The sequence below is a fragment of the Salinimicrobium sp. CAU 1759 genome (assembly GCF_054482715.1).
Genome location: NZ_JBTLRK010000001.1, coordinates 345,785 through 576,470, shown reverse-complemented (window position 1 = coordinate 576,470; position 230,686 = coordinate 345,785). Strand labels below are relative to the sequence as shown.

Below are 230,686 nucleotides of genomic sequence, written 5' to 3'. Positions count from 1 at the left end.
TCATAAATGGAGATGGCGTTTCCTCGGTAAGCTTTTGGTGACGGCGCTGCACAGAACAGTCTCTTTCGGAAAGGTGACATGCTTTACCGGAGCTGTCTCCTACTACCTGAATCTCAATGTGCCTTGGCTCCTCGATGAGTTTTTCCATATACATCCCATCATTTCCAAAGGCGGCACCTGCTTCCTGCCGGGCAGATTCCCAGGCTTTTTTCAAATCTTCCTTTTTCCAAACGGCACGCATTCCCTTACCACCACCACCGGCAGTGGCCTTCAGCATCACGGGATATCCCATATCTGCAGCGATATTTTCGGCTTGCTCATAGGATTCCAGTATCCCTTCAGACCCGGGAACACAAGGAACTCCCGCAGCTCTCATAGTAGCTTTTGCGGTAGCTTTATCTCCCATTTTTTCGATCATTTCGGGACTGGCTCCAATGAATTTTATATCATGCTCTGCACAGATCTTTGAAAACTTGGCGTTTTCAGAAAGAAATCCGTAACCGGGATGAATAGCATCTGCATTGGTGATCTCGGCAGCTGCAATTATGTTTGAGATCTTTAAGTAAGAAAGGTTGCTGGGAGGTGGGCCAATACAAACGGCTTCATCGGCAAAGCGAACATGGAGACTCTCTGCATCGGCGGTAGAATATACCGCCACGGTCTTGATGCCCATTTCCCTACAGGTGCGAATAACGCGTAAAGCGATCTCACCCCTGTTGGCAATTAATATTTTTTTGAACATACCTGTATAGTTTTAACTGTAGGGTAAACTGCTAACAGCTGTTAAGACGGATCTACTAGGAATAATGGTTGATCGAATTCTACCGGAGAGGAATCATCTACCAATACTTTTACGATCTTACCGGACACTTCACTTTCGATCTCGTTGAAAAGTTTCATGGCTTCAATAACGCAAAGCACATCTCCCTCTTTCACGGAATCTCCCACTTCTACAAAAGCATCTTTATCTGGAGATGGTTTTCTATAGAAGGTTCCAATAATTGGAGACTTTATAGTGATATATCCTTTATCCTCCTGACCCGCTGCTTTTTCTTCACCTCCTGTTGGCTGTGATTCCTGCTGAGGTGCCTGAGGTTGCTGCTGAACAGGTTGTTGCATTTGCGGTGCTGCCTGCATAGGCATTTGTTGCAGGATCGTGGTTTCTCTTTCGTCAGATCCGGTTTTGATGGTGATCTTTACATCATCCATTTCCAGCTTTACTTCACTGGCTCCAGATTTGGCCACGAACTTAATTAGATTCTGAATTTCTTTTAAATCCATAATATTTAGTGTTGGGTGTTTTAAGAATTATAAGCCCACTTAAGGTATATTGAACCCCAGGTGAAACCTCCTCCAAAGGAAGCAAAAATAAGATTATCTCCTTTTTTTAATTGCTTTTCAAAGTCACTGAGTAACAACGGCAAAGTGGCCGAAGTTGTATTTCCATAACGTTGAATGTTCATAAGTACTTTAGAATCATCCAGTCCCATGCGCCCCGAAGTGGCATCTATGATTCGTCGGTTAGCCTGGTGTGGCACCAACCAGTCCACATCTTCATTGGTGAGATTATTGCGCTCCATAATTTTGGCACTAACATCGGCCATATTGGTTACGGCAAACTTAAATACCGTTTTACCATCCTGAAAAACATAGTGCTCCTTATCGGCCACAGTTTGCGCAGTGGCAGGAATTAAAGAGCCACCTGCAGTAATTTTAAGAAATTCCCTCCCGGTACCGTCACTTTTAAGGATCTCATCCTGTAACCCAAGCCCTTCTTCATTGGCTTCAAAAAGTACTGCCCCGGCACCATCTCCAAAAATGATACAAGTGGTCCTGTCTGTATAGTCAATTATTGAAGACATTTTATCGGCACCAATCACCAGTACCTTTTTATATCTACCAGATTCAATATAAGCTGCTGCAGTAGACATCCCGTAAAGGAAGCTTGAGCAGGCTGCCTGCAGGTCATAAGAAAAAGCATTCACAGCTCCTATTTGTGTCGCCACATATACACCTGTTGCTGCAACAGGCAAATCGGGCGTAGCTGTTGCCATGATCAAAAGGTCGATCTCGGCAGGATCTATTCCAGATTTGTTGATGAGATCTTCGGCTGCCTTTATAGCGAGATATGAAGTTCCTTTGTCGGAGTCTTTGAGGATTCGGCGTTCTTTAATACCTGTTCTTGAAGTGATCCATTCGTCATTGGTATCTACCATGGTCTCAAGAACCTTGTTAGACAACACAAACTCAGGTACATATCCGCCTACAGCTGTAATTGCTGCTGTTTTTCTATTCATAAAAATGCAATTTATGCCTCTGTAAAAGATTTAGATCCCTGATAAACAGTAAATTACTAAATCCTCAAAATACAGCGGTGCAAATTAAGGTGTTTTTAGCACTTTATCAACTTAAAACAAAAAACTCTCACAATGTGAGAGTTTTGTATAGTGTTCAAAGCCTCTTAAAATTAAGCCTCTACTTCTTCGGTATTGTCTATAAGAACCTGTCCACGATAGTAAAGTTTACCTTCATGCCAGTGAGCTCTGTGGTATAAATGAGCTTCTCCTGTAGTTGGATCTGTAGCTATTTGTGGTACAGAGGCTTTGTAATGCGTTCTTCTTTTATCTCTCCTCGTTTTTGAGGTCTTTCTTTTAGGATGTGCCATGGCTGCGTATTATTTATCGTTTAATAAATTTTTTAATTTGTTCCAGCGGGGATCTATATCCTCCTCTGCTTTAATCTCTTTTTCCCGCGGACTTAATTCGTCCAGCTTTTCAAGTACATCTGACTTTAGAGTGCCGTCAAGCACTCCCGGATGAACCCTTTTTGACGGAACGGCCAAAACCAGCATTTCATAAATATACTGCTGAATGTTGACTTCATACTCACCATGTGGCAAGATCAAAATGTCTTCATTATCATCATTATATTCATGACCAAACTTTATTACCAGGAACAATTCGCTTTCAATTGGCTGGTCGTAAAGTTCATTGGTAAGGTCACAGTTAATGTTTACCGCTCCCGATGCCTTAAAAGTGAGCTCCAGCATAGTAGATTTTTTCTCCAAAAGAAGATCGACCTTAATGTGGGCGCTATTAAATTCATCGTAGTCAAAATGTTCAAAGAACTTGTTGTCAATGTTGTACTCGAACTGGTGCTTTCCTTGTTTAAGACCCACAAAAGGGATCGTAAACTCCTTTAGTTTCCTCATTTCATCATCAGTTTCAAGTGCCTACCCCTCAGGATAAGGCGGGTGCAAAGATATAAAAATTAATGAATTGCCTATTCTTTATAAACAAATTTTTGTTTATATCTTTTTACCCTGTTTCTTTAGTACATTTTGGGTAAGTTCATCATACTCCTCCCGACTGCGAAAGATATCTATTCCTTTAAAAACAGCTTCTTTGAAAGAATGATGATCTGCCTGATCTTTGCCTGCAATCTCGTATGCCGTTCCATGATCTGGGGAGGTGCGCACCTTGCTTAATCCGGCTGTAAAATTCACCCCGTTCCCAAAAGAGAGGGTTTTGAAGGGAATAAGGCCCTGGTCGTGATATGACGCCACAATAGCGTCGAAATTCTTGTAATTTCCGCTTCCGAAGAAACTATCGGCCGAATAGGGTCCAAAAACGAGCTTTCCTGAATTTCTTATCTTTTCAAGGGTTGGTTTCATGATTTCCTCATCCTCTTTCCCAATAACTCCGTTGTCGCCGCTATGAGGATTTATTCCCAAAACTGCTATTTTGGGCTGATCAATTCTAAAATCCTGCTGAAGAGTCTTGTAAATTATTCTGATCTTTTTTTCAATAAGTTGTGGGGTAATGGTCGATGCAACATCCTTTACCGCCACATGATCTGTCAATAATCCAACTTTTAAAGTATCTGTGATCATAAACATAAGACTATCTCCCCCCAGCTCTTTCGCCAGGTAATCTGTATGACCCGGAAATTGAAATTCCTCACTTTGGATATTGTGCTTATTAATGGGTGCTGTAACCAAAATATCAATATCACCCTTTCTCAATGCACCGGTAGCTGCCTGCAGGGAAAGGAAGGCATATTGTCCTGCTTCGGGAGTTTCCTCTCCAAAACTGATATTTACATTCTCCTTCCATACGTTGACAACATTGAACTTATTATCAATCGCTTGTGAGGCTTCATCAATTCCCTGGAAAGCTATATCAATATTTAGTTTCTTTTTAATGAAGGTGATAGTTTTTGCCGAAGCAAAAACAACAGGGGTACAAAGCTCCATCATACGAACATCTTCGAAGGTCTTTAGTACGATCTCGCTCCCAATACCATTGAGATCTCCAATACTTATACCCACCCTTATTTTATCTCCAGATTTCATAATGATTCCCTGTATTTGTCCTATTTTTATACCTGCAAAGGTAATTAATAATAAGAGAATGTTTACAGGCATTATAGAAGAACTGGGAGTAGTAACAGGGCTGGAAAAAAAGCGGGAGAATTTAAATATTACTATTAAAGCAAACATTAGTTCAGAGCTAAAAATCGATCAAAGTGTGGCCCATAATGGAGTGTGTCTTACCGTGGTAGATATTAAGGGAGAAGAATATACAGTTACAGCTATAGATGAAACTCTTTCCAAAACAAATTTGGGGGAGTTAAAGGCGGGAGATATAGTTAACCTTGAACGGGGAATGAAGTTGGGAGCGCGCCTGGACGGGCACATCGTTCAGGGCCATGTAGATCAAACTGCCCTTTGTACAGGTGTGAGAGAAAAGGAAGGAAGCTGGGAATTTAATTTTGAATACGATCCCGGACTGCAAAATATAACTATTGAAAAAGGCTCTATTACCATAAACGGTGTTAGCCTTACAGTTGTAAATTCAGGAAAGAATAACTTCAGCGTGGCTATAATACCTTACACCTATAAGCATACAACCTTCCAACTCCTCAAAGAGGGGACAAGAGTAAATCTCGAATTCGATGTAATTGGGAAATATGTAAAGCGGCTCACCGAGCTTAATCAATAAGTTCCTGTCTCTTCTGAAGAAAAAAAAGAGAAAAAGCTCCCAGAGCTACACCCGAGATGAATAAGGGGTACAAATAATCATTTATAGGCAAACACAAACCTGGAGGTGGTGGTGGTGGTTTACCATTTCCCGGGGTGTCTAATCTATCACACGGCCCCTGTCCTGTGGAGGGCCCGCCCTGGTTTTGCATCTGTGGTTCCGGTGGATTTTGGCTGTAAACAGCAAAGCTTATACCGGCTACAGTAAAAATCACAACCCAGTATTTCACCCATTTACCCATTATCAGACTAATCAAAAAACTTGAACTCTAAGAATTGCCAAGATGCAACTTATTCTGCTTTTACCTACTTATCTTAAAATCAAAAATATAAAATAAAATAACGCATTTTAAAGCCTTAGGTCAAAAATAGGAATCTACTTACAAATTTTTTGACCAACACCCTGTTCTTAAACACCTGCGAACCACCTAAATATGGAGTTTCTTTAGAATTTTATACCTTCATCCCAACAACACGTTTTATGAAAAAATTAAGTATATCCCTTCTTCTCATTTTAGTCGGTTTCACTGTCAATGCACAGGATTCCTTAGTCTCTGAAAAATCTCCACTCGTAATTGGCCTAACTCAGGCCCCTCCTTTTGTCATGGAAAAAGATGGTAACTTTTCGGGCTTGAGTATTGAGTCCTGGAGACTTGTGAATAGGAAACTGAATTCAGATTATGAATTCAGGGAATTTAAAAATCTAGAAACACTGCTTGCCGCGGTAGAAAAAGGGGATGTGGATTTTAGCATCAATCCAATAACAGTCACCGATCAAAGGATGAGCCGAATGGATTTTTCACAACCCTATTTCATCTCCTATACCGGTATTGCCCGTAAAAGTGGATCTACCTTTTGGAGGTTTTTGTCTAATATTTTTAGCTGGAACTTCTTATCGGCCATATTGGTCCTGGTAAGCGTGATCTTTATTTTTGGATTCCTTGTTTGGGTATTTGAAAGAAAAAAGAATAAAGAAGAGTTCGGGTCTGGATTAAAAGGTGTACTCCAGGGTTTCTGGTGGAGTGCAGTTACTATGACCACTGTAGGTTACGGAGACAAATCTCCCCGAACTTTTGGGGGTCGTTTCATCGGACTCATTTGGATGTTCATGGCGATAATTATGATCTCAACGCTTACAGCCGGTATAGCATCATCTCTTACCGTTCACAATATTCAGGAAGATATTTCTTCGGTTCAGGATCTCGACAGGTTTGAGGTTTACACGGTTAAAAGTTCCAGCGCACAGGAACTCCTGGAGCAATATGGGGTTGGCTCCTCCGTAGTATCTAATGCAGATGAAGGTCTTGCAGCTTTACTAGAAGGTAAAAACAACCTGTTCGTTTATGACAAACCTATTCTAAGCCATCGAATAGAAGAAAAGGGTTTGGAAGACGAACTTGTTGTTCTGGAAAACAACCTCAAAAAAGATTATTACAGCTATAGCTTTCCTAAAGATTCAGAGCTTTTAAATAAAATAAATCCAATCCTGGTCGGGACCTTGAAGACCATGGAGTGGTCCAGCCTTATTTCCACTTACAAATAAGATTTAATTCTATCTCATTTTAATGCAGCTTTTCCCTGCCCCCGTGGGGAAATAGTACATTCTTGTAACAGGTTCATTGAAAATCAGACATATTACAAACATTAAGTTTATATTTAGCAACCTTTTAACTAAAACAAGTAAAGTATGAAAAAATTGAGGTTTATGGCAGTGGCTTTTATTATGCCATTGTTAACTGTGAGCTTCGTTTCCTGCGATAAATTGCAGGGAAGTGAAACGGATGTAGCCCAGCAAGAGGGCTTATCCATAGATTTTGAAAAATATGAACTGGACAACGGACTCAACGTAGTGCTCCACCAGGATAAATCTGATCCTATTGTTTCTGTAGCTATACAATACGGAGTGGGTTCTAACAGGGAGAAAAAAGGACGCACAGGTTTTGCTCACCTCTTTGAGCACATGCTTTTCCAGGAGTCTGAAAATGTTCCGCAGGACCAGTTCTTTAAAAAAATTCAGGATGTTGGAGGAACTCTTAATGGAGGAACCTGGCAGGATGGAACGATATATTACGAGGTAGTTCCACAAAATGCACTTGAGATGGTCCTTTGGCTGGAATCTGATCGTATGGGTTACTTCATCAATACGGTGACTGAATCTGCATTTGCAAACCAACAGGAGGTAGTACAAAACGAAAAACGTCAGCGGGTTGACAATAACCCTTATGGCCATACCAGCTGGGTAATTGATAAAAATCTTTTTCCTGATGGCCACCCATATAGCTGGCAGGTGATTGGGGAGCTTGAGGATCTTCAGAATGCAACAGTAGAGGATGTGAAGGAGTTCTACGATAAATTTTACGGCCCCAATAATGCCACTCTCGTAATTGCCGGAGATTTTGAGACAGAAGAGGCTAAAGAACTTATTGAAAAATATTTCGGCGAGATCAAAAAGCGTCAGGAAGTTGCACCACTTGAGGTTCAGAATGTAAAACTTTCAGAAACCAAAAGGCTTTACCATGAAGATAACTTTGCAACTGCACCTCAGCTAAACATGGTTTGGCCAACAGTAGAGCAATATACAGCTGATGCCTATGCACTTAATTTCCTGGGAGAGATCCTTTCCGACGGAAAAGAAGCACCCCTATATGAGGTCCTGGTAAAAGAAAGAGAACTGGCATCAAATCCACGCTCTTTTAACAGTTCTGAGCAAATCGCGGGTAAGTTCCGAATCATGGTTACGGCCAATGCGGGAGTTGATCTTGACAGCGTTGAGGCAGGAATTAATGAGGCTTTCGCGCGTTTTGAAAAAGAAGGAGTGACCGAAAAAGATATTGAGAGGATCAAAGCAGGGCTTGAGACCGGATTCTATAACGGAATAAGCAGCGTTCTTGGTAAATCCTTTCAGCTTGCGCAGTATGACGTTTTCACGGGTGATCCCGGTTACATTGAAGAAGATATCGAGAATATCAAAAAGGTAACAAAAGAAGATGTAATGCGCGTCTATAATACCTATATCAAAGGAAAGCCTTATGTCATGACCAGCTTCGTACCTAAAGGTCAACTTGAGCTAATCGCCGAAAATTCTGAAAAAGCACAGGTGGTAGAAGAAGAGATCACTGAGAATGTGGAACAGAATGTTGCTGAAACTAAAACCCAGGAAGTTCAAAAAACACCCTCTAAAATAGACCGTTCCCAACAACCTCCTCTAGGTGAAGCACCAGGTCTCAATGTGCCGGAATCATGGACGGTGGAACTTGAGAATGGACTGGAAGTACATGGTATTGAGCAAACCGAATTACCCCTTGTGAATTTTAGCCTTGTAATTGAAGGAGGACATTTACTTGATGACCTCAGCAAGAATGGTGTAGCCAATCTAATGAGTGATATTTTGATGGAAGGTACTGCCAACAAAACTCCGGCACAACTTGAAGAAGCCATTGATCTTTTAGGGGCGAGTATCAATATGTACACCACCAATGAATCAATTATAGTAAGAGGAAATACCCTGGCCAGGAATTTTGAAAAGACAATGGAACTGGTTGAGGAGATCCTTCTCGAACCAAGATGGGATGAGGAAGAACTGGCGCGTATCAAAACCAGCACTATTAACTCCATCAAGAGAAATGCGGCTAATCCAAATGTAATAGCAAGTCAGGTTTATGATAAGCTACTTTATGGTGAGAATCATCCTTTAGCGCATCCAACTTCCGGTACGGTAGAGTCTGTAGAGGCTATTACTATGCAGGATCTTAAGAATTACTACAATAATTACTTCTCCCCAACTGTAAGTCGTTTTCATGTAGTGGGGGATGTTACACAGGCTCAGGCTGTGGAGGCGCTTGACGACATTAAAGACAACTGGGAGCCTAAGGAAGTGACCATTCCTGAATTTGAGGTGGTTAGTAACCGCGATAAAGCATCTTTATATTTCGTGGATGTTCCCGGAGCAAAACAGTCGGTTATCAATATTGGCTACCTGGCTTTGCCACGCACCAGTGAAGATTTCTTCCCTGCCGAGGTAATGAATTACAAGTTAGGAGGATCTTTCTCCGGTAATGTAAACCTCATATTAAGGGAAGAGAAAGGTTATACTTACGGTGCCCGTACCGGTTTTAGTGGGACCAAGATCCCCGGTACTTTTACGGCATCTTCCAGCGTACGCACCAACGCCACAGGAGAATCTGTTGGTATCTTCAAAGATGAGATAGCGAAATATAAGGAAGGAATAGCTCCCGAAGATCTTGAATTTACTAAGAATGCTCTTATTAAATCCAATGCAAGACGTTTTGAGACTCAGGGTGCTCTACTGGGAATGCTTCAGGAGATGAGCGCCTACGACTTGCCTGCCGATTATATTGAAAAGGAGGAAGAAGTGGTTCGCAATATGACTCTTGAGCAACATAAGGAACTTGCGCAAAAATATCTTGACGAATCTAAAATGGCTTACCTGGTAGTTGGAGATGCCGCTACCCAGTTCGAACAATTCAAGGAGATGGACTTTGATGAGGTGAAGCTTCTCAATAAAGAAGGTGAAGAGGTAAAGCTTACAAACCTTAAACCCTAGATTTCTTCCGGAAATAATACTGAAGCTCCCGTTAGTAACGGGAGCTTTTTTTATGCCGAAACACTATTTTTCTGCGGAAAGTCGAGATCTCAATTTCTCAACAATAATAACGGTAAGTGCTCCAAGGCTGTAGACCAGCATATCCAGCCATTCGAAATGGCTTCCTAAAACAGCCGAAGCTATAACATTATCCTGAAGGTCAAGCAAATAAATAAACCTAAAATACTGTAAGCCTTCAATTAGAAACGAAAAAAGAAGCACCCCAAAAATGGCATTTTTGACAGGTATTTTAAAAAAGCTTTGCAGCAAACAGTAAAGAAATATTATCACAAGAAAATCTCCCCCGTAAGGCCGGATAAAAGAATCACTAACAAAAACTGCAATTAGTACAAGAGTAAATAGTAGCAGCAAGGCTGTCAAGAAGTACTTGAAATTAAATACAAGCATTTTTAAAAAACTATAGCACCTGGGTATCGATGAAAGATTTCAGGATGACCTTGATCTGTTCCTGGATCCTTGGATCCATTCCTTTTACAGATCCACAGTACATTCCAATGACTTCAGGTTTAGAATAGCGGGCACCTTTTAAATGCTCAACAACATAACCATCCAATGAGCCTCTGTTCACATCTTTCCCAAGTACCTGGATAACGCTGGTATGCCTTGCATCCTGCTGAATTTTCTGAAAAAGGCTTAGAACGCTTTTCTTCTCGCCCTCCAGCACCTGAAAGAAATGGCCTTCGGAGTACAGCAAAATACCCTTTATATCGAGTTTGCTGTTTTGCTCCTGCCATTTATCCATGAGATCCTCAACTTCTATGTCATTAAAATTTTTGGTAGCTGAGCTTATATAGCAAATGACATGTTTCATGCGCGTTCTAGAACTTAAATTTGCACTACAATGTAGGGAAGTAAAGCTTAGGCTGTGTCAAAGTTATCATAATAAATATGTATATCTGTTTACCCGAAAGCTTCCGAAGTTATTCTTAGTAAGTATTTAGACTCAAAACTATTATTGGTTTTGTAAAAAACCTTAAAACATACCGAAACAAAGGCTCCTAAAATGTAATTTTTGGAGAGCTTTATTTAAGCAAAAACCCATCGCTGAATTAGCTAATTAAATAAGGAAGTTAATCTTCCAGAAGTTTATCTATTCTGCTTACCAGCTCTTCGGGAAATAGAATAGGGGCCTGTAGGTGATCTCCTTCATATATCCAGAGGGATTTAGGTGCAACGGCTAACTCAAATAGCATTTTCCCCTGCTCAAAAGAAACTTCTTTATCCTCTTTACTGTGAATGAAAAGAATTGGAAGATCTTTTATTTGAGTAATATCCTCTTTGGCAGTATACGGGAAAAGATTCTTCTGGGCCTTGATCTGTGGATGGGCTGCAGGCGGTGCATACTGGAGGGCAATATCAGTAAAGGATGCCATAGCTCCATCAAGTACAAGTCCTATAATCTTTTCCTGATGCTTACTTGCAAGGTTAATAGCAACCTGTGTTCCCATAGAGCTGCCGTAAACGAGGATCTCCTGGTCTTCCATAGCTGGAAGTCTACGCATCTCTTGTAAAAGGAATTCAGCATCAGAGGCTATATTGACATGAGTAGGCTCTCCGGAGGAATTCCCGTAGCCTCTAAAATCCACCATAAATACTTGATAGCCCCCGTCTACCAACGCCTGGGCATGGGGAATATAACTCGTAACATTTCCGCCCGATCCATGAAAATAAAGAATACTGGCCTTAGGGGTGTTCTTTGGAGACATAAGAATTGTACTAAGAGTATCCTGCCCGGGATAAAAGAGTATTTCCTCAAAATCATATCCTTCAGTAGATTTCCATTCCTTACTTGGGAAATAGAATTTTTCATCCATTTGGGAAAATCCATGCTGTGCAACCAATAGAGCTACAAGTAATAAAAGTCGTTTCATGTGTTGGTTAGTTTGTTTGGCGGACAAACATAATAATTGAGAAGCTGCAGCACAAATTATGAAAGTCGGGTTTGACCTGAAAATACCTATTAAGCTGAGAATAATCATTTCTCTTTTTACAGGATAAGCTTAAAATTGTATTTCAAAGTTTGCCTTATGAGAGAAAAGTTAGTTTCCTTTCTGGAAAATTCCATGAATTATCGGGAATTTATGGATCTAATGCGAGATCTTGTGCTTTCCAAAAGCACAACGGGAGAAATTGATGAAACCCGGGTCAAATTCACCGCTTTGAACTTCACCCGCTCCCAGCGCCTCAATAAGAAGTTACAACTCTCAGAATCTGAAGCCGCTTTTTTCCAGGAACTCAGGATGCAGCAGACATGGCTGGTGATCACTGAATCCTGGTGTGGTGACGCGGCGCAAACCTTACCGGTGCTCCCTGCACCAAACCAGAGGAGGTAGGATAATGGGGGAAATACAACCAAAGTACCGTCTAATTAGCTCCCATACAGCGAGAAGAAGCTTTTGTACTAACATGTACAAGAAGAGAATGCCGGTATATGATATAATGCTATTTTCGGGTCATACTACAGAAAAAGAATTTTATAATTATATCCGGATAAAAGACGAAGAGAGAGCTTCACACGTGGCTCGAAGTGGATATTTTAATCTTTAGTCAATGGAACAGAAAAAAGATCTCCGGAAGGTACTACGGAAGATAAGAGGCGGTATTGATGGCTTTAGTTCTATACTGGCTGAATATTTTTTGATAATGAATAGGACTAAACTAAAGAAGCAAATTCTGAAAAGCAATGAGATTAATTTACCTCTGAAAGATCTGGATCAAATGCAGGTTGGGGAGGTTATTCGATACGTTGCCGGACAACAATTTGATTACAATAATGTGGATATCCTATTCACCGGGATGGTGGACATGTTTGAAAAGGGTGAACTCTCCGAAAAGTGCCATACCTACATTGATAAATCAGATTTATCGGAATGGGAGAAGGAGAGTCTAAAAGACACGTTTAATGATTTCTATCTGGATTTTGAGGTTGAAGGTTCTATGAAAGACATTTTTAGTGGATATGAGAGCAGTATCTTACCCCCAATCCAAGATTACCTTCAAGACCTCTCTATTGAACTACCTTACCGTTTAAAAAATTTACGGCTACTGCTAGATACTCTTCATATAGCCATTGAAAAAAATGAGGAAGTAAAGGAATTGGCTGAAAAAGACCATTTGGTTGAAACCGCCACTTTTTTAAATGAGATTTATGAATGGATTCTAAACTTCATCAGGAGAGAGTACCAAGACTATATTTATCTATTGAACCACTCCAACGAGCTTAGCTTTGAATACAGTTCCAGAAGAAGGATTCTCGAAAAGTTGGTAGAGGGGTCTCAAGTTGAGAAATTTCTTGAGTGGGAAAAGATACTGAAGTCAAAAAAGCATTTGAACTCAACGTTTGATAAATGGCTGACGGAGCCGGTACATTTTGTTCGGTTCTATGCCTATGCAGAACACCATAATATCTTTCAGGATAGGCACCGGACAAGAAGTACAGGTATTAAGCTACTGAGGGAGTTGTACAACTTCCAAGAAGAGGGAATTACTATGGACTTTCCAACAAAGCGAAGATCAGAATTGCAGAACGCAAAAGGTGAATTTTATTACCTGTAATCACTCCAATTTTACTCCACTTTACTCCAGTTTTCAACTATTTGCTAAAAATCACACTCTCTTATTCAATTGTTTGTCAATTAATTATAGCTGGTTACAGTTATGGTTTCTTATTCCACTTTTTTTCCTGATCTCACTTTCCTCCATAATCTTGCCTAGTGAAAATATTCATTAACTAAACACATGCAAGAAAATGGACATACCATCATTAAATGAAAATCAGTTCCTCAGTAGAAAAGAAGTAGCTCATCTACTGGGAGTCTCATTGGTCACGTTGAACAATTTGAGACGTAAATCTATACTTAAACCCTCTCACAAAGTAGGTAGAAAGCCTCTCTATCGCTATGGGGACGTACTGAAACAAATTGAAATATACAAACCTAAAGGAAGAGAATAGCCATGTACGATTTCATTAAGTTTTACATAAACCAGGAGGATAAAAGCAGGTTCGATAAGGAGGTAAAAAAAGACGATGCTGTGGATCTCTTTTCCAGAATTGATTATCGCACCGGTCAGTTGGGAGAAACAGAGAGAAGTGATCTGGGCAATATTGAATTAACTATGACACCCAATAATAGCTTTCTCAAAGGTAGTATACATAAGCTGTACAATATTGCTCACAATCAGGGAGTCCAGAATTATTCGGATTTTTCTTTGTGTCAAGCAAAGCAGGCTTTGAAACTAATTATAAGCCACTATAAAGTTAATCCTGAATTGACTTTGATAACAAATTTAGAATTTGGAATTAATATACCGGTTGAGTTTGATCCGGCACTCTTTATTGATGAGAGTCTCATCCTCTTTTACTATAAAGACCACACGATTAATAAGAAATTTAAAAATCGGGGAGATTACAAGGAATTTAGGCGTACTGACTATTCAATGAAGATCTATAATAAATCGAAGCAATATAATCGGCATCAGCACCTTTTAAGGATAGAGATCAAGATTACAAATAAAAGAGTGCTCCAAAAACTGGGAATATTTACAGTGTCAGATCTGTACGATGAAGAGGCTTCTTGGCGCCTTTTTCAGTTCCTCTTGACTCAGTACCGGCAGCTGTTGATAATTGATAGCCCTGCCCTTGGAAGTGCTCTCAGAAGCCCTAATATGGATCTTTTGAAGAACTACTCAAATCCTATGTACTGGATTCACCTTGAGAAATCTCTAAGTTCAAGTGCTAGGAACAAAAGAAGAAAAAGGTGTTTTCAATACCTGAATAAAAATAGTTTGAATACTATTAAAAAAGAAATCGAAGACCTACTTTGGCTGAAATATGAGGATCTGTTAGAATGCTCTCCTATTTAAACTGAAAAAATGGCTTAGGCTAAAATGTTAAATATATGTTAATAGAAAAAATGTCCTTCAGTTTTACCTGAAGGATATTTTCTTTGACTTTCAATGGAACAACCCTGACAACTATGCTTAACTTTTCTTCTTCGGAAAAAGTACGGTATAAAAGATCAGCAATAGCCTCCCCAAATCTGACACGAAATATAATGTTTCAGTTTCACCTCCCTTGTAATAGGGTGCCGGATCTTTATAGCTCGCTGGTTCAACCTTCTCTATTGGGGTCTGTTCACCTTGCTCCTGGTATATCAGACCTAAGGATACAAGAGGGTAAAATTCTTCCATATATATCCTGTTTCTATTAAAATGAGGACTGCTTTCCTTCTTAGCTCTTTCTAATCGATCAGAAAAAGATGGTAGAAGTTCTAGATCATCTAGATATGCATCTTGAATCAATTTTGTTAAACGCTTGAACTCATACAAGTCAATTTCACCAACTGCTTTTAATTTGCATAATCGACCAAACACTTTACTCTTTTCAAAAGTCTCTAAGTTATCAATTGCCAGTAAAATCTTTTCCGCTCCTGAACCATTTTCATCTTCCAAATCAGCTGTTAATTCTACCCTTTCTTTCCAGTTCGTGTCTTTTAATTCGAGCAAAACATTCATTGCTTTTTTTATGAATATCCTATCCGTGTAGGAGGTATAAATACTTTTTACAGCAATAAGTAATTTCAAAATAGGTATTTCCTTTACAATATCATTTCCGATGTTATTGTCAAGAACTTTTTCAACCAAATCGGCAGTAACTTCTTTGAGATCTTGGGACTTAATTATTTCATTAAATTGTTCTTTCATAGAAATTGATGTCCTTCAGATGATTTAAATTGCATAATAGACGGAAAAAACCCCTACCTTTTATGAGTGGGATAGTCTGTCGGGGCTTACTGTTTTTTAATGGCTGTCACTATTAAAGCATTGGTTTCATTGTGTCCTGACCACGCCCGGAAACACGTATCTTTTTCCTGTTTCGGAAAATATTGAGAAGCGAACAATATGGCAGACTTTACATATTCCGACTGCTCGTTGGAGTAGTGGTTCTTTAATATTCTCCGCTTTTGAGCAGTACCATTTTTTCCCACCAAAATTGCACAAATAGCTCGAAGGGCAGGGTTCTTTGTTGGATTTTGCAAGTCCGATAAAGCTTGTTTTAGAATACTATCGCTAACATTCTCAGCATATAACAGAACGGAATAGAGCCATTTCTTTTGATAGTCAAAGATCATATTATTATGGCTGAAAATTGGCTCTATGTGGTTCACTAAAGTTGAATCCTGAAGCACTAACTTTCTTAAATAACCAAAATAAGTCTGAGACATACTAGGCTCAGCAGAATAGTTGTTTAAAACATATTCTAATGCGTGATCATTATTCCCTGCTGAAAAAATAGGTAAACAAAATCTTTCAACTTTCAACCTAGTGTTTCTTTCAACTTCATGATTGTCAAAAAGTGCTTGGGTTGCCATTAATTCCATGTCTTCATCTTCAATACTACCATTGGCTTCTAGGTTCCAAGATGTCACAGTTTCATATCCTATCCCAGAAAATTCGTCCATAATTTCAAACTGGGCATCACGGAATAACCTATCTATTTCTGTTTCTTCTTGTAAAAGATTTTCAACCGGTAGGATTTTGGTCTTGTATTCATTTAATGTTAGACCATCCTTTTTTAACCAGTTACTTAATCTGATCTTGTGAACTCTGGCACTATTTAAATCAGGAAAGAAAATATACATGTCATCGACATATCTTGAAAATTTTAGATCCTCTAGAGAATGTTGACCATCTATTGAACACAAATAAAAATTTCCTAGAAAATCCGAAGGCGATACTCCTTGTATAATACCATGAGAATCATTTTGACTAAACTGGAGTAACTGTCTCTCCAAGAAACTGACAGCTTTGCTATTTGCACCACTTGAATAAAGAAGGTTACCTAAAACATGTTGATAAAGCCTATCAAAAAAAGAAGCAATGTCTGCTTTTAGAACATAAGAATATTCTGAATTTTTACAATTCTCTTCAACATGATTCTGAAAAGCTTTGTAACTATCATGGGATCTTTCAAACATTGCGCCTTCTTCATCATTAAGAAGTAACTTATTACTAAAAACTTGACTTCTATCTATTTCGTGTTCTGCTTGTGGCGCTATGAAATCCGTTATTAATTGATAAGCTAACCGATCAAAGGGTTCTAGAATACTTCCATTTCTATTAAAGCCATTCGATTTTATCACGTTGATTGTAACCGGCAGTCGTGGATTGTATTTTCCGGCTTTTAATTTTGATAATAGTTGATCAGCTAATTCATCACTTGCTTGTGAATAGATAAGGGAGAAATGGGGGGAGAAAATAAAATCATTTTGAACATCACGATTTATCCTTTTAACCGATAGTTCCCTATTTAATTGATTAATTATTGAGGCATCTAATCCTAGTCCCATTTTCTGATATTTTTTTGTCCTTGCCCTATTTTTTCAAAGATAAAACATAGAATGGGTCTCATTTAACATAGTAGAAATTCTTTTTGAATAACAATGGAGAAAAGGATATTATTTCAGACCGCAAAAGAAAGACCGGAGGACAAAAAGCCTTTTTTTTGCCTCTTCTATGTCATATTAGACCGGTCATTTTAGAGCATTACATATATATAAGTCTTTTATACCAAATCATAACTTGACCATTTCTCTAATTTAGTCCCTTAAATTATGGCATATCCCGAATTAGAGCGTAAACAAAACCGGCTCATATTCATATTCTGAACACTCCCACACCCACTGGACACATTGTCTATTAAGATACAAATTTTCTACAGGATTTGAAATTAATGCAATTTCCAAATGATTCTCTAATTGTCGAACTATCGCAAGGAAGTATTCTTCCTTCTTTTCCTGGGCAACTGCTACCTCATTATTTGTAAGTTTAATTTTTTGCCCAATCAAGTTGATTGACTTCACTTCAATAAAGATCTCGGTTCCATCCGGATTCGAACCTTCTAAGTCATATCCAATATTTTGTTTGGATACATCTACCAATCTGAAACCATTATTATTTAGAACCTCCAAACAATTTTCTTCTGCACTTCTCCATTTCTTATAACCCTCCCTAGTGGGTTTATAAGTTGGATTGTTTTTACGATTAAACCAATTATTCTTGCTTCTTTCTAGGAGATTTTCCTCTTCGCTTATTTCTACTTCATCAAAATCCGGAATAAGATTGTTTTCTGGAATCAGAATTTCCAGCGCATTTTTAATGTCGCCTGCTGTCAGCCCCAGTTCATTTATTTGACTGATAAACTGTTTGTCTAGAGAAAGATTTTGTTCTTCTAAATCCTGTAGAGATCTTCTTTTCTGATTCGAAATAAAAATATCAATTTGTTTATGCTCCATCGGTAATGAAGAATCTTTATAGAGAGCATTCTTCATAATTCGGGTAGTAATTTCAGCGCATCCCAGCGAACTCACATACGAGCCACCTGCTAAAGCTTTGAGGATTTTCTCCTCAGAAGCTTCATTTGCTCCTAGAAATTTTAAAAATTGAAGTATTCCTGTTATTTCATAGTAACTCTTCGGAAGCACAACTTCTTGCTGCCCTTTAATTAATGCGGTAAAATCTTTTACATTCAGCCAAGCGGGAGCTAAAAGCAGTTTTTCAAAAAAAGGATCAGCAATAGCTTTACATTCAGTTATTAAAGCTTTTTCAAAAGATGAATTTTTTAATAAAGCTATAGTCGGATTGGTGTATGGAATAATAGCTCTTATTAGACTTTTGCTTAATTCGGAGTTTAAGCTGATATTTTCTTTTAAAAGATTTACAAGAACTATCGCAACCTTTTTAGTGTACTGTTTTGTCTCTTCGTCAAAGATTATATGCTTTCTAGAGGGATCAGTACTGAAGCTACCATTAATTACAACTCCGAGCCCGGTTTCGTTTTCTGTCGGCAAAAAGGAGAACACCTGTGCTTCAGCTGATTCCAGTCTTTGGATCACATCATTTTCCACAGAAAAAGCAATGGAAATATCTCCGTCTTCAAAAATCAGCCATTCATCTTTATCCTCGTCTTGAACTACTTTTATTTGAGTACGATATTCAGAAACACCTCTTTTAATCAGCTTAATTACTCCTTCTCTGTGTGAAGAAAGATCTACTTCTATGATATTATGTAGAAAAAGCAAGGAATTTCTATGGAGGCTCCGGAACTCCATTTCAATTTGAGTGGCAGCCACTCCTGTAAATACAAAAATTGTGGTGTATTCTTGCTCTTTTAAATCAGCAATAGTAGTTGCGAGGGTAGTTCTTAACCTGTTTTCTATCTCATGAGGTATTCTAATCAGCGGAACTTTAGAAGCCTCAGGAATTAAAGACTTTGTTTTTTCTTTCGAAAAGCAAAATTCTAGCTCTCCACTGAAAACATATACCTCCTCAGAAAAACCAACAACAGATTTAAATCCAATTCCTCTATACCCTATGGTTTGCCCTCGTACTTTATTTGATGCGGCACTTCTACATAAACTTTCCAAATCCTGTCCTGTGAATTTCCTTCCATTGTTAGCAACAATAAGGAGGTCTTCATTTTTCTGAATTTTAAATTTGGTTGATCCTGCATCATCTGCATTCTGTAACAATTCGATAAATGAGCGATTGTTATAGCTCTCGGCAATGTACTGTTCTAAACCGGCAAGATCAGCAAAAAGATTTGGAGAAGATTTTGCCTCATCTAGGAGTTTCCTTTTTATATCCTCTCTCATAACGCCTTAGGATACAGTCGTACACGGCTGATATTATTTAGATTCAGATCTGTAAAAGTAAGCTTACATACTTCAAAAGCATAAAACTTTTCTGTTATAAGAACAGTGTGAGTCATTTGAATGATATTTCCATCTGAGTCATAAACAACAGCTTCTATATGGATGGACTCTTTTAAAGTCATTCCTTTAATCGGATGCACCTCAAAATATAATCTTAACCAATCTTCATATGGCACCTGTAACGTTAGCTTTTCAATTTTGATCCCCATTCTTTCTTCAAACATTTCTAGACGCTCAATCCTCTTGAAAAGTTGTTTTTCTAAGACTTCTTTCATCTCCTTCTTATTCTTTAGACCTTTTAACCAATCTTTGCTTATATGTTTGAACTGGGTATGGATTATAAATAACTGTTCCATCAAGTCCTTGAACTTTCTCTCCTCTTTGATGTCCGGCTTCAATTAACTTTTTAAGTTCACCGGTAGAAGCCCTTTTTATTGCTCGTTGATATCTTGAATGGTTTTCATCAGAAAAGACACCGATAGCAGCTTTTATGACTCTAATTTCGTCTTGATATTGCTTTCTTTTCCTGTAAATAATCATCAGCCGGTCATAGGAGTGACTAGCTACTACACGATTGGAGATATTATTTTCATACTTCTGAATAGCTTCATCAATTTCACCAACCTTTTCTAACTCAATTCCGGAAATATTGTTCTCGGAAATTTCATTTAGTCTCGCCCCTTCTTGTCTATTTTTATTCTTCAGTTGCTGAAGTTTTTGTACAGGAACAGAACTATCTTTTTGAGCGAAAAGCTTAACCAATTGTTTGAAGATCATGGCGGCTGGAAAGTGTTAGAACATTGTTCAGCATGTTATTCGTTAAAAATATACAATTTATTAGCTCAAACGTAGGAAAAAAGGTGGAATTTATTTCTTGCAAGGGAACAATTAAGAGAAGGGAGCCCGGATGGCATAAAATAGCTCAAATCCATAGGACAGCCGTCAGGCTTTAAATGCCATTATATAGATATAGGGGGTTTATACCAATTTTAAATGTGTCGCTGGAAATACATATCAATGAGGGAGAAGTAAGCGGTCTATCAAAGTACCCATCGGTTTAAGTTGTTGTAGTTACTTACTTTCCATTAAAGTTTTTTCATAGAGAAATTGCATTCTGTCCAGAGCTTTCATTGCTTTATCTTCAAAATGTAGATATGGCTCTTTATTAACATGTCCCTCCCAAGTTACAAAACCGTTTATAGTAGCCTGATGCTTTTTTAGCTCTATTACAAGTGCAAGAAGATCTTCTTTGGTTATATTTTCCGGAAATCGTAAAGTATCTACGATCTCCATTATTAAGTCGCATGTCCTCTGTCTAAATGATTTATCCCAGCCATGCTTAAATTGCTTACAAAGCAGTCTTAACTCTTCCACCTTTTTCTCTTTACTCCAAGTCTCTATTGGACGTCCTAAGTTTATTTTGGTGGTATCATAAGCATCCTTTAGATAAAGTTCGTACAGGCTATTATGCTTCTTTTCCATATTGTGTTGCTTAGAAGAGAATTTTAGTATGGGAAAAGCTCAAATTAAAGGATAAGTCCTTAGCCGCTGTTTTAAGCTTTTGTTTAAAGATATTTAAATTCTTACCAACCCAAAAACCATATATCAAAACATGGGTATTAAAAGAACAGTATTTGATCAAGGTACCCTATAAATAAAGGCTCATCCACAAATCTTTTTTTTGCCCACCCCCGGCTCGGCTATAGAGAATATTTATTTGCACGGCACCCTTTCGAGCACCCCATTACAAAAATAAATCCCCAATATTCTCATTATGAGAACATTGAGGATCCACTTCGTGGTCCCACCTGGGCTCGAACCAGGGACCACCTGATTATGAGTCAGGTGCTCTAACCAACTGAGCTATAGGACCGGCTCAATCAACTTGAGAGGGCGCAAATTTAGAGATTTGTGCATTACCTAACAAGCATTTCAAAAATATATTTTCACTAGCTATCCCACACCTCTTCTCCCTCGGGTAGGGGCTCGGGTTCTTCTTTGATCTCCTGGCACAGTTCTACCAGCACCCCATTTGAGGATTTTGGATGCAGGAAGGCCACCAGCTTATTATCGGCTCCCTTTTTAGGTTTCTTGCTAATCAATTGAAAGCCTTCCTCCTGCAGGCGCTGCATTTCAGCTTCAATATCTTCAACATCAAAAGCGATATGATGTATCCCTTCTCCCCTTTTGGCAATGAATTTGGCAATAGCACTATCCTCATTTGTTGCGGCGAGCAGTTCGATCTTGCTCTCCCCTACTTTGAAAAATGAGGTATCCACGCCCTCACTTTTTACTTTTTCAGTTTTATAACTCTGCGTGTTTAGCAGCTTCGCATAAACTTCGTTTGCCGCTTCAAGGTCTTTTACGGCTATACCTATATGTTCGATCTTTCTCATGGTTATTAATTTGGTCAGTTGGTTGTATGAGCATCTCCCCTGCACCTCGTTTATTTGAGGTTTAAAGATAAAAAGTCGGTCGGGTTTGGCAGCAAAAGAGAAAGCTATTAACTAAGATTTTAAGATTTGAGCAGTAAATGTTCTATTTTTGTAGCATGGAAGAAACGAACAGACAGAAAAAAATAGGTGGGGTAATTCAGCGGGATTTGGCCGATATCCTCCAGTCCCACCTAAGAGATGCAGGAAGAACAGGAATTTTGATCTCTGTTTCAAAAGTGAAGGTCACAACAGATCTTTCCCAGGCAAAAGCTTATTTAAGTATTTTTCCGGCCAAGACCGCACAGGAGATCCTTTCCGAACTCAACCAGATCAAGCCCCAGATAAAACACGAGGTAGCGCTGCGGACAAAAAATCAACTGCGAAGAATGCCGAACCTGGAGTTTTTTATTGATGATTCCCTTGATTATATCGAGAATATTGAAAAATCCATCAAAGGCGAAGACAATCCTATCGAACAGCCCGACCTGCTCTCGAAGCGGAAAAAATCTTAAGGCTTGAATTTCCCCTTTTACATAGCCCGCAGGTATTTGTTCTCGAAAAGCAGCAACAATGCCATCAACATCATTACCATCATTGCGGCTATAGGGGTTTTTGCGGGAGCTTTCGCTCTCTTTATCGTGCTTTCGGGCTTCACAGGCCTCAAAGACTTCAGCCTTTCTTTTTCAAATGAATATGACCCCGATCTCAAGGTGCTTCCGGCAGTGGGGAAAACCTTCAGTTTTACTTCAGAAGAAAAGCAGAAATTAAAAAATATTTCCGGAATTTCCACTTTTTCAGAGGTAATAGAAGAGCGCGTTTTTCTGGATTTTAGATCTAAGAACAAGACGGCATACATCAAAGGTGTTGACGAAAATTTCCTGAAGGTAAACAAGCTGGACAGCGCTATTGGCATGGGCGGCTGGTTTCATCCTGAAGAAGCACAGGTGGTCATTGGAAATACCATCTCTCACGAGCTCAACTTGGGCACCTTTAATTACATGAACTTCCTGGAGATCCTCGTCCCCCGTCCCGGCACGGGACAGATCCTCGATCCTACCCGGGCTTTTAATTCAAAAAGAGCAGTGGTTTCGGGAATTTACAGCATTAATGAAGAGCTCGACGACAAATACGTTTTTACTTCCATTGGCTTCGCCCGTGACCTCCTCAACCTGGAATCTAATGAAATCACAGGGCTTGAACTAAAGCTGAAACCCGGTGCTGATCACGAGCAGATAAAGCAGCAAGTAAATGCCGTTATTGAGAACGAGGTGCAAATAAAGAACCGCGCCCAGCTAAACGATGCGCTTTACAAGATGCTTAACACCGAAAATCTTGCCGTATATCTCATTTTTACGCTGGTATTGATCATTGCCCTTTTCAACGTGGTAGGTTCAATAATTATGGTCATTCTCGATAAGAGGGAAAACATAAAAACCCTTCACAGTCTGGGAGCCACGCCGGGACAGATAAAAAACATTTTTTTCGCCCAGGGAGTATTCATGACCTTATTAGGAGGCGGTATTGGCTTGATATTCTCTATTGTTCTGGTCTATTTGCAGCTGCAGTATGACCTTGTGATGATCACCCCAACTTTACCTTATCCTGTGGCTATTACTGCACAGAATATAGTAGTGGTGCTACTCACAATTACCGCTTTGGGAACAATTGCTTCTTGTGTCGCGGCAAGCAGAAGTAAGAAAGCACTTGTTTAGTCGGTAGACAGTAGACGGTAGACGGTAGATATCTGAAAATTTTTCTGAAGAAGTAATATCTCAAGAAGTTTGATCCTCCTTTACTATTTGAACCTGCTTTTTCTCACGTAAATGCACAGCTCCCAAAGAAAACCCGCTCAAATTATTATTAACCGCAGTTCAAGCTTCCTTTAGCGGGAAATCACTATGAAATCTAGCTTTGGAACCGGGTGCTTAAAGAATGGAAGTTTCGCTTATGCAAATTCGTATCCGGCGAAATCCCGTTCCACCTCATCAAATGCTGCGAATACATCTACAGCATCATCGCTGGTCACCATCTTTTGACGGTACTCCTTGAAGTGCGGAATTCCCTTGAAGTAGTTGGTGTAATGTCTTCGGGTTTCAAAAACTCCAAGTTTTTCTCCTTTCCAGTCGATGGCCATTTGCAGGTGGCGACGGGCGGCGTCAAGACGCTCCTCCATAGTTGGAGGATCAAGATGTTCTCCGGTCTTAAAATAGTGCTTCACTTCCTTGAAGAACCACGGATATCCAATACTGGCTCTTCCAATCATTGCACCATCGAGTCCGAATTTATCACGCATCTCCATAGCCTTTTCTGGCGTGTCTACGTCTCCGTTCCCGAAAATTGGAATATGCATCCGCGGATTGTTTTTAACCGCTGCAATTGGTGCCCAATTGGCTTCTCCCTTATACATCTGTACCCTCGTGCGACCGTGGATAGAAATCGCACTGGCTCCCACATCCTGAAGTCTTTCGGCTACCTCCACGATCTTGATAGAATCGGCGTCCCATCCAAGGCGGGTCTTTACTGTAACCGGAAGTTTAGTGTGCTTAACCATAGCTTCAGTTAGGGAAACCATCAACGGAATATCCTTAAGGATCCCTGCCCCTGCACCTTTGGAAACCACTTTTTTAACGGGACAACCAAAGTTGATGTCTATGATATCGGGACCGGATTTTTCAACAATCTCCACCGACTGCAGCATAGAGTCCAGGTTGGCTCCAAAGATCTGGATCCCCACAGGTCTCTCTTTTTCGTAGATATCCAGCTTCATGACGCTTTTTGCCGCGTCACGAATAAGCCCTTCTGAAGAAATGAATTCAGTATAAACAACATCGGCACCCTGTTCCTTGCACAAAGCCCGAAAAGGTGGATCACTCACATCTTCCATTGGTGCTAACAACAACGGAAATTCTCCTACATCTATATTTCCTATTTTCGCCAAAGCATCTGTTTTTCAGGCTGCAAAAATAATGAATTTTATTTAGTTGGTAGTTTTTAGTCGATAGACGGTAGTGCAATTAAAGATCGCTTACGGGAGTTCTGATTTTCAGCTTATATTTTCAGAATTTGATGTTTTAAATTCAGACTAAAAACCTCCATCCTGCTTCACGCATCTACCTCCCTAAGTCTAACTACAATTTTTTTAGCTCTTTTAAACCCTACAGCTATCGGGAGGGGTAAACTGAAAAAATTATATCAGGGAAATTTTCCTCAAAGAATCCTAAGCTAAAACAGAGATCACAAAGTTATTTCTCTTAAAACGAATTTTTAGAAAGGTGGATCGTGGAGCTATTTAAATGTGGTGCTTGTAATCTGGTACTTTTTTTACTGCACACTTATAACTTCATACTACAATACCCTGTCTAATATTCCATCTATAATTTAGAGTCTATCCCTTTCTGCTGCTTCGATCGACCTCTGATTATCGCTAAGTCTAAAGTTTCCGAAGTTGTATTTAAAACCTAAACGCACATAGCGGCTTTCAGGTTGAGCAAAATAGCCATTGTCCTGATTGAGGTAATCTGACCTGAGCCAGGTGTTGGTTTCGTTAAGAATGTCTTCAACATTAAGACTTATCTCGGCCCTATTGTTCCATAAGGTTTTCCTAAGCCCGATAGAAAGTGTAGTAAAAGGGTCCATAATGTAAGAACCACTAAGGAAGTTGGAAACATAAGTTATACTTGTTTCACCAGTGAATGTTCCATCCTTTGACAGCGTAAAGTTATTATACAGGCTTCCAAAAAAAGCATCCAGATCAAGAGTATATGGTACATCACCACTTTCAATAGCAACAAAAGTACGTTCTTCATTAAATATAGATACATACGCATAGGCATACCACCAACTGGTAACAGAGCGCCCATGGCTAATATCCAGTCCGTAAGATTTACTGCCAAGCAGGTTCATACTTACCCGCCGTATTAGTCTTAGGTCATTATCCTGAAAGCTTAAGGTTTCAGGAGTTTCCCCGCTATCCCTGTAATAAAGGTCAAAGAAATATTCATTTTTGAGAGCGTAGCTAAGGGTGAAATTATTACTGATGGAAGCCCGTAGATCGGGGTTGCCGGCGTTAAAATCAAACTCTGTAAGATAGTATCTAAAAGGATTCAGGCTTTCATAACGGGGCCTCTGTATTCTTCTGCTATAATCAAAGGTAAGACTGTTATTATCATTGAAATTGTGCTGCAGGTAAAAGGTTGGGAACAGCTCAAAATATTCGCGGTTTTCGATCTGGTTCAAAGATCTTGAGTCCCCCATTCGATCTGTATACTCTCCTCTCAATCCACCTTTTACACTCCACTTTTCCCAGTCTTTAGCGAGGGAAAAATAAGCGGCATAGATCTTTTCATCATATAGGAAGTTATCCGATTGTTGTTGATCATAGGTCCTTTCCCCGGTTGCGGTATCGATTTGATAGTAATCTATTCCGTTTTCAGAATCTATAAAAGACCCCTTTACACCCATTTCAAAGCTGGTACTTCCAATGGGCGTCATGTAATCCATTTGCCCTGTGTAAATATGTATTCCCTGTTTTGCAGTAGTCGAAAAAAGCCTTTCCTGGTCGGGCACTGTAAGTTCTTCAATAGTGGTGGCTATGAGTTGCCCCCTGTCCTGATCAAAGCGGGTGTAATGTCCCCTGGCTGAGATCTGAGCTCCGGGTTTATCGAATAAATGCCGGTATTCAAGATCAAGGGCGACGTTAGAAAGATCTTCCTCAAGTTCACTGTCGGTAATAAGATTTCTCACCTCAATCCCGCTCTCAAAGACTTTCGTAAAGACATCATTGTCAAAAGTTTTATTTGGAGATAAGGTGAAAGCGGAAGAGAAATTTAAAATATTATTATCGTCAAAATTATAATCCAGCAAAACATTGGCATTGTGCGCATTCGACCGTGTAGTACGCTCGAAATCTGTATCCCATCGGGTAGTAATATCACCATTCTCATCCATGAAGTTGATGTAACTGTCATCCTCCTTAAATTCCTTACGCGGCGAATAAGTGTAATTAGCAAAAAGATTCAGTTTTTCAGTCTTGTAGTAATGACTGGTTCCTAACTGGTACTTAGGGAATACAGCCTGGGTCCAGGCTCCGTTTATATTACCCTTGTACCCGGGTGCAATACTTCTTGAAGTAACTATATTAAGAATAGCCCCTCCTTCGGCATCATAACGGGCCGGTGGAGTGGTGATTACTTCAATAGACTTGATATTTTCTGCGGAATAATTTTCCAGAAGGGTTTGTAATTCTGAAGCCGAAAGCTGCACCTTCCGGTCATTGATATATACCTGCACCCCTTGGTTTCTAACCATTAAGGAATTTCCCGAAAGAATAACTCCGGGGGTCTTTTTGAGGATATCCCAGGAATTTCCGGTCGAGAGGGTGGTGTTTTCCACATTGAATACCAGGCGGTCAATTTCCTTTTTTACCGAAGGATTCTTGTAATTTATGGAAACTTCATTCAGGGTCGCGGTATCATTCTGAAGAACAAGATCTCCCAGATTCAGCTTTTTTGACACCTTTATTTTCCGAAGCAAATCCTGAAAGCCGATAAAACTTACCTTCAATAAGTAATCATCTGCTTCAATTTCATTGAGAAGGAACTTTCCATTTTCTGTTGAAACGGCACCTTTATAAACGCTGGTAGAATCCTCAGCATTGAGTAAAATCACGTTAGCAAAAGCTACCGGCTGCCTGGATGGATCCAGTATGCGGCCTTCTACCGAATGCTGGCTAAAACCTGAAAAAGAACACAAAAACAAAAGCAGGCACAGTGGGGGGCTGTAGTATTTAATCATGCAAAATGGTTGGTTAGTGCTTGATAAGATTAACAAAATCAAACAAATATAGTATTAATACTATGATAACAAAAGATTTTAACCTCCTGCTGCAGAAGATAAATGCCTATTTTATCGGGGTTTTCAAGGCATCATATAATACCTGCTGCACCTGTGTGCGTGTATTGAGTTGAGAAAGCCGGTTGTTTTCCCGCGATGGAAAAACGCGATTGGAAAGAAAAATATATAGAAGATTGTGTTCTGGATCCATCCACACCATAGTGCCCGTAAAGCCGGTGTGCCCAAAACTTTCTCCTGTCGCATCTTTGGCTGTGTTGTTGCTCACTCCCCTGTATTCAAGATTAGGTTTATCAAACCCGAGTGCCCGGCGATTATTGTTTTCCGGAAATTGAGTGCGGGTGAATTCACTAAGGGTTTCCTCCTCCAGGTAACGGCGGCCTCCGTATTCTCCCCCATTAAGAAACATTTGCAAAAGCTTCGCAAGATCATTGGCATTTGAGAACAAACCCGCATGTCCCGAAACTCCTCCCAGAAGTATCGCCCCTTCATCATGCACGTCTCCGTGGATCAATTTATTCCTGAAAAAAAAATCATTTTCTGTAGGCACTATATCGGCTGGAGAAAATGATTTTGATGGATTGAACATAAGACTGGTCGCGCCAAGGGGATCATAGAATTCCTCCTGTAAGTACCTGTCAAAATGTTCCCCGGTGATATTCTGCACGATCCAGGGGGCGAGGATAAAAAAGAAGTCAGAATACACATATTCCTTCTTATCGCTAAGTTCAGATTTCCTGATGGCCTTCCTTATCTTCTTGTGGTAATTGCGGTGCAGGTACATATCATCTGCAATCTTTATTGGATATCTCTTCGAAGAATCCTGCTGCACAGTCCACCATCTAAAACTGCCATTTTTGCGATACATTTCCTTCCAGAACGGGATCCACGGCTGGAAACCTCCCTGGTGCGCAAGGATATCCCGGTAAGGAATATCTTTTTTATTTGATCTTTTGAAGTCCTTCAGGTGATCGGCCAAAGTCTGATCCAGCCGAAACTTTCCCTCTTCATGAAGCTGCATGATCGCAGGCATGGTTGCAGCGATCTTGGTAACTGAAGCCAGGTCGTAAAGATCTGTTCTCTCTACTTTTGTGGTATCATGGTAAACATGTTCCCCATAAGCTTTGTAGAAGACCACTTTTTGATCCTTTGCCACCAAAACCTGACCGCCGGGTGTGGCTTTCAGCTGCATAGCCTGCTGCATCAGCGAATCTATGCCTCGTTCCAAAACTTCGGAATTCATACCCACAGCCTCGGGCAGAGAGTAGCTAAGCCTTATTCCTCCCTGCACCTCCAAGCCCTCACCGGCTCTAAATTTTTCTCCAATGCTCACAGGAAGTTTACCGTTAGCTCCTATCCCTCCAAAAATGACTTCTGCAGCCTTCTTCTGGGTCATCTCTGAATCCTGATAGGTCAAGAGCAGCGCCGGAGCATTCTCAATGTTCTTCAGCTTATCAATGACATACGGATTCTTAAAAAAGCTGATCAGAGTATTCTCCTTTCCTGAAAGTTCAGCTATAAATTCCACCAGGGGATCTGAAAATTTCATGGTATTCCGCGGAAATTTACTGTCGTCATGAATCCCCACGATCACCAGGTTATACTCCTGAAGTTGTTTTTTCAAATCTTCAATATCTGAAGCATCTGCATCGGCAGAAAGCTGATAATCTTCCACTTCTCCATATCGCTGCAGGGATTTTTGAAATTCAGTCCTTTTCTTTGCACCTATAGAAACTGAAGCGATCTTGAGCAACTCAAGCTCCTGTAAAGGCATGAGGTTTTTGTCATTTTTGAGCACCGTGAGGGAAGCTTCCACCAGCTGTTCATGTAGAAGTTTGGCCGCAGGGGAATTCAGGTTTTTCTCCAGCCCCTTCTTCTTCACCGGCTCATATTCATTCAGCCCAACCCATTGTTTTACGGAAAGTATCTTTCTAACCTTCTCATCAATTTCAGCTTCGGAAATGAGGCCAAGATCAACTGCTTTTTTGACTTCTTCAATGGTCTTTGGTACATCTTCGGTGAATTCAAGAAGGTCGTTTCCGGCGAGTATGGCATCTTTATCCACTACTCCCGGAAGATTCCCCTTCGTAACACCTTTCATGTTCATGGCATCGGTCACGATAAGTCCCTGGAAATTGAGTTTTTCCTTAAGAAGCTCAGTAATAATAGGCTTCGATAAAGTTGATGGCAAGCCCGAAGCATCCAATGCCGGGATGTTCAAATGTGCCACCATCACTCCGCCAACTCCTGCTTCAATCAGTTTTCGGAAAGGATACAACTCCAAAGAATCTAACCTTTCCAATGGATGGTTGATCTGTGGCAGGGCGTAATGTGAATCTGTATCTGTGTCGCCGTGACCCGGAAAATGTTTTGCTGTCGTGAACAACTTGTGGTCCTGCATGCCTTTCATATAGGCAATGGATTTGGTGGACACGTTGATCTTATCCTCGCCAAAACTCCTGAAGTTGATCACGGGATTTGCGGCATTGTTATTAACATCCACCACCGGCGCAAAGTTGATATGAAGTCCGCTCAATTTTACCTGCCGTGCAACTTCCCTTCCCAGCTCATAAAGCAGTTCCTCATCTTGTATTGCGCCCAAAGCCATCTGGAAAGGATAGCTAATGGTATTGTCCAGCCTCATTCCCAGGCCCCATTCAGCATCAATGGCCCCTATTAATGGCACTTTTGACACCTCCTGGTAATCATTCATCAATTCCACCTGACTCACCGCGTCTCCCTGGAAGAAGATGAGTCCGCCGATCTTTTGCTCTTCTATGAGCTTCAGGATCTCTCTCTTATGTTTTTCCCCGCGATTCGAATAAGCTGCCACCATGATCAACTGCCCTATTTTCTCCTCAAGGCTTAGCCCGGTCATTACAGAATCTACCCATTTGCTGTTTCGATGCTGGAGAAATTCAGGAGTGATTACCTGCGCCGATGTTTTGAAAACAGCAAAAAGCAGGAGGGTCAAAAAGGGGAAAAACTTAATCTCTTTCATGGGGCAATTATTTATCCCTGCGAAGGGGATGCGGTAAACAGCTCGCTTTCTTTTAATCTTACAAGTTTCGGATCTTCCTGGCCCAAATATCTCTTGGTGCGCAGGTAACGGTTGTAATTAAATTCATCAAAATTAGAGGCTTCAGAATTCATGCTACTCACGTGCACGCGACCCGAGGAATGGATGAATTGACCATCACCTATCCACATTCCCACATGCACCACTTTTTCTTTATTCCCATCTTTTGCAGGAGTCCCAAAGAAAAGCAGGTCCCCCTTCTGAAGTTTTTCAAAGTTTCTGTCCTCATCAATTAATTCACCGGCATGAACCTGCTGCGAAGCATCCCGCGGAATGATCATTCCGTTCATGAAGAATACGGTTTTCGTGTAGCCGCTGCAGTCAACTCCTTTTGCTGAAGTCCCGCCCCACAGGTATGGAAGCCCCATAAGTTGCTTTGAAGTTTCAACTAAATTCTCTTCGGAAGCTTCAAGGTTTGTAAGCCAGTCGGTATATTCTTCAGCTTGAGAAGTTTTGATGTAACCTACACGGTCATCGGGATATTCCACTTCAAAAAAGCCATTTTTGATACCTCTCAATTCAAAAATATTTCCTGCCACAGCATCTGAAACCACTCCCGAATTTTCAGCAGCCATTTCATAGACCTGCCCGAAAGGTTCTGTAAAGATCACTTTTTCGGAAGCCTTCCATTCTTCAAGTTCCTCTTCAGAATAAAGGGTGACGCCGCCATGATCTACCCAGGAAAGGTATTTGTCCGGAGTTTGCACCAGGTACCACTCCCCTTCTTTCTTCAAAACTTTTAGCGGAGTTCCCAAAGTTGCCTGCGTGGCCAGTTCTGCCGAATGTTGAGGATTTGACCTGATATTCGCCACAGATATCCTCACCAGCGCATTGGTCTTCCCTTCAAGATCCTTCGCAGGATAAACCTGAATGCTGTCCACATAATCAATTTGAGCAGAATCCAGTTTCTCTTTCAGCCGTGCAAGAGCTTCAGGGTTTGTAGTTTCCCCACGCAACACGAATTTACCTTCGTACTCCTCCCCTGTCACATCAAATCGCGCCACCCTTCTGTCCGGCACGAATTCGGTTTGCACATCCTTTATATAAACATCCGTTGGATTTTCTTCAGTAGTAATAGGTTCCTGCTTTGCATCATTACAGGCAACAAAGAATGTCGCCAGTAAAAGAGCCAAACTGTAAGGTTTCAAAAATGTCATTTTTAAGGCTTTATTTTTTGATCTTCCTCTCTTCGGAAAATACCGATTTAAAATATAATTAAGGCAAAGTAACCATAACTTTCTTCTCTACAAATTCACTCTGGTTTCCGGTCCTGTCAACCGCAGTGACTCCCACCAGGGAAAGGGCGTGTCCATTTACCATTTTTGGAAGGAGAAGGCTTCTTTCGTCCTTGCTAAGGATCTTGTAGTCCCAGGCTCCATTAAACTTGTAATGCACCACCCATTGAAAAATGTCGTTTTTTGAAGGGTGATCCCATTCAACCATTACCTGGTCTCCTTTGGTTGCCAGGTTCACAACCGGCATTGCAGGAACTTCATCATTTAGCCATGGAGAAGCCGGAACCAGCGCCTTTTTCTTATAGGCATTTTCAAGGATGCCTGCAGAGAGGTTCGGGTATTTCAAAAGCGGACCTATGCTCCAGTGGATACTTCCTTTACTTTCGGGCAACATACCGCGGGTGATCATGATCTGGCTTACAGTTTCGATCAGGTTTGGATCATCCCCGCCAAAGTCGATATTAATTCCCGGCCATAAATGCCTTTTTTGATGGTTCTCTTTTTCCCACCAACCTAACAATACCGGAAAACTCTGCGCCGTTTGACTTATCTTCCAGTAAAGCTGTGGCGAATAGTAATCTATCCAGCCTTCGTTAAGCCACAAACGGGCATCGGCGTAAAGTTCGCTGTATTGATCCATCCCGGTAATGGTTCTTGGATAGCCGGGGCGATAGATCCCAAAAGGGCTTATACCAAATTTCACACCTGGTTTTTCAGCTTTTATTTCTGAATAGATCCTCTTCACAAAGTTGTTGACATTCTCCCGACGCCAGTCAGCTTTTGCCAGACTTCCGCCTTTTTGTTTATACGCAGCATAGGTGGCGGCATCGGGGAAATCCTCTCCTTTGTTATAGGATGCATACGGGTAGAAATAGTCATCAAAATGAATTCCATCAATATCATATCGCTTCACGATATCCATCACGACTTCTGAAGTATGATCCTGAGTTGCTTTTTTAGCAGGATCCATCCACCACATTCCGTTCTTGAGCTCTACCATGAACTCCGGATATTTCCTTACTGCGGAAGCTTCTGTAACCTTCCCGCCTGTAGAATGGTGCGCACGGTATGGATTTAGCCAAACATGAAATTCGAGGCCGCGTTCGTGAGCTGCATCCAGCCAAAACTGCAGCGGATCATAATAAGGATTGGGCGCCTGCCCCTGAACTCCGGTAAGGAAGAAAGACCAGGGCTCCAGTTCACTTTCGTAAAGCGCATCGGCCTGTGGTCTTGCCTGAAAGATGACTGCGTTATAATTATGCTCCTTCAAAAAATCCAGAAGAGCTATAGCTTCTTTTTGTTGCTCGGCAGTAGAAAGACCAGATTTACTGGGCCAGTTGATATTGGCAACGGTAGCTATCCATGCTGCCCTAAATTCCCGCATCACAAAAGGGGAGCTGCGGAAAGGCTTTTCCTCTACAGCTTTCTCCTTGACCGCTTCGGGTATCACCGGAAGATCTTCGGCAATTTCTTTCCTGGTCACTTCAGGAATTTCTTCGGTGACTTCCGCAGGTTTTTTCTCCACTCTTTCCGAAGCAGGTTTCTTAGTGCGAAGTACAGGTTTGGAGGTAGAACACCCATTAAGGCCAAGGGTAATGGCCAATAGGCCGGTAATGAACAGCTTTTTCTTCAGCATAGATCTTTAAAGCAGGTTAAGTTATTCAGGTTATATAACCCTGAAGCCGGTAAAATTAGTGTATTGTAAAATGTTATTTTTCAGGTTTATTCTTAAATATTTCAAGCACTTTTCGCACGCTTTTATATTCCTCAAGTAAGGTCGAGGCCAGGTGTTGAGAGATCTTAAGCTCCTCCATCAACATGAGTTCTCCCCTGCTCACCAGTTTTTTATTAGAAAGCTGCATATCTACCATCTTATTTCCTTTCACGCGCCCCAGTTTTATCATTACAGCCGTGGAAAGCATATTGAGAACAAGTTTCTGCGCAGTACCCGATTTCATACGGGTACTACCGGTAACAAATTCGGGCCCAACCACAACTTCAATAGGTATTTCGGCAGCTTCACTTAGAGGTGAACCGGTGTTGTTGGTGATGCAGGCAGTGATGAGTCCGTTCTCACGGGCTTCTTTGATCCCGCCGATCACATAAGGTGTAGTGCCCGAAGCAGCTATCCCCACCAAAACGTCATTTTTGGAGATGCTGAACTCCTGCAGGTCCTTCCAGGCCTGTTCGGTGTCATCTTCAGCATTTTCAACCGCTTTTCTCAAAGCCCCATCTCCCCCGGCGATCAACCCGATCACCACGTTGTGAGAAACACCAAAGGTCGGTGGACATTCAGAAGCATCGAGCACTCCCAGCCTTCCGCTGGTACCGGCGCCAATATAGAAGAGTCGACCGTTGTGGTTCGCGATCTTGTCTACCACTTTATTTACCAGATTTTCAATCTGCGGAATTGCTTTTTCAACAGCCACCGGGATTGTTTTGTCTTCGTTGTTTATATTTATCAGGATTTCTTCCGTAGACATCTTCTCAAGATGATCGTAGTTGGAAGCCTGCTCTGTTGTGCGTGTGCTCATATTTTATAGAGATTTTACCTTGTAACCTTTAGTTGCGAAATACAGGATGTAAAGGTAACAAGGAATGAGGATCCAATAAGCCTGCTGCGGATCCCATGAATCGGCAAGCAAACCATAGATGGGCGGAATCACCGCTCCCCCGGCAATGGCCATAATTAGAAAGGAAGAACCCACTTTAGTAAATCTTCCCAAGCCTGCAAGTGCCATGGGCCAGATCGCCGGCCAAACCAGGGCATTCGCTATTCCCAGTAAGGCTATTGCAGTAACAGAAATAATCCCCGGACTAAAAATGGCTACCACACCAAAGACAATCCCCAGAATAGCTGAAACTTTTAAAGCATTCTCCTGACTGATATATTTCGGAATAGTAAAAATACCAATGACATATCCCACGATCATAGCTCCGAGGGTGAAGCTGGCAAAGAATTTCGCATCCACCAGCGGAATTCCGTGAGCTTCATTGGCATAACTGATAATAGTGTCCCCGGCGATCACCTCAACACCCACGTAAAGGAATAAAGCGAAGGTTCCCAGGAAAACATGGGGGAATTGAAAAATGCTCTTTTTGGAAAGATTGGATTTCGCCAGTTCTTCATCTTCGGCATCGGCATCAACTTCAGGCAGAGAAGAGAAATAAACTAATGCGGCAAGTAAGATTAGGATCCCCATCATTACCAGGTAAGGATTGATCACCCTTTCGGCTAAGGTATCCAAAGCAGCAGCTTTTTCGGCACCGGTTAGAGCTTCAACAGTTTCAGTAAGATTATCGGAAGAGCTGAAGAGAATTGCTCCCAGAACAATTGGCGCCAGAACTCCTGCTACTTTATTACAAATCCCCATGATGCTAATACGCTTTGCGGCACTTTCCGCAGGTCCGAGAACTACTACATATGGATTGGCTGCAGTTTGTAAAAGTGCAAGACCCGTTCCCTGCACGAATAGTCCAAGCAGGAATAGTTCGTAAGTCCGCGCATTAGCTGCGGGGATAAAGATCACCGCTCCTACTGCTATGACCAGCAATCCTAATGACATTCCCTTTTTGTATCCTGTTCTTTGTAAAACCCAGGCCGAAGGCAGCGCCATCACCAGGTAGGAAATATAGAATGCCGTCACGACAAAATAGGACTGAAAATTGTTGAGCTCACAGGCGATCTTGAGGTATGGGATCAAGACTGAGTTGAGCCAGGTGACGAATCCGAAGATAAAGAACAGCGCACCTATAATGACAATTGACCTGTTGGTGCTGGTTGAAGAAGATTTTTCCATAAGTCCCGGGGGAAAGGATTGAGGTTAAAATTAAAGCCACCAAGATATACAATTCTTAAATAAAGCTTAAATGGTGGAAGAATAAATTCAGCAATGATTAATTTATGGAAGGTGCTGAAGATTAGGCTTTAAAACACATTTTTGAGAGGTCGAGTGAAAAAAGAAGTTTTCTTTAAAGGCCTCCAAAAAAGACTATATTTGTACGCTTTAAACGGAGGTTTCCCACTGCGGAAAATAAATCCTGAATTTGACACATGAAGAACATTCGCAATTTTTGCATTATAGCCCATATTGACCACGGAAAAAGTACCCTGGCCGACCGACTTTTGGATTCTACAGGATCTGTGACCGATCGCGAAAAGCAGGAGCAGCTTTTGGACAGTATGGACCTGGAGAGAGAAAGAGGGATCACCATCAAAAGTCACGCGATCCAGATGGATTACACCTATAAGGGCGAGCAATATATTCTCAATCTTATTGACACTCCGGGGCACGTGGATTTCTCTTATGAAGTTTCCCGTTCTATTGCCGCCTGTGAAGGAGCGCTTCTTGTTGTTGATGCTGCACAAAGCATACAGGCACAGACTATTTCTAACTTATATCTTGCTTTAGAGAACGACCTGGAGATCATTCCGGTTTTAAACAAGGTGGATCTGCCAAGTGCAAATCCCGAAGAAGTTACCGATGATATCGTAGACCTTTTAGGTTGTGATCCATCAGATGTTATACCTGCCAGTGCAAAGACCGGAATCGGGATCGATGAGATCTTAGCTGCGATTATTGAGAGAATTCCGCCACCAAGCGGAAAAGTTGATGCACCGTTGAGAGCGCTTATTTTTGATTCGGTATATAACCCTTTCCGGGGGGTGGAAACTTATTTCCGGGTGATCAATGGTTCGATCAAAAAAGGTCAGCAAATTAAATTCGTAGCTACCGATAAAAATTACTTTGCTGATGAAGTCGGAACTTTACGCCTGAAACAATTTCCAAGGCAGGAGATCAAGACCGGAGATGTGGGTTACCTCATCACAGGAATTAAAGAGGCTAAAGAAGTAAAAGTTGGGGATACCATCACCGATGCAAAAAATCCGACCACGGAAGCAGTTCCGGGATTTGAGGACGTAAAACCAATGGTTTTCGCCGGAATCTATCCTGTAGATACCGAAGATTACGAAGACCTGCGTGCTTCCATGGAAAAACTGCAGCTTAATGATGCTTCTCTAGTGTTCACTCCTGAGAGTTCGGCGGCACTTGGTTTTGGTTTCCGTTGTGGATTCCTGGGAATGCTGCATCTGGAGATCATTCAGGAGCGTTTGGAAAGGGAATTCGATATGACCGTTATAACCACGGTTCCTAACGTTTCCTACCACGCCTATACCCATAAGAATAAAGATGAGGTGATCCTTGTCAACAACCCATCAGACCTGCCGGAGCCATCCAGCCTCGATAGAGTTGAAGAACCGTATATTAAAGCCACGATCATTACTAAAGCCGACTTCGTGGGACCTGTGATGTCTCTTTGTATCGAAAAACGCGGACAGATCACCAATCAAACTTACCTCACTCCGGAACGGGTAGAATTGAGTTTTGATATGCCATTGGCCGAGATCGTTTTTGACTTCTATGACAGGCTTAAAACGGTATCCAAAGGATATGCTTCTTTTGACTACTCTCCAATTGGAATGCGTCAGTCAAAACTAGTGAAAGTAGACGTTCTTCTCAACGGAAGTACGGTTGATGCTTTATCTGCCCTACTCCACGTTGACAACGCTTATGACATAGGTAAGAAAATGTGTGAGAAGCTGAAGGAACTAATTCCAAGACAGCAATTCGACATTCCTATCCAGGCAGCAATTGGTGCGAAGATCATCGCCCGTGAGACCGTGAAAGCTCTTCGAAAAGACGTTACCGCAAAATGTTACGGTGGAGATATCTCCCGTAAGCGTAAACTTCTTGAAAAGCAGAAAAAAGGTAAGAAAAGAATGCGACAGGTTGGGAACGTAGAGATCCCACAGGAAGCGTTTATGGCGGTTTTGAAGTTGAACGATTAACGTTCAACTTTAGTTCATAGTCGAGAGTTCGGAGTTCGGAGAAAGCCTGTTTAATTAGTAGCTAAAAGTTCGGGATTTGGAGAATATTTTTCTTCTCCGAACTACAGACTCCTAACCCTGAACTAATCCTTTAGTAGATACTTCTTCAGTCCGGAGATCATTTTCGAAACTTCGACCAGCTTTTCTCTTAAATCGTCATGATCTTTAGCCGAGATGAATTTCTGTCGCTGTGCCACAGTAATACAGACAATACATTCTTTTAAAGAGTTAGAAGCAGTTCGAAGGAACCGAAGAAATTCTTTTTTTGTGCCTCCCGAACCTTCAGCAATATTCAGCGATATTGACACTGCAGCCCTTCTGAACTGTGAGGTGACTCCATAGATTTCATCTTTTGGAAATTGTTTTGTTATAAGGTAAACAGCATCAACCAGATCCAGTGACTTTTGGTATACGTGCAGATCTTCAAAATTAAATTTCATTTTCGCGAATTAGGTGATAAAAATAGCATTTTAATAACCTGATTATAAGTTTCTTAATAATATAAATGAAATAATTTCTTCGGGTCTTTTGTAGCCCATAATCTACTAGTTTATTCCATTTTTTTAATTTTGCTCTCTAAGCTTTTAATAAGCACTTCGACGAACTCCGAACTACAGACTAAAAAACTGAATCAATGGCCGGACACAGCAAATGGGCAAATATTAAACATCGCAAAGGAGCCCAGGACAAGAAAAGAGCTAAACAATTCACGAGAGCAATTAAGGATATAAGTGTTGCTGTTAAAGATGGTGGCGGGCCCGATCCTGAAGCTAATCCGGCGCTGCGGAATGCCATTTCCAATGCCAAGGGAGTGAACATGCCTAAAGACACTATTGAACGTGCGATCAAAAAAGCCAGTGGTGCAGAAGCTGATAATTATGAACTGGTGACCTTTGAAGGTTACGGCCCAAATGGAATAGCCTTTTTTGTTGAATGTACTACAGACAATACAAATCGAACAGTTGCTTCGGTAAGGTCGATCTTCTCAAAGAACGGTGGCAATTTGGGAACAAATGGCTCCCTGGAGTTCTTATTTAACAGGAAAGGAGTCTTCAGCATTAACCGGGACAGCATTTCTTCAAGCATGGAAGAATTTGAGCTCGAACTTATTGAGGGAGGCGCGACAACAATTGAGAAAGAAGAAGATACTATTTACGTCTATACAGACTTCACTGATTTTGGTTCTATGAATGCCAAATTAGAAGAACTGAACATAGAGCCCAAAAATGCAGAATTACAGCGTATTCCTTTAAATACAGTAGAACTCCCGGTGACCGATGCTAGAAAGATTCTTGACCTCGTGGAAAAGTTCGAAGAAGATGAAGATGTGCAGAATGTATATCACAATCTGGAGTTGACAGAAGAACTTCTTGAGACGATGAATGAAGACTAATGATCATCTAGCTGCTCTACAGTTTCTTTGTAATTTTCTTCCTGTTCTTCCTCTTCCTTCTGGATCTTTTTGCCCAGGTATACAAGTTGGTACCCGTTTTTGATCTCCACTTCAGAGCTGTGAGAAGGAATGATCTCAAGTTCCCCGGTATCCTTCTTCACAAAGAGAGGAATGATCTCGGAATCTGTCTTGGAAATCTCTATTAATCCTTCGTAATGCCTCCTGCTATTCAAAACCACCTCATGAATGGTCGGATATCTCCTGGCCACTTCAGTTAGCTTGATGTAATCATCTGTATGAGAAAATAAACCTTCTGCGGGATTGGTTTCAGGATCATTCATTTCGTCAGAGGATATCAGCCGGAAAGAACCTTTTTCGCCATACTGACTGGTGAATTTATTAATGGCGGTTTTATTAATATCACTGTTTCCGGTCATTGCCATAAGATAGCCAACATCGTTCAATTCAATGTTATTGAAGAGATCATCTTCGTAAACGCTGCCCGCGATAGCTTCAAGGCCCAGATCTTTAGCCTTCATGACGTTATCGGCGTTATTGTCCATTAGTACCACGTGTCTTTTATTATCCTGAAGATATTTCCCAACCAGTCTTGAAACTGAAGATGCCCCTATGATCAGAATTCCTTCAGCATCTTTGACAAATACTCCCACAAGTCTTGCAAAGATCCTGGCAGTAGTGGCATTAAGCAATACAGATAAAAGTACGATCATGAAAACAAGAGGAGTAATATATTCTGCCCCAGGCACTCCTTCACGGGCAAGTTTTAATCCGAACAGAGAGGCGATACCTGCCGCTACGATTCCGCGGGGTCCTACCCAGCTAATAAAGGCGATCTCGTTTGCCTTTAAGTTAGATCCCAGAGAGCTAAGTATCACTCCTAAAGGCCTTACAATAAGTACTACGGCTCCAAACAACAATGCGGCTTTCCAGTTGAAAATGAGCATAAGTTCAGATATTTCAATGTTGGCGGCCAATAGAATAAAGAGGATAGAAATAAGCAGCACACTCAGGGATTCCTTGAAATAAAGCAATTCCTTGATGTTGGGAAGATCCTTATTCCCCATGACCATTCCCATAACCACTACAGCTAAAAGTCCGCTTTCGTGAGCAAACATATCGGCAAGAACGAAAACACCGAGAACTGTAGCCAGTGTAAAGACATTAAGCAAGTAATGAGGAATTACATGTCTTTTGATTAAAAGAGCCAGGATATGAGCAAAGGTGAAACCGAAGGTGAAACCGAAGAGGATGATCTTGCCAAATTCGGTTAGAGCTGTCATTGTAAAATCCTGCCCGCCCTCAACACGAATGAACTCATACATCAAAACAGCTATAAGGGCTCCAATAGGATCAATGAGGATCCCCTCCCATTTAAGAATTGACGATACATGAGTTTTTAAAGGGATATTACGCAGTATAGGTGCTATAACGGTTGGTCCTGTAACTATAATCAGAGAGGAAAAAAGAAATGAAATTTGCCATGAAAAGCCATAGATAAAATGGGCGGCAAGACCTGCACCAAAAAAGGTAACTACAACACCTACACTTATAAGTTTTACAATGACTGGTCCTATATTCCCAACTTCTCCTCTTCTTAAGGTAAGTCCTCCTTCAAATAATATTACTGCAATAGCCAGGGAAACAAAATAAAATAAGCTCTCTCCAGGGAAAACCCCTTCCTCTCCATTCCAGATAGGCTCCAGCCATTTCGTACCATCTTCAGATAATAAGGTGGAAACAGGTCCAACAAAGAGACCAATTAGTATAAGCGGGAGAATTGCCGGAGTTTTGGTTTTCCAGGCCACCCATTGCGCCAATATGCCCAGGATCACTAAGCCTGCAAGTTCTAACATGTGTTCTTTTTAAACTTAAATAGGCCCTAAAGTTAACTTTTTATGTTTTAACAGCAGAACCAGTAGATGTTCATCTCAATTCCTTCAGAAAACTTTAAGGGTAAATGATGATCCTGCTTTTGTCGAAGAAATATTTTTCGAGCTTGGCAGGAATACCTGTTAGTACACTTTGAAAGGATATGGATCCCTTTCTTGCTGAAACCAGTACCACAACGTCCTCTTCCTGCATGTCTCTTCCCAGTATTAAAAAGTCATTCCAATCCTTAAACATCTTGTAGCTCACGGGAGAATCACTTTTTAATTTTTTAAACTCTGCGGAAATTGCCTTTTTTGAAACCTCATTACAGTTTATAGCAACAGGAACACTCAGTTCTTTTGAAAGTATTTCGATCTTTTTCACCCACAGCGGAAATCCGGGTTCTTCTTCAGCCAATGCAGGAACAGCCAGGAAAAGCCGTTTATGCATAGCTAAAGGTCGGCTGAAGTGGGTTATAAAGGAAGTTTTATTGTTGGCTGCAATAATGCGCTCCATCTTCTTTCCAATCAGCTTATCCATTAATCCTTTATCTGATGGCCATCCAAAAATGATAAGATCGGCAATCATTTCCCTTGCTTTTCGGGCAATTCCCTGTGCAACGTTCTGGTCAATGGTAGCATGAATGGTCACTTCAGCTTCGGCGGCAGATGCCTGTGAAACAAAATCCTCAAGCTTATGAGTAGCCCGGGCGATGTTCACTTCGGCTTCAGCATTATTAGGAACTACAGAAAGGATCGAAATTGGGTTTGGGGAGGTTTTATCTTTTATAAGAATAGCAAATTCCAGCAGCTTATCGAAATTAAGAATGTTGGCAATAGGTAACAGGACGGTTTCATTCTTAAAAGCTTCGGTTTTTTTCACCTCTTTTGAAAGATCTTTCTCTGTTTCAGCCTTTAACTTAATTGCAGCCCTCTGTGTTGCCAGAGTTGCAACAATAGAGGTCACCAGAATTAGGATTATTGTACCGTTAAGGATATTCTCATCAATGATCCCGGCATTAAAACCAACAATTATTACAGCAAGAGTAGCCGCAGCATGTCCACTGCTTAAACCAAAGATCACCTTCCTTTGTGCAGCCGAATACCTGAAGCTGAGCTGAGTAAAAAAAGATGCCAGCCATTTTCCTAAAATGGCAACTACACTCAAAGTTCCTGCAACAATTAAAGCGGTGGGACCGCTGAATATTACGCTTATATCTACCAGCATCCCGACACTGATGAGGAAAAAAGGAATGAAAAGCGAGTTCCCGATAAACTCAACCCGATTCATGAGAGCTGAAGAATGTGGGATCAATCTATTCAATGCCAGGCCCGCCAAAAATGCTCCTATAATAGGCTCTACCCCCGCAAGTTCAGCAAGAAAGGCAGCTATAAAGACAACTGTGAGCACAAATATGTAGTGTGAGTGCTTCTCATTCTCCATGCTTGTAAAAAACCATTTAGCTATTTTGGGTACCAGCAGGAACATAATGGCCGAGAATATCGCCAGGGAAATTCCCAGGCGTTGCCAGAACGCTGCATTGAGGGTGCCTTCGTGGTTTCCCATGATCACTGCCAGCACAATGAGTACTGCTGTATCTGTAAGTATAGTGCCTCCAACGGTAATAGCTACAGCTTCATTTTTTGAAACCTTCAGTTTACTCACAATTGGATACGTGAGCAGCGTATGAGTGGCAAACATACTGGCGGTTAAAAAACTGGCATTAAAATCATAATTCAGCAGGTAAAAACACACAGGAAAGCCAATGCCCAGGGGTATAATGAAAGTAAAAAAGCCAAAGAGAAAGCTCTTGTTCTGGTTTGCTTTGAACTGGTTCATATCCAGCTCCAGTCCCGCTATGAACATGATGTACAATAGTCCGATTGTGGAGAAAAGATCAATTGCGGCATTCTGCTCCAGGATACCTGCTCCATAAGGCCCAATAATGATCCCGGAAACAATGAGAATGATTATACCCGGGATGTTTAACCTTCGCAGGGCGATTGGAGATATTAATATTATGAGCAGGATTAGTGAAAACACCAAAACCGGATTTGATAATGGCAATTCAAATTCGTGCTGCAGAAGTTCGGCGAACTCTTTCATTGATTTGTTATAATGACCTTAAAATTAGCCGATATTACTACTCAAAAAATTAAATTCCTCTAAAAAATACTATTTTTAGGTGATTTTGCTTAAAAATCAGGAAATGGTAGTGCTGCAAATTGAACTGCAGCAACCCCTGAGATGAGATATTGAATACCTGAAACAAATAATCCTGCCTATGGAAGAGTTCAACATTTTAAGTCTGCTTATTATCCTAATAGGCGCCTGGGTTGGTGGTGCCGCTGCAAAAAGAATGGGTTATCCTGCCATTTTAGGAGAACTCGTTATTGGTATCATCCTGGGTCCTGCTGTTCTGGGAATGCTGGAAACTTCAGAGATGATAAGTGTTCTGGCAGAGGTAGGGATCATCCTGCTAATGGTCTACATTGGGATGGAGATCAATTTTCGGGACTTAGGGAAGGCTTCCTGGCCGGGACTTCTTGCAGCCATTGGAGGTTTTATCGTGCCATTCGCACTGGGTTATTACACGATCATATACTTTGGAGGAACGAACATGGCAGCGATCTTTGTCGCAATTGCAGTAGGGGTGACTTCCCTTGCAACAAAAAGCCGGATCCTCGTCGATCTCAAGCTTCTAAATACCCGCATCGCCTATGTGCTCATGGCCGGGGCTCTAATTTCTGACACTCTTGCGCTGATCATTTTCGCCGGAATGATGAGCTTCGTCGACGCCGGGAATATCGATACTATGGGTCTCATTTGGGTTGCCGGAAAAGCTATTCTTTTTTTCATTTTCACGGCTCTAGGGGGTATCTATCTTTTACCAATGCTTGGGAAAACCCTTAGCCGTGCAAAGATTAAGGATCGAACTCTTCACTTTACACTTATCCTTATCATAGTCTTTGGTTTTGCCGAATTGGCCGAACTCGCAGGGCTACATAGCATTTTGGGAGCTTTTATGGCAGGTCTATTCATAAGGGACGGAGTTTTCAACAGGCAAATATCAAAGGAAATAAATGACATTTTTCACGATGTGTCAATCGGGTTTTTAGCTCCTATTTTCTTTGTTTCTGCAGGTTTTAATGTGACCCTGGATATTTTTCAGACCGACTTGTGGATGCTTATAGCGGTGACACTTGTTGCTATGATAGGTAAAATTGGTGGTACTGCTTTATTTTATCTCCCAAGTGGTTATGGTTGGCGGGAAGGAATAACGGTCGGAACCGGAATGAACGGTAGGGGAGCGGTAGAGATCATCATAGCAGGAATTGGTTTGGAAATGGGAATAATTTCTCCTGAAATTTTCTCGATCCTCGTGTTCATGGCAATCTTTACAACCTTAACCGTACCAGTTTTCCTCACCTGGACCACAAAATGGCTTAAAGACAGGGGTGAACTCATTCATCAGGAATCCCGAAAAGGATTTCTTATTCTTGGAGCAAATCCATTGGGCATATACCTGGCAAAGCACTTAAAGGAAGAAAATGACGTAACTCTCGTAGACTCAAACCGGGAAATGGTAGCCCTTGCGAACAAAGAGGGAATTGACACAGTTTTTGGAAATATCCTCAAGGAAGAAACCATGGAGCAGGCAAAAGCCATTGATAAAGGTACTTTTATAGCTCTTACCCCCAATAGTGAGATCAATTTACTGGCTGCACAACTGGCTAACGACTCCTTCTATATTCCGAAGAAGATCGTATTGATGGATCCAAAAGAATCGGGTGCGGGCGTAGATATGCTGGATCGTATCAATGCATCGTCCATGTTTGCCAATAAAACTAAACTGGAGCCATGGAGCTATAAATTGAGTCAAAATCAGGTAGAGGAGAAGGAAGTGACCATCGAGGAAGAAATGTCAACCCGAAACTGGGTCAAAGAGCAAAGGGAACATCACATCAATATTCTCCCTCTTCTTATTGTAAATCCTGAAGGTCTAAAAAGGCCGTTCCACTATCACGACAACATAAGTCCCGGTGAAAAAATAATATATTTACAGTGAATTTTATTCAAGGACTCTTTAAACCACCTAAAAATTCATGAAAATATATCCAATTGAAGCCGGTAATTTCAAGCTGGATGGTGGCGCCATGTTCGGCGTAGTACCAAAATCCATCTGGAACAGGACCAATCCGGCCGATGAAAATAACATGATCGATATCGCCGCAACCTGTCTGCTAATTGAAGATGGTGAGCGCCTCATCCTCATTGACACCGGAATGGGAGATAAACAAAGTGAGAAGTTCTTTGGCTACTACTATCTCTGGGGGGACGACAGCCTGGATAAATCTCTCAGGAAATATGGCTTTTCAAGAGATGATGTTACCGATGTCTTTATGACCCATTTACACTTTGACCATTGTGGCGGCAGTGTTCAGTGGAACAAAGATCGAACAGGTTATGAACCGGCCTTTAAAAATGCTATTTTCTGGAGCAACAGGGAACACTGGGATTGGGCTACAAATCCAAACGCCCGTGAAAAGGCTTCCTTTTTAAAGGAAAATATTCTTCCCATGCAGGAAAGCGGTCAGTTAAAGTTTATAAACAGGGCCGGGGGTGCCTATCAGGAAACCTCCGAATTGAATTTCGGAATTCTTTTTGTGGATGGGCATACAGACAAACAAATGATCCCACACATAAAATATAAGGATAAAACTTTGGTCTTTATGGCCGACCTTTTACCTACTGCAGGACATATTCCACTTCCTTTTGTAATGGGATACGATACGCGGCCTTTGTTAACGCTTCCGGAGAAAAAAACATTCCTGGAAACAGCTGCAAAAGAGAACTTCTTTCTCTTCCTGGAACATGATGCCCATAACAAAGTCATTACAGTGAAAGAAACTGAAAAAGGAGTACGATTAGACGAAGTATATAAATTTAATGAAATTTTTAACTAGAAGATTATGAAGATCCCTATTTACAAGCCCTTACTCATAGCCGGAATGGTTGCCGCAATGGCATCCTGTAAAAGCTCGGCTCCAGCTATTGTATCTACCCCAATTGAAAACATCGATGAGATACCATTAAAGGTTTCTGAACTAACCGAAGTACAGCTCCAGGGATGGGGTGGTGCCGATCTTATTTCAGACACCATACCCGGTATGAGCGTTGAAAAAGCCTATAATGAGATCATTAAGAACAACAAAGGGAAAAAGGTCATTGTCGCTGTGATCGACAGTGGAGTGGATATTGAACACGAAGATCTTGACGGTGTCATATGGACCAATGAAAATGAGAAACCTAATAACAATGTGGATGACGATAACAACGGTTATGTGGATGACATCCACGGCTGGAATTTTTTAGGTGATGCTGTTGAGGAAAATCTTGAATACACAAGGATCTATAAAAAATTAAAGCCCAAGTACGGCAGTGTTCCTGCAGGTGCTGTAAAGCCTGAAAATCGGGAGGAATTTGAACTTTATCAAAAAGCAAAAGCTGAATATGATAAAGAATATAACGAGGTTCTTGGGATGAAAAACCAGTACGAAGGAATTGTGCAGCAATTGAAAGTTTCTCACGAAGCGGTTTCATCAAAGCTCGGGAAGGAAGACTATACTCTGGCTGAGTTGAGAAATATGGAAGCAACTACAGAAGAAATGCAGCAGTATAAAGGCTTTTTAAGCCAGGTGATGAGCAATGTTGAAGGAACAATTCCTGAAGCTATTTCACAACTGCAGGAGGCAATCGATTATTTTGACGGTCGTCTTTCTTCTCACTTCAACCTCGATCTCAATGCCCGTTCTGTGGTTGGTGATGACGTTGATGACATTACAGATACAGATTATGGAAACAACAATGTAATGGGACCAACGCCCGATAAGGAAGATCTTAAACATGGAACCCACGTTGCAGGAATTATTGCTGCTGAAAGGAATAATAACATGGGAATCAATGGAGTTGCAAATAATGTAGAGATCATGGTGCTTAGAGCAGTGCCCGATGGTGATGAATATGACAAAGACATTGCACTTGCTATTCGCTATGCTGTAGATAACGGAGCAAGCATTATCAATACCAGCTTTGGAAAATATTTCTCTACACATCCTGAGTGGGTTAGAGATGCTATTCGCTATGCAGATGAGAATGATGTTTTAATAGTGAACGCTGCAGGAAATGAAGGTCTTGATCTGGATCAAAATGCAGTTTATCCAAACGACCAGGATCCTGAGAACACCAGTGAGATTTCAGAGAATTTCTTGACGGTTGGTGCACTCAACTACAATTACGGCTCGGGACTTATAGCAGGATTTTCAAACTACGGAAAGACAAATGTCGACGTATTTGCTCCCGGGACAAAGATCTGGTCAACTACACCAAACAATGAATATGAATACCTTCAGGGAACTTCTATGGCAGCACCAGCAGTTGCAGGAGTTGCAGCTATGATCCGTTCCTTTTTCCCAAAATTGACCGATGATGAGGTGAAAAAGGTGATCATGGAAAGTGGACTTACCAGCAATGCTACCGTGATCATTGGTGGAGATCCTTCCAATACTAAAAAGTTCAGAGAATTATCTACTTCAGGAAAAATGGCCAATCTATACAACGCCCTGATCCTGGCCGATAAAATGTCAAAATAGAAAACACTAAATATGAAGAAAGGAATATTAGCCCTGGCATTACTTACATGCCTTACAATCACAGCACAAAATAATACCTCATACTGGCAACAGGAAGCTAACTACAGCATGAATGTTGACATGAACGTGAAGAATTACCAGTACACAGGGGAGCAGGAATTGGAGTATACCAATAACTCCCCAGATACTCTAAAGAGGGTTTTTTACCACTTATTTTACAATGCTTTTCAACCGGGAAGTGAAATGGACATTCGTTCCCGTACCATTGCCGATCCAGATCCACGGGTAGGAGACAGGATATCCAAACTTACCCCTTCACAACAGGGATATTTAAAGGTAAATACCCTTACAAGGAATGGTAAGACCCTTCAATTTGAAGAAGTAGGAACAGTGCTTGAAGTAGAATTGGATGAACCAATTCTACCGGGAGAAACAGTGAATTTCTCGATGAAATTCGCCGGACAAGTTCCTGAGCAAATACGTCGCTCGGGTAGGAACAGCAGTGAAGGAATTGCTCTTTCCATGGTGCAGTGGTATCCAAAAATAGCCGAATATGACTTTGAAGGCTGGCATGCAGATCCATACATTGGCCGCGAATGGCATGGCGTATGGGGAGATTATGATGTGAAGATATCCATTGATAAAAATTACATTGTAGGAGCATCAGGAATTCTTCAGAATGCCAATGAAATAGGTTATGGATATGAAGACGAAGGTGTGAAGGTCAAGAGAAAAAAAGGAGAGAAGCTAACCTGGCATTTTGTTGCTGAAGATGTTATTGACTTCGCATGGGCGGCAGATCCCGAATATATCCACGACAAAAGAACTGCCGCAGATGGAACGGTACTGCATTTTCTTTACAAGGACAATCCGGAAATAAAGGAGAACTGGAAGAATCTTCAGCCAAAAACTGAAGAACTTCTGCTTTATTTCAATGAAAATATAGGTCCATATCCATGGCCACAGTATTCTGTGATCCAGGGTGGTGACGGCGGAATGGAGTATGCGATGCTTACCCTAATCACAGGAGAAAGAAACTTTGGAAGCCTCGTAGGAGTTACAGCCCATGAGCTTGCACATGCCTGGTTCCAACACTTGCTTGCAACCAACGAAAGCAAACATGAGTGGATGGATGAAGGTTTCACGAGCTACATCGCAGATCTCGCAATGAATGAAGTTATGGAACAGGGTCAGGAAAATCCGTTAGCCGGTAATTACCGAAGTTATGTAAGACTTGCAACATCGGGTGTGGAGCAGCCACAAACAACCCATGCCGACAGGTATACTTATAACGCTGCCTATGGAGCAACGGCTTATTCAAAGGGTGCTGTATTTCTTTCTCAATTAGGATACGTAATTGGACAGGAAAACCTTGAAAAGACGATAAGAAGGTACTACGACGAGTGGAAATTCAAACATCCAACTCCTAATGATTTTATTAGAATAGCTGAAAAAGTTACCGGGGCAGAACTTGACTGGTATCTCACAGACTGGACCCGAACTACAAACGTAATTGACTATGGAATTCACGCTGTAGAAGAGGAAGGGAATGACACCCGAATAGTGTTGGTGAGAAACGGAGAAATGCCGATGCCTGTTGAGGTGGAAGTTACGTACAACGACGGTACTACCGAAGACCTCTATATTCCTTTGCAAATGATGCGTTGGGAGAAACCGGGCTTTGATGACGAGCAAACCAGGGAAGATTGGGCATGGGCATATCCTACTTACTCCTTTACTGTAGAAAAGCCTAAAGCGCAGATAACTTCAATAGAGATCGATCCAAGCCAGATGATGGCAGATATTAAAAGAGATAACAACGTTTACCCTAAACCACAACAGGAATAGGTTCCAAAAATGACATTTTTGAGCCCCTTCTTCCGGAGGGGCTTTTTTGTGTTTTTTGATGAGGTAAAACATAATTATCAATACTTATTTATAAATGATAATTTTACCGCATGAACGAAAGCTTCGGAAAAAAGGAAAAGCTTAAGAGCAAGGTGATGATCGACAGATTGTTTGCTGAAGGCAATTCAGTTAAGAAATATCCTCTACGACTGGTATACCTTCCGCTGAAAGATCCTTCAGAAAAGCTGAATAAGGTTGCCGTTTCTGTTCCGAAGAGAAATTTCAAACGGGCGGTAGACAGGATCAAAATTAAGAGGCTTATGCGGGAAGCTTATAGAAAAAATAAGTATCTTGTTAACAGTAATTTAGCCGGTAATTACGCTTTGATGTTGATCTATACCGGGCGCGAAATCTGGACTTATACAGACCTTTTTCGCAGCAGCCAGGAACTTCTTAAAAGATTTGTGGAGCAAGAAAAAATGAAGGAACATGAAAAAGACACTCTCTAAAATTACACTTTTGGCAGCCATTCCTGTGCTGTTCTTTACCAGTGTAAGTTACAAAGCCGATTTTTTTGAGATAGCCAAACAACTGGAGATCTTCACCACACTTTTTAAGGAGCTCAACATGAACTATGTGGATGAGACCAATCCTGCAGAATTAATGGACACTGCTATAAATGCTATGCTCGAAGATCTTGATCCCTATACGCATTACTGGAATGAACAGGAAGTACAGGCCGCAAGAATAGACAATGCCGGGGAATATACCGGCATAGGTGCAACTGTGGGAATTAAAGCCGATAAGATCGTCATTATTGAACCCTATAAAGATTATCCTGCCGATAAGGCCGGATTAAAAGCCGGAGACGAGATCATCAAGATAGGAAATATTTCTGTGGCCGGTTTTAGTGAAGATGCAGGAGAACTGCTTAAAGGTGCTCCAAATAGTAATGTGGAACTGACTTATAAACGGCGTGGAGAAACAAAAACCACCACACTTACCCGTGGAGCTGTTGAGATCAAAGCGGTTCCTTATTTCAAATTACTCGAAGATAAAACGGGATATATAGTTTTATCTCAGTTCAACCGAAATGCTTCTTCTGAAACAGTTAAAGCTTTAAAAGAACTCAAGGAACAAGGTGCCGAAAAGATCATCTTAGATCTTCGCGGAAATCCCGGCGGACTGTTATCTGAAGCTATAAATGTCACCAATATTTTTGTACCCGAAGGAGAGTTGATCACCAGTACTAAATCGGCAGTTGAAAAATACAATCAGACGTTTTCAACAACCAGAAAGGCTATAGATACAGAGATTCCATTGGCAGTGTTGATAAACGGTAGAAGTGCTTCGGCCAGTGAGATCGTTGCCGGTTCTCTACAGGATCTAGACCGCGCTGTGATCATTGGAGCCCGCAGCTTTGGAAAAGGCCTGGTACAGCGGCCTAAAGACCTCACTTACGGTACTCAGCTAAAAGTTACTATCTCAAGATATTATACGCCCAGTGGGCGCTGTATACAGGCACTGGATTACCGCCAACGAGATAAAGAAGGGAAGGCAGTGAGATACACAGCACAAGATTACAACGAGTTCAAGACCCGTAATGGCCGAAAGGTCTATGACGGTGGAGGTATCTCACCTGATGTAAAAATGGAAACTTCAGAATTTAGTGATATCACTAATGCAATCCTTCAGGAAAATGCCATTTTTGACTATGCAACAAATTATTACTACACCCACAAATTAAATTCTCCTGAAGAATTCAGCTTTACAGATAAAGATTATTCAGATTTTAAAAAATTCCTTGAAACAACAAATTTTGAATTTCAAACTGAAACTGAAAAAGAGCTGCAAGATGTTATAGCTGCGGCTGAAAAAGAAGGTTATCAACAGGATATTTCCAAAGATCTAACAGGGCTTCAGCAGGCTATCTCCAGTTCTAAAGAAAAGGCTCTCACGGCCAAAAAAGCTGAGATCATAAGCCTGCTTTCTGAAGAGATCATCAAAAGATATTTCTATAAAGAAGGCCTTTATGATTACTATGTTGAGAAGAATCCTGAGATCTTAAAGGCTAAAGAAATATTGCAGGACAAAAATCAATATCAGGGGATCTTGAAAGGCTAATTCTTGATCATAGCTATGTGGGGGATCCCATCTTCAAGATATCCTTCTCCAACCTGTTCAAAACCATGGCTTTCGTAGAATTTAATGAGGTACGTCTGGGCCGATAATTTGATACTACCTGTCTTGAACCGCTCTTCTATAGCTCTAACAGAAGCTTTTAGAATCTCATGTCCGTAATTTTTCTTTCTGTAACCTTCTTTGACAATTACACGACCTATAGCTGCTTCATCAAAATAGATACCGGGAGCAAAGATCCTGGTATAAGCGACAAGTTTCTCTTCTTCAAAGCCCAGAACGTGAATGGCTTTTTGATCCTTTCCGTCTATATCCTGATAAACACAATCCTGTTCTACAACAAAAACTTCTGAACGAAGTTGAAGAACCTTATATAGTTCATCAATTTTTAACTCTTCAAAAGTGACAATTTTCACCTCCATTATTTACAGGAGATCTTTTCCACACGGCGGCTATGACGGCCACCTGCAAACTCGGTATCAAGAAAGACCTGTACCATTTCAACAGCCTGCTCTTTAGAAGTATAACGTGCAGGGATACTAAGGACGTTGGCATCATTATGTTCCCTGGCTAAAGCGGCGATCTCTTTTGACCAGCAAAGTGCAGATCTTACTGCCTGGTGTTTATTTGCAGTCATATTAGCACCATTTCCACTACCGCAAATAATAATACCAAAGTCGGAAGTTTTATCCTCCACATCTTGTGCAACGGGATGAACGAAATCGGGATAATCAACACTTTCGTCACTGTTGGTACCGTGGTTTGTGACATCAAAATTTCTGCTTTTCAAATAATCAACCACTACTTCTTTATAAGCGGTACCGGCATGATCGTTTCCTATTGATATTTTCATGATCTGGAGGTTTGAATGAGCCACAAAGGTAAAAATTTGGCTTATCAACTTCTATTTTACCTATTGTTAATTAAATGTTACAATACCTTAGAAATAAAGCTTTTATAAAAGTGGATATTTTGTTCATAAATGACAGCGAAAAAAGTAAAATGAAATTTGGTAGTGTCGCGGGAAATCCCAATATGAAAGAAAGAAGGAGAGAAAGAAATTTTTAAGTCATTTTTTTCGGAGAAGTTTTCAGCATCAGAAATTGACTTCTAAACATTAAAAAAATGTTAAGTTATTAAAGACTGGAATTCACATTTCGTTATGAACAGTTGTTAAGAAAAATAAAAAATATAGTATAAATCAAGTCGTTAAGATTGGCTGCTGCTGTTCATAACTTGTTACTGAACTACTTCTAATCTCTTTTCCAAAAAAGATTGAAAAAAGTTGTTCTACATATCAACAGACTATAATACATCAACATTTTAATTTTTTAAAAAAGAAAGAAAATAGAATTATTAATATAACTGTTGAAAACTAAACGATCTTTAGAGGAGTTGAGTGATCGTTGAAACCGTCCAGGATCTCTCTTGCTCTCTCCAGGTCCCCGGGATGGACTTTAAGATTAATGCCACCCAGGGCATTTGAATAGAATGGAAAGACACCGACCATTGTTTCGTTTTGAAAGAAATGTCGTATGTCTTCCTGTTGCAGTAAAAGCTTTAGGATTGTGAATTCATGTGGGTAAGTGAATACCGCAAGAGTAATAAAATCTTTCATAACAACAGGTTGCTATTAAAGATACTACTTTCTAATAAAGTGGAGAAGCGTCGAAATTGAGACCTTTATGTACAGGATTGTTGAGGGAGTGATTAATGGAAGCCACGAAAGTAAGGACTCCAACAACGAAGATTAGAATAAAAACCAATGTTATTTTAGTTGATTTACTCATACATCCTACGGGATAAAAATCTAACCAAATTTAATATAATTTTAAGGATTATCACTATTTTATGTTAATTTTTTCTTACTAAATTATTATCTTTTTTTAAAGAGCTCCTTCCGGTTCCCGGAATTTCTTATAAATTCAGGTAGATGTGAATATTAAGACTTAATTTTAGAGCTTAAATTTAGAAATGAGTAAAAAGAAGAACCGAAATAATAAATCTGCCAGTCTTGAAAGCGTGACACAAACAATTCTTGGGATAATGCGCAAGGAGGCTGGAAAGGACTTTAATTACAAACAAATAGCTGCAAAAATGGGAGTGGATGATCCTACCAATAGGAACAAGATCATTCGTACTCTATCCCAACTTGCTGCCAAAAAGAAAATAGAGGAAGTTGACCGCGGTCGCTACCGTCTTAATAGCAACGTAGATAGATACCGGGGAATATTGGATATGACTGCTAAAGGCAGCGGTTATGTAATTGTCGAAGATCTAAATGAAGATGTTTTTATTCCGTCGAATAATATCAACAAAGCATTTAATGGGGATGAAGTGGAGATCTACATCTATAAAAGGCGGAGGAATAAAAAATCTGAAGGTGAAATAACCAGTATTATTAACCGCAAAAAAACAACCTTCGTAGGTGTTTTGCAGCTTCAGGAAAATTTTGGTTTCGTAGCCATTCAGGATCCTAAAATGTATACCGATATTTTCGTCCAGAAGAACAAAATTGGAGAGGCTAAAAATGGAGATAAAGTGGTGGTAGAGATGGAGGAATGGCCTGAAAAGGCAGATTCTCCTTTTGGCCGTATCACCCAGGTCCTGGGAAAGCCGGGAGAACATCATACAGAAATACATTCCATTTTGGCACAATACGGACTTCCGCATGAATTTCCGCAGGAAGTTGAGGATTTCGCACAAGGGATTGATACCAGTATTCAGCAGGAAGAAATTAATAAAAGGAGAGATATGAGGGAAGTGTTGACCTTCACTATTGATCCAAAAGATGCTAAGGATTTTGATGATGCCCTGAGTTTTCAACAACTGGAAAATGGGAACTATGAAATAGGTATCCACATTGCAGATGTTTCTCATTACGTTAAGCCGGGAACCATTTTGGATGAGGAAGCCTTTAACCGGGCAACTTCTGTTTACCTGGTGGATAGGGTGGTACCAATGCTTCCGGAGATCTTATCCAATAATGCCTGTTCTCTAAGACCAAATGAGGAGAAATATACATTTTCTGCAGTATTTGAGATGACAGAAAAAGGGGAGGTAAAAGATCAATGGTTTGGCAGGACTGTAACCTATTCCGATGCGCGTTTTGCCTACGAAGAAGCGCAGTATATAATTGAAACCACCGGTGGAGACATTCCTTCGGATATTTCCCTTACCGGAGAGAGTTACCTTGTAGAGGATCCAATTGTCTCAGCTATTTTGAAGATGAATCAAATAGCAGAGGTGATGCGGAAGAAAAGAATGAGAGAAGGCGCGATCTCCTTTGATAAAGTCGAGGTGAAATTTGAGTTGGATGAGAGGAATGAACCTGTGGGAGTTTTCTTTAAAACTTCTAAAGAAGCCAATAAGCTTATAGAGGAATTCATGCTACTGGCTAATAAAAAAGTCGCTGAATTCATCGGAAAACAGAAACCAAAGAAAACCTTTGTTTACCGATGCCACGATGAGCCAGATGATGAAAAACTGGCAGCATTACAATCTCTTGTAAGTAAGTTTGGTCATAAACTTAACCTTAGAGATCAAAAGCAGATCTCGCAATCTCTCAACAATCTTTTGGAGAATGTACAGGGAAAAAAGGAACAAAACCTTATTGACACGCTTACCATCAGGACAATGAGCAAAGCCTATTACAGTACAGAGAACATTGGGCATTACGGTCTTGCTTTCGGTCATTATTCTCATTTTACCTCACCAATTCGAAGATATCCAGATGTGATGGCTCACCGGTTGCTTCAACATTACCTGGAGAATGGAAAATCTGCCCCCGAAGAGGAATATGAGTCCAAATGCCAGCATAGCAGTAATATGGAAGGATTGGCAACCAACGCAGAGCGCGATTCTATCAAGTACATGCAAATTAAATTCATGCAGGACCACAATGACGAGGAGTTCCTTGGCGTTATTTCGGGTGTGACCGAATGGGGGATCTATGTAGAGATCATCGCCAATAAATGTGAAGGTATGGTTAGGCTGCGGGACATTAGAGAAGATCATTATGATTTTGATCCCGATCAATACGCTATCATAGGCCGAAAAACAGGAAAGATCTACCAGTTAGGTGACGAAGTATATGTTACAGTGAAGAATGCCGATCTTGTAAAAAGACATCTGGACTTTAATTTAATTGGAAGCAGAAATGAAGTTGAAAACTAAAATTAGAAGCAAAGTTTTATTCCCGGTATTATTTTTATTTCTAAGTCTTTCTGTCGTTGCACAGGATGTGGAGAAGGATCTGGGAGATTTTTCAGAAGTTAAGACCTTTAATGCGGTTGAAGTCGAAGTAATTCCTGCAGATAAAAACCGCATTGTTATCACGGGCCACAGTAAAAATGACGTGAAATTTGATATCGTGGAAGACCGCCTGGAGATAAGGCTTACCTTAGATAACATCTGGTCTAAGAACAATACCCGTATCACAGTCTATACTAAAGATCTTGCGACTATTGATGCCAATGAAGGTTCGAAGGTGGAAGTCTCGGGCGAAATAGAGGGGCAGGAGCTCACTTTTCGCACCCAGGAAGCAGCGAATATCTTTGCGAGAGTAAACGGCCGTAGGATCAATGCAAAAGCAGTTTCGGGAGGTAAGATTAGCCTTGAAGGTAAAGCCGAAGAACAAGTTGTGGAGATCAACACCGGTGGACATTACTACGGAAAGGGTCTGCGCACTTCAAAAACAGAAGTAAGTGCCGGTACTGCGGGTAAGGGAGAGGTCTACGCTACAGATTATGTGAAGGCAACTGCCAGGCTTGGAGGTACAGTCGAGATTTTCGGAAGACCAGCGGAAGTAGATAAAAAAACAAGTCTTGGCGGAAGAATTTTGTAAGTGGGGTAAAATTTTATCTTTGTGAAATTAAAAGATCTGAATGTTTCAGGATATACTGGCTGCGATACCTTTAGGATTTTTCCTTGCTTTCCTTTTGGGGCCTGTATTCTTCGTACTCCTTGAAACCGCTGCTATAAAAGGTTTTAGAGCAGCTATTTCCTTTGATCTCGGAGTTATTTTTGCTGATGTTGTCTTTTTGCTCATCGCCTATTTAAGTACCACCAAACTACTGAACAGGATCAAAGATGATCCCGCTCTTTTTGTTTTTGGAGGAGGAATACTGGTAACATATGGCATCATTCAATTCGTTCAAAATCGAAAGGTTTTACAACACGAAGAAGTTCCCGAAATACAAAAGCTGAATAAAAGGGACTATCTAGGTCTTGCAGCAAAAGGCTTTCTACTCAACTTTATCAACATTGGAGTCTTGGGATTCTGGTTAGGACTAATTATTGTTTTTGGACCACAACTGGAGATGGAAACCAATAGAATGGTTCTTTTCTTTGGTGTAGTACTAGGAACCTATCTTTTAGTCGATATTTTTAAGATCCTTGCCGCAAAAAAGCTGAATCAAAAACTTACCCCCACCCGAATTTATAATGTAAAAAAAGGGATAAGTGTCATTTTGGTCATTTTTGGGATCTTTTTGATCATTCAGGGCTTAATTCCCCAGGAAATGAATCAACTCCAGGATCAGATAGATAATATTACCCCTTCATCCGGTGCATATATCGAATACTTCGAATAAAAGATCTCAAAAATGACATTTTTGGGAGGAGTAATTAAGCGAATTACAAAGTTCAAGCACCAAATTAGAGGATTAATCAAATGTTAATTGGTTATTGCTGAATCCCTTTCAGCCTTAGAACAACATTTAATAGACTGGGGTTCGTGTCGAAAAATGTGATTTTTGAGAGTAATTTTTAGTAGCAAAACAGGAAGATCCAGTAAGGCTTATACCTGGAGAGTACTGAGAGTTTTGCCTCTTTTGGAATTTGTTTTTTGATATTTTGGAAATTAAAAAAGCTCCTTTTTAAAGGAGCTTTTTTTTGAGGCATCGAGCGGATTCGAACCGCTGTACAAGCTTTTGCAGAGCTCTGCCTAGCCACTCGGCCACGATGCCTTTTGAATACGGAGGCAAATGTAATAAAATTTCTTTTTTCAGGCCTATGCTTTTGCAGCCTTTAGAAATAATTAAGCAATTACCTGCTTTTACTTCTCCTTACCGTCACCATAGCGACATTTCCGCCTATAGGTGGATTGATTTTAGAAACATCTACCGTCACTTTTTGAACGATTAGCAGCTCATCAAGAACGCGGTTAAGTATACGTTCGGCTACTGTTTCGAGCAACTTAGAACGTATTGCCATTTCTTCCTTTACGATCTTATTCAAGTGCACATAGTCAATGGTATCTTTCAAATCATCGGTCTTTGCTGAAAGAGAAAGATCCCCTTTCACCCTAAGATCGACCCTGTAATCACTACCTATTTGCCCTTCTTCTTCAAGACAGCCGTGATAGGCAAAAACTTTGATATTCCTTAGTTTAATACTTCCCAAAACCTGATTTTTTGCGAAGATAGCAACAAATCAGAAGACTAAAGTACAGCGACGGAATTGATGTTTATTTTCTGTAATTTTGTGCCCCTTAAAGATGAATTAGAAACTATGGCTGAAGAAAAAAGATCCCTCAATTTTATTGAGCAAATCATAGAAGAAGATCTAAAGAACGATTATAAAAAAGAGGAGCTGCAATTCCGGTTCCCGCCCGAACCAAACGGTTATCTTCATATTGGGCATGCTTCTTCTATATGCCTCAATTTTGGGCTGGGGGAGAAGTATAATGCTCCTGTAAACCTTCGGTTTGATGATACCAATCCTATCAAGGAAGAACAGGAATATGTTGACGCTATAAAGCGGGATGTAGAATGGCTTGGCTTTAATTGGGCTAAGGAATGTTATGCTTCAGATTATTTTCAGCAATTGTATGACTGGGCAGTGATGATGATCAAATCTGGCGATGCATATGTTGACAGTCAACCTTCCGAAGCTATTGCCGAACAAAAAGGAACCCCTACACAGCCGGGAAAGAACAGTCCTTACAGAGATAGATCTGTTGAGGAGAACCTGGAACTTTTTCAGAAAATGAAAGATGGGGAAACTAAAGAAGGAGAGCACGTGCTAAGGGCCAAAATAGACATGGCTGCGAAGAACATGTTGATGCGCGACCCTGTTATGTATAGAACGCTACACCGCAAACACCATCGCACCGGGAATGACTGGATGATCTATCCACTCTATGACTGGGCACATGGACAAAGTGATTTTATCGAATCTGTATCTCATTCCTTTTGTACGCTGGAATTTTTACCGCACAGGGAGCTCTATAACTGGTTCCTTGAAAAGGTAAGTTCTGCGGAAGATTTTAAACCAAAACAGCGTGAATTTGCCCGTCGTAATCTCAGCCATACCATTGTAAGCAAAAGAAAACTGCTTCACCTTGTTGAAAAAGGAATAGTGAAATCCTGGGATGATCCAAGAATGCCGACCATTTCGGGTCTTAGAAGGAGAGGTTATACTCCGGAATCAATTCGCAAGTTCGCTGAAACTATAGGGATCGCAAAAAGGGAAAATATGATCGATGTTTCCCTGTTGGAATTCTGTATTCGGGAAGATCTTAACAAAACTGCGCCAAGGGTGATGGCAGTACTTGATCCTGTAAAGCTTGTTATCACTAATTATCCTGAGGGAGAAGAGGAGTGGCTCGATGCAGAAAATAACCCTGAAGACGAATCGGCTGGCTCAAGGCAGGTACCTTTTTCGAGGGAGTTGTACATAGAACAGGAGGATTTTAAAGAAGAGGCGAACCGGAAATTTTTCAGGTTAACTCTTGGAAAAGAAGTAAGGCTGAAAAATGCTTATATCATCAAAGGTGAAAAGGTGGTAAAAAATGATGCAGGTGAGATCACAGAGATTCACTGTACTTATGATCCTAAGAGCCGGAGTGGAAGTGGGACCGAGGAGTCTATGCGCAAGGTAAAGGGAACCCTGCACTGGGTTTCGGCCAAACATGCTATTGAAGCTGAAGTAAGGCTCTACGACCGTCTTTTCTCTGTTGAGTCTCCTGATGCCGATAAGGAGAAAGATTTCCTTGATTTCTTAAATCCGGAATCTTTAAAAACCATTACGGCATATCTTGAACCAAGTCTCAAGGATGTGAAGCCGGGAGACAAATTTCAATTCCAGAGATTAGGATATTTTAACGTTGATAAAGAAAGTACAAAAGAGCAGCTTGTCTTCAATCGTACAGTGACACTAAGGGATTCGTGGGGCGGTAAAAATTAAGTGAAATTCCTGCTCATGCCAATTAAGAATAATTTAGCATTGGTATTTGTATATTAACCGGTTATTAACAGCGCTACAGTCCGCATTGAAGTATATTTGGTTGTAGTATTAATCTTAATAACCAACAATATCATGGCAAAATCAGGAAGTACATTTTTAGCATTGCTAACCGGGGCAGCTATAGGAGCCGGCCTTGGAATGTTATATGCGCCTGAAAGTGGAGAGGAAACCAGGAGAAAACTGGGAGAAAATGCAAGAAGAACTCAGGATGACCTGAATAAGCGATACCGCGAAACCTCTTCCAATCTAAGTCAAAAGGCCAAAAAAGCGAAGTCTGATTTTGAATTGAGACTGGAGGAAACTCTATCTTCAGCAAGTTATAAAGCCGATGAGATCCTCAGTAGCCTTGAAACTAAACTGGACGAGCTAAAAAGGCAGAATGCCAAATTTCAGAAAGACCGCAAAGGAGGCACAGATGATAATGCTGACGTGGACGAAAGCGTAGCTTCCAAAGGAAAGAAGAATACAGGTAATGCTGCAGTCTAAGCGTTTATGGCATTCGGAAGAATATCCAGCAATTTTCAAGAATTAAAGGAGAATGTTAAAGCCTTAGCACATAGTAGTGCTGAGTATTATAAACTTGAACTCTTTAATAAGAGCATGCATGGAGCTATTGCCGCCATTAAAGGTGTGGCAATAGCTCTTTTCATGTTCTTTTTCATCATGTTTATTTCTATTGCCGTCGCCGTTGCTCTGAGTAACTGGATCGATTCCCCGAGTAGTGGGTTCTTTATAGTGGCAGGAATTTATCTTTTACTGGTCCTCTTCTTCGTTTTCTTTGGCAGTAAAGTGCTAATGAAGGCCATTTTACCGGGGGCATCTAAAAAGTTCTTTCAGAAAGCCGAAAAGAAGCCGGTTCATGAAGAACATCATGAGTTCACTCCTCAAAAAGACTTCAAAACCGATGAAATTGTAATTAAGGACAATGAGAGAGTATAAGAATTTTAGAGAGATAGAACGCGATCTTCAACTCCTTAAACTTCAAAGAGAGATAGATAAGGAAAAAGTTCTGTTGAGCATGAATCAGACAAAGGAAAGTCTCTCGCCTAAACGCATTTTGAAAGACGCAGCCAACAGCCTGATGCGAAATCCTTATGTTCTGAAAGGAACTACATCAGTCCTCGCATTTATAGGCGATAAATTTAAATAGCTATTCCTCCGGGCTATCCTGGTCTTCTCGTGGAAGTTCAGGTGGAAGTTCTCTCTTCTTGCGTTCCTGTTTTTCCCTTCGTTTTTTCTCCCTTAAGGCATTTTCCTTTTTCATGGCTTCTCCAATTTGATTCGAAGCGGTAAAGGATGCGATCATGTTGTTCAACATGTCACTACCTGTTTGAGGAGAATTAGGTAAAAGGATAAGGTTACTCTGGGTTTCTTCACCAAGAGATTGAAGTGTATCGTAGTGCTGTGTAACCACTATCAAAGCTGAAGCCTCCTGTGAATTAATTCCAACATTGTTAAGCACGTCCACACTTTCTTCAAGTCCACGTGCAATTTCCCGGCGTTGATCTGCAATACCCTGGCCCTGCAGGCGCTTACTTTCTGCCTCTGCACGGGCTTTGGCCACGATCTTGATCCTTTCGGCTTCAGCTTCATATTCGGCGGCTACTTTCTCTCTTTCGGAAGCATTGATACGGTTCATGGCAGCTTTCACCTGCACATCTGGATCGATGTCGGTCACCAGGGTTTTGATGATATCATAACCATATTCTTCCATAGCCTCATTGAGCTCCCGCTTGACCGCAATTGCAATATCATCTTTGCGTTCAAAAACATCATCCAGTTTCATTTTTGGAACCTCTGCACGAACCACGTCAAAAACATAGGAAGTAATCTGGTCATGAGAATTCTCAAGCTTATAGAAGGCGTCGTAGATCCTCGCACTAATTACCTGGAATTGAACAGAGATCTTCAGTTTTACGAAAACATCATCTTTAGTTTTGGTTTCCACCAGTACATCGAGCTGTTGGACTTTGAGGTTGATCCTTCCCGAGATCTGGTCAAAGACCGGAACCTTGAAGTGCAGGCCGCTGTTACTTATGCGTTGAAATTTTCCGAAGCGCTCAATTACGGCAGCAGTTTGTTGTTTGACTGTAAATATTCCGGAGAAAAGAATTATCAATCCAAGAATTACAAAGAAAGCAGTTAGAATAGTGGGAATCATGGTTGTAAGTTAATTTTAACGAAAGATATGAAAATAATCACCTACATTAGCTCATCATTTCTCAAATCACACTTATGGATCTTAAGAAAGCTATTCTTCTTGCAGGAATTTTATTCTTTTCTTTCAGCACACAGGCACAACGGCGAGTTTGGGATGGTGAATATAACAGGCTCGGATTGCAGGGGGGAGTAAACCATTTTAATATAATGACCGGTGATCTCCAGGTGACTCCAAAGCTAAGCTGGACCGCAGGTTTTACGACCAGGGCTTCTTTTTATGAAGATTTTCAGTTCGTTTACGGCATCAACTTTTACGATTTCAACGTGGATATAGAAGGTCGTCAAAAGATCGAAACCACATCTGCTGACACGCAAATAGAATATAACATGATAGGGGTGCAGGGAAATTTCTTTGGCAGCTATAAATTGCTTGATCATTACCTTAGTGTGGAAGCCGGACCGGTAGTACAGGTGAATGGAAAGCTTGAAGCAAGACAGGATAAGGAATTGTATTACGTAGGTAATTATAACCTTAATGCTATAGATATTGAAAATGTTTCGACTTTCAATTTTAATCTCGCCGTTGGATTGAGTGGGGGATGGGAAACAGTAAAATTTTGGGCGCAATACCAGTATGGCCTCAATAACTTCCTCAAAGGACTTGATGACGAGGGGCTACAGGAAATTGATCCTTCTACTCCGTCATTCAAAGGTAATTTGAGCATAATTGCCGGGGGAGTTACCTTCTATCTGTAAACTGAATAAAGACGAATTAAAAAAGCCATTTTTGAGACCTCTCAAAAATGGCTTTTTCTATTTAAGTTTTTCCTGAATTAAAGCTCGTTCTGTGCTCTTCTTAGACGCGAAATAGTTTCCTCCTTGCCAATTGCTGCGGCAATTTCAAACACATCCGGTCCTTGCATGGCGCCCACCAGAGATAACCTGAAGGGCTGCATCACTTTTCCGAAGCCAATACCTTCTGAAGTTATCCAGGATTTCACTCTTTCCTGTACATTTCCTGCACTAAAATCCTCTGTTTCTTCAAGGATCTTTATCACCTTATCCATTATCTCAGCTGTATCTTCCTTCCAGACCTTCTTAGCCGCTTTCTCATCATAGTTTTCAGGTGCAGTGAAGAAGTAGCTCCCCTGTTCCCAAAAGTCGCTTAAAAACGCCGTTCTTTCCTTTAAGAGAGAAATTATATGTTGTGCATACTCCTGTGAAGAGGAGATCCCTTTTTTCTTAAGGAGCTCTACTAGATCTTTTGCGAGGTCTTCATTGCCTGCCTCCTGCATATAATGGTGCTGGAACCATTTGGTCTTTTCAGGATCAAATTTGGATCCGCCTTTGGAGACGTGCTCCAGGCTAAAAGCTTTTGTAAGTTCTTCCAGGGTGTAAATTTCTTTTTCGGTTCCACCGCCGGCATTCCATCCCAGGAGGGCCAGCATATTCACAACCGCTTCAGGAAAATATCCTTCTTCACGGTAGCCTGTAGAAATATCGCCCGACTTTGGATCTCTCCACTCCAGCGGAAAGACAGGGAATCCCATCTTGTCACCATCACGTTTGCTCAGTTTTCCTTTACCTTGTGGTTTTAGAATAAGCGGGAGGTGAGCAAACTTTGGTGCTGTCCAGTCAAAGGCACGGTACAAGAGCACGTGTAAAGCAAGTGAGGGAAGCCATTCTTCCCCTCTAATCACATGAGTGATCTTCATCAAATGATCATCGACAATATTGGCCAGGTGATAAGTGGGCATTCCGTCGCTTTTAAAAAGCACCTTATCATCCAGGATCTTTGTTTCAATGGTCATTTCCCCTCTAATTTCATCTGTGAGATGCAGGGTTTCATCTTCGGGAGATTTAAAGCGGATCACATATGGTTCTCCAGCTTCTATTTTCTGCTTTACTTCAGCCCCCGGTAAGGAGAGGGAATTTTTCAATTTTTGACGGTTGTGCCAGTTGTAGATGAAGGTTTTTCCTTGTGCCTCATGATCTTCCCGGTGTTTATCTAACTCTTCAGAAGTATCAAAAGCATAATAGGCATTACCCGAAGCTATTAGCATTTCAGCATATTCCCTGTAGAGACTCTTCCTTTCGCTTTGGCGGTAAGGCCCGGCATCTTTCTCTTTTCCGGGACCTTCGTCAAAAGGAATGTTGCACCAGTTAAGGGCTTCAATAATATATTCTTCTGCTCCTTCTACAAATCTTGCCTGGTCTGTGTCTTCCACCCGAAGAATGAAATCTCCACCATGTTTTTTAGCAAACAGGTAATTGAAAAGGGCAGTTCTTACTCCTCCTATATGTAGCGGCCCCGTAGGACTCGGTGCAAAACGTACTCTTACTTTTTCTGTAGACATAACGCGAATTTTATTGCGCAAAGATAAAGGATTCTTTAGGTTCTCGAAATGCTGCTGAAAATGTGGAGGTTCCAAAATTTCCCGAATAAAATTGTAATTTTATAAGATTCAAAAATGGGGAGGAGCATGGACAATTTTGAGATCTTACGAAAGAAGCTGGAGGCGTTTATAAGAAAGTTTTATCTCAATGAACTACTCAAAGGATTCATATTTTTTGTAGCCATTGGGTTGTTATATTTCATCATAACCCTCTTTATTGAACATTTGTTGTGGCTCAATTCAACCGGCAGGAGTATTTTATTCTGGAGTTTTGTGGGCGTGGAGCTCTTTCTCTTCGGAAGTTTCATAATTTACCCTTTGCTTAAGCTCTTCAGAATATCACGCGGAATTGGATATACTGAAGCCTCCCGAATCATTGGCCGGCACTTTCCTGAAGTCAGTGATAAACTGCTGAACTTACTACAGCTGAAGGAGAAAGATAAAAAGACGGATCTGCTAATGGCCTCAATAGACCAAAAGGCGGCAGATTTACGTCCGGTTCCATTTACTATGGCCGTTGATCTAAAGAAGAACCTGCCATATTTGAAATATGCTGCCATTCCTGTGCTTATTATTATTTTGGTTGTGCTTTCGGGAAGAACTGAAGTTTTTTCGGGTAGTTATGAGCGGGTAGTTAATTACAAAACTGCCTATGAACCTCCCGCGCCTTTTTCTTTTCAGCTACTTGACGATCGGTTAAGAATAAAGGAAAATGAACCGCTGACCATCCAGGTGAGCACAACCGGAAGAGTCATTCCCCAGGACGCATCTGTGCAATATAATGGTCAAAACTATTACATGAAGCGGGTATCACCGGGATTATTTGAATACACCTTTGAACCCGCACAGGCTTCTTTTGATTTTCAGATCGTCGCTAACAAAGTTAGCTCCCCGGTTTATAAAGTTGAAGTTGTTGAGGTTCCAAAAATGCGGAATTTAAGGATGATCCTTGATTATCCTGCCCACACAGGGCTAGGGGAGGAGGTAGTTGAAGGTACGGGTAATGCAACTGTACCTGAAGGTACTCTTGTAAATTGGGAGCTGGAAACTTCGGCTACTAATAATGTGGAAATAAAACTTCCTGATACCCTTCAAAAATTTGAAAAACAAGGCGATCTTTTCCGGCTTCAAAAGCGATTTAGTACTAACGTAAATTATGAAATAAGTACATCTAATGCGAAGGTTAAAAATTTTGAAAATCTGAATTACCAGATCCGGACGGTGAGGGATGAGCACCCGGAGCTTATTCTGGAGCAGCAGATCGACTCTTTAGATCCCGATTTTCAATATTTCTTCGGAAAAGTTTCCGACGATTATGGGATAAGGAGCGTAAATCTTGTTGTTGAAGAGAAGGATGATAGAGATAATTCGTTCAAGGTGCGCCTTCCACACGGAAAAGGAAATGTTGGGGAGTTCGTGACCAGCTTTCCCGATACTTTGGGTCTTGAAAAGGGTAAAACATATGAATTTTACTTCGAAGTTATTGATAATGACGCTATTAACGGGTTTAAAAGAGTAAAAAGCAGAGTTTTTAGCTATAACAGTAAAACAGATTCCGAAGAAAAGCAACAAAGACTTCAGGAACAACGAAAAGCCATACAAGGTATAGACGGTTCCCTGGAGAAAATGAAACTTTCTGAAAAGGAACTTGAAGAATTGTCCCGACTTCAGAGAGAAAAGAAAGAGCTCAACTACAATGACCGGAAGAAGCTGGAGAATTTTCTTCAACGGCAAAAACAGCAGAACCGGATAATGGAGAATTTCACTGAGAAACTTAAAAGGAATCTGCAGGAAGAAACCACACCTCAAAATAAGGATTTGAAAAAGAACCTTGAAGAGCGATTGGAAAACAGGGAAGAAGATCTGGAAGAGAATGAGAAACTTCTGGAAGAGCTTGAAAAGTATTCTGAGAAGATCATGGATGAGGGGCTTCAGGAAAAGCTTCAGGAATTGTCAAAAAATGCCCGGAACCAGGAAAGGAGTCTTGAGCAGTTGCTCGAACTAACCAAGAAATATTACGTACAGGAGAAATCGGCAAGAATAGCCGAGGAACTGGAAGAACTGGGCGAGGAACAACAAGAGCTAGCCGAAGAAGATAGCTTAAATACAAAGTCTGCACAGGATTCTTTGTCTCAAAAGACAGATGAGGTTTTTGAAGAGCTTGAGGAACTTGAGAAGGAAAATGAAGGTCTCAAGAAACCTCTTGAAATCCCGGAAAGTGAGGAGGAACAAGAAGGAGTAAAAGATGATCAGCAAAAAGCGGGAGAAGAACTGGATAAGCAGAACATGGAAGGTGCTAAAAAGGAACAGAAGAAGGCCGGTGAAAAGCTTATGCAAATGAGTAAGAAAATGAAACAACAAATGCAGCAGGCGGGGATGCAACAAATGCAGGAAGATGTTACTATGCTTCGCCAGATCCTCGATAATCTTGTCACTTTTTCTTTTGGGCAGGAAGATCTTATGGAAGATTTCAGGAAATTGGGCACCGACAATACCACCTTACCGGGAAAGCTTAGGAGACAGGACCTGTTGAGGGAAAATTTCAGACATATTGATGACAGTTTATACAGCCTGGCTTTGCGGAATGAGATGATAAGTGAGCCTATTATGAAGAAGCTTATTGATGTTGATTACAGTCTTGATCAGACCCTGGAAAGATTAGCTCAAAATGAGATAAGAATGGGCTTGAGTAGTCAGCAGTATGTCATAACAGGAGCTAACGATCTGGCCTACTTATTGAGCGACATTCTAGGAAATATGGAGGAGATGTTGAATTCCTCACCCTCAAAGGGTAGTGGGCAGGGGCAACAGCTTCAGGATATCATTCAAAAGCAGGGGGAATTGAATGAAGAGATGAAAGAGCAAATGCAGAAAGGTGATCAAAAACAAAAGGGTGAACAGGAAGGAAAGGGAGAGAATGGCCAATCTGGTGAAGAGGAGAGTGGTGAACTCTTTAGAATTTTTCAGGAGCAACAAATGTTGAGACGGGCCCTTGATGAGAAACTTAAAGAAGAAGGCCGTGACGGGAAGGGCAATGGAGTAAAAAAGGAAATGGAACAAATTGAAAAGCAACTTTTAGAGAAAGGATTTGATCCCGGGGTATTACAAAGAATGCAACGATTGGAACACAGATTACTCGAACTGGAAGAAGCGGAATTACAACAGGGCAAAAAACCTGAAAGAGAATCCACTACCGGTAAGGAAGTGTTTTCTAATGAGACTAAGTCGGCCAGGGAACGAGCCAAAGAATATTTTAACACCACTGAAATTTTAAATAGACAAACCTTACCTTTGCGCCCCGTTTACAAGCTTAAAGTAAAAGAATATTTTGAACGAAGAGATAATTAGTTTTTATTCTGAAAATGATTTCCAACTGGAAGGTAGTTCCGGTTATGAGAATTGGGTTAAAGAGGTGATTTCATCGGAAGGTAAAAAAACCGGTGAAATAAGTTTTATATTCTGTGATGACGAATACCTTTTAGACATTAATCAAAAGTATCTCGACCACGATACTTATACAGATATAATTAGTTTCGACTCTTCTGTTGGAAATATACTCAGCGGCGATATCTTCATTAGCACCCAGAGGGTAGAAGAGAATGCCAACACCTATGGAGTTACTTTTTATGAAGAGCTAAAAAGGGTAATTATTCATGGGGTTCTCCACTTCTGCGGATATAAGGATAAAACCCCTGAACAGGAACAATTAATGCGGGAGAAGGAAGAAGAAAAAATGAAAATGTTCCACGTGGAACAATAGCAGGAAATTTATGTTTCAAGACAATTATGATGTTATAGTAGTAGGTGCCGGTCACGCAGGAAGCGAGGCCGCGGCAGCTGCGGCTAATATGGGTTGTAGTACACTCCTGGTGACAATGAACCTTCAGAATATTGCCCAAATGAGCTGTAATCCGGCTATGGGCGGAATTGCAAAAGGGCAGATCGTTCGGGAGATCGATGCACTTGGAGGTTATAGTGGATTGGTAAGCGACACCAGCGCCATACAGTTCAAGATGCTGAATAAATCAAAAGGACCTGCCATGTGGAGTCCAAGAGTGCAGAGTGACAGAATGATGTTTGCTGAACATTGGCGTCTGCGTCTTGAGGGAACAGCAAATCTTGATTTTTATCAGGAAATGGTTTCGGGACTCATCATAGAGGGCGAGAAGGTTGTGGGAGTAAAAACCTCTCTCGGGATTGAAATTAAAGCCAAAACTGTCATTCTTACCAACGGTACTTTTTTAAATGGTTTGATCCATATTGGAGAGAAGCAATTTGGTGGAGGTAGGGCAGGAGAAAGAGCTGCAACCGGAATTACAGAGGAGCTCGTTCAATTAGGTTTTGAAGCCGGAAGAATGAAGACCGGAACTCCACCCAGAGTAGATGGAAGATCACTGGATTATTCCAAAATGATCGAGCAGCCGGGGGACGATATTCCGTCTAAATTCTCTTATCTAGATGAAACAAAACCTCTCACAAAACAACGGTCTTGTTATATGTCTTACACCTCTCCCGAGGTGCATAATTTATTAAAAGAAGGCTTTGACAGATCTCCAATGTTCAATGGCAGGATCAAAAGTATTGGTCCCCGTTATTGTCCTTCTATCGAAGATAAGATCAATCGTTTTGCCGATAAGGACAGGCATCAGCTTTTCATAGAGCCTGAAGGTTGGAATACTGTGGAAATGTATATAAACGGATTTTCGACTTCACTTCCGGAAGATGTTCAGTTTAAAGCTTTGCGCTCTGTTGCCGGATTTGAAAACGTAAAATTCTTTAGGCCGGGATATGCAATTGAATATGATTATTTCCCGCCTACCCAGTTAAAACACACATTGGAAACCAAACTTGTTAGCGGACTTTACTTCGCCGGGCAGATAAATGGAACAACCGGATATGAAGAAGCAGGCTCCCAGGGATTAATGGCCGGAATAAATGCCGCTCTAAAAGTGCAGGAAAAGGATGAATTTATTTTGCAAAGAAGTGAAGCTTATATTGGTGTTTTAATTGATGATCTTATTACAAAAGGAACAGAAGAGCCTTATAGAATGTTTACTTCCAGGGCTGAATATCGAACACTACTTCGACAGGATAATGCCGACTTCAGGCTTACCGAAATGTCATATAAGATTGGATTGGCTTCGGAAAAGAGGCTTCAGAAAATGGAAGAAAAGAAATCCAAATCTTATTCTTTTGTGGAATTTCTTAAAGAAACCAGTGTAGCTCCCGAAGAGGCTAATGTTGTCTTGGAGGCAAATAATTCAGCACCCATGAAGCAGAGTGATAAGATATTTAAGGTCTTTTCAAGGCCGAATATTGATATGCGGGATGTGCGGACTTTTAGTGGAGTAGAGGAGTATGTCCAGGAACATGATCTTAATGAAGAAGTGCTGGAGCAAACCGAGATTCAGGTAAAATATTCGGGATATATCGAAAAGGAAAAGAACAATGCAGACAAACTTCACAGGCTTGAGGGAATAAAAATTCCGGAAGATTTTGATTACTCCAGGATCAAATCCATGTCTTACGAAGCGCGTGAAAAACTGAAGAAGGTTAAGCCGACATCTGTTTCTCAAGCTTCAAGAATAAGCGGAGTAAGTCCAAATGATATTTCTGTTTTGCTTGTGTATATGGGTCGATAAATTTTCATAGTTCCACGTGGAACATCCTCTAAAATTTTTCAATGCTGCCATTAGAATTTTCGGAAAAAGCCTCGCTTATTTGTAAAGATCACACCGTAACCGGAGAAGCTTTTGAATTACGAAAGGCAAAGAATCTCGAACTTCTCGTCACCTTTCCTCAACCTGATCTTGATAAATTACCCGCATACTACAAGAGCGAAAATTACATTTCCCATACCGATTCAAAAAAGGGATTTTTAGATAAGGTTTATCAGAAGGTGAAAGATCTTATGCTTTCTAAAAAGCTCAATTGGATTAAAAAAGAAAAGTCCGGACAGGGAAAAATTTTGGACATTGGTGCCGGAACAGGTGATTTTTTACTGTCGGCAAAAAAACGAGGCTGGAAAGTTTTTGGTGCTGAGCCAAATTCCGGAGCGAGGGATCTTGCTTCAAAAAAAGGTCTTGAATTGAACGAAAGCACCAGCTCATTTCCTTCCCACAGTTTTGATGTTATTACGATGTGGCATGTTCTGGAACATGTACCAGATCTGGAAGAACAGATCGTAGAGTTACATCGTCTTTTAAAACCCGATGGTCTGCTTGTCATTGCCGTGCCAAATTATAAAAGTTATGATGCCCGGAAGTACAAAGAATTTTGGGCAGCATATGATGTGCCCCGACATCTATATCATTTTTCACCTACTTCCATAAAGAAGATTTTTTATTCAGCCGGTTTTTTCCTCACCTCTCAAAAAGGTCTTTTTTTTGATTCCTTTTATGTGAGCCTACTTTCTGAAAAATATGCTACAGGTGCTTCAAATATTCCAAGAGCAATTTTTACCGGAGCACTGTCTAATCTGAAGGCAAGAACTACAGGAAATTATTCTTCACTTGCCTACTTCTTCAGGAAAAGTCAATAAACGCATTTTAAGGGGTTTTAAGAGGTTTTCTACTCTTAAATGATATTCCACCTATGCCTTTTCTGTAATCGCGTCATTTTTAGCTTCTGTAAAAGCAGTTTTTGATAGATTTTTAGAATAATCTTTAATTCTTATATATCCTTTCCTTATAGCTTCAGAATTTTGGTTTTTTAAGAAGGGAATGGAAATGCTTTCTTACTTTTGCTGCCAACAAAACAAAAATTAAAATGAAGAAATTATTTATTGCTCTTTCATTGGGAGCTATATTGACCGGATGTAATAATGACAAAACCGCTTATGTTGATACGACTGTTTTAATTCAGGAGTATTCAGAAATGAAAGAAGTGGAAGCAGATTTTAATGAAAGGTCTGAAAGTTTGAAAAGAGAACTTGACTCGGCTGCACAGAGTTTTCAGCAGGAAGTAATGGAGTTTAGGGAGAACATGGCTACAATGAGTGAGGCCGAAAAGCAGGCGGCCCAGGAAGAATTAATGCGCAAGCAGCAAATGCTTCAGCAGCAACAACAAATGAGAAGCGGGCAATTGCGACAGGAGGGAGACGTAGTAATTGATTCTCTAATTACTAAAGTAAAAGACTTCGTAAAGGTCTACGGTGAAGAGAATGATTACACTTACATTTTTGGATCAAACGAATCTGCTAACATTATGTACGCTGAGGAAGGACTGGATATTACTCAGGATATTCTAAAAGAACTAAATGAGAGCAGGGGAGTGACCAAGGAAGATGCTGCGGTTACTGAATAGTACCTTACCTATTTAATTTTAAAGGGTTCCATGTGGAACCCTTTTTTTATGCAGTGACCAAAAAGATCCCAAAGATAATGACGATAAAGTATCCAACGATCGTGAAGGCGCCGGCATAGTCATTCGCTACCCGTTGCCCAAATAGAAGCATAAGCAGGGTAATAGCGGCTAAAACCAGGGACCAAAGGGCAAAATTTGGATCATCATTTAAATATAGTGTGAAGATGGAAACTAACGCCAATAATCCGGTAACCACTTCTAATACCAGAATGATTCCAAGCAGTAATGAAACCATCCCTCCCATAAAGGTGCCTTTAAAGTGGCCGGTGAGCCATTCATAATTCCCACCCCAGTTCAAGATCTTGTCAAGACCCGATTGTAAAAAGGTGATGATGGTAAAAATGAGGATGAGATAAACGGGAATATTAGGTATGAAATTGTCCATTTTGAACTAGTTTTTATGAATTAGACGGGTTAGTTTTATTGAAAGGTCTGTGAGAATGATCTTGGCGTTACCATTTCTTTCGATGTGGTAGATTGCATCCTCCAGTTCTTTCGTAATTCCGGTAATGTTATTGCCAGTAATAAAAGGCGCAAATTTTTCCAGCTTAAAGCCTTTAATTTGCGGCTCCAAAAAAACAAGATCCTTTGCTTTATAATTGTACATGAGTGCCTGCCGGAAAAAATCCATACAATAGAGCAAAAACTTTTTTTGCGGTTCTCTTCCTGTTCCGGCTATCATTTCACTCCAGGCGATCAATTCGGCAAGAGCGGTCTTATCTCCCTTTGCTTTAAAGGCTGTGCGCACCCAGGATATAAACCATTCCTCGAACTGTTCATCACCGGAATTCTCCTTTAAAATGTGAAGTGCATTATTATAATTACCGTTAGCACGGTGTGCTATGGTCATGGCTTTGGCGCGATCACACTCCTCCCTTTCGGCCAAACCTTCTGCAATTACCGCTTCGTTAAGAGGAGGAAAATGTAGAGTTTGACATCTGGACCTTATGGTTTGAATAATATTTTCTTCTTCTTCAGTAATAAGTAAAAAAAGAGTTTTTTGTGGTGGTTCCTCGATGAGCTTGAGCAGCTTGTTCGCACAGCTGTCGTTCATCTTTTCGGCCATCCAGATGATCATCACTTTGTACCCACCTTCATAGGCTTTCAGGGAAAGCGATTTCACTATGTCCTGCGCCTCATCCACACCAATTTTCCCCTGTTTGTTCTCAATGCCTAGTTTTTGGTACCAGTCGAACAGGCTACCATAAGGCTCCTGTTCTACAAATTGGCGCCATTCCTCGCTAAAATGAGAAGAAACTGCGTTCTTTTTTATCTTATCATTATTAGCAACCGGAAAGGCAAAATGAAGATCGGGATGCGCGAGTTTATTCATCTTGATATTACAGGCTTCCCTGCCGGTATTATTTTCCCCACCAGTATTACTGCACAAGACATATTGAGCATATGCTATAGCCATTGGAAGGGTCCCACTTCCGGAGGAACCTACAAATAATTGTGCATGAGGAATCCTGTTATTATCTACAGTTGTAGTAAGGTGATTCTTGATGTGGGGCAGGCCTAAAACTTCAGAAAATAGCATAAGCAAAGATAAAATTTCTTGACACTTTAGTATCTTAGAGAAAAATTTATTTACGCCAAACCAAGCAGTATGAAAACCATTAATGATTATAATTTTAAAGATAAAAAAGCTCTTGTACGGGTGGACTTCAATGTCCCGCTGAATGAGCAACAAGAGGTGGGGGACACCAGCCGTATCGAAGGAGCAAAACCAACAGTTAATAAGATTCTCACAGATGGCGGCAGCGCTATTCTTATGTCTCACCTGGGGCGTCCAAAAGGAGTGGACAAGAAATATTCCCTGGAGCACATTGTAAATAAAGCTTCCGAAATTTTGGGAGTAGAAGTCAAATTCGTGGATGACAGCGCAGGCGAAAAGGCTCAAAAAGTGGCACAGGAGCTTAAGCCGGGGGAAGTATTGTTGCTTGAAAACCTTCGTTTTAATGCTGAAGAAGAAAAAGGGGACGAAGATTTTGCTAAGAAATTATCTACTCTTGGAGATATTTATGTGAACGACGCTTTTGGTACTGCTCACCGTGCTCATGCTTCAACCACTATTGTAGCTAATTATTTTGATGATAAATGCCTGGGAGCTCTCCTCGCTAAGGAAATTGAAAGTTTAGAGAAGGTTTTAGGAAGTTCAGAAAAACCTGTTACTGCAGTTTTGGGAGGTGCGAAGGTCTCTACCAAGATCACGGTCATTGAAAATATTCTGGATAAGATCGACCACCTTATCATTGGTGGAGGAATGACCTATACCTTCACTAAAGCCAAAGGCGGAAAAATAGGTGATTCTTTGGTAGAGGAAGATAAACAGGAATTAGCCCTTGAAATCCTTCGCAAAGCCGAAGAAAAAGGGGTGAAGATACATTTGCCTGTAGATGCTGTAATAGCCGACTCTTTTTCTGAAGATGCCAACACGAAAATAGTTCCTGTAGATGAAATTCCAGATGGTTGGATGGGACTTGATATAGGCCCCGAAACCGTTATAAAATACGGAGGAATCCTTGAAGACTCAAAGACAATTTTGTGGAACGGGCCTATGGGAGTTTTTGAAATGCAACCTTTTGCAAAGGGAACAATTGCTGTTGGGGAACACATAGTAGCTGCTACACAAAAGGGAGCTTTTTCTCTTGTTGGAGGAGGAGACTCTGTCGCAGCGGTTAAACAATTCGGCCTGGAAGACAGGGTGAGCTACGTGTCTACGGGAGGTGGCGCCATGTTGGAAATGCTTGAAGGAAAGAGTTTACCCGGAATTGAAGCCCTAAAAAAGTAAAGAGGTACGATAATTGAAGGAACGAGGTACCGCTTTTTGAGAAATGAACATATGATGAAACCACTTTTGCCATTTTTGATGCTGCTGGCATCAGTAACTACTTTTGCTCAGGATGTAAAAACTGAAGCAAAAAATGTTGAAGGACAGGAGACCGGAGAAAAAGGCGATACTATACGGCTTCCCGAACAGGATTTCTTTCTCCTTTTAGATAATGATGATGTAGATCTTGCCAATAATGTGCCTGTACATAAGATCATCAAAGACTCCCTTATTTTTGCCCTTTTGGATGATCCCGGGGCCGCAATGATAGATTCCTTATGGCAGCAGGAACTCTTCCAGTCCAGTTTATATATGGATCTAAAGGATTCTTTGCTCAATCAGGAATACAATGAGGTAGTCTTTGATGAACTGCCAACAGATACTCTTAAGCTAAGACTCGAAAAGTTGAACGCCAAGACACCTTTTAACGTGGAGTACAACCCTCTGTTGGAAAATGTCATCAAGTCTTACCTCAAACGGAATAAAAAGGGGATGGAGCGTTTAATGGCTCTAAGCACTTACTATTTTCCCCTTTTTGAGCAGAAGCTCGACCACTACAATATCCCGTTAGAGATCAAGTATCTGGCTATTGTTGAATCAGCTTTAAATCCTCGTGCCCGCTCCAGGGTTGGTGCTACAGGATTATGGCAGTTCATGTTCGCCACAGGGAAGATGCACGGTTTGGATGTGAGCTCCTATGTTGATGAACGTATGGATCCTGTGTTAGCAACCGAGGCTGCCGCCCAATATCTTTCTACCCTTTATAGAGTTTTTGAGGATTGGGACCTGGTACTGGCTTCTTATAATTCGGGTCCTGGAAATGTTTCAAAGGCCATTAGAAGAAGCGGAGGATCCACTAATTATTGGAATCTACGTCCATATCTTCCACGTGAAACAGCAGGATATGTACCGGCTTTCCTGGCAACCATGTATATTTTTGAATATGCTGAGGAACACGGTTTTCAGCCTCCGCATCCCCGTACAACCTATTTTGAGACAGACACCATCCATACAAAGAAGATGTTGACCTTTGAGCAAATCTCGCAGGTGACCGGAGTGGAGCGAGAAATGTTACAGTTCCTTAACCCAAGTTACAAGCTTGATGTGATTCCTTTCATTGAAGATAAGAAATACAGCCTTCGATTACCACGTAACAGGACGGGACTTTTTGTCAACAATGAGAATGCTATTTATGGCTATGCTGAAGCTTTAGAAGAAAAGAAAGAAGAGACACATACTGAACTTGTAAAGGCCGAAGCTATAAGATACCGCGTAAGGCGCGGAGATTACCTCGGAAAAATTGCTGAAAGATACGGCGTGGGAGTCAGCCAGTTAAAACAATGGAACAACTTGCGGAGCAACAACCTTAGAATAGGGCAAAGGCTTATAATTTATCCCCGAAAGAGTACTGCAACAGCTCAAACTTCGTCCTCTCCCAAAATATACACTGTGAGGCGTGGAGATTCCCTGTGGAGTATATCCAAGAAATTTCCCGGGGTGACCGTACAGGAGATAAAAAATCTCAACAACATGAACAGTAATCGCCTTAAGCCGGGCATGAAACTTAAACTATCTGATGGATAGAAATCCATCCTGAATCAATATTTATGAAAAATCTCTTAGCACTCTTTTCTTTTTTATTTATTCTAACTGGTTGTGGTGATGGAAAGGACGATCCTGTAGTGGTCTCCAACTCCTCCGGAAAGATTAACAACCTCACTGTAGTAATGCCTAACGAAATGTGGACGGGTGAAGTAGGGGAAGCTATTAGGCGACATCTGGCAGCACCTGTAGATGGTTTGCCACAAGAAGAGCCTCTTTTTTCCTTAAGCCAAATGCCACCTGAAGCTTTTGAAGGCTTCACCAGAAAGAACAGGATATTCTTACATGTAGAAAAGGGCAGTGAATCGGGAGTTAAAATGGCAGAGAATGCCTATGCCCGCCCACAAAAAGGGATCTTTATTAGCGGAGAAACTAATGAAGAACTCATTTCTCTAATTGACGAAAATGCTAATAAGATCATCACTACTCTTAAGCAGACAGAGCTTACAGAACAGCAGCGTAGAATCAAGAAATCTCTGAAGAATGATGAGAAGCTTGAAGAAAAGCTGGGGGTGGCAATGAAATTCCCTACTGCCTACAGGTATGCCAAGGAGACAGATGACTTTTTCTGGATCCGCAAAGATATTCCAACGGGAAGTATGGAAATTCTGGTCTATGAGGTTCCGAGGCATGTCATTGAGAAGGATACTAATATTGTGGGAAACATAATCGAGATGAGAGATTCTATAGGTAAGACCCATATTCCCGGAAGGTTGGATGGTTCCTACATGGTAACTGAATCTGCCTATGCTCCTTACCTCTTCGAGTCCCAGATCGACGGCAAATTTGCCTGGGAATCCAAAGGGATTTGGGAAGTCAAAGGTGATTTTATGGGAGGTCCGTTTCTCAATTACGCGGTTCTTGATGAAGAGAATGACAGGTATGTGGTTCTGGAAGGTTTTGCATTCTCACCATCGGCCAGGAAGCGGGAAAATATGATGGAGCTGGAAGCTATCCTGAGATCGGCAGAAATTAAATAGCATAAAAAAACCCAACGAAAGTTGGGTTTTTAAGTATTATAAAAGGATCTTTTACAATCTCTTTTTATCTTCTTCGGGCTTATTGGCAGGAGCGTCATCTTTAGAAGCGTCTTTAAATTCTTTAATTCCGCTACCCAATCCTCTCATTAGTTCAGGGATCTTTCTTCCTCCAAACAACAACAACACTACAATCACTATCAGAATGATTTGTGGTGCTCCAATCTGTAATGGTAAAAATACTGCACTCATAATGATCAATTTAATGCTGCAAAGTTAGTAATAAAACTTTAATTCCTCTGTTTATGAAGGGATAAAACCTCTTTAAAATAACTTTATTATATCTTTGCCTAAGGCTTCAAATATGACCGATAACACTGAAAATAAAAGAAATTTCCGCCAAAAGCTCCTGCACAAATACAGGCTCATCATCCTCAATGAAGATACTTTTGAGGAGAAAATTTCTTTTAAGCTTACCAGGCTCAACGTATTCGTGGTAGTCACGCTTTCTGCAATCCTTTTGATCGCGGGTACGACAGTACTAATTGCTTTTACAGGTCTTAGAGAGTATATTCCGGGTTATTCTTCTACAGAACTTCAGCAAAGAGCGGTAAACCTGGCATATAAAACCGATTCTCTTCAGACTGTAGTAGAGTTGAATAATCAGTATCTTAATTCCATAAAAAGAGTACTTTCCGGGGACGTAAAGCCGGCCGAATTCAACAGGGACTCTCTAATGGAAGCCCAAAGGTTAAGTGCAGAGGAAGTAAACTTGAATCCGTCGAAGGAGGATAGCCTGTTAAGGGAGACTGTTGTGCAGGAGGATAAGTACAACTTTCTGGAAACGGCAACTTCAAGAGCAAATTATGCGCTCTTTCCCCCTCTAAAAGGACCTTTTTCGGAAGGATACAACATAAAGGACAAACATTTTGGTGTTGATATTGTAGCTTCCAACAATGCTCCCGTAAAATCTGTGGCCGACGGAACTGTAATTTTTACGGGTTGGACAGCCGAGACGGGAAATGTTATTATTGTTGAGCATAGTTATGGACTTACCTCCATTTATAAACACAACTCCTCACTTACCAAAGAGCAGGGAGACCGGGTTTTAAAGGGAGAAGTTATTGCCACAGCTGGGTCCACCGGGGAATATTCTACTGGTCCACATTTGCATTTCGAACTATGGAGTGAAGGACGACCCGTGAACCCTACAGATTTTATAGATTTTGAATAATTAGTATGTCAGTTAAATCTTTTGCATCCAAAATATTTGCAGCCTACATAAGGCGCCAGATCGATTCCTGGGCTACCAAACCGGTAGAGACCCAAAAAAGGGTTTTTGAGCACCTCTTAAGAAAAGCTGCCGATACAGAATTTGGAAAGGATCACGGGTTCAGAAATATCTCAAGCTATCGCGAGTATGCGGCAAGGGTTCCTGTGAGGGATTATGAGGATCTAAAGCCATATGTGGAAAAGGTGGTGGCCGGGGAAAAAGATATCCTGTGGCCGGGAAAACCTATCTACTTCGCAAAGACATCGGGAACTACCAGTGGCGCAAAATATATTCCATTGACCAAAGAATCAATGCCTACTCATATTGACGCTGCCCGTAATGCGATCCTGTGCTATATCAATGATACCGGCAATTCAGATTTTGTCGATGGTAAGATGATCTTTCTCCAGGGGAGTCCTGAGCTTGAGGAGAAAAACGGAATTAAATTAGGTCGACTATCTGGTATTGCCGCTCATTACGTACCCGGTTACTTGCAGCGCAACCGCATGCCATCTTGGGAAACAAATACTATTGAAGACTGGGAAACTAAAGTTGAAGCTGTAGTTGATGAAACTGTCAAAGAGGATATGTCTGTGATCAGCGGGATCCCTTCATGGGTGCAGATGTATTTTGAAAGGCTACAGGCCCGGACAGGCAAAAAGGTGGGAGAGATCTTTCCTAACTTTAATCTTTTCATTTACGGGGGAGTGAATTTTGAACCTTATCGTGCAAAATTCGAAAGCCTCATTGGTCGAAAAGTGGATAGCATAGAGCTTTTTCCTGCTTCTGAAGGGTTTTTTGCTTTCCAGGACAGGCAAGATGAAAAGGGAATGCTCTTGCAACTTGACTCCGGAATATTCTATGAATTTATTAAAGCTGATGAATTCTATTCCGAAAATCCAAGACGATATACCATTGGGGAAGTTGAACTGGGGATAAATTATGTTTTGATCATTTCAACTACTGCAGGTCTTTGGGCTTATAACATTGGAGATACCGTGCAGTTCACATCTCTGGCTCCTTTCAGGGTGATCGTTTCGGGGAGAATAAAGCATTTTATTTCGGCTTTTGGAGAGCATGTAATTGCGAAGGAAGTGGAGCAGGCAATGCAGGAAGCTACGGCCGGCACGGGAGTGCAGATCTCTGAATTCACAGTTGCACCTCAAATCACACCCGAAGGGGAACAACTTCCTTACCACGAATGGTTCATAGAATTTGAGGAAGAACCTAAAGATTTAGATACTTTTGCTTCAGCTTTAGACAGATCACTTCAGCAGCAAAATTCATATTACCTGGACCTGATAGAAGGAAAGATCCTTCAGCAGTTAAAGATCAGCCGGGTTCCCGCAAATGGTTTTCAGCAGTATATGAAATCGATCGGAAAACTGGGCGGACAAAATAAATTGCCGAGGCTTTCGAATGATCGCAAGATCGCCGAAGCTTTGGAAAACATTATAAACAGTAAATAATTTATGGGTAATTTAAAATTACAGGGACGCACACGAGCACAGGAAAGTTCAAACGCTATTGAACGAATGTATATTACAATGCGTCACCTTTTTAACCGTGGTTTCTACAAACCTATGGGCGTTTCCGGGGAGACGCTTCGCGAATCTTTATTAATTCTACGCCCCGAAATATATGGCTCTGTAGCCGAAGAAAAAGTAGAATTAAATGGTCTTCTTTACGTGATGGACAGGCTGCCTTTAGGCATTGAAGAATGTAGGTTTATCAACCTCACAAGTGATGAAGGTTATGGTAATTCTCATTTTAAGCCTATAGTTCCACCAAAAAGACGCAGGAATTGTTACAGGATAGATGAGGAGCAAATGAATATTGAGATCACCCGCGGGCGATCTGAGATCTATGACATCCTTACGCACCTTACTTTCCTCTTTATTGAATCTCATAAAGTAATGAGACGAGTTTTAATTGATGAAGAAGGAGAAGTATCGCGCGACTGGCAAAAGTTGGAGATGGCGGTGACTCAAAAAGAGCCGCTAACTCAGGCACATCGCGAAGTTGCGTTAACTCATACGGCAAATATTTTAGGTCGCACCTTTAGGGAAGTGACCACGATTTATCCCCTTTTTAGCACCTCATCCAGCCCGGAGAGATTCCTCCACATCATTTATTACCTCGGAAAATTGGCAATTGATGAGATGCTAAATAACAACAAGAGGATCGTAACTTTTAGCCCGGTGTTGCGTGAGCGACTTGGTCACCATATTCACGGGGAGATCTGGGCGAACAAGATCAAAGAGGTTTTGCTTGAAAAAAATCTAATGAACCGTCCTTTGCACATTATAAGTGCCAATATGCACAGCGTAATGAATACGCTGTATGCTTCGGAAGCTTTAAAGGCCGAGCTTAAGAAGAAATCCCTTTTCGGGATCTATGAGGACCTTAGCAATAACGCAAATGGGCAGCTAAGGATGAAGGTGATGAAAAATGCAGTTTCTGAAGGAATGATTTTTATTGAAGATACCAGTGGTGCCAATATTGATGTTCAGATCTTTGATACTGCAAAAATGTCTTCAATTAATCCGAAGTTCAGCTTTGATAAAAAGGCAAAAGATGAAGATAAGCCGGTGATCATGGTAATGGATTACGCGTTTGGAGAGCAGGCTTATGAGACGATGGACGAAATGTTGAAGCCATATCAATCTGAACAAGGGAATATCCACCTGAATGTTGCGTCCATATCATTGATGGGTAAGGCAGGAATCCTGGTCGGTGGTAAGGGAGATATTATGATTCCTACAGCTCACCTTTTTGAGGGTACAGCCGATAATTACCCGTTCAAAAATGAACTTACCAAAGCCGATCTTGAAGGCAACGGTATTCATGTTTGCGATGGTTCTATGGTTACAGTTTTAGGTACGTCCCTTCAAAACAAAGACATTTTGAAATTTTTCCACGAATCTACCTGGAATGTAGTTGGTCTTGAGATGGAAGGAGCGCATTACCAAAAAGCCATACAGGCAGCCTCCAGGTTGAGAGGGAATATAAGTGAAGATGTGAAGGTGAGATATGCTTATTACGCTTCAGATAACCCACTGGAAACCGGAAGCACTTTAGCCTCAGGCGGACTTGGGACCACAGGTGTAAAACCAACTTACCTAATCACAGAAAAAATACTGGAACAGATCTTTGAACTTCCGAAGGAAAAGGAAAAGAAAGACAAATCAGACAAGAAAGAAACCGTAAATGGATAATAAGAAATATACCCTAATTACCGGAGGTGCCGGCTTTATTGGCTCAAATTATATCAATCTTTTTATTGAAGATAAAGATACTCATATAGTAAACCTGGATCTCCTGACTTATGCAGGGGATCTTGGAAATCTTGAGGTTGACGGCCATGAGAATTACACCTTTGTCAAGGGAGACATCCGGGATAAGGAGCTCGTAAAAGAGCTGTTCGAAAAATACCATTTTTCGCAGGTAATAAATTTTGCAGCTGAATCTCATGTAGATAACTCTATTCTTAATCCTGCAGCCTTTGTTGAAACCAACATCAACGGAACTTTCAACCTACTACAAACGGCTTACACGCTATGGATGAACGGTCCTTTTGAACTAAAGGATGAATTTAGCGACGCTAAATTCCTTCATGTCTCTACCGATGAGGTTTATGGAACTTTAGGTCCTGAAGGATTATTCACTGAAGAAACTCCGTATGCGCCCAACAGCCCGTATTCAGCTTCAAAAGCGGCTTCAGACTTTCTTGTCAGGAGTTATTTCCACACATACGGAATGCCGGTATTGACGACAAACTGTTCAAACAATTATGGTCCGCACCAGCATGACGAGAAGCTTATACCCACCATTATTCGAACTGCCCTGAAAAAGCAGCCGATTCCGATCTACGGAGACGGAAAAAATGTGCGTGACTGGCTTTATGTAGCCGATCATTGTAAGGGTATAAAGCTGGTTCTTGAAAATGGGAAATTCGGGGAAACTTATAACATTGGGGGTCGCAATGAAAGGGAGAATATATATATCGCGCAAAAGATCTCCGAAATTTTGGATAGATTAGTGCCTCGTGAAGACGGCAAGAGCTATACAGATTTGATCACTTTTGTAAAAGACAGGCCGGGCCACGACCAGCGTTACGCTATTGATGCAACAAAGCTGGAATCTGAGTTAGGTTGGAAAGCCGATGAGAATTTTGAATCGGGTATTGAAAAGACGGTACAGTGGTACCTGGAAAAATATAAGGCATGAAAGGCATTATCCTTGCCGGAGGATCGGGAACACGATTACACCCATTAACGCTAGCGGTAAGCAAGCAATTAATGCCTGTGTATGATAAGCCTATGATCTATTATCCGCTCTCGACCCTCATGATGGCGGGAATAAAAGAGATCCTTATTATTTCTACTCCCAAGGACCTGCCAATGTTCAGGGAGCTTTTAGGAGATGGTAGCCGGTATGGATGTGAATTTGAATATGCTGTACAAGAGGAGCCCCGTGGCCTTGCCGAAGCCTTTATCATAGGTGCAGATTTCATCGGAAATGAAAAGGTAGCACTCATTCTTGGAGACAATATTTTCTATGGGTCGGGACTTGATAAGTTGCTTCAAAACAACAATGATCCAAACGGCGGAATGATCTTCGCCTACCACGTGCACGACCCAAAACGTTACGGAGTGGTGGATTTTGACCAGGCAGGGAACGTGATCTCGATAGAAGAAAAACCCACCTCCCCAAAATCTAATTTTGCTGTCCCGGGGATATATTTTTATGACAGTGATGTTGTAGAAATTGCAAGGAACATTAAGCCATCGGCCAGGGGAGAACTTGAGATCACAGATGTGAATAATGCATATCTTAGAAAAAGGAAATTACAAGTGAGCATTCTCGACAAGGGAACAGCCTGGCTGGATACCGGCACCTTTGATTCCCTCATGAAAGCTTCACAATTTGTGCAGGTGATAGAAGAGCGACAGGGACTTAAGATTGGAGCAATTGAAGAAACAGCCTTTAAAATGGGCTATATTAATAAAGAACAGCTGCACCGCCTTGCGCAGCCATTGCTGAAAAGCGGTTACGGAGAATACCTTTTACAACTGGATTAGATGTTAGAACTGGAAGAGACCCCTTTGAAAGATTGTTTTTTGCTGAAGCCTTCAGTGTTTCGGGATCACCGCGGCACCTTTTTAGAGAGCTTCAGTCAAAGGAGATTTGAGGAAGTGACAGGATTGCAGATGGATTTTGTACAGGACAATCAATCGTCTTCCAAAAAGGGTGTTTTGAGAGGCCTTCATTTTCAAAAAGGAGAATTCGCACAGTCCAAGCTGGTAAGAACGGTAGTTGGTAAGGTGTTGGACGTGGTTGTAGATCTTAGGCCCGCTTCTCCTACCTTCAAAAAATCTTTTAAGGCTGTTTTAAGCGATGAAAACCATCATCAGCTCTTTGTGCCTGCCGGTTTTGCCCACGGCTTTCTAACGCTTTCAGAAGTCTCGGTTTTTGCATACAAGTGCGATCAGTATTTCCATAAAGATGCAGATGCCGGGGTATATTTCAATGACCCCGAATTTAAGATAGATTGGAATTACCCAATAGACGAACTAATCCTTTCCGAAAAAGATAAAAATCTTCCACTTTTTAAAGAATTAGAGCTATGAAAATATTAGTCACAGGAGCGGGTGGTCAATTGGGAAGATGTTTCAGAAAAGCTTCTCTTAATTACCCCGATTGGGATTTCACCTTTACAACTTCCGAAGATCTGGACCTGTCACAGTTCGCTGTGGTAGGTGCCTACCTGCGCAGGGAAAAATATGACATCTGTATCAATTGCGCCGCTTACACAAAGGTCGATCAGGCAGAGAAGGAGCAGGAAATGGCGTACCTCACCAATGCAGAAAGCGTACGGAACCTCGCCAAAGACTGTGAAGAGATTGCCTGTACTTTAATTCACTTTTCTACAGATTATGTGTTTAACGGAAAGAAAACAACTCCATATTCAGAAGAAGATCAAACAGATCCCCTAAACGTTTATGGAGCCTCGAAGCTTCTGGGAGAGCAGTACATTCAGGACGCCATGTCGAAATACTACATCTTTAGGACGTCATGGCTTTATTCGGATATCGGGAAAAACTTTTTTAATACTATAAGAACTAGAGCAGAAGAAGGGGAAACTCTAAATATCACTACTTCTCAAAAAGGGACGCCAACAAACGCGCATGATCTAGCCGATTTTGTTCTGGGAATCCTGGCACAGGGTAAAAAAAATTACGGCATCTATCATTACAGCAATGGGGGCGAGGCGACCTGGTATGATTTTGCAAAAGAGATCTTGAACTTGATGGAATCTCGTACCCAGTTGAATGAAAATAACGACTTCGAAACACTGGCTGTTAGGCCGGAGTACAGCGTTCTGAGTAAGGAGAAGATACAGAAGGTCTTTGGTTTACCAGTTCCCCACTGGAAGGAGAGTCTTAAGGAGCTTTCTCAAAAGCTATAATCTCTCTCAATAAACCATTTAAAATTCTTTACATCTTCTTCCACCATATCTTCAAACACGGGATTAAAAAGGCGGGCAGCACTTTCACCGGCTATTCCGCCGGGAGCGTGGTAAGAGATCACAACGTGCAGTTCTGTTCCACCACCGGCATCGTGAAACTCTACCTTTCCTGCATTTTCAATGCCCGAACCCGGTAAGGATTGCCAGCCAAGAAGCTCAAAAGGACGCTCTTTTACAATTTCGCTTTTCCATCGCAGGGTTCCCACATGTCCCGGTAAACTTGCCTCCCAAACAGAGATGCTGTCATTTAGACTCTCTACACTTTCCAAATGTTCCATAAACAGCGGAAGATTTTCCAGATTTCTCCAGAAGGTATACACCTCTTCCCGTGGTTTATCAACAAACAATCTCAGCTGAATATTCACATTTCGGCTGCGGTTATCTGGCTTTGTCTTTCCTATAGCGTTGTATAGTAAACAATTACCCGATATTCCGCGGTAGAGAAGATAACCTGCAAGAACAGCTTCAATACCGCTCTTTTTCTCCTTTCCTAAAGCATCATATAAAAAATATGCTCCTGCCAAAAAGGAAGCACCTCTTTCTGCCGGACTAACATTGGTGTAAAAATGTTGTAAAAGATTCCTCATGGGTCTGGATTTTTCTGTTTTACAGCCTAATTTACTCATATTGAGACTCAGGCTTAGTTTTAGTTATGCTTAAATTGGGTTAAAGTATTCTTAAATGCGGCAAAAATAGGAGCAGCAGCAGGATTGTATAATGGCGATGAGGCCTAATTTTATTACTTTCGGAAGTAAAACCAACCAAGAATGAAAAGGATACTCATCACCGGGGCCGCGGGATTCCTCGGTTCTCATCTCTGCGACAAATTCATAAATGAGGGTTATCACGTGATAGGTATGGACAACCTGATTACAGGTGATAAAAGAAATATTGAGCATCTTTTTAAACTGGAAAACTTCGAATTTTACCACCACGACGTCACGACTTTTGTACACGTGCCCGGTAAGCTTGATTATATTTTGCACTTCGCTTCTCCTGCCAGTCCTATTGATTACCTTAAAATTCCAATACAAACCCTCAAGGTAGGTTCCCTGGGTACCCACAATTTACTGGGTCTGGCAATGGAAAAAAAGGCGCGCATCCTCATTGCTTCTACTTCTGAAGTTTATGGTGATCCTCAGGTCCATCCTCAAACCGAAGATTACTACGGAAATGTGAATACCATTGGTCCCCGGGGAGTTTATGACGAAGCCAAAAGGTTTCAGGAGTCAATTACCATGGCATATCACCGCTTCCACGGGCTGGAGACCCGGATCGTGAGGATCTTCAACACCTATGGTCCCCGAATGAGATTAAATGACGGGCGGGTAATTCCGGCTTTTATTGGTCAGGCACTTCGAGGAGAAGATCTCACAGTTTTCGGCGACGGGTCTCAAACCCGTTCTTTTTGCTATGTAGATGACCAGGTAGAAGGAATCTACAAACTGTTGTTGAGTGATTATGCTTATCCCGTGAACATTGGAAACCCTCACGAGATCACGATAAAAGACTTTGCCGAAGAGATCATTAAACTAACAGGAACAGATCAAAAGATCATTTATAAACCTTTACCTGAAGATGACCCGATGCAACGCCAGCCCGATATCTCCAGGGCTAAAGAATTACTTGGATGGGAGCCGAAAGTGTCACGTAGTGAAGGCATGAAAAGGACCTATGAATATTTCAAGGGCCTTACAGAAGAGGAACTTCATCGTAGCGAGCACAAGGATTTTTCAAAACATATTCGAAAATAACATTTTTCAGGCCTGTAGTTTTTGGCCGTTCCCGAAGATTTTTTATAATGACTAAAACCTTTAAATGAACACCGAATCTGTGGTTTCTGTCATTATGCCGGCATTTAATGCAGCCGAATTTATAGCTGAAAGTATCCGTTCTGTTCAGCAGCAAACCTATTCCTCCTGGGAGTTACTGGTAATAGATGATGCTTCAACAGATGGAACTTCTCAAGTAGTTGAAGGTCTGGTTGAAAATGATGACCGTATAAAACTGCACGTGCTGCCCACTAATCAAGGTGCCGGTTTCGCCAGGAATATTGGAATTAAGGCTGCCACAGGAGACTATATTTCTTTTCTGGACGCCGATGACCTATGGAAGTCTCACAAGCTGCAAACTCAGCTTGCTGTAATGAAAGAGGAAGGTGAGAAGGTCTGCTTCAGCAGCTATGGACTTATGGATGAAAGTGGTCGTAGTCTTGATAAGCAAATAAAGGCATTAAAAATTCTCACTTTTGACAAACTTAAAAAAGCCAACTACATAGGTAACCTTACCGGGATATATAATGCGTCGGTATTGGGTAAGATCTATTGTCCGCTCATCCGGAAGCGGCAGGACTGGGGCCTTTGGCTCCTGGCAGTTAAAAAAGCCGGAGGAGCAAGAGGAATTCAGGAGCCGTTAGCTATCTACAGGGAACGCCGTGGATCAATTTCGGGAAATAAAATAGAGATGCTTAAGTACAACTACAGGGTCTACAGAAAGGTGCTGAAATATTCCTCTCTAAAAAGCCTTTTTTGGATGCTCTTATTCCTGTGGGAGCAATTATTTGTAAAACAGAAGCAAAAGGTAGCCTTAGATAAGTGATTCGAACTGCTTCAGCTTTCCTCTTTTGCTTCGGTTGAGGGTGGTTTTGTGTTCAAAGTCCAGATCAAGACCCTTTTCAAGGTAAACTTCCATAGCTTCCTCGATCTTTTTTCGCTTTTCAGGTTCCAATTCTACTTCAGAAACATAAATGACCTTAAATGAACCGGGTTCAGTCTGTTGGACAATGAATTCTTTTATTTGTCCGTCATTCTCGATCACACTTTTTGTAACGTAATAAAAAGTAAGGCCCGGAACCACTTTTCCGCTGGGTAAAACCGCGACATCATTCGTTCTTCCCAGTAGCTTCTTTAAAATCGGTTTTTTGAGAGTGGAGTTTTCTGCAAGAGAGCCGGTATCGCCTATGTCGTACCGAATGAACGGATGAGCCTTATTATATAGGGAAGTAATAACGATCCTCCCTTCTTCACCGTAAGGCAGAATTTTTCCTTGATCGTCTAAAATCTCCACGAACATGGTCTCACTGTTAAGCACCCATTCCCCTTCAGGGTTTTGAAATGCAAGCAAACCAAGTTCGCTGGCGCCGTATTCATTTACTATGGGTACGCCAAAAGTTTCTTCCAGAAGTATTTTATCTTCTTCAAAGAACATTTCACTGGTCACGATACACAGCTTAAGTTGCGGACAAATCTCTTTCAGGATGAGATTCTTTTTCTTCAGGAACTTTGCGAACAGCACGATCGAACTTGTGTAGCCATTGATGTAATCAAAGCTCTTCTTCTGAAATTCTGTCAGGAATTCCTCCATCTTCTCATCGCTGAGGTTAAAAATTGGAAATCTATATCGAAAGCCGAAACGATCTTTTATTCGTTCTTTGAAATAACCGAATTTATCGAGGGGAATTCCGTAGAAACGGGCCTGTACAGACCTGTCAAGGTCGATATCATACCAACGATAACGGTCGTTGAATTCTGCCCAGGAAAGGGCGTGGCAAAAACGGTCTTTTGCAAAAATAAAGGGATGCCCACTGGAACCTGAAGTTTTCCCAACATAGCTATTCTTGGTGCTAAAATTTTTGCTGAATCGCTCTTCTAAAGGCCTCTGGAGATCGCTTTTTTTCATTACCGGCACCTCTTCCCATTTGCTGTATTTGTCCCCACCAAAGAAATCTTTGTAAAGAGAATTGTTATGCAAGTGGTAATTGACGATCTCCTCCTTCTTTCTTTCCACATAGGCGGCATATTCCGCTTCGGGAATATTTTTGATCTCCTCCAGGGCGTTTTTGGCCTTTTTGATGGGGAAGCGATTGAGTTGTAATGAAAGGCTAAACCAGTTCAAGAGTTAAGAAAGATTGTTTTTTATGCCAATAAGTTAGTGCTTCAATTTACAAACAATTATTTTTGAGGCAAGAAAGAAAACACAAGCCTTATGAATATTCTCATCCTTGGCTCCGGCGGCCGTGAGCACACCTTTGCACACCAACTTTCCAAAAGTGACAATTGCGACAAGCTTTTTGTAGCACCCGGAAATGCCGGTACAGCAAAAATAGCAACAAATGTTGCAGTAAGTGTGACAGATTTCGAAGCTGTAAAGGAGCTGGTATTAAGGGAAAATATTGAAATGATGGTCGTGGGTCCTGAAGATCCTTTGGTACAGGGGATTGTGGATTTCTTTAACCGGGATGAAGAATTGAAAAAGGTGTTAGTAATTGGACCTTCAAAACGAGGTGCATTGCTGGAAGGGAGCAAGGAAAGAGCCAAAGAATTTATGGGTATGTACAAGATACCTACAGCGGCTTATGAAAGCTTTAAAGCTGAAAGTCTTGCTGCCGGAAAAGAATTCCTTACTACTCTTAAACCTCCATACGTTTTAAAAGCCGATGGACTGGCAGCCGGGAAAGGAGTATTGATCCTCGACTCACTTGAGGAAGCACAGAATGAGTTGGAAAATATGCTTACCAATAATAAGTTTGGAACAGCAGGGAATACCGTAGTGATAGAAGAATTTCTCGATGGCATTGAACTCAGTGTTTTTGTGCTTACCGATGGAAAGGATTATAAAATTTTGCCGACGGCAAAAGATTATAAGCGAATTGGAGAAGGAGATACCGGACTAAATACAGGCGGAATGGGAGCTATTTCCCCTGTTCCCTTTGCAGATGAAGATTTCATGAAGAAGGTGGAGGAGAGGATCGTTAAACCGACCATTGACGGACTTCGAGCCGAAAATATCGACTATAAAGGCTTTGTGTTCATAGGTCTAATCAAAGTAGGAGAGGAGCCTTATGTAATTGAGTACAACGTGCGAATGGGAGATCCCGAAACAGAGGTAGTACTGCCACGAATAGAATCTGATCTTGTTGAGGTTTTTCAAAAAGTTGCTACCGGCAAGTTAAACGACGTAGAGCTTCAGGTGAAAAAAGAATCCGCTGCTACTTTAATGCTGGTTTCGGGAGGATATCCCGAAGCTTATGAAAAAGGGAAAGTGATTTCGGGACTCCAAAATGTTGAAGACTCTATAGTCTTTCATGCAGGAACTTCCCAAAAGGATGGGCAGGTAGTGACCAGCGGTGGTCGCGTAATAGCAATTACTTCATTTGGGAATGACTATAAAGAGGCCATAAAAAAATCTTACCAAAATGCTGAAAAACTTCATTTTGATAAGATGTATTTTAGAAAAGATATAGGTTTTGACCTCTAACCCAGGAAAGAATGAGCGCTGGTTTCACGCTTTTCCTCATTGCGGTCATTGAATTTTTTCAGCTGTTTCATCCAATAAATAAAAGCTGCAAAAGCAACAATGATAAAGATCCAGTTCACTGCATTTGCCAGCCACCAGCTATCTAACTCAAGATTGGCCAGTTCATTGAACGGTGCGAACAGGTAATCTTCAAAAATGGTCTGTATCCCCTCGAAAAAATCCCTCATAGTAGTTATATTTAACTCCACAAAAATATAAAAAACCCTAATGCTAACAAGCTTTTTTAGCAATTCACGGCCAATCAACTTCATAATAGTAGCCGTTTATATTCTGATCTTCTATCTGTTTGCCAATGTTAGCACTCTATTAACCTCTAACCTTTGGACTATTCTACAGGAGGTAGGAATGTTGCTCTTGCTGGTGCTTAGTGTCTTTCTGCTCAATTTTATTTCCGGAAGAAATGAGTTGACGGGGCGCAACGCTTACAAAAGTGTATTGTTTGCGGGTTTTCTCTGCATGTTTGCGGCTGCAATGCAAAACAATGATGTCATCCTGGCTAATTTGTTCGTGCTGTTGTCGCTAAGGCGCATTCTTTCGTTCCGGTCACAACGCGAGACCGTGAAGAAGATCTTTGATGCAACATTATGGGTTGGAGTAGCTTCTCTTTTCTATTTTTGGAGCATTCTGTTTTTATTTGTGGTCTACTTCGGGATTCTGGTGCATGTAGGTCACAGGTTCAAGAATTGGTTAGTGCCACTGGTTGCTCTCTTAACGTTGCTTTCGCTGGTTACCTGTATCGATCTTTTAATTACCGATTCTTTTTACACGCTTACAGACTGGGCGCAGGCTTCAAATTTCCATTTTGAAAATTATCGTGACTCCCAACTACTCATTCCCGCTGCCTTTTTACTTGCATTAACAGCATGGTCAACATTCTTTTACATGTTGATAATTCAAAAAGCCAGTGCTAATGCCAAAGCTTCCCTGTTCCTTATTCTTCTTTGCGCAGGAGTGGCTCTCACTGTAGCTGTTTTGGCCCCTACAAAGAACGGCAGCGAACTCATGTTTTTCTTTGCACCCCTGGCAATCATCGTCACCAATTATTTTCAACATATGAATGATAAATGGTTTAAAGAAATTCTATTTATAACCATTATCCTCCTGCCTGTATTGCTTCTGCTGCTGTTCTAAGCTTCAGAAGTTTGAAAATCACTCCTTAAAAAAGCTAAAAATCCGGTACCTTTGCCAAAATTGTAAATCGGTGGTTTTTCTTCAGAAGAACCGGAAAAAATTCAGAATATGTTTTCAGATAAAGCCAATCAAATATTCAACGAAGTAGTTGAAAAATATCACGAGATCAATACTGTGGGACAGGAATTCCACAATCCCTACGACGAAAAGGAGCAGTTGCTCGAGCATTTGTTGTACCGCAAATGTTGGATCGACACCGTACAATGGCATTATGAAGACATCATTCGGGACCCCAACATCGATCCTGTTGCGGCGCTAAAGCTAAAAAGACAGATAGATGCCTCCAACCAGGACCGTACAGATATGGTGGAGTATATTGATAGTTATTTTCTCGACAAATACAAGGATGTAGAACCCAAGCCCGATGCTACTATTAATTCTGAAAGTCCCGCATGGGCAATTGACCGGCTTTCGATCCTTGCACTAAAGATCTATCACATGAATGAAGAAGCAAATCGCGTTGAGGCAGGGCAGGATCACATGATCAAGTGCCAGGCGAAGCTCGATGTATTGCTTGAACAGCGAGTTGATCTTTCTACTGCTATCAATCAACTTTTGGAAGATATCGCAAACGGTGACAAGTACATGAAGGTGTACAGGCAAATGAAGATGTACAATGATGACGAGCTGAATCCTGTTTTAAGAGGAGCTAAAAAATAGCATTTTTGGATGGAGAGACCGCGCCACATCTTAGTGATCCGCCTTTCGGCTATGGGAGACGTGGCGATGATGGTGCCGGTATTGAAAGCTTTTACTGAAAAATATCCCGATGTAAAGCTCACCCTGCTTACCCGAAGATTTTTTGCACCACTTTTTGAGGAACTCCCCAATGTTCAGGTTTTTGAGGCTGAAGTCAAAGGCAGACACAAGGGTGTTGGCGGACTTTATAAACTTTCTTCTGAACTCCTCGATCTGAAGATTGATGCAGTAGCCGATCTTCACAATGTACTTCGCTCAAATGTTCTGAAGCTTTTCTTTAAGCTGAAGGGTTTGCCGGTACGACAAATAAACAAGGGCCGCAGAGAAAAAGCCGCCCTTACCCGAAGAAAGAACAAGATCTTCCAACAGCTGAAATCTACCCATCAAAGATATGCCGATGTTTTTGAAAAGTTAGGCTATCCGTTGAACCTGAAATTGGTAGAACATTTAGTAAAGCAGGAATTACCGGAGAAGGTCACTCAAATTACAGGAGAACCTTCGGGAAAATGGATCGGCATTGCTCCTTTTGCTCAGCATGCTTCTAAAGCCTATCCCGAAGATCTCATGAAGGAGGTTTTACAGGATCTTCAAAAAGAGGAAAATCTAAAGGTCTTTTTGTTGGGTGGTGGTCCGGTAGAAACCGGTAAGCTCGCCGCATGGGAATCGGAATTCTCCAAGGTCATCTCTGTTGCCGGAAAGTTGATGTTTCAGGAAGAACTGGCTCTTATTTCCAATCTTGACCTAATGGTCTCTATGGATAGTGGGAACGGACATTTGGCAGCAAATTACGGAGTGCCGGTGATCACCCTGTGGGGATTAACTCATCCCTACACAGGATTCGCTCCCTTTCGCCAGCCCGAAACCAATTTCCTCCTGCCCGATCATGAAAAATATCCCGACATCCCAACTTCTATTTACGGAAAAGACATTCCGAAGGGATATGAGGAAGTGATGAGGACAATTCCACCAAGGAGCGTGGTTCAAAAAATTAAGGAAGTTATCGTGCAGGAATAATTTTAAAGCACCAAGCACCGAGCACCAAAAATTTCAAGCAGCAAACTCCAATTGGGATTCATTGATGAGGTTCCAAAAATGGCTTTTTTGGATACCCCTGTTGCAGCCTTACAGGCTGCTCGAACCCGATCGCTTATAGTGCCGGAGCTTAGCTCCTGCCTCGTTTATTCGAGGCTTTCAGCTTCTAAGTCGGTTTTCTAAAACACAACCAAAAAAATACCCTTCAAAAATGTCCTTTTTGAAGGGTATTTTGTTAAGATTTTTGATCTCACGTCTCACGTCTCACGTCTCACATCCAAATCTCACATCTAATATCTATACATCATCATAATCCACCTTAAGCGTTCCGGAAGTGGGATGTGCCTGGCAGGTTAAGATAAGTCCTTCTTCGATCTCGCTATCCACGAGAATGGAATTTTTTTCCATTTCGGCGGTACCTTCGGTGATGCGGGCTACGCAGCTGCTGCAAATTCCGCCCTGGCAGGAATAGGGAACATCAATATCATTATCAAGAGCCATTTCGAGAACTGTCTTGTTCTTGGGCATTGTTAGAGTGAACTCTTCTTCATCAACTTTAATGACAAGTTCTGTGTCTCCTGAAAGATCTGATTTTACCTGTCCTTCAACTTCGCTGTTGAAAAGCTCGAAAAGGATCTGTTCTTTTTTAATGTTGTTGTTCAGAAGGATATCAGTGACATTGTTGATCATATTCTCCGGTCCGCACAAGTAGAACTTGGTGAAGCTAACATCTTTAAACCTGTTCTTTAGCACATAATTTACAGTACTTTGGTCGATCCTGCCGTAGTGTGATTCTTCTTCTTTGGTTCGGCTGTAAACGAACTCAATGAACAGCCTGTCCGGGTGCTCCATTTGCAGTTTCAGCAATTCTTTAAAAAAGATGGTGTCATCCGGAGTTTTGTTTCCATAAACCAGCACGAACCGGCTGTGTTTTTCCACTTGAAGAACTGTCTTTAGGATAGACATTACAGGGGTAATTCCACTTCCCGCAGCGAAGGCAGCATAGGTGTGCTGGCGACCATCCTGTTCCGGTTCAAAAATAAACTTTCCTTCGGGAGGATGAACTTCGAGCATCTCTCCGGCCTGAAGTTTATTGTTTGCCAAAACAGAGAAGGTTCCATCTTTAACTTCCTTAACAGTTACTCTAAAAGTTTCCTCTGTTGGGGGGGTGCAAAGAGAATAGGCGCGACGCACCTCTTTTCCTTCTATAGTGGTTCTTATCGTCACATATTGTCCTGCCTTAAAGGAAAATTCCTTTTTTAAGTCCTGTGGTATTTCAAATTCAAGGCTTACCGCCTCTTCTGTTTCCCTGATGATGTCTTTAATCTTTAGCGGAAAGAATTTGCTCATTTTTATTGGGTATTTGCGGCAAAAGTACAAAGTATGTGAATTTATTCTTGTAACAAAATCGTAAATTTCCATACTTGTAGTATAAAGCAAAAGGATGTACAAATACTTCATTTCTCTTCAGTGGAAAGCTTTTTACCGCTCGGCCAGTTTTGGCAGGAGCCTGGGTTTAAAGATCTTCATGGCGTTCATCGCCATTTATTTTTCGCTGGTGTTCCTCCTTCTTGGAATAGGTTTGCATCCCTTGCTTAAAAAAGCTTTTCCTGCAGAAGAACCTTTGCAGATAGTGAATCGTTTTTTGCTGGTATATCTTGCTCTGGAAATGATCATGCGATTTATGCTACAAACGCTGCCGGTGATGACGGTGAAACCCATGCTATCCCTTCCTATTCCGAAACAAAAAATGGTGAATTATGTTCTTCTGAGATCTTTATTCTCTTTTTTCAACTTTTTGCCCCTGTTGTTGTTCATTCCTTTTGCAGTATTTACCTGGTACGCAACTGACCTGCCCTGGTTTGCAATATTAGCCTGGACAGTAGCTGTTATCTCTCTGGTCCTGAGTGTAAATTACTTCAATTTTCTTCTGAAAAAGAGGTTTATGGATGATCTCAAAGCATTGCTCCCATATATCCTGGTCGCACTTATCTTCTTTGGTCTGGAGAATTATGGAATTTTCAGCATCACCAAAGTATTTGGTGCCGGACTAAATTATGTGCTGGAAATGCCCTTTTTGGCACTCCTGCCTTTAGTGCTCCTATTTGCCTTATTTAAGTGGAATCAAAAGGTTTTGAAAAGCAGGTTCTACCTGGACGAGTCTCTTAAAGGGAAAGTCATTGAAGCAAAATCCCAGGATTTTCAATGGTTAAGAAGATTCGGAGATATTTCGACATTTCTTCAGCTGGACCTAAAAATGATATGGCGTAACAAACGACCAAAGACACTAATTTTTATTTCTTTACTCATCATGGGCTACGGATTGATCTTTTATCCGCAGGAAACCTATCAGAATATGCCTTCTATTTTTGTCTTTGTGGGGATCTTTATGACGGGGATCTTTATGATCAATTTCGGTCAATTTATTCCTGCCTGGGATTCGTCGTATTATTCTATGATGATGGCCCAAAATATTCCGCTAAAGCAATACCTCAATTCCAAGGCAGCTTTGATCACCTTTAGCATCGTGATTCTTACTATACTCACTACTCCATATGTGTTCTTTGGATACGATATTCTTTTGATCAATATAGTGTGCGCTATTTATAATATAGGAATTAATGTGCCGGTGCTGTTGTTTGCGGGATCTTTTAATCGAAAACGGATCGATCTTGAAAAGAGCCCTTTCATGAACTACCAGGGAACAGGGGCGGCGCAGTGGCTGGTAGGTCTTCCGCTGGTGATCCTTCCAATCTTACTTTTTTGGGCCCTAAACAAGTTCCATTCCTTCGAATCGGGGATATTAGTGTTGGCAGTATTAGGCCTTCTGGGGATCATTTTTAGAAAAGGTATCATGGAACAGGTGACAGAATCGTACAGAAAAAATAAATATGCTATGATCAACGGCTTCAAACAAACAGGTGAATAAGATGATAACAGTTACAAACCTTTCTAAAGTATACGGCGGCACAAAGGTGCTGCAAATTGATCATCTTGAAATTTCGCGGGGCCAGAGCTTTGGCCTGGTAGGAAATAACGGAGCAGGAAAAACCACTTTTTTCAGCCTCTTACTGGACCTTATTCAACCTACTACCGGGAATGTTTTTAATAACGAAATTACCGTAAGTCAAAGTGAAGCGTGGAAGCCCTTTACCTCTTCATTTATAGATGAAAGCTTTTTAATTGGATATCTCACACCCGAAGAGTACTTTAATTTTGTCGGGGAACTACGCAACCGGAATAAGGCTGATATTGTTGCTTTCCTTCAGAATTTCGAAGAATTCTTCAACGGAGAGGTTTTGGGAAGAAAGAAATACCTGCGCGATCTCTCTAAGGGAAACCAAAAAAAGGTAGGAATAGTAGCTGCTTTAATTGGGGATCCAGAAGTCGTGATCCTGGATGAACCCTTTGCCAACCTTGATCCAAGTACACAGATAAGGCTTAAAGCCTTAATAAAAGACCTTACTGCCGATACTGATACAACTTTTCTTATCTCCAGTCACGACCTCATTCACGTGACTGAGGTTTGTGAGCGTATTGTAGTGCTGGATAAAGGGCTTGTGGTGAACGACATCAAAACCTCTGAAGCTACTTTGAAAGAACTGGAGCAATACTTTGCAGGGGGATACGCTAAAGAAATAGGATAAATGGTATTAAGGATCTGGCACGGCTATACTACCCCTGGAAATGCAGATGCATATGAGCAGCTGGTAACTTCCAGGATCTTTAAAGATATTGAGACAAAAACAGGTGAAGGTTTTAAAGGTGTAGAACTTCTGAAAAGAAAACTGAACGAAGAGGAGATCGAATTCACTACCATGATGAGGTTTAAAGACCTCGAAACAATAAAAAAGCTAACGGGAGAGGATTATGAAACTGCCTATGTACCCCCGGAGGCCAGGGAACTTCTGTCAAGGTTTGACCTAAGAGTAACACACCTAGAAGTCGTTCACTCCGGGATACTTTAGTTTGGTCACTTAGAGATAATGCCGCGAACCCGGGTAATTTGCCCGGAAAAATTACCTATTTTTACCCTTCCACAATAATATTTGCGGCACTTATAAGTTATTGCTAATAAGAAGAATCTGTTGACTTGGAAAAAATTCTAAAGGCCACTGCCGTTTTACTCCTGTTGGTTGCCTTGACGGGCTGTTCGAGAAAGAAAAATACCTTTCTTAATCGCAACTGGCATGCCGTCACGGCTGAATATAACACCTTGTACAATGGAAACATCGCTCTTGATCTTGGAATTGAGGCGCTCAATGAAAGTTATCTTGACAATTACTGGCAGATCCTTCCGGTAGAGCGTATGGAGATAAGAGATGAAGTCATGGCCCCGGGTGAAACTCTCAATCCTAATTTTGTCGTAGCCGAAGAAAAAGCTGTAAAGGCTATTCAAAGGCACTCCATGCTCATAGAAGGATCAGAGAACAATCCGCAGATAGATGAAGCTTATTTGTTGCTGGGAAAAGCCAGGTATTACGATCAAAGATTTGTACCGGCCCTGGAAGCTTTCAATTACATACTTCACAAGTATCCACTAAGCAATACTATCAATGAAGCCAGGATATGGAGAGAAAAGACCAATATGCGCCTGGAATTTGATGCGTTGGCTATAAAGAATCTTAAGAAGATCCTCGAAAGTGAGAGGCTCCAAGAGGAAAACCGGGCAGAGGCTTCTGCCATGCTTGCTCAGGCTTATTTAAATATCAATGCTCCCGATAGCGCACTTGCCCATATTCGTCGTGCTGCCGAGATCACTGATAAGAAGAACAATGAAGGCCGTTACTGGTATATCACGGGGCAGCTATATGATGTTTTGGGAAAACCCGATAGTGCCTCCTATGCCTTTGACCAGGTTATCGAACTTAACCGGAAGATTCCGCGTATTTATCTTGTGAATGCCATGATACGGCAAATTGAGTATTTGAATGCTACTGCCGGAGAAAAGGCTGTGGTGCTGGAACAGCTAACCGAATTGGCCGATGATCGCGAAAACAGGCCTTACCTGGACAAGATCTACTTTCAACTGGCAGAATTCCACTATCAGCAGGATTCTATACCACTTGCCATGGAGTATTACAACCGTTCTCTCCGTACCCCATCTAATAATACCTACCTGCAGTCCCTGGATTACCAAACACTAGGAAATATCAATTTTGATGCAGCTAATTTCGAGGTTGCCGGAGCTTATTATGACAGCACTCTCACAAAACTTTCTGAGAATAGTAGAGAATTTAGATTGATCAAACGGAAAAGAGATAATCTGGATGATGTTATCTATTACGAAAATTTGGCTGAGGAAGCTGATAGCATTCTATATGTAGCTTCACTTACAGAAGAGCAGCAATTAAAATATTTCGAGGATTATACAGCAAAACTAAGGGAGCAGGCTACCAGTGAAACTCAAAAACCCGCGCAGGAGCAGGCCGCACAGAATTTCTTTGAGAACAAACGCCCTGCAATGCCCGGGGTACCAAATCCCGGATCTTCCTTTTACTTTTATAATCCTACTGCAGTGGCTTACGGTAAACAGGAATTCTTCAGGTTATGGGGTGACAGGGAATTAAATGATAACTGGAGAACACGTAGAATGAGTGGTGGAGGGGAAGATCTTGCTACTAGTGGAGTCAATGACCTTATTGAAAACGACCCCAGGTATAACCCTCAAACTTATATAAGTAGAATCCCTACGAATCCGGCGGAACTGGACAGCATTAAGGGCGATCTTAATTTTGCCAGTTATCAACTCGGTTTGATCTATAGAGAAAAATTTAACGAGAATGAGTTGGCTGCGGAAAGACTGGAATTCCTTCTGCAGAATGATCCAGAGGATCGACTTCTTCTTCCGGCCAAATACAACCTGTTTAAGATCTATACCGATCTTGGAGTGACGGCCAGAGCACAATCTCTCAAAAATGACATTTTGGTGGCCTATCCCGATTCGAGATATGCTGCCATTATTTCTAACCCAGAGAGCCTATTAAAGGATGAGAACAATCCGACCTCAGTTTATGAAGAGCTCTATAAAAAATACGAGGATCAAAAATATGCCGAAGTCATTACTGAAACTGAAGTCTACATCAATGATTTTGCCGGTGACGAGATCGTTTCTAAACTTGAGCTATTAAAAGCCATGGCCGAAGGACGGCTTTATGGATTTGAGAAGTACAGGGAAAGTCTTAATTATGTTGCCTTAAATTATCCACAAAGTATTGAAGGGAAGAAAGCCCAGGAAATTCTTAATAAGGCATTGCCTTCCTTGGCATCAAACCAGTTTGTCTCAGATTCTACATCAAATTCCTTCAAACTTGTGTTTCCCTTTGAGAAAGGAGAACAAAAGCAAGTGATAGAGCTAAAAGAGAAAATTTCGGCTGCACTTGAGGATTCCAACTACACAGGAGGGGAGGTCTCCCTGGATGTGTATGATGAGAAGAAAGATTTTGTTGTAGTACATGGCTTCTCTTCAGTGGCAGGAGCAAAAACTTTTGCACAACGCCTGGGCGATAATAAGAAATACAGCGTTGACAAAAATTATTTCTATATTTCCACCCCAAACTACAGGATCGCACAGATCCATAAAAATATTGAAACCTACTTAACTTCATTAAACACCCCCCCACAGTAATGTTTAAACAGGAAAAGGCAAAATCGGCAACAGAAAACAGCAAAGAACAGAACAAGATCTCCCACGGCACCAAGATCACCGGGAATATTGAATCCAAAGGCTGTTTTAGAATTGATGGATCTGTTGAAGGCACTGTAAAATCTGCTGCCAAGGTAGTAATTGGCAAAGATGGAGCTGTTAACGGAGAGCTGGAATGTGAAAATGCAGATATTGAAGGAAAGTTCAATGGAATTCTTAAGATCTCCGGAACGCTTAGCCTTAGAAGCACAGCAGTAATAGAAGGGGAGGCTACAGTATCAAAATTAGCTGTTGAACCGGGAGCTACTTTTAACGCCACCTGTACGATGAGAGGTGGTGTAAAAGCCATTCGAAATGAAAGAGGAGAAAGACAACAACAAGAACAGTCAGCTTAAGAACTGGGCTATCTTTACCGGCATCGCATTTCAAATGGGTGCCACCATTTTCATTTGCGCATGGATAGGCAAAAAGTTGGATGAGAGATATCCTATGGAGAAGAATTGGTTCACCATTGGTTTCGTTCTTTTTGGACTGGTGGCTTCTGTCTATGTTGTTCTAAAACAACTCAAACGCTACAATAATTGAATTCCTTAATACTAAAAGATCTTTTCAGGTTCTCTATTCTTCTCTTTATAGTAGCCGGAATAAGCTATGGGTTGCACTATGGCCTCTTCACCTATATGTATCCCGATAGGTCACTTGATCTTGTGAATTTTGCATATAAATTCAATGTGGGTATTACTCTGTTATTTACTTCCACCATAATTTTGGCCAGTGAACATCTCAAGGAACAATTGGGATTTATCTTCCTTGTTAGTGGAATGGTGAAGCTGGGGATCTTCTTTTATCTTATTAAAACTTCAGGATTTGTCTTGAGCAAATCTGTCTTTTTGCATTTTTTTGTTCCTTATGCTCTTTGTATTATAGTAGAAATCATCTATATCTCAAAAATTCTAAATCGCACTAACTTCTCTAAAGACAAGTAATTAGGGCTGTTTGCCTTCAAAAAAACAATTAGGGTTCTTAGGCTGCTTTTTTTTATATAATTATGTACATTTGCAGCCAAATTAAAGGACTGTAATTTACCCGGAAAATGCAAAAGGAAAACGTTGCGAAGTTTTTATTAGCCTGTCTTTTAATGTTTGTGAGTTACAACTCTCAGGCATTTGGTGTTAAAGAACCTCAGGAAGGTGAGGATGCAAAGGTCAATACCGAAGAGGAGATCGAGGCATATATAGATCATCACCTACAGGATTCTTATTATGTGAATTTCTTTTCAGATGGGGAGACTGGAGCTCACTATGGTTTTCCACTTCCTGTAATTCTTTGGGATGATGGCCTGAAAGTATTTTCTTCAGGGAAATTTCATCACGGGGAAGACCTTGTAGAGGTTGACGGTCAGCATTACAGACTTTATCACTCTCACATTTATAAGACTGATGCCGAGGGAACCATAAATTATAACGAAGCTGGTTTTCCTGAAAACGAAAGACCCTGGGATTTTTCGATCACAAAAAATGTCCTGACCATGATGTTGGTTGGATTGCTAATGTTTGTTCTTTTCAGTCAGCTTGCAAAAACCTATAAGAACAGACCTATTCCGAAGAAATTTGGCCGTGTTCTTGAGCCACTTGTGCTTTATGTTCGTGATGAGATCGCAAAGCCAAATATTGGTAAAAACTATAGAAAATATACAGGTTTCCTTTTAACGGTATTCTTCTTTATCTGGATCCTGAATCTACTTGGAATGACACCGCTTGGCGTAAACGTTACTGGAAATATTGCTGTAACCTTCGCTCTTGCACTTGTTACTTTCATTATTGTACAGTTTAGCGGAAATAAAGATTACTGGAAACACATTTTTTGGATGCCTGGTGTGCCTGTGCCAATGAAGATCATTCTTGCCCCTATCGAAGTGTTGGGAATGTTCACTAAGCCGTTTGCACTTATGATCCGACTTTTTGCGAACATGACTGCGGGTCACGTGATCGTAATGACTTTACTTGGTTTGATCGTGGTATTCCAGAACTGGATCGCAGGACCTGCTTTCTTTGGGTTTACAATATTCATTTCGGTCATAGAATTACTGGTAGCTTTTCTTCAGGCGTATATCTTCACTTTGCTTAGCGCCTTGTACATAGGTATGGCAGTTGAAGAGCATGATCATCATCACCCTGCCGACAATGAAGATATCCCGGTATTGTAGTATAAACATATTTAAGAGTAAGTTTAATTTTTAATAAATAAGTAATGGAAGAAGTTTTGAACTTAGATTTGATTGGAGCTGGTCTAATTATTATTGGAGCTGGTTTTGGTCTTGGTAAGATTGGTAGCGCTGCAATGGAAGGAATTGCACGTCAGCCAGAAGCTGCCGGAAAAATCCAGACTGCAATGATTATTATCGCTGCACTTTTGGAAGGTGTTGCTTTTGCTGCTCTTTTCGCAGTTTAATCAATCCAAAAAAACATCAGGCTTTGCAGCGGTTGGCTGCAAGGCTTGATTTATTACAAAAAAATTAAACGATACAAGAAATAAGATAGAATATGGAAAAGTTAGTCAACGATTTTTCTTTTGGATTGTTTTTCTGGCAGATCATCATTTTGGTCGTGCTGGTGCTTTTGCTGAAAAAGTTTGCCTGGAAACCTATTTTAGACGCCCTTAATGCAAGAGAGCAGGGAATTCAGGATGCACTTGATTCTGCTGAAAATGCACGTAAAGAAATGCAGAATCTGCAAGCCGATAATGAGAAATTGTTACAGGAAGCCCGCATGGAGCGTGACAACATGATCAAGGAAGCAAGACAGATCAAAGAAAAGATGATCTCTGAAGCCAAGGAAGATGCGCAAAGAGAAGGAGAAAAGATGATCCAGCAGGCAAAGGCGACTATCCAGACTGAAAAGAATGCTGCTCTTGCCGATATTAAGAATCAGGTGGCTACGCTTTCAGTTCAGATTGCAGAGAAAGTAGTAAGAGAAGAACTTTCTTCCAAAGCCAAGCAGGAAAAGCTGGTTGAGGATATGCTTGATGATGTCACTTTAAACTAAGAAGATGCAGGGAAGCAGAGCAGCCGCGAGATATGCCAAAGCGCTTTTGAGCCTGGCCAAAGACAAGAATGTTACTAAGGAGGTGAATGAAGACATGAGCCTTATTAGTAACACTATAAAAGACAGTGAAGATCTTCAGGCATTTTTGAAGAGTCCCGTTGTCAAGAATACCATGAAGAAAAATGCCCTTTTAGAGATCTTTAGATCTGTGAATGGTGTGACTTCAGGATTGTTCGCAATTTTGATCGAGAACAACAGACTTGATATTCTTCCGCTTGTAGCCAAGGAATATAACCGACTTTTTGATGAGATGAATGGAGTGCAGGTAGCAAAGGTTACAACTGCAATTCCATTGACTCCTGCTCTTGAAGCTAAAATTCAGCAAAAAGTAAAGGAATTAACAGGTAACGAGGCTAAGATCGAGAATATCGTTGATGAGAGCATCATAGGAGGTTTTATTTTAAGAGTGGGCGACATCCAGTATAATGGAAGCGTTAGCTCCCAGCTTACTAACCTCAAAAGAGAATTACAGAATAACACATACGTAGCAAAAATTTAATTAAAACCGTTGCGCCCGGGCGCAGCATTTTATTCTAAATAATTATGGCAGAAATTAATCCGGCTGAAGTATCAGCAATATTAAAGAAACAACTTTCCGGGTTTGAGGCTAAGGCTTCACTTGACGAAGTAGGTACTGTTCTCAACGTTGGGGATGGTATCGCTAACGTCTACGGACTTTCCAACGCACAATACGGAGAGTTAGTTGAATTTGAAGGCGGATTGGAAGGAATTGTACTTAACCTTGAAGAAGACAATGTTGGGGTAGTACTTTTAGGTCCATACAAACAAGTAAAGGAAGGAGCAACCGTTAAAAGAACACAGCGTATTGCTTCTATTAATGTTGGAGAAGGAATTGTAGGACGTGTTGTTGACACCCTTGGACAGCCAATTGATGGTAAAGGTCCAATTGAAGGTGAAACATTCCAAATGCCATTGGAGCGTAAAGCCCCGGGAGTAATTTATCGCCAGCCGGTAACCGAGCCTCTTCAAACAGGGATCAAATCAATTGACGCCATGGTGCCAATTGGACGTGGACAAAGAGAGCTTGTAATTGGTGACCGTCAAACAGGTAAGACCACTGTGGTTATTGATACAATTCTTAACCAGAAAGAATTTTACGATGCAGGGGAACCTGTTTATTGTATATATGTGGCGGTAGGGCAGAAAGCTTCTACAGTTGCGGGTATTGCAAAGACCCTTGAAGATAAGGGAGCTCTTGCCTATACTACTATTGTTGCTGCAAACGCATCAGATCCTGCTCCTATGCAGGTTTATGCTCCTTTCGCAGGTGCTGCGATCGGGGAATATTTCAGGGATACAGGACGTCCTGCATTGATTGTTTATGATGATCTTTCCAAGCAGGCTGTTGCCTACCGTGAGGTATCATTGCTTCTAAGACGTCCACCGGGACGTGAGGCATATCCTGGAGACGTTTTCTTCCTTCACTCGAGATTACTTGAGCGTGCTGCAAAAGTTATTGCAGATGACAGTATTGCGAAGAACATGAACGACCTTCCGGATGTTCTAAAAGATAAAGTAAAAGGTGGAGGATCGCTTACTGCACTTCCGCTTATTGAGACCCAGGCGGGTGACGTTTCGGCTTATATCCCGACAAACGTTATTTCGATCACCGATGGACAGATCTTCTTAACATCAGATCTTTTCAACTCAGGGGTACGTCCTGCGATCAACGTAGGTATCTCTGTATCACGTGTGGGTGGTGCTGCACAGATCAAGTCGATGAAGAAAGTTGCCGGTACACTTAAACTTGACCAGGCACAGTTCCGCGAACTTGAAGCTTTTGCCAAGTTTGGATCTGACCTTGACCCTGCAACCCTGAACGTAATTGAAAAAGGTAAGCGTAACGTGGAGATTCTTAAGCAGGCAGAGAATAACCCTTATCCTGTAGAGAACCAGATCGCGATTATCTATGCAGGATCCAAGAACCTGTTGAGAAATGTTCCGGTTGAGAAAGTTAGAGAATTTGAAAAGGATTACCTGGAATATCTTGATGCCAAGCACAGGGATGTACTTGATCAATTGAAAGCAGGTAAATATACAGACGAGATCACCGACACGCTTACAAACGCGGCGAAAGAAATCTCGGCGAAATATAAGGCATAAATGCCAGTGCTGAGTTAAGAGTTATGAGTTATGAGCAAACTGGACAATAGCCCGATCAGGATTAAAAGTTTTCAGTTTGCTTGTGACATTGTTCTCTTCACTCGGATACTCAAGAAGCAGAATGAATTTGAGCTGGCTTCTCAGCTGTTAAAAAGCGGAACAAGCATTGGAGCCAATGTTAGGGAAGCCCAAAGAGGAGTAAGCACAAAGGATTTTAAGAATAAATTTGGTATTGCTTTAAAAGAAGCCGATGAAACCAAATATTGGTTGGAGCTAATTGAAGCAACTTCGAATAACGATTGCAAAAATTTAATTGTGAAGTGTGAAGAGTTAATGAAGATTTTGGTGTCAATAATTAAGAACTCTTAACTCCTAACTCATAACTTGAAAAAATGGCCAATTTAAAAGAATTAAGAAGCAGGATCACCTCGGTTTCCTCAACCATGCAGATCACTAGTGCCATGAAAATGGTATCGGCTGCAAAGTTGAGCAAGGCACAGGATGCCATTACCGCTATGAGACCGTATTCAGAAAAACTTTCTGAGTTACTTCAGTCTCTAAGTGCAACTCTTGACAGCGATAAATCGAGCAAGTATTCTGAGCAAAGGGAGGTGAACAAGGTGCTAATGGTGGCGATCTCCTCAAACCGTGGATTGGCAGGTGCTTTTAACTCAAACATTGTAAAGGCCTCAAAGTATGTAGCTAATCGCGATTACAACGGCAAGGATGTGCAATTTTACACCATAGGTAAGAAAGCAAATGACATTCTTAAAAAAACTCACAACATCTATAAAACTGAGACTGCCATTTATGACGATCTAAGTTTTGAGAGTGCCGAAGCTATAGCGCAGGAACTAATGGATCTTTTTGTTGCAGGTCAGTTCGATAAGATCGTTTTGGTTTATAACCAATTCAAGAATGCCGCCACACAAGAAGTGCAAACCGAGCAATTCCTTCCAATTGTACCCGTAGAGAAAGATGAGAACGTAACCCTGGATTACATTTTTGAACCTTCAAAAGAAGAGATCGTGTTGGAATTAATTCCAAAGTCTCTTAAGATGCAGGTGTATAAAGCATTACGTGACTCTTTTGCTTCAGAACATGGGGCTCGTATGACTGCGATGCACAAGGCGACCGATAACGCGCAGGAGTTAAGGGATTCGCTTAAATTATCCTACAACAAAGCCCGTCAGGCTTCCATTACAAACGAGATCCTTGAGATCGTTGGTGGAGCAGAGGCTTTGAACAAATAAGTATAGGAATTTAGCTGAGATTCAGCTTTTTTGAAACTCCGCATCTCGATGCGGAGTTTTTTTTGTGCAGTCACAAACCTCATGATCTTTCCTCAGGTTTAATTTAATGGGCTGTAACCTAATATTTTAAAGAAGATGTCTTGACTCTGGATTCTTGTAATGGAGGGTTCCTAAATCCTTCCGATGAAGGGATAGCATTTTTTTGGTACTAAATTTGCCTTTAATTTCCCGAACCCAATAAATATTTTGGCATGAAACCTTTTATTCTCTCTTTTTCTGCACTTTTGATAATCATGAGCTTTAGTAATTGTGCCAATGGAAAACAGCTTCAGGAAGAACCACCAAAAGCCGTAAAAGAAGCGTATTATACTACCTGGACGGGAGGAGTGAAAGGTGCGGGTTCCGGATTTAATTTATTTATTCCTGTGGCTGCCGATTCAGAAATAGAAATGGATACGGTGTATTTCCGCGGAAGAAAAGGAGTGCTGGAAAAAGAGCCGTCAGACCCAAATCTTTATGTTGCCCGTTTTAAAAATCCCGGAGTGAGTAAGGATTTTGTGATGCATAAGGATCCTAAAATGGAATACGGGAATGAACTTCCGGCAGTGATTGAAAAAATTCCTTTTGAACTTGAAGAAGGAGAAGCTGTAGTGCGATACACAAAAGACGGAGTAGAGAAGTTCTTCAGAATAAAAGACATCCAAAAAAGGGATGATGGCGAAGTGCGGCTAAAAAACCCTGAAAACATTCAGCATTAATAGTACATTTGTGAGGAAATCACAAGCAGGAACTATTGGCGCTTTTTCAGAAGCTATTTAAACAAACCTTTATTTACGGAGTTGCCACAGTGGTGCCCAGGATGCTATCTTTCCTGTTGCTTCCGCTCTATTCGGCCTATTTACCTACCGAGGGTTTTGGGGAAGTAGCCATTGTCTTCTCCTGGATGGCAGTTTTTAACGTGCTGCTGGCCTATGGGATGGAAACCTCCTTTTTCAGGTTCTTTCACCAGGAGAATTTTCGCAAAGAAGTGACTGCGACTTCTGCACTTTCACTTTTAGGGTCAACGGCGATATTTCTTGTTCTCGGTTTCGTATTTATGGATAGCATATCGGCCGCCACAACCATTGCTTCCCATTACGTTTTATATGTTATTCTCATTCTCGCGCTGGATGCCCTCGCAACTATTCCCTTTGCCTGGCTAAGGGCTACAGAAAGGCCTAAAGTTTTTGCTGCAATCAAGATTGGTAACGTCGCGGTAAACCTGGCTCTCAATATTTTCTTTATTATATACCTTCCAAAAATAGCATCCCAAAATGCCTTTTTTGAGACCATATATATACCAGATTTCGAGATCGCTTATATCTTTATTGCCAACCTCGTTGCCAGCGGACTCACTCTTCTGGTGATGCTGCCATTCTACCTTAAGTTGCCCTACACCTTCAATCGTGAGCTGTGGAGCAAAATGTTGACTTATGGAGCGCCAATTTTAATTGCAGGAATTGGTTTTGTGATCAATGAAGTCTTTGACAAGATCCTGTTGGCCTGGCTTTTACCCCAGGACATTGCAAAATCGGAGGTTGGTGCCTATGCCGCCTGTTACCGGCTTGCCCTCTTTATGACCCTTTTTGCAACGGCCTTTCGGTTGGGAATTGAGCCCTTCTTCTTTAGTCATGCAAAGGAGAAGAATGCGCCTCAAACCTATGCCACAATCACTAAATATTTTGTCATTTTTGGAGCGCTGATTCTGGTGTTGGTCACCATTTTTTCCGATCTTCTTAAACTGCTGCTTATTAGGGATTCTTCCTATTGGGACGCTATGGTTGTGGTACCCATGATCCTGGCGGCTAATCTTTTCCTTGGAATTTATCACAATCTCTCTGTATGGTACAAGGTTAGTGACCGCACAAAATTTGCAGGCTATATTTCCCTTTTTGGTGCCGTAGTTACGCTGCTGCTTAACTTTTGGCTTATTCCATATTACAGTTATGTAGGTTCTGCTATTGCCACAATGGCGGCTTATGGTAGTATGATGTTGCTTTCCTTTTACTTCGGAAGAAAATATTATCCCATTCCTTATGATCTCAAGCGAATAGGAAGTTATCTGTTGATCTCCCTCACTTTTTCGGGCTTGTATTTCTACCTTTTTAGGAATAATTATTACCTCGGAAGTTTATTAATTCTTATCTTTTTTGCCCTTATTTATTTTGCTGAAAAAGATCAGTTAAAACAAATTTTAAAGAGGTCTTAAAAATGCCAGTTCTGAAGAAAATTTTTTAAAATGAACGTAAAGATTATCAATAAGTCCGGACACGAATTGCCGGCATATGAAACAGGTTCTTCCGCCGGAATGGACCTGCGGGCGAACATTTCTGAACCTGTTACTCTCGCTCCCCTGGCGCGAGCCATAATTAAAACCGGACTTTTCATAGAATTGCCTGTGGGCTATGAGGCGCAGGTACGCCCAAGAAGTGGATTGGCTGCCAAAAAAGGGATAACCGTTCTCAATTCTCCCGGCACAATAGATGCAGATTACCGTGGAGAAATAGGAGTGATCCTGGTAAACCTTTCCAATGAAGATTTTACAATTCAGGACGGGGAGCGAATTGCCCAAATGGTAATTTCACGCCACGAGCATATTAGCTGGAAAGAAGTAGACAGTCTGGAAGAAACTTCACGGGGCGCCGGTGGCTTTGGTAGCACGGGAGTTTAAGTTGGCAGTATTCAGTGCCCAGTTGGCAGTTTTTGCCAACTAAACTCGAAATCTCGGTATTCTTTCGATGAGGGGTCGGGGGAGAAGATGAACAACAAACCAAAAACTAAAAACAAATAGAGCAGAGTGAGATCTTACATCTCATATCTAAAATGTCAAATCTAGAAAAATGAAAATCATAGTTCCCATGGCGGGTCGCGGGTCGCGACTTCGTCCACATACCTTAACAGTTCCTAAACCTTTGATTCCCATTGCCGGTAAGCCAATTGTGCACCGCCTGGTTGAAGATATCGCTAAAGTTCTTGATGAGAAGATAGACGAGATCGCTTTCATCATAGGAGAAGACTTTGGCGAAAAAGTAGAAACCGACCTTAAGAACATAGCCAAAACCCTTGGAGCAAAAGGCACGATTTACTACCAGGATAAACCTTTGGGTACCGGTCACGCCATTATGTGTGCAAAGGATTCTTTGGAAGGCCCCGCAGTGATCGCCTATGCCGATACACTATTTAAAGCCGATTTTACGTTAGATAAAGAAGCCGATGCGGTAATATGGGTAAAACAGGTTGAAAACCCCTCAGCGTATGGCGTAGTGCAGTTAAACGAGAAGCGGGAGATCACCGATCTTGTTGAGAAGCCTACTGAGTATGTTTCAGACCTTGCAGTTATCGGTATTTACTATTTCAAAGATGTAGCTGTTCTCAAAAATGAACTGCAGGGAGTTCTTGATAATAACATAATCCGTGGCGGTGAATATCAGATCAATGACGGAATCGAGGCCATGAAGCAGAAGGGGGCGAGATTTGTTCCCGGCAAGGTTGATGAATGGATGGATTGTGGAAATAAGCAGGTAACGGTTGAAACCAATACCAGGATGCTGAACTTCCTTCAGGAAGATGGGGAAGACCTTGTTGCTTCAAACATTGAAATGGAGAATTCAGAGATCATTGAGCCCTGCTTTATTGGAGAAAATGTAGTACTCAAAAATGCCAAGATCGGGCCTAATGTTTCTATTGGAAACGGAACTAAGATTTCTAACTCCACCATTAAAAATAGTCTGATTCAGACTTTTGCTGAAGTTGAAAATGCTGATCTCGAAAACGCGATGATCGGAAATTTTGCGAAATTCAACGGCAAATTCACCGAGATAAGCATCGGGGATTATTCGGTACTGGAATAATTTCCCAAGCCTTTACAAATGCATGAAAAAAAGTCTTTACATAATCCCATTTTTGATCCTGCTGCAGCCGGGGAATCTTTCCTATGCTCAGGAGAAGCCGGTGGTGGAAATGGCGCAGGATGATCTTGGAGATGTAACAGACGCTTTTCAGGAATTTTTCTTTGAATCCCTTAAGCAAAAGGCAATTGAAAACCATCAAAAAGCTATAGATGCCCTGGTGCAGAGCCTGGCATTAAAGCCCGATGAGCCTGTTGTATACCTGGAGCTTGGGAAAAACTATAACGCCTTAAGTAAATATTCACAAGCCGCTGTATATTTAGAAAAGGGGCGTAAAGCAGTTCCTGAAAATGAGGGAATACTTGAGGAACTTTACACCGCTTACTTTCAAAACAAGGAGTATGACAAAGCATTACTTGTGGTGAAAGATCTTGCTCAGCTCAATTCGGCCTTTTCTGAAGATTTGGTAAACCTTTACATCCAGAATGAGCAGTATGATAATGCGCTTGCTCTATTGGATTCCCTGGACCAAACTAAAGGCTCCAGCACTTATAGGGAAAGTCTTCGAAGGCAGGTTTACGCCATGACTAACAATGTAGGAGCACAGATCTCCGACCTGCAGGAAAATATTGAAGAAGATCCTCAGAATGAACAGGATTATTTGAATCTCATATTTGTCTACAGTGAGAATGGCCAGGTAGAAAAGGCTTTTGAGACAGCTAAAGAGCTCCTTGAAATGAACCCCAATTCGCAGCTGGTCCATCTCGCTCTCTACAAGTTCTACATTACCGAAAATGAAGCGGAAGAAGCAGTTAATTCAATGAGAATCCTGCTCGGGAGCGATCAAATAGATGAAGTAACAAAGTACCAGGCACTCAATGATTTTTTGCTTTATGTGACAGAGAATCCATCTTTGGAAGCAGATTTGATACAGCTGGTAGAGGTATTTTCAGAAAAAGAAAATAATAAAAAAGTATATAAGCAACTCGGAACCTTCTTCATGGAAAAAGGTAATGAGGATTTGGCTTTAAACTATTTTAAAAATGCATTGGAACATGAAAAGGATGATTTTGGTCTGTATCGGGATGTAATCAGGCTGGAAGCAGAAGCCGGGAATTTTGAGGAGGTGAAACTTCTTGCTCAAAAAGGCCTGGACATATTTCCTACCCAGTCGTGGTTGTTCTTAATGGCAGGAACTGCGTACAATGCTCTTAATGAATTCAAACAAGCTGAAGAAGCTCTTTTAACAGGAATAGATTATCTCATAGATGATCCCCAAACAGAAAAAGAGTTTCAGGAGCAGTTAGCCCTGGCTTATCAAGGTCTGAACCAAACAGAAAAAGCAGAAGAAGCCCTTAAAAAAGCTGAAAAACTAGAAAATTAGACATTTAATGACCTACAAGAATTTATTCGCCCTCCTTCTTACAACGTTCTTCCTGGTTTCCTGTGGAAGTACCCGAAAGGCAAAAATGGGAACAGTTGCTCCCGAAGATGCCGCCGTTGCTGCTGTAGTTGATCAACATTACGAGAACGAAGTGGATTTCAACACTCTTCAGGGGAGACTTAGCCTGGATTATCAAACTGAAGAAAGGAGCCAGAGTGTCACAGTGAACTTCAGGATGAAGAAAGATGATACGATCTGGATGAGCGGGCAGTTGTTGGGAATTCCGCTTGCGAAAGTGATGATCACTCCAAATTCAGTTCAGTTTTATGAAAAGATCACCAGGACCTATTTTGATGGGGACTTCAGTTTATTAAGTGATCTTCTTGGCACTCCGCTGGACTATGAAAAGGTTCAGAATTTATTACTGGGGCAAACCATTTATGATCTTAGGGATGAAAGATATATGCTTACGGAATCTTCCAGGGGTTATCAGCTTCAGCCTGAGCGGGAAAATTTTTTAAAGCGGATGTTTCTGTTGGACGCAGGGAATTTCAAAGCTATAGCTCAGCAGTTAGGGCAAGAGCGGGAAAACAGGAATGTTACTATAACCTACCCGGAATATCAGAAGATACAGGGGCAGCTGTTTCCTTCACAGATCAAGATCATTGCTACTCAAGGTGCCGAAAGCACTCGCATTGATATGAGTTTTAGAAACATTGAATTCAATGTTCCGGTTTCATTTCCTTTTTCAATACCTTCGGGCTACGAAGAAATTAGCATAGAATGAAGATAAAAATTCTATTACGGCATACCCTTGTTGCGGGATTTTTATTAATAGGCTTTCAAAGCTTCTCACAGGTAGACAAGCGTGAAGAGCTGGAACAGCGTAGATTGGAATTGCAGGCAGAGATCCAACGGATAAATTCTCTGCGTACTTCAAATCTTAAAAAGGAGAAATCTATACTTACTGAAGTCGAGGATCTCGACCAGCAAATAAGGTCTACAGAGAATCTTATTCGTGTAACCAATCAACAGGCGAATTTGCTCACCCGGGAGATCAACACCAATCAAAACAGGATTGGAGCACTTCGCAAGGAACTGGAGCAGCTTAAAGAGGACTACAGTAAGATGATCCGTCGCTCCTACAAGAGTAAATCCCAGCAGAGCAGGATCATGTTCCTGCTTTCTTCAGAAAACTTTTTACAGGCTTATAAGAGGCTGCAATACATGAAGCAGTATGCCAATTACAGACATCAACAGGGAGAAGAAATAAAACTTCGTGCCGAAGAGCTTCAGAAGCTAAACCAAAGCCTGGCAGAACAAAAGAAAACTAAAGATAAACTTATAGCCGAAAACAGACAGACCCGTGCTCAACTGGAAAAGAGCAAAAAAGAACAACAGGGCCTTATTGCAGAGGTGCGTAAAAAGGAAGGCCAGTTTGCCACCCAACTTAAAAGGAAGCAGCAGGAGATCAATGAAATTGACCGCGAGATCGAAAGAATCATTGAGGAGGCTATTGCAGCCAGTAATGAAGGAGAAGAATCTCCTTCCCGTAGTGTCTTTAAGCTAACCCCCGAGGCAAAAGCACTGGCCGCCGATTTTGAAAAGAACAAGGGGAAACTGCCTTGGCCCGTGAGAACAGGAACAGTAGTTCTTCGATATGGAACGCAGCCCCACCCGGTTGTAAAAACGGCTACCATGAATAGTAACGGGGTAAGAATAGCAACAGATCCTAACTCTAAAGCACGCGCTGTTTTTGGAGGTACTGTGAGTGAAATCATTGCTGTGAAAGGCTCCAGTCTAATGGTTATGGTAAGACATGGGGATTATATCACCATTTATAATCACCTGGATTCTGTAGATGTACGAAAGGGTCAACAGGTAGCTCTGGGTCAGGAATTGGGAAGCATTGGTATAAACAAAACTGACGGGAGGACCACTCTTTACTTTGTGATGTACAAGAATAACCAGAAGCTCAATCCTGAAGAGTGGATCTATCAGATGTAATTCTTCCTGGGGTCAGGAATCAAGAGAGAATAGCCAGGACGTGTGTGGAGTTGAAGAAAATTCTAAAACACGCTTAGAACCTGTAAAAGAAAGTTATTCTAAAGTTCCGGAGGAGCGAAATATTTGAAGAAACGGGTCAGGAAAAACAAGGAGCTCCGGAGGAGCGGCATATTTTTCCTGAAGGATTATATTCCTTATCTGCCGTTATTTTTACAGAATTCTTAGGGATTTACAAACAACGCCTTAAGCTCTGTTGCGTCGGCGGGCTTCATTTTTCCTGCTAATACAAGGCTTAATTGTTTCCTTCGCAATGCAGCTTCATAGCGCTTCTTCTCCAGTTCTGTCTCCGGTTCTAAAGGCGGAATATTTACAGGAGTTCCCGTTTCATCTACTGCAACAAAGGTATAGATGGCTTCATTTGCTTTACTGCGCTTGCCGCTCTCGCGGTCTTCTACCCACACGTCTATATAGATCTCCATAGAAGATTTAAAAGCTCTCGAGACTTTAGCTTCCACAGTAACAACGCTTCCAAGAGGTACGGCTTTATTAAATGCAACATGATTGACAGAAGCGGTCACAACAATCCGGCGGCTGTGACGTCTTGCGGCGATACTGGCAGCACGATCCATACGCGCTAGTAGTTCCCCTCCAAAAAGATTATTTAAAGGGTTTGTTTCGCTTGGAAGTACGAGGTCTGTAAGGGTAGTCTTAGATTCTTCAGGAGTCCTGGCTTGCATTGCTTAAATTTTCGGCAAAGGTAAGGTGCTTTAGCGTACAATAGAAGTTAATGCCTTATTAAAAAAGTTGGCGGTGATCAGTGGTCAGTGAGCAGTATTTTAAAGTGATCAGTAAGCGGTGGTCAGTGAGCAGAGAAAAGAAAATTGGTATTTGGAATTTGGCCCTCCTTCGCAAAAAGCTACGGCGGGTAAATGCTCGAAATTTTCGGTATCGTACTTCTAAGTTCTAACTTCGCACCTCTAACTTCTTACCTCTAACTTCTTACCTACAGTTCTTCCACCAGTAACCAGGCACCAGGATTGATCTTTTTCACCCGGTAAAGCTTATTAATAGCTTCTCTGCGGGTTTCATGACTGCTATATAGCACCTGATGTAAACCGAACCTGTTTTCACCTATCTGCCGTGCCTTAAAACCATTGGCTTTCAATTCTTCCACGGCTTTAGCTGCATTTTCGGCTTCTCTAAAAGCACCCGCAACAATGTGGAAATTCCCGGTTTGCTTTGAAACCTTTAAAGTTACAGCAGGAAGAGGGTTGTCAATTACAAACGTAGCCTGTTGGATCTGGTTTTCCAGTTGAGAAACTGCTTTTTGTTGTTCGGCAATATTGTGCTCGTTTACTTGGTCACTGTAAACATTAAGCCCGGCAGCACCACTCAAACCTATGGCTAAAAGTCCAACTGCAGCATATTTCAGCCAGCGACCGGCTCTTCTTTCAGGAGTGAAAGCAATAGGAGCCTTTTCTTCGATCTCTTCAGCTTGTTGTTTGTAGATCTCTCTTGATACTGCGCTTCGGGTAAATGTACTGAGACCGAAAGCTTCCTTCATGAAATTTGTCCCTGCAGCAGGTTCAAACTGAAGTTTACCGCCTTCCGTCAAAGTAAAAGAACCAAGGTTCTCAAGATTTACTGTAGTATTCTTTTCAAGAACAAGCTCCAGCTCATTTACAAACTGCCCGATCCTTTCAACCGCTTCCTCATAAGGAACCTTTTCAGCCTCCATCAGGTAGTTCGCTAGAAGACCATCATTCTTATCTAATTTACGGTTAAACGAAACCGTTCTTTTAGGAGGATAGAATTCCCCTGTCTGGTCATGGATCCCGGCTGAATGTTGTTGTGTGATAAAAGCTCCGAATCCCGGAAGGATCACACATTCGTACCGGTAAAGAAGGTCGTGGATGTATTTTGCTACTGCCATTGTAACAAATGTAGAAAATTTTATTTTCTGAAAAAACAGACTGCACATAAATTATTAACAAATATTTAAACTAATTTTCAGGCTTTAATATGGCTATGGAAGCTTCTGAATTACAGTACGTTCTGGCGCTGCAGCATGTCCCTAATCTAGGGGACGCTTCGGCTAAAAAGCTCATTCGGAAGACAGGCTCTGCTGAAGCTGTTTTTAAAGAAAAAAAGTCTGCGCTTTTAAAGATCGATGGAATAGGAAGTTCCAAACTCGGGGATCTATTCTCTCCTAAAAATCTTGAAGCAGCTGAAAGAGAATTGGAATATATTTTTAAAAATAATATTGAAACTCTTTATTATCAGGACAGCAATTACCCCGAAAAATTAAAGCATTGCCTTGACGGTCCTATTCTTCTTTTTAAAAGAGGTAATATGGATCTTAAAAACAAGAAGATCTTAAGCATAGTCGGGACACGCAGAGCTACTACTCACGGCCTTTCCTTCTGTGAAAGACTTATCGAGGAGCTCGCTCCTCTGGATCCTGTGATTGTTTCCGGTTTTGCCTATGGAATTGACATATGTGCTCAAAAGGCTGCCATAAAACACAAGCTCCAAACCATTGGATGTCTCGCCCATAGCCTCAATCAAATCTATCCTGCAGTACATCAAAAGTACATGGCAGGAGTGGAAGAGAACGGAGGCTTTTTAACCGATTTTTGGAGTACAGATGTTTTTGATCGCAACAACTTTTTAAAGAGAAACCGTATTATCGCCGGCCTTAGTGAAGCCACTGTGGTTGTTGAAAGTGCAGAAAAAGGAGGATCTCTTGTTACTGCAGATATTGCCAACTCGTACAACAGGGAGGTGTTCGCAGTGCCCGGTCGTCCTACAGACTTGCAGAGCAAAGGTTGCAATATGCTCCTTAAATCACAGCAGGCACATGTGCTTACCTCTGCTGCAGACATTGCTTATATTTTAAACTGGTATCCGCAAAATGAAATAAAACCGGTTCAGAAACAACTTTTTGTAGAACTGGAAGAAGAGGAGGAGGTACTTTACTCTTATTTAAAAGACAAGGGTAAGGAACAACTGGATCTTATTGCACTTAATCTCAGCATCCCCACCTTTAAGGCCGCAACATTACTTCTCAACATGGAGCTCAAAGGAGTGGTGCGGCCGCTGCCGGGAAAATTGTTTGAGGCAGTCTAATAGCCTAATTTCGTTCTTACTCTGCTTAATACTTCATCGGCTACTTTTCGGGCTTTTCCGGCTCCTACCGCAAGTGCTTCCTCCACCTTTTCAGGGTTTTCCATGTAGTGGTTGTACTGCGCCCGCTCTTTTTCAAAACGGGTGATCAACACCTCGTATAAGGCTTGCTTGGCATGGCCGTAGCCATATCCACCTGCTTCATAATTACGGCGCATCTCGGCAGTTTGTTCTTTAGTAGCAACTAACTTATAAATGTTGAAAACGTTATCTGTATCCGGATCTTTTGGATCCTCCAGAGGAGTACTGTCGGTTTGTATGGCCATTATCTGCTTCCTTAGCTTTTTATCGGGTAGGAAAAGATTGATAATATTCCCTTTTGATTTGCTCATTTTTTCGCCATCAGTTCCCGGGACGTACATCGTCTCTTCAGAAACTTTTGCATCGGGCAGTACAAAGGTCTCCCCCATTTTTGCATGGAAACGGGAAGCCACGTCCCGGGTCATTTCCAGGTGCTGTAACTGGTCTTTTCCCACGGGCACTATTTCGGCATCATACAATAGAATGTCTGCAGCCATCAGGATAGGGTAATCAAAAAGCCCCGCATTGACATCCTCCAGCCTGTCGGCTTTATCCTTGAAGGAATGAGCTAATGTCAATCTTTGGTATGGGAAAAAACAGTTGAGATACCAGGTGAGTTCTGTTACCTGCGGGATATCGCTCTGTCTGTAAAACACCGTCTTTTCAATATCCAACCCAAACGCCAGCCATGTAGCTGCCGTGGAAAGGGTGTTTTCCCTTAGCACTTCAGGGTCTTTAATTTGTGTAAGTGTATGCAGGTTGGCAATAAAAAGAAAGGAATCGTTCTTTGGGTCGTTTGCCATTTCCACAGCAGGAATAATGGCTCCTAAAATGTTCCCCAGGTGTGGAGTTCCGGTACTTTGTACCCCCGTAAGAATTCTGGACATCGGCTTGCTCTATTTTTTCACAAAGGTATCTTTTTTAAAGATTACCTTCAATCCAATTCCTTACTTTTGACCACATGCGCGTACTTAGGTCTTTCCTGGTAGTCTTGTGGAGAATATGGTTTTACATCTTGATGGCCATTCCCATCATTATCTTTTTTCCCTTTTTGCTTCTATTCACTTCCCGCACAAAATTCTATCCCCAGTTCTTCATGATCGCCCGCTGGTGGGCCGCCTTCATTCTTTTTGGAATGGGATTTTATCCTAAGGTCAAGCGGGAACAGAGACTTGTGAAAGGTGAGGCCTATATGTTGGTGGCTAATCACACTTCCATGACCGATATTATGCTCATGCTGGTAACGGTAAAGAATCCTTTTGTTTTCGTAGGAAAAAAAGAACTGGTGAAAATTCCCCTTTTTGGATACTTCTATAAACGAACGTGTATCTTGGTGGACCGCGGGAATCAAAGAAGCCGGAAGGAAGTTTTTGAACGGGCTCAGCGACGCCTGAACAACGGTACCAGTATCTGCATTTTTCCGGAAGGTGGGGTGCCCAATGATCCCTCGGTTACTCTGGATGCCTTTAAGGACGGGGCTTTTCGTTTGGCCATAGATCATCAAATCTCCATCGTACCAATTGTCTTCTATGACAACAAAAAGCGTTTTCCATATGTGTTCACGAAAGGTAGTCCTGGCAAAATGCGTGTAAAGATCAAAAAATTCATCCCAACAACAGGTCTTACGCAGAATGATAAAAAGGCACTTCGGGAAAAAACCCGTGAAGTGATCTTAAATGAATTAAAGGAGGAAAATTGCTGTGGTTAGAACTTGTAACTGAATCCTGTATAAACCCCAAAGAAATACGGTTGCACGTCGCCTGTAGGAGCATCAAAGGTTTTAAGCTGATACTTCAGCATTGGTTCGAGATTCAGCTTGAATTTTTCAGAAAGATTATAATCCACTCCTAGACCGAGGTTGGCACTAAAACTTATATCATTAAGATTATCTGCCTTCCCTTCGGCCTGCAGGTTTGTGGTGTTGAGCACCACCTCATTCTCATCCAGGAATAGAGTACTACCACCACCAATTAGGTTCAATTCGAATTTTCGTTCCCAGAGGTTGATCTCCAATTCTACCGGAACTTCTATATAGCCCATCTTTTGGTTAAGATCTCCATGAATGAATACTCCAGATGGAGTACGATTGGTACTGCTTCTTGTTCTCCCGTTAACATTGCCCGTCACCATTTTCACATCCGGGTCTTTTACTTTAACAAGGGAAGCGTTTCTTACCGGGTAGACTCCGGCGACAGATTGATATCCTACGCCAGTGGTGCTGTAGCTTAAGTCCACGCGATTAACCCCAGATCGCACCTTAATTTTATCGCTGATATTCATAGCTACAGAAACTCCGTAAGAGTAGGTCACTTCTGCTTTCCTGCTTTCGTCAAAGCCCACGTCCAAAGGATTTGATCTTCCTATCTTGCCATAGTAGATGGGAGTTGCGTGGGTAGATACCTCGAAGTTATTTTTTCTTTTGTTGCTGGCAATCTCTGTCTCTTCTGAAGTTTTAAGAGCATCGAAAATGGAAGGTTTTAATTTTTCAGGAACATCATTAGGAGAATCTTTTTTGCTTAAATCGTTGCTGGCTACCGGAACAGGCTTTTCAAAAATTGCATTTTGAGACACTATTTTTGAAGCTTCTTCTTCAGTGCTTCTAAGTTGTTCTTCCTTTTTTGAATTTAAAGCAATTGTATAACTTTCCTTCCGGATTGAAACGCCGGGTCCTATTTCAGCATTATCAATTTCTTCTGCTGAAGGAGTGAAAACAACCGGAGAGTCAACAGGAAGGATAGAGGGCCTGGTGCTCGTTTCTTCTGTGTCCTCATTAGCTACAGTTGCAGAAGGAGTTACGGGAAGCAGCCAGTCTCCCAGCATGAAAAGGAAAGCAAAAAGTGCGGCAACCCCTGCATAGCGGTACCAAAAAGGAACTGCAGTTCTGGGTTTGCGCTTTTCCTGAAGTTTGGATTCGATGGATTTCCAGACAGCATCACGCGGTGCTGCTTCGAAATCCCGAAACTTCTCCTGATAAAGCCTGTCTATGTACTTCTTTTCTTTCATTTATACAGAACGGGCAGCTGTTTTATAAAGACTATTCTCAATTTTCTCTTTAAGGATCACTCGGGCTCTGGCGAGATTCGATTTCGAAGTTCCGGTTGAAATATTCAGCATCTCGGCAATTTCTTTGTGAGAGAACCCATCGAGTACATAGAGGTTAAACACCTGCCGGTAACGATCTGGCAGTTGCTGTATGATCTCCAGTAAATAATCGACAGATACTTCATCTTCTCCTACTTCAATTTCCGGCTCTTTATGATAATCATCTCGAATGATCTCAAAGACTGTTTGTTTCCTATATTTTTGAAGGGCGGTATTGATTACGATCCTCTTCATCCATCCTTCAAAAGAACCTTTGTTCTTGTATTGAGGCATACTTTTAAAGATCATCAAAAATGCATCCTGTAGATTGTCTTCAGCTTGTTGATAGCTGGAAGAGTACTTGAGGCAAACAGGAAACAATTTATGCGCAAACATCTTGTAAAGCTGCTCCTGCGCCTTTATGTCCTGCTTTTTGCATCTTTGTATGAGTTGTTTAATGCTCAATAGTCCAAAATTTAAGTGCTGTTGAAAAATGGCGGAATAGTGTCCGCTTTTAAGTAGCTGACCCGGTTGATAGGACGGGCTTCAGGAATCCTAAATATAGGAATTTCAGCTGATTCTCCAACAAAAATAAAAACCGGAGGCCGGTTTTTTACACTATAAATATTCTGTGGGGGGATAGAGACTTTAAAAAAGGAAGAACGGGAATGGTGAGATATTCCCGATCCTCCGAAGGAATTAGCCTTTAAAATTTCCCTCTTTGCTTTGCCGTTTCTACAGTAGGACTCACATTCAAAAATCTGGTCTCGATCATTCATAGCGGCACTGGCAGGTTGGGGTCTCTGTTAAAGAGATGCAGAAATTGCTAAATGGTTGCGCCTAAAAAGAAAAAATCCCGAAAATTTTCAGGATTTTAATAGAGTTTTAGGCTTTTGCCACTGCCATGGCGTCTTTTATTTTAGTCTCCAGTTCCTCCATAAGGTCTGGATTGTCTTTTAGCAGGATCTTCACTGCATCACGACCCTGTCCAAGTTTTGTGTCTTCGTAGCTAAACCAGGAGCCGCTCTTCTTGATGATCTCGTAATCTACACCTATATCAATGATCTCTCCAATTTTAGAAACACCTTCTCCATACATGATGTCAAATTCGGCTGTTTTAAATGGCGGGGCAACTTTGTTCTTTACCACCTTCACTCGTGTCTTATTCCCCTGAACTTCGCTATTGCTGTCCTTGATCTGTGTTGAACGACGAATGTCAAGACGTATAGAAGCATAGAATTTCAATGCATTACCACCGGTAGTAGTCTCGGGATTTCCGAACATTACCCCGATCTTCTCTCTCAACTGATTAATGAAGATCACTGTACAATGTGTCTTGCTAATTGAAGCAGTGAGTTTTCTAAGGGCCTGTGACATAAGACGGGCGTGTAATCCCATTTTTGAATCCCCCATTTCTCCTTCGATCTCCGATTTCGGAGTCAAGGCAGCAACAGAATCCACTACAATGATATCAATAGCTCCCGAACGAATAAGGTTATCTGCGATCTCAAGCGCCTGCTCTCCATTGTCCGGTTGTGAAATGATAAGGTTCTCAAGGTCGATCCCCAGTTTTTCAGCATAAAAACGGTCGAAGGCATGTTCAGCATCAATAAAGGCAGCAATACCTCCTGCTTTTTGTGCTTCGGCTATGGCGTGTAAGGTAAGGGTGGTTTTTCCGGAAGATTCAGGTCCGTAGATCTCAATGACTCTTCCGCGGGGATATCCTCCAACTCCAAGTGCAAGATCAAGACCTAAAGATCCACTCGGGATCACATCTACATCAAGGACACTCTGGTCGCTCATCTTCATTACAGTGCCCTTTCCATAGGTTTTATCCATCTTGTCAAGGGTGAGTTTGAGGGCTTTTAATTTAGCTTCTCTTTCTTTCTCGTTGCTCATTTAATTCGGCTTCTTTTATATGATAGTGCTGCTAAAATACTATAAGTTTTTAGATGTGCATAAAATTAATACGCAACCTTTTGTGCTTTTCGGCATCTATTAGGTAAAGCAACACATTAACTACATGAAATTTTTAAAAAGGAATATTATTTTAAGTATTTCCGGTAGTTCTGCGGTGGTCAATTTAAGCTGCAGCTGCCGAATGGACGGTGGCTAACGTTATTCTTATTTTTAGTTGAAGAATTAAAAGTATTAATAACGAATTAGCCGTTCGAAAAAAAATGCCCCGATACAACATCCGGGCATTTTTTCATTTAAACCCTTATCTTTGCGCAAAATTCTTTAACCTTAAATAATTAGTATAGCATGCAACTGTACAATAAATTAAGCGCTAAAGAAAGGGAAGCTTTACTTGAGGAAGCCGGGGAAGACCGGCTCACGCTCTCTTTCTATCAATACGCCAAAATTGGAAATCCACATCTTTTTAGAAACCATCTCTTTGTAGCCTGGGATGAAATGGAGGTTCTTGGAAGGATCTATGTAGCTCACGAGGGTATAAATGCCCAGCTTTCTGTTCCTGCCAAAAACTTCGGGAAATTCAAAGAATTCCTTGACGGGGTCTATTTCCTCGAAAATGTTCGCCTCAACATCGCCATAGAACACGATATTAAATCTTTCCTGAAGCTGAAGGTAAAGGTACGGGACAAGATCCTGGCCGATGGTCTCAACGACGCTACCTTTGATGTTACAAATAAGGGCGTTCATGTTGATGCTCAAAAATTCAATGAACTCATAGAGGATCCAAACACTATCCTGGTGGATATGCGTAACCACTACGAAAGTGAAATTGGGCACTTTCAAGGTGCCATGACTCCCGATGTCGATACCTTTAGAGATAGTCTTGACATCATTGAAAAGGATATCCAGGATCATAAGGAAGACAAAAACCTGGTGATGTATTGTACCGGCGGAATTCGCTGTGAAAAAGCCAGTGCATATTACAAGCACAAGGGCTTTAAAAAGGTATTTCAGCTGGAAGGCGGGATCATTGAGTATGCGAGACAGGTAGAGAACCTGAAGCTGGAGAACAAATTTCTTGGTAAGAACTTCGTTTTTGACCACCGTAGGGGAGAGCGAATAAGTGAGGATGTGATCTCTAATTGCCACCAGTGTGGTAAGCCATGTGATACCCATGTGAACTGTGCAAATGAAGCCTGTCACCTATTGTTCATACAATGTGAAGAGTGTTCAGAAAAAATGAACACCTGTTGTTCAGCCGAATGTAAGGAGATCGCTGCCTTACCATATGAGGAGCAAAAGGCACTTAGAAAAGGTAAAGGGAACAGTAACAAGATCTTCAAAAAAGGAAGATCTGAAGTACTTAAGTACAAGAACTAACAATTAGTTCCTCAAGACTGCGTTCCATAAATAATGGTATATTTACCTCAATAGTTTTTAATTAAAATTCAATCCGGCGAGGGAGTTCCCCACCAGGATTTCAACATATAGATTATGGGATGTAACAGTTGCTCGACCGGCAAAGACGGTCAGCCAAAAGGATGTAAGAACAATGGAACCTGTGGAACCGATAGCTGTAACAAGCTTTCTGTGTTCGACTGGTTATCAAATATGGTCCTTCCGCAGGGAATGGAGCCATTCAATATAGTGGAAGTCCGTTTTAAGAACGGCCGGAAACACTTTTTTAAGAATACCGAAAATCTAAGCCTTAGTATTGGAGATATAGTAGCTACAGAGGCTGCACCGGGGCATGATGTGGGCGTTGTTTCCCTTGTTGGGGAGCTAGTTCGCGTTCAAATGAAAAAGAAAAAGGTGCGCCAGGATAGTAGCGAAGTACTCAAAATATATCGCAAGGCAACTCAGCGGGATATAGATATTTGGCAGGAGGCCCGCGAAAGAGAGGAGAAAATGAAGGTCCGTGCCCGTGAAATCGCTATCCGGCTTAATCTTCAAATGAAGATAAGCGACATAGAATTCCAGGGAGATGCTTCAAAGGCTACATTTTACTATACTGCTGAAGAACGCGTCGATTTCCGTCAGCTCATCAAAGAATTCGCAAGGGAGTTCAATACCCGTATCGAGATGCGGCAGATAGGCTTCAGGCAGGAAGCTGCACGCCTCGGCGGAATTGGTTCCTGCGGAAGGGAATTATGCTGTTCTACCTGGCTTACTGACTTCAGAAGCGTAAACACTTCCGCAGCAAGATATCAGCAACTTTCTCTGAACCCTCAGAAATTAGCAGGACAATGCGGGAAATTGAAGTGTTGCCTCAATTACGAGCTGGATACATATTTGGATGCACTGAAGGATTTTCCGAAGTCGGAAGTGAAACTCCATACCAAGAAAGGCACAGCGGTGTGTCAAAAAATTGATATTTTCAAAGGATTATTGTGGTACGCTTATGAAGGAGACTGGAGCAACTGGCATACGCTGTCTGTTGAGCAGGTGAACAAGATCATCAAAGCCAATTCTAAAAAAGAGCCGGTAAACAGCCTCGAGGAATTTGCAGTAGACCTGCAGCAGGAAGAAAAGCCAGATTATCACAATGTTGTGGGGCAGGATAGCCTTACGAGATTTGACTCTAAAGGATCTGGCAAGAAAAAACGCAAAAACAAACGCAAAAAGAGAAAACCTCAAAAGAATGGGTAAAGCATCTGTTTTTTTCCTCTTTTTGGGAATTTTATTAATGGCATCCTGTGATAAGAACAGAGTTTATGATGAATATAGATCTGTTCCCGGCGAATGGCATAGAGATTCACTGGTAGAATTCAAGTTCGAGGCACCAGATACAATTAAGAGCTACAATCTTTTCATCAATCTAAGGAACAATTCAGATTACGACTTCAGCAATATTTATTTGATCACCGAGTTAAACTTTCCTAATGGGAAAGTTATTAGTGATACCCTGCAGTATGAGATGGCTGCGCCTTCGGGGGAATGGCTTGGCACGGGCTTTGGTGATGTCAAGGAAAGCAAGCTCTGGTACAAGGAGAATGTCAAATTCGCCGAGGCAGGAGAGTACCTTGTTACTGTACAGCAGGCAATGCGCAGACGGGACAGCGTTCAAGGTATTCAAAATCTTGATGGCATTACCGAGGTTGGTTTTAGAATAGAAGACATTAAACAACAACAATAATAGATGGCAAAAACATCTGGAAAAGCAAATAAAGAGGCGGCAAAGAGAAAACAGTACAGCCGTTACAAGTCCTGGTTCTGGACAGTATTTGCATTAGGAATTTCGGCAATAGTACTCCTTTTCTTGCTCGCAAGCTGGGGCGTTTTTGGAACAATGCCCACCTTTGAAGAACTTGAAAACCCCGAAACTAACCTCGCTACCGAAATATTTTCATCAGACGGGGAAACTCTGGGTAAATACTACAACGAGAATAGAACCCCGGTTAAATACGAAGACCTTCCGCAGCACTTGATCGAAGCCCTTATTGCGACAGAGGATGAAAGATTTTACGACCATGCGGGGATAGATGCGAAAGGTACCCTGCGTGCAGCGGTCTTTCTGGGCAAAAGAGGTGGGGCGAGTACTATAACTCAGCAGCTTGCAAAACTATTGTTTACCGATAATGTTTCCCGTAACCCGCTTTCCCGCGGAATTCAGAAAGTGAAGGAGTGGATCATTGCAACCCGTCTTGAAAGACAGTACACCAAAGAAGAGATCATCACCATGTATCTCAATAAATACGACTTCCTGTACCAGGCAGTCGGAGTACGCTCAGCGGCTAAGATATATTTCGATAAAGAACCAAAGGACCTGAATGTAGAGGAAGCGGCAGTGCTTGTAGCTATGCTTAAGAACCCGATTCTTTACAACCCTCAAAAAGAGCAATTTAAAGACAATGCTTTGCAGCGTCGCAATGTGGTGCTTAGCCAGATGGAGGTAAATGATTATATCACCGAACAGGAAAAAGATTCTCTTCAGCAATTGCCATTGCAAACCGAATTTTCCCCTCAGGGACATGACGAAGGAGTTGCGACTTACTTCAGGGTTTATTTGCAGGGCTTCATGAAAGACTGGATCGAAAAGAATCCTAAGCCCGATGGTAGTAAATACAATATCTATCGCGACGGACTCAAGATCTACACCAGTATTGACAGTCGTATGCAGGAGTATGCAGAAGAGGCTGTGCAAATGCATATAGCAAACCTTCAAAAGGAATTTGACAGGCAGAACAAGAACAATAAAACTGCTCCATTTCGGGATATATCCCAGCAGGAGATCGACAAATTAATGACCGATGCAATGCGTCGTAGCGAACGCTGGAGGATTTTGAAGGAAAAAGGTCTTTCAAATGAAGAGATTATTGCCTCTTTTGACACTCCTACACAAATGGAAGTGTTTTCCTGGAAAGGGAACATCGATACCACTATGACTCCCAGGGATTCAATTAGATATTATAAATCCTTCTTTCAGGCAGGAATGATGTCGATGACTCCTCAAACAGGTGAAGTCAAAGCCTGGGTTGGAGGCACCAATTTTAAGCATTTTAAATACGATCACGTAAAACAAGGGAAAAGACAGGTGGGATCAACCTTTAAACCTTTTGTTTACGCTACAGCCATAGATCAATTACATCTTTCTCCCTGTGATACTTTGCCCAGAAGCCTTCATACTATTGAAGCAGGAAAGCACGGGAATCAGAACGACTGGACTCCAAAGAACAGTGATGGCGAGTACGCCGGGATGATTAGTCTAAAAAGAGGGCTTGCAGAATCTGTGAATACTGTAACGGCACGTCTTATAGATAGAACAGGCCCTAAGCCTGTTATAGATCTTATTGAAAAACTGGGAATAGAGACTGAAAATATTCCTGAAGTACCCTCTATTGCTTTGGGTACAGCCGATCTAAGTGTATTCGAAATGGTTTCGGCTTATAGTACTTTCGTAAACGAAGGTGTATATGTGAAACCGGTGATCGTGACGAGGATCGAAGATAAGAATGGAACTATTCTCTACCAGCATGTGCCCGAAACCCGGGATGTTCTCAGCAAGGAGGCTGCATATGTTACGCTGAACCTTATGGAGGGGGTAACCCAGTACGGGTCGGGTCAACGCCTTAGAGGAGATTGGGCTACCGGTGCCGAACATTACAAGCGCGCTGTAACCGGATATCCCTACAATTTCGACCGAAATGAAATTCCAATTGCAGGGAAAACAGGTACTACCCAGAACCAGAGTGATGGTTGGTTCATGGGAATGGTGCCAAATCTCACCACAGGAGTTTGGGTTGGAGCCGAAGATCGTGCCGTCCATTTTCCAACAATCACCTATGGCCAGGGAGCCACAATGGCGCTCCCAATTTGGGGTATTTACATGAAAAAAGTATACGCCGATAAAGATTTGAATGTTGCCAAAGGTCCCTTTCCCAAACCGGAAGTAGTAACTATCCAAACGAACTGTAGTGCTTATGGCCGTAACGGTGAAAATGATGAGGACAGTCTGCCCGATGAACTCGATTTTTAGGAAATCCTGAATTTATTCTGAAATTATTTATAGAAGGCCCTTTGCATTTCAAAGGGCCTTTATTTTTTTGTATTTTTCGGAATAAAACTACCAACAATGATCAATAAAACTGTACGGGATGTTTCTGAAGCTCTTGAGGGAGTACATGACGGCATGACTTTTATGCTGGGGGGCTTTGGATTAAGCGGAATTCCCGAAAATGCAATTTCTGAGCTTGTTCGCCTCAACCTGAAAAATCTTACCTGTATCTCAAATAATGCCGGAGTCGATGACTTCGGATTAGGTCTTCTTCTTCAGAAGAAACAGATCGATAAAATGGTTTCTTCGTACGTAGGCGAAAATGCCGAATTTGAGCGTCAAATGCTTAGTGGCGAGCTCGAAGTAGAGCTCACGCCGCAGGGAACATTGGCTGCCAAGTGTCAGGCAGCACAGCAGGGATTCCCGGCGATCTATACCCCCGCAGGTTACGGAACCGAAGTAGCTATGGGTAAAGAAACCCGCGAGTTCAATGGGAAAATGTATGTGCTCGAAGAAGCTTATAAAGCCGATTTTGCCTTTGTCAAAGCCTGGAAAGGAGACAAGGCCGGAAATCTCATTTTTAAAGGGACGGCTAGAAACTTTAATCCGGTGATGTGCGGGGCAGCGACTATTACTGTGGCCGAGGTGGAAGAACTGGTGGAGCCGGGAGAGTTGGATCCAAACCAGATTCATATTCCAGGGATCTTTGTACAAAGGATCTTCCAGGGGAAAGATTATGAGAAAAGAATTGAACAACGAACTGTTAGACAAAAAGATCAATAGATGGCACTCGACAAAAACGGAATCGCAAAACGCATTGCACAAGAAGTAAAGGACGGCTATTACGTTAACCTGGGAATAGGAATTCCAACGCTGGTTGCCAACTTTGTACGGGATGATATAGAAGTCGAGTTTCAGAGTGAGAACGGTATCCTGGGCATGGGACCATTTCCTTTTGAAGGAGAAGAAGACCCCGATCTAATAAATGCCGGAAAGCAGACAATCACGGCTCTGCCCGGGGCAAGTTACTTTGATTCGGCTATGAGCTTTGGAATGATAAGAGGTCAACACGTAGATCTAACTATCCTTGGTGCTATGGAAGTAGCCGAGAATGGTGATATAGCCAACTGGAAGATTCCGGGAAAAATGGTGAAGGGTATGGGCGGAGCCATGGATCTCGTCGCCAGCGCAGAGAACATTATTGTGGCTATGATGCACACCAATAGGGCAGGGGAATCCAAGTTGCTCAAAAAATGCTCTTTACCCTTGACAGGAGTGGGTTGCGTTACTAAAATTGTGACCAATCTTGCAGTTCTAGAAGTGACCGATAGAGGTTTTAAACTGCTGGAGAAAGCCCCCGGAGTGACTGTGGAGGAAATAAAGGAAGCGACTGAAGGAACTCTTATTGTAGAAGGGGATATTCCAGAAATGAAAATATAAAGAAAGACCTACAAGGTTTCCAAAACCTTGTAGGTCTTTTATTAGAACTTGCAGGTCCGTTTTTTTACGTCTGCTTCAGACCTACAAGGTCTAAAAAAGACCTTGCAGGTCCTTTAAATTTAATCCAGGATTGAAGTCGAGTGTTTCTCAAGATTTACCAAAAAGTCAATGGCTTCGTTTAATGGGATTAGTTTTCCGCGGGTGTTCACCTGGGAAAAATATTTGTGCCAGTTCGCTTCTTCAATTCCATGCTCGAACTTCTCAACAGTTTCCAGATCCGGAATTTTCCATAGCGCGAAATACCGGTAATCACTTCTATAGGGAGTGTGCTCATCATTCATAGCCCAGCCCAGGTTTTCAATCCCGGCACCGCTCATATCATTAATGGCATCTTTTACTTTATTCATATAGGCACGACGGTCTTCTTTTGAAAGATCCATCCAGTCCTTAGTTACATTCCATTGTTCTACGTATAAATACATAATTGGCTCGTTTAGTTATACAAAATATCGAGGCTCAAAAATGACATTTTTTGAGCTCTCTTTCTTAAATATACTAAATCTTTGAAAAGCAGCAGGATAAATAACAGTTCCTTAAGGAATCTCCACATGCATGATCTCATGCTCTTCCAGCAGTGCCTCCTGTCTTAACTTAAGTATGACCTGGGCGATCGCAACCACATCTCTTTCGCAGTAAGAAACAATTCTGGGGAGATCTCCTTCTTCGTAAAACACCTTACAAACCTGGCTGCCGTCAATATCCTCTTTGGGTGAAGGAATGCCAAGAACATTACAAAGTAATTTTAGGGAGGTGTAGTGCTTATAATCTCCGAATTTCCACAACTCCAGGGTGTCCAAATGAGGTACTTCCCATGGCTTCTTTCCAAAAAGATTGAGCTTGTTGGGGAGCTCCATGTTATGGATGAGCATTCTCCTGGCAATATATGGGAAGTCGAATTCTTTTCCGTTATGTGCACATAGCAAATGTTGAGGTCTGCCGAAATGGCTTTCTAGAAGACCTTTAAAAGCTGTCAAAAGCTCTTTCTCCTCACCGTGAAAGGTGGTGGTCCTAAAAGTCCTTTTCTCCCCCTGAAAGGCAAAATATCCCACCGAAATACAGATGATCTTACCAAACTCTGCCCATATTCCGGCCCGGTCGTAAAACTCTTCGGGAGTAAAATCCTCTTTTCGCTGATATTGCGACTTTGACTCCCACAATTTCTGCTTTTCTTCGGAAAGTTCTGCAAAAGTGGCATTTTCGGGAACTGTTTCAATGTCCAGGAACAGCAGATTGCGGAGTGCGATTTTCTTGATCATGTGCTTCAAGTGTGTTTAACACCTCCTCAAGATAGAAATAAAAATCGTTGGGATGTTCTTTGTCACCGGGAACTTTACCGCCTTCATGCCCCAGCCTCACTATGATCACATCCTTCTGCGGAAGTACAATCACATACTGTCCAAGAATACCACGGAAGTAAAACACTTCCTGCCCCTCATATTCCTTCAGCCAAATTCCCATTCCATAATGCGGATAATCTTCGATTTGCGGCCTAATTGATTCTGCGACATAAGCCGAATCCAGCAGCTGTTCTCCGTTCCAGTTTCCATGATGGTCGTACAGTTTTCCGAAGCGGGCAAAATCCCTCGCATTTGAGGCGATGCAGCAAAAAGCCTTTTCCATGCCGCTCTCATGGCTGTCTAGTTGCCAAAGTGCATCATTCTCCATGCCCATAGGTTTCCAGAAGCTTTCGCTCATATATTCCGAAACATTTTTGCCCGTTGCTTTTTCCAGCACCATTGCCAGCAGCTGAGTATTGCCGCTCAAATATTCAAAATCCTGTCCCGGCTTCTCCACAACTTCCAGGTCAAGTATCATCTGCCTTATATTCTCATCAAGATATGATCTTACGGTCATCGAGAAAGGGTTGTAATAATCTTCTTTCCAGTTAAGGCCAGAAGACATGGAAACGAGATGTCGCAGCTTCAGCCGCTTATCAAACTGTGGAAAGAAATCCGCTACTGGTTGATCCAGGCTTTCGATATGTCCGTCGAGAATGGCTTTTCCGAGGAGTGCTGCCACCAGGCTTTTCGCAACCGAAAATGAATTGGTAAACGAATGCGGACCGTACTCTTCAGCATAATTCTCATACCAGATGCTGTCATTCCTAATGATCAAAAATGCTATAGTTCCTGCTTCTTTGTTCTTTTGCTGAAGTTCCTGGGTGAGAGAAAATTTATTGTACTCTTTATGTTGGGGCCACGGCTGAGGTTTTCCTGCCTCTATTTTTCGGGTGTCAAAGAATTCATGATCATCTATGTGGGCAGTAAGGTGTCCCTGCAAATAAGTGGACTGTATTCCTTTAAAGATATAATCAAAGTTGAAAAGGTAAATTAGACCAATGGCAAGAGCCAGAAAAATAAGCGTGCCAAAAATGCCTTTTTTGATCCCTCTTCTCATGCGAACAGACTTTGTTGTTTTACCGGCTGTTCATGCTCCAGAAGCCATTTTTTTCTCCACAGACCGCCGGCGTAGCCAGTTAGGGAACCATCGCTGCCAATAACTCTATGACAGGGAATTAATATCCACAACGGATTCTTGCCGTTGGCTGCCGCCACTGCCCTTATCGCCAGCGGGTCACCCAGCTCTTTTGACAGGTCCATATAGGAGGTGGTGCGACCATAAGGAATACTGAGCAATGCCTGCCATACTTTTTTTTGAAATTCAGTTCCCTGCGGATTCAGCTTTAGGTCGAATTCCTTCAGCTCTCCCGCAAAATACTGCTGCAATTGATTTATTGCCTCTTGAAGTTCGGGAGCTGGAGTTGTAGTGATTTCAGGTACTTCTTCGGCTAAAGTAAGTTTTGAGATCCCTTTAGAATCCCCCTCTAAAATGGCATTTCCCAGAGGAGTTTTTAAAAAGGCTTTATTCATCCTTCCGGTCTTTATCCTCAGGTTGATCCTGCTTTAGAAGACCTAATTTTTTAGCTCTTTTTTCCCAGTTTTGGCGTGCAAGTACCTGCATGTCCTCAACGCTGTCACTTTCATCCATGATCTCCAGCCCCATTAGGGTTTCAATAATATCTTCCATGGTTACAAGGCCTATAGTATTGCCATAATGATCGACCACCATGGCCAAATGGGTTCTTTCCCGAATGAACCTTTCAAAAAGTTGAGGAATTGGAGTGTCTTCTGAAGTCATGGGAATTTCCCTTTTTAGGATCTTGAGAGGTTCAGGTCCTTTTTGATCCAGCATTTCTTCTAAAATGTCATCCTTCAGCACAAATCCTGTAATGTTGTTGTGCTTCTTATGATAAACCGGAATTCGGGAAAACTTAAGGTTACGGTGTTCCTGGTGAAATTGTTCAATGGTAGTATTTTCATCTTCGGTCACCGCAACAGAGAAGGGAGTCATTACATCCTTGGCTTTGACTTTCTTAAATAGCAGCATGTTCCTTATCACCGTCGTTTCCTGCTCTTCAAAAACGCCTTCTTCCTCGGCAACATCGGTTATGGCCATGAATTCTTCCCTGCTCATGGAACTCACATGAGCCGATTTTCCGATAAGTTTTGTAGTGAGCATCATTAGCCACAGTATTCCGGTATACTTCAGCGGAAAAACAAAGGCCTTTAAGGAGGTCGCTGTAAAGCTACCCAAAGATTTCCAGTAGGTAGCTCCTATGGTCTTCGGAATTATTTCAGAAACAATTAAAATTGCCAAAGTCATAATCGCCGAAACGATACCTACTGCATTCCCGCCGTCGCCGTATACTTTTTCGGCCTGGACACCCACTAAGATTGCTCCTACAGTATGGGCAATGGTATTTATCGTGAGGATCGCGATCAACGGCTTGTCTACATCCTGCTTAAATTTGGTGAGGGTGTGAGCATAAGCTTTACCTTCTCTTAGTTTGATCTTTAGATAGGAGGGGGTGAAACTTAGAAAGGCTGCCTCCAAAATTGAGCACATAAAGGAGAAGAAAATTGCCAGTACGGCGTATAAAATGAGTAATTCCATTCAGATTTTTTAAATTAATAATAGCTAAAACATGATCGCCACCAGGTCATCTTCGGTGATCTTGTTGAAGTATTCGTTGAGATTAAACTGTGAAAGCTTTTCCCTAATATCTTTTTCTTCGTGTCTTGTATTTTCAAGCGCCTGTTCAATCGGGCCAATATCTTTTATATGAAAGAAGTCCCCCGTTATCTTTACTTCCTGGATTACTCCATTGGCAACATTCATGTTCATTTCTACAGTCCCACCGGGAGTGCGGGCGCCTTGTTTAAAATTATAATCGGGCGAAGATCCAAAGTTCCATTCCCAGGTGCTGTATTTCTCGTCCCTTATCTTTTGAATGGCTGCCAAATCTTCCTTAGTAAACTCATATGGCCGGGCCTCCTCAAAGTTATGGATGATATAATCCATGATTTTATCTGTGAATTCATCCAGGCTTATTTTTTCCGGAAGGTGGTCACTTATGTTGGTCACCCGGTTGGGAACAGATTTCACGCCGCGGTCCTTGTATTTAAGCGGGTTGATCTTTAAAGCTCCGCTTACATCTTTCATTTCTGAAGAAAAGAGCAGCGTCCCGTGATGTAGCACCTTGTTCTTAAAAACGTGCTCTGCATTTCCCGAAAATTTCTTACCCTCTATGGTCAGATCATTTCTGCCTTCAAATTTGGCACTTACTCCCAGCTCTTTTAGCACCTCAATAATGGGTTTTGTATAGCGCTCAAAATCGATCATTTCATAACTGTCACCGGTGCGGGTAAAGGAAAAGTTGAGGTTTCCCAGGTCGTGATAGACTGCACCACCGCCAGATAGCCGCCTCACCACCTTTATTCCTCTTTCCTTGACGTATTCATGATTGATCTCTGCCTGGGTATTTTGATGTTTTCCTACAATGATCGCATTATCATTTCGCCACAGCATAAAACAGTCTTCCTTGATGTGCTTAAAGATGTATTCATCTGTAGCGATGTTAAAATATGGATCTGTTGAATGATGTTTAATGCAAAGCATGAACAGGGTTATTTACTCAAAAATAAGAAAGCTGGAACGGAAACTTCCTAAAAGGAAATTAATTCTGCATATTTTGGTATTTAAAATTGCTTATTTCTTACAAAAGCTTCTTTGCGTATCTTGTCATCTGAAGTTTTCTAATAAAAAAGATATGAAAAAAATCCCCTTTTTGAATACTCTGTTTTTGCTGGTGTTTCTGAATTCTTTTGCCCAGGAACCTGTAAAGGAAATTACTGCTGAAGATTATGAACGGGCTACAAAGTTCCTAAGCTTTAACATCAATGACTTGGTAGACAGAGCAAATGTTCGGCCTACCTGGCTCGACGACGAACAGTTCTGGTACAAAGTGAGCATACCGGGCGGCACTGAATATGTGTTGGTGAATCCCGGAACCGGACAGAAAAAAACAGCTACTTCTTTGGCGGAATTACTTCCGCAGAAGAAACAGCAGAAGAGAACTCCTGAAGTTTCGCGGAATGAAGTTCTATCGCCCGATGGAAAGAAAGCGGTTTATATCAAAGACTGGAATTTATGGCTCCGTAACCTCGAAACCGGCGAAGAAAAGCAACTGACGAGCGATGGCATTGAAAATTTCGGCTACGCTACAGACAATGCTGGATGGAGAAAGAGTGACAAACCTATCGTCCTCTGGTCACCCGATTCTAAAAAACTTGCCACTTACAGGCAGGACCAGCGTCACTTGAGTGATATGTATCTGGTAGAAACAAAAGTTGGTGCACCCGAACTTCAAAAATGGAAATATCCCTTACCCGAAGATGAAGAGGTGATCAAGATCCACCGTGTAATTGTGGAAGTAGATGAACCTAAAGTGATAGAATTCCAGGTGGAGCCCGATCCCCGCCGCGGAACTTTATGCGACGATATTTCCTGTAGCGGCGCTTTTGATGACAACTACTGGAATGAAAATGCTACAAAACTTGCTTTTGTATCCACTTCCCGGGACCATAAGGAGGCCAAACTTCAAATTGCCGATGCGTCAACAGGCGAGGTGAGAGAGATCTTTACTGAAACTGTAGAGACTCAATATGAGTCGGGGCAGGGGAGTATCAACTGGCGATATTTGCCCAAGAGTAATGAGATCATCTGGTATGCGGAAAGGGATAACTGGGGGCATCTTTATCTCTACGATCTAAACACAGGCGATCTAAAACACCAGATCACTAAAGGAGATTTTGTGGTAACGAAACTTTTGCATGTGGATGAAAAGAACCGGGTGCTATATTTTGAAGCCAATGGTGGGGAAGAGGGCAGAGATCCTTACTTCTCACATTTGTACCGGATAGATTTCAGCGGAAAAAACCTGAAACTCTTAACTCCCGAAAATGCCAATCACAACATCTCATTTTCACCAGATCATGAATATTTTGTGGACAGCTATTCTACACCAACTACACCACCTGTAGCGATTCTGCGAACAAAAACCGGAAAGAAAATTGCCACTTTAGAGAAAGCAGATATTTCGAGACTTAAAGCTTCAGGATGGAAAGCGCCGGAGCCAATAAGAGTAAGGTCGGCAAACGGGCAGTGGTATCTTTACGGGCTCATGTTCACGCCCACTCATCTTGATGAGAACAAGAAATATCCTGTGGTGAATTATGTCTACCCGGGTCCGCAGGGAGGGAGCGTAGGCAGCCGAAACTTTTCGGCGGCACGAAGGGATCATCAGGCTTTAGCGGAGTTGGGCTTTGTGGTAATTCTTATCGACGGCTCCTGTAATCCCGGTCGTTCCAAAGCTTTTCATGATGCCTGTTACGGGGATATTTCAGGAAATACTTTGGAGGATCAAAAAGCCGGAATTCGTCAATTGGCTAAAAAATATCCTTACATAGATGCTGAAAATGTTGGGATCTGGGGACATTCCGGAGGTGGATTTGCCGCTGCTGCAGCAATGTTCCGTCATCCGGAGTTCTATTCCGTGGGAATTGCAGAATCAGGTAATCACGACAACCGGAATTACGAAGATGACTGGGGAGAGAGATATATTGGCCTAATGACAAAGGGATTGGAAGGCGAGGATAATTATGCTGCCCAGGCTAATCAGCTATACGCTGGAAACCTGCAGGGAAAGCTCCTGCTTGCTCACGGCGGTTTGGATGATAATGTGCCCCCATACAATACTTACCTGGTGGTAGACGCGTTGATAAAGGCAAACAAAGATTTTGATCTTATCATTTTTCCAAATGCCCGCCATGGTTTTGGGGAAGATTCTTATTACATGATGCGCCGCCGCTGGGATTATTTTGTCGAGCACCTTTTGGGAACGACTCCGCCAGAGAATTTTGAAATTGAACCAGTAAAATAATTTTCGACCTGCAAGGTTTCCGAAACCTCATAGGTCTATAATTTTCTGTTGCGCCTGAGAAGCGAAGAATCGCGTCTCTAGCCCTTGCGGGTCTTTTTATCAACCTCTTCTTTCCAGTCTTTACCAATTGCGGAAAGATACTCAGAATAGTTCCAGGTATTCAGGCTTGAATGTAGCGCGGGATCCTTTTCGGCTATATAAGTTTCATCTTCGGGCATTGCGGTTACTTTGAGTCCGCAGCTTTGTAGCATGGAAATAATCCCCTGGTGATTAGGTGCCCACCAATTGGTTGGATCACCGGCTAATTTATGCTCAATAAATGCCATTTTTGGCCAGGCATTCTCTTTCATGATCTCCCGCTTGTGAAATTCCACATCCTCCGGAATTTCCATTTCCTCTGTGCCGGGTAGGGAAAGCGTTTGGAAGACCATCATTTTTTTCACTTTTTGAGAGAGTATGTCCAGTGCAAGCATAGGATAACGCAGGTGATAAAAAACGCCCATAAACCAGATAAGATCAAACTCTTCTGCGGTGTGGGCGAGGTCGTAGACCTGCATTTGTTTAAATCTTATCTTGTCATCCAGCCCAAATTCTTTGGCAGCCCACTTTGCCTGCCTTAGGTAATGTTCATCGAGATCTATGGCCAAAACATCTGCCCCGCGCTTTGCCAGTTTCAGAGAATAGAAGCCTGCATTGCAGCCAATGTCGAGTACCTTCCAGCCTTCAAGATCTTTGGGAATGGAATCTTTGATCTTTTCCCATTTAAAACTGGGAAAATCACCCAGAAAATGATCGGGTGCTGTTTGGTTTCCATTCGGTAGATGAATGTTGTGGAACCAGGGTGCCAGTTCCTTAACTTCTGTTTGGCTAGACATACTTTAAACTTTTTCTGAAGGTTGTCGCACTTCCTTCACATAATTCACTAATTCTTTTGCTCTTGCCCGTGCAGTATGGGATTTCATCACCTTTTGACGGGCATTTTCTCCTATCTGTTTTCTTTCTTCTTCAGAAATACTTCGGAAATATTGCTCAACTTCTTTACTGCTTCGGGCGATAAGGATCTCCTTTTCCTGCTCAAAAATGCTGTGAATTCCATCCCAGTAATCTGAAATGATTGGAACCCCGCAGGCGGCAGCTTCAAAGAGGCGGACACTCGGGGAGTATCCTGCTTTTATCATGTCCTGGCGAGTCACATTCAGAGTAAATTCCTGAGAATTGTAGAATTTCCTGTGTTCGGCGGGAGGCAGGTGATCAATTCGCTCCACATTCTTTGACCAGGGAAAGTCATCAGGATATTGAGGTCCTGCAACTACAAATCTTTCCGAAGGAAATTGTGCGGCAGGTTTATTCAGTAATTCTTCAACTGTAGGCTGCCTGTCATCACTGTATGTTCCTAGATATCCCAGCTTCCATTCCTTGGTTCCATCTTCAGGGTAATAAAGATCGGGATCAACAGAGCAGTAAAGGGCTCTTGCCATGGGAGAGCCATAATGCTCTTCTAAGTGCTGCAGAATGGGACCTCCCGAAAATGACAAATAAAGATTATATTTTGAGATGATCTCGGGATCAAGATATTCGTAATCTTTCCGCTCAAGTTTTGCCAGGGTAACGGGAGTATCAATGTCGTAAAAAGCAGTGACACCTGTAGCAGTTTCTATAGCCCAATGGCCTACTTCAACTCCCTGCTGCACGTATGAGCCAACGATGACAACATCGGCTTCGGTAACTTGTTTTTTATATTTGGTTTTGAGCTCTTCATTGGTTTTGTAAAGACCGAGTCGACAAAAATCGGGTGCAGGCATATCGCGGTGCGGGGAATACCATGGCACATCCTTTTCGAGGAAGAGAATGTCATGTCCCAGCGCCTTTAGCTCCTTAAGGAGGGCCCGGTAAGTAGTGGCGTGTCCATTACCCCAGGAGGAAGTGACGGAAAGTCCTATAATGACAAATTTCATTCGCTACTGTTTTTTTTAATGAATTTTGGCTTCTGTATTTAGTTTTTCGGAAATAACAGATTCCAGTAATTCCGCTCTGTGCTCATAGGTATGTGCTGCGAGTACTTTTTTGTAGGCTGCATTCCCAATTTCTTTTGCTCTTTCTGAAGTTAGTCCGGAAAGGATCACCTGTACCTCTTCGCCGCTATTGGCGACAAGGATTTCTTTTCCCGGTTCAAAAAAGGTCTCAATTCCTTTCCAGTAATCTGTGATCAAACAGGCACCGGCACCAGCGGCTTCAAAAACGCGCGTTGCAGGTGAGAAACCATATTTAGCCATACTGTCCCGGCTTATGTTTAAAACTGCTTTTGGGGTGCAATTAAAAGCATTGTGATCTTTTGTGTACACGTGGCCGAGGTAATCAATATTTCCCGGCATAGATTTGTCGCCCCAACCGCTGCCTCCCAGCAGAAACTTATTATCGGGAAGATTTTTTGCCGGTTTAATAAAGAATTCCTCCACCCGCTTCTCCCGGTCGGGGAGACGGTTACCCAAAAAGGCCAAAGTACCCTCAAATTTAGGATCCGGGTCGACCGGATAGTGAGTATCCGTATCTAAAGCATTGTAAATTGGTATGCACCTCTTCGCTCCGTTGCGCTCATATGCGTCGATGACCGGTTGGCCGCCACCATAGGTGAGCACAAAATCATATTTTGGAACGAGTTCATTGAATGGATCTGAAGGGTTTGATTCAATCCTGTCCAAAGTTGCGGGAGCGTCTACATCCCAAAAGATAATGAGATTATCATCTTTTTTAAGCTGTACGACGGCATCTTCAAGAAATTCATCAAAGGCACCAACCCCACTTGCTTTAATAATCACATCTGCTTCTGAAGCTTCCCGTAACAATCCTTTTAGAGTGACTTTATCTTCAGGATAAACTTTTACCGTACACCATTCGGGATCTTCAATATCCCGGTGCTTCTGACGTTCGTAAATGTCAGGTTCGTAAAATGTCACTTCATGCCCCATCTTATGTAGCGCCTTCACAATCCCGCGGTAGTAAGTCGCTGCACCGTTCCAATAGGCCGAAACTATACTGGATCCAAAAAAGGCAATTTTCAAGTCTCTTTTCATGCTTCCAAAGTTTTTTGGTGAATAGGATAGATCTTCTCCTCGGGGATTTTGAGCTCCTGAAGTATATTTTCCAGTAGATCTACTCTATGTGCACATGTGTGGCGGTCGAGAATGGTTCTTCTGCCGTTGTCGGAAAGGCTTTTTGCCAAGTGCGGACTTTTTAGAACTTCTGCCAGTTTGTAGCCCATGTCATTACCATCTTTAGCAATCAAATAATCCTCTCCCGGAGTGAATAGATTTTCTGCATCATTCCACGGGCTGCAGATCAAGGGAATGCCACAGGACAGTGCTTCAAAAGGCCGGATAGTAGGGATCCCCGGCAACATTTGAACATAAGGCCTTCGCGGCACATGCACTGTAACTTTATACTTTGCAAAAACTTCCGGCACCTTGTAGTTAGGAAGATATCCTCCGTACTCGATCCCGGCTTCTGCCAAGGCTTTCTTGGCTTTCTCGGGATAGCGCACGCCATACACCTTTGCTTTTAGTTTTAATTCTTTAATGGGTTCGATAAGAAACTCCATGAGCTCTTCGGTTCTTTCGCCGTCGCCCCAGTTGCCTATCCAAACAAGGTCGCCTTCCTTCTCCTCATCGCGGTTCGGGCTGAAGAAATCTGCATCGGCAGCTTCATGCCAGGTCCAGACCTTATCTACCCAATTCTTTTCCTGATATATTCTCTTTATCACCTCACCAAATACAAGTGCGCCATCAAAGTGAGTGAAATCGAATTTTGCCATCTCCTTTTGAGCCGAAACTGCACGGTGGTGGGTATCGTGAAAGAGCAATTTGAAGCCGAATTTTTCCTTTTGCCGGCCGATCTCAGCTATTAGATGGGGCTCATTCCATTCGTGCACGATCACCAGATCGGCTTCTCCAAGCATATTTTGATAGTTAAGTCTTTTTTCAGGATTGTAGAACTGCGGATTAAGCGAAGGATAATACTGCCGAAATTCATCCAGCTGCTCGGCGCCATGGTCTTTGAGCAGGTTTTGCAGGCTCCAGCCGCCTTCGGGCTCATAGACATCCACATCATGCCCCCGCTTTTGAAGTTCTTTAACGATCCCGCGCAAAAAATGCGCATTCCCATGATTCCAGTCGGAGTAGAGGGAATGGTAAAACATCACTATTTTCATATACTCATCAAGTTTTTTTCTTTCTCCAAAATTTCGAGGTAGAGGCTGTTGTAGCCGGCTCCCATTTTTTCTGCTGAATACTGTTTTGCCCGCTCTCTGGACTTTAGAGAAAGCTCCTCCAGGAATTTAGGACTCTCCATGAGGCGAACTATAGTTTTTTCGGCTTCGGCCTCATCTTCAGGATCGAAAAAGAGAGCTGTATCATGCCACAGCTCCTGTAGGGTGTCGAGGTTGCTCAACACCAAGGCACAGCCATTTCCTGCGGCTTCTAGAATGGCCAGACCAAAAGGTTCATAACGGGTGGGGCTCACGAAAATACTGGCCCGCTGCATCCAGTCCTGCACTTCTTTAGGAGACAATTTTCCCAGGAACTTGATGTTTTTAAATCTGCATTTAATTCCGGTGCTTGGATTTATTGATTCCCCGGCAACATATACCGGCCACGGGAGGCGTTCTGCAATTTTTGAAAGTAAAGGCAGGTTCTTGGCTTCATCCCACATCCTGCCCATGCAAAGGATGAATTCTTCTTTAGGTTTGTCGATCTTAGAAAAAACTTTTCTTCCGTTGTGGATCACTTTTGATTCTGAAGTGAAATGATGCATGTCTTTCGCCTTCTTGAGGATGGCTTCGGTTGGAGCTACAACCACAGTAGATTCCTCCAAAGATTCCTTTACGATCTGGGCATACCTGTCCCACTCATGAGGTGCTTTTATTCCTTTCACAGCCTGCCACCATGTCTGTACGCAGGAATGGAAAACGGTCACCACAGGTGCTGTCCATTCTTCCTCCACATGAGCATAATTGTTCAGGTGAACCACATCGGGTTTCACGGTTTGGTAGATACAGTTGATCCATTTGCGTGACCGCTCGACATCTTCCCATGGATTCTCCATCCATTCCAGTTTATAGTCACTTTTGTAAAAAGTGACATTGGGAATGTTTTCTGCCTCTACCTGCTGTGCCGGCGAAGGCCATGCACCCAGAGCGACCAAATGCACCTGCACATTGTACTGCGCCAGTGCCCTGCAGAGTTCAAGGGAATAAACCCAAACTCCGCCTACCGTATCGGTAGTCATCAATACCTTTGTCTTTTTATCTTCCATATATGCGGTCTATTACTTCGGCTGTTTTTATAAATTCGGTGGCAGATCTTTCATCAAATCCGTCGTTGTTTAAAAGGTTTTCGACCCAGACTACCCCGGCGCGTCCACTCCATTCATCAGGTGGATCTACAAGTGTTTCGGTCTGAGTACCATGATATTTTTCGGCTTTAAAATCATAGAAGGAACCGTTGATATTTTTGAAGGAAGCCCCTCCTTTGGTTCCGTAGAAAGTGGCTTCTATAATGGCGTCCTTGCCGGCTGAAACATGCCAGGAGCATTCCAGGTTGATCACCTGCTCTTTCTCTGAAGTAAGGGAAATGCTTGCAAAATCTTCGACATGCTCCTCGAAAGAAGTGAGTTTTTTACCCTTGTGAAAAAGCTGACTTCGAACGTCCTTTATTTCCGGAAAATCTAGGCTCCACAGGGCCAGATCCACCAGATGAATTCCCAAATCCATCACACAACCACCACCAGATCTCTTGATGTCGTAGAACCACTCTTTATCTGGCCCGTAGGCATTGTGAAAAGTGAGATCTACAGCAAAGATGTCTCCTATTTCCCCTTTTTGGATGGTATCATAAACCGCTTTGAAAGCTCTCGTGTAGCGGTAAGAAAGATCTACAGCCAAAAGTTTATTCGCCTCTTTTGAAGCCTCAACGACCTGCTTCACTTCTTCGGCAGTACGTCCTAAAGGCTTTTGGCAGAATACCGCTTTTCCACTTTTAAGAGCTTCCATGCTTTGTTGGGCATGCATGGCACTGGGAGTTGCGATTACAATCCCATCGAGATCTCCTTCAGCAAAAAGTTCTTCAGGAGAGGTCTTCAAAATGGCATTTTTGGCACTCTCTATTGCAGCATCTCTGTTATCTGCATTAGGTTCTGTGATTGCAGTTGCCTTAGCAGATGTATTGTTGAGAATAGCCTCCATCCGGTTTCGGCCAATCCAGCCAACACCTAGAAAGCCTAACGATAATTCCTTTTTGATGGGTTGAGTTTCGATCATTCCTGGTTTACAATTAGTGCTTTAATAAATCCGTCGGGGCGTTTGGTGAGATGTTCATAGGCTTTGTCCATCTCTTCAAGTGAAAAGGTGTGGGTGAACAAAGGACAAGGATTCATTTTTCCCTGTTCCACTGCTTCCACAGCCGCTTTGATCCCTTTGATGTACTGCTGTGGATCTCTCTCATGAGCGCTAATCATATCGATACCACGCCAGTTTAGCATTTGCACATTTACACTGCGCATCCCGTCCTGGTGAAACCCGGCAACAATGAGTTTTCCTCTTTCGCCGGTAAGCTCAATGGAGAGGTTAAGTGGCCATTCTTTGCCCGTACATTCAATAACCCGCTCACAAAAATTTCCCTTGGTCAATTCTTTAACTTTTTCAATGATCTTGTAATGGTCGTCCATTTGAACAAGGTGATCTGCCCCTGCCTTTTTAGCGGTTTCCAGTGAAAATTCCCTTCTGGAAACAGCAATTACCTCGGCACCTGCAGATTTCGCCAGCTGTACAAGGAGTGTCCCTAAGAATCCGCTGCCAACGATGGCAACTTGTTGTCCTTTTTGAATATCGCTGCGATTGAAGATGTTCATAGCGCAACCTAATGGTTCTCCGGGAAAGGGTTTGCCGGTGAAAGAATCGGGCAGCTTTACGATACTGTCTACTTTTGCAAGGTCATGAGTGGCATAGGCATTATAGGTAAGTGCTGTAACTCTGTCGCCTTTTTTCCAGTTGGTAACACCTTCTCCCACCTCATCGATCACGCCCCAGCCCTCATGTCCCGGCTCCCCGGGCCTAACCGGATAATCGAACCAGTCGCGACCTTCCCACACCGGAATATTGGACGCACAAACTCCCGACCCTTCCAACCTTATTCTAACCTCACCTTTTCCCGGCTCGGGTATTTTGACTTCTTCCACAGTCACTTTTTGTGGCGCTTTTAAAACTGCTGCTTTAGTACCGGTAGCATTTTTTATAACAGGGGATTTCTCCTGCACTGCCTGGTTTGTTATCATATGGCAATCTCTTTAGTGGATTTAAGATTTGCAGGTAATTCGATATTTCTGTTTTCACAGAGCCATTTAAGTAGATTTTCTACTCCCGTGTCTACATCGTATTTTGGCTGCCAACCTGTAGCTTCTTTGAATTTATTGGTATTCGACACGTAATAATACTGGTCTCCGGTACGCCAATCCTCAAAACTTACGTTCATTTCCTTTCCTGCTTTTTCCTTGATCGTGTCAAGGATCTCCAGAAGACTAACGGTGTTTTGAGGTCCTCCGCCAATGTTGAATACTTCCCCGGCCAGTTTGTCAATATTCTTATGGGCCAGCATGAATGCATCAATAAGATCTTCAACAAATAGTATGTCCCTTACCTGTTTTCCATTGCCATAAATTGTAATAGGTTCATCTTCAAGAGCACTAATTAGGAAATGCGCCACCCAACCCTGATCTTCTGTGCCAAACTGGTGAGGACCATAGATGCAGCTCATTCTAAAGACGGCAGTTTTTAAACCATAGGTTCTTGAATAGTCAAGGATATACTGATCTGCCGCACCTTTCGAACAACCATACGGACTGTGGAAATCAAGCGGAATTTTTTCGTTGATCCCGTACTTCTTCATTTTTGCATCGGCCGGATAGAACCTGGTCTCATTTTCCACCATCTTCACATCCTGAAGATTTCCATAGACCTTATTAGTAGAAGTAAAGATCAACGGCGGCTGCTGTTTACTCTTCCTAATTGCTTCAAGTAAGTGGAAGGTTCCGCTGAGGTTTACCTGGAAATCATGCACGGGGTTTGTAACCGATGAGGTCACCGCAACCTGTGCGCAAAGGTGAAACACTTCGGAAGCATGATTCACACACTCCTGCAGTATCCTTGTCTCATTAATGTCTGAGATTTGAATAATGAGTTTATCCCCGTACTCCTTCTGAAGCCATTGCAGATTTTCTTCGACTCCATCTCTAAAGAGGCTATCGTAGATCATCACCCGCTTTCCTTCAGATAGAAATCTTGAGGCGAGATTTGTTCCTATAAAACCGGCACCTCCGGTTATTAAGGTATATTTCTCTCCTTCTTTGATCCTGTATTGCTTCTGTATATAATCCTGCTGCCGGATCTTCTCTACCCCGTTCTTTTCCAAAAGCTTGTAGAGGAGCTTTTTTGTCCCATCGGTCTTTTTTAGGCCGAAATAGTACTCTCTTTCATCAAGATGGAAACCGCCAACAGTTGAATTTTTAGGGTCAAGATCTTTTAGAGAATACCAGTAGATCCTGTCGGCTTTTGCGTTAAGGACATTCTTGAACTCCTGGTATTGTTTTACCTCATCATTCTGCCAGGTAGAGAAACCAACTTCAGAGATCCAGATCTCTTTGTCATAACCAAATTTCTCCATCACTTCTCTAATGCTTTCTATGTTGATCTCCCAACCTCTCCACTGTTGATCGAATACATGCGGAAAACCGTGAATTCCAACTGCGTCTATATGATCCAGAACTTTTTGTTCGATCATCATCTGCATCCAGTTTGGGTCTATAGGGCTCATTCCCCCTAATAGGGTCTTCTTTCCTCTTTTTTGAGCCCAATGGGCAGCCATGCCTATCATGGTAGAGAATTTATTCCAGGAGTAATCGAGAGTAAAGTCGTATTCTACTTTGTTATTTGGTTCGTTCCATAGTTCCACCCACTCGAAATAATCACCGTAACGGGTGATCATGGTGTCAATAAAGTCGGCATAGGCTTTAAGATCCTTTGGTGGAGCCGAAGTCTTTGGCATTTCACCAATAGAGGGTGGAGTGTAAAGGAAGCAAGGCAGAACTTCTACATGCGGAGCAAGTTCTGCGAAGAGCCAGTCGTACCATTCTGCTGTACCTTCCACATACCAGTCGGCCCAGGAAATACCTGTGCGCAGGTGGCGAATTCCTAATTTTTTTAAATCTTCTATTGCTGCTTTTACCTCCTCGTATTCACCCGGTCTAAACCATTCAAGTATTCCAAGTGCAGGAGTATTTCGTTCCATATTCTTCTTTACTTTCATAGCTGTTCTTTTATACGGTTAGACCTCTGGAAGACAATTCGTTGCTGGCTTTTCCAACATTGTCGGTGGCTATTTGGGTTTTAAGCCATTCGGCCAGTTCGAATAATCCATCTTCGAACTTGACTTCAGGTTGAAAACCTAATTTTTCACGGGTTTTTGTGGTATCGGCAAAACAGTGTCTTATATCACCTACCCTATATTTTCCTGTTACTTCTGCCTTTATAGTTTCTTTGCCCATGACTTCAGCAAGTTTATCGGCAATCTCCAGGATAGTATATTTATTTCCGCTGCCAACATTAAAGACTTCTCCATCGGCTTCAGGTTTTTCCATAGCCAATCTAATAGCTCTGGCCACATCTTTTACATGGATGAAATCCCGCTTTTGGTTTCCGTCTTCAAATATCATTGGTGGATTGTTATTCAGCAGTCGGGAAGCGAAGATCGCAAGCACCCCAGTGTAGGGGTTGGAGAGTGCCTGCCGGGTTCCATAGACATTAAAGAACCTCAAAGCTGTTGTGGGGATATTATAGGCTTTTCCGGTGATAAGACTCAGTCGTTCCTGGTCGTATTTAGAAAGGGCGTAAACTGAAGACAGGTTTGGAGTTTTAGTTTCGGGAGTGGGAACCGGTTTGAGCTCCTTTCCATTGCTGTCATACATTTCCCACTGTCCGTTTTTAAGATCGGATAGTTTTCTATTGCAATCCATTCTTTTTTCTCCTGACTCATCGAGGTAAAGACCTTCCCCATAAATGCTCATACTGGAAGCAGTAACGAGTTTTTCGACAGGCTTATTCATCAAAGCCTCCATGAGAACAGCGGTTCCTACATTATTGACATCTGTATAATCTTTTATTTGGTACATGCTTTGCCCCACTCCCACCATTGCGGCAAGATGGATAACGGCATCAATGCCATCTAAAGCTTTATTCACGGCTGTCTTATCCCGAACATCTCCTATTTGCAGCTCTACATTTGGGTTGAGGTAATCGGGGCGGGTGGCATCTTTGCCGTGCACTTGTTCTGAAAGATTATCCAAAGCCCGAACCTTGTACCCCTTGTTCAAAAGCTCATCTGCAAGATGAGACCCAATGAATCCTGCGCCTCCAGTTATCAATATTTTCTTCTGCATTTTATTGGTTTTGGTTGTTAGAAGTTTTGTAATGTTGGTCTGGTTATGATCTTGTTTATGCTTGTTCCTTTTTTCTTGTTGAGCGCATACCACACATCTTCTGCAATTTCTTCCGGATCAATAGCTCCCATTCCCATTTGCTCGACTGTATTGTCGCCCGATATCTGGTGCTTAAAAAAATCGGTATCTACAATTCCGGGGCTCACTACCGTAACATTGATATGCGGAAGAGCTTCCAGTCTTAAGGTCTCTGCGATAACCTCTAAAGCAGTTTTTGATGCTGCGTATATTCCTCCATAGGGGTGAGGTTGATTGGCAGAAACTGAAGAAATAAACACTACATTTCCGCTTTTTTGAGAGATCATGTTTGGCGTAAATGCCCTGATGCATCTTAGTGCTCCCAGTAGATTGGTATCCAGGATCTCCTTCCATTTTTCTGGGTCTCCTTCAGTTAATTTTTCCTGTATGCCTCTTCCGGCATTAAGGACGAGATACTCAGGGTGACCAAAGTTTTTGACGGTCCAGTCATAAAGCTCATTAATGTCACTTCCCTTACTTACATTGCAGCTCTTAAAGGCAATGCCTTTAGAAGCAAATTCAGGCTTGGCAACGTCTGCCACTATAACGGTTAGTCCTTCCTGCTCTAACTTTTTTGCGATAGAGAGTCCTATTCCGTTGCTTCCGCCGGTGATCAAAGCAATGCTGGAAGATTGAGTTTTACTCATGCTGTTTTTTGGCCTTTAATCTGAAAGAATCAGATGGATTTTCTACAGGTTTCTAAACGGGGGAGAGGGAAAAAACCTGCTGAAAAAAACGGCTGAGTTACCTCGCCGCTCTTTTTCAAAGGTACATGAGGAGGCTGTGAAATTTTATTAAAGGCAACCTAAAACATTCTTAAACCCCGCTATTTTACTGGGAGTTTGGGGATGGATCAGCAGCCGCGATTAATTAAAGCAGAGTGAGAGAATTCTTAATAAAGTCAATGACAACACGGGTTGAAGAAGCTTCAAAAAGAAAGAACAGGAGCATTTGGCTCCTGTTCAAAAAAAGAGATTATGTTTTATGATTAAAAATCATATTTTAAAGATAAATCCAGATGTATTAAAAAGCAATTAGAATAAAATTCTTATAAAAGTTTAACTGCATCTTTTGCAAAATAGCTTGCGATTATTTGTGCTCCGGCCCTTTTGATGGCAGTGAGCTGCTCAAGCATTACGGCATCATGATCTAACCAACCTTTTTCGGCTGCGGCCTTAAGCATAGAATACTCGCCGCTTACCTGGTAAACCGCTACCGGCACATTGACTGCATTTTTTATCTCTCTTACAATATCCAGGTAACACAGCCCCGGCTTCACCATTACAATATCAGCTCCTTCTTCCACATCCTGAAGGGTTTCTTTAATCGCTTCTTCCCGGTTAGCAGGATCCATTTGATAAGTCTTCTTGTCTCCGAATCCGGGCGCCGAATCAAGGGCATCACGAAAAGGTCCGTAAAAGGCGGAAGCATATTTTGCACTGTAACTTAAAATTCCGGCGTTATGGAAATTCTCCTGCTCCAATAGCTCCCTGATCGCTTTTATACGACCATCCATCATGTCGCTGGGAGCAACAAAATCTGCTCCTGCCTGCACGTGCGAAAGTGACATGTTAGCGAGTACTTCTTTTGTTGCATCATTAATGATCTGCCCGTTCTCTACAATTCCGTCATGGCCATAAGAGGAATAAGGATCCAGGGCAACATCGGTCATCACCAGCATTTCCGGGACTGCATCCTTGATCGTCTTTACGGCGCGTTGCATGAGACCTTCAGCATTCAGGGCCTCAGTTCCTTTATTGTCCTTTAAGTTATCAGGCACTTTCACGAAAACCAAAACAGATCTTAAACCAAGATCCCAAAGTTCCATTACTTCCTTTTTCAGGAGGTCAAGGCTGTATCTGTAGTAGTTGGGCATGGATGCGATCTCTTCCTTTACATTTTGTCCTTCCACAACAAAAAGAGGTACTATGAAGTCATTTGCCGTAATAACAGTTTCTCTTACCAGGCTCCTTATTGCTTCGTTAGTTCTAAGTCTTCGGTTTCGTATGAGCATATTTGTCAATTCTGAATTTAGGTATCAAAGTTCAAGATTATTTTGTTCATCAAAAAGATATTGAGGCTTATATTCCACCTCATACAGCTTTAGGAATTTCTCATATTCTTCTCTAAAGCTACTCTTCTTATGATGCTCTTTCTGGTGTTCGATATATTTTATGGCGGAGGTTAAATGTGAATGGCTGAGACTAAAAGCTCCAAAGCCTTGCTGCCACTCGAATTTTCCATTAATCCAACTTTTTTCATTTATGAACCGGGAGGAATTGGATTTAATGTCTCTGACTAAATCTGATAAAGCTATGTCAGGTTTAATCCCTACTAAAAGGTGCACATGATCTGCTACACCATTAATCCTGATCAATTTCTGTCCTTTGTTTTTGATGATTCCGGTAATGAAAGAAAAAAGTTCAGCCTCCCATTTTGTTGAAATCAGGTTTTGTCTGCCTTTTACAGCAAATATAATATGAAGGTATATCTTTGAATATGTATCAGCCATTTTATGACGCTCCTCCGGAGCTCTTTTATTCTCGGGGATCAAATATTGCTATAAATATAACGCTCCTCCGGAGCTAATTGAAAATACTAAATCTCTTTCATGTAACTCTCGAACATATAATTAAAACAGAAATTGAGTTTCCCTCAGCCTCAGAGAGGCGACATATTTATAGCCATGAATATCCGACTCTTATTGAGCTCCAGAGGAGCGACATATTAGATCCACGACCGTGGTTGCTTCAAAACCTCCACCAGCTTCTCTTCCTCACTTCCCGGCTTGGGATGATGGTCGTAAACCCACTGCACATGGGGAGGGAGGCTCATCAAAATACTTTCGATCCTGCCGTTGGTCTTTAATCCAAATAAGGTGCCTTTGTCGTGTACCAGATTGAACTCGACGTATCGGCCTCTCCTTATTTCCTGCCAATTACGGTGCTGCGGACTGTAAGAAAGATCCTTTCTTTTCTCTACAATTGGAAGATAGGCTTCTAGAAAACTATCTCCTACATCTGTAACAAAGTCGTACCACGCCTCTTCATCCATTTCTTCGGAAGGTCTCAGGTAATCAAAGAATAATCCACCAATCCCGCGAGCTTCGTCACGGTGTGCATTCCAGAAATATTCATCACACCTCTTTTTAAAGTCTGGGTAAAAAGATGGATCATGCCGGTCACAAGCTGACTTACAAATGTGATGAAAATGTTTCGCATCCTCCTCAAAAAGGTAATAAGGAGTAAGATCTTGACCACCGCCAAACCAGCTGTCCACTGTTGTTCCATCCTTGTCATACATCTCAAAATAGCGCCAGTTAGCATGCACAGTTGGTACCATAGGATTTTTAGGATGGAGGACGAGACTAAGGCCACAGGCAAAAAAATCAACATCTCCAACGCCAAAATGCTTCTGCATTGCAGGCGCAAGAGGGCCATAGACTTTTGAAATATTCACTCCTCCTTTTTCAAAAACAGCTCCATTTTCTATAACCCGGGTGCGACCACCCCCGCCTTCTTTTCTATGCCATAGATCTTCTTTAAAAACGGCCTCGCCGTCTATGGCTTCAAGGTTAGCAGTGATCCTGTCTTGCAGGTTCTGAATATATGAGTAAAACTTTTCTTTCATCATATTGGTCTAACTTCTTCAATAAAAACCAGGTTTGTCCTTACTTCCTCAATTTCTTTAAAAGACCTGATCTTTACTGCTTCTTTTGTTTCTTGTTGTAAAAGAGTTACAATATCTATCTCTTCGTCAAAGTTTTTAAGAAATATTTCTCTGCCTATCCTGTTGTTATGCAGGTCCATGGCCTTTGCCAAATCGGCATTGGGGGATAATCGCTCATGCAGGTCCGTGATCTTTTTGCTCCAGTTAACAGCTTTTTCCATTGAGCCCGCGACAGATAGACAATACTTGCAGATCAGGTAATTCCACAGCGCATGTCGAAAAGCATTGGTCCTGTTGTCTTCATGATGCAGCGCCCCATATAAGCGGTTACTGATCTTAACCGTTCTATCAGTCGCCTTATAAGTAGGTAGAAGGTAAAGCGGATGTTTTAAAAATATCCTGCTTAGAACAACCAGCTCTTTAAAATTTAGGCTTGCTATTCTTTTACCTATCGCCACCTTTACGAGGCTTTATATTCCTTAACAGCTTCTACAAAAGCGATCGCATTCTCTACAGGAATATCAGGAAGGATCCCGTGACCAAGGTTGACTACATATCTGTCTTTTCCGAAGTCATTGATCATTTGCTGTACCATTCTTTTTATTTCTGAAGGAGGAGAATACAACCTGCTCGGATCAAAATTTCCCTGAAGCGTGATATTTCCGCCGGTTAGCTTTCTCGCCATTTGTGGGGAACAGGTCCAATCCACGCCCAGAGCAGAAGCTCCCGATTGCGCCATTTTATCCAAAGCAAACCAACAGCCTTTCCCGAAGGCGATCACCGGTATTTCCGATTTTAGAGCATCTATGATCTGCTGAATATATTTCCACGAGAACTCCTGGTAATCTTCCGGAGAAAGCATTCCTCCCCACGAATCAAAGATCTGCACCGCATCTACTCCGGCTTCAACTTTAGCCTTTAGATAAGCAATGGTAGTATCTGTGATCTTTTGGAGCAGTGTATGGGCAGCCTGCGGATTCGTAAAGCAGAATTTCTTCGCAATATCAAAATTTTTGGAGCCCTGTCCCTGTACTGCGTAGCACAGAATTGTCCATGGAGAACCCGCAAAACCTATCAGAGGAACCTCATCGTTAAGTTCCTTTTTCGTCATTTTTATTGCCTCCATTACATATCCCAGTGTCTCATGAACATCGGGCACTATCACCTTTTCAGCATCGGCAGATGTTCTCACAGGATTTGGCAGCCAAGGACCGAGACCGGGTTTCATCTGCACTTCAATGTTCATCGCCTGTGGAACTACCAGAATGTCACTAAATAGAATAGCAGCATCTGTGCCTACCTGGTGGATGGGCATTACGGTGATTTCAGTAGCCAGTTCCGGGGTGCGACATCGGGTAAAGAAATCATACTTATCCTTAAGCTTCATAAAATCGGGCAGGTAGCGGCCCGCCTGTCTCATCATCCATACCGGCGGACGTTCCACCGTTTCGCCTTTTAAAGCTCTAAGAAAAAGATCGTTTTTTATCATTTTTGAAAGGTTTCTTCTGTTGATGTAAAAGTTTTCACCACCTGCACGATCACGTTCTCAATAGATGGGGTGGAGGCGATGATGATGTTGTTAGTATAATTTTTAGCCTCTGTGGCTGTTGTTGTTCCTATACAAAAAGCTATGCTGCTTCTTAAGTCATTACGCGAACCATAACTTTTCACCGCGCTGGGGCTAAAGAACAGAACTCCATCAAAGATACGTTCAATTTTTGTCGGCTGCGTATGAGTGTCATAGACTTCTACTTCAGTAAAATTAATACCTGCTGATGTCATTTGCTCCGGAAGCTCTACATGTCTTTTTTTTCCGCAGAAAAACAGGAATTCTTCATTCTTATGGTTGCTTATGATCTCTGACGCCAGATTTGCTCCGTAATTTGCCATTTTAGACACTCTGAATCCCTTATTTTCTAGGAGAACTGCGGTTTTTTCTCCGACACAAAAGATGTCCTTCTCGCGGATCTCATTTACTAAAGGATGCTCCAAAATAGCGAGGACAGAATTTTTACTGGTAAAAATGACATTTTTAGGGAGGTGCTCTATGTTGAAATCAATGGGCTGAATTTTTATAAAGTTTGCTTCTACCAATCCAATCCCTTTATTGAGAAGTAACTCCCGCTGCCCTGTTGTCAATTTCTTTGTAGAAAGAACAGTCGCCGCCCTGCCTCCCCGAGGAGTTGGTTTGGATAGGCTGTCACTGTCTTTGAAGTTTGACAAATTGTTTGGAAGCTTTGTTGGCAATTAACCTTTGGTATTGTTAACGGCTTGTTTTATTTCCCGCATAAGTTCTGCGCCGCCGGCTTCAAGAACTTCTTTTGCGCATGCCCGGCCAAAGCCTTGGTGTTCAGAAACAGGAATTTCCTTCTCTACCCCAATTCTTTGTTGCCCGTCAAGACTAAAGAGAGCAGCTTGAAAATGAATACTTTCTCCTTCAATGGTCGCCAGCGCACCTATGGGTGCAGTACAGCCTCCTTCCAGAATCCGTAAAAACTCTCTTTCGATATGTACACATATGGCTGTAGCTTCGTGGTTTAGGGCAGATAAAGCATTTCGACAAAAATCATCTTCTTCTTTGGCCACGACCAACATCGCTCCTTGTGCAGGGGCGGGGATCATCCATTTAAGATCGATAAATGAATCTGGTTTGAGATTGATTCGCTCCAGGCCTGCCGCAGCGAAGATCGCACCGTCCCAGTTGTTATCTTTTAGCTTTTGAAGGCGTGTATTCACATTGCCTCTTAGATCTACAATTTCATGGTTGGGATATTTATGAAGCCATTGGGCCTGTCGTCTAAGGCTTCCCGTAGCAACAATCCCTTCTTCATTGAGAAAATCGGTGCCTTTGTGAACTAAAATATCTTGTGTATTTGCCCTTTTTAAGATCGCAGCTTCTACAATTCCTTTGGGAAGGGCAGTAGGAACATCTTTCATTGAATGCACAGCAATGTCAATTTGATCTGTGATCATTGCCACATCCAGGGTCTTGGTGAAAATACCCGTTATTCCAAATTCGTAAAGAGGCTTATCGAGCACCAGATCCCCCTGGGATTTTACCGGAACTAATTCTGTTTCATGGCCGAGCTTCTCAAGGGCATTTTTAACAGCATTAGCCTGCCAAAGAGCCAGTTCACTGTCGCGGGTCCCTATTCGGATCACCCTGCTCATCTTTTTACGGGCTCTTCGAGTTGAAAAACTTTCTGGATCAATTCCAGGCTTTCATCAGTAGAATTTGAGTCACCTTTTAAATGATTGGCAAACTGGTTCATGATCTTCTGAATGATCCTGTCCCCTAAAACTTCAGCCTGGCGGTCATTGAAATCCTCGATCTTTCTACGTTGAAAATCTACTTCGGCATCTTTCATGGCACGAAGTTTCTTTTTCAGAGCTTTAATTGTAGGTGCAAATTTTCTTGTTTCAAGCCAGGAGTTGAAATCAGCTTCCATTTCCGCGATGATCTCTTTCGCTTTGGGAATCGCTGCTTTTCGACGTTCAAGAGTTTCATCAGTAATTTGGGAAAGGTCATCAAGATGAATAATTGAAACTCCGGGAAGTTCAGCTACTTCATCTGAAACATTTTTCGGGATCGATAGGTCCAGTATTAATAGGTCCTTTTTATTGTATACCAGTTCTTTTGTTATGGTAGGATTTTGTGCTCCTGTGGCTACAATAAGAATATCTGCCTGTCTTATTTCTGCCTGTAGATCGCCGTAGTCCTTAACGGTAAGATCAAATTTACCGGCTATTCTTTCCGCCTTATCCTTAGTCCTGTTGATAAGTGTGATGTGGTTATTTTTAGTATGTTTCACCAGGTTCTCACAGGTATTACGACCTATTTTTCCGGTTCCGAAGAGAAGAATATTTTGGTCTGCAGGATTTTCATAATTCTTCAAGATATATTGTACCGAGGCAAAACTTACCGAAGTAGCACCCGAAGAAATATCTGTTTCGTTCTTAATGCGTTTGCTCGCCTGGATAACAGAGTTGATTAACCTTTCTAAAAAGGGATTTGAGACTCCTATATCCTTTGAGTGATTAAATGCAATTTTTATCTGGCTAATGATTTCGAAGTCTCCCAGGATTTGACTGTCCAATCCCGTACCAACGCGAAACATATGAGAGATGGCCTCTTTGTTCTTATAGACGTAGGCGACCTTTTCAAATTCCTCAACAGTACCGCGGGTATGTTCACACAATAGTTTGATCAATTGAAAAGGGTGCTGGGCAAAACCGTAGATCTCGGTCCTGTTACAGGTTGAAGTAACAATAAGTCCATCAATACCTTCAGCTTTTGCCTGCTCGAGCAAATTCTTCTTGCCGGTTTCGTCTAAACTAAAGTGTCCTCTTATTTCTGCATCGGCTTTTTTGTAACTAAGGCCAATGGTATAAAAATGCTTTCCTCTTGAAATATTGTAATCTTCCATGTACCTGATTAGGAATTCAACGGACAAATTTAAGACAACGTTAAAGTAAAAAACAACGCTCAAAGTACATTTTTTGTCGCTGCACGTGATTTTAGCCCAAAAACTGATCAAAATCATATTTTTGGGCTAATTTTACCTATGAAATATGGCAACTCCGATATTCTGTTTAGAATGTTTCTAAATAGAAGCTGCCAAAATAACAATTTTGCTATGGAAGAAAATGTCGCTCAAAGTCCCTTCGAAAAGACAAGGCTGGAAGAGGGATTTTATCTGCTTAAGTTTCAAAATCAATCGAAGCAACCGCTAAAGGTGCAACGAAACATCAACAGCAATTATATTCAGTTTCACTTTTCGGGTAAGGGAGAAGGAAGGTTTTTCTTTAATAATGGAAGTTATAAGATCCCGCTTCTGGAGGAGAACGCGCTGCTCCTTTACAACCCTAAACGCGATCTCCCAATAGATCTTGAGCTACAGCCCCAAAGTTGGGTTGTCTCTATAGTTATCTCAATAAAGAAATTCCATGCCCTGTTTTCTGAGGAAGCAGGATATATAAGTTTTCTGAGCCTGGAGAACAGGGATAAGCAGTATTATAAGGATAGCGTGCTTACCCCGGGGATGGTCATTGTTCTCAACCAGGTCATGAACTACAATGTTATTGCTTCGATAAGGAATCTCTACTTTAAGGCAAAAGCCTACGAATTACTCAGCCTTTACTTCAATAGATCTGAAGAGCCCGATGTGGAGCAATGTCCATTCCTGACAGATGAGGAAAATGTTTTAAAGATCAGGAAGGCTAAGGAGATTGTCATTGCGAATATGGCCGAACCCCCTTCCCTGCAAGAACTATCGCGTGATATAGGCCTCAGTATGAAGAAGCTGAAGGAAGGTTTCAAACAGATCTATGGCGACTCCGTTTTTAGTTTTTTATTCGATTATAAAATGGAATATGCGAGAAAACTTCTGGATTCGGGAGAGTATAATGTCAATGAAGTTGGTCTAAAGGTAGGCTACAGCACGTCGAGTCATTTTATTGCTGCTTTCAAGAAGAAATTTGGTACTACTCCAAAAAAATACCTGATGTCGCTTACTTCGGAAGCCTGATCTATAAATTCCTTCAATGGAACCATTTTTCTAAAGCTTTCTGAAGCATTTTCAGCAGAAGTTAATAATTGTATTTTTGAAGCAAAATTAAAAGATGAGCAAAGGAGTTTTACTTGTCAATCTTGGTTCTCCCGACAGTACAGATCCAAAAGATGTAAAGAAATATCTCGATGAATTCCTCATGGATGAAAGGGTGATAGATGTGCCTTACTGGGCACGTACCCTTTTAGTAAGAGGAATAATTCTCAATACCAGGCCTAATAAATCGGCCGAGGCTTATGAGAAGATCTGGTGGGAAGAGGGCTCTCCTCTTATTGTTCTTTCTGAAAGGCTTCAGGAGAAAGTAGATGAATTAACTTCTGTACCCATTGCCCTTGCCATGCGGTACGGAAAACCTTCTATTAAAAGCGGACTTCAGGAGTTGCAGGATAAAGGAGTGGATGAGGTGCTCATTTTTCCGCTATATCCGCAGTTTGCCATGGCAACTACCGAAACAATTCTGGTATTGGCCGAAGAACTTCGGAAAAAGCATTTTCCACAAATGACTTTTACTTCGGTTCCTGCATTCTACAATCACGAAGATTATATTCGGGTGTTGGGTACAAGCATTGCAGAATCTTTGAAAGGAGTGGATTTTGATCATCTTTTGTTCTCTTACCACGGTGTTCCAAAAAGACATATTAGGAAGAGTGATATCACGAAATCCCATTGTACAATAGATGGCAGTTGTTGCCAGACCCCTTCTGCGGCGCATCAATTCTGCTACCGCCATCAATGTTATGAGACCACAAAATTAGTAGCCGAGTACCTGGGGCTTGAAAAAGGTAAATATTCGGTGTCTTTTCAGTCAAGACTTGGTTTCGATCCCTGGTTGCAACCTTATACAGACAGGACTATTGAAAGAAAGGGACTGGAAGGGGTAAAGAATCTTGCTATAGTTACTCCGGCCTTCGTCTCAGATTGTCTTGAGACCTTAGAAGAGATCGCAATGGAAGGGAAAGAGATCTTTGAAGAGGTAGGAGGGGAAAAATTCACTGTGGTACCATGTCTTAATGATCGCGAGGATTGGGTGAAGGTCCTGGCGCGTTGGATCGATGAATGGGCTCACCAAAATGTAGCCGTATAATCTCATTTTTGACACCTCTTCAAAATGCAGTTTTCTTTATCTTTGTTAGGATATGGAAAAGGAGAGGCTGAAGTTGGAACTTTTAGAGAAGATCATTAACTGTGATGATGCTTCCGTTTTGAAGAGGGTGGAGGAGATTTTGCTTGACTATTCGCCTAAAGCTTCAGAAGCAGGAGAGGAATATACATCTAATAAAAGGGCTGCACTTTCAGAAGAATTGAACATTTCGCCAGAGCAAGAGGAAGAGCTGATGAGAGGTTACGACGACCACTTGAAGAATGGTGGCAAATCCATACCTTGGGAAGTGGTGAAGCAGAATCTGAATGAATCTTCTGAATTCTAAAAAGAAGCCATTTCCAACACTCGCCTCAATCCAGATAAAAAACCTTCAGAATAAATTGGAATACTACAATTACATCAAGGCCCTTCATCTCATCTTTGTGATTACCTGGTTCGCCGGACTTTTTTATATTCCGCGGCTGTTCATTTACCACATTGAAGCTTCAGAAAAACCGGAGCCCCAAAAAAGCATTTTAAGCGACCAGTTAAAGATCATGACCAAAAGGCTGTGGTATATTATTACCTGGCCTTCGGCAGTTCTTGCTACTTTTTTTGCTGTTTGGCTCCTCATCCTTATGCCAGCCTGGCTGCAAATGTCCTGGATGCATGTCAAACTATTGTTTGTGGTGCTGCTATTTGCTTATCACTTCAAGTGCCACCATATTTTTAAACAAATGCAAAATGACAAGATCGCCTGGACCTCAAACCAAATGAGGCTGTGGAATGAAGTTTCTACTCTAATTCTTTTCGCTGTTACTTTTCTTGTCATCGTAAAGGATGCCATCAACTGGATCTATGGAGTGATCGGGATCTTTTTACTGGCCGGAATGTTGATGCTGGGAATAAAGGTTTATAAGCGGGTTCGGTCCAAAAATCCCGATGCGTAGAATGGTTTAATAATTGTTGAGTATTTTGCCACTTTAAACAAGAACATTTGAAATTCTCTTTAAGAACCCGAATTTTCCTCTCAATGATCGTCCTGGTCTTGCTGGCCTCGATCCTGATTGGAGGAATTACGGTTTTACAATACAAGAAAGAAGCACAGACCTATCACAGGGAGAGACTTGAGAGAAAGGAAGAGGCTATAAGGGAGCATATCAAGTTTGTAGTAGAAAGTACTACTTACGAGGTGAGCGAAGAGAATGTCTACCTCATTTTAAAGGAGAGGGACAAGATCCACGAGGTTTCCCAGGTACACAACATGCCTATTAATGTGTACAGCCTCGATGGAGATCTAATTTTGAAATCAAATCAATCCTTTTTTCCAGATACTACAGATCTAAGGCTGGATGACCAGGTGCTGGATCAATTACAATCCTCTTCCCGAAAGAGAGTTATTCGCCACATTGTCAAAAACGACAAAAGATTTCAGTCTTCTTATACTTTTATTACTGATAACAAATTCCGACCACTGGCTATTCTGAATCTTCCTTACCTGGAAGATGATTATTTTATCACCAGGGACCTTCGGAATTTTCTCGTAAAACTTACTGAAGTCTACCTGTTCATGCTGGTGCTGGCTATCCTACTGGCGTATTTCCTTTCTAAATACATTACCCGAAGTTTAAAAACGGTTTCCGAAAGGATACATCAAACGCGACTGGATAAAAAGAACCAAAAGATCGAGATTGGCAATGTAAGTGAGGAGATCTTTACCCTTGTAGCTGCCTATAATTCAATGATCGACGAGCTGGAAGAAAGTGCGGCGAAACTGGCTACAAGTGAGCGGGAGCAGGCCTGGAGGGAAATGGCAAAACAGGTGGCTCATGAGATCAAGAATCCGCTTACGCCAATGCGATTGAGTGTTCAGAATTTCCAAAGGAAATTCGATCCCAATGATCCGCAGATGCAGCAAAAAGTGGATGAATTCAGTGATACTTTGATCACGCAGATCGATACGATGAGTTCAATTGCTTCAGCTTTTTCCAATTTTGCAAAGATGCCGGCGCAGCAGAATGAAACTCTTAATGTTCCAAAAATAGTAAAACTGGCTCTCGATATTTTCAACGAAGATTATATCCTGTTCTCGTCAGAAAAAGAGGAGATCATTGCCAAGTTTGATCGTACGCAATTGATAAGGGTCGTAACAAATCTTGTCAAAAATGCAGTGCAGGCGGTCGATAAGGAGAAGAATCCGGCGGTGCTGGTAACCGTTACTGAAGAAGAAGGCCGTGCCTGTTTAATAGTATCAGACAACGGGGTGGGCATTTCCGAAGAGAATAAAGACAAGGTATTTGAGCCTAAGTTCACAACGAAATCCAGCGGAATGGGTCTGGGCCTTGCGATGGTAAAGAATATTGTAGAGAGCTGCGGCGGGAGTATCGAGTTTACATCAAAATTAAATAAAGGCACTATCTTTAAGGTGCACTTTCCAAAATAATAAGAAATGGAGTTTGAAAACATACTTTTTGAAGAGAATAACAGCATAGGCTACATCACGATCAACAGGCCTACCAAATTGAATGCTTTAAATAAAGCTACTATTGCTGAACTTAATGAAGCTTTTGAATCTGCCAGGGAAGATGGCGACATTAAAGTGATCATTCTCTCCGGAAGCGGTGAAAAGGCATTCGTTGCCGGTGCTGATATCAGTGAGTTTGCTGAATTTTCACCTGAAGAAGGAAGGCGGCTTGCAGCTGAAGGTCAGGAGAAACTTTTTGATGTTGTGGCCAATTTCCCAAAGCCCGTAATTGCAGCGGTAAACGGATTTGCCCTTGGTGGCGGACTCGAACTGGCTATGGCTGCACATTTTAGGATCGCCAGCGACAATGCAAGAATGGGCTTGCCTGAAGTTTCCCTGGGAGTTATTCCGGGATATGGTGGCACACAAAGATTGCCTCAACTCGTTGGAAAAGGCAAGGCCATGGAAATGATCATGACTGCCGGAATGATCGATGCAAAAGAAGCGAAAGAATATGGTTTAGTGAACCACATTACGACTTCTGAAGAGCTTATCCCTTTAGCCGAAAAACTGGCCGGTAAGATCATGAACAACTCAATGGTGGCAGTTGCTGCAGCTATAAAAGCCCTGAATGCAAACTATCAAGCCGGAGTCAACGGTTTTGAGGTGGAGATCGACGAATTCGGAAGCTCCTTTGGGACCGAAGATTTTAAAGAAGGAACTTCAGCTTTCCTCAACAAACGCAAGGCCGACTTTCCGGGTAAATAGGAAAATTTCCACATAACAGGAAAATATCCTATTTTTGTTCCTTATGGAGAGGAACGATTTTATTCGGGGAAGGGGAGCGCAGCATCAGGTTAAAAACCGGTTTGATGCGCTGTCTTATGAAATGAGGGATGATTTTCTCAATTACTGTGCGGCCGAGGGTGATGAAGCAACCCCTTCAAAAACTGCCTTTATTGATACTTTTCCAAAAACTATAGTGAATAAGGTTACCAGCCCCGATGTGGGGCTGGAATATTCCCTCAATCCTTACCAGGGCTGTGAGCACGGCTGCGTTTACTGTTATGCCCGAAATTCTCATGAGTATTGGGGCTATGGTGCCGGACTCGATTTTGAACAAAAGATCCTTGTCAAGCGAAATGCGGTTGAACTTTTGGAACAAAAGCTGCGAAGCAAGAGCTGGAAAGCAGTTCCTATAGTACTTTCGGGAAATACAGATTGCTATCAGCCGGTCGAGCGAAAACTGCAGATCACCAGAAAATTGCTTCAGGTATTTCTCAAGTATAAACATCCGGTAGGGATCATTACCAAAAATGCTCTTATTCAGAGAGATGTTGATATCCTGGAGGAATTGGCAGCTGATAACCTGGTGCGGGTAAATCTTTCCATTACTTCCCTGGATGAAAAGACAAGACAGCTTCTCGAACCGCGAACTGCCAGTATAAAGAAAAGATTGCAGACGATCGAAGTTTTGAGTTCCAGAGGTATTCCGGTGAATGTAATGATGGCGCCCATTATTCCCTCGATCAATAGCCATGAAATCCTGCCGCTTGTGAAGGAGATCTCAGAAAGAGGCGCATGTGGCGTGGGTTATACCGTAGTAAGGCTGAATGGCGCTATAGGGGAGATTTTCGCTACCTGGATAAAAAAAGCCATGCCCGGAAAGGCCGAAAAAGTGCTGAACCAAATAGCAGAGTGCCACGGCGGAACTCTCAATGACAGCCGCTTCGGAACACGAATGAAAGGTGACGGGAATATCGCCAATCAGGTAGCACAGCAATTCGCGATTGCCCGAAAATTGTACCTAAGAGGAAGTGAACGACCGGTTTTGAACTGTGAGCTACACGAACAGTATAAGGACGGGCAAATGAAATTGTTCTAAAAATCCCATTTTTGAGAGGGTAGTCCCCATTCCTTATAGAATTCTGCAAGAAAGTTTTCCATGAATTCGTGCCGTTCTTCAGCAAGTTTCCTTCCGGTTTTAGTGTTCATCCTGTCTTTGAGGAGAAATAATTTCTCATAGAAGTGATTTACCGTTGGAGCTGTTGAAGCTTTATATTCCTCCCTGCTCATGTTGAAGTTAGGCTTTACATCGGGATCAAAAATTGCTCTTCCTTTAAAGCCTCCATAATTAAAGGTGCGGGCAATCCCAATGGCTCCCAGCGCATCAAGCCTGTCGGCATCCTGCACGACATCCAGTTCGGGAGAGCAAAATTGCTGGGTTTCATTTCCGCCTTTGAAGGAGATCCACTTGATTATATTTTCGACATGGAAGATCACTTCTTCCGGTACCTGCTGTTCCTCTAAAAATTTACGGGCCATTCCAGGTCCTACTGTTTCGTCACCGTTATGGAACTTGGAATCGGCAATATCGTGGAGCAAGGCTCCCAAAGCAACAACAAATTCGTCTACCTCCTCAGAAGCGGCAATCTTTTTGGCATTTTGAAATACCCTCTCTATGTGAAACCAGTCATGACCACCTTCAGCATCCTGCAAAGTCTGCTTCACAAATTTTTCAGTTTCAGAGATGATCCTGTTCTTATCCATAATTGCTAAAAAGGGAATTTTTGAACTTACTTTATATCGGCTGTGATTATTCGCTCCACTTGTGCAACTAAAGCATCGGCGCCTTCAGAATTTGCTGTAATTGGTGCGTGTACTTTAAGTTTGAGATGAACTCCTATGCCCATGGGAAAGCTTCCGTAGCGAAAGAGTTTCCAGCTGTTATTGATGGTGATTGGAACAATGACGGCTTCGGGCATTTTTTTGATGAGCAGTTGCAAGCCCTGAACTGCAAACTTCTTGGGAGCACCTGTGCGACTGCGGGTTCCTTCAGGAAAAATTACGGCAGAGCGTTTGTGCTGATTCAGATAATCGGCGAATTTTGACATTTTCACCAAAGCTTCCCTTCCGTTCTTGCGATCAATTAGCAAATTTCCGCCGTGTCTTAAATTGTATGATATACTTGGGATTCCTTTACCTAGTTCTTTCTTGCTAACAAATTTGGGATGGTGCTTCCGCATATGGCAAATGATAGGTGGAATGTCATACATTCCCTGGTGATTAGCCACAAAAATGCAGGATTTGTCGGTTGGCAGGTCGTAAGGATTCTCAAATGTATATCGGGTTCCCAGGATGTTCAGACAACGTAAAAGAAAAAAGTTGAAGATGTCTACACTCTTTTTATGCGCCTGATAGCCTCCTAATTTCAGACAGATCCACTGAATTGGATGAAATACCAACAGCGTAATAAAGAAAAAAATGTAGAATACTACCGAAAGCGGGTAGGAAAGGATCTTTTTAAAAGTCTTCATTTGTACTTGCTTGCAAGAGGCTGCAATTTCTGCAAATAATTCCTGCCGTGCAAAACAAGAGTCAGTTCCAGTAGTCATTTTACTGTTTCTCTAATACTGATACAGTCAACCCTTCCAAAATGGTCACAAGGAATGACGGATATACCCAATTAAATGTTTGGCGAGTTTTTATTGCTGCCAACCCACTTTAAATATGGCTGGAAACAGGGCCTCAACCGAGGCCGGGTGAAAAACAGCCATGAGAGAAACTAAGTTAAAGATGAAAATTGGATAAAAATTCTTCTTCCTTTGGTCAGCAGAATTCTGCGTAACCTACCGAAGAAAAGCTCGGATCCATGTTCAAATTCTCAAAAAATAGTTTACCGGTTCTTTAATTTATTTGACAGTGAATGTTTTTAACATTCCCTTGCTTTCCGCATCAGGAACCTCAGCTATTAGAGCGTAAGTTCCAGGTCTAAGATCTGCAGTAAAGTAACCTGTTTTCCCCGATTTCATTTCCTGCATCCCGCCAAGGAACTTAAATCCTTCCGGTGCCGGCGTCTGAAGCCCATCAGGTGCTGACCAATTCACCCAGTCAATAAGATTAGACATATCTGCCCCTTCTTCCACCCGTACCAGATTCACATCATGCATTAGATAATGCTCATGAACTTTCTGCTCTCCAAACTTTACCGCAAATGTTTTTTCTCCGGCTGTGACCTTATCATCGAAAACAATTCCTTCATTAGCTGAAATAATTATGTTATAGTCAGGAGTAGGCGCAGACATTCCACTGGCTTTTTCCACTACCTCGATCTCCTTCGCCATCCCCATTGTAGTGTGAAAAATGCCATTCGGCATCTTCACATAACATTCTATAATATACGTGCCGGGTTCAAGATATAATGTGGACTGGGCAGTTGATTGAGGAGAAATTAATCCAACACCTCCAACAAACTCGACGTCGTTAAACCATTCAGGTAATTTGCCAAAAGCTACACCTGCTTCTTCCATCTTACCTTCTTTAATGAAATTCATCCCTTCCTGAAATGGGGGAACAACAGAACGAACTGCATCTTCTAACCCTTTTCCTTCAGGATATTTATCAAAAAGTATAAGATGCGTCTCATTGGAATTATTTTTATACTCGAAAGTGTTCCAGCCGGAGGGGAATTCATCTTTCGTTTTGAAATTCATGGCATCTGTTACGATTTCAATAACATCAGAATCTGAATGACCCGGCTTATCTGTAGCAACATTGGCCTCCAATAATTGCTCATCAGGCACTTCCTTGTTTTCACTTTTACATGATGTGAACAGGATAGAACATAAAAAGAACAATGGCGTGAATAAAAATAAGTTTTTCATCTTTCTGACTTTTATTGAATTTCCCATAACTTTCTCGTTGTAGGGTGATTTTCCTTTAATTAAAAGTAAATATTTTTTTTTGAATACTGAGAATGAGGCAAAAAGTGCCTCAAAATCTCCAATATGAATCGGTCCAACGACAGGGTACAGGAATAGAAACAATGGAGCAATTTCCCGTTTCGATCCTTTTCCTAGAAATAAAAAGAGCAGTCAAAAATGACATTTTTGACTGCTCTTTTTTATTTAAGTTCGATGCTGTTTAGCAGAACTCGTTATAAGCTTCAGTAAGATTATCTGCAATAACCTCTGCCGGACGACCTTCTATGTGGTGTCTTTCCAGCATGTGAACCAACTCGCCATCTCTAAACAAAGCCATAGCTGGAGAAGAAGGAGGGAAAGGAACCATATAATCACGGGCTTTTTCTGTAGCCTCACGGTCAACTCCTGCAAAAACGGTCACCAGGTGATCTGGACGTTTGCTGTTCTGTAAGGACATTCTTGCAGCGGGACGTGCATTTGCAGCAGCACAACCGCAAACAGAATTCACCACCACCAGGGTAGTTCCTTTTCTTGCGATCGCCTCATCAACCTGCTCTACTGAGTGTAATTCTTCAAACCCAATGCTCGTAAGATCTTCTCGCATTGGCTTCACTAATTCCGGTGGATACATATATCAATTTTTTATTGTTAGAACTAAAGATGCAAAGATACCAAATAAATGTAAGAGCATAAATTTTCGGGAGTTAAAGGCTTGACCGGCTCCTCTTTCAGAAAAAAAGCCATTGTAAAATACTATCTTTACAGCCCAAAAGTACCTTAATGATCAAATGGTTTGCCGCTTTTGTCGGCTTTATGTTTTATGGATTTCGTGGAGCCATCCTCGGATTTATTATAGGAAGCATCATAGATTCTCTCACCTCATCCCGTCGCGGCGGATTCTTTGCTGAAGAGGAGCGCGTAACCCCGGGAGACTTTGAATTGCATTTGTTGACTCTTTCGGCTATAGTAATTAAGGCAGATGGTAAGGTGAGTCAAAAGGAGATGGATTATGTGCGGAATTACTTTGTGCAGGCCTACGGAAAAGAACGCGCAAATGCTGTTTTTCGCACCTTTAATGACGTGGTCAAAGACCGGCAACTCGATGAACGGCGAATTTCTCAATTTTTGGCAGCCCGAACTCAATATGCTGCAAGGTTACAGATCGTTCACTTCCTCTTCAGCATAGCAAATGCCGATGGTAGTGTGAGCCAAGCCGAGGCAGGAAAGATAAGGCAAATTGCAGGGTACTTGCGCATTGGGGTAAAAGATTTTGAGAGCATGTATGCCATGTTCTTCCAGACTACCGATAATGCTTACAAGATCCTGGAGATCGACAAATCGGCTACTGATGCTGAGGTGAAGAAAGCTTTCAGGACCATGGCCAAGAAATATCACCCAGATAAGATCCAGCACATGGATGAGGCTTATATCAAGGGAGCTGAAGAAAAATTCCGGAAAGTCCAGGAAGCCTACGAAAAGATTCAGAAGGAGCGCGGCTTTTAGGTGTCAAAAATGGCTTTTACTGAAGCAATTTACTTCCGAATTTCAATCCTATAAAAGCTGTTCTGGGTCGTGAAGGTCCATAGACATAGTTCGCATCACGGTCTACACCCCGATCAAAATCCTGCTGATACTGATTAAAAATATTCTGAATTCCCAAATTCAGTTCGAGCTGAAATCCTTTTGACAATTCGAAGATGTAGGCCGTTTTAAAATTCACCTCCATGAAGTCTTCAGTTTTTTCGAGTCGGTCATTTTCAATATATCCTGCCAAATGCGGTACATACATGCTACCGGTGTAAACGCCGGAAAGGTTGTTCTGCCAGTTCTTTACAGGAGCATAGGTGAGGATGAAATTTCCATAGATGTTGGGAGACTTGAAGAAGTTTTCGGCATTTTCAAGAGATACATCGGGATCATCGCTAAATTGCACGGGAGAATCGTATTGTGCTCGCTGCAATGTCCCTCCCAGCTGCAGGATCCAATCGGGATTGGGGGCAAAGACTGCGTCCAAATTGATTCCGTAAACATCTGCGCCTTCGCCGTTCCGTTTCTCAAAAACAGTTTCAGAAATTCGCTCCAGGATGAACGGATCTGTGAGTCTTGTGTAGAAGGTTTCAAAAGTAAGTCGGTAGTTTTCATCTAAAGTGGTTTTGCTCCACTCTACGGAAGCGAGATAACTATGGGACGTTTCTGAGATAAGATCATCAGAAAATTGAACCAGGTTCACTTCCCCGGCAGCGATCCTGGCATGGATATCTTCTGTAAATACTTGTGGTGCTCTGAATCCCTTCGCATAGCTCGTACGGAATTGCAATTGTTCACTTGCAGCAAACAGTAGATTCAATCGGGGATTAAAAATGATATTTTCTTCTGCCGCATTATGAAGATCTGCACGTAAACCTCCGAGAAGTTTCAACTTTTTGGTGGCCTGCCATTCCTGCTGAGCATAAATTCCGAGAATATTCAGGTTTTGGTCAACAAAAGCATTGTAGCCCGGCTTCCTATCTTTCATCAGGTTGTTCTTGAACTCACTACCAACAGTTAAAGTCGCTGTTGATCCCAAAAAGTTTTCCTGATCAAAGGAGAACTGGGAGCCGAGCAGGTATGTGTTGTCGAGAGAATTTCCATAACCTCTTAAACTCTCTTCCAAAGTTTCAGCTTTTCCACCGTAGAAGTTGTCATTGCGGGACAATTGTGCCGTGCTGTACAGAGAATATCTGAAATTTCCACTTTTTGAGAAGGCTTCGTAGGTAAGGCCACCGCCGATAACGTCACTTTCGATCTGTTCGGTGATATCGGCTTCAAAAGGAAGAAGGTCGAGTTTATTTCCGCCGCGACGAAATTCGTGAATAGTATGGAAGTCCAGGCTTAATTTACTTCTGTCATTAGGTCTGTAAAATGACTTAAATCCAAAGGTTTTATTTTCGACTTGTGTGAGTTCGGTAAAGCCATCTCCGTTGTGGTCGTAGGGATTCCGGTCTCTTAACATTCCGTAGACATTTAGTCCTGCATTATAACTGTCGGTTAGGACTGTTCCATTAAGAGTTACGGCCTTGTCACTTGTTTCAGCATTTATAGCAGCTAAATTACCTGCTACTTCGAAATAATCTTCGGTCGGGACTTTCGTGATTATATTTATTGTTCCTGCAATAGCATTAGAGCCATATAATGCTGAGCCGCCGCCGCGCACTACTTCTATTCTATCTATAGAATTTGCCGGGATCTGGTCGAGGCCGTAAACTCCGTTTAGAGCACTGAATATGGGACGGCTGTCAATGAGGATTTGGGAGTAAGCGCCGTCCAGGCCGTTCATTCGTACCTGAGAAAAACCACAATTCTGGCAGTTGGTTTCCATCCTTAGACCGGGCTGGAAGTTCAGACCTTCACTAAGGCTAATAGACTGGGTGGCTTTAAATTCTTTTGCAGAAGTAACTGAAACAATGACGGGAGCGGTATGTCTAAGCTGGCCATTTCGACTTGCAGAAATCACCACCTGGTCCAGGCCTGTAACGTCTTCCTGTAGGGAGAAATCAATTAGTTGCGATTCTGAATTTAAAATGTCCAGGTGGTGTTTTTGTGTTTTATAACCTACAGCCTGTAGGATCAATTCGTGGTGCCCTAAAGGAACTTCCAGAGTAAATTGTCCTTTCTCATTAGTTGTAGTTCCCGTTTTTGTCCCTTCGAGATAAATATTAACGAACGGCACCGGCTCACCATTAGCCAGGACCTCTCCGGAAATCGTCGCAGTCTGCGCCTGATTAATGAAAGGAGTGAGCAAGACAAGTATAAAAAGTAAGATTCTCACAATACAATTTTTGACAAAGGTATAAACAATTTTTAGACAAGGCTAAAAATTGTTTATGAAGATTAAAAAATGTAATTTTGACCCGTAAAAACAAGCTTTATATGTTCAGCCTTTCCGAAGAAAATTACCTCAAGGCCATTTTCCATTTAGAAAAGAAATATTCGGCAGGAGTGAGTACAAATGCCCTGGCTGAAGAAATGGAGACCAAGGCTTCGTCTGTCACAGATATGCTGAAGAAGCTTTCTGATAAAAATCTGGTAAAATACCGGAAATATCAGGGTGTTCATCTAAGTGAAAATGGAAAGCATGCTGCCATAGAGGTAATTCGAAAACATCGCCTCTGGGAAGTTTTCCTGGTCGATAAGCTGAATTTCTCCTGGGATGAGGTTCACGATATCGCTGAACAACTCGAGCATATCAAATCAGAAAAACTCACCGATGAACTGGATAAGTTCTTAGGACATCCCAAAAGGGATCCTCATGGGGATCCAATTCCCGATGCAGATGGAAATTTCAGGATCTCCAACAAGATGTTACTGGCCGATCTTACTGAGGGGCAGTCGGGAATCTGTGTTGGAGTAAAGGATTCTTCCACCGAGTTCCTGAGGTACCTCGATAAGAACGAGATCACTCTTGGGAAACCTATCAAAGTAGTGCAGCGGGAAGAATATGATGACTCCCTTTTGATCCAGGTCAATGAAAATGAACTGCGAGTTTCGAAAAGCATTTCCACCAATTTATTTGTAAAACCCACCGAATCATGAATAATATAATCGCATATTTTGAATCCCTGGATCCCGTAATGGCGGCTTTTTTAGCCACGTTATTCACCTGGGGTCTCACGGCTCTAGGAGCAAGCCTGGTGTTCTTTTTCAAAAAAATGAATAGGGCATTGTTTGACGGAATGTTGGGATTCACAGGCGGGGTGATGGTCGCAGCAAGTTTTTGGAGCTTACTGGCACCCGGAATCGAAATGAGTGAAGGAGAGGGCTTTGTGAAAGTTATTCCGGCTGTCGTTGGATTTGGTCTCGGCGCATTTTTCATTTTTGGGCTGGATAAGGTGCTGCCTCACCTGCATGTGAACTTTAAAATGGCCGATAAAGAAGGCGTGAAGACGCCCTGGCACAAATCGGTTCTTTTAACTCTGGCGATCACTCTGCATAACATTCCGGAAGGACTGGCTATAGGGGTACTCTTTGGTGGTGCTGCAATGGGCCTGGAAGGTGCCAGTATTGGAGGGGCGGTCGCCCTGGCAATGGGAATTGGGTTACAGAATTTTCCTGAAGGATTCGCGGTAGCAATGCCATTACGCGGACAAGGAATGAGCCGCTGGAAAAGCTGGAATTACGGACAGTTATCTGCAATAGTAGAACCAATAGCAGCAGTACTTGGAGCATGGGCTGTCATGACCTTTGAACCAATCTTACCTTACGCGCTTTGTTTTGCCGCCGGTGCCATGATCTTTGTAGTGGTGGAGGAGGTAATTCCCGAAGCCCAACAGGACAGGTACACCGATATTGCCACCATGGGCTTCATTGGAGGATTTATGGTGATGATGACTCTGGACGTTGGATTAGGCTAAAATGCAACAGCGACTATTTTATTCCGTCTTTAGAGTATGAAGAAGATTTTGTTTGTAATTTCTATGGCCTTGTTTCACTTGGCCGTTCCTGCACAGGAAGTGCCTGTAAGCTTAAATGTTGATCTCGAAATGGGGCAGGCAATTGAGCTGGAAAAATCGAGTATAAAATTCCTGAAAGTAACATCCGATTCCCGCTGTCCAAAACAGGTGACCTGTATCTGGCCGGGAGAGGCGAAAGTTTTGCTTGGGATTACAGTAATGGGGAAATATTTTGAGAAAGAAGTGGTAGTTTCGGGTACGGGAGGAGAATTTACAATTTCTGAAGACCTACAGGTGCTTGTTTCTCATCTTAGGCCTTATCCTGAAACAGCAATACCTATAGCCCCCTCTGAATACTACTTAAGAATTGCAGCTGCAGGAGAAAAAGGAAATTAATGACAGCTTCCGCAGGCGGGCCCGCAGGCTTTATCAGCTTTCTTCTTACCTCCAAAGATAAATTTCGGTTTGTACACAAACTTTGTGAACATGTAACCCACAGCTAAGGCGAAGGTTATAAAGACGAGTATTTCCTGAAGTATTTCCATAATTCTAATTCAAAATTTGAAAGGCGAACAGGGCGGCGACATATGCTATGGCCGTCATGACTACTAATTGCAACACAGGCCATTTCCAGGTGTTGGTTTCTCGTTTTACTATAGCAAGGGTACTCATACATTGCATTGCGAAAGCATAGAACAGCAGAAGACTTATTCCGCTGGCAAAAGTAAATAAGGGTCCTCCCAAAATATGATTCTTTTCAGACGCCATTCGTGCTTTAATAGTTTCTTCCTCATCACTCCCAACACTATAGATTGTTGCTAATGTGCCAACAAAGACCTCTCTTGCAGCAAACGAGCTAACTATTGCGATCCCTATTTTCCAGTCGTAACCCAGCGGGGCTACGGCAGGTTCAATTGCTTTTCCTATGTTTCCTATATAAGAATGCTGAAGTTTATAGGAAGCCACCAGCTCATCCACTTCTTCATCGGGCAGGGCAGTTTCACTGTACTCTGCTTCCACGATCTCCCGGGCATTGGTGAAATTATCTCCGGGACCATAGCTGGCCAGCACCCAAAGAATAATGGAGATCGCCAGAATGATCTTTCCGGCACCTAGAACAAATGCTTTGGTCTTTTCAACTACATTGATCCCCACATTCTTGAACATTGGCACTTTATAGTTGGGCATCTCAATAACAAAATAGGATTTGCTCTTTAACTTCAGGATCTTGTGGAGTATCCAGGCCGATCCTATTGCCATGGCAAACCCAAGGAGGTATAAAAGCATCAAGGTCAACCCCTGAAGATTAAAACCCATAAACGATTTATCCGGAATTACCAGTGCTATAATTATGAGGTAAACCGGTAGTCTTGCAGAGCAGGTGGTAAATGGTACCACCAAAATTGTTATAAGTCTTTCCTTCCAGTCTTCGATGTTCCTTGAGGCCATAACCGCAGGAATGGCGCATGCAGTTCCCGATACCAGGGGCACAACACTTTTTCCGCTAAGTCCGAAGCGGCGCATGGTGCGGTCCATCAGAAATACCACCCGACTCATGTAGCCACTTTCTTCAAGAATTGAGATGAACAAAAAGAGAAAGGCGATCTGCGGAATGAAAATTACAATACCTCCCAGTCCGGGAATAATCCCTTCAGCAATAAGATTTGTAAAAGGCCCCGATGGCATGGCCGTTCTTGTTACTTCGCTTAGTTTGGCAAAAGAGGCATCTATAAAATCCATTGGATAGCTGGACCAGTCATAAATAGCCTGAAAGATCAATAAAAGAATAGCAAAGAATACTACATAGCCCCAAACTTTATGGGTTAGGATCCTGTCAAGATTTGCTCTCAGGCCCTTTGCAGCGTTAACATCAATGGTCATCGTCCTCTTAAGAACATTATTGATGAACTGGTATCGCAGGATGGTCTCCTTTTGCTGCATTCTTTTGAGAGTGCTCTCGTCTTTGGTGACAAAGTCTTCTCTAAGAGAGACGCTGTTCCTGTTCACGTTCCCAAAATTGACATCCTGGGTAATGACCAGCCAAAGCTTATATAATGACTGATTGGGAAAGGCATTTCGCAGCCTGTTGAAATAATCAGGATCCATGGAGGATGCATTCAAACAAGGCTCGGTTGAGATATGCCTGTAGTTTACTATATGCTCCTTTAGCTCATCAATACCCGTTCGTTTGCGGGCACTTACCAAAACAACCTTCGTTTTCAATTCCTTTTCTAGGGCAGGAACATCAATTGAGATCCCTTTGCGCTTCATCCTGTCGGCCATATTTATGACCAGAATGGTGGGTATTTCAAGATCTTTTATCTGGGTAAAAAGCAGGAGATTTCGCTTTAGATTCTCAACGTCACTCACCACAACTGCTACATCGGGGTAATCCTTATCGTTTTTATTGAGCAGTAGTTCAATAACCACATTTTCATCAAGAGAGGAGGCGTTAAGGCTATAAGTTCCTGGCAGGTCAAGAATGTGTGCTTTAATATTGCGGGATAGCTTACATATTCCTTCCTTTTTTTCAACTGTGATCCCGGGATAATTCCCAACCTGTTGGTTCAACCCGGTAAGCTGATTGAAAACAGATGTCTTCCCTGTATTAGGATTGCCAATTAACGCAACATTTATCTGTTTGGCCATGATTAGGGAAGAATTTCTATTTCTATATGCATGGCGGTCTCCTTTCTTATCGCCAGGTGGCTGCCGTTAATGTTAAGGTATAGGGGATCTCTAAATGGAGCTGTTTGCACCAGCTCAACTTCATTGCCGGGCAGGCATCCCATTTCCAGAAGCTTTAGCGGAATTTTTTCGGCTGAAATTTCTTTAATGATGCCCCTCTGGCCCCTTCTAAGATCGGCAATTGTCTTGATCAACTTTTATTTAGATTGATTTTAAACAAGGCAAAAATAAGGCAAAATCTACACTTAGAAAAACTTGCACCCACAAAAGAACTTTTAATTATTGCTTTCCTGACAAAGGTCAGCTTAGCGGTCCTCTCGCTTCAGGATCTTGATATCCTGCATTAGCTCCTCAATAGCGGAGGGATCTGTGCCGTCGTAGAAGCCTCTTATTCTTTTTTCCTTATCGACAAGCACAAAATTTTCGGTGTGGATCATATCAAAAGTACCGCCGTCTCCGTCAGATTTTGCAGCCAGGTAGGATTTTCTCGCCAGGTCGTAGATCTCTTTTTTATCTCCCGTTACCAGGTTCCATTTCTCATCCATCACCCCTTTTTCATCGGCGTATTTTCTTAAGACAGGAACACTATCATAAGCCGGGATCACGGTGTGAGAAAGTAAAAGGACATCTTCATCATCCTTCAGCTTTTCCTGGATCTCCAACATATGATCTGTCATGATTGGGCAGATGGTCTGGCAGGTCGTGAAGAAAAAATCGGCTACATAGATCTTATCATTGTAGAAATCTTCAGTAATTATATCGCCATTCTGGTTGTAGAGCTTAAAATCCTGAATAGTGTGATACTTCCGAACTTCCTGCATAGTGGAATCCACCAGCTCATTGTTCACCATATTGGGCTGGAAAACAGGGAGTCTTTCTTCAGGCTTCAGGATGTTGTAGATGATCGTAATGATGATCCCGGAAAGCACAAAAAGAAAAATTCCGAAGAATTTATATTTGGCAAAAAAGCTGAGCATAACTTTTATTTGAGCACAAAATTACGATTCTAAAATGTCATTTTTGACACCCTACTATCTTAAAATCAATTGATCCTGAACCAGCTGAACTTTAAACTTTTGTGTGAACCTTTAAAAGGTTACTTTTGTGCGATTTTAATTTAGCCAGATTTATGGATCCTTTTTTTATAAAAGCACTTCAGCTAATCCTCAGTTTATCCCTGCTTATTGTTCTGCATGAGCTTGGGCACTTTATTCCCGCAAAGATGTTTGGGATCAAAGTGGAGAAGTTCTTCCTCTTTTTTGATGTAAAATTTGCCCTTTTCAAGAAGAAAATAGGGGATACGGTTTACGGTATTGGGTGGCTTCCTTTAGGAGGTTACGTGAAGATCGCCGGGATGATCGATGAGAGCATGGACAAGGAGCAAATGGCGCAACCGCCAAAGCCCTGGGAATTCCGCACAAAACCTGCCTGGCAGCGGTTGATAGTTATGGTAGGCGGGGTAACAGTAAACATCATCCTAGGATTCTTTATTTATATGATGGTCGTATTTACCTGGGGTAGCCCTTATATCGCACCCGGTGATATGCCAAATGGTTTTGCAGTAGATGACACCTTTAAGGAATTCGGCTTTCAGGATGGTGACAAGGTGCTGCAGGTAAATGGAGAAGATCTAAAGAATAGTATCGACATCAATAAATACCTTTTTTTAAGGGATGTAGAGACCATCACAGTTGAACATCAAAACGGGCAACAGGAAACCATTGCTGTTCCTGCAGAGATTGGTTCTCAAATGTTTCAGGAAGGTGTGATGCAACCCTTTGTTCCTATGACCATTCCCATACTGGATTCGGTAATTGCAGATAGTCCTGCAGATCGTGCAGGTTTGAAGAAGGGAGATAGGATTATCTCAATAAATGATGTTGAGATTGGATATTGGCATCAAATGACCCGCGAGGTTGATCGCAGTAAAGATAAAGAGCTAAGACTGGTTTACAGCCGTGAAGGAGAATTTGAGAGCGTGGAGTTAGATGATCAAAAAGCTGCTGCACTTGCCCCGAATCAAAAGGAGATAAAATTAACACCCAATGAAGAAGGTAACCTTGGAGTGTATGTGGATCCGCAGTCTTCAATAAAGGTGAGCAGGGAGTACTATTCCTTTGCTGAAAGTATAGAAAAAGGCTTTGACCTGGCTTATTGGACGCTGCATGATTATGTGGCTCAGTTCAAATACGTCTTCACTAAAAAAGGTGCTACTCAAGTGGGAGGTTTTGGAGCCATTGGAGGACTTTTCCCCGATGCGTGGAACTGGCAGGCATTCTGGATGACCACAGCTTTCATTTCTATTATACTTGCGTTTATGAACATCCTTCCTATCCCGGCGCTTGACGGGGGGCACGTGGTGTTCTTATTATATGAAATGGTGACAGGGAGAAAGCCGAATGAGAAATTCATGGAATACGCGCAACTGGTTGGGTTTGTGATCTTGATCGCGCTTGTTCTTTTCGCCAATGGAAATGACATTTATCGCTGGCTCTTTGAGTAAGACAGTCTATTTTTAAAACATTAAAGGCCGAAATATCATATTTTGGCCTTTATTTTTTCACCCTCTGTATGGTCACACATTTATCAATCTCTGCTGCGGAATACCTTCGGAAAATGACATTTTTGACAGGTATTCTTTTCCTGGTGTCCTGTTCTTCTGAAACACCCGAAGATCCCGCGCCGCCCGAAGTAGAACCGCAATCTGAAGAAATCGTTATCTACTCTATCAATGATCCACATGGTAAGATCCATAACTTCGGAAAGATCAAAGCGATCATCGACAAGGAAAAAGAAACTGAGTCCCAGGTATTCTTCGTCTCCGGCGGAGACATTTTCTCCGGAAATCCAATTGTTGATTACCATCCCGAAAAAGGATTTCCTATTGTTGACCTCATGGGTAAAGCCGGAATGGACGTGAGTGCTTTAGGAAATCATGAGTTTGATTACGGGCAGGAAGTGCTTCAGGAAAGAATGCTGGATTCGGAGTTTCCGTTTCTTTGCGCAAATATTGAGACGAGCACTTCAGGATTTACTATTCCGCAGGGGAAACTGATCCTTGAAAAAGATGGATTTGAGATCGCTTTCATCAGTGTGGTAGAAACAGGTTCGGCAGATAATAAACCGCTGTCCCATCCTAAAAAACTGCAGGGGCTTGAGTTTTCAGAAGGTGTGAATGCCATGGCAAAATATCGCAACGATGCTGAAGTTATGGCTGCCGATCTTGTGGTTGCGGTGACTCATTACGGAAGAACGGGAGATAAGATGATCCTGGAGCAACACGATTTTGTGGACCTTGTTGTGGGTGGTCACAACCATTCAGTTTACAGTGAGCAGGTGAATGGGAGGTACATGGTCCAGTCAGGTTCAAATCTAAAGATACTGACAAAACTAAGCCTGACTGTGGAGAATGGTGAAGTTACAAATTATGCCCATGAACTAATTTATCTTGACCAGGTGACCGAAACTGATGATGCTATGGAAGAATTAATAGCTGAATATAATAATCAGCCGGAATTTTTTGTGGAAATAGGAACATCGCTTCAGGACCATAATACTGCTGAAACTGCCTGTTTCTACACTGATGCCATACGTACCATTACAGGTGCCGATGTAGTTTTCCAGAATTACGGCGGAATTCGTGCCGGCTTGGATTACGGGAGTATCACACCTTTCGATATCTATACCATAGATCCATTTCAGAACGGTTTAGATTCTTTTACCATGACCGTTGGAGAGCTGGAGGATTTTCTCAATTCATCCTATGCGCCTTCCCTTGCGTATTCGGGAATAAGGATGGAGAGCAGGAATGGGAGGAAAGAACTCATTGCTACCAATGGTAGTAACATGCCCGATAATACACAGATCACGGTAGCTCTTAGTGATTATATTTCCAACGTCTATGCACAGGATTTTCAGCAGCCAACCAAAACCTATGAAAAGACCACTGCGGAATATTTGATCGATTACCTGCAGCAACACCGGTCTGTGATAGACAATGACGGCTGTAACCGCGGAATATAAGAACTTTCAAAAATGACATTTTTGAAAGTCAAAGTTTCAGGAAAACCGAAAGAACAAAAAAAAGCCTAACAGACATGTTAGGCTTTTTTCTTTGCTCCTCCTCTTGGGCTCGAACCAAGGACCCTCTGATTAACAGTCAGATGCTCTAACCAACTGAGCTAAGGAGGAATTTCAATATGTCTTCAGTGTCATTTTAAAAGGTCACTAACACCCTTTTTCTTTGCTCCTCCTCTTGGGCTCGAACCAAGGACCCTCTGATTAACAGTCAGATGCTCTAACCAACTGAGCTAAGGAGGAATGTCGCAACCATTTTTGCGGTTGCAAATATAGTTGAAAATTTCTATTTCACTAAGGAAAGAATTAAAAATTGCACTTCTTTAAAAAAAAATTTCTTGTCTTTCTTTAGGTCGAGACTTACTATAGTACCCTTCCTGAAATTTTTTTTATCAATTATAAATACCCTGCACGAACTCCTGGTATTTCTCCAGGATGGTTCTCCGCTTCAGCTTTAGGGTTGGAGTCAACTCCCCACCTTCGATGGTCCATTCGTTTGGGATCAAGTTGAACTTCTTTATCTGCTCCACCGGATTAAATTGCAGATTGTATTTTTTCACCGAATCACTTATCAACTGTTTTACTTCAACAGCATGAAGAACTTTATCATTTCCGGGATAGGGGATCTCCTGTTCCTGGTACCACTTTTTTATGGCTTCAAAAGCCGGAACCACTAAAGCACCAACAAATTTCTGCAGTTCCCCTACCACCATGATCTGTTCGATCCATGGACTTTCTACCATTTTATTTTCTATAGGCTGAGGGGCTACGAATTTTCCGCCGCTGGTCTTGATCAACTCTTTCTTTCTATCTGTGATCTTCAGGAATTTTCCATCTATTAATTTCCCAATGTCACCTGTACGAAGCCACTGTCCTTCCATGACCTCTTCGGTTAGATCTGGTCGTTTATAGTAGCCCATCATGACATTTGGCCCTTTACACAGTATTTCCCCGTCTTCAGCAATTTTCACTTCAACATCCTTAAGTAGGGGTCCAACAGTGCCAAACATGCGGTTCTTTTCATTGTAGCGGTTCCCACTAATGATAGGAGAGGCTTCAGTTAGACCGTACCCTTCCTGGATGACGATTTCGGCGGCAGTGAAAATTTTCAGCAAACGCACCTGGCAGGCGGCCGCACCTGTAATGATCGATTTTATTTCTCCACCCAAAGCCTCTCTCCATTTACTAAAGATGAGCTTATTGGCAAGGGCAAGCTGTAGCCTGTAACTTAGACTTTGAGGCTTATTTATCTCGAAATTCTCTGCCAGGTCAAGTGCCCAGAAGAAGAGTTTTCTTTTCACACCTATTAGGTCATTTCCCTTAGCGAGGATTCCCTCATAGATCTTCTCCAGTAATCTTGGAACGGTGGTGAAAAGTGTGGGTCTTACTTCCTTTAGATTTACAGCAATGGTGTCCATGCTTTCGGCATAGTAAACAGCAGCTCCACTATAGAAAAAGCAGTAGGTGGCCATTCTTTCAAACGCATGGTTGAGGGGCAGAAAACTTATGACCCTTTTGCCTTCAACCCCCACCTCCTGTATCACATCGGCCGCACCAAGGGAATTACTAACTATATTGCGATGTGACAACATAACTCCCTTTGGAGTTCCTGTGGTGCCTGATGTATAAAGTATGCTGGCAAGATCTGTTTCCTGGACAGAATTTTTAAGTTGTTCTAATTCGGATTGTCTCCCCGCTAAAGGTTCTATCATCAAATCCTGCAGTTGAGGAATTCCGGATACCTTCTTGAATGAATAAACCTGTTGCAGTGCCGGCAGTTCCTCCTTAATTTCAGAAATCTTGTTGTAAAGAGAGGCATCTCCAACAAATATAAATTTGACGTTGGCATCCTGGAGAATGAACTTCAATTCATTATTGGTGATATTGGGGTAAACCGGAACAGAAACAGCCCCTATTTGCTGGATCGCCATGTCGACCATCATCCACTCGGGACAGTTCTGACTTATGATCCCGATCTTGTCCTTGCCTTCAATACTGCCATCCCCTCCCGAAAATCCCAGTTTCAGTAAACCGGCGCCTATTTCATCTACCTTTTTACTAACTTCAAGAGTGCTGTATTTTCTCCATTCTCCATTTTCTTTGGCTGCAAGCATATCTGCTAAGGGGAAATTCTGAAGTTGATAGGTAAGGCAATCAAAAAGTCGCCGAGGCTGATTAATGGTCATATTATCTTTCATCATTAAAATCTGGAATTGGTCTTCTTCCGGGAATTTATCAATGTAGTTCCGGCAGGGAAAGGCAAAAGTATTACATATAAGCAATATCAGCCAAGAACTCTAGTGTTATACTCGATCTGCTAATCAAAAATCAAGCTGAAATTAGGGCAAAAAAAAGCCGGCAATATTCTTTGAACATGCCGGCACTAATCTGTTAGCGGTTCTCTTAGCTTTCCTCACCGAGCTCCACAGCCCTGTCAAAAGCGGCATAAGCTGCTTCCTTGATCAATTCCTTTACATTATTATCATCCATGGAGTCAAGCGCGGCACGGGTCGTTCCCCCTTTTGAGGCGACGCGATCCATCCACAGAGTGGGGGAGAGGTCATTTTGGTTGAAAAGTTCAACCGCCCCTTCAAAGGTCTGACTTACAAGGACTCTGGAATCGTTCTCCGAAAAGCCCATTTTTAAGGCAGCTTCGAGCATAGAGTTCATAAAGTAAAAGACATATGCCGGTCCACTTCCTGAAATTCCTGTGGAGGCATCAATATAATTCTGATTTTTTACGTGTATGGATTCACCCGTAGTATCAAGAAGATTTCTAACCATAAGTAATTCCACGCGGGAAACTTCTTTACTTTCAGTATAGGAAGTAACTCCTTTTCCAACCTGCGCAGGTAGATTTGGCATAGCCCGTACCACTTTCTTTATTCCCAGTCCTTCCTGGATTCTTTCTATAGTAACACCTGCCATGAGGGAAACGGCTATTTGTTCCTTGTTCATCATGGGCTTCATCCTTTCAAACAGTTCTTCACTGTGGTAAGGCTTTACAGCAAGAAAAACCAGATCTGCTTTGGGCAAAGCATCCTCAAGTTTTTCCTTTACATCAAAAATTCCCATGTCTTTGAGCAGGACAATTTTATCTGGTGATACATCGTACACCATCAGCTTTCGCCTGTTTAAAAATGTTGATGACGCCATTCCTTCTGCATAGGTAAGGCCCATATTTCCTCCTCCAATAACTAAAACTTTCATTACTTGTAATATTTTGACAGGTTTTGTGCAAAGACTGTACAGGACTAACCAGATAAAAAATTTAATCTAAGTTTTCTTTGCGGAATAACGCTTATCCCTTTGAGAATCAGGTTTTGCCCCATTTCCCCTGAATATTCTGATTACCGACAATTCGTCAAAAACCTGTAAATGCGTCAGTATTAGCAGAAGTTCAGCAGGAGGAAATTTACGTTTAATTAATATATTTGGTCGAAACCGAACTTAAACTATAATAATTATGAAAAAATTTTCAGGAATTTGGTTCCTGTGTTTGCTATTTGCAGGACAACTTTCCTTTGCACAAAGTAATGACCAGGTCATTGAGAATATCGTTCAGGAAGCCGAAGAAAATTCACATTTGGAGCAACTCGCACATCAATTGCTGGACAGTATTGGCCCAAGGCTGGTAGGTACGCCACAAATGAACAATGCACATAACTGGGCAGTACAAAAATTTGAGAGCTGGGGTATTCCTGCCGAGAAGCAGAAGTGGGGCGAATGGCGTGGCTGGGAACGAGGGATCACCCATATTGACATGATCGAACCTCGCGTGCAGACCCTCGAAGGAAGGCAACTCGCCTGGAGTCCATCAACAGGAAAAAAGCCCGTGACTGCAGAGGTGATCACCCTACCCGAAACAGTTACAGATTCCATGGCATTTCAGCGTTGGCTTCCTAGCGTAAAAGGAAAATTCGTGCTGATCTCCATGAAAGAACCAACAGGAAGGCCGGATTACAACTGGGAAGAATTCGCGACCGAAGCTTCTTTTGAAAAAATGAAGCGTGAACGTCGGGAGCAAACAGAGGCATGGAGAGATAAATTCCGCACCATGGGATATAATTCCAGAACCTTGCCTGCTGCACTTGAGAATGCGGGAGCTGTTGGAGTAGTTACTTCCAACTGGTCTGATGGATTTGGTGTAAATAAAGTTTTTGCTGCGTACACCAAAAAGGTTCCTACGCTGGACCTTGCTCTTGAAGATTATACCATGCTTTACAGGTTGGCAGAAAGCGGAAGCAAACCAAAGATCAGGGTAACTGCAGAATCCAAAGAACTGGGAATGGTTCCGACATTCAACACCATCGCCACCATTAAAGGAACCGAATTACCTGAAGAATACGTAATCCTTTCTGCGCATTTCGACTCCTGGGATGGAGCTACAGGAGCAACCGATAATGGTACCGGTACTATTGTGATGATGGAAGCTGCCAGAATTCTGAAAGAACATTATCCAAACCCAAAACGAACCATCATTGTGGGATTGTGGGGTAGTGAGGAGCAGGGCCTCAACGGCTCGCGTGCTTTCGTTGAAGATCATCCTGAAATTGTAAAGAACACGCAGGCGGTCTTCAATCAGGATAACGGAACGGGAAGAGTAGTAAATATCTCCGGAAATGGCTTTTTACACGCCTATGATTATTTAGGCGACTGGCTTTCCAAAGTTCCCGATACTGTATCTAACCATATCGAAACTAACTTCCCGGGAAGACCCGGTCGGGGAGGCTCAGACTATGCCTCATTCCTTGCCGCCGGAGTACCAGCCTTTAACCTTAGTGCACTTAACTGGTCGTATTGGAACTATACCTGGCATACTAACAGAGATACTTATGATAAGATCGTTTTTGATGATGTGAGAAATAATGTGATCCTCACTGCTGTCCTTGCTTATATGGCCAGCGAAGATGAGGAAACCACTTCAAGAGAACAGATCAAGCTACCGAACAATCCTCGTACAGGAGAGCAAATGACATGGCCGGAGCCGCGTTCTCCAAACCGAAGAGGAGGAGTGGAGTAAATGAAGAAGCAAGAACCAAGAGTCAAGACTTTTTTGAGAACAGATCTCCAAAGCTTTCATCATGGACTTTTTGCTATTTAAATGGTTAAAATCATTTATGGATTATAGTTTTCCCATAGCCCCGGGTTTAAACCTGGGGCTATAAATATATACGGCATGATCTAAACCGTTTTAACGGTTTATAAACTGCAGGTTTTTCATTTCATATTCAGAATCTTTTTGCCATCGGCAACTTCTCTGCGTGCCCTGTCGAAAAGCACCTTATCGCCCCCAACTAGAACCCGGGTAAGTTTCTCCATTTCATAGAGGTACTTACGGCCAAAGCCGGGATCGTTCTTTACAATATCGGGAGTATTGTCAATAACGTCGGCCAGCTTAATGGTTTTTGCCTCTTTGCTAATTGTAGCTTGTCGTTCTACTTCTTTATCCTTTCTAGCCCTGCGGTTGAGGTGTGGATAATGGACCTTCATGTATTCATCTGTAAGTTCCTGCACCAAATCGGCTACTTTTTTTCCGAATTTCTGCTGAATTTCCTCTATTTCTACAGGAGTATCCTCAACTACATCGTGCAGGTATGCTGCGCAGATCATTTCTGAAGTATGAGGAACTGTACGGACTATCTCGGCTACCCTTTTAGGATGTTCTATGTAAGGTTCTTCAGAATATTTTCGCATTTGATCCCCATGAGCTTTTGTGGCAAATTCAAGAGCTTCTTCTTCCATGTTTTTCCTCTTAAAATATGAATTTTTCAGAAGTGATAAAAAAACAAAAGGCTGCAAAAATTGCAGCCTCTAAAATGTCATTTTTGAATACTTCTATTGCAGCGGAGATCCAACCGGAACTGCACAGTCATGGCCCGGCTCCCCGTGCGGCGGATTCACTTTTGGAGTTTGATCAACTCTAATCGGAGAAACTGAAGTGGACGGCGCTTGATTTGTTGAAGTAGAATTTCGCGTAGTTCCTGTACTTGCCGTAAGTGGCGCTCCTACCGGTAAGTCACACCTGTGTCCCGGCAGTCCGTGAGCCGGGTTCACTTTTACTTCTTCACCTCCTGCAGCTTCAGCAGTTGTTTCAGCAGTGGTTTCAGAAGTTTCCTGTGGAGATGTTTGAGCAGTTTTCTCCTCATCCTTACAGGAGACTATAAGGACCAAACCGAGAGCGATTATGATGTATTTAAAATTTAGTTTTCTCATTTCTTTTATTTTATTAGGTTTAGCAATTCTTCTTGTGGTATAGTGAGCAACCCGGCAGAAGGCAATCTGCGGGTCATTTCCTTCCAGTTCTCATCGTCTGCAAATACGGCTTTAAAAATAGGTTTTGCTTCATCCATTCTTCCGCTGTTGGCAAGGGCTACAGCTGTCCAATACTGCATCTCCAGATTTTCGGGGAAGAGCTTCATAGCGTTTCCATACTCTTCCAGAGCCTTGTCAATATTGTTGTTTTCCATGGCAAGATCGCCTCTATTCATGTACTCATAAGCACGGGCGACCTTTAAAAGCCTTTCCAGTTCTACCAATGGCTCCTCATGATCATCCACACGCAGGTCGATCTTCTTTTCCTCCCATGGATTCTCAACTTTTTCTGGACCTACGACAATAATGGCAGCAGATTGCTTTCCGCGAAGATCGCCGCCGGAAGCCTCGGCAGCCTGCAATACCTTGAGCACTCTTTCGGCTAAAGGAAGATCCTTGTTCTCCAAAAAGGCTTTTTGCATGGCAGGTACTACTGTTTGATTGAGCATCATATTGGCCTGAACTGAATAGTTTTCTCCGGTGAGATGATCGGCAGCTTCAACGCAATTTTCACCCGTATGGGCAGCAGTGTGGCCCGAAGTATCCAAAAATGCCACTTGCCGGTATGTTTTTCCTTCGTCCTGAGCGAGCAAAATACCAAGAGCTTCCGAAGGATTTTTACCCTGCTCCATGAGCTCTAATCCTTGAGGCCCATAAGCAGGATTAACAAAGGATTGAGTGGCAACCACTCCAACCCCAGATTTTCCCCAGGAGACAATTGATCCCACAGAAAACCAGTGGCTTTGCACTCCCACGGCCATTTCACCGGTCTTGGCATCTCTGGCAACAATGGAATAGGTGTGTGCAAAGGCATCTTTCATTATCTCAGGATTTTTTTCCTGTGCTAAAACAGTAATTCCACACATTAAAGCGAGGAAGGGAAGGATCTTCATGATCATATAATTTGTTTAAAAGTATGAAATATTCCTTTATTAGATATTCCGGCATTTCCATTCTAAAAATTTGAAGGTTACGACGGATAACTAAAAGGAAGTTTTTAAATTTGCGGCCTTGGCCTCGTAGTTCAATGGATAGAATAGAAGTTTCCTAAACTTTAGATCCAGGTTCGATTCCTGGCGAGGCTACTATTTCAATGTTAAACACGAAAAAACCCCGAAACTCTTCTGAGCTTTGGGGTTTTTTATGACCTCTTTTCTCGTCTTGTTTTTGCTACTTGATTTTTCCTTATCGGAATTAGGTATGGCAGGAATTGATCAATAAACAAAAAAACCGATTCTTAAATAACCATTGTCAGGCTCTCCTTAAGCGAAGATCTAACCCTTGTGAGATCAATGTTTCAAAAAAAATGCTTTGAGTTTTATTAAAGCAACTTTTCTGTTGATAAATGTTCTTTTTATAAAGGTTTCGGCCAACATAGCAATGTCTTTTAAAGCTCTATGGCAGTCGTTATTGATCCATTAAGTTCAAAAATGGGCACAAATCCAGAACAAATGGATCAAAACCTTAACATTTCGTGAAATAACTTCCGATTAACACTTTTTCGGGTGCTTATTCAGTAAATTAAGGTGATAACCAAAAAAAGAGAAAGTTATGAAACGAATTTCGTACAACTTGTACAGCGGACTTATTGTCTTGATGCTATTATTGACTTCGGCAACATTAAATGCCCAGGATCAGGAAAGGATCATGGATATGGAAAAGCGCGAAGTAATAAAATCTGACGCCATGGATGCGAAAAGAGCCTTTATGAGGGCTAACCCTCAGCTGGAAAGCATGTTGAATGATGCCGTAGGATATGCCATCTTCCCTAATGTGGGGAAGGGTGCCTGGATTCTTGGAGGGGCTGCAGGAAATGGAGTTGTTTATGAAAATGGACAGGTGGCAGGATATGCAGAACTAAGGCAAATAGATATAGGATTCCAGTTTGGAGGAAAAGCCTTTAGAGAACTTATTGTCTTTGAAACTCAGGAAGCTCTAAACAAATTCAAAGAAGGAGATTTTGAATTTGGAGGTAGTGCTTCTGCAGTGATCTGGGATGAAGGTAAAGGTGGCGCCATTACCTTTGAAAACGGTGCCGGGGTTGCCATTATGCCAAAAGCGGGAGCTATGGCAGGTATCTCTGTAGGTGGTCAGGAATTTGATTATCGGGCCGTCAAATAATAGAACATAAAAACTGACATTTTTAGAAACCGGATCTACACGATCCGGTTTTTTTATTCCCAGTTGTTTATTTCCAAATTTTCTTCTCCTGTGTAACAGAAGTTACATAAAAAAAGATCTACAGGTCTTAAATTTATATTGTATTTAAAATGAACGTCATGAAAAATCTAGTAATTCTGGGAGCCGGCACTGCTGGGACGATGATGGCAAATCACCTAAGGCCCAGGTTAAAGAAAATCGATTGGAACATTTCCATAGTTGACCAATATAAGACCCACTATTATCAGCCTGGATTTTTGTTTCTGCCATTTGACATTTATACTGAAGATCAGGTTAAAAAGGATGGTAAAATGTTCATTCCCAAGGGAGTCAATTATATTCAGAAGAAAATTGAGCAGATCTTCCCTGAAGATAAAAAGGTAAAGTTAGAGGATCAGACTCTGGATTATGACATCCTTATTATTGCTACTGGTTCTAAAATTGCCCCTGAAGAAGTCGAGGGAATGAAAGGAAAGAACTGGCACAAATCTGTCTTTGATTTCTATACCTATGAAGGAGCACTGGCCCTAAGAAACAAACTAAGGGAATGGAAGGGAGGACATATGGTCGTACACCTTACAGAGATGCCTATAAAATGTCCTGTAGCTCCATTGGAATTCGCCTTTTTGGCTGACTCATTCTTTGAAAAAAAAGGAATTCGGGATAAGGTAAAACTTACTTATGTAACACCACTTTCCGGAGCCTTTACAAAAGAAAAGAGTTCCAAAGCCTTAGGTTATCTGTTACAAGAGAAGAACATTAACCTGGAGATCGATTTTGCCATAGAAAAAGTAGATAATGTAAATAACAAGATCATTGATTATGGAGAAAGAGAGATATCCTTTGACCTGTTGGTGACTGTTCCCACGAATATGGGAGATGAGGTAATTGCACGATCGGGAATGGGGGATGATCTCAATTTTGTACCTACAGATCATCACACATTGCAATCCAAAGAGTATGATGAGGTCTTTGTAATAGGAGATGCCACAAATGTGCCGGCTTCAAAAGCGGGTTCCGTAGCACATTTTGAAGCAGAAACGCTCGCCGACAATATTCTGCTTTATATAGACGGAAAGCCACTTAAACCGGAATTTGATGGACATGCCAACTGCTTCATCGAAACAGGCAAGAACAAGGCCCTCTTGATCGACTTTAATTATAAGCAGGAACCCGTAGAGGGAACTTTTCCCATAGCGGGGATTGGCCCCTTAAAACTCTTAAAAGAAAGTGTCTTTAATCACTGGGGAAAATTAGCCTTCAGGTGGATCTACTGGAACATGTTATTAAAGGGAATTCCTATTCCCCTGGTGAGTAGAAATATGAACACCAAAGGCAAAAAACTTTAGAAATAATAATCCAAAACTATAAATCATGGAAACTTTAATTGCAGGATCAAACGTAAAGGTAAACGAAGAAGGATATTTACTTGATTTTTCACAGTGGAACAGGGAGGTAGGCGAACAAATTGCCGAAGCTGAAGGGATTCAGATGACCCCACGACACTGGGAGGTGATCGAATGGCTTCAGGAGCAGGTAAAGGCCGATAAGGCTTTATCAATAAGAGGAATTAAGAAAAGTGGTGTTTTAGACATTAAGGAGTTCTACTCATTATTCCCCGGCGGACCCTTGAAGATCTCTACCAAAATTGCCGGTGTACCAAAACCAAAAAGTTGTATCTAATTTAAAAACTACTAAAATGAGCCAGACTAAAGTAAAAAAGATGCTCTTTATCCTGTCAAAAGCTACTATAGAAAACGTGTATGCAGCTTTTATTATGGCAAATGGAGCCAGGATGGAAGGAATTGAATCTGAAATATTCTTCACTTTTTTTGGGCTGGAAGCTATCCAGAAGAAGAAAATGAATAAGTTACACGTGGCAACTGTTGGTAATCCCGCCATGCACATACCTACTATGGTAGGAGGGCTGCCGGGCATGGAAGCTATTGCAACCAAAATGATGAAGAAGGAAATGGATAAGCTCGACATGCCCCCTGTTGATGAGTTCCTGGAAATTTTATCTGCTTCGGGAGTAAAACTCTGGGCCTGTAAACTTGCGTATGACATGTTCCACTTAAAAGAAAATGATCTTATTGAAGATCTCGATGGAATCCTTACTATCGGGGATTTCTATAACAGGGCAGATAAAGAAGGCGTTCAAATGTTATTTATCTAAATATTCCAAATTACAGAAGCAGCAAAAGAAGATGTAACCCCACAGATTAAACCTCACCTCGAGAAAGGAGAACAATTTCCAGTTACTGTTTTCATGATAGACGGGGTAATCAAAGCCGGCTGAGGAATCAGCCGGTTTTTAATGCTCCTCAAAAATGCCATTTTTGACTGCTCCTGTTCCTATTTTATTTTGATCCTTCCGAGTTATACAATCCTGTTCCAGGCTTGCCACTCACCTATCACAGATCCTTGCCAACCTGTATCATGCTCCCTGGCCCATTTGCTGCATTAATCCACCGTCCATGACATACGTGGATCCGGTGACATAATCGGAGTCAGCTGAGGCGAGAAACACTGCGAGCTTTGCAATTTCCTCAGGTCTTCCAGCCCGCTTCATAGGTATATGCTGTACCTGTTCCTTCCTTGCACTGTTGTCATCAATGGCTTCCTGGTTCATGGGAGTAAGAATCATCCCCGGCGCAATATTGTTGACATTGATCCCTTCTTCGGCCAGTTCCAGGGCCAGAACCCTTGTAAAGTTGCGCACGGCACCCTTGGATGCACAATATTCTGCTGTACCCGGAGCAGGAATTTCCTCATGGACCGAGCTAACGTTAATGATCTTTCCTTTTTGGTTGGCTTTGCGCAGTTCTTTTATGAATCTTCGGGTACAGAAAAATGTCCCGTAAAGATTGGTTTTGATGGCAAGATCGAATTTCTCGGTAGGCATTTCTGCTACTTTGAAGCCCTGGCCGTTAATTGCGGCATTGTTCATGAGAATATCCAGTTTTCCAAGTGCCTGCAAGCTGCGATCAAACATTTGTTCCACCTCCTTTTCTTCGGAAATATCCACCTGTAACACAATTCCTTTACTTCCGGCATCTTCAACTTTTTCCAAGGTTTCCTTTGCACCTTTCTCATCTGTGTGGTATGTTATTACCACATTTGCTCCTTCTTTAGCAAAGGCTATAGCTGAAGCCGCGCCAATTCCCGAATCTGACCCCGTGATTAGTGCCACCTTTCCCTCTAGTTTCCCCATAGCTACTTTTTTGATTTTCAATATTCTATGAAGCTAATAAGGAAAGTTGAAAGCTGCCGTTAAGAAAAAGGTAATTTACTTCTCTAGTATTTGAAGTTGAGCATTACACTTAAACGGTTGCCGTCACTTCCATGATAAAGACCAATGTTTCCCGTTACAGTGAGTCCGGCACTTATCCAGATCGAGCCTCCATAATTATTATGCCATTGTTTCGAATTTTCACCGGGTGTCCATACTCTTCCGTAGTCAAAGCCTGCAGTTACACCATAAACAAAGGGTAGAAAATTGTTTTCCCACAGACCTAAAGCGCTTCGAAGATCTGTACTGTGGTAAAAAGCCTGCTTCCCATTAAAACGGTGATTGCGATAGCCGCGAAGATTTCGGTTTCCGCCTATGGCTGCAGCGTGATAGATCTCGTAATCATCTCCAAAAATGACCTCTCCACCAATTTTTGTGGCAAAGACTGCGTAACCGCTGGAGATTAAAGGATAATTGAAGGATACCGATGGTTCAATGTACCCAAATTCATTATTTGCGTCGTCTATGCTCTTCTTGTAGCCGGTGGTTAACTGAATATCTGATCCCAGGCTTGGGAATGCCTCAGTATTCTTACTGTAGAACCTGTAATTGGCTTCGGCACCTGCATATAGTTGCTGTTCAAAAATATCATTTTCGGGGTCTAATATTTCACCCAGGAATGAGTCGGGTTCGTACTTTACCTGATAGGATTCGAGAGATGGCCCAATATCAAAAACACTTCCGGCATCATTCCGCCAGATCAATGAAGGCGAAAAATGCCCTTTTTGGATCCTCACCCGATTGTAGTCTCTTTCGGTATCGGCAGGATTGTAGGTCGTTTCTGTTCCCTTTCCGAAGTAATTTAAAGTGTAATTAGGACTGGTGTAGCGTGCGGTGATCCCCAGGTTCCAATTGTAAAATAGATGGGCGAACTCGCCGCGGTAACTTACCGAAAAACCATTTGTTGCAAAGTAGTAATTTGCCAATAGCTCATGCTGTGCCTGGAAAGGATTGTTTACCAGGCCATATTTCGTCCACACAGCCTCGGCACCCAGTGTAAAGCCCGCATCGGTTTCGAAATTGACGTAGGGAAGGGCCTTAAAGGTATTGTATTTGAATTTTTTGTAGTGAAAGTTGTTGATCTCATAAGAATCTACCAGTAATCTGCGGGAGCCGGGCTGCACGATCTCATTTTCTGAACTTCGGAAATCATACAGCTTTACATTTCTTTTATTCTGAAAATCGTAAATATCCTTTCCAGGGCCGCCCAGGATCCTTAGCCTTACAGGGTTCTCGCCTTTACCACTTACAGTAAAGCGGTCTTCCCCGTCCATTCCATAGATCCATATCTCTCCTGTCTCTTCAGAACTATAAGTGTGCCTGAAGATCTCTTCACCTTCGGAAAACTGGGCAATTTCTGTAAGGCCGTTTTCCCGACGGGTTATCTTGAAATCTTCGTCTTCATCTGTTCCTGTGATCACAGTAAATTCTAGCATGTGCTCATAATAGTCGCGGGCGATCTTCATGAGGTTTGCACGTCGGCCTTTTAATTTCTGCTTGATCTCTTCAATTGTTTGATCCTGTGCAGCTTTTGGTAGTTCTGCGAAAGCGGCTGCTATCTCTTCGTCGGTGATTTCCTGCTGAATGACCTTCACCTGCTCCTCCCACTGCTGCCAGTCGGTCTTAAAAAGGACCTGCAAATCCAGTGGATAGCCCGACCAGTTGAACCATTTGACATTATCGATATCTTCATCATAGGTTTGCATCTTCCGCAAGTTGGGCAAGGCGAGTTTTAAAAGACTAATTAGAGGGCCGTCATATTTTGTAAACGCCTGGTCGCGGTCCCGGGGGATGGGTAAATAATACACCTCTTCCTCATCGCCATAAGCCGCCCATCGCCAGTTGTCCTGGTGGCGGTCCCAGTCTCCAATTAACATATCAAAAAGCCGTGCTTTGAGATATTCTTTCTCATCGACACTAGCTTGCGGATTTTCCCTTAACTCTTCTAAAAGGTCAAAAGTGCTTATGATCTCATCTGGTTTTTCAAATTGCGCAAAAGATTTGTTTTCGCTGCCGGCATGGGCCTGCAATTCGTAAAGCTCATCCCCGTATTCATCATTGTGAATGTCTAAAGCAGGTTGGCGAGGCACGTAATAGATTTCAGGTTTTATGTGAGGTAAGTCGAGAGCTTCAGCAAAATTATCTAGGGCAAATTTGGCGTAAGGATGGGAAGTAGTGAAATAATCCAGAACAAGCCGCTCGGGAAAAGTGTTCTTTACCCGGTCTTCAACATAACTTGTGGGAATGAGATCGGCCTGTATGTACTGTGACGGGTTTTTTCTTAAAGCCCTTAGAGTGAATTCATGATCCTGGTCATTTATAAACCTAATGGATCGGGACTGTTGGCCGCCTCCCTCTTTGATAGGTCTGAGTCCGCCGTGGATAGTGTCGAGCAACAGCACGGGAACCTCGATCTTCCTGCTGTAGACATCCCTATAATGTTTACCCCATAAGAGGCGGTAAAATGCGGTTTTTTTAGTTTCTTCGGGAGTATAAACTGATGCGGAATAGGTGTCTCCGATCTTCTCCCAGGCTGCTCCTTCCAATTCAATTTTCGTAGTCCTTTCCCTCGGAATTACTTTACTGAACACAGGTTGTGAAGCTTCAGCAGTAAAAAAATCCACTCTGGAATTGCCATTTTTGAATACTGTAAGTTTCGCGTATCCATGTTCTTCAGAAGCGAAATGGCCTTCTTCACGGGCAGTGGCAGGCTCGGTTTCGGCAGCGGTAGCACTAATGATCTGTGGATTTCTACCGTTGTGCAAATACTGAAGGTTAGCATGATTTCCGGAAACAAAAATGACGTCATCAAATTGACTTGCCAGGGTTTCCAAAGTTTTTCGAAATTCCCGGTATCGTGGGTTCTCAAAATCCTGCCTTGAAAATGGGAAAACACGGTCAAGGAAACCTAATTTTGTGGAGCTCATTACCGGGTGATGAACCGCAACAATTTTGAGCTTGCCGAAATTGTCTTTTAGGGCATCTTTTATTTCTATAAAAAATCGCTCGCGTGTTCTTATATCACATTCAACATTATAGTCGCTGCTTCGATCCCAATCCTGCAGGTACCACTGGGAATCAACGGTTATTAGAGCAATCTCATCATTAATTTCAATATCTTCTACAGGGCAACCGTCATCTGGAAGAAACTTCCCGTTGCTGTTATCCTGGAGAAAACTTTCCATGTCATCAATGCTTTGAGGTGCAGATTTGTTCCATTCGTTTTCCCCGGGGACATAAATGATATTTCCGTTGAAATCCTCCAGGGGATTTAGAAGGTAATTTTGAAGAAACTTTTTTGTCTCCTTTCGCTGTTCTTCTGCTTCAGGATATCCATGTGCTAAAGTGATATTTCCTGGCCACAAAAGGGTCGCTGAAGGATCCTTTTTGGAAGCTTTTATTATATCTTCGAGAAGTGTGGAGGTAGCGACATTGGCACCAGGACCGGTATTAGACAAAATATAAAAGGAGCGGCTAACCTCATTGGTGTCACTTTTTTGGTGCTGTGCGTTAGCCGAAATTGAAAAATAGAATAATGTAACGATATATATAATAACAGGCCTTAAAAAACGGCCCGGGGATAATATTTTTTGGATCATAGAGGAGTTCCGGTTTATAATTTATCCTTTGTAAAACAGCAGTAGCTGTATTAACTGCCTCAATTTCCAAAAAATAATGGCTATTCCGTGTCCTTTTAACCCGTTTATAACATTAATAAAGGGATTCTCCCAAAAAGCACTAAGCTTGACATAATAGGATATTACTGTCTAAAAGGTCGTTTTTGAGGATTTATATAGTGATTTGAAAAGCTTAAATTGTTGTGCGTCTTCAACAAGAATAGAGAGGTCAAGGAGCGTAAAATGCTTTACTTAAAATTTCGTTAAACCTAAATAGAGGTTATATTTGTTTACGAGCCTCACATTTTTAAAATTCTATAAGTTTTGAAGATCTACTTCTACGTCTTTCTTTTTATCAGCCTTGGGATCACAGGTCAGGAATTACCTCCTGTCACTAACTTTTCGCCCAGGGATTATGGCGCAGGAAATCAAAACTGGATGATCGCCCAGGGACCTGACAAGAAAATTTTTGTCGCAAACAATTCGGGTCTTCTCCAGTATGATGGGGAGCACTGGACCCTCTATAGGGTTCCGGGAGGGACGGCAGTGCGCTCTGTTTTAGCTTCGGGTGAGAACATTTACACCGGGGCTTACATGGAATTTGGTTATTGGCGAACTCAGGAAAATGGAAGGCTTCAGTATTCCTCTTTAAAAGACTCAGTAGCGTCGGGTTTGGTTGATGGAGAACAATTCTGGGATATTAAAGAAGTGGAAGATTACGTGATCTTTCAAAGTCACCAGAGATTATATAGTTACAATAAAAAGACAGGTAAAGTTACTGCTATCGTTACTGAGAAGAATATTTCAAATTTGTTTGGAGTCAGGGACAAGATATATTACCAGGTTGCTGAAAAAGATCTCTATGTAATTGAGGATGGCGTGGGTCGGGAGTTCGTTTCTAATGAGAAGATCCGGAATAAAGCGATCATTGGACTTTTTCCATATTCCAGCGACAAAATGTTGGCTGTCACCCGGGATGATGGGGTTTTCATTATTACGGGAAATCAATGGGATCCCTTGACTGTAGAGAATTATCCTCTTTCAGTTAGTTTCTTTTCTGCGCTCTACTTAAAGGATGGTTCCCTTGCCCTTGGGAGTATAGGTGGAGGTCTTTATCTCTTAAGCCTTGAAGGGAATCTTCAATACCAGCTTACACAACCTACCCTGCTCAATAATACGCTTCTTGCTGTCATGGAAGATGAAGAAGGTAATATCTGGGGAGGGCTTGATAATGGGATCGCTGTGATCAACCGCGAAAGTCCTTTCCGGTTATTCGTAGATACCTTCGGAAAGATAGGTACAGTATATTGCAGTGATGTCCTGGACGGACTAATGTATTTAGGTACAAACCAGGGGCTTTACTACAAAGTCGCTGAATCTGAAGGGCCTTACCAGCTTATAAAGGGCACGACCGGGCAGGTGTGGAGTTTAAAAGTAATCAATGGGAAACTTTATGCCGGTCATGACAGGGGAACATTTATTATTGATGGAACAGAAGCCTACCATGCATGGGACGGTTTGGGAACCTGGACGGTAGAGAAGTTCGGTCCAGGCATAATTCAGGGTCATTATAATGGACTTAGTTTTTTACCCGATACCTCAGCTACTTCCAAAGCACATTTTATAGAAGATTTCGACCTTTCTGTTCAGGATATGATTGTCGAGAACGATTCTGTAATTTGGTTGAGTCACTACCATAGAGGTATTTTTAGACTAGAGATCAATAAGGACTATAACCGCGTTGAAAATCAGAAGAACTTCGGTATGGGCAAAAGATCTGAAATGGGCCCACAAATTTTTAGGTTTGAAGACAATATCTACTATTCAACAGAAGATGCTGTTTATATTTATGATAAAGACAAAGAAGAATTTACAGCTGAAAATGAGCTGAACCAAATTAGCAGGGACAATGATAGGATCAGTGGTGTATCCTTGGTATTGGACGATGGGAACTGGTGGACGTTTGGCAGTGACAATCTGTTTTATGTAACCAGGGATCCTTTTGAGCAGAAACTCATACAGCGACGGGTACCCCTTCCTCTGGAAAGTAGAAATATAAGCAAGGGTTTTGAAAATATTTCTCTTGTTGGGTCTAATGAGTACGTTGTAGGCTCCAACGGCGGTTACATAGAATTCTCTTTGCCTCTTAAAAAGATCCCTTCCGGTGAACTAATGCTAAATGCAGTTGGCACTGCTTCAAAAAGAGAGAATTTTTCTTTTAAATCTCTTGGAATTGACGGCCTGGATCTGGAAAGTGAGGTCAATAACCTTGCATTCCTGTATAGTATCCCAAACTACCAGGCTTTGTCGGAAACTCAATACAGTCATCGACTGCTCAACTATTCTTCAGCCTGGTCTAATTGGAATCAAACGGGTACAGTGAAGTTTGAAAATTTACCTTCAGGAAGCTATACTTTCGAGCTAAAGGGTAGGATCAATGATATAGAAACAGAAGTAATTAGTTATAATTTCTCAATAGCCCGACCCTGGTATTACAGTAATCTGGCCTGGTTCCTTTACTTTCTACTTTTTCTTCTGGGGCTTCTTGGCATTCATTATTCCTATCGCAGGCGCCACAGAAAGATTGTGGAAGAAAGGGAAAAGAATCTAAGAATGAAAAATATGGAGGCCGAACAGGAAATTATCAGACTCCAAAAAGAGCATTTAGAGAAGGACATGGCAGAGAAGAATGGACAGTTGGCTGCTTCCACTATGTCTCTCATTAAAAAGAATGAATTTCTTTCCATACTTAAGGAAGAGCTTAAAGAAGCAGAAAGTTCAAAAGTAAAAGGAGTAATAAAAACAATTGATAAAGAACTAAGGGAGGAAGACAACTGGAAGATGTTCAAGGAAGCGTTTAAAAATGCAGATAAAGAATTCTTTGACAAGATAAAGGCAAAACATCCTGAACTTACTTCAAACGACCTCCGACTCTGTGCCTATTTAAGATTGAATCTATCTTCAAAAGAAATTGCACCACTTATTAATATTTCTGTAAAGAGTGTTGAAATAAAGCGATATCGATTGAGAAAGAAGATGAATCTTCCCCGGGAGATCAATTTGACAGATTATATTATGGATTTATAGCCTTTACAGCGGGCTAAAAAAACTTTACAACACCTCTACATTTCCCGAATAGAATACAAAAATATCTTTTTTCCAAAGCCCGCTAAATTCGGGTAATTCCCCTGAAACTATAGCATTCTACAGGCTTTTTGAATATCTATACAAGAATCTTTGTACCTGTATGTTTTTTGTAAAGGCGGTTTTTCTTTCACCTGTGTTTATACTTAATATATTGGTAACACAATTTTAACGACTAATTAAGAGTCCAGATTGAGTATTCTATATTTTGCCCTAATAAAAATCTGTTTTTGGTAATTCGAAATCGATTTCGAACTGGAATGCAATTTTTGGCCTTCAAACACAAATCTTAAAATTAATGCACCAACAACTAAATTCAACAGTCAATGAAAATTAAAAATTATTTAGTGATGTTATTTTTGTTTGTTTTGAGCTCTGCCTTGGCTCAAACGCAGGAAGTAACAGGTACCGTAGTCGATGACAGTGGGATGCCCTTACCGGGAGCCAATGTCATTATTAAAGGTACTACAACCGGAACTCTTACAGATTTTGATGGAAAATTTGCCATAATGGCTGAGCCCGAGGATATCCTGGTATTCTCTTATGTGGGCTATGAAACCATTGAAGCTTTAGTGGGAGACAAACAAGATCTTATTATCACTCTTGCACCTAGTGCTGCTGCACTAGATGAAGTGGTGGTTGTAGGATACGGGACTCAAAAGAAAAGTGTGACTACCGGAGCTATTTCTTCTGTTAAGGCGGAAGAATTGGAAGCTGTCCCCAATGGTAGAATCGAACAAACTTTGCAAGGTCGTGTATCTGGGGTAACAATTGCACAAAATTCCGGTCAACCTGGCTCTGCTGCTACAGTAAGGGTAAGGGGTCTTACCACTTTTGACACCTATGGAGGTAACTCTCCTCTCTGGGTAGTGGATGGAGTTATTGTTGATTCCGGTGGAATTGGCTATCTAAACCAACAGGATATAGAATCCATTGAAGTACTTAAGGATGCTGCTTCCCTTGCAATCTATGGAGCGCGTGCTGCTTCGGGGGTTATTCTTGTTACTACTAAAAAAGGAGCTGAAGGTCGCCTCAATGTAAATTACACTGGCTTCTTTGGAGTTTCAGCGCCGGAAAAAACCGTTGATCTTTTAAATGCTGCCCAATATGCAGCTATAATGAATGAAAAATCTGTAGCGGCGGGAGGAAATATCCTTTATCCCGACCTTTCTGTTTTCGGAACAGGTACAGATTGGCAACAGGAAATTTTTAACGACAGCGCCAATAGAGAATCACACGAATTCAGCTTAAGTGGAGGGAATGATGTCTCTACTTATTATGCATCTTTTGGATATCTGGATACAGAGGGTATTGTCACTACAGAAATTTCACAATACCAAAAAAAGAGTATGCGTTTGAACTCTACTCATGATCTGTCTGATAGGTTCACAGTAGGACAAACTTTTGGTTATACTTACCAAAGAAGTACAGGTCTGGGAAATACGAACAGTGAATATGGGGGACCATTGAGTTCTGCCCTTAACCTAGACCCGATCACTCCGGTAGTGGTAACCGATCCTGCTGTAGCTAATACACCGTTATACACAAGTAACCCGGTGTTTAGAGATGCTAATGGTAATCCATATGGTATTTCCAGTTTTGTAGGTCAGGAAATGACAAACCCTGTGGCTTATATCAATACCAGACTGGGTAATTATAACTGGTCTGATGATTTTGTAGGTAATGCATTTCTTGAATTTAAACCAATAGAGCAGATTTCTTTTAGAACCTCTATTGGAGGAAAGCTGGCGTATTGGGGTGGAGACGCTTTTACTCCTGAATACTTCTTAAGTTCAACTGTAAGAACTTCTACAAACAGCCTGAGTAGAAACACAAATAAAGGCTTTGGTTGGAACTTAGAGAATACTCTTTCTTACGACGACACTTTTGGAAAGCACAATTTGACTGTTCTATTAGGACAGGGTGTATATGTTGATGGTATTACTGAAGGTACATATACCTCATATCAAGGTCTTCCTGTTACCAGTTACAGGGATGCCTCCTTTAATTATAATATTCCTGCAGAAAGAATAACAGGAAGTGCATATACGGGGAATGAGCACAGGGTAGTTTCTTTATTCTCACGTTTGAACTATAACTATGATGAAAAATACTTGTTCACAGGTATTATTCGTAGAGATGGATCTTCCAACTTTGGTCCGAATAACAAATTCGGTGTGTTCCCTTCTTTCTCTGCAGGATGGAATGTTTCTAATGAGGATTTCTGGGAAGACAGTGAATTCTTTAATACTTTAAAACTTAGAGCAGGATACGGGATCACCGGTAACGATGCCATTAGACAAAATGGATATTTAGCTCTTATTGGAGGTGGCCGAAACTATACATTTGGACGAGATGGTAGTTCAATTATTATTGGTTACAGCCCTGATGCACCTGCCAACCCCGATCTAAAATGGGAAGAGACCTCTCAGCTTAACATTGGTGCCGATGCAAGGTTCTTTAGAAATCTTACTATGACACTTGAATACTACAAGAAGGTAACCTCAGGAATTCTACAGGAATTCGAGATCCCGGGATATGTAGGTTCTACAGGTCTTCCTGTAGGAAACGTGGCTGACATGGAAAACCGCGGATTTGAATTTGAACTTGGATTCAACAGAAATTTTGGAGATCTATTCTTCTCTGCAAACGGTAACCTTACTTACCTGGAGAACGAAGTGACCTACCTTGGTCAGGACAAAGAATTCATTACCACAGGTACTGCAGGATTCCAATCTATGGGTCCTATAACAAGAACTCAAATTGGACAACCGTATAACTCTTTCTATGGCTATGAAACAGCCGGAGTTTTCCAGTCTTTTGAAGAAATCAATTCGTACACAGGACCAGATGGAAATGTTATCCAACCTAACGCTGTTCCCGGAGATTTTAGATGGGTAGATACTAACAACGACGGAACTATTACAGATGATGACAAGCAGTTCCTGGGAAGCCCGCTACCTAAGTTTACTTTTGGTCTTACCCTCAACATGAATTATAAGAACTTTGATTTCATGGTGTTCACTCAGGGTGCTATGGGTAACAAGATCTTTCAGGGTCTTAGACGTTTAGACATTCCAAGTGCAAACTACCAAACAGAGGTACTAAGCCGTTGGACAGGACCCGGAACGTCAAATGATTATCCAAGGTTGACAGATAATGATACTAATGGAAACTTTAGTAATATGTCTGACTTCTATTTGGAAGATGGTGATTATCTTAGAGTGAAATTAGCTCAAGTAGGATATACTATTCCTAAGTCCTTTACCGATAGTTACGGAGTTCAAAGATTGAGATTCTATGTAACCGGAGAAAACCTATTAACGCTTACAGATTATACTGGCTTCGATCCTGAAATTGGAGGAAATGTCTTTGGAATTGACAGAGGTTTTTACCCACAAGCGAGATCTGTACTTTTTGGAGCCAACATACAATTCTAAAAAAAATAAAAATGAAAACAAACACATTCAAGTTAGTATTAGCTGCATTAGCAGTGATATTTACGCTGAATTCCTGTACCGAGGATTACCTGGAAGTACCTGTAAAGGGTACGAACCTGGAATCTAATTATTACAGGAATGAGAGCGAAGCTTTTGCCGGCCTTGTAGCAGTTTATGACGTTATGAGGAAGTATTCCGGAGGATTTGAGAACATGGTGACTTTCTTCAACGCCGGCTCCGATGATTTTAGAGCGGGTGGAGGTAATGCCTCGGATGGGGTAGGGATCCAAAGTTTTGATGATTTTACAATTACCCCTTTTACAATGCCTCAGAGTTACTGGAGTGATTTCTACCAGGGAGTTGCACGAGCAAACTTCCTTCTTACGAAATTGCCGGAAGTTCCTATGGATGAAGAAGTCACTGCACGATTGACTGCTGAGACGAGAGCCTTAAGAGGAATATATTATTTTAATCTGGTAAGGATGTTTAGGAATATTCCTCTTATTACCACTCCTCTATCGAGTAACGAATTCAACAATGTTCCACAGGCAAAACCATCAGCAGTTTTTGCTCAAATCGAAGAAGACTTACTTGCTGCAATTCCAGATCTGCCTCCAACAGTTTCGCCTGAAATGGCTGGGCGTCTTACCAAAGGTGCCGCGCAGGCAATGCTCGGAAAAGTGTATCTGTGGCAGGGGAAAAATTCAGAAGCTGCAACTGTACTCCGGGAAGTTAATGGTACGCCGGGTGAAACTAACCAGTACGGGAACAGGTTATTAGATAGCTTTGAAGCCCTTTGGGAAACAGACAACAAATTCAATGCAGAGTCTATTCTTGAAGTAGCGCATACTAACCAATCTTTTTCATATTGGGGAATATGGGGACAGGGAAATGATGAAGGGAACACCATAAATACGATGGTAGGACCGAGATCTTACGTACAGTTAACAGAAGCGGCTCCCGATCTTCCTTCGGGATGGAGTTTTAATCCTGTGGAGCCAGAACTTTATGATCTTCTGGAGAATGATCCTAGATTGGATGCTACTATTCTTAATTTAAATGCTCTTGAAGAAGCCGGTGCAGCAGATTACCTGCCTGGTTATGAAGATACCGGTTATTTTCTAAATAAATATATTCCTACTCGTTCAGACGTCACTACTGCTGCGGGGGAACCTATTCTTAATTACCGTCAGAACCACTATGTGATAAGGCTGGCCGATACTTACTTAATGGAGGCTGAGGCTCTTGGTGGTACAGGAGCGCGTGCTCAAGCTTTACTTGATGCAGTAAGAGCCAGGGTAGGTTTACCTAGTATTCCTGTTTCTATGGAGAATATTTACAGAGAACGCAGGTTGGAACTGGCCGGGGAAGGCCACAGGTTCTTTGACCTGGTTAGAACAAACAGAGCCGCTGACTTCTTAGCAGATGAAGGTTTCGTGCCAGGGAAACATGAAATTCTTCCTATTCCTTACAGGGAGACGCAGAACACTCTTATAGAACAAAATCCGCAGTATCAGCAATAAATTATGAAACACATGAAAAAATTTAAATTTATACTGGGCCTCTTCAGTCTTCTTGCGATCGCAGGTTGTACGCTGGAGGATGGTATCGACCAGGATACTTCTTTCCTGGACACAGTAAATACTGATGATATAGGTGCAGTTTTCGAAATAACCAATGATAATACCGGGGTAGTGACCATTACCCCGACAGGTGAAGGTGTTAGTAGGTACGTCGTAGATTTCGGAGACGGATCTTCAGTTTCAGATGAAATTAGACCGGGAGAATCTGTGCAGCATATTTATGCTGAAGGAAACTATGATGTGGTAATTATTGCAAAAAACCTGGCGGGAGAATCCTTCCAGGGTACTCAGCCACTTACGGTATCCTTTAGAACACCTGAAAACCTTGCAGTAAATATCTCAAGAGACCCTCAGGATAACTACACTGTAAATGTGAGTGCTACAGCCGACTATGCTGCCCTGTTCCACGTCTACTTTGGCGAAACTGCAGATGAGGACCCTACTCCGCTTATGCCGGGAGAGAGTGTTTCTCATACCTATGCGACCATAGGTACTTATGACGTAAGAGTTGTTGCTCTAAGTGGAGGTGCGGCCAGCCTTGAGGCTACAGAACAGGTGACTATTACAGATCCTCTATTCTTTCCAGTAGATTTCGAATCTAATAAACTGGATTATGCATGGTTTGGATTTGGAGGAGCAAGTGCACAAGTGATTGACAACCCGGATATGAGCGGGATCAACACCAGTTCCAAAGTAGTTGAGCTCACAGAAGAGGTGGGAGCACAAACCTGGGCCGGAGCTGTTTTAGCTCTTGATGAACCTCTTGATTTCTCTCAGGGAACTGCAATTAAAATGAATGTGTGGTCACCGGAAGCCGGGGTACCTATTCTACTTAAAATTGAAGACTCGAGTTCAGAGCCAGACGGAAATGGAAACCCATCAGTTTTTGTAGAGGTTATTGAAAATACTACTACCTCTGGCGAATGGGAGGAAATGACCTTTGACCTTAGAAGTTCTGCCATGTTTAATCCCTCAGTGAATTATGACAGGGTGATTGTTTTCTACGACTTTGGAAATCCGGGAGAAGGAGCGACCTTCTACTTTGATGATCTTAGACTGGCTAAACTTGAGCTACTTACATTACCTGTTACCTTTGAGTCTGATAAATTAAATTACTCCTGGTATAACTTTGGACCCGATCAGGCAAATGGGGTTCCAATAGTAGACAATCCAGATCCTAACTTTGTGAATTCAAGCGATAAGGTTGCAGAATATACTAAACCTTCCGGATCTGAAACCTGGGCAGGAACTTTCCTAAACCTTGACGAGCCAATTGATTTCTCAACAGATAGACATATAAGTGTAGATGTTTGGTCTCCAATTGCTGGTGCACCCGTTCTTTTAAAGGTAGAAAACAAGGATGATAATTCCATTGCTGCCGAAATGACTGTGAATACTACAGTTAGCGGCGAGTGGGAAACATTGACCTTTGATCTCAGTGCTGTCGATCCGTCCCAGGATTATGGAAGAATAGTGCTGTTCTTCAACTTCGGAGTTTCGGGAACTGGGGAGACTTATTACTTTGATAATATTAGAACAGTAAATCCAAATATTTTAGACTTACCACTTAATTTTGAGTCTTCAACTCTTGATTATTCATGGTTCAACTTTGGACCTGATGTCCCTAATGGAGTACCAATTATTGATAATCCTGATCCAAGTGGCGTAAATCCAAGTGATAAGGTGGCCGAATATACTAAGCCGGCTGGTTCTCAGGTATGGGCAGGAACTTTCCTTGAACTGGATGAGGCAATTGATTTCTCTTCACAAACAAAGGTAAGTGTGGACGTATGGTCTCCAATAGCAGGAGCGCCGGTACTTTTTAAAGTGGAAAATTCTGGTGATAATTCCATTGCTGCCGAAACCACTGTCAATACAACAGTGAGCGGTCAATGGGAAACGTTGACCTTTGATCTTAGCGGTGTAGACCCTTCTCAGGTTTACGACAAAATTGTAATATTCTTCAACTTTAATGTTGCAGGAACCGGTGAGACATATTATTTCGATAATATTCGATTGACAAATTAAAAAGTAGCAAACATGAAAAATATATTAAAGTTAAAAATGCTGTTCTTTGCCAGTCTACTTTTCGCTGTAGGTTGTTCGGAGACAGACTATGAAATGGGAGACCTTTCTGCACCTACTAATGTAGTGGTAGATGTGGAGCTCGTTGGACAGGATGAGGCTCATCCTTATGGAGATGGTTCGGGGGAAGTCAATATTACCGTATCTGCAGATAATGCCCTGGCATATAAAATAGATTACGGTGCTACATCTACGCTTAACTATGTACCTTTTAGTGGGCAAACTTCCAGGAGATATACTAAAACAGGAGTAAATACCTACATGCTTTCGATCATTGCTTACGGGGCAGGAGGAACAGCAACGAACCTTACCCATGAAATAACTGTGGAAAGCGTCTTTACGCCGGAGCCTGAGATCATCTCTGCTTTGGTAGGAGACGGGTCCAAGACCTGGGTGGTTGATAAACCTAATGCCGGGCACTTTGGAGTAGGACCATGGTCTGATAGTTCAGTAATTCCTGAATGGTGGTCTGCAGGTCCTAATGAAAAAGAAGGTTCAGCAGATTGTTTCTATTCTGCAACATTTACCTTTAGCCAGGAAGGTGAGAACAATTTCTCTCTGGATGTAAATACTCCGGATGGGGCATTCACTAAGACAGGTAACCTCACTACCCTGCCGGGAATACCGGCGTCGGGAGATGAAGGATGCTATGACTATGATGGTGGAACTTCAGATTTCTCTTTTGCTCCGGCAAGTACAGCAATTCCTGCTTCATCACCATCTACCAAGACAAGTATCATTTTGTCTGGCACCAACACCTTTATAGGTTATGGAGCTGTTCAAAAAGAATACGAGATCCTTGAGATAACTCCAGATATGGTTTACCTGCGGGTGCAAGGTACAGAGACCGGAAATGCCTGGTATCTTAGATTAGTGCCGGCAGAATAATTGCCGGTTATACCTGAAGATTTCCGGAGGAATTACCTATTCCTCCGGAAATTTACCAGGATAATAATATCAATACTTTATACTTTTAAAATGAATATTCGAAAGCTAATTTTTAAGCTCGGGCCATTCTTTTGCCTAATTTTTTGGATGATGCCAATGAGCTGCAGCAGTTCTGACCCCAATGAAGAGGATAATTCCAAGCTTTCTGATCTTACGGTCGATATCGAAATAATAGGAAGTTCAGCTTCAAATCCAAATGGAGATGGCAGTGGGAGGATCAATCTATCCTTTTCGGCCAAAAATGCAAATTCCTATAGAGTAAATTTTGGAAATGGTGATGTATTAGAAACCACATCCAATAACATGTCTTATACCTACGTGGGAAGCGGCACAAATACTTACCAGGTATTTGTTTCAGCCTATAAGGGAAGTGAATTTATTTCCAAAGGGGAATCGGTGACTATTTATGTTACCCCCAGTATGATCTTTTCTGAAGAATTCAATTATAGTGGAGCACCAGACGCTTCGAAGTGGACCTATGATATTGGTAGAGGAGATGGAGGCTGGGGCAATAATGAAGCACAGTTTTATACCAGTCGATCTGACAATGTCGTGGTGGATAACGGTATTTTAAAGATCACCGCTAAAAAGGAAAATTATGAAGGTGCAGCTTTTACTTCCACCAGGCTTAAGACTCAGGGTAAATTCAGTTTTAAGTATGGAAAAGTTGAGGTAAGGGCAAAATTACCGCAAGGTGGTGGTACCTGGCCTGCCATCTGGACATTAGGTTCAAATATTACTTCTGTAGGTTGGCCGGCTTGTGGAGAAATAGATATAATGGAGCATGTGGGTAATAATCCAAATACGGTTATTAGTGCCATTCACACTCCATCAAGTTATGGTAACACACAAAATAAAGCTACTACCTCTGTAGATAATGCAACCACAGAATTTCACGTTTATGGCCTTGAATGGACACCTGAGAAATTAGTCTTTTCTGTAGACGGAAACGTGCACTACACCTATAATCCTGCTACTAAGAACTCTAATACCTGGCCTTTTGATTCAAACCAGTTCCTTATTCTTAATATAGCTGTGGGTGGTACTTTAGGCGGTAACATAGATCCCGATTTTGTTTCGGGAACAATGGAGGTTGATTATGTAAGGGTCTATAATTAAAATTCCTTTTGAGAAGGTAAAATAAGTTATGTTAAGGCTAGTCACAATTTTATTTTTGCTCGTGGTGTATACCGCTTGTACCAGCGATACTGAGCCAGATACACCGGCTCCTCCTCAACCTCCACAGGTAGAGAATGAAGTGGATTTCTATCTCACCAAAGGAGACCAGTCGCAAAAGTTTAAAAAGCAGTCTGGCATTCTCGCTTTTACAAATACTTATAATTCCTATCCTTCAATAAAAGTTAGTACTTCCGATACTTATCAAACTGTTGAAGGTTTCGGTTTTACCCTGACCGGGGGTAGTGCAGAGGTTATTAATAGCCTCAATGCCAGCAAGAAGCAGGAATTACTGGAAAAGCTTTTTGGTAGCAGTGAAAATTCCATAGGTATCAGCTACTTGAGAATAAGCGTTGGAGCATCAGATCTTAGCGCTTCTACTTTTTCTTATAATGATCTTTCAGCCGGAGAGACTGATGAAGATCTCTCAGAGTTTAGCTTAGAACCCGATTTAAAAGATGTTATCCCTCTCCTTCAAGAAATTCTTGAGATCAATCCGGAGATAGGAATTATGGCCACTCCATGGTCTCCACCGGTATGGATGAAAGACAACCAGAGTACTGTGGGAGGGAGTCTGCTGCCCAGGTATTATGATGTCTACGCCAACTACTTGGTAAAATACATCCAGGAAATGGAAAAATTGGGAATCTCCATCGATGCCCTTACTCCACAAAATGAACCTTTACATGCCGGAAACAATCCCAGCATGCACATGACCGCATCAGAACAGGCCAACTTTATTAAGAATTCCCTTGGACCGGCATTTAGAGATGCAGGAATAGATACCGACATCATTATCTATGATCACAACGCTGATAATCCGGGGTATCCTATTTCAATTCTTAATGATCCTCTGGCAAGACAATATGTGGCAGGCTCAGCTTTTCACTTATATGCAGGAGATATTTCGGCTCTTTCAACAGTTCATGATGCTTATCCTAATAAAGACATTTACTTCACAGAACAGTATACAGCTTCAAACGGGGATTTTGGAGGGGATCTAAAATGGCATTTAAAGAATGTTATTATAGGATCAATGCGCAACTGGAGCAAAACTGCTTTGGAATGGAATCTTGCGAACAATTCCAACTTCGGGCCGCATACTCCAGGAGGATGTACAACCTGCAAAGGTGCCGTAACTGTAAGTAGTAGTTCATCATACAACGAAAATGTAGGATATTATATCATTGCCCATGCCTCAAAATTTGTTCCTCCCGGTTCTGTGCGTATCTCAAGTAATATGATAGAGGACCTTCACAATGTGGCTTTTAGAACCCCTGCTGGGGACAAGGTTCTTATAGTGCTGAATGACGGTAACAGTTTCCAGGCTTTTAATGTAGAATACAATGGGAAGTGGATTACCGCTTCACTTGAACCCGGTTCGGTTGGAACTTTTGTGTGGAAGTGATCTGAATAAAATAAAACCATGAAAAAGCTCATACTTCTTGTCTTTCTTTCAATTTCTTTTTCAGGATTCTCACAGGAAACTTCATTTCCGCAATTCCTTCACACCAGTGGTCAAAAGATCCTGGACAGAAATGGTGAAAATGTCCTTTTAAGAGGAATAGGCCTGGGAGGGCATATGCTGCAGGAAGGATACATGCTTAAAGTGCCATTTTCTGGTCAGCAGTATGTGATTAGAGAGCATATAGAAGAGTTAATAGGACAGGAAAAAACTGATGAATTCTATAAGGCCTGGCTTGAGAATCATACCCGGAAAATAGATATTGATTCCATGAAGAGCTGGGGCTTTAATTCAGTTCGGCTTCCCATGCATTATAATCTTTACACCCTTTCTGTAGAAGATGAACCTGTAAAAGGAGAAAATACCTGGCTCGAAAAAGGCTTCCAAATGACCGACTCCCTTTTAAGTTGGGCCGAAGCAAATGAAATGTACCTAATCCTGGACATGCATGCTGCTCCCGGCGGACAGGGACATGACGTGAATATTTCAGATCGTGACCCATCCAAACCATCTCTTTGGGAAAGTGAAGCTAACCAGCAGAAGCTGGTGGCCCTATGGAAGAAAATTGCTGAAAGATATAAGGACGAACCCTGGATAGGAGCGTATGATATCATAAACGAACCCAACTGGACCTTTGAAGAAGGCAAACATAAACATGGAATTGAAGACACCCAGAATGCGCCTCTAAAAAAGCTGATGGTCGAAATTACTAATGCTATTCGAGAAGTTGATAATAACCACATCGTGATCATTGAAGGCAACGGCTGGGGAAATAATTACAATGGCATCCTACCGCCATGGGATGACAATATGGTCATAAGTTTTCACAAATACTGGAACTATAACGACACAGCTTCTATTCAGCAATTCCTTGACTTCAGGGAAAAATATGATACTCCAATATGGCTTGGAGAAACCGGCGAGAATTCGAACGTCTGGTTTACAGATGCTATAAGGCTAATGGAAGAGAATAATATTGGCTGGGCATGGTGGCCTCTCAAAAAGCTTGGGTTCAATAACCCTCTGGAAGTGCCGGTTAGTTCCGGATATCAAAAGATGCTTGAATACTGGAGAGGAGAAGGCGAAAAACCATCCGAAGAGGAAGCCTATAAAGCGGTCATGGAACTTGCTGAAAACACAAAACTGGAAAACAATTACTTCCACAAAGGGGTGGTGGATGCCATGATAAGGCAGCCGCATTCCAAAGAAGCCATTCCGTTTACCAAAATTATCGTCGATGATTCTGCGACCATTAAAGCAGCGAATTATGATATGGGACCCTTGGGGACAGCCTATCACGACAGTATTTTTGCTAACTATTATATCTCCACAGGGGGAGAAAGGCAAAGCTGGAACACGGGTCGAACCTACCGCAATGATGGTGTGGATATTTACCCAAAGGAGCCAAGAACAAGCTATGATGAGGTCTATGTTGATGACATGGATGCTGAAGAGTGGCTGCAGTACACTTTCCAGGTATCTGAAAAGGGCAATTTTGAGCTCTCTTTTAGAACTGCTGCCGATGCTTCCGGAAAGGCTGCCGTTGAGATCAACGGGAAAAAATATCCGGCTTTTGTTATTCCCAATAGTCGAGCACAATGGACGGAAACAAGTATTAATAATATCTCCCTTCAAAAAGGGCAAAACCGGTTGAGGTTTTTAGTGATCGATGGGGGCTTTAAGCTGGAAGAACTGAATATTAATCGCCAAAATTGAGCTTTATGAGATCCCAACATATCTTTTCTTTTCTTTTGTTGTTCATATTGGCATCATGTGCAAATGAGCCCAGGGAATTAACACAGGCCAAACTTTGGTTAACAACTCTGGATGAAAAATCCCTTCTTGCAGAGCGTGCGCTTGAAGTAATTTCGGCAGAAGACAGTGTAGCTGAAACAGCAATAACAATTGACACCTCCCAGACATTTCAGGAGATAGACGGATTTGGATATACCCTCACCGGCGGCAGTGCGCTCCACATTAACAGAATGAAAGATTCTGCCAGGACTGCTCTTCTTAAGGAGCTTTTTGGAACCGGTGAAAATGAAATTGGGGTGAGTTATTTGAGGCTCAGCATTGGTGCTTCAGATCTCAATAAAGCACCATTTTCCTATAATGATATTCCGGAAGGAGAGACAGATGTAAACCTTGAAAATTTCAGCCTGGCAAACGACACGGTTCATGTCATTCCGGTTTTAAAGGAGATCATAAAGATCGCTCCGGATATTAAGATCATGGGTTCTCCCTGGTCACCGCCGGCCTGGATGAAAGATAATAAAGACACTCGTGGGGGCAGTCTTCTTGAAGAGTATTACCCTGTTTATGCTGAATATTTTGTGAAGTATATCGAGGCGATGGCCGATCATGGGATCACCATAGATGCTATTACCGTTCAAAATGAGCCGCTGCATCCCGGAAATAACCCAAGCTTGCTTATGCTTGCTGAAGAGCAGGCTGAATTTATCAAGAATCATCTAGGGCCTGCCTTTGAGAAGAACAATATCGATACGAAGATCATCATTTACGATCACAATGCCGATAGGCCAGATTACCCCATCAGCATTTTAAATGATCCTGAAGCAGCTCAATACATTGATGGTTCTGCTTTCCATCTCTATGGCGGGGAAATAGAGGCTCTATCTGAAGTGCATGATGCCCACCCCGACAAGAATCTCTACTTCACCGAACAATGGGTTGGGGCACCGGGAAATTTTGCACAGGAAATGTCCTGGCATACCGAAAATCTAATTATTGGCGCTACCCGAAACTGGAGTAGAAACGTCCTTGAGTGGAATTTGGCAGCCGATGAAAATCAACAACCTCATACAGATAGAGGGGGCTGCGACCGCTGCCTTGGCGCGATAACCATTACAGGTGATGAAGTGACAAGGGAACCGGCATACTACATAATTGCACAAGCTTCAAAATTTGTTCGTCCGGGGTCTGTAAGAGTGGAATCCAATATGCCGGAAAACCTTCCAAATGTGGCATTTTTGACACCCCAGGGAAAGATCGTTCTTATCGTTCAGAACAAAGCGGAAAAAGAAGAAACTGTAACTGTAAAATTGGATAATAAACAAACCTCCTTTCAGCTTCCGGCAGGAGCAGTAGGGACCTTAGTATTGTAAAGATGAAGATCACACAGATAATTTTAGGATTGGGCCTTATAATGGCCACCGGCTGCGGGGTTAAGGCGCAGGATAAAGCAACTGCTCCCTCAAAGGCAGATATTACTGCTAAAGCCAATGAGCTATTGTCAAAAATGACCCTCGAAGAAAAAGTAGGGCAGATGACCCAGGTAACTCTTGATGTTATTGGAAAAGGCGACGATCGCTATTCTAGCTTTGAACCCTTCGCATTGGATAAGGAGCTCGTCAAAAAAGCAGTCTCTGAATACCATGTGGGTTCTTTTCTGAATACCGCAAATAACCGTGCCCTTCCAAAAGAGAAATGGTATGAAGTGATTAAGGAACTTCAGGATATCAATAAGGCCGAGACCAGGCTGGGAATACCAATAATTTACGGAGTTGACATGATCCACGGTGCCACTTACACTGCGGGTGCGACTATGTTTCCACAGCAAATAGGGCAGGCAGCCAGCCGTAATCCGGAACTTGTTCAGCGGGGAGCCGGGATCACTGCTTATGAAACCCGTGCCAGCGGAATTCCGTGGAATTTCTCTCCTGTTTTAGACCTGGGAATGGATCCGCGTTTCTCAAGAATGTGGGAATCTTTTGGAGAAGATCCCTATCTGGCATCTGTCCTGGGAGTGGCGATGATCGATGGTTACGAAGGTAAAGACAACAATATTGGACATCCGGAGCATATCGCTTCTACCCTGAAGCACTTTTTGGGCTATCACGCTGTAACTTCTGGAAAGGACAGAACTCCATCTTATATTCCGCAAGATGCTTTAAGAGAATATCACCTGCCGCCATTTAAAGCTGCAGTAGAGGCTGGAGCGCACACGATCATGGTGAATTCCGGGATCATTAACGGAGTTCCGGTTCATGCCAATTACAACCTACTTACCTCTCTTCTTAAAGAGGAACTTGGCTTTGAAGGATTAGTAGTGACCGACTGGGCCGATATTGAAAACCTGCACCGTCGCGACCGCGTAGCAGCATCTGATCGTGAAGCTATAAAAATGGCAATTAATGCCGGTATAGACATGTCAATGGTGCCTTATCAATATGAAGTTTTTGTAGATAACCTGGTTGATTTGGTAAAGTCGGATGAAGTTAAGGAGTCACGTATTGACGATGCAGTGAGAAGGATCCTGAAAGTTAAGCTCGCACTTAACCTTTTTGAAACTCCTGTAACTCATTATAAGAATTACCCAAAGTTCGGGAGCAAGGAATTTGAAGAAGCTGCCTACACCACGGCTGCCGAATCAATAACGCTGCTTAAGAACGAAGAAAATATACTTCCGCTTGGTAAGAATGTAAAGGTGCTTGTCACTGGTCCAAATGCGAATTCTATGCGCACGCTTAATGGTGCCTGGACCTACTCATGGCAGGGTGAAAAAACTCCGGAATTTGCTGAATCCTACAACACTATTCTGGAGGCAATTCAGAAGGAAGTAGGAGCCGAAAATGTCATTTTTGAACCCGGAGTTTCCTACGTCGAGGGTGGTAAATACTATGAGGACGAAAAAGTGAATTTTGAGCAGGCAATTTCCGCAGCTAAGAACGTTGATTACGTCATCCTTGCTGTAGGTGAAAATACTTATACTGAAAAGCCGGGGGATCTTAATGATCTCTACCTGTCTGACCATCAAACAGAATTAGCCAAAGCACTCGCAAAGACCGGTACCCCCGTGATTCTTGTCCTAAACGAAGGGCGCCCCCGGATCATCAGTAAGTTCGAAAGAGAAATGGAAGCGATCGTGCAAACCTACCTTCCCGGAAACTTTGGAGGTGATGCCCTTGCCGATGTTTTATTTGGAGATGTTAACCCTTCCGGAAGGTTGCCATACAATTATCCGCGTTATCCGAATGCATTGATCCCGTACATTCACAAGCCTTCTGAAGAACAGGCCAAAGCGGAAGGAGTGTACAACTACGAAGCCGATTACAATCCGCAGTTCTTCTTTGGAGATGGATTGAGTTATACCACTTTTGAATATTCAGATCTAAAGCTGGATAAGCACAAGATCAGCACCACCGGAAGTGTCACAGTAGAAGTGAAAGTGACCAACATCGGTAAAAGAGCAGGAAAGGAAGTCGTGGAATTATACACGTCAGACCTTTATGCGAGCCAAAGTACGCCCGATGTTAAGAGATTGAGAAGGTTCGAAAAGATATCTCTTGAACCGGGAGAAACAAAAACTGTCCGCTTCAATTTAAATGCAAAAGACCTTGCCTACTTCACTCCTAAAGGAGAGTCACTGGTAGAGCCTGGTGATTTTGAATTAATGGTGGATGACCTAAAAACAAATCTTGAGGTGACCAACTAATTGAGCAACCTCTAATATCAAATTAAATCAGTAAAATGAAAAAGCGAATATTACTCCTGGCTTGCCTTTTTCCGGTCCTTTCAGCCGCGGCACAGGATGCTGAAATTAAAAGTTCAGTAAAAAATGTAGAAGCAAAAGTCGATTCTGTACTTTCTCTTATGACCCTCGAAGAAAAGGTGGGACAAATGGTGCAGTACAGCGGCACCTGGGATCTTACCGGCCCGGCAACCGGAGATCAAAATCAGTACCGCAAGGAACAGCTTAAAAAAGGCCTGGTAGGTTCTATGCTGAATGTACTTTCGGTTGATGCCACCCGTGAAGCACAAAAACTGGTCATGGAGAATTCCAGGATCAAGATCCCTCTTATGTTTGGATATGATGTGATCCATGGGTATAAAACCATGTTCCCCGTACCGCTTGGGGAAACCGCGAGCTGGGATCTTGAGGCGATGGAAGAGACAGCACGAATCTCTGCGCTTGAAGCAGCAGCCGATGGAGTGAACTGGACCTTTGCGCCAATGATAGACATCTCCCGGGATGCCCGATGGGGCCGCATCATGGAAGGTGCAGGAGAGGATCCCTACCTCACTTCCCGCGTTGCTGAAGCAAAAGTAAGAGGATATCAAAGTGAAGATCTCTCAAATCCCGCATCGATTGCAGCAACAGCCAAGCACTTTGCAGGATATGGTTTTGCTGAAGCCGGTCGTGATTACAATACCGTACACGTGGGGGAAAATGAGCTGCACAATACTATTCTGCCGCCTTTTAAAGCCGCTGCAAAAGCTGGAGTGGCAACTTTTATGAATTCCTTTAATGATCTTGACGGAACTCCCGCCACAGGTCACCGTATTCTGCAGCGAGAGATACTCAAAGGAAACTGGGACTGGGATGGTTTCATTGTTTCCGATTGGGCTTCAATAGCCGAAATGAGAGATCATGGTTTTGCTGAAGATCTTACTCATGCCGCCGAAATTGCCGTTAAAGCCGGAAGCGATATGGATATGGAAGGTGGCGCCTACGAAACCGGACTTGTCAAGCTGGTTGAGGAGGGAAAAGTAGATGAGGAATTGATCAACGAGGCCGTGAAAAGGATCTTAAGAGTGAAGTTCAAACTTGGCCTTTTTGAAGATCCATATCGTTATTCAGATCCAAAAGCTATGGCTCAGATTGACCAGGCTGCTCACAGAGAAGTTGCCAGAGATGTGGCTAAAAAATCTATCGTTCTTCTAAAGAATGAAAAGAACCTTTTACCGCTGAGTTCTTCAGTTAAAAATATTGCTGTGATTGGTCCCCTGGCCGATGACAAGAATACTCCAATAGGAAACTGGCGCGCCCAGGGAGAAGCAAACTCTGCGGTCTCTATTCTGGAAGGTGTGAAAAATGCAGTCGGAAAAAATGTTAAAGTAACATACGCAAAAGGAGCCGATCTCGGGGTAGGAGAAAAAAGCTTCCTAAAGCCTCTTGAGATCAACACCACAGATAAATCTGGTTTCAAAGCGGCAGTAGATGCTGCTAAGAAGGCAGACCTTGTGATCCTTGCCCTGGGAGAAGATGCTTTCCAGAGTGGTGAAGGAAGAAGCCAGGTGAATATAGGTCTTGCAGGTGTTCAAAAGGAGCTGATGAAAGAGATCTATGCCGCCAATAAAAATGTAATTCTGGTGCTTCAAAACGGAAGACCTTTAGAAATTTCCTGGGCTTCGGAAAATATTCCTGCGATCCTCGTTGCATGGCAGCTGGGTACCGAAAGCGGAAACGCTATCTCCGATGTGCTCTTCGGAAAATATAATCCTTCAGGAAAACTTCCGGTTTCGTTTCCGAGAGCCGTTGGCCAGGAGCCATTGTATTACAATCAGAAGATGACCGGCCGCCCCACCAATCCTACAGATGTAACTTATTCAGCTTATACAGATGAAGAAAAGACAGCATTGTATCCATTTGGTTACGGTCTTAGTTATACGACCTTTGACTATGGTGACCTGAAATTATCTTCAAAGGAGATGACTCAGGATGGATCTATTGAGGTGACTGTGCCGGTAACAAACGCCGGAAGTACAGCAGGAAAGGAAGTAGTGCAATTATATCTGCGCGACCTGGTTGCCAGCACTACAAGACCTGTAATTGAACTTAAAGGATTTGAGCTTGTTGAACTGCAGCCCGGGGAGACTAAAGAAGTAACTTTTGAGATCACAAATGACCTACTTGAGTTCTACAATGCTGAAAAGAAATGGACTTCAGAGCCGGGAGAATTTAAGGTTATGGTTGGTGGTAATTCTGTAGATCTAAAAACTGATACCTTCAGGCTTAAATAAATAAAGGGTCTCAAAAATGACATTTTTGAGACTCTCCTTTTCAGGTGAATAATGAATTTTAAAATGAAAGAAATGAAAAACTATATTACAGTCGCCCTTCTTGCGTTGGTGGTTTGCTCAGGTGACAGCCTCTTCGCCCAGCATTCAGTTCAAACAAAAAAAAGCGATACTTTATTTTTTGATGATTTTTCTCAAGACTCATTTGATAGAACTAAATGGAACGTGGTAGGTACAGATTTCCACGTGAACAATGAACAGCAGGCTTATTTTGATTCCACGGCCACTATTTATACAGTAAAGGGCGAAGAAGCGCAGGGAGCTAGAAGTGGTGCTTTAGTTCTTCAGGCGCATTATTCGCCCGATTTTACAACCATAAACGGAAAGAACTTTGATTTTATTTCGGGGCGCATCAATACCCGGGATAAGGTGATGTTTACTTATGGGACTGCGGCAGCGAGAATGAAACTTCCCGAAGGGTCTGGATTCTGGCCAGCTTTCTGGGCACTTGGTGGCGGTGACTGGCCTGCAACAGGCGAGATCGACATTATGGAATATGTAGGAGAAACCGATTGGATAGGGGTTGCCCTACACGGGCCCGGTTATTCCGGAGAAACACCTTTAGTGAATAAATACTTTTTTCCGGAGGGAGAGAGTGCTACAGACTGGCATGTATATTCAGTAGACTGGACACCCGAAGGATTCGATTTTAGAGTTGATGGCCGACTGATCTACCGGGTTACGAAACCTATGGTGCAACATTATGGAGAATGGGCTTTTGATAATCCAAAATTCCTCATTGTAAACCTTGCCCTTGGCGGTGCATATCCTTTCAAGACCAATCGTGTGGAAGAACCCTACAACGGGCTTCCTCAGTCAACAGTGGACCTTATCAAAGCAGGAAAAGCAAAAGTATTGGTAGACTGGGTATTGATCACCCAATAGAGATTTGTCTCTTAGCCTGTAATACCCTTCAAAACTGTCATTTTTGGAGGGTATTTTTTTTGCCTGGCCGCAACAGAGTCTGAGCCTGTATGGCACAAAGATCATAGGCCGGGCAAGGTCTCGGAAGGAATATTTTTCAGCCTTGCAGGCTTATCAATAAGGACCCTTAGAATCCCGAAGCCTTGCGCTGAACTAAAGTTTTGAGACTTTCAGCCTCAAAAGGTAAAAAAGGTCTTGTCTCTTGTGTCTGGCAGCTGAGCGATCTAATTTAGATTCCTCCGCTCAATAAAAAACCTCTTTAACAACTCAGACGCTTCCTGCTCTAAAATGCCATTTTTGACCTTCGTTTTGGGGTGGAGTTTTGCGCCCATTTTTCTGTAGCCTCTTTCCGTGTCCGATGCTGCAAAGACAAGATTGGAGATCTGGCTCCAGTACAAGGCACCCGCACACATTTGGCAGGGCTCCAAAGTGACATACATGGTGCAGTCGAGGAGGTATTTCCCGCCGAGAAAATTGGCTGCAGAGGTGATGGCCTGCATTTCGGCGTGGGCTGTAACATCATTTAAAAGTTCTGTGAGGTTGTGACCTCGTGCAATGACCTGTTCTCTGACCACAATAACTACCCCTACGGGAATTTCCCCTTTTTCATAGGCAAGTTGTGCTTCTTCCAGCGCCTTGCGCATAAAATAGCTGTCGTCAAAAACTAATTGCATATTCAAAAATACAATTTCAAGATGTACCTTTGCGATTTATGGCCCAAACTATTCTCAATACTATAAATTCCCCTGCAGATCTGCGGAAATTAGCTCCGGAAAAACTTCCGCAGCTGGCGGCAGAGCTCCGGAAATTCATTATTGAGATCGTGGCGACAAAAGAGGGGCATTTAGGTGCCAGTCTTGGAGTTGTAGAGCTTACTCTGGCACTGCATTATGTCTTCAAAACGCCTGTAGATCTACTCGTATGGGATGTGGGGCACCAGGCTTACGGCCATAAGATCCTCACCGGAAGAAGAGATATTTTTGATACCAACCGGCAGCTTGGTGGGTTAAGCGGTTTCCCGAAAAGAAGCGAAAGCGAATATGACACTTTTGGAGTGGGACATTCTTCGACAGCAATTTCTGCTGCGCTGGGAATGGCACTGGCGTCCAATCTTAAAGGAGAATTTCAAAAGCAGCATATAGCAGTTGTAGGTGATGCTTCTATTGCGAGCGGGATGGCTTTCGAAGGCCTCAATCACGCCGGCGTAACCAATGCCAATCTCTTGATCATTCTCAATGACAACGCCATTGGCATAGATCCCAGCGTTGGAGCGCTTAAAAATTATCTTACCAAGGCCAGAGTAGGTTATAAGCCGAAACAGGATAATATCATTGAGGCGCTCAACTTCAAGTATTTTGGTCCCGTTGATGGTCACGACCTGCAAAGTCTTACAAGCACTTTAGAAGAACTAAAGGAGATAAGCGGGCCAAAGTTCCTTCACGTCATCACCACTAAGGGAAAAGGCCTTAAAAAGGCCGAGGAAGATCAGGTGAAGTACCATGCCCCGGGGAAATTTGTTCCCGACACCGGAGAATTGCTTCCATATGATACAAAAGGCCTTCCGTTAAAGTTTCAGGATGTATTTGGTCTTACTCTGGTGGAGCTCGCAGAACAGAATGAAAAGATCATAGGAATCACTCCGGCGATGCCAACAGGAAGTTCCTTAAAATATATGATGCAGGCCTTTCCCGAACGCGCATTCGATGTGGGAATCGCAGAGCAGCACGCAGTGACCCTGGCTGCAGGAATGGCGACCCAGGGATTTAGTGTCTTTTGTGCCATTTATTCCACCTTTTTACAAAGGGCCTATGACCAGGTGATCCATGATGTGGCACTTCAGAAGTTACCGGTAATATTTTGTCTTGATCGCGCGGGGCTCGTAGGAGAGGATGGTGCTACTCATCATGGAGCTTTTGATATTGCATACCTGCGGTGCATCCCCAACATGACCATTTTTGCGCCATTAGATGAAGTTGAGCTAAGAAACATGTTATATACGGCTCAAAAAGGTGTTTTATCCGGGCCATTGGTAATAAGATATCCGCGGGGACGGGGTAGCAAAAAAGACTGGCAATTATCTTTTGATAAGTTGTTGATAGGTAAAGGCAGAAAGCTGCAGCAAGGAACAGTTATTGCAGTTTTGAGCTTTGGTGCAATTGGCGTGAACATCATTGAAGCCCTTGAAGATCTTCCGAACCGGAAGGAAATCGGGCATTATGATATGAGGTTTGCAAAGCCTCTTGATGAGGAACTGTTGCACGAGATCTTTATGGGCTACAAAGCTGTGGTGACTATAGAAGATGGCGTTGTTAAAGGCGGCTTTGGATCGGCAATTATGGAGTTTGCTCAAAAGCACAACTATCAATTGCCTGTAACCACGCTGGGCCTGCCCGATGAATTTATTGATCACGGAAAAGTGACTGAATTACAAGAAATAGCAAAAATAGACGTTCACAATATTAGAAGTTGTCTTAAAGACATTCTCAAAACTACTAATCACCCTAATGCATAAAATAATTCCTTGCCTCCTTCTACTTCTCGTAAGCACATTCTCTCATGGACGGGCAATTGAGCTCGTTAAAATAGACACAGTAAAGGTAGATTCAGTGAAGATAGCAACTCTAAAAGCAGATTCTACTGAAGTTGATACTGCTGTTGCTGATACTATTAAAGTGGTAAATGAAAAGATCGACTATTGGAAGAAGACCAACAAAGTGGGAGTGAATCTTAGTGAGGTAGCCTTTATTAACTGGAATTCTGGAGGGAATAATTCTTTCTCTGCTTTGCTTCACGGGCTTTTCGGAAGAAAATATCAAAAAGAACTTTTGAACTGGAATTCCACCCTTGCTGTCAAATACGGATTCAATGCGCAGGAAGGCCGGGAACTCCGAAAAACTGAAGATCACCTTGAAATAAATTCTAATTTTGGATACCGCCGGGATTCCGTCTCAAACTGGTATTATTCAGCCAAATTCAATTTTAATACTCAGCTTACATACGGGTATCGTTATCCAAATACAGATTCCCCAATATCTAAATTCATGGCACCGGGATATGCTTTTCTGGGTGTGGGTACAGAGTATTCTGCTCCCGAAGAAGACCTCACTGTCTATATCTCACCAGTTACCCAGAAATCAACCTTTGTGCTGGATCAGGCTTTAGCAAATGAGGGGATGTTTGGGGTCCAGCCCGCAATTAAAGATGCAGAAGGGAATATTCTGAAAGACGGGGAACGAATAAGAACAGAATTCGGATTCCTTTTAAGCAGCGCATTTACCAAACAGATCTTCGAAAATATTGGTCTTAATCAACAGCTGAAGTTGTACTCCGATTATCTTAATAAGTTTGGAAATATCGACGTGGATTGGGAATTGAATCTCGACTTACAGGTAAACGATTATGTAAAGGCCAATGTGGGTTCCCATCTTAGGTACGATGATGATGTAAAATTCAAGCAGGACCTGGACGGCGATGGTAAACTTGAAACAGGTGGTCCAAAAGTGCAATTTAAGCAGCTCCTGGGGGTAGGTGTTGTTTATACTTTTTAGGAGCTATAGTGATCTATTGCTTTTATTACTTTTTGAACACGGGTTTTTCCTCCTCCTGTAATTCGGAAGATATACATTCCCCGGGCTTCATACGAGAGATCTACCGGGAAAGATTGATTGGCCTCTAAAGGAGTTTCTATAGATTTTATTAGCTTCCCCTGAATGTTGTACACTAAAATCTCTGCGTTTTGAACATCTTCTCCTGAAATAATATTAAAACTACCTGCTGATACTGTGGGGAAGACCTGTATCTCATTCTCTTCTATCACGACTTCACCCCGCTCTTCGGCTTCCTCTTTAGCAGTTTTGAACTGGCCGGAAAAGATTCCGCGGCCATAGGAAGCGGCATAGACCACATTATTACCTTTTTTGAGGTCCAGGTCGGTCACCTTTACATCGCTCATGCCATTATAGGATTGTACCCACACCGGCTGACTGCTCCTGAAATTCTCGGTTGCCCAGACTCCCAATTCCGTCCCCACAATTACCTCGTCCTTATTCAAAGGATTTGGCAGTATGGAAAGCACAGGAAGATCGGGCAGGTTACCCTCTTTGTTCACCCAGGTAGGGCTGCTTGATGTGCCATTTGAAGTGTACCAGATGCTTCTCACTCCATAATTGTAAAAAGTTACGTAGATCTCATCTTCAGAATCACCGTATTCAATATCGGAGATGCTTCCAAGGAACTGTGGGCCAGTAATCGTCCTCCAGGTCATATTTGCAGGATCACCGTTGGCATTCTCTACCCGTAGAAGTTTTGAGTTGACAAGGCCTAGCAAAAGTGTGGTGCTTTGAGTGGTATAAGGAGAGACTGTGATTGCACTTATTGAAGCGTCCAGAAGATCCTTTCTTATAGATGTTCTTGGTGCCACAGGAGAATTATTTGTTATTCCATTATCCAGGGTTTCCAGTTCTGTAAGTTCTTCGTACCTGTACAAGGTACCTTCAGGCCCGTTTGAATAAAGGAGATCGAGATTAGAATCCAGAGCTTGGGGATTTATAAAAAATCCATCCCTGTCTTCATTGTATGCAATTAGGCTGAACCCTTCTTTTTCATAATTATACATGATAATTAGGTCGTTGTACACCAGGTTGCCAATAAAATATTCAGTATCAACCTGATCATAGAAGGAATGAGCACCGTCACCACCCAAAATCCCTATAGAAGCAGGATCTCCATTCTGAATCAAAAGCGTACCATTGTCCTGTGTCCCCCCTAAAAAGTAATCCCCGCTGGCAAAGCTGGTCGGCGCAACGGCAACAGAATAGAACTGGGTGGTGATATAATTATTTTCAGGGGTTATGAAGACATCAGAAGAACTTGCGGCAGCAAGGTCCCTTGCGTAAGAAACGCCCCCATCATGACCGAATATGGCCTGGTTTGTATTTCCCGGTCTAAACTGCATGACATGATGATCTGCATGTACAAATGAGACAGGAAGGTCGTCCAGATTTTGATTATCTGCCCATCTTGAAATTTGTTCCCAACTTTGGCCACTGTTAGTGGAGCGAAAGAGATCAATTCCACCTGCATAAACTATGTTGTCATTAGTAGGATCAGACTCGATCATTAGATTATAAAAAGCCTGTCCCCGGGCAAAATCATCGGCCGGAATATCGAGGTCGGCATCATTCGGCTCGTTTAAAGGAGAAATAGAACCAAAAGCATCTGTGGTTATCCACAATGAAGCTTCTTCGTCAATATCTTCAGCCAGGATGTAGAATTTCTCAGGATTCGTTGCTGAAGCTTCGATTTCGGTCCTGTAAACATTAGGTACTGTGGCAATTTGGTTCCAGGAGGTGTTTTCTCCAAGTTCACGTTTAAAGATCTTACCGCCAAAAGAATTCTCTTCACCCGGAGAATAAGTGGTTGATGCCCAGATATTACCTTCGGCATCGACTTCAAAGTCATTGAATGATTCTTCCTCGATGATCTTAGTCCAGGAGGTGCCTCCATTTTTACTGCCATAAAGTCCTCTCTCAAAGAACCCAAGCAAATTTCGGGGATCTCTGGCGTTGGCGTAGAGGTGAGTAGAAACGCCAATGAAAACTTCGGTGCTACTGCCGTTGTCCCAGGCCTGAATATCATTAATGTAATAAACTCCTCCTATTACACGGATATTTGTTCCTCCCCCGGCCTGCGAAAACTGCTCGACATCTAAAACTTTATTCCAGGTTGCTCCCCCATCTATAGTTTTATAAACTCCCGTCCCAACAACGTCGCCGCCGGTATATTGTTCTCCTGTGCCCGCATACCAGATGTCCGAATTCCTCGGGTCAACTGTTAGGCAGGAAATATTCAAATTGGCCGGGAGACCTTCTACCTGCCTCCAGGTCGAATTTTCATTGGTGATGTTCTCGTTGACCCAAAGACCACCGCTTATTGCTCCCGCAAATACTCTGCGGCCGCTGGTATCATTAGGATCGAACAAAAGAACCCTTGTTCTGCCTCCTACATTGTTAGGTCCTCTGGAAATCCAGGGATGGGCATCACTATCGCCGGGAGATTTGTTGTAGTTCTTGTTCTGTCTGGATTTCACCAACTGCTCATGAAGCTCTCTCACTTTGTAGGGTTCGGGATAGCCCAAAGCAGGATTCATGGTGAGATACTCCATCTCCTCGTAGTACTTCTTTGGAGGTAAGGCTCTTTTGATCTTTTCAAGCCGTGAAAATCTGGGGTCTTTTGAAGGCCTGTTCTTCTTCAGAAATTCAGAATGTTTCTTCCTTATTTCCGTCGTATTATTAGTGGTCTTATCTTCTGTAGTAATAAATAGACCAAAAACAATGGCAAATATTACGACAGGAAGTACAAAATGCAGTCGTTTAATCATATAGGGATACTAATTAGCTTAAGTAAAGCTAGTCTGGCAAAATACGAAAAATTAAATTTTCAGCCCCTTGAATTTTTTGAAAGAGGAAACAATGTTACTGTCTGTTAATGAGGAGATATAGCTGCATATTTTTATAAGCTTATCATACACCGGAAGATCTTCAAAATGCCCTGCCTCAGGAATTAGCTTTAAGACCAGTCGGTCATAATTCGTTTGCTCCCCATTTGCAGGCAGCAGGGCGGTAGTATAGGTGTCCAGCAGGTGTGAGAGCATTTGGTAGCCGGCAATTTCCTTGCTCACTACCTCTTCGCTTTGGTAGATCTTGTCGATGCTAATCTTAATGATATCTTTGATTTGAGCTTCATACTTACTCTTATCAAACAAGGCCTCATGAAATTCCCCTTTTAAAATGGCCTCTTCATTAGCCATAAAAATTTCAACGGCCTCTGTAAGAAGTGTATTAATTGCCAACGCACGTAAATAGCTCAACCTGTCGGCGCGGGTTTGCAGGTTATGGTATTTTTTAGTGATAATTGAATCCTTCACCAGGTTAATGAGGTACTCCAACGCGTACTCCTCCTGAATAAGTCCAAGATTTATCCCGTCTTCGAAATCTATGATGGTATAGCAAATATCATCGGCCGCTTCGACAAGGAAAGCCAATGGATGCCGGCAGTAGCTCATGTTCTTTCGGCTGCCGGTAGGAAGAAGGCCCAGTTCATTTGCTACCTCTTCAAAAAAGGCTTTTTCAGACTGAAATATTCCAAACTTCTTATCGGCTATTCTTGAAGTAGGTTTATGCGGAAGAGATTCTTTCGGATATTTTATAAAGGCTCCAAGAGTAGCATAAGAAAGCCTGATGCCCCCGTCAATTCCCGGCCGGTCTTCAGTAAGGATTTTGAAGCCGTTGGCGTTACCTTCGAATTTCACCAGGTCCTGATATTCTTCAGGACTAAGCATCTCTTTAAATCTTTTTCCATTACCATTGCTGAAATATTCTCCAATGGCCTTTTCTCCCGAATGTCCAAACGGCGGATTGCCAATGTCATGCGCCAGGGCAGCAGCAGCGACTATGGCACCAAAATCGTTCATCTGGTATCCATGGGTTTTCTCAAGCTGAGGATGTTTCTCCAGGATCTTCTGTCCCGCAAGCCTGCCTAAAGAACGACCAACAACCGAAACTTCGAGACTGTGGGTGAGGCGGGTATGAACAAAGTCTGTCTTCGAAAGCGGAATTACCTGTGTCTTGTCCTGTAAACTTCTAAAAGCAGAAGAAAAGATGATCCTGTCGTAATCAACCTCAAAACCTAAGCGGGTAGCATTTTGTTCTTTTCTTAATCTTTTATTCGTGTCTCCTGCTTTTCTTAAAGAAAGCAGCTGCTCCCAGTTCATCATTTTTTTATTATTTCACTAAAGCTTCAAAAATAAACAATGAGCAATTAACAATTATCAATTAGCAGGTAATAATGAAAATAAGCACCAAATTCCAGGCGCCAAATTCCAATTTAAGAAGAGGACTAGGCAGTCGTTCTTATTTCACGCAGAGATCGCGAAGCAAAACGCAAAGAGCGCAGGGAAATTTTTCTAGTGAAAAGTTCTGCGTCCTTTGCGAAACCTTTGCGTCCTTTGCGAGAAAATTTTAGTGAAATTTCTTTTCTGCGTATATCTGCGAGATCAGCGGGAAATTGAGCTGAGAGAAAAATCTCAAATCTAAGATCTCAAATCTACGATCCGCACATCAAACAATCATCTCCTTCGGCTTCTTTTGAGCTGGCGATAAGCGCTCGTAATTCCTCCGGAGTGAGTGAGGTTCCTTCAGGAACGGGAACTGCAGCTGGTTTTGGTGCTTCCGCAGGAATTTCTTCCTTCTTTTCCTCTTTTGCAAGAGTAAATTTGATAGCATCCACAGCACTTTTGGTGCGCAGGTAATACATTCCCGTTTTGAGTCCGCTTTTCCAGGCATAGAAGTGCATGGAGGTGAGCTTGCTGTAGTTCGCATTCTCCATAAAAAGGTTTAGCGACTGTGACTGATCGATAAAATATCCGCGGTGACGGGACATGTCAATGATGTCTTTCATGCTCAGTTCCCAAACTGTTTTGTAAAGCTCCTTCAGGTCTTCAGGAATTACATCGATATTCTGCACGGAACCATTGGATCGTAAAATGGCATTTTTGACATCCTCTGTCCACAGGTTTCTTTCCACCAGGTCTTCGAGCAGGTGTTTGTTTACTACAATAAATTCCCCCGAAAGCACGCGGCGCGTGTAAATGTTGGAAGTGTATGGTTCAAAAGCTTCATTGTTTCCAAGGATCTGTGAAGTGGAAGCAGTTGGCATTGGAGCCACTAAAAGTGAGTTGCGAACGCCATTTTTGAGCACCTGCTTGCGCAGTTTTGCCCAATCCCATCTTCCGCTAAGATCTTCATCATTGATACCCCACAGGTTGAATTGGAACTGCCCTTTGCTCATTGGGGAACCTTCATAGGTGGAATAAGCTCCTTCTTCTTTTGCCATTTCCATAGAAGCCGAAACTGCAGCGAAATACAGGGTTTCAAAGATCTCCTGGTTTAGCTTTTTGGCTGCATCACTGGTAAAAGGCAACCTTAATTTGATGAAAGTATCTGCGAGTCCCTGAACTCCAAGTCCCACCGGACGGTGCCTGAAATTTGAATTTTCGGCCTCTTTCACCGGATAGTAATTTCGGTCGATCACCTTATTGAGATTCCGCGTTACTCTTTTTGTAATTCTGAAGAGTTCCTTGTGATCGAAGTCATCTCCCTTGATGAACATGGGTAGCGCAATGGAAGCCAGGTTACATACCGCAACTTCATCTTCGCTGGTGTATTCCAGGATCTCTGTACAGAGATTTGAAGACCGAATAGTTCCCAGGTTCTGTTGATTGGATTTACGGTTTGCTGAGTCTTTGTACAGCATGTAAGGAGTTCCGGTTTCAATCTGGGATTCCAGGATCTTCTCCCACAGGTCACGGGCTTTAATTGTCTTCCGGCCTTTGCCTTCGGCCTCATATTTTAGGTAAAGCTCTTCAAATTCGTCCCCGTGAATATCGTAAAGCCCGGGACATTCGTGCGGACACATGAGCGTCCAGTTTTCGTTAGCTTCTACTCGTTTCATGAAAAGGTCGGGCACCCACATAGCATAGAACAGGTCGCGGGCGCGCATTTCCTCTTTTCCGTGGTTCTTTTTAAGATCTAAAAAGTCGAAAATATCTGCATGCCATGGCTCTACGTAAATAGCAAAGGATCCTTTTCGTTTTCCGCCACCTTGATCTACATATCTCGCCGTGTCATTGAACACTCGTAGCATGGGAACAATTCCGTTTGAGGTTCCGTTGGTTCCCGAGATATAAGATCCGGTTGCTCTCACATTGTGTATTGACAAACCGATTCCACCGGCAGACTGGGAGATCTTGGCAGTTTGCTTCAGCGTGTCGTAAATGCCGTCGATGCTGTCATCTTTCATGGTGAGCAGGAAGCAGGAAGACATTTGCGGCTTGGGAGTTCCGGCATTGAAGAGGGTAGGAGTGGCGTGTGTGAAATATTTTTTCGACATTAGCTCATATGTCTCGATCGCAGCTTCCATATCATCAGGATGGATCCCTACTGAAACTCTCATGAGCATGTGCTGAGGTCTTTCTGCAATTTTGCCGTTGATCTTCAGCAAATAGGAGCGCTCCAGAGTTTTAAATCCGAAGTAATCATACTGGAAATCCCGGTTATAGATAATAGTGGAATCCAGAAGTTCCTTATTTTTCTGGATCACTTCATACACATCATTGGCGATAAGAGGTGCCTTTTGATTGGTCCGCGGATTCACATATTCATAAAGATCGGTCATGACTTCCGAGAAGGTCTTCTTCGTATTCTTATGTAAGTTAGAAACCGAAATTCTCGCAGCAAGCTTAGCATAATCGGGATGAGAAGTGGTCATGGTCGCCGCGATCTCGGCTGCCAGATTATCGAGTTCACTGGTGGTCACCCCGTCATAGAGTCCCTCGATCACGCGCATTGCTACTTTTACAGGATCAACAAGTTCATTAAGTCCATAACACAACTTCCTTATTCGGGCTGTGATCTTGTCAAACATTATAGGTTCTCTGCGGCCGTCTCTTTTTTCTACGAACATAACTGAAGGATTTAAGCCCCTCCCGACCTCCCCAAAGGGGAGGAGGTGTGGGCGATTATTAGATGATGCTTCACCGAAGGTGAAGCAAAGATATTTAGTCCCCCCTTCGGGGGTTAGGGGGGCTAGAAGTCTGCGTCGAAGCTAATCTTGTCGGCGTCTTTGTCTTTGTTCATCACTCCTGCTTTTTGGTACTCGCCAACTCTTTTTTCAAAGAAGTTGGTCTTCCCCTGCAGGTTGATCATATCCATAAAATCAAATGGATTTGCAGTACCGTATTCTTTCTCACATTCCAGTTCCACTAACAAACGGTCGGCAACAAATTCAAGATACTGGGTCATGAGTTTAGCATTCATACCAATAAGACTTACCGGAAGGGATTCAGTAATGAACTCGCGCTCAATATTCAGCGCGTCTACAATGATCTCTCTAATTCGCTCTTTTGGCACCTTGTTTACCAGGTGGTTATTGTGCAGGTGAACGGCAAAATCGCAATGTACGCCTTCATCTCTCGAAATAAGTTCGTTGGAGAAGGTTAGTCCGGGCATTAATCCGCGCTTCTTCAGCCAGAAGATGGAACAGAAGGCGCCCGAAAAGAAGATCCCTTCCACAGCTGCAAAAGCTATAAGCCTTTCAGCAAAAGAATCAGATTCTATCCATTTTAGGGCCCACTGCGCTTTCTTCTGAATAGCCGGGAATACTTCTATAGCTTTAAAAAGCTGATTTTTTTCCTTCTCATCCTTAACGTAGGTATCGATGAGCAGGGAGTAGGTTTCAGAATGGATGTTCTCCATCATGATCTGGAATCCGTAGAAGAATTTAGCTTCAGAATACTGAACTTCATTTACGAAGTTTTCAGCTAAATTTTCATTTACAATTCCATCAGATGCGGCAAAAAAGGCAAGGATGTGCTTGATGAAATATCTTTCATCTGCACTCAATTTTTGGTTCCAGTCAGTAAGGTCCTGGTGCAGGTCAATTTCTTCTGCAGTCCAGAAACTCGCTTCCATTTTCTTGTACCAATCCCAGATATCGTGATGTTTAATGGGGAAGATCACGAACCTGTCCTTGTTTTCCTGTAAAATGGGTTCTAACTGGGCCATATTTATAATGATTTGGTTGGTTATTTAGTAATGGTTGTAACAAATATTGAAAAATATAACAGATTTTATACCTGAGCAGCAGAAAGCTTTTCAACAAAGTTTTTAACATGAACAGAAAAAATTGTTGCTGAAGTTTTGTTAAAACAAATATTTATTTTGTTGAAATATAAGGAGTTAGTGCCTGTTAAGGGAATTAAGAACAATAAAGACTTCTTCTGAATCTTCAGAAAATAGGAGGTGTCTAAAATGACATTTTTAAAGGGTATTTATTTGAAGTCTTTTCCCGCCTGAAGCAGCCGATTCGTAGATCTTTTCAAGCACTGTGATATCTCGTAAACCTTCTTCTCCCGGAACAATCATCGGTCTGTTGTTTAAAATAGCAAGGGCGTCATCATCCATTTGCACCGCCTGCTGATTTTTCCTGAAAGGTTCGAGCACCTTACCATCACTGGTGCCGCCTTTTACCCCGCTGTATGATTGGAAAGGCTGCAGGTAATAGGACCCGTCGCGGCAGGAGACTTCCAGATTGTTCATGCCCTCACCGAAGCTGGTGCGGCAACTGGCCATGATTCCATCGGGAAATTCAAGAGTGAAATCCATAGTCTCATCGACCTCCTTAAAAAGCTGATCCCGCGTGGTGGAACTTTTGGCAGAAACTGCAATAGGTTCCCTACCGGTGCTATAGCGGGAAGTGTTCAAAGGATAAACGCCCATGTCATACATGGCGCCGCCACCCATTTCTTTTTCTGCACGCCAACCCGGATTGCTGCTGTAGAACCCGGCGGCCGCTTTTAAACTTTGAATAGGGCCATAAGGAGTTGTCTTTGCCCACTTCATCATAATGCGGTTATTCTTTTCATGCTGAAGCCGGTATCCTATGGCCAGTTTCACTTTATTTTTTTCACAAGCAGCAATCATTTGCCGGCATTCTTTAGTATTCATGGCCATGGGCTTTTCGCACCATACATGTTTTCCGGCATTTGCTGCAATAATGGAATACTTTGCATGCATGGAATTTGGCAGTACAACGTAGATGACATCAATGTCATCATTGTTTGCTATCTCCTGCATGTTCTCATAGTTATAGACATTAGCATCGGGGATGTTATATTTTTCCTGCCAGCGGGGAATTTTTTCAGGACTACCGGTGACAATGCCGCGGAGTTCGCAATACTGAGTTTGTTGCAGGGCGGGAGCGAGTTGATAAGTGCTGTAGCTTCCCAATCCTACCAGGGCAACTCCCAGTTTTTTCTTATCCTGAGAAAAGAAAAGACCCGGAAAGGGGAGGCTCGTTGCAGCCAGTGCCAATCCGGATCTTTTTAAAAAGGTTCTTCTTTTGATCATTTTAGTCATTTCAGGGTGAGAGAAGTAAAAGTTACTCTATTATTTGCCTCCGCCACCCATGCTTTGATATTCTGAAGTATTTATGGTAAAAGGTTTTTTTTCAATACCTGTGCAGGTCATGCTAACATTTTTATCGGGATTTGCCTTATCCTGCATTTGCATTTCCATCATCAGGCCGGTTCCATCTATTAGCCAATCGGCGTTTAAGCCTTTGGGGATGTTCTTCTGGTTTTCGTGATAAATATCTCTAAAAGATACTCCTGCCTCATCTGTAACATAAAATGTATAAATATTTTCTTCGTCTTCAGCGCGATATCCCTGGCAGTTATACCCCAGGATAGTCTTAGTGCCAATTTCCTCAAACTCCATCTGCCCATACGAATCATTCATCGCCATTTCCTCTTCAGAAACTTCAAAACGGGTGGCCATTACCATTTTGTTGCCTTCCGAGTTCATATAGAGCACAGTCATGTTTTCATTGTTATCTAAAACTGTGAACATATTCTCGGCCTCCGGGATTTTCACTCCTACATAGGGTGCATTTTCCTTAATGTGATAGACCATGTCCATTTTACCTTCACTGGTATTCATTTCAAGGGTGTAGATCCAATCAAAATTATAGGATTCCGGAATTTCTGATGGATCGACCATGTCCATTCCCATTGAGAACTGATTGTTCTTGACCTGCTGAGACCATAATTTATTCAGGGATTCATCCGTTTTTTCAGCCGCTTTGTCAGAGACATTATTAACTGCTGCGTCCTCTACTTTCTCTGTGATTTTTTTCTTGAGCTTCTTTAGGATCTGGGCTTCTGTTGTTGAGGTTCCTGCCATTAAAAATATTGCAAGACCCAAATAAATGAGTTTCTTCATAACTATAGTTTTTGAATTAGTGCCTCCAGGATCGGGTCAGGGGGTAAACCGGAAAATAATTTACGCTGCCTGGGGGAAGTAAAAAGCAGAATACAATCTAAAGTTAGTAAAAATATAAAATAAAGGAAAGCTAATGAACTGTGTATTAGTTTTGTAGCATCTGGAAATCAAAAGGGGGTTCTTAGAAAAGGAAAGTTACTCCAGGTCTGTAAAAGTTCAGGAAGTTGCCTCCTCACTCCAGAGCTTAATCCACCGCTTTGTTCTTTTCTTTTTCTTCAAGCTGTAGCGCCACTTTCTCAAGTTCGGCATACCAGTCTTCCCCAAATTTCCTGATAAGGGCTTCCTTAACAAATTTGTAGACGGGTACCTGAAGTTCCTTTCCCAGGGAGCAAGCGTCATCACAAATATACCACTGGTGGTAATTCACTGCAGAAAATTCGGAGTAATCCTGGGTTCTAACCGGGTAAAGGTGACATGAGACCGGCTTTTTCCAGGGAATATCACCCTGGTTGTAGGCTTCTTCAATTCCGCAAAGGGCGGTACCTTTATGGTCGAAGGTAACATAAGCGCAATCTGCACCGTTGATAAGCGGTGTTTCATATTCTCCGTCTTCCCCAATAATGGAAGTTCCCTGCTCCTCAATAGCCTGTATTCCTTCTTTTCTCAGGTAAGGCTTGATCTTGGGGTAAAGATCTTCAAGAAGATGGGTTTCTTTTTCTTCCAGGGGAGCGCCGGCATCACCGGCTATACAGCAGGCTCCTTTGCAGGCAGAGAGATTACACACAAAGTCCTTCTTCAGGATCTCTTCAGAAACTATGGTTTTTCCCAGTTGAAACATGCCGCAAAGATAATTTTTTCAGGCAGTTATTCTAGCAGCGTTGGCTGAAAGTCGCCTGTTAAAATTTCTTAATTTCCGGAAATCTTCAGATCATAAAAAGTACTTTTGCAGGCTAGTTATTTATAATGGAATTTAACTTTAGGGAAATTGCCACAGCCAGTATGATCCTCTTTGCAGTGATCGATATTATTGGCAGCATTCCTATCATCATTGACCTTCGGAAAAAAGCCGGACACATTCAAAGTGAAAAAGCGACTGTTGTTGCGGGATTACTTATGATCGCGTTCCTTTTTGTGGGAAAGGAGATCCTAAATCTTATTGGGATTGATGTGAATTCATTTGCGGTAGCGGGCTCGTTTATCCTCTTTTTTCTTGCTCTGGAAATGATCCTTGGCATAACGCTCTACAAGGATGAAGCTCCCGAAACTTCTGCGGTAGTTCCCCTGGCTTTTCCGCTTATTGCGGGGGCGGGAACAATGACCTCAATTCTCTCCTTAAGAGCTGAGTATGCAGCTGTTAATATTATTGCTGCCATCATTATAAATACTATTTTTGTTTATATCGTCCTAAAGTCTTCGGGAAAGATTGAGAAATTTCTCGGGAAGCAAGGTATAAACGTGATCCGGAAGATCTTCGGGGTCATTCTCCTGGCAATTGCCGTTAAACTTTTTGCTACTAATATTAAGAGTTTGTTCATATGAAAGTCCTCATCTATTTTTTGATCGTACTTGCAGTAGGTCTCATTATCTATAATTCCACATTTCTTGATCTACAGGATACATTTTCAGGAGACAGTAAAACGGCATTGATCGGCATTCTGGCTTCCAGCATTGTGGTGGTTCTAATGATCATCCTTCTCATGTCAAGAGCTATTTCTGAAAAGTCTCAGGAGTAGTGGAATTTGATGCTCTTATCATAGGTGGAGGTGCAGCAGGTCTCTCCTGTGCACTTGTTATGGGTTCTGCTCTTTCAAAACCGTACTGCGCCAATAAAAAGCTAGGTGTCATTGCGCATCAACGTGCCTCTCATCTCTCTAGTGCCCTGCTGATTAATGCTCTGGGAATTCCTGCCGGTACCCCCGGAAAGGAGATCCTGACTTCCGGAATGCAGCAGCTCAAAACTCTTTATCCTGAAGTAGAAATTATCGAAAAAGAGAAGGTGCTGAAAATAGCATTTTTGGAAGGTGGTTTCGAAGTGGTTACCAATAAAAACTCGTATACCTCTGAAGTTGTAGTATTAGCTACCGGCTATGCAAAACCATTTGCAATTAAAGGTCTGGAAGATTTTATTATCCCTCATAAAAAATCGAAGGCTTCAAAAGAGAGAATTCAGCTGGAGAATGAAGACCACCTTGTAAGTCCCGGCCTATATGTGGCAGGCACTCTCGCCGGTCATCGAAGCCAGTACGCTATCGCATGCGGCAGTGGTGCTGCAGTGGCTACAGATATTCTTACACTCTGGAATGAGGGAGAGCACACAAAGGTGCACGATAAGCTGAAG

General features: G+C 42.1%; 204 protein-coding genes and 5 tRNA genes (2 of these 209 cut by a window edge). 113 read left to right on the top strand and 96 right to left on the bottom strand.

The genetic code is table 11. The features are described from left to right. The 6 genes from accC to pdxA all read right to left on the bottom strand — a co-directional run. Positions 1–742, bottom strand: the 5' portion of a protein-coding gene (gene accC, locus ACXYMT_RS02610; protein ID WP_459057529.1) for an acetyl-CoA carboxylase biotin carboxylase subunit. It extends 605 nt beyond the left edge of the window; 742 of the gene's 1,347 nt are visible here — the first part of the coding sequence; it begins with the start codon at positions 740–742; the stop codon falls past the left edge of the window. 41 nt (positions 743–783) lie between these two features. After that, positions 784–1,281 (bottom strand): acetyl-CoA carboxylase biotin carboxyl carrier protein, encoded by a 498-nt coding sequence (accB, locus tag ACXYMT_RS02605; protein ID WP_459057528.1) that lies wholly within the window; start codon positions 1,279–1,281, stop codon positions 784–786. Positions 1,282–1,301: 20 nt separating this feature from the next. Next, entirely contained in the window at positions 1,302–2,297 is a 996-nt protein-coding gene (locus ACXYMT_RS02600) for a beta-ketoacyl-ACP synthase III (RefSeq protein ID WP_459057527.1), read from the bottom strand. A gap of 170 nt (positions 2,298–2,467) precedes the next feature. Next, positions 2,468–2,665: a 50S ribosomal protein L32 gene (rpmF, locus tag ACXYMT_RS02595; protein ID WP_006988996.1), complete on the bottom strand. Its 198-nt coding sequence runs from the start codon at positions 2,663–2,665 to the stop codon at positions 2,468–2,470. 9 nt (positions 2,666–2,674) lie between these two features. Next, positions 2,675–3,211, bottom strand: a complete 537-nt coding sequence (locus ACXYMT_RS02590; protein WP_459057526.1) for a YceD family protein — start codon at positions 3,209–3,211, stop codon at positions 2,675–2,677. A gap of 96 nt (positions 3,212–3,307) precedes the next feature. Continuing rightward, complete coding sequence (gene pdxA, locus ACXYMT_RS02585) at positions 3,308–4,354, bottom strand: 4-hydroxythreonine-4-phosphate dehydrogenase PdxA (RefSeq protein ID WP_459059138.1); 1,047 nt, start codon at positions 4,352–4,354, stop codon at positions 3,308–3,310. 58 nt (positions 4,355–4,412) lie between these two features. Here pdxA and ACXYMT_RS02580 point away from each other — a divergent pair, with 58 nt between their 5' ends. The 3 genes from ACXYMT_RS02580 (at position 4,413) to ACXYMT_RS02570 (ending at position 9,605) form a co-directional block, all read left to right on the top strand. Then, a complete protein-coding gene (locus tag ACXYMT_RS02580) occupies positions 4,413–5,003 on the top strand; it encodes a riboflavin synthase (protein ID WP_459057525.1) in 591 nt (196 codons plus the stop codon). Positions 5,004–5,522: 519 nt separating this feature from the next. Continuing rightward, complete coding sequence (locus ACXYMT_RS02575) at positions 5,523–6,584, top strand: transporter substrate-binding domain-containing protein (RefSeq protein WP_459057524.1); 1,062 nt, start codon at positions 5,523–5,525, stop codon at positions 6,582–6,584. 144 nt (positions 6,585–6,728) lie between these two features. Beyond that, positions 6,729–9,605 carry a M16 family metallopeptidase gene (locus ACXYMT_RS02570; protein ID WP_459057523.1) on the top strand — a complete coding sequence of 959 codons (2,877 nt, stop codon included), beginning with the start codon at positions 6,729–6,731 and terminating at the stop codon, positions 9,603–9,605. A 63-nt stretch (positions 9,606–9,668) separates the two neighbouring features. Here ACXYMT_RS02570 and ACXYMT_RS02565 read toward each other — a convergent pair whose 3' ends face one another. The 3 genes from ACXYMT_RS02565 to ACXYMT_RS02555 all read right to left on the bottom strand — a co-directional run bounded on the left by ACXYMT_RS02565 (position 9,669) and on the right by ACXYMT_RS02555 (position 11,536). Further along, a complete protein-coding gene (locus ACXYMT_RS02565) occupies positions 9,669–10,052 on the bottom strand; it encodes a ribosomal maturation YjgA family protein (RefSeq protein WP_459057522.1) in 384 nt (127 codons plus the stop codon). A 10-nt stretch (positions 10,053–10,062) separates the two neighbouring features. Next, on the bottom strand, positions 10,063–10,476 hold the full coding sequence (locus ACXYMT_RS02560; RefSeq protein WP_459057521.1) for a BLUF domain-containing protein: 414 nt from the start codon (positions 10,474–10,476) through the stop codon (positions 10,063–10,065). 259 nt (positions 10,477–10,735) lie between these two features. After that, complete coding sequence (locus tag ACXYMT_RS02555) at positions 10,736–11,536, bottom strand: alpha/beta hydrolase (protein ID WP_459057520.1); 801 nt, start codon at positions 11,534–11,536, stop codon at positions 10,736–10,738. Positions 11,537–11,692: 156 nt separating this feature from the next. On the opposite strand from ACXYMT_RS02555, the gene ACXYMT_RS02550 reads away from it, so the two are divergent. The 5 genes from ACXYMT_RS02550 to ACXYMT_RS02530 all read left to right on the top strand — a co-directional run bounded on the left by ACXYMT_RS02550 (position 11,693) and on the right by ACXYMT_RS02530 (position 14,528). Beyond that, positions 11,693–11,998, top strand: coding sequence for a thioredoxin family protein (locus ACXYMT_RS02550; RefSeq protein WP_459057519.1), 306 nt, complete (start codon positions 11,693–11,695; stop codon positions 11,996–11,998). A 73-nt stretch (positions 11,999–12,071) separates the two neighbouring features. Continuing rightward, entirely contained in the window at positions 12,072–12,212 is a 141-nt protein-coding gene (locus tag ACXYMT_RS02545; protein WP_459057518.1) for a hypothetical protein, read from the top strand. Between the two features lie 3 nt (positions 12,213–12,215). Next, a complete protein-coding gene (locus ACXYMT_RS02540) occupies positions 12,216–13,220 on the top strand; it encodes a hypothetical protein (protein WP_459057517.1) in 1,005 nt (334 codons plus the stop codon). A 193-nt stretch (positions 13,221–13,413) separates the two neighbouring features. Next, the gene (locus ACXYMT_RS02535) at positions 13,414–13,617 is read left to right on the top strand and encodes a helix-turn-helix transcriptional regulator (protein WP_459057516.1); all 204 of its coding nucleotides are present in this window, start codon (positions 13,414–13,416) and stop codon (positions 13,615–13,617) included. 2 nt (positions 13,618–13,619) lie between these two features. Next, complete coding sequence (locus ACXYMT_RS02530) at positions 13,620–14,528, top strand: hypothetical protein (RefSeq protein WP_459057515.1); 909 nt, start codon at positions 13,620–13,622, stop codon at positions 14,526–14,528. Positions 14,529–14,645: 117 nt separating this feature from the next. Here ACXYMT_RS02530 and ACXYMT_RS02525 read toward each other — a convergent pair whose 3' ends face one another. From ACXYMT_RS02525 to mce, 8 genes are all read right to left on the bottom strand, one after another. Continuing rightward, on the bottom strand, positions 14,646–15,368 hold the full coding sequence (locus ACXYMT_RS02525; protein WP_459057514.1) for a hypothetical protein: 723 nt from the start codon (positions 15,366–15,368) through the stop codon (positions 14,646–14,648). 86 nt (positions 15,369–15,454) lie between these two features. Next, positions 15,455–17,014: an RNA-directed DNA polymerase gene (locus ACXYMT_RS02520; RefSeq protein WP_459057513.1), complete on the bottom strand. Its 1,560-nt coding sequence runs from the start codon at positions 17,012–17,014 to the stop codon at positions 15,455–15,457. A 279-nt stretch (positions 17,015–17,293) separates the two neighbouring features. Then, complete coding sequence (locus ACXYMT_RS02515; RefSeq protein WP_459057512.1) at positions 17,294–19,318, bottom strand: protein NO VEIN domain-containing protein; 2,025 nt, start codon at positions 19,316–19,318, stop codon at positions 17,294–17,296. Beyond that, positions 19,315–19,653 (bottom strand): hypothetical protein, encoded by a 339-nt coding sequence (locus tag ACXYMT_RS02510; RefSeq protein WP_459057511.1) that lies wholly within the window; start codon positions 19,651–19,653, stop codon positions 19,315–19,317. Before ACXYMT_RS02510 ends, ACXYMT_RS02515 begins: the two co-directional genes overlap by 4 nt. A 7-nt stretch (positions 19,654–19,660) precedes the next feature. Next, positions 19,661–20,155: a hypothetical protein gene (locus tag ACXYMT_RS02505; protein WP_459057510.1), complete on the bottom strand. Its 495-nt coding sequence runs from the start codon at positions 20,153–20,155 to the stop codon at positions 19,661–19,663. Between the two features lie 294 nt (positions 20,156–20,449). Continuing rightward, on the bottom strand, positions 20,450–20,860 hold the full coding sequence (locus tag ACXYMT_RS02500) for a hypothetical protein (protein WP_459057509.1): 411 nt from the start codon (positions 20,858–20,860) through the stop codon (positions 20,450–20,452). 317 nt (positions 20,861–21,177) lie between these two features. Then, positions 21,178–21,251: transfer RNA gene (locus ACXYMT_RS02495), tRNA-Ile, on the bottom strand. Between the two features lie 76 nt (positions 21,252–21,327). Beyond that, positions 21,328–21,774: a methylmalonyl-CoA epimerase gene (gene mce, locus ACXYMT_RS02490; protein WP_459057508.1), complete on the bottom strand. Its 447-nt coding sequence runs from the start codon at positions 21,772–21,774 to the stop codon at positions 21,328–21,330. Positions 21,775–21,929: 155 nt separating this feature from the next. On the opposite strand from mce, the gene rbfA reads away from it, so the two are divergent. Further along, complete coding sequence (gene rbfA, locus ACXYMT_RS02485; RefSeq protein WP_459057507.1) at positions 21,930–22,325, top strand: 30S ribosome-binding factor RbfA; 396 nt, start codon at positions 21,930–21,932, stop codon at positions 22,323–22,325. 3 nt (positions 22,326–22,328) lie between these two features. After that, a complete protein-coding gene (locus ACXYMT_RS02480) occupies positions 22,329–23,525 on the top strand; it encodes an ABC transporter permease (protein WP_459057506.1) in 1,197 nt (398 codons plus the stop codon). Positions 23,526–23,758: 233 nt separating this feature from the next. On the opposite strand, the gene dusB is transcribed toward ACXYMT_RS02480, so the two are convergent. The 7 genes from dusB to ACXYMT_RS02445 all read right to left on the bottom strand — a co-directional run bounded on the left by dusB (position 23,759) and on the right by ACXYMT_RS02445 (position 35,777). After that, the gene (dusB, locus tag ACXYMT_RS02475) at positions 23,759–24,751 is read right to left on the bottom strand and encodes a tRNA dihydrouridine synthase DusB (RefSeq protein WP_459057505.1); all 993 of its coding nucleotides are present in this window, start codon (positions 24,749–24,751) and stop codon (positions 23,759–23,761) included. A gap of 440 nt (positions 24,752–25,191) precedes the next feature. Beyond that, positions 25,192–27,606 (bottom strand): TonB-dependent receptor, encoded by a 2,415-nt coding sequence (locus tag ACXYMT_RS02470; RefSeq protein WP_459057504.1) that lies wholly within the window; start codon positions 27,604–27,606, stop codon positions 25,192–25,194. A gap of 106 nt (positions 27,607–27,712) precedes the next feature. Beyond that, a complete protein-coding gene (locus ACXYMT_RS02465) occupies positions 27,713–30,664 on the bottom strand; it encodes a glycoside hydrolase family 3 N-terminal domain-containing protein (protein WP_459057503.1) in 2,952 nt (983 codons plus the stop codon). An 11-nt stretch (positions 30,665–30,675) separates the two neighbouring features. Next, positions 30,676–31,899 carry an NlpC/P60 family protein gene (locus tag ACXYMT_RS02460; protein WP_459057502.1) on the bottom strand — a complete coding sequence of 408 codons (1,224 nt, stop codon included), beginning with the start codon at positions 31,897–31,899 and terminating at the stop codon, positions 30,676–30,678. A gap of 58 nt (positions 31,900–31,957) precedes the next feature. Further along, positions 31,958–33,613, bottom strand: a complete 1,656-nt coding sequence (locus ACXYMT_RS02455; RefSeq protein ID WP_459057501.1) for a glycoside hydrolase family 10 protein — start codon at positions 33,611–33,613, stop codon at positions 31,958–31,960. A gap of 73 nt (positions 33,614–33,686) precedes the next feature. Beyond that, entirely contained in the window at positions 33,687–34,511 is an 825-nt protein-coding gene (murQ, locus tag ACXYMT_RS02450) for an N-acetylmuramic acid 6-phosphate etherase (protein ID WP_459057500.1), read from the bottom strand. 3 nt (positions 34,512–34,514) lie between these two features. Beyond that, positions 34,515–35,777, bottom strand: a complete 1,263-nt coding sequence (locus tag ACXYMT_RS02445; protein ID WP_459057499.1) for a sugar MFS transporter — start codon at positions 35,775–35,777, stop codon at positions 34,515–34,517. Between the two features lie 254 nt (positions 35,778–36,031). Here ACXYMT_RS02445 and lepA point away from each other — a divergent pair, with 254 nt between their 5' ends. After that, positions 36,032–37,828 carry a translation elongation factor 4 gene (gene lepA / locus ACXYMT_RS02440; RefSeq protein ID WP_459057498.1) on the top strand — a complete coding sequence of 599 codons (1,797 nt, stop codon included), beginning with the start codon at positions 36,032–36,034 and terminating at the stop codon, positions 37,826–37,828. Between the two features lie 122 nt (positions 37,829–37,950). Here the strand turns inward: lepA and ACXYMT_RS02435 are convergent, their stop codons facing one another. Continuing rightward, positions 37,951–38,307: a four helix bundle protein gene (locus ACXYMT_RS02435; protein ID WP_459057497.1), complete on the bottom strand. Its 357-nt coding sequence runs from the start codon at positions 38,305–38,307 to the stop codon at positions 37,951–37,953. Positions 38,308–38,501: 194 nt separating this feature from the next. Between ACXYMT_RS02435 and ACXYMT_RS02430 the strand changes: the two genes are divergently transcribed. Then, positions 38,502–39,260, top strand: a complete 759-nt coding sequence (locus ACXYMT_RS02430) for a YebC/PmpR family DNA-binding transcriptional regulator (protein WP_459057496.1) — start codon at positions 38,502–38,504, stop codon at positions 39,258–39,260. On the opposite strand, the gene ACXYMT_RS02425 is transcribed toward ACXYMT_RS02430, so the two are convergent. Together ACXYMT_RS02425 and ACXYMT_RS02420 are read right to left on the bottom strand one after the other, a co-directional pair. Beyond that, complete coding sequence (locus ACXYMT_RS02425; RefSeq protein WP_459057495.1) at positions 39,257–41,134, bottom strand: cation:proton antiporter; 1,878 nt, start codon at positions 41,132–41,134, stop codon at positions 39,257–39,259. The two genes, ACXYMT_RS02430 and ACXYMT_RS02425, sit on opposite strands and share 4 nt — an antisense overlap. 94 nt (positions 41,135–41,228) lie before the next feature. Beyond that, complete coding sequence (locus tag ACXYMT_RS02420) at positions 41,229–43,256, bottom strand: cation:proton antiporter (RefSeq protein ID WP_459057494.1); 2,028 nt, start codon at positions 43,254–43,256, stop codon at positions 41,229–41,231. A 178-nt stretch (positions 43,257–43,434) separates the two neighbouring features. On the opposite strand from ACXYMT_RS02420, the gene ACXYMT_RS02415 reads away from it, so the two are divergent. The 6 genes from ACXYMT_RS02415 (at position 43,435) to ACXYMT_RS02390 (ending at position 51,775) form a co-directional block, all read left to right on the top strand. Next, positions 43,435–45,219, top strand: a complete 1,785-nt coding sequence (locus ACXYMT_RS02415; protein ID WP_459057493.1) for a cation:proton antiporter domain-containing protein — start codon at positions 43,435–43,437, stop codon at positions 45,217–45,219. Positions 45,220–45,256: 37 nt separating this feature from the next. Further along, entirely contained in the window at positions 45,257–46,117 is an 861-nt protein-coding gene (locus ACXYMT_RS02410; RefSeq protein ID WP_459057492.1) for an MBL fold metallo-hydrolase, read from the top strand. Between the two features lie 6 nt (positions 46,118–46,123). Continuing rightward, the gene (locus ACXYMT_RS02405; RefSeq protein ID WP_459057491.1) at positions 46,124–47,803 is read left to right on the top strand and encodes a S8 family serine peptidase; all 1,680 of its coding nucleotides are present in this window, start codon (positions 46,124–46,126) and stop codon (positions 47,801–47,803) included. Positions 47,804–47,815: 12 nt separating this feature from the next. Next, positions 47,816–49,651 carry a M1 family metallopeptidase gene (locus tag ACXYMT_RS02400; protein WP_459057490.1) on the top strand — a complete coding sequence of 612 codons (1,836 nt, stop codon included), beginning with the start codon at positions 47,816–47,818 and terminating at the stop codon, positions 49,649–49,651. A gap of 110 nt (positions 49,652–49,761) precedes the next feature. Then, a complete protein-coding gene (rnpA, locus tag ACXYMT_RS02395; RefSeq protein ID WP_459057489.1) occupies positions 49,762–50,160 on the top strand; it encodes a ribonuclease P protein component in 399 nt (132 codons plus the stop codon). Beyond that, positions 50,141–51,775 (top strand): S41 family peptidase, encoded by a 1,635-nt coding sequence (locus ACXYMT_RS02390; protein ID WP_459057488.1) that lies wholly within the window; start codon positions 50,141–50,143, stop codon positions 51,773–51,775. Before rnpA ends, ACXYMT_RS02390 begins: the two co-directional genes overlap by 20 nt. Here the strand turns inward: ACXYMT_RS02390 and ACXYMT_RS02385 are convergent. From ACXYMT_RS02385 to ACXYMT_RS02375, 3 genes are all read right to left on the bottom strand, one after another. Then, entirely contained in the window at positions 51,772–52,212 is a 441-nt protein-coding gene (locus ACXYMT_RS02385; protein WP_459057487.1) for a GNAT family N-acetyltransferase, read from the bottom strand. The genes ACXYMT_RS02390 and ACXYMT_RS02385 overlap by 4 nt on opposite strands. Continuing rightward, positions 52,212–52,643 (bottom strand): ribose 5-phosphate isomerase B, encoded by a 432-nt coding sequence (gene rpiB, locus ACXYMT_RS02380; protein ID WP_459057486.1) that lies wholly within the window; start codon positions 52,641–52,643, stop codon positions 52,212–52,214. The genes ACXYMT_RS02385 and rpiB overlap by 1 nt, the downstream gene beginning before the upstream one ends. 522 nt (positions 52,644–53,165) lie before the next feature. Continuing rightward, positions 53,166–53,408 carry a putative signal transducing protein gene (locus ACXYMT_RS02375; protein WP_459057485.1) on the bottom strand — a complete coding sequence of 81 codons (243 nt, stop codon included), beginning with the start codon at positions 53,406–53,408 and terminating at the stop codon, positions 53,166–53,168. Positions 53,409–53,764: 356 nt separating this feature from the next. Here ACXYMT_RS02375 and rnr point away from each other — a divergent pair, with 356 nt between their 5' ends. From rnr to ACXYMT_RS02360, 3 genes are read left to right on the top strand one after another with little or no spacing between them, the layout of a single operon-like run. Beyond that, positions 53,765–55,966, top strand: a complete 2,202-nt coding sequence (rnr, locus tag ACXYMT_RS02370; RefSeq protein WP_459057484.1) for a ribonuclease R — start codon at positions 53,765–53,767, stop codon at positions 55,964–55,966. Next, complete coding sequence (locus ACXYMT_RS02365) at positions 55,950–56,636, top strand: head GIN domain-containing protein (protein ID WP_459057483.1); 687 nt, start codon at positions 55,950–55,952, stop codon at positions 56,634–56,636. The genes rnr and ACXYMT_RS02365 overlap by 17 nt, the downstream gene beginning before the upstream one ends. A 40-nt stretch (positions 56,637–56,676) precedes the next feature. After that, positions 56,677–57,384: a LysE family translocator gene (locus ACXYMT_RS02360; protein ID WP_459057482.1), complete on the top strand. Its 708-nt coding sequence runs from the start codon at positions 56,677–56,679 to the stop codon at positions 57,382–57,384. A gap of 304 nt (positions 57,385–57,688) precedes the next feature. On the opposite strand, the gene ACXYMT_RS02355 is transcribed toward ACXYMT_RS02360, so the two are convergent. Next, positions 57,689–57,759 (bottom strand) — tRNA-Cys (locus ACXYMT_RS02355). A 79-nt stretch (positions 57,760–57,838) separates the two neighbouring features. Further along, positions 57,839–58,195 (bottom strand): dihydroneopterin aldolase, encoded by a 357-nt coding sequence (folB, locus tag ACXYMT_RS02350; protein ID WP_459057481.1) that lies wholly within the window; start codon positions 58,193–58,195, stop codon positions 57,839–57,841. 108 nt (positions 58,196–58,303) lie between these two features. Between folB and ACXYMT_RS02345 the strand changes: the two genes are divergently transcribed. The 4 genes from ACXYMT_RS02345 (at position 58,304) to ACXYMT_RS02330 (ending at position 61,190) form a co-directional block, all read left to right on the top strand. Further along, the gene (locus ACXYMT_RS02345; RefSeq protein ID WP_459057480.1) at positions 58,304–59,980 is read left to right on the top strand and encodes a glutamine--tRNA ligase/YqeY domain fusion protein; all 1,677 of its coding nucleotides are present in this window, start codon (positions 58,304–58,306) and stop codon (positions 59,978–59,980) included. A gap of 132 nt (positions 59,981–60,112) precedes the next feature. Next, positions 60,113–60,526 carry a YtxH domain-containing protein gene (locus ACXYMT_RS02340; protein WP_459057479.1) on the top strand — a complete coding sequence of 138 codons (414 nt, stop codon included), beginning with the start codon at positions 60,113–60,115 and terminating at the stop codon, positions 60,524–60,526. Between the two features lie 6 nt (positions 60,527–60,532). Continuing rightward, complete coding sequence (locus ACXYMT_RS02335) at positions 60,533–60,979, top strand: phage holin family protein (protein ID WP_459057478.1); 447 nt, start codon at positions 60,533–60,535, stop codon at positions 60,977–60,979. Next, entirely contained in the window at positions 60,966–61,190 is a 225-nt protein-coding gene (locus ACXYMT_RS02330) for a DUF6327 family protein (protein ID WP_459057477.1), read from the top strand. Before ACXYMT_RS02335 ends, ACXYMT_RS02330 begins: the two co-directional genes overlap by 14 nt. Here the strand turns inward: ACXYMT_RS02330 and ACXYMT_RS02325 are convergent, their stop codons facing one another. Next, the gene (locus tag ACXYMT_RS02325; RefSeq protein ID WP_459057476.1) at positions 61,191–62,201 is read right to left on the bottom strand and encodes an SPFH domain-containing protein; all 1,011 of its coding nucleotides are present in this window, start codon (positions 62,199–62,201) and stop codon (positions 61,191–61,193) included. Between the two features lie 74 nt (positions 62,202–62,275). On the opposite strand from ACXYMT_RS02325, the gene ACXYMT_RS02320 reads away from it, so the two are divergent. Then, positions 62,276–62,956, top strand: coding sequence for a hypothetical protein (locus ACXYMT_RS02320; RefSeq protein ID WP_459057475.1), 681 nt, complete (start codon positions 62,276–62,278; stop codon positions 62,954–62,956). Positions 62,957–63,033: 77 nt separating this feature from the next. Here the strand turns inward: ACXYMT_RS02320 and gltX are convergent, their stop codons facing one another. Beyond that, positions 63,034–64,557: a glutamate--tRNA ligase gene (gltX, locus tag ACXYMT_RS02315; protein ID WP_459057474.1), complete on the bottom strand. Its 1,524-nt coding sequence runs from the start codon at positions 64,555–64,557 to the stop codon at positions 63,034–63,036. 126 nt (positions 64,558–64,683) lie between these two features. Between gltX and ACXYMT_RS02310 the strand changes: the two genes are divergently transcribed. The 5 genes from ACXYMT_RS02310 to ACXYMT_RS02290 all read left to right on the top strand — a co-directional run bounded on the left by ACXYMT_RS02310 (position 64,684) and on the right by ACXYMT_RS02290 (position 71,901). Beyond that, a complete protein-coding gene (locus tag ACXYMT_RS02310) occupies positions 64,684–67,944 on the top strand; it encodes a coiled-coil domain-containing protein (protein ID WP_459057473.1) in 3,261 nt (1,086 codons plus the stop codon). Continuing rightward, positions 67,937–68,356, top strand: a complete 420-nt coding sequence (ybeY, locus tag ACXYMT_RS02305) for an rRNA maturation RNase YbeY (protein WP_459059137.1) — start codon at positions 67,937–67,939, stop codon at positions 68,354–68,356. The genes ACXYMT_RS02310 and ybeY overlap by 8 nt, the downstream gene beginning before the upstream one ends. Before the next feature lie 10 nt (positions 68,357–68,366). Beyond that, a complete protein-coding gene (gene mnmG / locus ACXYMT_RS02300; protein WP_459057472.1) occupies positions 68,367–70,238 on the top strand; it encodes a tRNA uridine-5-carboxymethylaminomethyl(34) synthesis enzyme MnmG in 1,872 nt (623 codons plus the stop codon). Positions 70,239–70,279: 41 nt separating this feature from the next. Continuing rightward, positions 70,280–71,137, top strand: a complete 858-nt coding sequence (locus ACXYMT_RS02295; RefSeq protein ID WP_459057471.1) for a class I SAM-dependent methyltransferase — start codon at positions 70,280–70,282, stop codon at positions 71,135–71,137. A 227-nt stretch (positions 71,138–71,364) separates the two neighbouring features. Then, the gene (locus tag ACXYMT_RS02290; RefSeq protein ID WP_459057470.1) at positions 71,365–71,901 is read left to right on the top strand and encodes an OmpH/Skp family outer membrane protein; all 537 of its coding nucleotides are present in this window, start codon (positions 71,365–71,367) and stop codon (positions 71,899–71,901) included. 46 nt (positions 71,902–71,947) lie between these two features. On the opposite strand, the gene ACXYMT_RS02285 is transcribed toward ACXYMT_RS02290, so the two are convergent. Both ACXYMT_RS02285 and ACXYMT_RS02280 read right to left on the bottom strand, forming a co-directional pair. Next, positions 71,948–72,346 carry a DoxX family protein gene (locus tag ACXYMT_RS02285; protein ID WP_459057469.1) on the bottom strand — a complete coding sequence of 133 codons (399 nt, stop codon included), beginning with the start codon at positions 72,344–72,346 and terminating at the stop codon, positions 71,948–71,950. 6 nt (positions 72,347–72,352) lie between these two features. Further along, positions 72,353–73,501 (bottom strand): DNA polymerase III subunit, encoded by a 1,149-nt coding sequence (locus tag ACXYMT_RS02280; RefSeq protein ID WP_459057468.1) that lies wholly within the window; start codon positions 73,499–73,501, stop codon positions 72,353–72,355. 69 nt (positions 73,502–73,570) lie between these two features. On the opposite strand from ACXYMT_RS02280, the gene ACXYMT_RS02275 reads away from it, so the two are divergent. From ACXYMT_RS02275 to ACXYMT_RS02265, 3 genes are read left to right on the top strand one after another with little or no spacing between them, the layout of a single operon-like run. Continuing rightward, positions 73,571–74,755: a phosphoglycerate kinase gene (locus tag ACXYMT_RS02275; RefSeq protein ID WP_459057467.1), complete on the top strand. Its 1,185-nt coding sequence runs from the start codon at positions 73,571–73,573 to the stop codon at positions 74,753–74,755. A gap of 51 nt (positions 74,756–74,806) precedes the next feature. Beyond that, positions 74,807–76,378, top strand: a complete 1,572-nt coding sequence (locus tag ACXYMT_RS02270; protein ID WP_459057466.1) for a lytic transglycosylase domain-containing protein — start codon at positions 74,807–74,809, stop codon at positions 76,376–76,378. Between the two features lie 23 nt (positions 76,379–76,401). Then, positions 76,402–77,376 carry a DUF4837 family protein gene (locus tag ACXYMT_RS02265; RefSeq protein WP_459057465.1) on the top strand — a complete coding sequence of 325 codons (975 nt, stop codon included), beginning with the start codon at positions 76,402–76,404 and terminating at the stop codon, positions 77,374–77,376. Between the two features lie 51 nt (positions 77,377–77,427). On the opposite strand, the gene tatA is transcribed toward ACXYMT_RS02265, so the two are convergent. After that, on the bottom strand, positions 77,428–77,625 hold the full coding sequence (gene tatA, locus ACXYMT_RS02260) for a twin-arginine translocase TatA/TatE family subunit (protein ID WP_459057464.1): 198 nt from the start codon (positions 77,623–77,625) through the stop codon (positions 77,428–77,430). 112 nt (positions 77,626–77,737) lie between these two features. Here tatA and ACXYMT_RS02255 point away from each other — a divergent pair, with 112 nt between their 5' ends. The 7 genes from ACXYMT_RS02255 to rfbD are packed head-to-tail and all read left to right on the top strand — an operon-like array spanning position 77,738 to position 85,118. After that, positions 77,738–78,607 (top strand): M23 family metallopeptidase, encoded by an 870-nt coding sequence (locus tag ACXYMT_RS02255; RefSeq protein WP_459057463.1) that lies wholly within the window; start codon positions 77,738–77,740, stop codon positions 78,605–78,607. 5 nt (positions 78,608–78,612) lie between these two features. Continuing rightward, complete coding sequence (locus ACXYMT_RS02250) at positions 78,613–80,115, top strand: GH3 auxin-responsive promoter family protein (RefSeq protein ID WP_459057462.1); 1,503 nt, start codon at positions 78,613–78,615, stop codon at positions 80,113–80,115. Positions 80,116–80,118: 3 nt separating this feature from the next. Further along, the gene (locus ACXYMT_RS02245; protein WP_459057461.1) at positions 80,119–81,864 is read left to right on the top strand and encodes a DUF6909 family protein; all 1,746 of its coding nucleotides are present in this window, start codon (positions 80,119–80,121) and stop codon (positions 81,862–81,864) included. Further along, on the top strand, positions 81,857–82,876 hold the full coding sequence (gene rfbB, locus ACXYMT_RS02240; protein ID WP_459057460.1) for a dTDP-glucose 4,6-dehydratase: 1,020 nt from the start codon (positions 81,857–81,859) through the stop codon (positions 82,874–82,876). Before ACXYMT_RS02245 ends, rfbB begins: the two co-directional genes overlap by 8 nt. Beyond that, positions 82,873–83,730: a glucose-1-phosphate thymidylyltransferase RfbA gene (gene rfbA, locus ACXYMT_RS02235; RefSeq protein ID WP_459057459.1), complete on the top strand. Its 858-nt coding sequence runs from the start codon at positions 82,873–82,875 to the stop codon at positions 83,728–83,730. The genes rfbB and rfbA overlap by 4 nt, the downstream gene beginning before the upstream one ends. Next, complete coding sequence (gene rfbC, locus ACXYMT_RS02230; RefSeq protein ID WP_459057458.1) at positions 83,731–84,279, top strand: dTDP-4-dehydrorhamnose 3,5-epimerase; 549 nt, start codon at positions 83,731–83,733, stop codon at positions 84,277–84,279. It abuts the gene before it with no gap. Beyond that, a complete protein-coding gene (rfbD, locus tag ACXYMT_RS02225) occupies positions 84,276–85,118 on the top strand; it encodes a dTDP-4-dehydrorhamnose reductase (RefSeq protein WP_459057457.1) in 843 nt (280 codons plus the stop codon). The genes rfbC and rfbD overlap by 4 nt, the downstream gene beginning before the upstream one ends. On the opposite strand, the gene ACXYMT_RS02220 is transcribed toward rfbD, so the two are convergent. Continuing rightward, on the bottom strand, positions 85,106–85,765 hold the full coding sequence (locus ACXYMT_RS02220) for an SRPBCC family protein (protein WP_459057456.1): 660 nt from the start codon (positions 85,763–85,765) through the stop codon (positions 85,106–85,108). The genes rfbD and ACXYMT_RS02220 overlap by 13 nt on opposite strands. 180 nt (positions 85,766–85,945) lie before the next feature. On the opposite strand from ACXYMT_RS02220, the gene ACXYMT_RS02215 reads away from it, so the two are divergent. Both ACXYMT_RS02215 and ACXYMT_RS02210 read left to right on the top strand, forming a co-directional pair. Then, positions 85,946–86,932, top strand: coding sequence for a UDP-glucuronic acid decarboxylase family protein (locus tag ACXYMT_RS02215; protein WP_459057455.1), 987 nt, complete (start codon positions 85,946–85,948; stop codon positions 86,930–86,932). Positions 86,933–86,996: 64 nt separating this feature from the next. Continuing rightward, the gene (locus ACXYMT_RS02210) at positions 86,997–87,776 is read left to right on the top strand and encodes a glycosyltransferase family 2 protein (protein ID WP_459057454.1); all 780 of its coding nucleotides are present in this window, start codon (positions 86,997–86,999) and stop codon (positions 87,774–87,776) included. Here ACXYMT_RS02210 and ACXYMT_RS02205 read toward each other — a convergent pair. Beyond that, positions 87,765–89,072 (bottom strand): phenylacetate--CoA ligase family protein, encoded by a 1,308-nt coding sequence (locus tag ACXYMT_RS02205; RefSeq protein WP_459057453.1) that lies wholly within the window; start codon positions 89,070–89,072, stop codon positions 87,765–87,767. The two genes, ACXYMT_RS02210 and ACXYMT_RS02205, sit on opposite strands and share 12 nt — an antisense overlap. A gap of 90 nt (positions 89,073–89,162) precedes the next feature. Between ACXYMT_RS02205 and purD the strand changes: the two genes are divergently transcribed. Continuing rightward, the gene (purD, locus tag ACXYMT_RS02200) at positions 89,163–90,434 is read left to right on the top strand and encodes a phosphoribosylamine--glycine ligase (protein WP_459057452.1); all 1,272 of its coding nucleotides are present in this window, start codon (positions 89,163–89,165) and stop codon (positions 90,432–90,434) included. On the opposite strand, the gene ACXYMT_RS02195 is transcribed toward purD, so the two are convergent. Then, complete coding sequence (locus ACXYMT_RS02195; RefSeq protein WP_459057451.1) at positions 90,431–90,661, bottom strand: DUF6341 family protein; 231 nt, start codon at positions 90,659–90,661, stop codon at positions 90,431–90,433. The two genes, purD and ACXYMT_RS02195, sit on opposite strands and share 4 nt — an antisense overlap. A 40-nt stretch (positions 90,662–90,701) precedes the next feature. Here ACXYMT_RS02195 and ACXYMT_RS02190 point away from each other — a divergent pair, with 40 nt between their 5' ends. The 3 genes from ACXYMT_RS02190 (at position 90,702) to ACXYMT_RS02180 (ending at position 93,398) form a co-directional block, all read left to right on the top strand. Next, on the top strand, positions 90,702–91,625 hold the full coding sequence (locus ACXYMT_RS02190; protein WP_459057449.1) for a DUF6427 family protein: 924 nt from the start codon (positions 90,702–90,704) through the stop codon (positions 91,623–91,625). Positions 91,626–91,733: 108 nt separating this feature from the next. Further along, the gene (locus ACXYMT_RS02185; RefSeq protein WP_459057448.1) at positions 91,734–92,345 is read left to right on the top strand and encodes a DUF4254 domain-containing protein; all 612 of its coding nucleotides are present in this window, start codon (positions 91,734–91,736) and stop codon (positions 92,343–92,345) included. A 9-nt stretch (positions 92,346–92,354) separates the two neighbouring features. Then, positions 92,355–93,398, top strand: a complete 1,044-nt coding sequence (locus ACXYMT_RS02180) for a glycosyltransferase family 9 protein (protein ID WP_459057447.1) — start codon at positions 92,355–92,357, stop codon at positions 93,396–93,398. A gap of 315 nt (positions 93,399–93,713) precedes the next feature. On the opposite strand, the gene ACXYMT_RS02175 is transcribed toward ACXYMT_RS02180, so the two are convergent. Continuing rightward, positions 93,714–94,766: a 2Fe-2S iron-sulfur cluster-binding protein gene (locus ACXYMT_RS02175; RefSeq protein ID WP_459057446.1), complete on the bottom strand. Its 1,053-nt coding sequence runs from the start codon at positions 94,764–94,766 to the stop codon at positions 93,714–93,716. A gap of 94 nt (positions 94,767–94,860) precedes the next feature. Here ACXYMT_RS02175 and ACXYMT_RS02170 point away from each other — a divergent pair, with 94 nt between their 5' ends. The 21 genes from ACXYMT_RS02170 to ACXYMT_RS02070 all read left to right on the top strand — a co-directional run bounded on the left by ACXYMT_RS02170 (position 94,861) and on the right by ACXYMT_RS02070 (position 113,821). Then, entirely contained in the window at positions 94,861–96,345 is a 1,485-nt protein-coding gene (locus tag ACXYMT_RS02170) for a DUF5687 family protein (RefSeq protein ID WP_459057445.1), read from the top strand. Between the two features lies 1 nt (position 96,346). Then, entirely contained in the window at positions 96,347–97,063 is a 717-nt protein-coding gene (locus tag ACXYMT_RS02165; RefSeq protein WP_459057444.1) for an ABC transporter ATP-binding protein, read from the top strand. Then, positions 97,064–97,384: a hypothetical protein gene (locus ACXYMT_RS02160; protein ID WP_459057443.1), complete on the top strand. Its 321-nt coding sequence runs from the start codon at positions 97,064–97,066 to the stop codon at positions 97,382–97,384. Between the two features lie 125 nt (positions 97,385–97,509). Beyond that, on the top strand, positions 97,510–100,044 hold the full coding sequence (porW, locus tag ACXYMT_RS02155; protein ID WP_459057442.1) for a type IX secretion system periplasmic lipoprotein PorW/SprE: 2,535 nt from the start codon (positions 97,510–97,512) through the stop codon (positions 100,042–100,044). Then, a complete protein-coding gene (locus tag ACXYMT_RS02150) occupies positions 100,044–100,457 on the top strand; it encodes a bactofilin family protein (protein WP_459057441.1) in 414 nt (137 codons plus the stop codon). The genes porW and ACXYMT_RS02150 overlap by 1 nt, the downstream gene beginning before the upstream one ends. Next, positions 100,417–100,647, top strand: a complete 231-nt coding sequence (locus ACXYMT_RS02145; protein ID WP_459057440.1) for an AtpZ/AtpI family protein — start codon at positions 100,417–100,419, stop codon at positions 100,645–100,647. The genes ACXYMT_RS02150 and ACXYMT_RS02145 overlap by 41 nt, the downstream gene beginning before the upstream one ends. Beyond that, on the top strand, positions 100,644–101,048 hold the full coding sequence (locus ACXYMT_RS02140; protein ID WP_459057439.1) for a hypothetical protein: 405 nt from the start codon (positions 100,644–100,646) through the stop codon (positions 101,046–101,048). The genes ACXYMT_RS02145 and ACXYMT_RS02140 overlap by 4 nt, the downstream gene beginning before the upstream one ends. A gap of 107 nt (positions 101,049–101,155) precedes the next feature. Next, on the top strand, positions 101,156–102,268 hold the full coding sequence (gene atpB / locus ACXYMT_RS02135; protein WP_459057438.1) for a F0F1 ATP synthase subunit A: 1,113 nt from the start codon (positions 101,156–101,158) through the stop codon (positions 102,266–102,268). Positions 102,269–102,312: 44 nt separating this feature from the next. Next, positions 102,313–102,513, top strand: coding sequence for an ATP synthase F0 subunit C (gene atpE, locus ACXYMT_RS02130; protein ID WP_281169110.1), 201 nt, complete (start codon positions 102,313–102,315; stop codon positions 102,511–102,513). 92 nt (positions 102,514–102,605) lie between these two features. After that, a complete protein-coding gene (locus ACXYMT_RS02125; RefSeq protein WP_459057437.1) occupies positions 102,606–103,106 on the top strand; it encodes a F0F1 ATP synthase subunit B in 501 nt (166 codons plus the stop codon). Between the two features lie 4 nt (positions 103,107–103,110). Beyond that, the gene (gene atpH / locus ACXYMT_RS02120) at positions 103,111–103,665 is read left to right on the top strand and encodes an ATP synthase F1 subunit delta (RefSeq protein WP_459057436.1); all 555 of its coding nucleotides are present in this window, start codon (positions 103,111–103,113) and stop codon (positions 103,663–103,665) included. A gap of 44 nt (positions 103,666–103,709) precedes the next feature. After that, positions 103,710–105,290: a F0F1 ATP synthase subunit alpha gene (atpA, locus tag ACXYMT_RS02115; protein WP_324720237.1), complete on the top strand. Its 1,581-nt coding sequence runs from the start codon at positions 103,710–103,712 to the stop codon at positions 105,288–105,290. A gap of 30 nt (positions 105,291–105,320) precedes the next feature. After that, positions 105,321–105,659: a four helix bundle protein gene (locus ACXYMT_RS02110; RefSeq protein WP_459057435.1), complete on the top strand. Its 339-nt coding sequence runs from the start codon at positions 105,321–105,323 to the stop codon at positions 105,657–105,659. Between the two features lie 23 nt (positions 105,660–105,682). Further along, positions 105,683–106,543, top strand: coding sequence for an ATP synthase F1 subunit gamma (gene atpG / locus ACXYMT_RS02105; protein ID WP_459057434.1), 861 nt, complete (start codon positions 105,683–105,685; stop codon positions 106,541–106,543). Between the two features lie 251 nt (positions 106,544–106,794). Further along, positions 106,795–107,301: a hypothetical protein gene (locus ACXYMT_RS02100; RefSeq protein WP_459057433.1), complete on the top strand. Its 507-nt coding sequence runs from the start codon at positions 106,795–106,797 to the stop codon at positions 107,299–107,301. A 35-nt stretch (positions 107,302–107,336) separates the two neighbouring features. After that, complete coding sequence (locus ACXYMT_RS02095) at positions 107,337–108,791, top strand: oligosaccharide flippase family protein (RefSeq protein WP_459057432.1); 1,455 nt, start codon at positions 107,337–107,339, stop codon at positions 108,789–108,791. Between the two features lie 30 nt (positions 108,792–108,821). After that, a complete protein-coding gene (gene dut / locus ACXYMT_RS02090) occupies positions 108,822–109,253 on the top strand; it encodes a dUTP diphosphatase (RefSeq protein ID WP_459057431.1) in 432 nt (143 codons plus the stop codon). A 169-nt stretch (positions 109,254–109,422) separates the two neighbouring features. Continuing rightward, the gene (locus ACXYMT_RS02085; RefSeq protein WP_459057430.1) at positions 109,423–110,433 is read left to right on the top strand and encodes a sugar nucleotidyltransferase; all 1,011 of its coding nucleotides are present in this window, start codon (positions 109,423–109,425) and stop codon (positions 110,431–110,433) included. Between the two features lie 22 nt (positions 110,434–110,455). Further along, on the top strand, positions 110,456–111,814 hold the full coding sequence (locus tag ACXYMT_RS02080) for a tetratricopeptide repeat protein (protein WP_459057429.1): 1,359 nt from the start codon (positions 110,456–110,458) through the stop codon (positions 111,812–111,814). A 7-nt stretch (positions 111,815–111,821) separates the two neighbouring features. Next, positions 111,822–112,601, top strand: coding sequence for a DUF4292 domain-containing protein (locus ACXYMT_RS02075; protein WP_459057428.1), 780 nt, complete (start codon positions 111,822–111,824; stop codon positions 112,599–112,601). Beyond that, positions 112,598–113,821 carry a murein hydrolase activator EnvC family protein gene (locus tag ACXYMT_RS02070; protein ID WP_459057427.1) on the top strand — a complete coding sequence of 408 codons (1,224 nt, stop codon included), beginning with the start codon at positions 112,598–112,600 and terminating at the stop codon, positions 113,819–113,821. The genes ACXYMT_RS02075 and ACXYMT_RS02070 overlap by 4 nt, the downstream gene beginning before the upstream one ends. Positions 113,822–114,042: 221 nt before the next feature. Here the strand turns inward: ACXYMT_RS02070 and ACXYMT_RS02065 are convergent, their stop codons facing one another. Together ACXYMT_RS02065 and ACXYMT_RS02060 are read right to left on the bottom strand one after the other, a co-directional pair. Beyond that, positions 114,043–114,558 carry an acyl-CoA thioesterase gene (locus tag ACXYMT_RS02065; protein ID WP_459057426.1) on the bottom strand — a complete coding sequence of 172 codons (516 nt, stop codon included), beginning with the start codon at positions 114,556–114,558 and terminating at the stop codon, positions 114,043–114,045. Between the two features lie 266 nt (positions 114,559–114,824). Continuing rightward, positions 114,825–115,754, bottom strand: coding sequence for an HU domain-containing protein (locus tag ACXYMT_RS02060; protein WP_459057425.1), 930 nt, complete (start codon positions 115,752–115,754; stop codon positions 114,825–114,827). A 95-nt stretch (positions 115,755–115,849) separates the two neighbouring features. Here ACXYMT_RS02060 and dprA point away from each other — a divergent pair, with 95 nt between their 5' ends. Beyond that, positions 115,850–116,950, top strand: a complete 1,101-nt coding sequence (gene dprA, locus ACXYMT_RS02055) for a DNA-processing protein DprA (RefSeq protein WP_459059136.1) — start codon at positions 115,850–115,852, stop codon at positions 116,948–116,950. Here the strand turns inward: dprA and trpS are convergent. Next, positions 116,947–117,915 carry a tryptophan--tRNA ligase gene (gene trpS, locus ACXYMT_RS02050; RefSeq protein ID WP_459057424.1) on the bottom strand — a complete coding sequence of 323 codons (969 nt, stop codon included), beginning with the start codon at positions 117,913–117,915 and terminating at the stop codon, positions 116,947–116,949. The genes dprA and trpS overlap by 4 nt on opposite strands. A gap of 74 nt (positions 117,916–117,989) precedes the next feature. Here trpS and ACXYMT_RS02045 point away from each other — a divergent pair, with 74 nt between their 5' ends. After that, positions 117,990–118,736: a lysophospholipid acyltransferase family protein gene (locus ACXYMT_RS02045; protein WP_459057423.1), complete on the top strand. Its 747-nt coding sequence runs from the start codon at positions 117,990–117,992 to the stop codon at positions 118,734–118,736. On the opposite strand, the gene ACXYMT_RS02040 is transcribed toward ACXYMT_RS02045, so the two are convergent. The 3 genes from ACXYMT_RS02040 to recA form a co-directional block, all read right to left on the bottom strand. Then, a complete protein-coding gene (locus tag ACXYMT_RS02040) occupies positions 118,733–120,031 on the bottom strand; it encodes a hypothetical protein (RefSeq protein WP_459057422.1) in 1,299 nt (432 codons plus the stop codon). The two genes, ACXYMT_RS02045 and ACXYMT_RS02040, sit on opposite strands and share 4 nt — an antisense overlap. Next, entirely contained in the window at positions 120,032–120,574 is a 543-nt protein-coding gene (locus ACXYMT_RS02035; protein ID WP_459057421.1) for an RNA polymerase sigma factor, read from the bottom strand. A 420-nt stretch (positions 120,575–120,994) separates the two neighbouring features. Further along, entirely contained in the window at positions 120,995–122,008 is a 1,014-nt protein-coding gene (recA, locus tag ACXYMT_RS02030; protein WP_459057420.1) for a recombinase RecA, read from the bottom strand. Between the two features lie 366 nt (positions 122,009–122,374). Here recA and trhO point away from each other — a divergent pair, with 366 nt between their 5' ends. The 6 genes from trhO (at position 122,375) to ACXYMT_RS02000 (ending at position 128,960) form a co-directional block, all read left to right on the top strand. Beyond that, the gene (trhO, locus tag ACXYMT_RS02025) at positions 122,375–123,406 is read left to right on the top strand and encodes an oxygen-dependent tRNA uridine(34) hydroxylase TrhO (protein WP_459057419.1); all 1,032 of its coding nucleotides are present in this window, start codon (positions 122,375–122,377) and stop codon (positions 123,404–123,406) included. Between the two features lie 114 nt (positions 123,407–123,520). Beyond that, positions 123,521–124,675, top strand: coding sequence for a PSP1 domain-containing protein (locus tag ACXYMT_RS02020; protein ID WP_459057418.1), 1,155 nt, complete (start codon positions 123,521–123,523; stop codon positions 124,673–124,675). After that, positions 124,668–125,162, top strand: coding sequence for a gliding motility lipoprotein GldH (locus ACXYMT_RS02015; protein WP_459057417.1), 495 nt, complete (start codon positions 124,668–124,670; stop codon positions 125,160–125,162). Before ACXYMT_RS02020 ends, ACXYMT_RS02015 begins: the two co-directional genes overlap by 8 nt. Before the next feature lie 3 nt (positions 125,163–125,165). Beyond that, positions 125,166–127,502 (top strand): penicillin-binding protein 1A, encoded by a 2,337-nt coding sequence (locus tag ACXYMT_RS02010; RefSeq protein WP_459057416.1) that lies wholly within the window; start codon positions 125,166–125,168, stop codon positions 127,500–127,502. 96 nt (positions 127,503–127,598) lie between these two features. Beyond that, positions 127,599–128,303, top strand: coding sequence for a CoA transferase subunit A (locus tag ACXYMT_RS02005; protein WP_459057415.1), 705 nt, complete (start codon positions 127,599–127,601; stop codon positions 128,301–128,303). Next, positions 128,304–128,960, top strand: a complete 657-nt coding sequence (locus tag ACXYMT_RS02000; RefSeq protein WP_459057414.1) for a CoA transferase subunit B — start codon at positions 128,304–128,306, stop codon at positions 128,958–128,960. It abuts the gene before it with no gap. A 119-nt stretch (positions 128,961–129,079) separates the two neighbouring features. Here ACXYMT_RS02000 and ACXYMT_RS01995 read toward each other — a convergent pair whose 3' ends face one another. The 6 genes from ACXYMT_RS01995 to ACXYMT_RS01970 form a co-directional block, all read right to left on the bottom strand. Further along, positions 129,080–129,442, bottom strand: coding sequence for a DUF6616 family protein (locus ACXYMT_RS01995; RefSeq protein ID WP_459057413.1), 363 nt, complete (start codon positions 129,440–129,442; stop codon positions 129,080–129,082). A 111-nt stretch (positions 129,443–129,553) separates the two neighbouring features. Then, the gene (locus tag ACXYMT_RS01990; protein ID WP_459057412.1) at positions 129,554–130,276 is read right to left on the bottom strand and encodes a 3'-5' exonuclease; all 723 of its coding nucleotides are present in this window, start codon (positions 130,274–130,276) and stop codon (positions 129,554–129,556) included. After that, complete coding sequence (locus tag ACXYMT_RS01985; protein WP_459057411.1) at positions 130,230–131,417, bottom strand: serine hydrolase domain-containing protein; 1,188 nt, start codon at positions 131,415–131,417, stop codon at positions 130,230–130,232. The genes ACXYMT_RS01990 and ACXYMT_RS01985 overlap by 47 nt, the downstream gene beginning before the upstream one ends. After that, entirely contained in the window at positions 131,414–131,890 is a 477-nt protein-coding gene (locus ACXYMT_RS01980; RefSeq protein WP_459057410.1) for a methylated-DNA--[protein]-cysteine S-methyltransferase, read from the bottom strand. Before ACXYMT_RS01980 ends, ACXYMT_RS01985 begins: the two co-directional genes overlap by 4 nt. Then, positions 131,883–132,974: a CNNM domain-containing protein gene (locus tag ACXYMT_RS01975; RefSeq protein ID WP_459057409.1), complete on the bottom strand. Its 1,092-nt coding sequence runs from the start codon at positions 132,972–132,974 to the stop codon at positions 131,883–131,885. The genes ACXYMT_RS01980 and ACXYMT_RS01975 overlap by 8 nt, the downstream gene beginning before the upstream one ends. A gap of 24 nt (positions 132,975–132,998) precedes the next feature. Then, a complete protein-coding gene (locus tag ACXYMT_RS01970; RefSeq protein WP_459057408.1) occupies positions 132,999–133,979 on the bottom strand; it encodes a lipoate--protein ligase in 981 nt (326 codons plus the stop codon). A 151-nt stretch (positions 133,980–134,130) separates the two neighbouring features. On the opposite strand from ACXYMT_RS01970, the gene ACXYMT_RS01965 reads away from it, so the two are divergent. Beyond that, a complete protein-coding gene (locus ACXYMT_RS01965; RefSeq protein ID WP_459057407.1) occupies positions 134,131–136,302 on the top strand; it encodes a S9 family peptidase in 2,172 nt (723 codons plus the stop codon). Positions 136,303–136,379: 77 nt separating this feature from the next. Here the strand turns inward: ACXYMT_RS01965 and ACXYMT_RS01960 are convergent, their stop codons facing one another. The 18 genes from ACXYMT_RS01960 to hemA all read right to left on the bottom strand — a co-directional run bounded on the left by ACXYMT_RS01960 (position 136,380) and on the right by hemA (position 154,955). Further along, positions 136,380–137,177: a TIGR04290 family methyltransferase gene (locus ACXYMT_RS01960; RefSeq protein WP_459057406.1), complete on the bottom strand. Its 798-nt coding sequence runs from the start codon at positions 137,175–137,177 to the stop codon at positions 136,380–136,382. Between the two features lie 3 nt (positions 137,178–137,180). Then, entirely contained in the window at positions 137,181–138,257 is a 1,077-nt protein-coding gene (locus ACXYMT_RS01955; protein ID WP_459057405.1) for a CgeB family protein, read from the bottom strand. A 15-nt stretch (positions 138,258–138,272) separates the two neighbouring features. Further along, entirely contained in the window at positions 138,273–139,373 is a 1,101-nt protein-coding gene (locus ACXYMT_RS01950) for a CgeB family protein (protein ID WP_459057404.1), read from the bottom strand. Then, a complete protein-coding gene (locus tag ACXYMT_RS01945) occupies positions 139,370–140,506 on the bottom strand; it encodes a CgeB family protein (RefSeq protein ID WP_459057403.1) in 1,137 nt (378 codons plus the stop codon). Before ACXYMT_RS01945 ends, ACXYMT_RS01950 begins: the two co-directional genes overlap by 4 nt. After that, entirely contained in the window at positions 140,503–141,609 is a 1,107-nt protein-coding gene (locus tag ACXYMT_RS01940; protein ID WP_459057402.1) for a glycosyltransferase family 4 protein, read from the bottom strand. Before ACXYMT_RS01940 ends, ACXYMT_RS01945 begins: the two co-directional genes overlap by 4 nt. Next, positions 141,599–142,612: a Gfo/Idh/MocA family protein gene (locus ACXYMT_RS01935; RefSeq protein WP_459057401.1), complete on the bottom strand. Its 1,014-nt coding sequence runs from the start codon at positions 142,610–142,612 to the stop codon at positions 141,599–141,601. Before ACXYMT_RS01935 ends, ACXYMT_RS01940 begins: the two co-directional genes overlap by 11 nt. Then, entirely contained in the window at positions 142,609–143,625 is a 1,017-nt protein-coding gene (locus ACXYMT_RS01930; protein WP_459057400.1) for an MDR/zinc-dependent alcohol dehydrogenase-like family protein, read from the bottom strand. Before ACXYMT_RS01930 ends, ACXYMT_RS01935 begins: the two co-directional genes overlap by 4 nt. After that, complete coding sequence (locus ACXYMT_RS01925) at positions 143,622–145,652, bottom strand: GDP-mannose 4,6-dehydratase (RefSeq protein WP_459057399.1); 2,031 nt, start codon at positions 145,650–145,652, stop codon at positions 143,622–143,624. The genes ACXYMT_RS01930 and ACXYMT_RS01925 overlap by 4 nt, the downstream gene beginning before the upstream one ends. Positions 145,653–145,662: 10 nt before the next feature. After that, a complete protein-coding gene (locus tag ACXYMT_RS01920) occupies positions 145,663–146,781 on the bottom strand; it encodes an SDR family NAD(P)-dependent oxidoreductase (RefSeq protein WP_459057398.1) in 1,119 nt (372 codons plus the stop codon). 17 nt (positions 146,782–146,798) lie between these two features. Continuing rightward, positions 146,799–147,506: an SDR family oxidoreductase gene (locus tag ACXYMT_RS01915; RefSeq protein WP_459057397.1), complete on the bottom strand. Its 708-nt coding sequence runs from the start codon at positions 147,504–147,506 to the stop codon at positions 146,799–146,801. A 401-nt stretch (positions 147,507–147,907) separates the two neighbouring features. After that, positions 147,908–148,873, bottom strand: a complete 966-nt coding sequence (gene hemB, locus ACXYMT_RS01910) for a porphobilinogen synthase (RefSeq protein WP_459057396.1) — start codon at positions 148,871–148,873, stop codon at positions 147,908–147,910. A 24-nt stretch (positions 148,874–148,897) separates the two neighbouring features. Further along, positions 148,898–149,371 carry an IS200/IS605 family transposase gene (tnpA, locus tag ACXYMT_RS01905; RefSeq protein ID WP_459057395.1) on the bottom strand — a complete coding sequence of 158 codons (474 nt, stop codon included), beginning with the start codon at positions 149,369–149,371 and terminating at the stop codon, positions 148,898–148,900. A gap of 215 nt (positions 149,372–149,586) precedes the next feature. Further along, positions 149,587–150,489, bottom strand: coding sequence for an oxygen-dependent coproporphyrinogen oxidase (hemF, locus tag ACXYMT_RS01900; RefSeq protein WP_459059135.1), 903 nt, complete (start codon positions 150,487–150,489; stop codon positions 149,587–149,589). Beyond that, the gene (locus tag ACXYMT_RS01895) at positions 150,489–150,986 is read right to left on the bottom strand and encodes a DUF6973 domain-containing protein (protein WP_459057394.1); all 498 of its coding nucleotides are present in this window, start codon (positions 150,984–150,986) and stop codon (positions 150,489–150,491) included. The genes hemF and ACXYMT_RS01895 overlap by 1 nt, the downstream gene beginning before the upstream one ends. Positions 150,987–150,988: 2 nt before the next feature. Further along, on the bottom strand, positions 150,989–152,017 hold the full coding sequence (gene hemE, locus ACXYMT_RS01890) for a uroporphyrinogen decarboxylase (protein WP_459057393.1): 1,029 nt from the start codon (positions 152,015–152,017) through the stop codon (positions 150,989–150,991). Then, a complete protein-coding gene (locus tag ACXYMT_RS01885) occupies positions 152,014–152,751 on the bottom strand; it encodes a uroporphyrinogen-III synthase (RefSeq protein WP_459057392.1) in 738 nt (245 codons plus the stop codon). Before ACXYMT_RS01885 ends, hemE begins: the two co-directional genes overlap by 4 nt. 24 nt (positions 152,752–152,775) lie before the next feature. After that, entirely contained in the window at positions 152,776–153,699 is a 924-nt protein-coding gene (gene hemC / locus ACXYMT_RS01880) for a hydroxymethylbilane synthase (RefSeq protein ID WP_459057390.1), read from the bottom strand. Next, positions 153,696–154,955: a glutamyl-tRNA reductase gene (hemA, locus tag ACXYMT_RS01875; RefSeq protein WP_459057389.1), complete on the bottom strand. Its 1,260-nt coding sequence runs from the start codon at positions 154,953–154,955 to the stop codon at positions 153,696–153,698. The genes hemC and hemA overlap by 4 nt, the downstream gene beginning before the upstream one ends. A 210-nt stretch (positions 154,956–155,165) precedes the next feature. On the opposite strand from hemA, the gene ACXYMT_RS01870 reads away from it, so the two are divergent. The 7 genes from ACXYMT_RS01870 (at position 155,166) to ACXYMT_RS01840 (ending at position 161,528) form a co-directional block, all read left to right on the top strand. Further along, entirely contained in the window at positions 155,166–156,056 is an 891-nt protein-coding gene (locus tag ACXYMT_RS01870; protein WP_459057388.1) for a helix-turn-helix domain-containing protein, read from the top strand. Positions 156,057–156,150: 94 nt separating this feature from the next. Continuing rightward, complete coding sequence (hemH, locus tag ACXYMT_RS01865; protein ID WP_459057387.1) at positions 156,151–157,182, top strand: ferrochelatase; 1,032 nt, start codon at positions 156,151–156,153, stop codon at positions 157,180–157,182. Positions 157,183–157,234: 52 nt separating this feature from the next. Further along, positions 157,235–157,525: a hypothetical protein gene (locus ACXYMT_RS01860; RefSeq protein WP_459057386.1), complete on the top strand. Its 291-nt coding sequence runs from the start codon at positions 157,235–157,237 to the stop codon at positions 157,523–157,525. A gap of 55 nt (positions 157,526–157,580) precedes the next feature. After that, positions 157,581–158,129: a CopD family protein gene (locus ACXYMT_RS01855; protein ID WP_459059134.1), complete on the top strand. Its 549-nt coding sequence runs from the start codon at positions 157,581–157,583 to the stop codon at positions 158,127–158,129. Between the two features lie 83 nt (positions 158,130–158,212). Then, the gene (locus ACXYMT_RS01850) at positions 158,213–159,622 is read left to right on the top strand and encodes a sensor histidine kinase (RefSeq protein WP_459059133.1); all 1,410 of its coding nucleotides are present in this window, start codon (positions 158,213–158,215) and stop codon (positions 159,620–159,622) included. A gap of 6 nt (positions 159,623–159,628) precedes the next feature. Next, positions 159,629–160,411: an enoyl-CoA hydratase/isomerase family protein gene (locus tag ACXYMT_RS01845; protein WP_459057385.1), complete on the top strand. Its 783-nt coding sequence runs from the start codon at positions 159,629–159,631 to the stop codon at positions 160,409–160,411. Between the two features lie 43 nt (positions 160,412–160,454). Further along, a complete protein-coding gene (locus ACXYMT_RS01840; RefSeq protein ID WP_459057384.1) occupies positions 160,455–161,528 on the top strand; it encodes a PA0069 family radical SAM protein in 1,074 nt (357 codons plus the stop codon). On the opposite strand, the gene ACXYMT_RS01835 is transcribed toward ACXYMT_RS01840, so the two are convergent. From ACXYMT_RS01835 to ACXYMT_RS01820, 4 genes are all read right to left on the bottom strand, one after another. Then, on the bottom strand, positions 161,525–162,193 hold the full coding sequence (locus tag ACXYMT_RS01835) for an HD domain-containing protein (RefSeq protein WP_459057383.1): 669 nt from the start codon (positions 162,191–162,193) through the stop codon (positions 161,525–161,527). The two genes, ACXYMT_RS01840 and ACXYMT_RS01835, sit on opposite strands and share 4 nt — an antisense overlap. Positions 162,194–162,219: 26 nt before the next feature. Next, a complete protein-coding gene (locus ACXYMT_RS01830; RefSeq protein ID WP_459057382.1) occupies positions 162,220–162,960 on the bottom strand; it encodes a lysophospholipid acyltransferase family protein in 741 nt (246 codons plus the stop codon). Positions 162,961–163,335: 375 nt separating this feature from the next. Beyond that, positions 163,336–164,307, bottom strand: a complete 972-nt coding sequence (locus ACXYMT_RS01825; RefSeq protein ID WP_459057381.1) for a hypothetical protein — start codon at positions 164,305–164,307, stop codon at positions 163,336–163,338. 259 nt (positions 164,308–164,566) lie between these two features. Next, positions 164,567–164,977, bottom strand: a complete 411-nt coding sequence (locus ACXYMT_RS01820; protein ID WP_459057380.1) for a BrxA/BrxB family bacilliredoxin — start codon at positions 164,975–164,977, stop codon at positions 164,567–164,569. A gap of 149 nt (positions 164,978–165,126) precedes the next feature. Here ACXYMT_RS01820 and ACXYMT_RS01815 point away from each other — a divergent pair, with 149 nt between their 5' ends. Further along, the gene (locus ACXYMT_RS01815; protein ID WP_459057379.1) at positions 165,127–165,849 is read left to right on the top strand and encodes a TerB family tellurite resistance protein; all 723 of its coding nucleotides are present in this window, start codon (positions 165,127–165,129) and stop codon (positions 165,847–165,849) included. Positions 165,850–165,865: 16 nt separating this feature from the next. Here the strand turns inward: ACXYMT_RS01815 and ACXYMT_RS01810 are convergent, their stop codons facing one another. Next, a complete protein-coding gene (locus ACXYMT_RS01810; RefSeq protein WP_459057378.1) occupies positions 165,866–168,154 on the bottom strand; it encodes a TonB-dependent receptor in 2,289 nt (762 codons plus the stop codon). Between the two features lie 101 nt (positions 168,155–168,255). Between ACXYMT_RS01810 and ACXYMT_RS01805 the strand changes: the two genes are divergently transcribed. Genes ACXYMT_RS01805 through ACXYMT_RS01795 form a run of 3 tightly spaced genes read left to right on the top strand, consistent with a single transcriptional unit; the run spans position 168,256 to position 170,171 of the window. Continuing rightward, on the top strand, positions 168,256–168,918 hold the full coding sequence (locus tag ACXYMT_RS01805) for a metal-dependent transcriptional regulator (RefSeq protein WP_459057377.1): 663 nt from the start codon (positions 168,256–168,258) through the stop codon (positions 168,916–168,918). Then, positions 168,915–169,736 carry a ZIP family metal transporter gene (locus ACXYMT_RS01800; RefSeq protein WP_459057376.1) on the top strand — a complete coding sequence of 274 codons (822 nt, stop codon included), beginning with the start codon at positions 168,915–168,917 and terminating at the stop codon, positions 169,734–169,736. Before ACXYMT_RS01805 ends, ACXYMT_RS01800 begins: the two co-directional genes overlap by 4 nt. 36 nt (positions 169,737–169,772) lie before the next feature. Further along, positions 169,773–170,171, top strand: a complete 399-nt coding sequence (locus ACXYMT_RS01795; protein WP_459057375.1) for a hypothetical protein — start codon at positions 169,773–169,775, stop codon at positions 170,169–170,171. 153 nt (positions 170,172–170,324) lie between these two features. On the opposite strand, the gene feoB is transcribed toward ACXYMT_RS01795, so the two are convergent. From feoB to ACXYMT_RS01780, 3 genes are all read right to left on the bottom strand, one after another. After that, positions 170,325–172,424 carry a ferrous iron transport protein B gene (feoB, locus tag ACXYMT_RS01790; RefSeq protein WP_459057374.1) on the bottom strand — a complete coding sequence of 700 codons (2,100 nt, stop codon included), beginning with the start codon at positions 172,422–172,424 and terminating at the stop codon, positions 170,325–170,327. A 2-nt stretch (positions 172,425–172,426) separates the two neighbouring features. Then, a complete protein-coding gene (locus tag ACXYMT_RS01785; protein WP_459059132.1) occupies positions 172,427–172,654 on the bottom strand; it encodes a FeoA family protein in 228 nt (75 codons plus the stop codon). Positions 172,655–172,768: 114 nt separating this feature from the next. Next, entirely contained in the window at positions 172,769–173,440 is a 672-nt protein-coding gene (locus ACXYMT_RS01780) for an SCO family protein (RefSeq protein WP_459057373.1), read from the bottom strand. Positions 173,441–173,592: 152 nt separating this feature from the next. Here ACXYMT_RS01780 and rseP point away from each other — a divergent pair, with 152 nt between their 5' ends. Both rseP and ACXYMT_RS01770 read left to right on the top strand, forming a co-directional pair. Further along, positions 173,593–174,966 carry an RIP metalloprotease RseP gene (gene rseP / locus ACXYMT_RS01775; RefSeq protein ID WP_459057372.1) on the top strand — a complete coding sequence of 458 codons (1,374 nt, stop codon included), beginning with the start codon at positions 173,593–173,595 and terminating at the stop codon, positions 174,964–174,966. Between the two features lie 113 nt (positions 174,967–175,079). Beyond that, the gene (locus tag ACXYMT_RS01770; RefSeq protein WP_459057371.1) at positions 175,080–176,486 is read left to right on the top strand and encodes a bifunctional metallophosphatase/5'-nucleotidase; all 1,407 of its coding nucleotides are present in this window, start codon (positions 175,080–175,082) and stop codon (positions 176,484–176,486) included. Positions 176,487–176,580: 94 nt separating this feature from the next. On the opposite strand, the gene ACXYMT_RS01765 is transcribed toward ACXYMT_RS01770, so the two are convergent. The 4 genes from ACXYMT_RS01765 to proC form a co-directional block, all read right to left on the bottom strand. Next, positions 176,581–176,654 (bottom strand) — tRNA-Asn (locus ACXYMT_RS01765). Between the two features lie 55 nt (positions 176,655–176,709). Beyond that, positions 176,710–176,783 (bottom strand) — tRNA-Asn (locus ACXYMT_RS01760). A 149-nt stretch (positions 176,784–176,932) separates the two neighbouring features. Continuing rightward, a complete protein-coding gene (locus tag ACXYMT_RS01755; protein ID WP_459057370.1) occupies positions 176,933–178,741 on the bottom strand; it encodes an AMP-dependent synthetase/ligase in 1,809 nt (602 codons plus the stop codon). Between the two features lie 202 nt (positions 178,742–178,943). Beyond that, positions 178,944–179,750 (bottom strand): pyrroline-5-carboxylate reductase, encoded by an 807-nt coding sequence (gene proC / locus ACXYMT_RS01750; protein WP_459057369.1) that lies wholly within the window; start codon positions 179,748–179,750, stop codon positions 178,944–178,946. A 256-nt stretch (positions 179,751–180,006) separates the two neighbouring features. Here proC and ACXYMT_RS01745 point away from each other — a divergent pair, with 256 nt between their 5' ends. Further along, a complete protein-coding gene (locus ACXYMT_RS01745) occupies positions 180,007–181,563 on the top strand; it encodes a M20/M25/M40 family metallo-hydrolase (protein ID WP_459057368.1) in 1,557 nt (518 codons plus the stop codon). Between the two features lie 197 nt (positions 181,564–181,760). Here ACXYMT_RS01745 and ACXYMT_RS01740 read toward each other — a convergent pair whose 3' ends face one another. The 3 genes from ACXYMT_RS01740 to ACXYMT_RS01730 form a co-directional block, all read right to left on the bottom strand. Then, on the bottom strand, positions 181,761–182,285 hold the full coding sequence (locus ACXYMT_RS01740) for an HD domain-containing protein (RefSeq protein WP_459057367.1): 525 nt from the start codon (positions 182,283–182,285) through the stop codon (positions 181,761–181,763). A 93-nt stretch (positions 182,286–182,378) separates the two neighbouring features. Further along, positions 182,379–182,756, bottom strand: a complete 378-nt coding sequence (locus ACXYMT_RS01735; RefSeq protein ID WP_459057366.1) for a hypothetical protein — start codon at positions 182,754–182,756, stop codon at positions 182,379–182,381. Between the two features lie 5 nt (positions 182,757–182,761). Further along, a complete protein-coding gene (locus ACXYMT_RS01730) occupies positions 182,762–183,748 on the bottom strand; it encodes a DUF1028 domain-containing protein (RefSeq protein ID WP_459057365.1) in 987 nt (328 codons plus the stop codon). Between the two features lie 120 nt (positions 183,749–183,868). Between ACXYMT_RS01730 and ACXYMT_RS01725 the strand changes: the two genes are divergently transcribed. From ACXYMT_RS01725 to ACXYMT_RS01705, 5 genes are all read left to right on the top strand, one after another. Further along, a tRNA-Arg gene (locus ACXYMT_RS01725) sits at positions 183,869–183,940 on the top strand. A gap of 466 nt (positions 183,941–184,406) precedes the next feature. Beyond that, positions 184,407–184,976: a lipid-binding SYLF domain-containing protein gene (locus ACXYMT_RS01720; RefSeq protein WP_459057364.1), complete on the top strand. Its 570-nt coding sequence runs from the start codon at positions 184,407–184,409 to the stop codon at positions 184,974–184,976. A gap of 158 nt (positions 184,977–185,134) precedes the next feature. Next, positions 185,135–186,364: a type III sulfide quinone reductase, selenoprotein subtype gene (sqr, locus tag ACXYMT_RS01715; RefSeq protein WP_459057363.1), complete on the top strand. Its 1,230-nt coding sequence runs from the start codon at positions 185,135–185,137 to the stop codon at positions 186,362–186,364. Between the two features lie 25 nt (positions 186,365–186,389). After that, a complete protein-coding gene (locus ACXYMT_RS01710) occupies positions 186,390–186,698 on the top strand; it encodes a TusE/DsrC/DsvC family sulfur relay protein (protein ID WP_459057362.1) in 309 nt (102 codons plus the stop codon). A gap of 16 nt (positions 186,699–186,714) precedes the next feature. Next, the gene (locus tag ACXYMT_RS01705; RefSeq protein ID WP_459057361.1) at positions 186,715–187,191 is read left to right on the top strand and encodes a DsrE/DsrF/DrsH-like family protein; all 477 of its coding nucleotides are present in this window, start codon (positions 186,715–186,717) and stop codon (positions 187,189–187,191) included. A gap of 261 nt (positions 187,192–187,452) precedes the next feature. Here ACXYMT_RS01705 and ACXYMT_RS01700 read toward each other — a convergent pair whose 3' ends face one another. Continuing rightward, positions 187,453–188,229, bottom strand: coding sequence for an SDR family NAD(P)-dependent oxidoreductase (locus tag ACXYMT_RS01700; protein WP_459057360.1), 777 nt, complete (start codon positions 188,227–188,229; stop codon positions 187,453–187,455). Between the two features lie 83 nt (positions 188,230–188,312). Further along, positions 188,313–191,906 carry a metallophosphatase gene (locus tag ACXYMT_RS01695; RefSeq protein WP_459057359.1) on the bottom strand — a complete coding sequence of 1,198 codons (3,594 nt, stop codon included), beginning with the start codon at positions 191,904–191,906 and terminating at the stop codon, positions 188,313–188,315. A gap of 342 nt (positions 191,907–192,248) precedes the next feature. On the opposite strand from ACXYMT_RS01695, the gene ACXYMT_RS01690 reads away from it, so the two are divergent. The 12 genes from ACXYMT_RS01690 (at position 192,249) to ACXYMT_RS01635 (ending at position 214,471) form a co-directional block, all read left to right on the top strand. After that, the gene (locus ACXYMT_RS01690) at positions 192,249–195,011 is read left to right on the top strand and encodes a triple tyrosine motif-containing protein (RefSeq protein WP_459057358.1); all 2,763 of its coding nucleotides are present in this window, start codon (positions 192,249–192,251) and stop codon (positions 195,009–195,011) included. A 383-nt stretch (positions 195,012–195,394) separates the two neighbouring features. Continuing rightward, entirely contained in the window at positions 195,395–198,508 is a 3,114-nt protein-coding gene (locus ACXYMT_RS01685; protein ID WP_459057357.1) for a SusC/RagA family TonB-linked outer membrane protein, read from the top strand. An 11-nt stretch (positions 198,509–198,519) separates the two neighbouring features. Then, entirely contained in the window at positions 198,520–200,031 is a 1,512-nt protein-coding gene (locus tag ACXYMT_RS01680; protein ID WP_459057356.1) for a RagB/SusD family nutrient uptake outer membrane protein, read from the top strand. Between the two features lie 12 nt (positions 200,032–200,043). Further along, positions 200,044–202,119: a hypothetical protein gene (locus ACXYMT_RS01675; protein ID WP_459057355.1), complete on the top strand. Its 2,076-nt coding sequence runs from the start codon at positions 200,044–200,046 to the stop codon at positions 202,117–202,119. 12 nt (positions 202,120–202,131) lie between these two features. Then, positions 202,132–203,064, top strand: a complete 933-nt coding sequence (locus ACXYMT_RS01670; RefSeq protein WP_459057354.1) for a hypothetical protein — start codon at positions 202,132–202,134, stop codon at positions 203,062–203,064. 156 nt (positions 203,065–203,220) lie between these two features. Further along, on the top strand, positions 203,221–204,243 hold the full coding sequence (locus ACXYMT_RS01665) for a glycoside hydrolase family 16 protein (protein ID WP_459057353.1): 1,023 nt from the start codon (positions 203,221–203,223) through the stop codon (positions 204,241–204,243). A 28-nt stretch (positions 204,244–204,271) separates the two neighbouring features. Further along, a complete protein-coding gene (locus ACXYMT_RS01660; RefSeq protein ID WP_459057352.1) occupies positions 204,272–205,708 on the top strand; it encodes a glycoside hydrolase family 30 protein in 1,437 nt (478 codons plus the stop codon). Positions 205,709–205,726: 18 nt separating this feature from the next. Then, positions 205,727–207,481, top strand: coding sequence for a cellulase family glycosylhydrolase (locus ACXYMT_RS01655; protein WP_459057351.1), 1,755 nt, complete (start codon positions 205,727–205,729; stop codon positions 207,479–207,481). A gap of 5 nt (positions 207,482–207,486) precedes the next feature. Beyond that, entirely contained in the window at positions 207,487–208,890 is a 1,404-nt protein-coding gene (locus tag ACXYMT_RS01650; RefSeq protein WP_459057350.1) for a glycoside hydrolase family 30 protein, read from the top strand. A gap of 2 nt (positions 208,891–208,892) precedes the next feature. Next, positions 208,893–211,220, top strand: coding sequence for a glycoside hydrolase family 3 N-terminal domain-containing protein (locus tag ACXYMT_RS01645; RefSeq protein WP_459057349.1), 2,328 nt, complete (start codon positions 208,893–208,895; stop codon positions 211,218–211,220). Positions 211,221–211,255: 35 nt separating this feature from the next. Further along, entirely contained in the window at positions 211,256–213,529 is a 2,274-nt protein-coding gene (gene bglX / locus ACXYMT_RS01640) for a beta-glucosidase BglX (RefSeq protein ID WP_459057348.1), read from the top strand. A gap of 72 nt (positions 213,530–213,601) precedes the next feature. Continuing rightward, on the top strand, positions 213,602–214,471 hold the full coding sequence (locus tag ACXYMT_RS01635) for a glycoside hydrolase family 16 protein (RefSeq protein ID WP_459057347.1): 870 nt from the start codon (positions 213,602–213,604) through the stop codon (positions 214,469–214,471). 263 nt (positions 214,472–214,734) lie between these two features. On the opposite strand, the gene ACXYMT_RS01630 is transcribed toward ACXYMT_RS01635, so the two are convergent. Further along, positions 214,735–215,184 carry a nucleoside deaminase gene (locus tag ACXYMT_RS01630; RefSeq protein ID WP_459057346.1) on the bottom strand — a complete coding sequence of 150 codons (450 nt, stop codon included), beginning with the start codon at positions 215,182–215,184 and terminating at the stop codon, positions 214,735–214,737. A 38-nt stretch (positions 215,185–215,222) separates the two neighbouring features. Between ACXYMT_RS01630 and ACXYMT_RS01625 the strand changes: the two genes are divergently transcribed. Beyond that, positions 215,223–217,022, top strand: coding sequence for a 1-deoxy-D-xylulose-5-phosphate synthase (locus ACXYMT_RS01625; protein WP_459057345.1), 1,800 nt, complete (start codon positions 215,223–215,225; stop codon positions 217,020–217,022). Beyond that, entirely contained in the window at positions 217,015–218,058 is a 1,044-nt protein-coding gene (locus ACXYMT_RS01620; protein WP_459057344.1) for a DUF3078 domain-containing protein, read from the top strand. Before ACXYMT_RS01625 ends, ACXYMT_RS01620 begins: the two co-directional genes overlap by 8 nt. Here the strand turns inward: ACXYMT_RS01620 and ACXYMT_RS01615 are convergent. The 7 genes from ACXYMT_RS01615 to ACXYMT_RS01585 all read right to left on the bottom strand — a co-directional run bounded on the left by ACXYMT_RS01615 (position 218,055) and on the right by ACXYMT_RS01585 (position 229,186). Continuing rightward, positions 218,055–220,889, bottom strand: coding sequence for a T9SS type A sorting domain-containing protein (locus tag ACXYMT_RS01615; protein ID WP_459057343.1), 2,835 nt, complete (start codon positions 220,887–220,889; stop codon positions 218,055–218,057). The genes ACXYMT_RS01620 and ACXYMT_RS01615 overlap by 4 nt on opposite strands. Before the next feature lie 51 nt (positions 220,890–220,940). Further along, positions 220,941–222,281, bottom strand: coding sequence for a deoxyguanosinetriphosphate triphosphohydrolase (locus ACXYMT_RS01610; RefSeq protein WP_459059131.1), 1,341 nt, complete (start codon positions 222,279–222,281; stop codon positions 220,941–220,943). A gap of 332 nt (positions 222,282–222,613) precedes the next feature. Continuing rightward, complete coding sequence (locus ACXYMT_RS01605) at positions 222,614–225,031, bottom strand: ribonucleoside-diphosphate reductase subunit alpha (RefSeq protein ID WP_459057342.1); 2,418 nt, start codon at positions 225,029–225,031, stop codon at positions 222,614–222,616. A 122-nt stretch (positions 225,032–225,153) separates the two neighbouring features. Next, positions 225,154–226,131, bottom strand: a complete 978-nt coding sequence (locus ACXYMT_RS01600) for a ribonucleotide-diphosphate reductase subunit beta (protein WP_459057341.1) — start codon at positions 226,129–226,131, stop codon at positions 225,154–225,156. 255 nt (positions 226,132–226,386) lie between these two features. Further along, a complete protein-coding gene (locus ACXYMT_RS01595) occupies positions 226,387–227,475 on the bottom strand; it encodes a Gfo/Idh/MocA family protein (protein WP_459057340.1) in 1,089 nt (362 codons plus the stop codon). Between the two features lie 39 nt (positions 227,476–227,514). Continuing rightward, entirely contained in the window at positions 227,515–228,348 is an 834-nt protein-coding gene (locus ACXYMT_RS01590; protein WP_459057339.1) for a DUF4412 domain-containing protein, read from the bottom strand. A gap of 244 nt (positions 228,349–228,592) precedes the next feature. Further along, a complete protein-coding gene (locus tag ACXYMT_RS01585) occupies positions 228,593–229,186 on the bottom strand; it encodes a DUF3109 family protein (protein WP_459057338.1) in 594 nt (197 codons plus the stop codon). A gap of 125 nt (positions 229,187–229,311) precedes the next feature. Between ACXYMT_RS01585 and ACXYMT_RS01580 the strand changes: the two genes are divergently transcribed. The 3 genes in view from ACXYMT_RS01580 to ACXYMT_RS01570 are tightly spaced (each overlapping or abutting the next) and all read left to right on the top strand, a layout consistent with a single transcriptional unit that may run on beyond the window. Further along, entirely contained in the window at positions 229,312–229,887 is a 576-nt protein-coding gene (locus ACXYMT_RS01580; protein WP_459057337.1) for a MarC family protein, read from the top strand. Then, positions 229,884–230,081: a hypothetical protein gene (locus tag ACXYMT_RS01575; protein WP_459057336.1), complete on the top strand. Its 198-nt coding sequence runs from the start codon at positions 229,884–229,886 to the stop codon at positions 230,079–230,081. Before ACXYMT_RS01580 ends, ACXYMT_RS01575 begins: the two co-directional genes overlap by 4 nt. Continuing rightward, positions 230,081–230,686, top strand: partial view of an FAD-dependent oxidoreductase gene (locus ACXYMT_RS01570; protein WP_459057335.1) — the 5' portion only. 3 nt of this gene lie beyond the right edge of the window; 606 of the gene's 609 nt are visible here — the first part of the coding sequence; the start codon lies at positions 230,081–230,083; the stop codon falls past the right edge of the window. The genes ACXYMT_RS01575 and ACXYMT_RS01570 overlap by 1 nt, the downstream gene beginning before the upstream one ends.

Coding starts and splice junctions, on each gene's coding strand:
- accB (WP_459057528.1), bottom strand. CDS start 1,281: ATGGATTTAAAAGAAATTCAGAATCTAATTAAGTTCGTGGCCAAATCT.
- ACXYMT_RS02600 (WP_459057527.1), bottom strand. CDS start 2,297: ATGAATAGAAAAACAGCAGCAATTACAGCTGTAGGCGGATATGTACCT.
- rpmF (WP_006988996.1), bottom strand. CDS start 2,665: ATGGCACATCCTAAAAGAAAGACCTCAAAAACGAGGAGAGATAAAAGA.
- ACXYMT_RS02590 (WP_459057526.1), bottom strand. CDS start 3,211: ATGAGGAAACTAAAGGAGTTTACGATCCCTTTTGTGGGTCTTAAACAA.
- pdxA (WP_459059138.1), bottom strand. CDS start 4,354: ATGAAATCTGGAGATAAAATAAGGGTGGGTATAAGTATTGGAGATCTC.
- ACXYMT_RS02580 (WP_459057525.1), top strand. CDS start 4,413: ATGTTTACAGGCATTATAGAAGAACTGGGAGTAGTAACAGGGCTGGAA.
- ACXYMT_RS02575 (WP_459057524.1), top strand. CDS start 5,523: ATGAAAAAATTAAGTATATCCCTTCTTCTCATTTTAGTCGGTTTCACT.
- ACXYMT_RS02570 (WP_459057523.1), top strand. CDS start 6,729: ATGAAAAAATTGAGGTTTATGGCAGTGGCTTTTATTATGCCATTGTTA.
- ACXYMT_RS02565 (WP_459057522.1), bottom strand. CDS start 10,052: ATGCTTGTATTTAATTTCAAGTACTTCTTGACAGCCTTGCTGCTACTA.
- ACXYMT_RS02560 (WP_459057521.1), bottom strand. CDS start 10,476: ATGAAACATGTCATTTGCTATATAAGCTCAGCTACCAAAAATTTTAAT.
- ACXYMT_RS02555 (WP_459057520.1), bottom strand. CDS start 11,536: ATGAAACGACTTTTATTACTTGTAGCTCTATTGGTTGCACAGCATGGA.
- ACXYMT_RS02550 (WP_459057519.1), top strand. CDS start 11,693: ATGAGAGAAAAGTTAGTTTCCTTTCTGGAAAATTCCATGAATTATCGG.
- ACXYMT_RS02545 (WP_459057518.1), top strand. CDS start 12,072: ATGTACAAGAAGAGAATGCCGGTATATGATATAATGCTATTTTCGGGT.
- ACXYMT_RS02540 (WP_459057517.1), top strand. CDS start 12,216: ATGGAACAGAAAAAAGATCTCCGGAAGGTACTACGGAAGATAAGAGGC.
- ACXYMT_RS02535 (WP_459057516.1), top strand. CDS start 13,414: ATGGACATACCATCATTAAATGAAAATCAGTTCCTCAGTAGAAAAGAA.
- ACXYMT_RS02530 (WP_459057515.1), top strand. CDS start 13,620: ATGTACGATTTCATTAAGTTTTACATAAACCAGGAGGATAAAAGCAGG.
- ACXYMT_RS02525 (WP_459057514.1), bottom strand. CDS start 15,368: ATGAAAGAACAATTTAATGAAATAATTAAGTCCCAAGATCTCAAAGAA.
- ACXYMT_RS02520 (WP_459057513.1), bottom strand. CDS start 17,014: ATGGGACTAGGATTAGATGCCTCAATAATTAATCAATTAAATAGGGAA.
- ACXYMT_RS02515 (WP_459057512.1), bottom strand. CDS start 19,318: ATGAGAGAGGATATAAAAAGGAAACTCCTAGATGAGGCAAAATCTTCT.
- ACXYMT_RS02510 (WP_459057511.1), bottom strand. CDS start 19,653: ATGAAAGAAGTCTTAGAAAAACAACTTTTCAAGAGGATTGAGCGTCTA.
- ACXYMT_RS02505 (WP_459057510.1), bottom strand. CDS start 20,155: ATGATCTTCAAACAATTGGTTAAGCTTTTCGCTCAAAAAGATAGTTCT.
- ACXYMT_RS02500 (WP_459057509.1), bottom strand. CDS start 20,860: ATGGAAAAGAAGCATAATAGCCTGTACGAACTTTATCTAAAGGATGCT.
- mce (WP_459057508.1), bottom strand. CDS start 21,774: ATGAGAAAGATCGAACATATAGGTATAGCCGTAAAAGACCTTGAAGCG.
- rbfA (WP_459057507.1), top strand. CDS start 21,930: ATGGAAGAAACGAACAGACAGAAAAAAATAGGTGGGGTAATTCAGCGG.
- ACXYMT_RS02470 (WP_459057504.1), bottom strand. CDS start 27,606: ATGATTAAATACTACAGCCCCCCACTGTGCCTGCTTTTGTTTTTGTGT.
- ACXYMT_RS02465 (WP_459057503.1), bottom strand. CDS start 30,664: ATGAAAGAGATTAAGTTTTTCCCCTTTTTGACCCTCCTGCTTTTTGCT.
- ACXYMT_RS02460 (WP_459057502.1), bottom strand. CDS start 31,899: ATGACATTTTTGAAACCTTACAGTTTGGCTCTTTTACTGGCGACATTC.
- ACXYMT_RS02455 (WP_459057501.1), bottom strand. CDS start 33,613: ATGCTGAAGAAAAAGCTGTTCATTACCGGCCTATTGGCCATTACCCTT.
- murQ (WP_459057500.1), bottom strand. CDS start 34,511: ATGAGCACACGCACAACAGAGCAGGCTTCCAACTACGATCATCTTGAG.
- ACXYMT_RS02445 (WP_459057499.1), bottom strand. CDS start 35,777: ATGGAAAAATCTTCTTCAACCAGCACCAACAGGTCAATTGTCATTATA.
- lepA (WP_459057498.1), top strand. CDS start 36,032: ATGAAGAACATTCGCAATTTTTGCATTATAGCCCATATTGACCACGGA.
- ACXYMT_RS02435 (WP_459057497.1), bottom strand. CDS start 38,307: ATGAAATTTAATTTTGAAGATCTGCACGTATACCAAAAGTCACTGGAT.
- ACXYMT_RS02430 (WP_459057496.1), top strand. CDS start 38,502: ATGGCCGGACACAGCAAATGGGCAAATATTAAACATCGCAAAGGAGCC.
- ACXYMT_RS02425 (WP_459057495.1), bottom strand. CDS start 41,134: ATGTTAGAACTTGCAGGCTTAGTGATCCTGGGCATATTGGCGCAATGG.
- ACXYMT_RS02420 (WP_459057494.1), bottom strand. CDS start 43,256: ATGAAAGAGTTCGCCGAACTTCTGCAGCACGAATTTGAATTGCCATTA.
- ACXYMT_RS02415 (WP_459057493.1), top strand. CDS start 43,435: ATGGAAGAGTTCAACATTTTAAGTCTGCTTATTATCCTAATAGGCGCC.
- ACXYMT_RS02410 (WP_459057492.1), top strand. CDS start 45,257: ATGAAAATATATCCAATTGAAGCCGGTAATTTCAAGCTGGATGGTGGC.
- ACXYMT_RS02405 (WP_459057491.1), top strand. CDS start 46,124: ATGAAGATCCCTATTTACAAGCCCTTACTCATAGCCGGAATGGTTGCC.
- ACXYMT_RS02400 (WP_459057490.1), top strand. CDS start 47,816: ATGAAGAAAGGAATATTAGCCCTGGCATTACTTACATGCCTTACAATC.
- rnpA (WP_459057489.1), top strand. CDS start 49,762: ATGAACGAAAGCTTCGGAAAAAAGGAAAAGCTTAAGAGCAAGGTGATG.
- ACXYMT_RS02390 (WP_459057488.1), top strand. CDS start 50,141: ATGAAAAAGACACTCTCTAAAATTACACTTTTGGCAGCCATTCCTGTG.
- ACXYMT_RS02385 (WP_459057487.1), bottom strand. CDS start 52,212: ATGGAGGTGAAAATTGTCACTTTTGAAGAGTTAAAAATTGATGAACTA.
- rpiB (WP_459057486.1), bottom strand. CDS start 52,643: ATGAAAATATCAATAGGAAACGATCATGCCGGTACCGCTTATAAAGAA.
- ACXYMT_RS02375 (WP_459057485.1), bottom strand. CDS start 53,408: ATGAAAGATTTTATTACTCTTGCGGTATTCACTTACCCACATGAATTC.
- rnr (WP_459057484.1), top strand. CDS start 53,765: ATGAGTAAAAAGAAGAACCGAAATAATAAATCTGCCAGTCTTGAAAGC.
- ACXYMT_RS02365 (WP_459057483.1), top strand. CDS start 55,950: ATGAAGTTGAAAACTAAAATTAGAAGCAAAGTTTTATTCCCGGTATTA.
- ACXYMT_RS02360 (WP_459057482.1), top strand. CDS start 56,677: ATGTTTCAGGATATACTGGCTGCGATACCTTTAGGATTTTTCCTTGCT.
- ACXYMT_RS02345 (WP_459057480.1), top strand. CDS start 58,304: ATGGCTGAAGAAAAAAGATCCCTCAATTTTATTGAGCAAATCATAGAA.
- ACXYMT_RS02340 (WP_459057479.1), top strand. CDS start 60,113: ATGGCAAAATCAGGAAGTACATTTTTAGCATTGCTAACCGGGGCAGCT.
- ACXYMT_RS02335 (WP_459057478.1), top strand. CDS start 60,533: ATGGCATTCGGAAGAATATCCAGCAATTTTCAAGAATTAAAGGAGAAT.
- ACXYMT_RS02330 (WP_459057477.1), top strand. CDS start 60,966: ATGAGAGAGTATAAGAATTTTAGAGAGATAGAACGCGATCTTCAACTC.
- ACXYMT_RS02325 (WP_459057476.1), bottom strand. CDS start 62,201: ATGATTCCCACTATTCTAACTGCTTTCTTTGTAATTCTTGGATTGATA.
- ACXYMT_RS02320 (WP_459057475.1), top strand. CDS start 62,276: ATGGATCTTAAGAAAGCTATTCTTCTTGCAGGAATTTTATTCTTTTCT.
- gltX (WP_459057474.1), bottom strand. CDS start 64,557: ATGTCTACAGAAAAAGTAAGAGTACGTTTTGCACCGAGTCCTACGGGG.
- ACXYMT_RS02310 (WP_459057473.1), top strand. CDS start 64,684: ATGGACAATTTTGAGATCTTACGAAAGAAGCTGGAGGCGTTTATAAGA.
- mnmG (WP_459057472.1), top strand. CDS start 68,367: ATGTTTCAAGACAATTATGATGTTATAGTAGTAGGTGCCGGTCACGCA.
- ACXYMT_RS02295 (WP_459057471.1), top strand. CDS start 70,280: ATGCTGCCATTAGAATTTTCGGAAAAAGCCTCGCTTATTTGTAAAGAT.
- ACXYMT_RS02290 (WP_459057470.1), top strand. CDS start 71,365: ATGAAGAAATTATTTATTGCTCTTTCATTGGGAGCTATATTGACCGGA.
- ACXYMT_RS02285 (WP_459057469.1), bottom strand. CDS start 72,346: ATGGACAATTTCATACCTAATATTCCCGTTTATCTCATCCTCATTTTT.
- ACXYMT_RS02280 (WP_459057468.1), bottom strand. CDS start 73,501: ATGCTATTTTCTGAAGTTTTAGGCCTGCCCCACATCAAGAATCACCTT.
- ACXYMT_RS02275 (WP_459057467.1), top strand. CDS start 73,571: ATGAAAACCATTAATGATTATAATTTTAAAGATAAAAAAGCTCTTGTA.
- ACXYMT_RS02270 (WP_459057466.1), top strand. CDS start 74,807: ATGATGAAACCACTTTTGCCATTTTTGATGCTGCTGGCATCAGTAACT.
- ACXYMT_RS02265 (WP_459057465.1), top strand. CDS start 76,402: ATGAAAAATCTCTTAGCACTCTTTTCTTTTTTATTTATTCTAACTGGT.
- tatA (WP_459057464.1), bottom strand. CDS start 77,625: ATGAGTGCAGTATTTTTACCATTACAGATTGGAGCACCACAAATCATT.
- ACXYMT_RS02255 (WP_459057463.1), top strand. CDS start 77,738: ATGACCGATAACACTGAAAATAAAAGAAATTTCCGCCAAAAGCTCCTG.
- ACXYMT_RS02250 (WP_459057462.1), top strand. CDS start 78,613: ATGTCAGTTAAATCTTTTGCATCCAAAATATTTGCAGCCTACATAAGG.
- ACXYMT_RS02245 (WP_459057461.1), top strand. CDS start 80,119: ATGGGTAATTTAAAATTACAGGGACGCACACGAGCACAGGAAAGTTCA.
- rfbB (WP_459057460.1), top strand. CDS start 81,857: ATGGATAATAAGAAATATACCCTAATTACCGGAGGTGCCGGCTTTATT.
- rfbA (WP_459057459.1), top strand. CDS start 82,873: ATGAAAGGCATTATCCTTGCCGGAGGATCGGGAACACGATTACACCCA.
- rfbC (WP_459057458.1), top strand. CDS start 83,731: ATGTTAGAACTGGAAGAGACCCCTTTGAAAGATTGTTTTTTGCTGAAG.
- rfbD (WP_459057457.1), top strand. CDS start 84,276: ATGAAAATATTAGTCACAGGAGCGGGTGGTCAATTGGGAAGATGTTTC.
- ACXYMT_RS02220 (WP_459057456.1), bottom strand. CDS start 85,765: ATGAGGAATCTTTTACAACATTTTTACACCAATGTTAGTCCGGCAGAA.
- ACXYMT_RS02215 (WP_459057455.1), top strand. CDS start 85,946: ATGAAAAGGATACTCATCACCGGGGCCGCGGGATTCCTCGGTTCTCAT.
- ACXYMT_RS02210 (WP_459057454.1), top strand. CDS start 86,997: ATGAACACCGAATCTGTGGTTTCTGTCATTATGCCGGCATTTAATGCA.
- purD (WP_459057452.1), top strand. CDS start 89,163: ATGAATATTCTCATCCTTGGCTCCGGCGGCCGTGAGCACACCTTTGCA.
- ACXYMT_RS02195 (WP_459057451.1), bottom strand. CDS start 90,661: ATGAGGGATTTTTTCGAGGGGATACAGACCATTTTTGAAGATTACCTG.
- ACXYMT_RS02190 (WP_459057449.1), top strand. CDS start 90,702: ATGCTAACAAGCTTTTTTAGCAATTCACGGCCAATCAACTTCATAATA.
- ACXYMT_RS02185 (WP_459057448.1), top strand. CDS start 91,734: ATGTTTTCAGATAAAGCCAATCAAATATTCAACGAAGTAGTTGAAAAA.
- ACXYMT_RS02180 (WP_459057447.1), top strand. CDS start 92,355: ATGGAGAGACCGCGCCACATCTTAGTGATCCGCCTTTCGGCTATGGGA.
- ACXYMT_RS02175 (WP_459057446.1), bottom strand. CDS start 94,766: ATGAGCAAATTCTTTCCGCTAAAGATTAAAGACATCATCAGGGAAACA.
- ACXYMT_RS02170 (WP_459057445.1), top strand. CDS start 94,861: ATGTACAAATACTTCATTTCTCTTCAGTGGAAAGCTTTTTACCGCTCG.
- ACXYMT_RS02165 (WP_459057444.1), top strand. CDS start 96,347: ATGATAACAGTTACAAACCTTTCTAAAGTATACGGCGGCACAAAGGTG.
- ACXYMT_RS02160 (WP_459057443.1), top strand. CDS start 97,064: ATGGTATTAAGGATCTGGCACGGCTATACTACCCCTGGAAATGCAGAT.
- ACXYMT_RS02150 (WP_459057441.1), top strand. CDS start 100,044: ATGTTTAAACAGGAAAAGGCAAAATCGGCAACAGAAAACAGCAAAGAA.
- ACXYMT_RS02145 (WP_459057440.1), top strand. CDS start 100,417: ATGAAAGAGGAGAAAGACAACAACAAGAACAGTCAGCTTAAGAACTGG.
- atpB (WP_459057438.1), top strand. CDS start 101,156: ATGCAAAAGGAAAACGTTGCGAAGTTTTTATTAGCCTGTCTTTTAATG.
- atpE (WP_281169110.1), top strand. CDS start 102,313: ATGGAAGAAGTTTTGAACTTAGATTTGATTGGAGCTGGTCTAATTATT.
- ACXYMT_RS02125 (WP_459057437.1), top strand. CDS start 102,606: ATGGAAAAGTTAGTCAACGATTTTTCTTTTGGATTGTTTTTCTGGCAG.
- atpH (WP_459057436.1), top strand. CDS start 103,111: ATGCAGGGAAGCAGAGCAGCCGCGAGATATGCCAAAGCGCTTTTGAGC.
- atpA (WP_324720237.1), top strand. CDS start 103,710: ATGGCAGAAATTAATCCGGCTGAAGTATCAGCAATATTAAAGAAACAA.
- ACXYMT_RS02110 (WP_459057435.1), top strand. CDS start 105,321: ATGAGCAAACTGGACAATAGCCCGATCAGGATTAAAAGTTTTCAGTTT.
- atpG (WP_459057434.1), top strand. CDS start 105,683: ATGGCCAATTTAAAAGAATTAAGAAGCAGGATCACCTCGGTTTCCTCA.
- ACXYMT_RS02100 (WP_459057433.1), top strand. CDS start 106,795: ATGAAACCTTTTATTCTCTCTTTTTCTGCACTTTTGATAATCATGAGC.
- dut (WP_459057431.1), top strand. CDS start 108,822: ATGAACGTAAAGATTATCAATAAGTCCGGACACGAATTGCCGGCATAT.
- ACXYMT_RS02085 (WP_459057430.1), top strand. CDS start 109,423: ATGAAAATCATAGTTCCCATGGCGGGTCGCGGGTCGCGACTTCGTCCA.
- ACXYMT_RS02080 (WP_459057429.1), top strand. CDS start 110,456: ATGAAAAAAAGTCTTTACATAATCCCATTTTTGATCCTGCTGCAGCCG.
- ACXYMT_RS02075 (WP_459057428.1), top strand. CDS start 111,822: ATGACCTACAAGAATTTATTCGCCCTCCTTCTTACAACGTTCTTCCTG.
- ACXYMT_RS02070 (WP_459057427.1), top strand. CDS start 112,598: ATGAAGATAAAAATTCTATTACGGCATACCCTTGTTGCGGGATTTTTA.
- ACXYMT_RS02065 (WP_459057426.1), bottom strand. CDS start 114,558: ATGCAAGCCAGGACTCCTGAAGAATCTAAGACTACCCTTACAGACCTC.
- ACXYMT_RS02060 (WP_459057425.1), bottom strand. CDS start 115,754: ATGGCAGTAGCAAAATACATCCACGACCTTCTTTACCGGTACGAATGT.
- dprA (WP_459059136.1), top strand. CDS start 115,850: ATGGAAGCTTCTGAATTACAGTACGTTCTGGCGCTGCAGCATGTCCCT.
- trpS (WP_459057424.1), bottom strand. CDS start 117,915: ATGTCCAGAATTCTTACGGGGGTACAAAGTACCGGAACTCCACACCTG.
- ACXYMT_RS02045 (WP_459057423.1), top strand. CDS start 117,990: ATGCGCGTACTTAGGTCTTTCCTGGTAGTCTTGTGGAGAATATGGTTT.
- ACXYMT_RS02040 (WP_459057422.1), bottom strand. CDS start 120,031: ATGAAAGAAAAGAAGTACATAGACAGGCTTTATCAGGAGAAGTTTCGG.
- recA (WP_459057420.1), bottom strand. CDS start 122,008: ATGAGCAACGAGAAAGAAAGAGAAGCTAAATTAAAAGCCCTCAAACTC.
- trhO (WP_459057419.1), top strand. CDS start 122,375: ATGCAACTGTACAATAAATTAAGCGCTAAAGAAAGGGAAGCTTTACTT.
- ACXYMT_RS02020 (WP_459057418.1), top strand. CDS start 123,521: ATGGGATGTAACAGTTGCTCGACCGGCAAAGACGGTCAGCCAAAAGGA.
- ACXYMT_RS02015 (WP_459057417.1), top strand. CDS start 124,668: ATGGGTAAAGCATCTGTTTTTTTCCTCTTTTTGGGAATTTTATTAATG.
- ACXYMT_RS02010 (WP_459057416.1), top strand. CDS start 125,166: ATGGCAAAAACATCTGGAAAAGCAAATAAAGAGGCGGCAAAGAGAAAA.
- ACXYMT_RS02005 (WP_459057415.1), top strand. CDS start 127,599: ATGATCAATAAAACTGTACGGGATGTTTCTGAAGCTCTTGAGGGAGTA.
- ACXYMT_RS02000 (WP_459057414.1), top strand. CDS start 128,304: ATGGCACTCGACAAAAACGGAATCGCAAAACGCATTGCACAAGAAGTA.
- ACXYMT_RS01995 (WP_459057413.1), bottom strand. CDS start 129,442: ATGTATTTATACGTAGAACAATGGAATGTAACTAAGGACTGGATGGAT.
- ACXYMT_RS01990 (WP_459057412.1), bottom strand. CDS start 130,276: ATGATCAAGAAAATCGCACTCCGCAATCTGCTGTTCCTGGACATTGAA.
- ACXYMT_RS01985 (WP_459057411.1), bottom strand. CDS start 131,417: ATGAGAAGAGGGATCAAAAAAGGCATTTTTGGCACGCTTATTTTTCTG.
- ACXYMT_RS01980 (WP_459057410.1), bottom strand. CDS start 131,890: ATGAATAAAGCCTTTTTAAAAACTCCTCTGGGAAATGCCATTTTAGAG.
- ACXYMT_RS01975 (WP_459057409.1), bottom strand. CDS start 132,974: ATGGAATTACTCATTTTATACGCCGTACTGGCAATTTTCTTCTCCTTT.
- ACXYMT_RS01970 (WP_459057408.1), bottom strand. CDS start 133,979: ATGCTTTGCATTAAACATCATTCAACAGATCCATATTTTAACATCGCT.
- ACXYMT_RS01965 (WP_459057407.1), top strand. CDS start 134,131: ATGAAAAAAATCCCCTTTTTGAATACTCTGTTTTTGCTGGTGTTTCTG.
- ACXYMT_RS01960 (WP_459057406.1), bottom strand. CDS start 137,177: ATGTCTAGCCAAACAGAAGTTAAGGAACTGGCACCCTGGTTCCACAAC.
- ACXYMT_RS01955 (WP_459057405.1), bottom strand. CDS start 138,257: ATGAAATTTGTCATTATAGGACTTTCCGTCACTTCCTCCTGGGGTAAT.
- ACXYMT_RS01950 (WP_459057404.1), bottom strand. CDS start 139,373: ATGAAAAGAGACTTGAAAATTGCCTTTTTTGGATCCAGTATAGTTTCG.
- ACXYMT_RS01945 (WP_459057403.1), bottom strand. CDS start 140,506: ATGAAAATAGTGATGTTTTACCATTCCCTCTACTCCGACTGGAATCAT.
- ACXYMT_RS01940 (WP_459057402.1), bottom strand. CDS start 141,609: ATGGAAGATAAAAAGACAAAGGTATTGATGACTACCGATACGGTAGGC.
- ACXYMT_RS01935 (WP_459057401.1), bottom strand. CDS start 142,612: ATGATCGAAACTCAACCCATCAAAAAGGAATTATCGTTAGGCTTTCTA.
- ACXYMT_RS01930 (WP_459057400.1), bottom strand. CDS start 143,625: ATGATAACAAACCAGGCAGTGCAGGAGAAATCCCCTGTTATAAAAAAT.
- ACXYMT_RS01925 (WP_459057399.1), bottom strand. CDS start 145,652: ATGAAAGTAAAGAAGAATATGGAACGAAATACTCCTGCACTTGGAATA.
- ACXYMT_RS01920 (WP_459057398.1), bottom strand. CDS start 146,781: ATGCAGAAGAAAATATTGATAACTGGAGGCGCAGGATTCATTGGGTCT.
- ACXYMT_RS01915 (WP_459057397.1), bottom strand. CDS start 147,506: ATGAGTAAAACTCAATCTTCCAGCATTGCTTTGATCACCGGCGGAAGC.
- hemB (WP_459057396.1), bottom strand. CDS start 148,873: ATGCTCATACGAAACCGAAGACTTAGAACTAACGAAGCAATAAGGAGC.
- tnpA (WP_459057395.1), bottom strand. CDS start 149,371: ATGGCTGATACATATTCAAAGATATACCTTCATATTATATTTGCTGTA.
- hemF (WP_459059135.1), bottom strand. CDS start 150,489: ATGAAAGAAAAGTTTTACTCATATATTCAGAACCTGCAAGACAGGATC.
- hemE (WP_459057393.1), bottom strand. CDS start 152,017: ATGATAAAAAACGATCTTTTTCTTAGAGCTTTAAAAGGCGAAACGGTG.
- hemC (WP_459057390.1), bottom strand. CDS start 153,699: ATGAGCAGGGTGATCCGAATAGGGACCCGCGACAGTGAACTGGCTCTT.
- hemA (WP_459057389.1), bottom strand. CDS start 154,955: ATGGAAGATTACAATATTTCAAGAGGAAAGCATTTTTATACCATTGGC.
- ACXYMT_RS01870 (WP_459057388.1), top strand. CDS start 155,166: ATGGAAGAAAATGTCGCTCAAAGTCCCTTCGAAAAGACAAGGCTGGAA.
- hemH (WP_459057387.1), top strand. CDS start 156,151: ATGAGCAAAGGAGTTTTACTTGTCAATCTTGGTTCTCCCGACAGTACA.
- ACXYMT_RS01860 (WP_459057386.1), top strand. CDS start 157,235: ATGGAAAAGGAGAGGCTGAAGTTGGAACTTTTAGAGAAGATCATTAAC.
- ACXYMT_RS01850 (WP_459059133.1), top strand. CDS start 158,213: ATGATCGTCCTGGTCTTGCTGGCCTCGATCCTGATTGGAGGAATTACG.
- ACXYMT_RS01845 (WP_459057385.1), top strand. CDS start 159,629: ATGGAGTTTGAAAACATACTTTTTGAAGAGAATAACAGCATAGGCTAC.
- ACXYMT_RS01840 (WP_459057384.1), top strand. CDS start 160,455: ATGGAGAGGAACGATTTTATTCGGGGAAGGGGAGCGCAGCATCAGGTT.
- ACXYMT_RS01835 (WP_459057383.1), bottom strand. CDS start 162,193: ATGGATAAGAACAGGATCATCTCTGAAACTGAAAAATTTGTGAAGCAG.
- ACXYMT_RS01830 (WP_459057382.1), bottom strand. CDS start 162,960: ATGAAGACTTTTAAAAAGATCCTTTCCTACCCGCTTTCGGTAGTATTC.
- ACXYMT_RS01825 (WP_459057381.1), bottom strand. CDS start 164,307: ATGAAAAACTTATTTTTATTCACGCCATTGTTCTTTTTATGTTCTATC.
- ACXYMT_RS01820 (WP_459057380.1), bottom strand. CDS start 164,977: ATGTATCCACCGGAATTAGTGAAGCCAATGCGAGAAGATCTTACGAGC.
- ACXYMT_RS01815 (WP_459057379.1), top strand. CDS start 165,127: ATGATCAAATGGTTTGCCGCTTTTGTCGGCTTTATGTTTTATGGATTT.
- ACXYMT_RS01805 (WP_459057377.1), top strand. CDS start 168,256: ATGTTCAGCCTTTCCGAAGAAAATTACCTCAAGGCCATTTTCCATTTA.
- ACXYMT_RS01800 (WP_459057376.1), top strand. CDS start 168,915: ATGAATAATATAATCGCATATTTTGAATCCCTGGATCCCGTAATGGCG.
- ACXYMT_RS01795 (WP_459057375.1), top strand. CDS start 169,773: ATGAAGAAGATTTTGTTTGTAATTTCTATGGCCTTGTTTCACTTGGCC.
- feoB (WP_459057374.1), bottom strand. CDS start 172,424: ATGGCCAAACAGATAAATGTTGCGTTAATTGGCAATCCTAATACAGGG.
- ACXYMT_RS01780 (WP_459057373.1), bottom strand. CDS start 173,440: ATGCTCAGCTTTTTTGCCAAATATAAATTCTTCGGAATTTTTCTTTTT.
- rseP (WP_459057372.1), top strand. CDS start 173,593: ATGGATCCTTTTTTTATAAAAGCACTTCAGCTAATCCTCAGTTTATCC.
- ACXYMT_RS01770 (WP_459057371.1), top strand. CDS start 175,080: ATGACATTTTTGACAGGTATTCTTTTCCTGGTGTCCTGTTCTTCTGAA.
- ACXYMT_RS01755 (WP_459057370.1), bottom strand. CDS start 178,741: ATGATGAAAGATAATATGACCATTAATCAGCCTCGGCGACTTTTTGAT.
- proC (WP_459057369.1), bottom strand. CDS start 179,750: ATGAAAGTTTTAGTTATTGGAGGAGGAAATATGGGCCTTACCTATGCA.
- ACXYMT_RS01745 (WP_459057368.1), top strand. CDS start 180,007: ATGAAAAAATTTTCAGGAATTTGGTTCCTGTGTTTGCTATTTGCAGGA.
- ACXYMT_RS01740 (WP_459057367.1), bottom strand. CDS start 182,285: ATGGAAGAAGAAGCTCTTGAATTTGCCACAAAAGCTCATGGGGATCAA.
- ACXYMT_RS01735 (WP_459057366.1), bottom strand. CDS start 182,756: ATGAGAAAACTAAATTTTAAATACATCATAATCGCTCTCGGTTTGGTC.
- ACXYMT_RS01730 (WP_459057365.1), bottom strand. CDS start 183,748: ATGAAGATCCTTCCCTTCCTCGCTTTAATGTGTGGAATTACTGTTTTA.
- ACXYMT_RS01720 (WP_459057364.1), top strand. CDS start 184,407: ATGAAACGAATTTCGTACAACTTGTACAGCGGACTTATTGTCTTGATG.
- sqr (WP_459057363.1), top strand. CDS start 185,135: ATGAAAAATCTAGTAATTCTGGGAGCCGGCACTGCTGGGACGATGATG.
- ACXYMT_RS01710 (WP_459057362.1), top strand. CDS start 186,390: ATGGAAACTTTAATTGCAGGATCAAACGTAAAGGTAAACGAAGAAGGA.
- ACXYMT_RS01705 (WP_459057361.1), top strand. CDS start 186,715: ATGAGCCAGACTAAAGTAAAAAAGATGCTCTTTATCCTGTCAAAAGCT.
- ACXYMT_RS01700 (WP_459057360.1), bottom strand. CDS start 188,229: ATGGGGAAACTAGAGGGAAAGGTGGCACTAATCACGGGGTCAGATTCG.
- ACXYMT_RS01695 (WP_459057359.1), bottom strand. CDS start 191,906: ATGATCCAAAAAATATTATCCCCGGGCCGTTTTTTAAGGCCTGTTATT.
- ACXYMT_RS01685 (WP_459057357.1), top strand. CDS start 195,395: ATGAAAATTAAAAATTATTTAGTGATGTTATTTTTGTTTGTTTTGAGC.
- ACXYMT_RS01680 (WP_459057356.1), top strand. CDS start 198,520: ATGAAAACAAACACATTCAAGTTAGTATTAGCTGCATTAGCAGTGATA.
- ACXYMT_RS01675 (WP_459057355.1), top strand. CDS start 200,044: ATGAAAAAATTTAAATTTATACTGGGCCTCTTCAGTCTTCTTGCGATC.
- ACXYMT_RS01670 (WP_459057354.1), top strand. CDS start 202,132: ATGAAAAATATATTAAAGTTAAAAATGCTGTTCTTTGCCAGTCTACTT.
- ACXYMT_RS01665 (WP_459057353.1), top strand. CDS start 203,221: ATGAGCTGCAGCAGTTCTGACCCCAATGAAGAGGATAATTCCAAGCTT.
- ACXYMT_RS01660 (WP_459057352.1), top strand. CDS start 204,272: ATGTTAAGGCTAGTCACAATTTTATTTTTGCTCGTGGTGTATACCGCT.
- ACXYMT_RS01655 (WP_459057351.1), top strand. CDS start 205,727: ATGAAAAAGCTCATACTTCTTGTCTTTCTTTCAATTTCTTTTTCAGGA.
- ACXYMT_RS01650 (WP_459057350.1), top strand. CDS start 207,487: ATGAGATCCCAACATATCTTTTCTTTTCTTTTGTTGTTCATATTGGCA.
- ACXYMT_RS01645 (WP_459057349.1), top strand. CDS start 208,893: ATGAAGATCACACAGATAATTTTAGGATTGGGCCTTATAATGGCCACC.
- bglX (WP_459057348.1), top strand. CDS start 211,256: ATGAAAAAGCGAATATTACTCCTGGCTTGCCTTTTTCCGGTCCTTTCA.
- ACXYMT_RS01635 (WP_459057347.1), top strand. CDS start 213,602: ATGAAAAACTATATTACAGTCGCCCTTCTTGCGTTGGTGGTTTGCTCA.
- ACXYMT_RS01630 (WP_459057346.1), bottom strand. CDS start 215,184: ATGCAATTAGTTTTTGACGACAGCTATTTTATGCGCAAGGCGCTGGAA.
- ACXYMT_RS01625 (WP_459057345.1), top strand. CDS start 215,223: ATGGCCCAAACTATTCTCAATACTATAAATTCCCCTGCAGATCTGCGG.
- ACXYMT_RS01620 (WP_459057344.1), top strand. CDS start 217,015: ATGCATAAAATAATTCCTTGCCTCCTTCTACTTCTCGTAAGCACATTC.
- ACXYMT_RS01615 (WP_459057343.1), bottom strand. CDS start 220,889: ATGATTAAACGACTGCATTTTGTACTTCCTGTCGTAATATTTGCCATT.
- ACXYMT_RS01610 (WP_459059131.1), bottom strand. CDS start 222,281: ATGAACTGGGAGCAGCTGCTTTCTTTAAGAAAAGCAGGAGACACGAAT.
- ACXYMT_RS01605 (WP_459057342.1), bottom strand. CDS start 225,031: ATGTTCGTAGAAAAAAGAGACGGCCGCAGAGAACCTATAATGTTTGAC.
- ACXYMT_RS01600 (WP_459057341.1), bottom strand. CDS start 226,131: ATGGCCCAGTTAGAACCCATTTTACAGGAAAACAAGGACAGGTTCGTG.
- ACXYMT_RS01595 (WP_459057340.1), bottom strand. CDS start 227,475: ATGATCAAAAGAAGAACCTTTTTAAAAAGATCCGGATTGGCACTGGCT.
- ACXYMT_RS01590 (WP_459057339.1), bottom strand. CDS start 228,348: ATGAAGAAACTCATTTATTTGGGTCTTGCAATATTTTTAATGGCAGGA.
- ACXYMT_RS01585 (WP_459057338.1), bottom strand. CDS start 229,186: ATGTTTCAACTGGGAAAAACCATAGTTTCTGAAGAGATCCTGAAGAAG.
- ACXYMT_RS01580 (WP_459057337.1), top strand. CDS start 229,312: ATGGAATTTAACTTTAGGGAAATTGCCACAGCCAGTATGATCCTCTTT.
- ACXYMT_RS01575 (WP_459057336.1), top strand. CDS start 229,884: ATGAAAGTCCTCATCTATTTTTTGATCGTACTTGCAGTAGGTCTCATT.